This is a genomic window from Micromonospora violae (assembly GCF_004217135.1).
Taxonomy (GTDB): Bacteria; Actinomycetota; Actinomycetes; order Mycobacteriales; family Micromonosporaceae; genus Micromonospora; species Micromonospora violae.
In genome coordinates this window covers 1-230,686 of the sequence record NZ_SHKK01000001.1, presented here as the reverse complement: position 1 = coordinate 230,686, position 230,686 = coordinate 1, and the positions used below count along the sequence as shown (strand labels likewise).

The following is a 230,686-nucleotide window of genomic DNA, read 5'->3' as shown; positions in this document are numbered from 1 at the left end:
CGCGAGCCCGTCGGCGCAGGACGTGGTGGCGGGTGCGATCCGTTACCCGGTGCACCGGGTGGGCGGCACCGGTGAGCTGGCGAAGCTGCCGGCGGCCGTGCAGGCCCCGCTGACCGCGTTGGAGGTGGCGGTGTCCGACGCCGCCCGGGTCGACGGTGACCTGTTGGTGGTGGACGGCCCGTTGCGCAGTCGGCGGCAGTTGCCGCGCACGCTGGGCTACATCAAGACCCAGCACAGTCAGTACCTGGATGCCCGGTTGACCGCGGTGGTGACCGGTCTGGCGTCGGGTGAGCGGTCTCCGGTGTTCCGGCTGGGCACCGCCTGGGGTGGTTGGTCGTGGTATTTGCGGCTACCGGTGGCGGTCGGCGCGCCGTGGGCGGGCATCGTCCGGGTGGAGTGCTCGGCCGATCTGCCCGTCGAGGCGGCGATCGAGTTGGCCGACCTGTCGTTGGTCACCCTGCCGCGTTTCGCGTCGACCCCGTACAAGGATCCGCGGGCGCCGCAGAACCTGATCCCGATCGCCGGCCTGGAGCGCCGGCTGCGTGCCCTGCTCGGCGATTCCCGGCTGCTGCACCGCGCGTTGACCGCTGCGGCCCGCGCCGCCCGTTGATCGCGGATACTGGTTCCGGTGGGGCGTAAACGGGCGGGTGACCGGGTGGTCGAGCAGGTGGACACCGGGCTGGCGGAGCTGGTCCCGGATCCGGACCGGGCCGGCTCGTGGACGCTGCTGTTGGACAGCGCGCCGCAGTCGCACGTCGACCTGACCGACCCCACCCACCTGGAGTTCGAGTACGTGCGGCGGTTGGCCGCCGCGGTGGATCTGATCGCACCGGCCGGCGCGCCGCTGCGGGTGCTGCATCTGGGTGGCGGTGCGCTGACCCTGCCCCGGTATGTCTCGGCCACCCGCCCCGGGTCGACCCAGCGGGTGTCCGAGGTGGACGGTGCGCTGGTGGAGTTGGTCCGTCGGGCGTTGCCATGGCCGTCGGACGCCCGGTTGCGGGTGCGGGTGGAGGATGCGCGGGCGGTGTTGGCGTCCACCCGGGAGGCCAGCTACGACGTGGTGGTCGCCGACGTGTTCGCCGGTGCGCGTACCCCGGCTCATCTCACGTCGGTGGAGTACGCGGCGGAGGTGGCCCGGGTGCTGCGTCCCGGCGGCTGGTACCTGGCGAACCTGGCCGACGGCCCGCCGTTGCGGCACGCCCGTGGGCAGGTCGCCACGGTCCGTTCGGTGCTGCCGCAGGCCTGTCTGGTCGGGGACGCGGCGGTGCTGCGCGGGCGGCGGTACGGAAATCTGGTGCTGGTGGCCGGGCGGTCCGCGCCGCCGGTGCCGGAGCTGACCAGACGTGCTGCCGGCGACTGGTTCCCGGGCCGGGTGGTCGCCGGTGATGAGCTGGACCGCTTCGCCGGTGGCGCTCCGGTGGTGCGGGATGCCGACGCGACCGGTTCCGATCCGCCGCCGCCGGGGCTGTTCTCGGTACGCCGCTGACCGTCCGTTCGGAGCGCGCCGCAGAATTTTTTCCGCCGTTTGTTGATCCGCTGGGACCGGGGCTGCGTACCACCGGGCGGCCCGCCTCGTGGGCCGGCGTTGGTCACGGAGATCCCGGAGGTCTGCATGCACGCGGTGGCGGCCGGTTGGCATGGCGACGCGGTCCGCGCTGACTGGTTGTCGGCGCGACCCTCGTCACGGTCAACCTCGTCTGCCCGAGGGGTCGACGCACGCGCGACGTCTCGCCAGAATGGTCCGGTGACGCCGCGACCGGCGCCCGGGCGCCATCAGGCGACGTCAACCGAGGCCAGCCACTCCGACCAGTTGATCCGTCAGCTCTATGCCGAGCACGCCGGCCCGTTGCTGATGTTCGTCATGCGCCTCACCGGGGGGGACCGGCAGCGCGCGGAGGACATCGTCCAGGAGACGCTGCTGCGGGCCTGGCGTAACGCGCACCGGCTGGGCGCGCAGGGGCAGGGTTCGTTGCGGCCGTGGTTGGTCACGGTGGCCCGTCGCATCGCCATCGACGAGCACCGCAGCCAGGAGGCCCGGCCGCCGGAGACGTACGACCGGGACCTCACCGCGTTCGCGGAGGCGGACAGCACCGACCGGGTGCTGCGCACGATGACGGTGGCGGACGCCCTGCGTACGCTCAGTCAGTCGCACCGGGAGATCCTGATCTCGACGTACTTCCGGGGGCGGACGGTGCCGGAGGCGGCCGAGGAGTTGGGCCTTCCGCTGGGCACCGCCAAGTCGAGGGTCTACTACGCGCTGCGCGCGCTGCGCACGGCTCTGCAGGAGCGGGGGGTGACAGAATGAGCCGGCCGGACCACATGGACGTCGCGGCGTACGCGCTCGGTGTGCTCGACGAGCAGGACACGGAGCGGTTCGAGGAGCATCTCGCCACCTGCTGGGCGTGCGCGGCCGAGTTGGAGACGATGGTGCCGGTGGTCGGGCTGCTCTCCGACATCGACGGCGAGACGATGATGGCGCTGGAGCAGACGGCGACCGACCCGGCCCTGTTGGATCGGACGCTCGGCGCGGTCCGGGCCGACCGGCGGCGTACCCGGTTTCGTCAGATGCTCGCGACGGCCGCCGCGGTGGTGGTCTTCGGTGGTTTGACCGGGTATGGCTTCGTCAGCGTGACCGGTAACGAGCAGCCGCCGGGGGTGCTCGCCGACTCGACGCCGAGCGCGCCCAACGATCCGCCGACGAGCGTGCCGACGGCTGCACCGAGCGGCCCGGGTGTGGGCGGCACCGAGGTGGAGGGCGACCAGGTCGAGGCGACCGACCCGACCACGGGTGTGCAGACCACGATGTTCCTGGTGACCAAGGATTACGGCACCCGGATCAATTTCAGCCTGCGGAAGCTGCCCGGCCCGCGCATTTGCCGACTGGTGGTGATTCGCAAGAACGCCAGCACCGAGGTCATCTCGACCTGGTCGGTGCCGGATGGTGGTTACGGCACCAACACCCGACCGCAGGGTCTCGAACTGAGCGCCTCGACGTCGGCTCTGCCGGTGGAGATCAAGCAACTCCAGGTGCAGTCGGTGGACGCCAATGGTGTGGCGAGTCCGCTGGTCACCGTACCCATGTAGGTGCGCCTGCCGTATCGGCGCCGGTCATTGTCACAATGACCGGCGCCGATCTGTCGTTGCGGGGGGCCGCCCCTCGCGGGGGCGTACGCAGCGCGGGCGGAAACGGTTCAATCGGCTTAAGTGAAATTGACCACTGTTACTACTTCAACCTTGACAGCCCGCCCGCCGTACCTATGGGTGACCTGTCAAGAATGAGGAGGGCACGTGGCACAGATGAAGCGGACCGTCATCGTCGCGAGCGCGATGGTCGCACTAACGGCCTGCGCTCCCGCGGGGTACGACGGAGCGAACTCCAGCGCCGCCGAGCCGGTCGCCGTCGCCGCGGCCGAGCCCACCGCGACGGTTGAACCTGAGGCCTCGCCTTCCGCGGAGGCGCCCGCCGCCGACGCCCCGCCCGCGGACGTCGACCTGACCGAGAAGTTGGTCGGTAAGAGTGTCGCCCGGATGGGCAAGGTGGTCACCGACCAGGACGGCTGGATCCTGTACCGCTTCGACAAGGACACCGCCGACCCGCCGTCGTCGAACTGCGTCGACAAGTGCGCCGAGGTGTGGCCCCCGGCCCTGACCGACGGCAACCCGGAGCTCAAGGGCGTCTCCGACGACAAGGTCAGCAGCGTGACCCGGCAGGACGGCACCCGCCAGCTCACCGTCGGCGGCTGGCCGGTCTACCGCTACATCGGCGACAAGAAGCCCGGCCAGTGGAAGGGCCAGGCTGTCGGTGGCACCTGGTTCGTGGTCCAGCCGGACGGCAAGAAGAACCTGAGCTGCCTGCCGAAGGGCACGCCGAAGGCTGTCGCACCGCCGTCGGACAGCGGCTCGGACGACGCCGGCGGCTCGGGCTACTCGTACTGAGCCCGATCGCCCACGAGGGCACGGTGGTCGGTCGTCGCCGGGGAGGGCGCGGCCGGCCACCGTCGTGTGCTGGCCGTCGGCACACCGGTGCTGCTGGCGCCCCGCCCCGCACGTGGCAGAGTTGGCGGGTGACCGAGACCGAGCCCGCCGCGACCAGGGTGCTGCACCCACCGGTCGGCTACCGGCTGGCCGCGTCGGTCCGCGGGCTCACCTTCAGCCCGTACGACCCCTGCGCCCGGGTGGCGGCCGGCACCTTCTGGTGGGCCACCCGCACCCCGGACGGTCCGGCCACGCTCGCGCTGCGCCCGGCTGGCGGCGAGTTGCTCGCCGAGGGGTACGGGCCCGGCGCCGAGCACGTCATCGACCGCGCCGACGCAATCGCGGGCCTGCGCGACGACCTGACCGGCTTCACCGAACTGGCGGCGGCGCATCCGCTGGTCGCCCGGCTGGCCCGGGAGCACCGAGGGCTCCGGATGCCCGCCACCGGGCAGATCTTCCCCCGGCTGCTGCGCGCGGTCTTCGAGCAGAAGGTCACCGGCAAGGAGGCCTACCGGGCGTACGCGGCGACCGTGCGGCACTTCCGGGAGCCGGCTCCCGGCCCGCTCCAGCCGCTGCTCCTGCCGCCCGAGGCCACCGCGGTGGCCGCCACCCCGTACTGGGTGTTCCACCCGTTCGGGGTGGAACAGCGTCGGGCCGACACGCTCCGTCGCGCCGCGGCGCTCGCCGACCGTCTGGAGCGCAGCACCGACGCCGCCGACGCCACCCGCCGGCTGACCGCGATCCCCGGCATCGGGCCGTGGACGGCCGCCGAGGTGGTCCGCATCGCGTACGGCGACCCGGACGCGGTCAGCGTCGGCGACTACCACATCCCGAACACGGTGGCCTGGGCGCTCGCCGGTGAGCCGAGGGGCGACGACGCCCGGATGATGGCCCTGCTGGAGCCGTTCCGAGGTCACCGGGGCCGGGTGTGCCTGCTGCTGGAGGCGGCCGGCATCCGAGCACCGAAGTACGGCCCGCGCGCCCCGATCCGTTCCTTCGCCGGCTACTGATTCGCGCCGAGCGGATGCCGTTGCGCGGCCGGCGGGGTCAGGCGGCCTCGCGCAGGTCGGCCAGGCTCAACGGGGTACGCCGCCGCAGCAGCTCCTCCAGCTCCGGCACCGAGCCCACCTCGCCGAGCACGTTGCGTCCGCCGCCGAACCGCTCCGGGTAGCGGCGGGTCAGCCGGTAGCGGTAGCGGCCCCGGATCAGCTCGATGCTCACCCGCCACCGCCCGCAGCAGTCACAGACCCACTCGGACACCTCGCGAAAGTAGCTCTGACCTGCGGATATTTGATTCGGTCGGGCAGGACGAGCGGGCGCAACGCGGGACACGCCACCCCGCCACCCACGGTGATCTGCCTCACGGCTGTCGGTGCCGTCTGATTGACTGGTCGCCGTGGACCTGCCGATCAACCCGCCGGTCGAGCCGATGCTGGCCAAGAGCGTTCCCAAGCTGCCCACCCAGCCCGGGGTGACCTACGAGCCGAAGTGGGACGGTTTCCGGTGCATCGTGTTCCGCGACGGCGACGAGGTCGAGTTGGCCAGTCGGGGCGGCAAGTCGATGACCCGCTACTTCCCCGAGGTGGTCGAGCAGGCCCGCCGGCAGTTGCCCCCGCGGTGCGCGGTCGACGGTGAGCTGATCGTGATCCGGCGCGACGGGCCGAGCGGCCAGCCCCGGCTGGATTTCGAGCTGCTGGCCCAGCGCGTCCACCCGGCCGCGTCCCGGGTGAAGATGCTGGCCGAGACCACCCCGGCCGACTTCGTCGCGTTCGACCTGTTGGCGATCGGTGACGAGGCGTTGCTCGACCAGCCCTACCCGCGCCGCCGGGAGCGGTTGGTCGAGGCGCTGGCCGGGGTGCGCCCCCCGGTGCACGTCACCCAGGTCACCACCGATCCGGACACCGCTCGGCGCTGGTTTGACGTCTTCGAGGGCGCCGGGCTGGACGGTTTGATCGTCAAGCCGGCCGACCTGCCGTACGAGCCGGGCAAGCGACTGATGTTCAAGGTCAAGCACGCCCGCACCGCGGACGCGGTGGTGGCCGGTTTCCGCTGGCACAAGTCCGGCCCGGTGGTCGGCTCGCTGCTGCTCGGCCTCTACGACGAGGCCGGGGTCCTGCACCACGTGGGCGTGAGTGCGTCGTTCAGCATGGCTCGCCGCGCCGAGTTGCTCGACGAGTTGGCGCCCTATCGGGACACCGGCGGTGAGCACCCGTGGGTGCACGGTGACCACGAGCGCGGTCAACGCATCCCGGGTGGGGTGAGCCGGTGGACCGGCACGAAGAACCTGGAGTGGGAGCCGGTGCGCCCGGAGCTGGTGGTCGAGGTGGGCTACGACGCGATGGAGGGCGAACGCTTCCGGCACACCGCCCAGTTCGTCCGTTGGCGGCCGGACCGCGACCCCCGCTCCTGCCGCTACGACCAGCTCGACCGGCCGATCCGCTTCGACGTGGACCAGGTGCTGCGCGGCGACCCGACGGCCACCGTGGACCGAGCCGCCACCGGCTCGGCGTAGCCTGGCCGTCGACCCGATCCCGGAGGACCACGTGACCCGCACCGCCGACCAGCCTCGGATGGCGAGCAGCCGCCGGGCCCGTCGCACTCTCGCCGGCTTCGTCGTGGCCGCGCTACTCACCGCCGGTTGCACGCTGCCGGCGTTCGCGCCGCGCACGGAGGCCGAGGGTGTCGCCGCGCCGACCGGGAGCACGCCGACCTGGCGGCCCTGCCCGGAGGTGCCCGACGAGCTGGTCGGGCGTGGCGCACCGAACATGCGCTACGAGTGCACTCGGATCGCGGTGCCCCGGGACTGGGGCAACGGCACCGGAGCGACCGCCGGGCCGGGTGCCGGTCAGACCTTCGAGATCGCCCTGCTGAGGGCCCGGTCCACCAAGCAGCGCGACCGGATCGGCTCCTTGGTGATCAACCCGGGCGGTCCAGGCGGTTCCGGCGTCGACACCGCCGTCTACCTCTCCTTCGGCTCCCAGTTCGGCGGGCTGCCCGCGTCGATCACCGAGCGCTTCGACATCGTCGGCTTCGACCCGCGCGGGGTTTCCCGGTCCAGCCCGGTGAAGTGCATCTCCGACGCCGACCTGGACGCCAGCTTCGGTTACGACCCGGACCCGGCGAGCCAGTCGGCGTTCGACGGCTTCGTCGGCCTGAGCCAGCGGATCGGGCGCGGCTGCGGTGACCGCTACGGCGACCAGCTGCCGCTGTACGGCACCGAGCAGGCCGCCCGTGACATGGACGCGGTCCGCGCCGCCGTGGGCGACGACAAGCTCACCTACCTGGGCTACTCGTACGGCACCCTGCTCGGCGCCACGTACGCCCAGCTCTACCCCCAGCGGGTACGGGCGCTGGTGCTCGACGGCGCGGTCGACCCGCAGCAGCGGCTGATCGAGGGATCGGAGAGCCAGGCCCGAGGCTTCGAACGGGCCTTCACCAACTTCACCAACTGGTGCGCGGCGAACGCCGGCCGCTGTCCGATCGCCCCGGACGCCCGCGCCGCGGTCACCTCGGCCATCGACAAGGCCAAGGTCTCCCCGGTACGCGGCGACGACGGGCGGGAGGCCACCGCCGGCTGGGTGTTCTACGCCGTCATCTCCTCGCTCTACACCGAATCCGGCTGGCAGGAGCTGGCCCAGGCGATCGACAAGCTGGCCGAGGGCGACCCGAAGGACGTGTTCCGGCTCGCCGACGCGTACGCCGGCCGGGAGGACAACGGGCACTACTCGAACCTGTTCGACGCCAACCTGGCCATCAACTGCGCCGACGAGACGGAGAAGCCGAGCCGGCAGCAGATCCGGCAGTTGCAGTCCGAGTGGCGCACGAAGTACCCACTGTTCGGGCCGGCGTTGGCGGTCGGCATGCTGAGCTGCGTCGAATGGCCGGGCGGGCGTGACCCGTACCCGACCGGCAAGGCGCACGGCGCACCGCCGATCGTGGTGGTCGGCACCACCGGCGACCCGGCGACACCGTACGAGCAGACTCCCCGGCTCGCGTCGATGCTGGGTGTCGGTCGGGTGCTCACCTGGGAGGGCGAGGGGCACACGGCGTACCCGCAGACCTCCTGCATCACCAACGCGGTCGACGCCTACCTGATCAACCTCACGGTCCCCCGAGAGGGCCTGCGCTGCCCGCCCCGCTGACCGTGTGTCAGGCTCACCGGCATGAGTGACATGATCTACCGGGAGGCGGTCCGGGCTGACCTGCCTGCCGTCCTCGCCCTGCTCGCCGATGATGTCCTGGGCAAGGCCCGTGACTTCACCGAGGTCGACGACGCGTACGAGAGGGCGTTCGCGGCGATCGACGCGGACCCGCGCAACCAGCTGATCGTCGCCGAACAGGACGGCGACCTGGTCGGCTGCCTGCAGATCACCTACATCCCTGGCCTCGGCCGGCACGGCGCCGAGCGGTCCCTGATCGAGTCGGTCCGGATCCGCTCCGACCGGCGTGGCCAGGGGCTGGGCCGGGACCTGATGACCTGGGCGATCGACCAGGCCCGGGAGCGCGGCTGCGCGCTGGTGCAGCTCACCACCGACAAGACCCGCGAGGACGCGCACCGCTTCTACCTGGGCCTCGGCTTCGTGGCCAGCCACGAGGGCATGAAGCTCGCGCTCTGACCCGGCGTCGCGCCTCGTCCGTACCGACGGCGTGGAGCTGATGTCGCAGACGAGTCACCCCTGGCGATTCGTTGACGACATCAGCTCCACAGCGAGCGCGCGGACGCCTGACCGGCAGTGGTCAGCCGTCGACCAGGCGGCCGTCGCGCAGGGTCAGCACCCGGTCGGCGAGGTCGATCAGGGCCGGGTCGTGCGTCGCCACCAGCGCCGTCATGCCGCGGGCGTGCACCACCGCGCGCAGCAGGTCCATGATGGAGCGTCCGGTCTCCGAGTCGAGCTGACCGGTGGGCTCGTCGGCGATGAGCAGGTCCGGCTCGTTGGCCAACGCACGGGCCACCGCGACCCGCTGCTGCTGGCCGCCGGAGAGTTCGTACGGCCGCTGCGCGGCGTGCCCGCCCAGGCCGACCAGCTCCAGCAGCACCGCGACGCGCTCTTCCCGCTCCGCGGCCGGCACCTGCGCCAGCCGCAACGGCACGCCCACGTTCTCGGCGGCGGAGAGGATCGGCACCAGCCCGAAGGTCTGGAACACGAACCCGACAGTGCCCCGGCGCAGCCGCAGCAGTTCCGCCTCCCCGGCGGAGGTCACCTCGTGACCGGCCACCACCACCTGACCGCTGTCCGGCCGGTCCAGGCCGCCGATCATGTTCAGCAGGGTGGTCTTGCCGGCCCCGGACCGACCTCGGACGGCGACCAACTCGCCCCGGTTGGCCGTGAACGACACGTCCCGCACCGCGTGGACGGCGCGCTCACCCCGGCCGAAGGTCCGGCTGATCGCACTGACCCGGACCACCTCGTCGGGGCGCGCGCCGTTGAACCCGGCCGCGCCGGTCACCACCATGTTCTGCCCGCTCATGCCCGCGCCCCCCGCTCCTCCGAGGCCCGGTCGCCGGGCCGTACCTGCACATGGTCCGGCTCCAGGTCGAGCCGGACCCGCTCCTTCAGCGAGAGCGCGTCGACGAACGCGGCCGGCAGCTGCATCCGACCGTTGCGGTCCAGCACCGCGTACTCCTCGCTGACCAGTTCGGTGTTGCCGTCCGCGCCGATGCGGGCGGTCCGGCGTACCTCGGAGGCAGTCCGGCCATCGCGGATCGCGACGGTCCGGCGGACCTGCGTGGCCACGGCGTGGTCGTGGGTGACGACCACGATGGTGACACCCAGCTCCGCGTTGATGGTGCGCAGCGCCCCGAACACCTCGGCGCCGGTCGCCTCGTCCAGCTCACCGGTCGGCTCGTCGGCGAAGAGCACCTCCGGGTCGTTGGCCACCGCCACCGCCACCGCGACCCGCTGCTGCTCGCCGCCGCTGAGCTGCCCCGGCCGGCGTTCGGCGCAGTAGCCCACACCGACCAGGTCGAGCAGTTCCCGGGCCCGCTCCCGGCGGGCCTTGCGGCTGCGCTTGCCGGCCAACTGCATCGGCAGTTCGACGTTCTCCAGCGCGTTGAGGTACGGCAACAGGTTGCGGCCGGTCTGCTGCCAGACGAACCCGACCAGCTGCCGCCGGTAGCTCAGCCGCCGCTTGGCGGACAGGGAGAGCAGGTCGTAGTCGGCCACCCGGGCGATACCGGCCGTCGGCGTGTCCAGGCCGGAGAGGATGTTGAGCAGGGTCGACTTGCCCGAACCGGAGGCACCGACGATCGCCACCAGCTCACCCCGGTCGATGACCAGGTCGAGCCCCTGCAGGGCGACCACTTCCACCCCCTCGGTCTTGAAGATACGCACCAGGCCGTCGCAGACGATGTGTCCGCGTAGGCGGTCCTGCCCGCCGGCCCGCTCGGCGGCGCGTTGCGCTGCCCGCTGTTGCAGGGCGGCCAGGTCAGGCACCAGTGGAGTCTGGGCGGTAGCGGTCATCTCAGCTCTCCTCTCCGAGCCGAAGCACCTCTCCGAGGCGCAACCGGCGGTTGTTCAAAGCCTCGACGGCAACCGCGAAGCCGAGGGCGACCGCCCCGAGCGCGAGCACCGCGGCGACCAGGCTGGGCTCGAAAGCCACCCGGACCGGCACACCACTGGTGAACGCGGACAGGCCGAGCACCGGGTTGAGCAGCAGGGGCAGGACCGCGCCGACGAGCGCGCCGGTCAGCACCGACACCGCGACCAGCGGGGTCAACTCGACCAGCAGCAGCCCTCGCCACTGCCGGCGGGACAGGCCGAGGGTGCGCAGCCGGGACAGCACCTGGCCCCGGGACCGCGCGCCGGCCAGCACGGTGAACGCGATGGCCAGCAGCCCGAGCACGGTGCCGCCGACGGCCCCGGCCGTGAACCCGAAGGCCAGGATCCCGTTCGCCCCACCGTTGCCAAGCCCTCGGCGGACATCCGCCCGGGTGTCGACGGTGACCCCGAGGAGGCGTTCCCGGCCGGCGACCGCGCCGCCCCGCTGGTAGCGCTCCTGCCCCTGGTCGCCGGCGACCCGGAGCGCCTCCGCGTCCAGCGGATCCCCTGCGATCAGCAGGCTGGTCGGCGCGGGTGTGGTGATGCGCTTCGGCAGTGCCTGCCAGGGCAGGATCACGAACCGGTTGTTGTTCGCCGCCAGCAGCGGGAAGGCGTCCTCGGTGCCGGCCACCCGGAACTGGTACCGCTCGCCCTGCACCAAGATGAAGGCGGAATCGGCCAGCCCCACCTTCGCCAGATCCGCGGCGATCGCCGGTGAGACGATCGCCGGCAGCGGACCCGGACCAGGCTGGGCGGTGCGCAGCGCCTCCGGAACCGACAGGCCCGTCTGGGCTTCACGGGCCACCGTGTCCCACCCCGAGCCGTCGATCAGCAGCACGTCCGTCTGCCCGATGGCGGCGTCGGTGCCGATCTCGTCGGACGCCAGCCGCTCATCGTCCTCGAACAGCACCCGGGTGACGGCCCGGACCCCCGGCAGCCGGCCCAGCTCGTCGACGGTGTCGGGTGCGAAGCGCTCCCCGCGGATCACCGCGTCGGCGGGCACGATCTGCGCGGCGGCCCGTTCCCGGCTCGCGTCGACGCCAGCGGCCACGACGGCGCAGAACGCCGCGGTGCCGATCGCCAGCACCACCACGACCAGCGGTGCGGCGATCGCGGCGCGGCTGGCGCGGGCCGTGCCGAGGAAGGCCACGCTGCCCCGGGTCCGCGCGGCCAGCCGACTGACCAGCAACAACGGCCAGGGGTACGCCCGCAACGCCAGCACCGCCGCCGCGATCGCCAGCAGCACCGGCACCGACACGAGCAGTGGGTCCACCTCGCCCAGGGTCAGACCACGTCGGCGCAGCAGCACCGCGGCGAGCCCGGCCAGCAGCAGCAGGGAGATCTCGCCGGTGAGCCGACGGGCCGACGGGCGCATCCGGATCAGGTCCCGGCGGACCGCTCCGCCGGCCGGTACGGCCAGCGTCGCCACCGGCAGCGCCAGGGTGACCAGCACGGTCACCGCGATGAGGTACGGCGTGGTCGGGTCCGGGGCACCCGGGACCAGGGTGCCCAGCCACCAGCCCAGCGCGGCGGCGACCGGCACCACCAGCACCGACTCGACGAAACTGCGCCGAGCGCCGGCGGTGGCCCCGCCCCCACGGGCGCGCAGCAGCACGAACTCCGCGCGACGCCGTCGGGTGGCGAGACCGACCGCGAGCACGATGAGCCCCGCCAGGGTGGCCAGGACACCGGCCGCGATCACCGCGAGCAGCGTCCGGACGGCATCGATCTGGGCGGCGAACGCGCGCAACGGAACGTCAGCGCCCTGGGTCAACGTGAGATCCGGCGGATGGGTGCGCTGCATCACCTGCAAACCGTCGATCAACTGGTCCAGCTCGCGTGCGTTGACCCGGTCGACGCCCAGGCGGTACCGCCAGTTGGTCTGGACCGGCCACCCCTCCGCGGCCCGCTTGTTGAGGACCGACTGCGCCACGACGCCGACACCGACGAGCGGCTGGCCATCGCCGGTCGGTTCGATGATCTGCAGCAGCTGCGGTAGCCCGTCCCAGATGCCATTCGCACGGTCGACGGGACGGAACAGCCCGGAAACCACCAGCGGGGCACCGCCGAGAAAGTTGCCGTCCTTATCGGTCCTACCGATGCGCAGTTGACTACCGGTGCGCAGGTTGAGCTTGCGGGCCACGTCGACGTCGAGCGCCACCTCGATCGGCCGGTCGGGAACGTACGTCTCGCTCGGCCACGCCCCCTCGACGAGGGTGCTCGCGCTCTGGATGTCGGGCATGGCCCGTAGGCCAAGGTCAACCAGCAGCTTGCGGGCCGCCAGGTCCGGCCCGACCACGCGGGCCCCCGCGGTCTCGACCGTGTACCACTTCTCGGTCACCGCCGAGCGCACCTGCGGCGGCATGTCCGCGGCCAGGGCCTCGAACCGCTCGACGGCGTTGCCCATCGCCGTCCGCTGCGACGTCGCCGGCTCCAGTCTGGTGGTGTACGAGAGGTCCCGGCGCGCGGCCGGCTCGCTGTTGAGCTGCGCCCGCAGCCCTTGTTCGGCAAGCCGGTTGACCAACCTCGGCACGCCACTGATCAGCAGCGTGACCACCAGGGTCAGCACCGCCAGGAGCAGGAACTGCCCCCCGTACGCCCGGACCCGCCGGACGGCCGCCCCGACGCTCATCGTTCTCCCCCGATTCGCAGCTGCACCGCCGCCACCCGCTGACGGATGCCGGTGGCGATGAACGCGCTGAAGGCGAGCGCCGCCAGCAACAGACCGACCGCGGTCAGACCGATCGGCACCCACGGCAGCACGTACGCCGGCGGGGGTATCGGCCGGCCGGCGGCCGGGGTGAGGATGACCAGTGGGGCCATCGTCGCGCCGACCGCGGTGCCGAGTAACAACCCGACGCCCACACCGATGCCGGCGAGGAACGTCTGTTCGGCCAGCAACGCCCGAGCCATCAGGCGGGGCGTGGCACCGAGGGTGTGCAGGACCGCGAACTCGCCGAGCCGACGCCGGGCGGTGGCCCACACGTCCACCATCAGGCCGACGATGGCGAGCAGCACCGCGCCGAGCGCGGCGGCGAGCATCCCGGTTCGGGAACCGCGCCAGTACGGGTCGTCGGCGGCCGCCTCGATCACCGCCTGCCGATTGAGCACGGTGACGCCCGGGAGCTCAGCGGCCGCTCGGGCGGCGGCCGTCGCGTCGCTGGCGCCGATCCACCACTCCGGTACGGGTCGGACGGAGCCGCTGTCGCGGATCAGCGTGTCGACCGCGGTGGGCAGGTCCAGCAGCACGCCCTCCCCGGTGGTGGTCGGTACGGCGGTCAGCTCACCGACCAGGTGCACCGGCAGCGTCGCGCCGGAGAGCGTCAGGTCGGCGGTGTCGCCGACGTTGAGGCTGAGTGCGGCGCTCACTCCGGGGGTCATCAGCACCGGTACGGGCTTGTTCACTCCCACCGGCACGATGGCGAACCGGCTGGACGGCTGTTCGGAGGACCGTGCGTCGGGAATCATCTCCACCGCGTGGGACGTGGTGAACCCGTTGCCGCTGGGCTGCACCCGGCTGGGCTTCTCGCCGCGGGTGGTCATGATCCAGTCGCCGCTCAGCTCGACAGGTCGGGTCGTGCCGTCGGTGCCGACCGCCGTCAGCCCCTGCATCTGGAGCCGGTACAGGTTGCCGGTGCCCGGCCCACCGTCGGCTTCGAATCCCGCCAGCCGCAGTCGCGCCCCACCTTCGTCGGGCAACTGCACGGTGAACCGGCTGGCCCGGCCGTCGCTGTCGGCCTCCGCCGCCGGCAGCCGCAGGGCGAGCCCGTCGGACCTGGTAACCAGCAGGGTCACCGCGACCCGGGACGACGCGACGCTCCCGATCACCGGCGTACGGACGGTGCCGGTGATCGCGCGCGTCCCCGCGGGCAGTTCGACGCCCGCGGGATCCCCGCCCGCGTCGACCATCCGCTGGTACTGCGCCGACGCTGATCCGTCGCTGAGGCGGTCGGCGAGCCGGACGACACCCGGGGCGCTGGCCGGGTCGACACCGATCACGGTCGCCGACAGGTTCTCCCGCCCGACCCGGATCTCGTCCCGCCACGCCGGCAGCACCCGGTTCACGGTCGGCAGCGCGGTGAGTTCACCGGCCCGGGTCACTGGTGCGCTCCCGGTCCGTTCGGTCACCCGCACGTCAGCGCCGACCGTGTGTCCGGCCTGCTCGACCTGGGACCGCTCGCCGGTGCTGATCAGCGACCAGGCCAGGGTGCTGCCGCCGACGGCGAGGGCGAGCAGCAGGACCGGGCCGGCGTGCGGACGCCGACCGGCCTGCCACATGCCGAACATGGTGGCGGTCCAGGGACGCCTGTCGACGAACCGCTCCGCGAACCGGGTGAGCGGCGGGAGCACCCGCAGCGCCAGCACGGCACCGGCCAGCACGCCGAGCGTGGGGGCGGCGATCAGCAGCGGGTCGAGCCCGAGCCGACCGCCCGACCCGGCCAGCGGGGAGGCGTACCGGCGGAGCTGCACCCAGGCGATCACGGCGAGCGCCACGAGCACCAGGTCGACGCTGGCGCGTTGGACGCTCGCCGACCGGTTCGGTCGGGACCGGGCCGCCATGTCGGCGACGTACGTGCCGGCGCCGCGCAGCGTCGGCAGGACCATGGCGACGAGGCAGCCGGCCGCGGTGGCCGCTGCCGCCGCCCAGATCAGTGTGGTGTTGCCGCCGGCGGTGGAGAGGTCACTCGACCCGCCGGGTCGGACGAACCGCAGAACCTCGCTGGCGATCAGCGGGCCGAGCACGGCGGCCGGGGCGACCACCAGGGTCGCCTCACGGGCGGCCAGGCCGGCCAACTGTCCGCGGGCGGCGCCGCGGGCGCGCAGGAGCGCGGTCTGTTGGCGGCGGTCCTCGTGCAGCAGCGCGGAGACCAGCACCAGCGCGTACCCGCCGAGCACCAGGATGAGCAGCAGCGGGGTGGCCAGCGACGAGCGACCCACCAGGTCGGCGCGGGCGATCCGGTCCAGCAGCTGCGGCATCTTCGTCACGGCCTGCCCGGAGCTGCCCAGTTGGGCGGCCTCGGGTACGGCCGAGGTCGCTTCGGTGAGGGCCTTGCGAATGGCGGGCAGGTCGGCGGTGTCGACGCTGGCGAGGTCCGGTTGGGCCAGCCAGGACGCCGACACCGAGCCCGGGAAGGTGGCCACGAAGTCGGCGGGGTCGAGCGTGAACGGCCCGTACGAGGTGCCGGAGCCGGCGGTGCCAGCGCCCACGCCGGGGGCCAGCAGCCAGTACGCGTCCGTCGGGTCGCGGGGCCGCCAGGTGCCGGCGAGCACCAACTCGCCGCGTCGTTCGGTGGCCCGGTCGCGCACCGGGACGCGTTCGCCGACGGTCAGGCCCAGGGCGCCGGCGACCCGCTCGGGCAGGCTCACCTGGACCGGGTTCGCCCCGGGGCGGGGCCAGGCTCCGCTGGTCAGCTCCGCGTGGCTGGCGAGGTCGTCGAACGTGGCGAGGTTCGCGAAGACCGGTTCGTCGGCCGTACGCGGGATCTGCCCGAGGTCGCCGGTGAGTTCCCGGCCGGTGCCGTACCGGGCGGCGGTGACACCGACCGGCACGCCGCCGAGCCCGCTGGCCAGCTCGGCTCGGACCGCCTTGTCCCGGGTGGCGAACTCGGCCGCGTCCCGTCCTCCCGAGCCGCTGACCAGAAGGCCGCGCTCCTCGGCGGGCGAGGCGGCGACGAGAGCCCGCTGCCCGGCGTCCACCGCCCGACGGTTGTAGTCGGACAACCCAGTGACCAACGCGACGGCGACAAGGGCGGCGATCACCGCCGCGACCAGCAACCCGCGCGCCTCGCGGGCCCGTCTCCACACCAGCTTCATCCGACGCCTCCCCTGGCCCTGGCGGGCCGACGACCATCAAGACAGGCCACCTACCGGGAAAGGTTCGCGCCCGTTACATGATCGTTATTACGAGAATCGTCGGCCGAGGCCGGGTGGCTAGTTGCCACCTCGAAGGTTGCGAATGCCGAACACCACCGCGCCGAGCGCGATCAGGACGCCGATGAGCTGCAAGCCCGGGGAGTCATCGGCCTCCCCGAGCACGACGGCGGCGACGCCGAGCGCAACCCCGAGGACGGCGACGACGGTCAGGACGTACCTCATGGGGTTTCCTCCTCGACCCACTCCAGCAGGTCTCCGGGCTGACAGTCGAGCACCCGGCACATCGCCTCCAGGGTGCTGAAACGGACGGCCTTGGCCCGACCGTTCTTCAGCACCGCCACGTTGGCGGGCGTGAGCCCGACGCGCTCGGCGAACTCACCAACGCTCATCTTGCGCTTGGCCAACTCGACGTCGATCCGGACGACGATGGGCATCAGATCACCGCTTCCATGTCGGTCCGAAGCGCGGTCGCCTGCCGCAGCAGCGCCCGCATCACCACCATGAGGAGCCCCAGCACCGTGACGCCCACCGTCAGGAGGAACAGCAGGAGGGGCGCTCCCGGGTCGTCCGCGTTGAAGCCGACCCAGAGGAAGACGCCCACCAGCACCACCCACGCGGCGGCGATGGCCCAGACGATGGCGTCCACCCACTTGAGGGACGCCTCGGTGAAGATGCGGTCGCTCTTGACCAGGCTGAGCAACTGCCACGTCGCGACGATGACCACCTGGACGCAGAGCACCCAGAACACCGTCACGATGGTCGCCGGCCAGCGCAGGTGGGCGTCCTCCGGCGATTGCTGGGCCATGTACGCGAATTGGCCGGGCAGCGAGAGGGTCTGGAACACGACCAGCACCCCGAACAGCACCACGAGAAAGACTCTGAGAGCGGCAACCGCTCGATGCTCTGTCACCATGCATCGAGTTTCGCTCGTTACCTATCGAAAGTCAATCGGTTGCCGGTGAGCCGGCTTCCGGTGACGACAGCGTCGGCCCGGACGCCGGCCTGGCCTTCTGCGGATGGATCGTCTCGTGCCGGGCCAGCATGGCGACGAATTCGACGATCTTGCGCTGCCGGGTCTCCGCCCGCTTGACCGCGTTGAGGCGGTGGATGAGGGAGAACCGGTTGCTCTTGGTGAGCACGTCGAACATGGCCTGCGCGGCGGGTTCGGCGGCGATGGCGGCGAGGAGGTCGGCCGGCACCTCGGCCTCCGACGGTGGGGCGTAGGCCGCCGCCCACCGCCCGTCCGCCTTCGCCGCCTCCACCGCGGCCCGACCCGGTGGCAGCATCCGCCCCTGCTCCTCCAGCCGGGCCACGTTCGCCACGTTGCGCTGCGACCACGCACTACGGGACCGGCGCGGGGTGAACCGGATCCAGGACGACTCCTCGTCCCGTTTGCGGGCCTGCCCGTCGATCCAGCCGAAGCACAGGGCCTCGTCGACCGCCTGCTGCCAGGTCAGGGTCGTGACCGTGCCGCCCTTCTTGGTCAGGGCGAGCCAGACACCGGGTGACGAAGCGTGATGGGCCGACAGCCACACGCGCAGGGCGTCGGCGTCCGCGACGATCAACTCATCCAGCTCGGGGCTCGTCATGCCGGCAAGCTATCCCCCGGGTCTGACAGCCGGTGCCGGCCGACCGTCTGGCCCAGCCGGCCGTTCGGCGGGCCACCATGGACACCCGCCCAGCCATAAGATCACCGGCACGGCGGCCCGACGCAGCAGCGGCGCAGGTCGCCGTCACAAAGTTCAACGGTGTATGAGCGCGGCGTTCTTCGACACCGCGCCAACGGGGGAGGTACGAGTGAGGCGTTCGGTGAAGGTGCTGACCGCTGCCGCGGTGCTCGCGGCGACGGTGGCCGTGCCGGCGGCTCCGGCCGCCGCGGGCGGCACGGGCTGGTGGTCCATGTCCGGCTACCTGGTCAGCAACAGCGCGTTCAATCCCAACGAGACGGCCGTGACGGTGCCGACCGTCCCGAACCTCAAGCTCAAGCACACCGGCAGCCCGGCCCGGACCGGTCAGCGCGCGCCTGTCGTCGCCGACGGACTGGTGTACGCGGTGGATAACCTCGGCGTCACGGCCACCGACGAGGTGACCGGCGCACAGAAGTGGCGCTTCGACCTGGAGCCCACAGAGTTCGGGTTCTCCACAGAGCTCGTCCACACGGCCGGCCAGCTCGTCTTCGCGGCGAGCGTCAGGGGCATGCCTGGCTCCGATCACTCGCAGATCTTCGTTATCGACGCTGCGACAGGCACGCTGGTCCGGGACTTCCGTGACGAGGGCGTGGCATTGCAGATCCTCGTCGACCGGGGTGTCGTCGTGGTCTCCGGTTTTGGTCGCTACAGCTCGGACACGCGCGCCTACCGCATCGCCGACGGGCAACTGCTGTGGGAGCACGACGTCGTCATGGATCAGCCGGTCTCGGCGAACGGTCGCGTCCTGCTTTCCGGATACGCGGGCAACGGCGGTCCCCTGACCAGCACCGTCGTCAACATCAGCAACGGGGAGCCCCTCAACACCACGACGTACCGCGACTACCGGCCGCTCGCGACGGACGAGACGGGGAGCAAGATCTACGTCGGGTGGGGGCACAGCCTGCAGGTCCTCGACCCGGCGACCGGCAACCTGAGCTGGCTCGCGTCCGACCTGAACCCGACGTTCACGGTGGTCACCCCGACCCGGCTGTACGTCACCTCCGCCGGGGGCACCGTCTTCGCGCTGAACCGCAGCACCGGCGCCATCATCTGGAGCAAGCAGGTGACGGGCAGCGAGCACCAGCGGGCGATCATCGCCGGTGGCGTCCTGTACGTCACGGCCAAGGACAACCGGGTGTACGCCCTGAACCCGGTCGACGGCGCCACGCTGAACGCGCCAGCCTTCACCGGCGCGACCGACCAGCTCGTGGTCACCTACGGCCGGGTGTACGCCACCGACGGCACGAAGCTGACCGTCTACGGCCTCTAGGGCCTGCGGCGTTTCCACGGCGGTTGACCGGATGTCACGGTCAACCGCCGTCGCTGTTCGCGCGACGCGGCACTGTCCGCACAGGCGCGACGCGGCGTCGCTGTGGTGGTCGCGGTCGCGGTGGTGGTCGCGGCTTGAGTTAGGTTCGCACCCGGTGGATCAGCTTGTGCGATGGCCGGGGCCGCTCGGCCTACGTTCGTCGGTGGTAGTGGTTGCGGCGCGGGATCTGGTCGGGATCGAGCCAGGCCGGCGGGACGAACTCCGGGCGCCCGTCGTGGCCCAACCGAACCGCCCACTCACTCTGGTGGATGTGCCGGTGGTGGTGGCCGCAGAGCAGGACGGAGTTGTCGAGGCTGGTCGGGCCCCCATCGGCCCAGTGTCGGATGTGGTGGGCGGCGCACCAGCGCGGCGGCCGGTCGCAGCCCGGGAAGGCACAGCCGCCGTCGCGCAGCACCAGCGCGCGACGCAGCGGGCCGGTGACGAGGCGACGCTGTCGGCCCATGTCGAGCACCTGCCCGGTGCCGCCGAGCACAGCGGGCAGGATGGCCGCGTCGCAGGCGAGCCGGCGCACCGTGTCGGGGGTGAGACCCAGGCCGATGTCGAGGGCACCGGCACCCAACTGCCGCGCCAACCCGTCGTAGTCGGTGGTGACGACGAGTTGGGCCGGATCACCGCCGTTCTCGGGCAGTTCGCCGGTGCGCAGCGCCAGCCGGCACACGTCGGCGAGAGCATCATGGCGACGTTGCCCCTCTGAGCGGGTGTCGTCCGGCCCGGACGGCGCGCTGAGCGGGTCGATGACCGCACGCAACAGTGCTGCGGCTTCCGCGTCGAGGGTGCCGCTGAGCCGAAGCCGACCGCCGGTCTGCTCGGAGACGGTGACGTGCCGGTCGCGGGCAGCCCGGGCAGCCTCGGCAGCGAGCGCCGCCGCGGCGGCGGCGTCGGCGACCTCGGGTGCGACGTGGTCGAGGATGCGGGTGCCGAGTTTGCGCAGCGCCACAGGGTCGAACCGCGCGGCCCACTCGACCAGCACGCCCACCGCCTTGTCGGCGACCTCGGGCCCGGCGGACGCCGACACGGTGGCGACCGTGTCCGCGATGACGCGGGCCTGGTCCAGGCTGACCGCCCCGTCCGCCAGGGCTTCGCGCACGGTGGGTGGGGCGACGTCGAGTGAGGCGGCGAGCCCGACCAGCCGACGGGCGGCGGAGACGTCGAGTCGCAGGCGGTGGCGCAACCACACGGCCGTCGAGGAGGCGCCCTGCGCGACCGCGGTGCCCCGACCGTCCAACTCGCGGACCGCGGCCACCTGCACGGCCGCCAGCCGCTGCTGCAACCGGTGCGTGGCATCGAGCACCGCGATCAGATCGTGCTCGGAGAGGGCCCAGACCGGGGCGTCGGCGCAGGTCGCCACCGCACTGTCCGCCCGCACCAACTCATCGATCACAGGCAAATTCTAGAACAGGTGTACGACAAATTCTGGCCGCACCGAGTGCGCGACATCGCCCAACCAGGCCCGGTCAGCCGTCGGTCAACTCCGGACGATGCTCGCGGATCCAGGCCACCACGTCCGACTTCCGCCAGACCTTGCCCATCGCCAGCACGGCGACCGGCTCCGGGAAGTTCCGCTGATTGGCGATCACGGACGCGCGCTGCCGGGACACGTTCCCCAGCATCTCCCGAATCTCCGACACGCCGACGAGGTCCACACATTGACGATGACAGCGGCACAGGCGCCAGACTGCGACAACTACGGAGTGCGTTGACACAGACAACATGTCGGACCACGATTGACAGATGACTACGCCGGAGGCCTCCCCCAGCCGTGACCATCAGCCGCTGAGCGACCTACACCCGGTGCATCAGCACCTGCCGCGTCGGCCGTCGTGGCTCTGCCGGGTGTGCGCCGCCACCTGGCCATGCGCATTCGCCCGAATGTTGCTGCGGGTGGAGTACGAAGGGGATCGGGTGGCGCTATCGATCTACATGGCCAGCCAGCTCTACGACGCGACAGCCGACCTGCTCACGCTCAACCCCGACCCGGGACCGGACCCACGGGAGCTGTTCGACAGGTTCCTGGCGTGGACGGCGCAGCCGCGCTTGTGACGCCGCCGGGGGTCGGTCAGGGGCTGTCGGGGGTGGCCCTGGCGCGGCTGGGCTGCACCCGCTTGGGCTCCCCCGGCATCTTCGGGTGGTCCGGCGGGTACGGCAGGTCGCCCTGGCCGGCGGCGGCGTCGCGCTCGGCCCACTCGAGCAGTGGGGTGATGTCCCACGGTGCGTCGTCGATGCCGGCGTGCGGGTCACCTCGCTCGGCGAGCCGGGCGGGCACGGTGCGCAGGTCGAAGTCGTCCGGGTCGACGTCGGGTAGCTCGTCCCAGGTGACCGGGGTCGAGACGGTGGCCCGCGCGTTGGCCCGTAGCGAGTACGCGCAGGCGATCGTCCGGTCGCGCGCCATCTGGTTGAAGTCGACGAAGACCCGGGTGCCGCGCTCCTCCTTCCACCAGGCGGTGGTGACCAGGTCGGGGTTGCGGCGCTCCACCTCCCGGGCCAGCGCGATGGTGGCCCGGCGCACCTCGGTGAACGTCCAGCGGGGTTGGATGCGCAGGTAGACGTGCACGCCCCGGCCGCCGGAGGTCTTCGGCCAGCCGGTCGCGCCCAGCTCGTCGAGGAGCGCGCGGACCTCGCCGGCGGCCCGGGCCGCGTCGGCGAAGTCGGTGCCGGGCTGCGGGTCCAGATCGATGCGCAGCTCGTCGGGGCGGTCGACGTCGGCGGCCCGCACGGGCCACGGGTGGAAGACGATGGTGCCCATCTGCGCCGCCCAGGCCACGTGCGCCAGGTCGGCCGGGCAGAGCTCCGCCGCCGTCCGACCGCTCGGGAAGGTGATCTGCGCGGTGGTCACCCAGGGCGGCACCCCACGGGTGGGCACCCGTTTCTGGAAGAACGCCTCGCCCTCGACGCCCTCGGGGAAGCGTTGCAGGGTGGTCGGCCGGTCGCGCAGGGCGCGCATGATCCCGTCGCCCACCGCGAGGTAGTAGTGGAAGACATCCGCCTTGGTGAACCCCCGCTGAGGGAAGATCACCCGGTCCGGACTACTCAGCCGTACGCTGCGCCCGGCCACCTCGACCTCGGTGACCGCAGCCTTGGTGCCCGCCATCTCGCGACCATATGCCACGCCCCTGACGTTCGACGTACCGTTGACGGGTGAGTCTTGACGACAACGAACTGCCCCGTACCGACGAAGAGTGGCGGGTCCGACTGACCCCCGAGGAGTTCCACGTCCTGCGGGAGGCTGGCACCGAACGCCCGTGGACGGGCGAGTACGTGGACACGAAGACCCAGGGGGTCTACCACTGCCGCGCCTGCGGGCTGGAGCTGTTCTCCAGCGACACGAAGTTCGACTCGCACTGCGGCTGGCCGAGCTTCGACGACGCCATCCCGGGCCGGGTCAAGGAGATCGAGGACCGCAGCCTGGGCATGGCCCGTACGGAGATCCGCTGCGCCCGCTGCGACAGTCACCTCGGGCACGTCTTCCACGGCGAGGGCTTCACCCCGAAGGACACCCGACACTGCGTCAACTCGGTCTCCATCAAGCTGGAACCCCGCTGACCGCAGAGCCCCTCACGGCGTACCCCTGAGGAGCTCGACCTCGGCGGTCCGGGACTGCTCGATCCGCCGGGCCAGGTCGCGGACCCGTTCGTTGCGGCCGACGCCGACCTGGGCGCGGGCCAGGTCGGCGGCCGATCGTTGGTGGTCGGCGAGCACCTCACGCAGCACACGGTCGACGTCCGGGTCCGGAGCGGTCCGCAGCCGGTCGAGCGCGGTGTCGTCGCCGTGCCCGTCGTGGTGGTGTGCGGCGGCGCTGGCGCCCGGCCCGGCCGTGGGCAACCAGCCGCGCATCACGAACAGCTCGTCGGCCTCGGTCGCCTCGATCGCGGCGGCCAGGGTGCGCAACGCGTCGTCGCGCACCCGGTCGCGGGCCAGCCGGACGATCTGCAATGTGCGTTCGCTGTGTCCGACCATGGTGCTGAGGAACACCACGTCGATCCCGCTCATCGCGTCCCCGTCGGCTGACGGCCCGGCCGTCGCCGAGCCGGCCGGGGACGCGGGGGCGGGCTGCGGCCGGGCCGACGGGCTCGACGTGGCGGCGCAGGCCCCGGTGAGCAGCAGCGCGGCGACGAGGAACGCCAGAGGGGTACGGCGGGGCATGCCGGTTGCTCCGTTCACGCGAGAGCGGCGACACGGGTGCAACCGAGGCCGCACCCGTGCGGTCAGACCTGAAGCCAGAGCGCCGGTACGTTCGGCGGCTCCCAGCCCGGGATCGCGGTGTGCGCCTGCCGACAGCGGTACGTCACTCCGCCGTAGGTGACCTGGTCGCCCACCTGGTACGCCCGGCCCGCCGCCCAACTGCCACCCGCGGGTGGGTTGGTCGGTGTGGGCGTCGGGGTGGGCCGCGGGGTGGGGGTGGGCGTCGGGGTCGGGGTCGGGTTCGACCCGCCACCGCCGATCTGCACGTCGATGCAGGAGTAGAAGGCGTTCGCCGTGTCGGAGATGTTCCAGACCGCGAGGATCTTCTGCCGGCCGGTGAAGCCGCCGAGGTTGACGGTGTGCGACACCGTGGCGCCCGGCTGCTGGCCGTTGCCGTTGACCACGCCGACCCGGGTGTTGCCGATCCAGTACTCCCAGTTGCTGGTGGCGTGCCGGGCGGTGTTGACCCAGGTGAAGGTCAGCGAACTGCCCACCGAGGTCGCCGGCCAGCCCCGACTGTCGTCGTTGAGGACGGCGAACTGGGCGATGCCGGCATGGCAGCTGCGCAGGCCCTTGGGGCCCTCGACGCTCTGCGGCTCGTACTTGATCTGACCGCAGTCGGGCACCCGGCCCTGCGCGCAGAGCGCCTGCCGGCTCGGTGGGGCGGAGACGTAGCCGTGCGCCTGCGCGGGGGCGGCGACGGTGAGGGTGGCGGCGACAGCGCCCGCCGCCACCAGCGGGACGGTGATTCTTCGACGCATCGGGCAGCTCCTTTTCCAGGTGCGGTGAGGTGCCCTCAACGTAATTTAAACATTGTTAACAGTAAAGACTCTCATCGATAAATCCATCGATGACGACAGTTTTCTGCGCAGCGCCCGGGCAGGCCGCCCCCGGTGTCGCCGCGCGACCCTTCCGACGCGGCGGGGCAACACGCCGACACCGACACGCCGCCGGCCGGGGTGCGACAGCGACGTTCCGCCCCACGCCGACGCGGCCCGGAGGATTCTGTAGGCAATTGTCCACTTAAATGGAGGTTTCCCGTGGCGACCTGCGAAGTCTGCGGCAACGACTACTGGATGGCGTTCGAGGTGCACACCGTCAGCGGTGACGTGCACACCTTCGACTCGTTCGAGTGCGCGATCCAGCGGATGGCACCGATCTGCGAGCACTGCCAGGTCAAGATCGTCGGGCACGGCGTCGAGGTCAACGGCCGCTTCTTCTGCTGCGCGCACTGCGCCCGCGCCGTCGAGGGCACGGTGGGTGCCGAGATCCGCGACGCCGTCGGCGCCCGCCCAGCCTGACCACGCCGGCCCAGCCTGACCAGTTTGACCGCGCCCGCCCGCCCGGCTGCGGGCCGGGCCGACCACCGCACTGGGGTACGGTCGTCGCCATGCGGCCATTCCTGGGCGTCCTGCCCCCGCCGCGCTCCTGAGCGGAGCGCCGCGCCTCTCGCCGAGCGGGTGACCTGACCCGCCCGGCCACCCTGTCGTACGCGCTCCGTCGACGTCGTCCCCCGTCAACGGCTCACCCTACGGAGCGCTCCCGTGTCCACCACCCGTACCGCGCTGCCGGCCGCCTCGGCCGCCCACCCCGCCGCCCGCAGCGGCCTGATCCCGATCACCGTCACCGGCGTGCTGTGGGGCACCACCGGCGTGGCGGTGCAACTCCTGCGCGACGGCACCGGGCTCAGCCCGGTGAGCATCGGCTTCCACCGCCTCGCCATCGCCGCGCTCGTGCTGCTGGCGTGCACCGCCGGCCGACTCCCCACGATGGTGGCCGCCCTGCGCGCCGCCCCCGTACCGCTGCTGCTCACCGGCGTGGGCCTCGGCCTCTACCAGGCGCTCTACTTCGCCGCCGTGGCCTGGGCCGGGGTCAGCGTGGCCACCATCGTCAGCCTGGGCCTGGCCCCGGTGCTCGCCGCCGCCTGGGAGTCGGCGCACGCCCGCCGGCTCCCCGGCCCACTGCGACTCGGCACCCTGGTCGCGGCGGTGGCCGGCCTCGTTCTGATCACCAGCGCCACCGAACACCCCGGCGCGGCGGCGCCCGCCCCGCTGCTCGGCCTGCTCGCGGCGGCCGGCTCCGGCCTCGGGTACGCGGTGACCACCCTGATCAGCCGCCAGGTGTCGCAGCGCACCGCGCCGATGACGCTGACCACCATCTCCACCGTGGTCGGCGCGCTGACCCTGGCGCCGTTCGCCCTGGTCGCCGGGGTCAGCGTGCCGGTACGCCTGGACACCGTGGCGCTGCTGCTACACCTCGGCGTGGTCACCACGGCGCTCGCGTACGCCCTGTTCTACGCCGGGCTGCGCACCACACCGGGCAGCGTCGCCGCCGTGCTGACCCTGCTCGAACCGCTCACCGCCGCGGCGCTGGCGGTGGCGCTGCTGCACGAACCGCTCCCCCTGCCGGTGATCGTCGGCGGCGTCCTGCTGCTCACCGCCGTGGCCGCCACCTACCTCGCACCCCACCGGGCGGACACTGCGTGAACCCACCCGACCTACCATCGGTGGATGCCCCAGCAGACCACCGAGATCCGCACCGCCTCGTTCGCCGATCTGAACGCCCGCACCTTCCACGACCTGCTCAAGCTGCGCATCGACGTGTTCGTGGTGGAGCAGCACTGCCCGTACCCGGAACTCGACGGACGCGACGTCGAGCCGGGCACCCGGCACATCTGGCTCACCGACGGCGACGCGCCGCTGGCGTACCTGCGGATTCTGGCCGACCCGGACGGCGTCGCCCGGATCGGTCGGGTGGTGGTGGCCCCGGCGGCGCGCGGTGGTGGTCACGCCGGTCGGCTGATGAGCGCGGCACTGGAGGTGGTGGGCAATCGGGTCTGCGTGCTGGACGCCCAGTCGCACCTGGTGGGGTTCTACGGCCGGCACGGTTTCGCGGTGAGCGGCCCCGAGTACATCGAGGACGGGATCCCGCACACCCCGATGCGCCGGGATCCCATTGACGCGTGACGATCCGGCTGGCATGGTGCCGGGTAGAGCCATCGCGGGAGCCAGCGAGAGGCACGGGAGTGGGCACCTCCCGGCGGTCCGGGTGTCGACGTCCGACCTCATCCCCCCGGGGGCTCCATGTCCACTTCCATCCGATCACGACGCGTGGTCTGGCTGTTCGCCATCGTGGCGACCACCACGCTCCTGTTGACGACCGCACTCACCACCGTGCTGACCAGGCCCGCCTCGGCGCATGGTTCGGTCGTCGACCCGGCCTCGCGTAACTACAGCTGCTGGCAACGCTGGGGCGGCGACTTCCAGAACCCCCGGATGGCCACCGAGGACCCGATGTGCTGGCAGGCCTGGCAGGCCGACCCGGCCGCCATGTGGAACTGGAACGGCCTCTTCCGCGAGGGGGTGGGCGGCAACCACCAGGCGGCCGTCCCGGACGGTCAACTGTGCAGCGGTGGACGCACCCAGAGCCCGCGCTACAACTCGCTGGACACCATCGGCGCCTGGAAGACCACAGCGGTGTCGAACAACTTCCGGCTCCGCTTCTTCGACCAGGCCAGCCACGGCGCCGACTACATCCGGGTGTACGTGACCAAGCAGGGCTTCAACTCCGCCACCCAGCCACTGGGCTGGGGCAACCTGGAGTTGGCTGGCCAGATCGGCAACACCCCGGCCTCCCAGTGGGACCAGGACACCGGTGGCGTCTCGATCCAGATCCCGGTGAGCGCGCCCGGACGCACCGGACGGCACATCGTCTACACCGTGTGGCAGGCCAGCCACTTTGACCAGTCGTACTACCTGTGCAGCGACGTCGACTTCGGCGGCGGGTCGACCAACCCGCCCACCACTCCCCCGCCGACGACCCCGCCGCCCACCACTCCCCCACCCACCACGCCGCCGCCGACCACCCCGCCGCCGGCCGGCGCGTGCACGGCGACGTACCAGGTGACCGGTCAGTGGCCCGGTGGCTTCCAGGCCGACGTGACGGTGACCGCGGGCGGTTCACCGATCCAGGGCTGGTCGCTGAGCTGGAACTACGCCAACGGCCAGCAGGTCACCTCGTCGTGGAACGCGACGGTCAGCACGAACGGCACGGCGGTTACCGCACGTAACGCCAACCACAACGGCAGCCTTGCCGCCGGAGCGAGCACCACGTTCGGTTTCCTCGGCTCGTGGAACGGCAGCAACCCGGTTCCACTGGTCACCTGCACCACGACCAGTTGATCCCCGTCCGGCGTCGCACCCGGGCGGGGGTGCGACGCCGGCCGGCGGGCGTCAGACCAGGCAGTTGACGATCTCGGCCACCGAGCGGCGGCGGCCGGTGTAGAACGGGACCTCTTCGCGGACGTGTCGGCGGGCGCCGGAGGCGCGCAGGTCCCGCATCAGGTCGACGATCCGGTGCAGCTCGTCGGCCTCGAAGGCGAGCATCCACTCGTAGTCGCCGAGCGCGAACGAGGCGACCGTGTTGGCCCGCACGTCCGGGTAGCCGCGGGCCATCTTCCCGTGCTCGGCCAGCATCTCGCGCCGCTCGGCGTCGGGCAGCAGGTACCACTCGTAGGAACGGACGAACGGGTAGACGCAGATGTACGGGCGGGCCTCCTCGCCGGCCAGGAACGCCGGGATGTGGCTCTTGTTGAACTCCGCCGGCCGGTGCAGCGCCATCTGCGACCACACCGGGGTCAGCGCCCGACCCAGGGTGGTACGACGGAACCGCAGGTACGCGTCCTGGAGGGCGTCGCTGGAGGCGGAGTGCCACCAGATCATCACGTCCGCGTCGGCGCGCAGCCCGGAGAGGTCGTAGACGCCCCGGATCACGACGTCCTTGCCGGCCAACTCGTCGAAGAGGGACACGACCTCGCTGGTGACGTTGTCCCGCAGCGACGGCAGCGGGGAGCTGGCCCGGAACACCGACCACATGGTGTAGCGGATGCTCTCGTTCAGCTCCCGCAGCCGGGCCGCGTTGGTCTGCTCGGTCATGTCGCCGATCCTCCCAGTGCTGTGATGATCTCTTCGGCCGCCGTCTCGCCGGAACGGACGCAGACCGGAATGCCGACGCCGTCGTAGCCGGCACCGGCGAGGACGAGGGTGGGGTGCGCGGCCCGCAACGCCGCCCGCGCGGCGGCGAGCCGGTCGGTGTGCCCCGGCGCGTACTGCGGCAGCGCACCGCCCCACCGCTGCACGTGCCCGTCCACGGCGGCGGGCAGCGGGGTGCCGAGCACCGCCGACAGCTCCCGGTGCACGGTGGCCGCCAGGTCCGCGTCGGGGCGCTGAAGGTGCGCCTCCTCGCCGTACCGGCCCACCGAGGCGCGCACCAGGGCCAACCCGTCCGGCTGACGCAGGTGCCCCCACTTGGTGGTGAAGAAGGTCGCCGCCTTGATCAGCAGCCCCTCGGTGCTCGGCACCAGGAAGCCGGACAGCTCGGGCAGCCGCGGCTGCGGCAACGCCATGGTGACCAGCGCGACGCTCGCGTAGTCCAGCTCACCGACGGCCGCGGCGGCTGCCGGCGCCGGGTCGCTGAGCAGCCGCGCCGCCGGTCGCGCCGGCACCGCCAGCACCACGGCGTCCACGTCGACCAGCTCGGCGTCGCGGGTCGGGCCGACCGTGAGCCGCCAACCGGTGCCGGTCCGGGTCACCTCGCGGACAGCGGCGTTGCGGCGTACCGTCGCGCCGCTGGCCGCCACCGCCGCCTCGACCAGGGTGCTCAGCCCGCCGACCAGGGTGCCAAAGACCGGCGCGCCGGGCGCGCGCGGCGCGGCGGCCTGCGCGGCCCGCACCGCACCGACCAGGGTGTGCTCCACCCGGGCCGTGCGGGCCAGCGCCGGCATCGTCGTGACCAGGGACAGATCGTCGGCGCGGCCCGCGTACACGCCGCCCAGCATCGGGTCGACCAGCCGCTCGACCACCTCGTCGCCGAACCGGGACCGGACCAACGCACCCACCGAGACGTCCGCGTCGGGCCCGACCAGCGGCCGACCACCGTCGGTGTCGGCGTCCGCGGACGGGCGGGCGACCGTGGCCACCCGATCCAGATCCCCGGGTACGCCCACCAGGGTGCCGCCCGGGATGGGGCGCAGCCCTCCGTCGATCACCAACGCGGCCTGCCCCACGGTGGGGTGCACGATCTTCTCGGCCAGCCCGAGCCGGCGGATCAACGCCACCGCCGCGCTCTCGGCGCCGGTCGGATCGCGCATCAGGAACGACTCCGCGCCCAACTCCACCGGCTGCCCGGCCAGCTCCCCGGTGCGCAACTTGCCGCCCAGCGCGCCGGACTGCTCGTACACCGTGATCTCGGTGCCGGTCGGTGCGCGCTCCCGCAGGCGGACCGCGGCGGCCAGCCCGGCGATCCCGCCGCCGACCACCGCCACCCGCCAGGGTTGCCGCATCACCGTGTCAGCCCTGGTCGGTCCGGCGGCTGGAAAGCTCGTGCACCAGCGCGACCACCCGGGTCAGCACGTCCGGGTCGATCTCCGGCAGCACCCCGTGGCCGAGGTTGAACACGTGCCCGGGCGCGGCGCGACCCTGCTCCAGGATGCGACGGACCTCAGCCTCCACGACCGGCCACGGCGCGAGCAGCACGGTCGGGTCCAGGTTGCCCTGCACCGCCTTGTCCGCGCCGATCCGGCCGGTGGCCACGTCCAGCGGCGTACGCCAGTCGACGCCGACCACGTCCGCCCCGGCCTCGCCCATCGCGCCGAGCAGCTCGGCGGTGCCCACCCCGAAGTGGATCCGGGGCACCCCGGCGTTGGCCAGGCCGCTCAGCACGGCGGTCGAGTGCGGCAACACGAAACGGCGGTAGTCGGCCTCGGAGAGCGCGCCGGCCCACGAGTCGAAGAGCTGCACGGCGGACACCCCGGCCGCGATCTGCACCCGCAGGAAGGCCAGCGTCACCTCGGCCAGCCGGGCACAGAGCGCGTGCCACAGCTCCGGGTCGCCGTACATCAGGGCCTTCGTCTTCGCGTGGGTGCGCGACGGCCCGCCCTCGACCAGGTAGCTGGCCAGCGTGAACGGCGCTCCGGCGAACCCGATCAGCGGGGTGTCGCCCAGCTCGACCACCAACTGCCGGACGGCCTCGTCCACGTACCAGACGTCGTCGCGGGTGATCGGGCGGATCCGCTGCACGTCGGCGGCGGTGCGGATCGGCTCGGCGACCACCGGACCGGTGCCCGGCACGATGTCCAGGTCGATCCCGGCGGCGGCGACGGGCACCACGATGTCGCTGAACAGGATGGCCGCGTCCACGCCGTGCCGGCGCACCGGCTGGAGGGTGATCTCGGTGACCAGTTCGGGTCGGCGGCAGGACTCCAGCATCGGCACGCTCGCCCGGATCTCCCGGTACTCCGGGAGCGAGCGGCCGGCCTGGCGCATGAACCAGACCGGGGTGTGCGGGACGGGCCGACGTTGACACGCCCGGATGAAGGGCGAGTCGGCTGGTCCGCCGGGGCGGGAATCTCCGTCTCGGGCGACAGTGCCCGTGGTGTCCGTGGTCATCGCCGCAATCGTGCCACGCCGGCCGCCCCCAACCGGGTGGGGGTGAGAGGAAGGGCACCGTTCCGGACGCCCGGCGCCCTTCATGAGCGTCGGCGCGCCGTCGAAGCGGGCGACGGACGGCGGCATAGGCTGCGGACATGGCCCCCCCGATCGCGCTCCCGGAGACGTTCGCCCGCGCGGTCGCCGGGCTGCGGTCGGCCGCCCCTCGGCCGGAGATCACCCTGGAGGAGGTCGGCGCCCCCCAGCGGCTGGCCCCGTACGCGTTCGCGCTCTCCGCGGCCGTGCTGCGCGACGACGACGAGGTGGCGACCGGCCGGCTGATCCTGCTGCACAACCCGGTCGGGCACGAGGCGTGGCAGGGCACCCTGCGGCTGGTCACCTACGTGACCGCCGAGTTGGAGGTCGACCTGGCCGCCGACCCGCTGCTGCCCGGGGTCGGCTGGACGTGGCTGACCGACGCGTTGGACGCCCACGGCGCCGACCACCGGGCGATCGGCGGGACGGTGACGCAGACCATGTCGACCCGGTTCGGCGATCTTGCCGGGCCGCCGACCATCGGTGACATCGAGATCCGCGCGTCCTGGACACCGGTCGACGACGACCTGACCCCACACCTGCTCGGCTGGTGCGCGCTCCTCGCCTCCACCGCCGGCCTGCCCCCACCCGGCGTCACTGCCCTCTCCGACCGCCGCCCAGCCGGCGCAGCCTGACCCGCCCTCTCCCCCAGCCCTCTCCCGCGTCGCCCCAGCCCTCTCGCGCGTCGCCCCAGCCCTCTCCCGCGTCGATCATGGAGTTGTGGTGGGCGAGATGTGAGCTCGTGCGGCATTTGTGGGGCACCACAACTGCATGATCGACGGGGTGGGGACGGGACACCTGATCGACACACGCCGGACCGGCTGCACACGCCGGATCTCCGCGCGCACTAGGGTTGGCAGGTGACCGACGAACCACCCCTGCACCGTCGGCCCACCGAGGAACTTCCGGGCAACGCACCCCAGCACCCGCCGTCGGCCCAGCCGCAGCCGGCGGGCGAGGGGGCCGACCCGACCGACGGTGGGCCCGTTCCGCTGATCGCTCCGCGTGACGGCACCCCCGAACCGGTGGCCGCTCCGGCCGAGTTGGCCGAGGTCGTGGCCCGCTTCGCGGCGGGCACCGGCCCGGTCGCCCTGGACGCCGAACGGGCCTCCGGCTACCGCTACAGCCAACGCGCGTACCTGGTGCAACTGCGCCGGGCCGGCGCGGGCACGGCGCTGATCGACCCGCTACCCCTGCCCGACCTCAGCGCGCTGGACGCGGTGATCGGCGAGGCCGAGTGGGTCCTCCACGCGGCCAGCCAGGATCTGCCCTGCCTGGCCGAGGTGGGGTTGCGCCCGCGCCGGCTGTTCGACACCGAGCTGGCGGCCCGGTTGGCCGGCTTCGAGCGCGTCGGACTCGCCGCGCTCACCGAACAGCTGCTCGGGTTCACGTTGGAGAAGCACCACTCGGCGGCCGACTGGTCGAGCCGACCGCTGCCCGAGTCCTGGTTGACGTACGCCGCCCTCGACGTGGAGCTGCTCACCGACCTGCGGGACGCGCTCGACGCCGAGTTGACCCGGCAGGGCAAGTCGGCCTGGGCCGCGGAGGAGTTCGCCGCACTGGTCCGCACCGGGGCCCGCCCGCCGCGGGTCCGCGCGGAACCGTGGCGGCGCACCTCGGGCATCCACCGGCTGCGGGGGGCGCGGGCTCAGGCCCGGGTCCGCTCGATGTGGTACGCCCGGGACCAGATCGCGGCCCGGCGGGACGCCGCGCCCGGTCGGGTGTTGCCCGATTCGGCGATCATCGCCGCGGCCGAGCTGGACCCGAAGGACGAGAAGACGCTGCTGACCCTGCCCGGTTTCGGTGGTCGGTCGGTCCGTCGGCTGGCCCGCACCTGGCTCGCCGCGCTCGACGACGCCCGGCAGTTGCCGGACGACTCCCTGCCGGTCTCGCCGGCCGTGGAGGGCCCGCCCCCGCCGCACCGCTGGGCCGAACGGGACCCGGTGGCGGCCGGTCGGCTGGCCCGTTGTCGGGAGGTCGTGATCCGCATCGCCGGTGAGCACAACCTTCCGCCGGAGAACCTGATCACTCCGGATTCGGTCCGCCGGCTCGCGTGGACCCCACCGGAGGAGATCACCGAGGAGTCGGTCGCGGAGACCCTGCGCGGCCTCAATGCCCGCGAGTGGCAGATCGGCCTCCTGACCCCCGACCTGACCAAAGCCCTAACCCCACCAACCACCTAACCGAACCACCCCACCCATATCCGGTTGATCATGAAGTTCGTGCCAGCGCGGCCGACATGTCTCGGCAGTAACTTCATGATCAACCGGGGCAGGGTGTGGGGTGGGCCACAGCCGGGGGGTGGGGACGGGGTTGGTTACTGACGAGTAGCATTCGGGGGAACGTGCCCCTCGGCTAGGAGGCTCCAGTGCCCCGTGAAGTTCGCGACGTCGTCTTCGTCGACGGCGTCCGTACCCCGTTCGGCAAGGCGGGTGGCATGTACGCCAACACCCGCGCCGACGACCTGGTGATCCGCTGCATCCGGGAACTGCTGCGTCGCAACCCGCAGCTGCCCCCGGAGCGGGTCGAAGAGGTCGCCATCGCGGCCACCACCCAGATCGGCGACCAGGGCCTCACCATCGGCCGCACCGCCGCCCTGCTGGCCGGGCTACCGAAGACCGTTCCCGGTTTCGCCATCGACCGGATGTGCGCGGGGGCGATGACCGCGGTCACCACCGTGGCCAGCGGCATCGCCATGGGCGCGTACGACATCGCCATCGCCGGTGGCGTCGAGCACATGGGCCGCCACCCGATGGGTGAGGGCGTCGACCCCAACCCGCGCATCATCGCCGAGAAGCTGGTCGACCCGTCCGCGCTGGTGATGGGTGCCACCGCGGAGAACCTGCACGACCTGGTCCCGCACATCACCAAGGCACGCACCGACGCGTTCGCGCTCGCCTCGCAGCAGAAGACCGCCAAGGCGTACGCCAACGGCAAGCTCCAGGACGACCTGGTGCCGATGTCCATCCGCGACGCCGACGGCGGCTGGGGCCTGGCCACGGTGGACGAGGCCCCCCGGGACACCTCGCTGGAGAAGCTGGCCACCCTCAAGACCCCGTTCCGCCCCCACGGCAAGGTCACCGCGGGCAACGCGGCCGGCCTGAACGACGGCGCCACCGCGAGCCTGCTCGCCGACGAGGCCACCGCCCGCGAGCTGGGCCTGCCGGTCGCCATGCGGCTGGTGTCGTTCGGCTTCGTCGGCGTCGAGCCGGAGGTGATGGGCGTCGGCCCGATTCCGTCGACGGAGAAGGCGCTTCGCCTCGCCGGGCTCAGCATCGACGACATCGGCCTGTTCGAGCTGAACGAGGCGTTCGCCGTGCAGGTGCTCGCCTTCCTCGACCACTTCGGCATCGCCGACGACGACGCGCGGGTCAACCCGTGGGGCGGCGCGATCGCCATCGGTCACCCGCTGGCCTCCTCGGGCGTACGGCTGATGACGCAGCTGGCCCGCCAGTTCGCCGAGCACCCCGAGGTCCGCTACGGCCTGACCGCGATGTGCATCGGCATCGGCATGGGCGGCACGGTCATCTGGGAGAACCCGCACTGGACGGAGGGCAACAAGTGAGCACGCTCGCCGCACCGAACGAGGTCGTCACCCGGGCGCTGCTGCGCGCGGTGAACGTACCGGGGCTGGACCGGCCCGCCGCCCTGATCACGCTGGACAACGGCCTCGACCACACCAAGCCGAACACCTTCGGCCCTGGTGGGCTGGCCAGCCTGGACGAGGCGATCACCGCCGCGCTCGCCGCGGACCCGGCGTTCATCGCCATCACCGGCAAGCCGTACATCTTCTGCGTGGGCGCGGACATCGTCGGCCTGCCGCAGCTCGCCGACCGCGCGCAGGCGTTGGAGATCGGCCGGCTCGGCCACCGGGTCTTCGCCCGGCTCAAGGACAGCACGGTCCCCACGTTCGCGTTCGTCAACGGCGCGGCGATGGGCGGGGGCCTGGAGCTGGCGCTGCACTGCCACTACCGGACGCTCTCCGGCGGCGCGGCGGCTCTCGCGCTGCCCGAGGTCTCCCTGGGTCTGGTGCCCGGCTGGGGTGGCACCCAGCTGCTGCCGAACCTGATCGGCATTCCTGCCGCGACCCAGGTGATCATCCAGAACCCGCTGATGCAGAACAAGATGCTCAAGCCGCAGCAGGCGGCCGAGCTGGGCATCGCGGACATCCTGTTGGAGCCGGCCGACTTCCTGGAGCGGTCTCTGGAGTGGGCCGCCGACGTGGTCCGGGGTCAGGTCACCGTGACCCGCCCCGCTGTCGACAAGGACATGTGGGCGGGCGTGCTCTACTTCGCCCGGGAGACGCTCAACCAGCGGTTGCACGGCGCGGTCCCGGCCGCGTACAAGGCGCTCGACCTGTTGGAGTCGGCGAAGGACGGCGACTTCGCCGCCGGCACCGCCGCCGAGGACGAGGCCCTGGCCGACCTGATCTTCTCCGAGGAGCTGCGCAGCGGCCTGTACGCGTTCGACCTGGTGCAGCGGCGGGCCAAGCGCCCGGCCGGCGCACCCGACAAGGGCCTGGCCCGGACGATCACCAAGGTCGGCATCGTCGGCGCGGGCCTGATGGCCAGCCAGCTGGCGCTGCTGTTCGCCCGCCGCCTCCAGGTGCCGGTGGTGCTGACCGACCTCGACCAGTCCCGGGTGGACAAGGGCGTCGGTTACGTGCACACCCAGATCGAGAAGGCCGTCACCAAGGGCCGGATGGACAAGGGCACCGCCGCAAAGCTGTACGGCCTGGTCAGCGGCACTGTCGACAAGAGCGCCTTCGCCGACGCGGATTTCGTCATCGAGGCGGTCTTCGAGGACCTGGGCGTCAAGAAGCAGGTCTGGGCCGAGTTGGAGAAGGTCGTCTCTCCGGAGGCGGTGCTCGCCACCAACACCAGCTCGCTGTCGATCACCGAGATGGCAGCCGAGTTGGAGCACCCGGAGCGGGTGGTCGGCTTCCACTTCTTCAACCCGGTGGCGGTGCTGCCGCTGCTGGAGATCGTCCGGGGTGAGCGCACCGACGACGTCACCCTGGCCACCGCGTTCGCCGTGGGCAAGCAGTTGAAGAAGTCGAGCGTGCTGGTCAAGGACGCCCCGGCGTTCGTGGTGAACCGGCTGCTCACCCGCTTCCTGGGCACCGTCTTCGCCGCCGTCGACGCCGGCACCCCGCTGGACGTGGCGAACAGCGCACTGGACCCGCTGGGCCTGCCGATGCGCCCGCTCGCCCTGCTGCAACTGGTCGGGCCGGCCGTCGCGTACCACGTGGGCGGCACCCTGCACGCCGCGTACCCGGACCGGTTCGGGGTCAGCGAGAACCTCAAGCGGATCGCCGACTCGGGCCAGCCGATCGTGGTCGACGACCAGGTCAACGAGGAGGTCGCCGCGCTGCTCGTCGTGGGTGACCAGCCGTTGACCGCCGAGCAGGTACGCCAGAACGCGCTCGACGCGCTCGCGCAGGAGATCCGGCTGATGCTGGACGAGGGTGTGGTCGCCGAGGCGCAGGACATCGACCTGTGCATGATCCTGGGTGCCGGTTGGCCGTTCCACCTGGGCGGCGTCACGCCGTACCTGGACCGGACCGGCACCTCCGAGCGGGTCACCGGCCAGCGGTTCCTGCCGCCCGGCGCGGCGAGTCTGCCGGCCTGACCGATCGCCGTACCACCGTCGCGGTGGCCGGACCGTGCCTCGTGCACGGGACGGCCACCGCGGCCGTTTGTGGACGGCCGGCCACCGCGCCCGGGTGCGGCCGGGGGCCACCACGGTCGTGTGTGGGCAGGCCAGCGCGGGGTGCGGATCCGTGCGGGGGCAACGGCGGGCAGCGCCCCGGGTTAGGATCACACGTTTTGCACCCCCATCTTGGAGCTGACTGATGTCTCAGCCGCCGGCCAATCCCTACGGTCCGCCGCACGATTCCCCCAACCAGCCGCAGCAGCCCGGCGGTTGGCCGCCGCCGCAGCCGCAGGGGCAGCCACAGCAGCCGGGCGGTTGGCCGCCGCCGCAGGGACAGCCGCAGCAGCCCGCTGGTTTCCCGCCTCCGCCCCAGGGCTTCCCGCCCGCGCAGCCCGGCGTCCCGCCCGCGCAGCCCGGCTACCCGGCCGCGCCGCAGGGCTACCCGGCCGCGCCGCAGGGCTTTCCGGCCGCACAGCCCGGTTTCCCGTCCGCGCAGCCCGGTCAGCCCTACGGTGACCCGGGCCTGGTCGGTGGCCCGCCCCCGGCGAAGAAGTCGAACGTCGGCAAGATCATTCTGATCGTGTTGGCCGTGGTGCTGGTGCTCTGCCTCGGCGGCGCGGCGATCACCTGGCTCGTCGTGAAGGACGACGTGGGCTCGGTCGTGGACGCCAGCAAGACCCGGGTGGTCGCGCCGGCCACCCTCGCCGGCCGGCCGAAGCTCACCGAACCGCAGCTGCAGCGGGCCGCCGACCAGGCGGCCAGCGGGATGAAGGGGGCGGCGAGGACCCAGACGAGCACCGTCGCTGCCTTCTACGGTGACCCGGCGAAGCAGGACCTCGTCATGATCACGGGCGTGTCGGCGCTGTTGGCGGACCCGAAGAAGGCGCTCGACGACTACGTGCAGGGGCTCGACGAGCAGTTGACGGTGAGCGGCATGACGGCCATCGACGCCGGCCCGCTCGGCGGTGAGGCGCGCTGCGGCAACGGCAAGGTCGAGACCGTGCCGCTGGGCATCTGTGTCTGGGCCGACCGGGGCAGTCTGGGCATGGTGGTGATGTACTTCAAGACCGCCGACCAGGCGAAGGCCGAGTTCGCCGCGATCCGGGGTCAGGTCGAACAGCAGTCCTGAGCTGGACGAGCACGGGGCCCCGGCCACCCTCGGGTGGCCGGGGCCCCGTGCCGTACGGCGGAAGCTACGCGCCTGACGCCGCTGCCCGCTCGGCAGCGCTGCGCAGCACGCAGAACTCGTTGCCCTCCGGGTCGGCGAGCACCACCCAACCGGTGCCGTCCGGTCGGGTCCGGTCGTCGACGAGCGTCGCGCCGATGCCGAGCAGTCGCTCGACCTCCTCGGCCCGGGTCCGGTCGGCCGGTTCAAGGTCCAGGTGCAGGCGGTTCTTCACCGACTTGCCCTCCGGGACCGCGATGAAGAGCACCTCCGGGCCACCCGGCGGCAGGAGCATCGCCTCCGGGTCACCGGGGAAGTCGTCAGGCTGCCGAGGGCAGTCGAAGACCTGCGACCAGAAACCGGCCAGGGCGTACGTGTCGGAACAGTCGATGCTGATGTTGTGGATCGTCGAACTCACAGTGGTCCTTCCACGGCGTTCACGTGGTGCCGCCCGAGTCCGGGCGCGTTACACCACGCAGAAACTGGTTCCCCATCGAATGGGCGATCAGCGCCCAACCCGTGCGGGGGCGCTCCGTCTCCGGGACGTCAGCCGGCGTGGACCCGGGATGCGGAGCCAACATTGGTGGACATCAACGCACCCCCTTTCATCTCGAACTGACGATGCGATCTTGCCATCGGCCGAGCGAGGCGCGCAACCCCGGTCAGCCGGCGGTAGCCACCGTGCCAGGCACCGCCGGCGCGTCCGCCGACGGCAGGGTGACCGTCACCTCCAGGCCGCCACCAGGCTGCGCGACCACCCGTACGGAACCGCCGTGCGCGGCGCAGACCGCCCGGACGATGGACAACCCCAGGCCGGAGCCCCGGGCCCCGGTGCGTTCCCGGCCACCGCGCCGGAACGGCTCGAACAACCCCGGCACGTCGGCCTGGTCCACCTCGAAGCCGGTGTTCCCCACCACCAGCCAGGATCGGTCGCCGTCGGTGCCGGTGCGCACCCAGAGCCGGCCGTGCAGGTGGTTGTAGCGGACCGCATTCTCGATCAGGTTTCCGGCCAGCCGGTCGAGCAGCCCCGGATCGCCGATCACCGGCGCGGACTCCAACGACGTCTGCACCCGAAGGCCGATCCGTTCCACCTCGCGGCGCATCGCCGACAGCGCGTTGGCCGTGCCCGCGGCGAGGTCACACTCCGTACGCCGGCCCAACTGCCGCCCAGCCTGCGCCTCACTGCGGGCCAACACCAGCAGCGCGTCCACGAGGCCGTTGGCCCGCTCCGAGGCATCACGGACGACGGTGGCCATCCGGCGGTACTCGGCGGCGTCCGCGTCGTCGTCGCTGAGCGTCACGTCGATTTCCGTCCGCATCACCGCGAGCGGGGTACGCAGCTCGTGCGAGGCATTCGCCACGAACCGCTTCTGGGCCTCGAACGCGGACGCGATCCGGTCCAACATGGCGTCGAACGTCTTGGCCAGCTCGGCCACCTCGTCGTCAGCGCCCGAGTAACCGATCCGCTGATCCAGCGTCGCCTCACCGAGCCGCTGCGCGGTCGCCGTGACCTGGTGCAGTGGGCGCAGCGCGCGGCCGGCGACCGCGTACGCGCCGGCCACCCCGACCACGCTGATCGCCAACAACGCGACCAGGCCCTTGGCCAGCAGTTCCCCCGAGGCGGCGTCGACCAACTGCTGCTGCCACTGGGCGGCGTCCATCTCCCGGCCGTCGGAGAGCAGCACGGTCGTGCCAGGCACCAACTCGTCGGTGGGTCGCAACGCGTCGCGGACCAACAGCCAGGCCAGCAGCACCAGGATCGCGCCCGCCCCGATGAGCAGCACACCGTTGAGCACGGTCAACCGCAACCGCAACGTAGGCCGCAGTCGGCGACTCACCGTGCCACCTCGGTTCGCGACTGCGGGGCTCGCAACCCCGGCTCACTCCTCGCGCTCACGCGCGCACCTCGGCCGTGCGGTAGCCCGCCCCGACCACCGTCTCGATCAACGGCGGGTCACCGAGCTTCTTGCGCAGTGTCATCACGGTGACCCGGACGATGGTGGTGAACGGGTCGGTGTTCGCGTCCCACACCCGTTCCAGCAACTCCTCACTGGAGACCACCGCGCCACGCGCCTTGAGCAGTTCGCTGAGCACGCCGAACTCCTTGTTGGTCAGGTCCATCGGCACACCGGCGCGGGTGGCCACCCGGCGGGCCGGGTCGAGCACCAGGTCGGCCAGTTCGAGCACCGGCGGCGCGGCCGGGGTGGCCCGTCGACCCAGCGCCTGCACCCGGGCGACCAACTCGTCGAAGGCGAACGGTTTGGGCAGGTAGTCGTCCGCCCCGAGCTGCAACCCCTCCACCCGGTCGGCCACCGTGCCGCTGGCGGTGAGCATCAGCACCCGGGTCAACGCGCCGGAGGCCGCCAGGTCGGCGCAGATCTGGTCGCCGTGGACGCCGGGCAGGTCCCGGTCGAGCACCACCACGTCGTACCGGGTGACGAACGCCGCCTCGTGGCCGGCGTCGCCGTCGTACGCCACGTCGACCGCCATCCCCCGCTTGCGCAACCCCCGTGCGATCGCGTCGGCGAGGTTGCGCTCGTCCTCGACCACCAGTACCCGCATCCCGGCCTCCTCGCTGCTGACCACCGACAACCTAGTGCCGGCCGGCAACCATCGTCCCTCGCCGTCCGCGCCGGGCGGCGTTGCGGGCCAGCGCGGCGTACGCGATGCTGGCCGGCGGCACCGAACGACGGACGGACCTGGCATGACAATCGCGGCACCACCCACCCGGCGGGACATCGCCTACCGGGGCTTCCACCTACCGGCCGACTCGGCAGCGGGCAGTGTCGAGGGCGTGGCCGGCGACGACGAGCGGAGCGCCTGGACGTCACCGCCGGTGCGGGTCGGCTTCGCCGTCGCCGAGGTGGTGCCGTCCTGGACCGCCGACACCCCGGACGGCTGCTGGATCGAGGTCGAGCTACGCGGCTGGCACGACGACGCGCCCGCCACCGGCTGGTACCGGCTGGCCCGCTGGGCGGCCGACGACCGGGCGGTACGACGCACCTCGATACCCGGGCAGCGCGACGGCGACGCCGCTGTCGACACCGACACCCTGGTCGTGACCGGCGCGACGGTCACCGGCTGGCAGGCGCGGGTGACACTGCACCGACCGGCCGGCAGCCCGAGCGGCCCGGTGCTGCGCAGCATCGGCGCGGTCGCCACCGGCCCCGCGTTACCCGGCCCGACCGGTGCACCGTCGCCCGCCTCGTCCGCCGCCCATGGGATCGTGCTGGACGTGCCGCGCTACTCGCAGCGGCTGCACGCCGGCCAGTACCCGCAGTGGGGTGGCGGCGGCGACTCCTGGTGCAGCCCCACCTGCACCTCGATGGTGCTCGCCTACTGGGGTGCCGAGCCGACGCCGGAGCACTACGCCTGGGTGGAGCCGTCCGGCCCTCGTCCGGTGGTGGTGCACGCTGCCCGACACTGCTACGACCACGCGTACGCCGGGGCCGGCAACTGGCCGTTCAACACCGCGTACGCCGGACTGCACGGGGTGGACGCGTTCGTCACCCGCCTGCGGTCGCTGAACGAGGCGGAGGCGTTCATCGCCGCCGGCATCCCCCTGATCGTCTCCGCCGCGTTCCGGGCCGACGAGGTGCCGGGGCTCGGGTACGACACCCGCGGGCACCTGATGGTGCTGGTCGGCTTCACCACCGACGGCGACCCGGTGCTCAACGACCCGTACGCCCCGGACGACGACGCGGTCCGTCGTACCGTGCCCCGGCAGGGTTTCGAGACCGTCTGGCAGCGCGGCAGCGGCGGGGTGGCGTACGTGCTGCGACCCGCGTCGGTGCCGCTGCCGCCGCCGCCCGCCCAGGCCAACTGGTGATCAGCCGGCCAGTTTCCAGAGCTGGTACGAGCTGGGCGCGGCGGCATTGCACACCAGGTAACCGGTGACCACCTGACACTCCCCGGTGGCATCGCGCAGCACATCCACGATGCGCACCGTTCCCGCGCCGATGTCCAACTCGCCGACGAGCACCCCGCCGTCGGGATGCCGGCGGATGCCGACCAGCCGGCCCCCAGGACCAAGTTGGTACAGCTCCCACCGGCCCAGGTCGGCCAACTGCCGGCCGGTCAGCGCATCGAGCACCAGGTACTGCTCCAACGGGCCGACGCCGCTGAGGTTGGCCATCAGCCGCCCGCCGGCCGGCCAGGCCCACCCCCACCGGCTGCTGCTCCAGCGCACCTCGCCGGTCATCCGGTCGACCGCCTGCATCTCGTTGGTGGCGCGCATACAGAGGACCGGGCCGCAGTCCAACGCGAAGTCGATCTGCACCCTCGTGCGGGTCCAGCGTTTGTCGAGCTGGTCCAACCCGTACGCGGTGATCGTGCCCGCGCCCCTGTCGTGCGCCACCAGCAGGTCGTCCATCACGTCCAGATCGATCGGACCGCCGTCGGGCGGGCGCAGATCGGCGCGGGCCAGCACCGCGCCGGTGGTCGCGTCGCGTACCTCGACCGGCCCGTCCAACTGGTTGAACACCACCCGGTCCACCCCGCGCTCGGTGCCGCGCAGGGTCACCGCGGCGCTGACGCCGGCGAGCTGCCAACGCACGGTGCCGCAGCACGGATCGATCGCGCGCACACCGGACGGTTCGGTCTCACCACCGGTGCGCAGCAGCAGGTTGCCGTCGACCAGTTCGAAAACGGTGCCCGGCTGCTGCCACCGGTACGCCCCGGTCGCCCGGTCCAGTGCCATCGTGAGGTTCCCCCGGCCCTGCGGACCGATCTCGTACCCGGTGGCCAGCACCATCCCGGCCAGCGCGGTCATTCCCCAGTACCGGGCCTCCGTCGACAGCGGCACCTGCCAGACCAGCTCGCCGCCGGGCAGGTGATACGCGGCCAGCCGCCCAGGTCGCGACTGGCTTGACGGCTCCAGGATCAGGAGGCGGTCACCGTCGATCATGACGTCGGACCCGGGCCGGGCCGACAGCGTCACCGGGGCCAGCCGGGGCGGCGCAACGTCGGCGGCGGCGAGCGTGACCAGCGCGAGCAGCACGACCAGCGCGCAGCGCAGCGGACGACTCTGCGCGCGGGGTGGGCGCAGCGACGGCTCCGGGTCGGGGCCGTGCCGCAACTCGCCGAGGTCGATCACCGGCCCGGTCATCGGGTCAACCGCCACAGCCCGAAGGTACCGTCGAGGCGTTGGCACAGCAGGACCGGCAGGGACGCCTGACAACCGCCGGCGATGCCCGGCAACACGTCGAGGATCCGTGTTCCGCCGGCCACCAGGTCGAGTTCGGCGACGAGCATCCGACCGCGCTCACCCCGCCGCACACCGACCAGCGGGTCGACCCGTCGGAGCACCCGCGTCAGACTCCACGCGCCCAGCTCGGCTCGTACCTGCCCGGTCGCCGCGTCCCGCACCTCGTACCCCCGGCCGGGCTTCGCCATCAACAACCGACCATCTCGGACGTCGGCCAGGTTGTCCTGGCCCCGGTCGGACCACCGCACCGCCCCGGTGGCCGGGTCGAGCACCTGGAGGCCGCCGGTCTGCGGAATCACGCAGAGCAGACCGGCGCAGCCGACCACGTAGGCCACCAACGGCATCTCGACCGTCCACCGTGGCAACAGATCGGCCAGCCCGTAGCTCACCAGCCGGTTGGCGCCGGGTGGGACGAGCAGCAGCAGGTCGCCGACGACCTGAATCCGCTGGTACGCCTTCCGGTCGGCGGGCAGCGTATCGACGCTGCGCAGCAGTCTGCCGGTCCCGGCGTCGTGCACCTGCACCGCGCCGCTGGGCTGAAGCAGCACGAACTGGTCGACCCGACCCTCAACAAGGTGGTAGGAGATGCCGGTGGAGGACTGGATCGGCACCGTCCAGATCAGCTCGCCGGAGTCGGGGTCGATCCCGCTCATCGCGCTCGACTCGTCCTCCCGGACATTCGTCAGCAGCAGACCGTCGTGGACGGTCGGGTCGACGGAGCCCGGCTGCTGCCACCGCTGCCGGCCCGTCGCGGCGTCGTAGGCGGTGGTCTGGAACTGCTGGTTCGGGGCGTTGACCGCCACCGCCAGCACCAGCCGCCGTTCGACCCGGACATCGATGACGTCACCGGAGCGGGCCAGCGGCGCCCGCCACCGCCGCCGCACACCAGCGTCGGTCGGTGTCGGCTGGGCGTACGCGGTCAGGTAGCGGCCCCCCTCGGGTTCCGGCCGGTCCACCACGAAGACGCTGTCCGCGGCGAGGTACGCCGAGGAGATCGGCGACCCCGGCACGACGTACACCGTCCGCTGCGGTGTCGGGGCCGCACCACCCAACCCCAGCAGGGCGAGCACCAGCACCGCCGCGCTGCGCGACGGACGGCCGGCGGCGCGCGGCCGGCGGGCCGGCGCAGAAGCTGCCGGCTCGTCCCGGACCTCGCCCAGTTCGATGATCGACAACTACGTCCCTTCATCACCGCGTAACGGGAGCAACGTCCGGCAAACCGACCGTGGGCGTACCGGCCCGGCAAAAGCGACGCACCCTCGCCTGTACGATGGCGCGTCGTGGCTGTGCCGGTGATAGACCCTTCGCTGAATCCCGTGACCGACGCCGACCCGGCCGAGGTCGAGTCGACACGGCGGCCTCGACGCCGTCCGGCCCGAGCCGACCTGTTGGCCCTCGGAGCCTATGTGCTGCTGGGCGTCTTCGTCTGCCTCAACTACTGGGGTGACGTCAACGGCCGGGTCTCCTCCCACCTGCCCACCGACCACAGCTGGTTCGAGTGGCTGTTCGCGCACGGCGAGTACTCGGTGCGGCACCTGGAGAACCCGCTCTTCACGGCCCGTCAGAACGCCCCGGACGGGGTGAACATGATGGCCAACACCTCGCTGCTCGGGGTGACCCTGCCGCTGGCCCCGCTGACCATGCTGCTCGGCCCCCAGGTGATGTACGCGCTCTACCTGGGTGCGGCGCTGGCGGCCACCGCCGGCACCGGGTACTGGATGCTCTCCCGCCACCTGGTGCGTTCCCGGGCGGCGGCGTTCGTCGGCGGCGCGTTCCTCGGCTTCGCGCCGGGAATCATCCACCACGCCAACGGCCAGCCGAACTTCGTGTCCAACTTCCTGCTCCCGCTGATCGTGGTGCGGGTGCTGACCCTGGCTGAGCCGGGCCGGTGGCGGCGCAACGGGCTGGTGCTCGGCGCGCTGGTGGCGTACCAGATCTTCATCAACGAGGAGATGCTGCTGCTCACCGCGCTGGCCTGCCTGGTCATCGTGCTGGCGTACGTCGTGCAGCGACCGCGGGCCAGTCGGGCCGCCGCCGGCACGTTTTTGGCCGGGCTCGGTGTCGCCGGCGGGCTGGCCCTGGTGCTCACCGCGTACCCGATCTGGTTCCAGTTCAACGGCCCGCAGTCCTACCGGGGCCTGCAGGGCGGGGTGTTCCACAACTGGGGCGAGGACCTGGTCGCCTTCGTCACCTTCGCCCGGGACACCTGGGCCGGTGACCCGGCGGTGGAGAAGACGATCGGCCTGACCGAGCAGAACACCTGGTTCGGTTGGCCGCTGGTGCTGCTCTCGGTGGTGGCGCTGGTGCTGCTGGTACGCCGCTCGCTGGCCACCCGGATCGTCGCGGTGCTCATCGTGGTGTTCAGCGTGGCCGCGATCGGGCCGTGGGTGCGCTTCAACGGTGTGGAGACCGACATTCGCGGCCCGTGGTCGTACGTGTCGGACGACCTGCCGCTGGTCGAGATGATGATGCCGACCCGGTTGACGCTGGTGGTCGCCGCCGCGGTGGGCGTCCTGCTCGCGTTGACCTGGGACGCCGCGTACCGCCAGGGGCGCCCGGTGGTCGACCGGCCGCGGGTGCCGGCCCAGCGCGGCGGCGAACCGGCCCCGGCGACGCCCGCCGGCCCGGCCGCGTCGACCGCGCCGCGCCGTCGTCGGTGGCTGCGCCCGGTGGGGTACGCGGCGGTCGCCCTCGCCGTGCTGCCGCTCTTCCCCCGGCCACTGCCCGCCCAGCAGATCGATCCGCCGCCGCACTTCATCACCGCGGGCGGTTGGCGGCCGTACGTGCCGGTGGGTCGGACCCTGGTGCCGGTGCCGATCCCGAGCAATGTGCACGGCCTGCCGACGCTGCGGTGGAGTGCGCTCACCGGGCAGGAGTTCCCCATTCCGGGCGGCTACTTCATCGGCCCGAACGAGCTGGGTGAGGGGGTCTTCGGCGCGCCGAACCGGCCGACCAGCACCCTCATCTACTCCACCATGGACACCGGCACGGTCCCGGCGCTGACCGACGAGAACCGCCGCCAGGCCGTCGAGGACCTGCGGTTCTGGCGGGCGTCGGTGGTGGTGCTCGGGGCGCACCCCCGCGAGGCGGTGCTCCGTGACCTGGTCACCGCGCTGCTCGGGCCGCCGCAGCGGGTCGACGACGTCTGGGTCTGGGACGTCCGCACCCTGGTGGGTTAGTCGACGACCGGGCCGTCGGTCGGCTCAGCCGACGCGGTCGCGGACGTCCCACAACCAGCCGCCGTCGACCGGTCGGCCCGGGCCGAGCAGGTCGTCGACGGTACGGCGGACCGGGTCACCGTGCTCCAGCCGACCGAGTACGACCACGGCGGCACGCCAGTGCCGCAGGTCCTCGACGGCCTGGCGGCGGTCGACGTCGGTGAGCACCGGCACCGCGCCGGTGTCGGCCACCTGCCGCAGCAGCACGGACGTGGGCCGGTCCGGCGCGCCCCAGCGGGCCGCCGGGTCGTCCGGGCCGCTGGGGCCGATGAAGTAACCGCCCGGCGCGGAGAACTCCAGACCCGTACGGGCGGACCAGAGCATCACCGGGCTACGCGCGGCGCCGGTGACCGGGGGCACCGCGACCACCGTCCGGCCGGGTGGCACCAGTGGACGCCAGCCGCCGTCGGCGATGAACGCCGGCACCGGCGCGACCGGCACCACGCGGATCGGCGTCGGAGTCAGCGGCAGCAACGCGGCGGCGACCGCGCCGGCCCACAGCAACCGCACCGGTGGGCCCGCCGCCCCACTCGGCCCGCGCACGGCCCGGACCCGGTCCACCGACAGCGCCACCAGCACACCCAGCACCGGTACGCAGACCAGCGCGAACCGGGCCGGCACCGCGAGGTCGAGCAGCGGCACCCCGCCGAGCAGCCGGTACGGCCCCGCAACACCGGTGGCGGCACCGTCCACCCGCACCTCGTCGCCGAGCGAGAGCAGGGCGAAGAGCAGGCCACACGCGGTCAGTGCCCGCACCAGCGGTCGCCGCCACTGCCAGATCACGATCACCACGGCGAGCACCAGCAGGCCCGGGCCGAAGAACGAGTTCTCCTCGGTCGGGTTCGGCGAGAGCAGCCCCGGCAACCAGTCGTCGCCCAGCACGGTCTGCCGCGCCGACGCGGTGAACGAGGCGACGTCCAACTGGAAACCCCGGGTGGCGAACGCCATTCCGGAGTAGTGCTGCGGGCCGTGGAACTGGAACCACAGCGGGTACGCCAGCGGCACCGCCGCCACGCCGGCCGCCACCGCGAGCCGGCCGAAGAGGGCCGGTGCGAGCCGCCGTGCGGCCACCCGGTCGGCGAGCGCGTAGGCCAGCGCGAAGACCCCGGCCGCGAGGGCCAGGAAGACCAGCACCTCCTCGCCGATGAAGACCTGCCAGATGAGCAGGAGCCCGAGGCCGACGCCAGGCCGCCACACGTCGAGCCGCGCGTCGCCCGTGTGGGGCCGGAACACCAGGGCGAGGATCGCGGGCACCAGGAACTGCGCGGCGATGTGCAGATGGGCGCCCGCCTGAGCGATCATGCCCGGAGCGAAACCACAGATCAGCCCACCCACCGCGGCCCCGGCCCGGGTGCTGACCAGCCGGCGGCGCAGCAGCACGTACCACGCGACGGCGGTCCCGGCGAGGCAGCAGACGACCGCCACGCAGAACGCCACCTGCGAGCCGAAGAGCAGGGTGACCGGGGTGAGGGGGACACCCAGGCCGAGCACCGAGGTGTTCCCCATCAGGTTGACCCCGTCGGGCGCGTTCAACCCCGTGCTGTAGAGCGGGTTCTCCCCCGCGACCACCGCACGGGCCGCGTGGGCCAACATCCACTCGAAGAGGATCTGGTCACCGGCCTGGTGGAACAGCCGCCACGGACGACCCCACTGACCGCTGGTCACCAGCACGGCCAGGCCCAGATAGCCGGCCACCACCAGCGCGTCGCGCAACCAGGCCGGGCGGGACGTGCGGACCGTCGCCGGAGACGAGGTGTACGGGGACGTCGTCCCGGTGGTCATCAGACCGAACGGTCGCTGAGCGCCCGCACGTCCCAGACCCAGACATCCAACTCCTGGCGTCCCGGGCCGACCAGCTCCTCGACCGCACGTCGCAGTGGCTCGGCGTTCTGCTGCCGCAGCGGCAGCACCAGGATCGCCGCCCGCCAGTGCCGCAACTCGTCGGTGAAGCGCCGACGCTGCCGGTCGTCGAGCGTGGGCGTACGGCCGGTGGTCGCCACCTCCTCCAGCATCTGACCCACCCCGCTGGGCCGACCGCCGAACCGACCCGGGTCACCGGTGTTGCCGTTGCGGGGCGCGAGGAAGTAGCCGCCGGGAATCTTGAAGTCGAGGTTGGTGGCCGCCGCCCAGCGCATGCCGTGCGTGTTGCCCATGCTGGGCACCGGGATCGGCACCAGCGTCTGGTCCGGCCCGACGTACGCCCGCCAGCGGTCCGCCGTGATGAAGTCCGGCACCGGCGGCCGGGAGACCATCCGCAGCGGCAGTGGTGCGATCGGCAGCAGCGCGAAGGCCAGGCCCGCGGCGGTGAGCACCCGGACGGTACGGCGGTCGGCCGGCCGCAACGCCCAGGCCCGCTCGACGGCGAGCGCGAGCAGCAGACCGATCACCACGCTGGTGATCAGCCCGAACCGGGTCGGCACCACCGCGTCCAGCAGCGGCAGGTGCACCAACCACTGCCACGGCCCGGTGAACAGCTCCCGGTCCCACCAGGAGACGCGTTCGCCGAGGGAGAGCACGGCGAAGAACACGCCGGTCACCGCGAGCGCCCGCACGATCAACTCTCGGCGTAGCCAGACCACGATGCCGATGGTCAGCAGCGACAGGCTCCAGCCGAAGAAGGCGTTCTCCTCGGAGTAGTTCGGCGCCAGGTTGATGTTGGCCCGCTGGTTGCCGCCGAGGGTGGGCGAGCCGGGGGCGAAGAAGGCCGCGATGTCGTTGCCATAGTCCCGCACCGCGTCGCTGAGCCCGTGGTAGGCCATCGGCCCGGCGAACTGCACATAGAGGGGGTACGCCAGCAGCGCCCCGGCCAGCAGCGCGCAGGTCGCCACGCCGGCACCCAGGGGCCGCCACGCCGCCCGCCACCGGGCCGGCTCCTGAGCGAGCACGGCCAACAGGAAGACACCGCAGGCCAGCGCGGTGAAGAGGAGGATCTCCTCGTTGATGAAGGCCTGCGCGGTGACCAGCAGGGCGAGCAGAGCGCCGTCGCGAACCGGCTTCTTGGAGCGGGTGAGCACCAGCACACGCCACACGATGAACGGCAACAGAAACTGGCTGATGATGTTCGGATGCCAACTGGCGTGCGAGAGCATCGCGGGCGAGAACCCGCAGAACCAGCCGCCGACCGCCGCCGCGAGCGGGGTCCGCACCAGGTGCCGGGAGAGCATGAGGTACCAGGCCATGGCGGTGCCGGCGAGGCCGAGCGTGACCAGCACCACGAAGGAGACCGCGGGTCCGAAGAGCAGCGTCACCGGGACCATCGGGATGCCCAGCGCCAGCACGGCCGTGTTGGCCATCAGGTTGACGCCGTCCGGGTAGTTGAACTGCTCGGTGTAGAACGGGTACTCGCCGTGCAGCACCACGCGTACCGAGTGGGCGAGGAAGAACTGCACCTGGGCCGGGTCGCCGGTGTAGAGCGACGCCACCCGGCCGGACGGGTCCAGCCAGATCCGGCTGGTCACCCAGAGCGCGGCGAGCAGGAACAGCCCACCCACCGCCAGGTGCTGCCGCCGCCGGGTCCACCGCCACCGGGTCGGCGCGGCCCCCGCGTCCTCGGCCGACGGTTCCTTCTCCGCCGGCGTTGTGAGCTCAGCGGGTGCTGTGGACTCAGCGGGCGTGGTGGGCTCAACCGGTGCTGTGGGCTCAGCGGGCGTTGTGGGCGCGGCCGGGGTCTCGGTGGGAGCCGGCGCGGCGGGGCCGGCGATAACGCCGACCGGAGTGCGGTAGCTCACCATCTCATCGGAGCCGGCTGCGGCCTCCGTGTGCGGCGCGGGCAGGGCGCGGGACTCGGCAGGCGTCACAGTCGGCGGAGTCTACCGGAGCAACCAAAACACGCTAAAGCCCCGGTGAGGTCTAATGTGGTGGGTCGGGCGACGGCCGACCGACGCCCCGCATCGGACATCTCGTACTATGGCGCTTTCCCACAGCGACGGCGAGCGATCGGGGGCGGGCCAGGTGACTCCAGGCCGTCGGTACGGCAGGGCGCTTCTCGTCCTGCTGAGCGCGCTACTGGCCACCACGGCCTGTGGTCCGGTAGCCGAGCGGAAGCCGCAGGACCTGCGGGTCGGGTACGACAGCCTGGACGGCACACTGGCGGTGTGGCCGCCGCGAGGCGACCTCTCGGGGGACCGCGCGGCGACGGCGGCCATCACCCGGGCCGTACGTGACTGGACGTCACCAGACGACGACCGCGCCCACCTGCCCTCGTCCGGCATCCTCTTCTCCGGCCGGGTCGACGGTGCCCCGATGGCCCTCGTGGCCGCCGACGTCCCCGGCGAGAGCGCGTCCTGGCTGCTGCAACTCACCCGCGACGGCGACCGGTACGCGGTGACCCGCGCCAGCGAGTACACCGACCCGGGTTACCTCGTCTACTCCGACGTCCTGCCGGTGCAGACCGCCGGCGGTCGGCGCTACCTGGTCTCCGCCCGGGTCCAGACGCTGGTCGGGCCACAGAACCGGACGTTGACCATCGCCGACGGCCTCAGCGCGCCGGTCGACGTGCCCTCCTGCACGGCTGTCGCGGTGACCGCGACCCTGCGGTCCACCGACTCACTGCCTCGTGGGCGGGCCGCCGATCGGCTTCTCGACCTGGGCACCGGCACCGTCGATCCGCGCTACCCACTGGTCCGGGACGAGTCCGGCACCGGCCGGCGGGCACTCACCGGCCTGGACACCTGCGTGTTGGCCGGCGATCGGGGCCCGTTCGGCAGCATCCCGCGCCGGATCGGTGACCGGGAGGCGCCGCGCTCGGTGCCGACGTCCTGGCCGATGGCGAAGCTCACGGTTCGCTCGCTGGGAGAGGTCGCCCTCGCCGGTGGCGAGGCAGCCGAGTTGCAGCAGCTCACCTGGGACACGGACGCGGGCGCCATGACCGCTGTGGTCTACCGGCCCGCCGACGGGAGCGCGCCGGTCGTGTCGCCCGCCGACCGGGCCACCCCGTTGCAGGCGTACCAGTTGCCGGTGCCCGGCCAACCGCTGGTGGTGCTCAGCTGGCGGGCCACCCGGGGCAGTTCCCTCTCCGTCCCGCCGGGCACCCCACTGCTGGTCGAGCGCCCCGGCCTGGCGGTGGTGCCGGCACCTGAACGCAGTGAAACGTTCAGCCTCGCCACCACCGACAAGACCCACTACCGCTCGGTCTCCCCCAGCTGAGCGCCGCCCTCCCCCAACACCGCCCGTCCTGCGGTGCCCCCACCCCCACCCCCGTCGATCATGGAGTTGTGGTGGGCAAAGAGGGGTGATTTGCGCCTTTTGTAAGGCACCACAAGTGCATGATCGACCCAGCAGGGCGGGGGCGGGGGCGGGACAGCGCGGGGCGGGACAGCGCAAGGACGGCAGGGCGGCACCATGAGGTGCCGCCCTGCCGTCCTTGACTTGCCGGGGTTAGTTCTGCGCGGCCGCGTCACTGGGGGTGAGGCGGTCCGGGCTGGCGTCCAGGCCGGAGATCCAACCGGTGACGTTGCGCGCCACGTCCTGGGCGGTCAGGCCCAGGTCGGCGAGGATCTGCGCGCGGGTGCCGTGCGGGTGCCAGTCGGCCGGCACACCCAGGTCCTTGAGCGGCACCCGGACGTCGGCGTCCCGCATCGCCTGGGCGAGCGCGTCGCCCACCCCACCGACCCGGACGCCGTCCTCGACGGTGACCACGAGCCGGTGGCGGGCGGCCAGGTCGACCAGCTCCGCCGGGACGGGACGCACCCAGCGGGGGTCGACGACGGTGACCCCGTAGCCCTGCTCGGCGACCCGGGCGGCCACCTCCATGCCCAGGTGGCCGAACGAGCCCACGGCGACCAGCAGCACGTCGGTACGGGCGGACTCGGCCAGCACGTCGACCGTGCCGACCCGACGCACCGCGGGCAGGTCCGCGGCGACCGCGCCGGTCGGGAACCGCACCACGGTCGGGCCGTTGTCGACGGCCACCGCTTCGCGCAGTTCCTCGCGCAGGGTGGCGGCGTCGCGGGGAGCGGCGATCCGCAGGCCCGGCACCACCCCGAAGACCGACATGTCCCAGATGCCGTAGTGGCTCGGCCCGTCCGGGCCGGTGATGCCCGCCCGGTCCAGCACGAAGGTCACCGGCAGCTTGTGCATCGCCACGTCGAGCAGGACCTGGTCGAAGGCGCGGTTGAGGAAGGTGGCGTAGACCGCGACCACCGGGTGCAGGCCGCCGAGCGCCAGCCCGGCCGCCGAGGTGGCGGCGTGCTGCTCGGCGATGCCCACGTCGTAGACCCGCTCGGGGTACTTGCGGGCCAGCTTGGCGATGCCGGTCGGCTCGGCCATCGCGGCGGTGATGCCCACCACGTCCGGGCGTTCGTCGGCGACGGCCAGCAGCTCGTCGGCGAAGACGTGCGTCCACTTCACCGCTGGGGCGGCCAGCAGCGCGCCGGTCTCCACGTCGAACGCGCCGCCGGGGCCGTGCAGGCAGTCCGCCTCGTCCTCCTCGGCGGGGCGGTAGCCGTAGCCCTTGCGGGTGACCGCGTGCACGATGACCGGGCCGCCGAAGTTCTTCGCCGCCCGCAACGCCGCCTCGACGGCCGTCACGTCGTGCCCGTCCACCGGGCCCACGTACTTGATGCCGAGGTCCTCGAACATGGCCTGCGGGGCGACCGCGTCCTTGATGCCCTTCTTGACCGCGTGCAGCACCTCGTACATCGGCTTGCCGACCAGCGGGGTGGAGCCGAGGGTTTCCTTGACCGTGTCGAGGACCTTCTCGTAGCCGGGGTTGAGCCGCAGCGACGAGAGGTGGTCGGCCAGGCCGCCGATGGTCGGCGAGTAGGACCGACCGTTGTCGTTGACCACGATCACCAGGGAGTTGCCGGCGGTGGCGATGTTGTTCAGCGCCTCCCAGCACATGCCGCCGGTCAGCGCGCCGTCACCGACCACGGCCACGACGCTGCGCGCCTCACCCCGCAGGGCGTACGCCTTGGCGAGGCCGTCGGCGTAGGACAACGCGGTGGAGGCGTGTGAGTTTTCGATGAGGTCGTGCTCGCTCTCCGCCTGGCTGGGGTAGCCGGAGAGGCCACCACGCTGGCGGAGCTTGTCGAAGCCGGCCTGACGTCCGGTAATGATCTTGTGTACGTACGCCTGGTGGCCGGTGTCGAACAGGAGCCGGTCCCGGGGGGAGTCGAAGACGCGATGCATGGCGAGCGTCAGCTCGACCACGCCGAGGTTGGGGCCGACGTGCCCGCCGGTACGGGAGACCTTAGTGATCAGGAAGTCCCGGATCTCGGCGGCGAGGACGTCCAGCTCCTCGCCGGACATCCGCTTGACGTCCTGCGGACCGCGAACCGTCCCCAGCAGTCGGCCGTCGTTGGCCGTGTCCTCTTCAACGCTCATGACCGGAGAGTCTATCGGCCGCCCGGTACTCCGCAGCTCGGCCCGAGTCCGGTGCGTTCGGCGGGAGCAGCAGCCCGACCTGCTCGACGTGCTGCGTCATCGGGAAGAGGTCGAAACCCCGCAGCGCCGCCAGCCGCCAACCGAGGTCGGCGAAGGTGCGCACGTCCCGGGCGAAGGCGGCCGGGTCACACGCCACGTACGCGACCGCCCGTGGGCGGGCGGCGACCAGCGCGCGGACCACCGCGGCGCCGGCCCCGGAGCGCGGCGGGTCGAGCACCACCACGTCGACCGGGCCGGTGATCCGTCGGCGCGCCAACGCGGTCTCCACCCGAGCCGACACCACCTCGACGCGGGGCAGGTCGGCCAGGTTCTGCCGGGCGGCAGCGACACCCTGCGCCGCCGCTTCGACCAGGGTCACCCGCCCGGTCCCGCCGACCCGTAGGGCCAGCCCGGCGGCGAACAACCCCGCACCTCCGTAGAGGTCCCAGGCGATCTCGCCCGGCTGCGGGTCCAGCAATTCCAGCACCGCCGTAGAGAGGGTGTCCGCCGCGGCCGGGTGCACCTGCCAGAACGCGGACGCGGGCAGCGTCCAGTCCCGTCCGGCGGCGACCTCCCGAACCTCGGTCGGGCCGCTGACCGGGGTGAGCACCTCGTCGCGGACCTCCGTGACGGTCACGTCCCCGCCGGTGCTGGCGACGGTCTCCACCGCCTCGGCGGCCGGCCAGCGGGCACCGGTGGGGGTGAGCACCGGCAGCTGCTGGATGGCCGGGTGGGCGATCCGGCAGCGGTCGATCGGCACCACCTCGTGCGAGCGGTGCTTGAGCAGGCCGGCCCGGTCCGCGCCGTCGACCGCGTAACGGACCCGGGATCGCCAGCCGAGCAGTCCGCCGGGCAGCGCCTCGACCTGGACGCCGAGCTGGTCCAGCTCGTCGTCAGTCAGCCCGCCGAGACGGGTCAGCTGCTCGCGTACCACCGCGGTCTTCCAGGCCAGTTGCGCGGCCGGAGCGACGTGCTGGAGGTCGCAGCCGCCACAGGCGCCCGGCTTCGCGTACGGGCAGGGCGGCTCGACGCGGTCCGCTGACGGCTCCAGCACGGTCACCGCGTCGGCCCGGACGAACCCCCGGTGCACCTCGGTGACCTCGGCGATGACCCGTTCACCGGGCAGCGCGTGCCGGACGAAGACCACCTGCCCGTCGACCCGGGCGACACAGTGCCCGCCGGGGGCGACCGCGTCGACGGTCAGCTCGACCCGGTCCGCCTCGGTCAGGCCCCGCTGCGCGTCCGGCTCAGTCACGTGTGCTCCCCGTCGTCGTGCTGTCCCCCTGGTCACCCTCACCGGTCGGCGTGGAGACCAGCGGCGGCACGCTGGGCCGCGGCCCCCGCGCCGGGGTCCGGGACAGCGTGGCGTCCAGTCGGTCCAGGTTCTTGCTCGCTGTCGACGCGAGCTGCCACGGCACGCTGACCACCATCACCCCCGGTTCGAAGAGCAGCCGGCCCTTGAGGCGCAGGGCGCTCTGGTTGTGCAGCAGGTTCTCCCACCAACGGCCGACCACGTACTCCGGAATGAACACGGTGACCACGTCCCGGGGCGACTTGCGGCGGGCGGTGGCGACGAAGTCCAGGATCGGGCGGGTGATCTCCCGGTACGGCGAGTCGATCACGGTGAGCGGGATGGCCATCTCCCGGCGCTCCCATTCGGCCTGCAGATCCCGGGTGTCCGTCTCGTCCACGTTGACGGTCACCGCGGTCAGTGTGTCGGGGCGCGTGGCGCGGGCGTAGGCGATGGCCCGCAGCGTCGGCTGGTGCAGCTTGCTGACCAGCACGATCGCGTGGTTGCGGGCGGGCAGCACGGCCCGGCCCTCGTCCGGTGGGGTCAACTCGACGGCGATCCGGTCGTAGTGGCGGCGGATCCCCAGCATCAGCACGTAGATCACCGCCATCGCGGCAATCGCGATCCACGCGCCGAGCAGGAACTTGGTGATCAGGACGATCACCAACACCGTGCCCGTCAGGCCCGCGCCGAACGTGTTGATGGCCCGCGACCGGTGCATCCGGCGGCGCGCCTCCGGGTCCCGCTCGGTGCGCAGGTGCCGGTTCCAATGCCGGATCATGCCGGCCTGGGAGACGGTGAACGAGACGAAGACACCGACGATGTAGAGCTGGATGAGTCGGGTCACCTCGGCCTGGAAGCCGACGATCAGCACGATCGCGAAGACGGCGAGGAAGACGATGCCGTTGGAGAAGGCCAGCCGGTCGCCCCGGGTGTGGAACTGCCGGGGCAGGTAGCGGTCCTGGGCGAGGATCGAGCCGAGCACCGGGAAGCCGTTGAACGCGGTGTTCGCGGCCAGGAACAGGATGAGGGCGGTCATCCCGGCCACCACGTAGAGCAGGATCGACCCGGAGCCGAAGACCGTCTCGCCAAGCTGGGTGGTGACCGTCTTCTGCACGTACCCCTCGGGGCCGGAGACGATCTGGAGGCTCGGGTCCTCGACGAACTGCAGGTGGGTCAGCCGGGCCAGCCAGATGATCCCGACCAGCATGCTCACCGAGATGCTGCCGAGCAGCAGCAGGGTGGTGGCGGCGTTGCGGCTCTTGGGCGCCTTGAACGCCGGCACCCCGTTGGAGATCGCCTCCACCCCGGTGAGCGCGGCGGCGCCCGAGCTGAACGTCCGCAGCAGCAGGAAGATGAGCGCGAACCCGGTCACGCTGTGCTCGGCCTGGATGACCAGGTCGGCGCTGGGCGCACGGAGATCGTCACCCAGCACGAAGACCCGGAACAGCCCGGTGAGCAGCATCCCGCCCATCACGATGACGAAGCCGTAGGTGGGGATGGCGAACGCTGTGCCCGACTCGCGCAGACCGCGCAGGTTGACCGCGCTCAGCAGGACCACCGCGCTCACCGCGATCAGGACCTTGTGGGTGGCCACGAACGGCACCACCGAGCCCAGATTGGCCACCCCGGAGGAGACCGACACCGCCACCGTGAGCACATAGTCGACCAGCAACGCGCTGGCCACCCCGACGCCGAACTTCGGGCCCAGGTTGACGGTGGCCACCTCGTAGTCGCCGCCACCGGACGGGTAGGCGTGCACGTTCTGCCGATAGCTGGCCACCACGGTGAGCATGACCACGACCACAGCCAGGGCGATCCACGGCGAGAAGAAGTACGCGGAGGCGCCGGCGATGGAGAGGGTCAGCAGGATCTCGTCAGGCGCGTACGCGACGCTGGACAGCGCGTCGGAGGCGAACACGGGCAGCGCGATGCGCTTCGGCAGGAGGGTGTGCTGCAGCCGGTCGGACCGGAACGGTCGACCGAGAAGAAGCCGCTTCAGCAGCGAGGTGGGACTGGCCACGAACGCCAAGAGTACGACCACCACGGCGGGGGCGCGGGGGTGGGCGATCATCACTGCCCAGGACGGCGGGGTACGGTCGGTCCTCGTTCGCGACCGGGACGTGGCAGGCTCGCACTCGGAAGGCCACCGGCAGCGGGAGTGGTACGCACCTTGGGAGGGACAGCGTGCACATCGTGATCATGGGGTGTGGCCGGGTCGGCTCGACCCTCGCCCACAGCCTGGAGTCCCGAGGGCACTCGGTGGCGGTGATCGACCAGGACGCCGACGCCTTCCGCCGGCTCAGCCCCGACTTCGCCGGAATCACGGTGACCGGGGCCGGCTTCGACGGCGAGGTGCTCCGGCAGGCCGGCATCGAGCGCGCGGACGCCTTCGCGGCGGTGTCGAGCGGCGACAACTCCAACATCATCTCGGCCCGGTTGGCCCGTGAGACGTTCGGCGTGTCCCGGGTCGCCGCCCGCATCTACGACCCGCGCCGGGCGCAGGTCTACGAGCGGCTGGGCATCCCCACCGTGGCCACGGTGCGGTGGACGGCGGACCGGATGCTGCGACACCTGGTGCCGGAGGGCAACGTGGAGATCTTCCGCGACCCCACGAGCACCGTGTCGATCGTCGAGGTGCCCGTTCACAAGGACTGGATCGGTCGACCAGCACGGACGTTGGAGGAGGTGAGCGGGGCGCGGGTGGCCTACCTGATCCGCTTCGGCATCGGCACGCTGCCCACCGGCTCCACCGTCCTGCAGGAGGGCGACCAGGTGTTCATGCTGGTCAGCGATGACATCGTGGCGACGGTCACGGCGGTGGCGGCGACGCCGCCGGAAGGAGGGCACTGAGCCATGCGGGTCGCCATCGCGGGCGCGGGCAACGTGGGCCGCTCGATCGCCCAGGAGTTGATCGACAACGGCCATCAGGTGATGCTGATCGAGCGTCAACCCAAGATGCTGCGCCCGGACCGGGTGCCGGCCGCCGAGTGGGTGCTGGCCGACGCGTGCGAGCTGACCAGCCTGGAGGAGGCCGACGTCGCCGGGTGCGACGTGGTGGTCGCGGCGACCGGTGACGACAAGACCAACCTGGTGCTGTCGCTGCTGGCCAAGACCGAGTTCGCGGTGCCCCGGGTGGTCGCCCGGGTCAACCGGGCCGAGAACGAGTGGCTGTTCACCGAGCAGTGGGGCGTGGACGTCGCGGTGAGCAAGCCGCGGGTGATGGCCGCCCTCGTCGAGGAGGCGGTCACCGTCGGCGACCTGGTCCGGCTGATGACCTTCCGGCAGGGCGAGGCGAACCTCGTCGAGATCACCCTGCCGCCGACCGCCCCCTACGTCGGTCAGCCGATCCACGCCGTGCCGCTGCCCCGTGACGCCGCGCTGGTGGCGATCCTGCGCGGCAAGCGGGTCCTGGTGCCCAGCCCGGACGACCCGATCGAGGCCGGCGACGAACTGGTCTTCGTCTGCACGGCCGAGGTGGAGGACGAGGTCCGCGCGGTGATCCTCGGGCCGGACAGCGTCGAACGGACCCGCGGCTCACGCTGACCCGCCGGGCACGCGGTTGGGCGGCTCGGCCTCGCTCAGGCGCTGGGCAGCGGGGTCGGCGGCGCCTCCCGGGTGACCCGGCGCACCGTCCACACCGTGATCAACAACAGCAGCGCGTACGGCGGGTAGCCCAGTGCCAGCCGTGCCACGCCCAGCGCGGTGTCCTGGTGGGCCAGGTAGAGCCCGGCCTGCACACCGACCTTGGCCAGCCAGACCACACCCCAGAGCACGGTCAGCTGGGTGAAGGTGCGCACCAGCTTCGGGTCGGACCGCCACTCCGACCGGCCCTTGGCCACCAGCACCGACCAGATCCAGCCCACCAGTGGCTGCCGGATCGCGGCCGAGATCAGCAGGGCGACGCCGTACCCGATGCCGTAGAGGATGCCGGGGAGGTAGAAGTCACGCTCGTCGCCGGTGCGCCACGCGATGGCCGCGCCCACGCCGACGCCAAAAAGCCCGTTGACGGCGTGCCGGATCGGCCGGCGCTGGGCCAGCCGCACCACGGCGATCAGCACCGCGACGGCGACCGAGGCGATCACCGCGGGCCGCAGCTCGCCGATGATGTTGGCGAGGACGAAGACCACGACCGGGATGCTGGACTCGACCAGCCCGCGCCAGCCGCCGAGCTGGTCGGCCATCTGCTCGGCGACCGTCGGCAGCTTCTCCTCGTCCTGAGGGTCGGTCTCCGGCTGTGCCGCCCGGTCCTGTCCCGTCGTCATCGCCGGCCTTCCGTCCGCAGTGCCGTCACTTGGGCGAGTCCAGCTCGTAGTAGGGGTTGTAGATGACCTTGCGGTCATCGCGCAATGCCACCCTGCCGCGGGCGGTCAGGTGCCGGCCCGGCTCGATCCCGGCGATGTGCCGTCGACCCAGCCAGACGAGGGTGACCACGTCACTGCCGTCGTACAGGTCCGCCTCCAGGGTCGGCAGATTGGTACGCGGGGTGTAGACCACCGTGCGCAGCCGACCGGCGACCGAGACCAGCTGCCCTCGGGAGCACTGCTGGGCGGGGATCCCGCCGCACTCGGCGCTCTCCCGACGCAGCTCCTGCGCCTCGATCTCGGCCTCGCTGGCGGTGAGCCGCTGCAGGATGCGCCGCAGCGACACCCGGCTCTCGTCGGTCGTCATGACCTCCGCGTCACCCTCTCCACGCTCGCCGATACCGGCCGGCCCCGGCGGCGCCGGAACCGTGCCGCCAGCGTACGCCGACGGGGCTGGTTCCGGCGGGCCGGTGGGCGCGGGTCAGACCTGACGCGGTGCGCCGGCGGCGTTGCCCGCCTCGGCCTCGGCCTGCTCGGCGACCTCCCGGGGCAGCCGCAGCGGCAGCGGCTCGCGGACCGGCTTCGCCTCCTGCCCACGGTCGACCACCAGGCCGTCCAGGCATTCGACGAGCGGCCCGGCCTTCGCCGGGTCGGTGGCTACCGGGCCCTGGAACACGCCACGGACCATCCAACGCGGCCCGTCGATCCCGACGAACCGCAGGTTCGTCGGGCCGTCCGGGGTCCGTACCTGGGCGTGCAGCTCCGGGCCGTACTCGCCGGCGACCTCCTGCGCGCTCGCGCCGTCGCGGAGCAGCGACTGCCGGATCTCCTCGCGCACCTCGTCCCAGATCCCCTCGGACCGGGGCGCGGCGAAGACGCCCAGCTGGAGTGCGTTGTCGCCGTGCACCAGCACCACCTGCTGGACCACGCCCTGCGGGTCGGCCTGCACCCGCACCTCAACGTCGGCGATCGCCGGGATGTGCAGGCTGCCCAGGTCGAGTCGCGGCACGTCGGGGTAGCTCTCGGAGATGTCGTACGGGCCGCGCTCCAACGTCGGCGCCGCATCGCCCTGGTCCGGGGCCTGGGTGGCCCGCTCGTCACGGGTCTGCCGCTCGGCATCGGCCCGCTTTCGGGAGAAGATCACTGCGCCTGCCCTCCGCTGTTCACACTCACCCTGCCACTTCTTCGGTCTGCCCGCGGCCCGGCTCGTCGGTCCGCCGCTCGACCCGGTCCTGGCCCGTCGGCGACGGCACCAGCCCGGCGTGTCCACCGGTGGACCCGTGCCCACCGGTCCCGCGCCGGGACGCGGGCAGCTCAGCCACCGGTTCGAACCGCGCCCGTGCGACCTGCTGGACCACGAGCTGCGCGATCCGGTCGCCGCGGGAGATCTTCGCCGGCACGTCCCGATCATGATTGATCAGGTTGACCAGGATCTCACCCCGGTAGCCGGCGTCGACCGTACCGGGCGCGTTGAGCACCGTCACGCCGAGCCTGGCCGCCAGCCCGGAGCGGGGATGGACCAGGCCCACGTACCCCTCCGGCAGCGCGATGGCCACGCCGGTGGGCACCAGGGCACGGCCGCCGGGTGGCAGCTCCACGTCCGCGGCCGCCACCAGGTCGGCCCCGGCGTCGCCGGGATGGGAGTACGTGGGCAGCGGCAGCTCGGGGTCGAGCAGCTGCACGGGCACGGGTACGACGTCGGTCACGGGTCCCCTCTTCCGTCCGGTTCTCGGGGTGACCCTGCCATCCTGCCGGTTCGTCGAGCCGTCGTGCGCCGTACCCTCGCAGGAGTGAGCATGTCGCCCTCCCCGTCCGCCGATCAGCCGCCGGTCGCCGCCCGCTCGGCGTACCGCGAGCGCCTGGATCTGCCCTGGTGGCTGTGGCTGGCCGGGCTGGTGGCCGCCGCTTTGCTGGCCGTCGAGATCTGGATGGGCGCCTCCGGTGTCCGCGCCTGGCTGCCGTTCGCCGTGCTGGTGCCGCTCACCGCGGCCGGGCTGTGGTGGCTGGGCCGGATCCGGGTCGAGGTCGTCGACGCGGAGCTGCGGGTGGACGACGCCCGGCTGCCGGTCCGGTTCGTGGCCGACGTGGTGCCGCTGGACGTGGCCGGCCGACGTGAGGTGCTCGGTGTCGGCGCGGACCCGCTCGCCTTCGTGGTGCAGCGACCGTGGATCGGCGGCGCCGTGCAGGTGATCCTCGACGACCCCGCGGATCCGACCCCGTTCTGGGTGGTGAGCACCCGCCACCCGGTCGAGCTGGCCGAGGCGGTGCTGGCCGCGCGGGACGCCCTGGTGGCGCCCCACCCGACGACGGGCGAGCCGGGCTGATCCGACGCCGAGGGCCGGCTCGGATGCCGGGCCGGCGGCGAGGCCGGCTGAGGTGCCAGGCCAGTGGCGAGGCCGGCTCAGGTGCCGGTCGGCGGGCCGGGCAGGGCCGTCGGTGGCGCGGGCCGGGCGATGCCCCGCCGGCGCAGGTCAACCTGGAGTTGGTCGGCCATCTGCTGGGTGGCCCGGCGGTTGAGGAAGCTGGCCACCGCCGCACCGGTCAGGAACGGCCCGAGCGTGGTGAGGTTGCGCCCGAAACGCCGCAGCAGCATCTCGCGCAGTTCCTTGCGGGCGGCGGTGCCGAGCACCGCTCCCACTCCCACGCCGGGCACCATCGGGTTCACGCCGCGCTGAGTGGCCCAGGAGTGCACCAGTGTGACCGCCCGTTGGCTGCCGCCGGCCGGTAGCGCCACACCGTGCAGTTCGTGCAGCTCGCCGACCAGTTTCAGCTCCACGGCCACCACGGCCACGGTCTCGGCGGCGAGCAGCACCGGCGCGGAGAGCAGGGTCGGGGCCACCGTCCACTCGACGGCGGCGACGCCCCCACCGGCCGCGCCGATCGCGGCGGTGGTCCTCGACGCGTTGCGGATGAGCCGGTCGGCCAGGGCGTCGTCGTCCAGGCCGGGGAAGTGCCGCCGCAGAGTGTCCCGGTCCCGTACCGGGACGTGCGGGGCGATCTCGGCGACGGTGTCGACCATCCACCGCACGGCGGCGCGGGGCTTGAACAGGTCGGAGATGCCCCGCGCACGGGCCTGCCCGACCATCCGGGTCAGCAGTTGACGGCGTCGGGCCGGCTCGATGTCGTCCGCGGTCAACGCCGCGACGGTGGCACCAAGATCATCCGCGCCAACAGTGGCATCACGATCATCCGTGCCGCGGGTGGCACCACGATCGTCCGCGCCGCCATCGGTGGTGTCGCCTCGATCGCTCATCGGACCTCCCGGTGCTGTGGCTACCCGCTACGAGTCAAGCAGGTACCCACCGCTGCCGCATGCCTACACCGGCAGCGGCGACCCCGCTCAGGAGGCCGCCGCCGGTGTCGTAACTGTCAGACGCACTCGCGGCAGATCAGCTCGCCGTTACGCTCGACCGCCAGCTGGCTACGGTGGTGGACCAGGAAGCAGCGGGCGCACCGGAACTCGTCCTGCTGCATCGGAAGCACCTTGACCGTGAGCTCCTCGTCGGCCAGGTCGGCGCCGGGCAGCTCAAAGCTCTCGGCCACCTCGGCCTCGTCGACGTCCACCGCGCCCGACTGTGAGTCGACGCGCCGGGCCTTGAGCTCTTCCAGGCTGTCCTCGCCGAGGTCGACCTCGTCGCGACGCGGGGCGTCGTAGTCGGTGGCCATCGGTTTCACTCTCCCATATCGATGTTGTCGCTTCCGGTTGTAACGCCGGACGACGCTGTTTCGGTTCCGCTGGCCGGCCACCACTTGTGTCGGGCACCCGACCCGAGGACCGAACGGGTCGAGCTCGCTGGGGCGACTCCCCTGCGAGCGCGGAACCTTACCCCCCCTTGGGCGAGGCATGTATACCGCCCTTGCGGCTGAGATGTACGCCCCCGCACGCGAAGTTGTTCCCAATGTGATTCAGGCGACACGAAGATAGGGGTAGTAGTACCCGGTTCGCGGTCGGCGCGCCGGCATGTCGGGCTGTTTCCACGCGACGGCCGGACAACCGTTAACCTCAGCGGCGTATTCGACGGCCGGCGGCCTGAGCGATCGTTCCTGGCCGCCACCACCCACCTGAGGCCCGGGGAGTGCCCTGATGAGTTTTGCGCGCGTGCGAGCACTCGTCGTCGTCGGCCTGCTGGCGGTCATCGCCGTGGTCTTCGTCGTCGTGGCCGTGGTCCGCGACAGCCAGGGCAACGCGGGCACTGCGGCGGGTTGCCCCGAGGGCTGGCCGCTGGCGGACTTGACCCTGCGCGAGCGCAAGGACGTCAAGATCAACGTGTTCAACGCCACCGACCAGCCCGGCCTTGCCCACACCGTCGCCGACGAGTTCAGCAACCGGCAGTTCCAGGTCAAGAAGACCGGCAACGAGAAGAAGGTCGACAGCGTCGCGGTGCTGCGGTTCGGCCCGAAGGGCGTCGGTTCCGCGCACCTGCTCCAGGCGTACTTCCTCAACAACGCCGTCCCGGGCTACGACCCGAAGCGCACCGACGACACCGTGGACGTGGTGCTGGGCAACCGCTTCCAGCAGCTCGCCACCACGACCGAGGTGAACCAGTCGCTCGGCGACTCGGGTCCGCCGGTGGCGCCCCCGGGTTCCTGCCCGTCTCCGCCGGCCAAGAAGTGACGGCGTAGCCGGCCCGCCGCAGCGCGGGCCGGCCGATCACGCCCCGGCCAGGTCAGCCTGACCACCCGCCGGCCGTGACCGGCCGATCACGGGCCGCCGGAGGCGTCCAGCGCGGCCAACCGATCGTGCAGCGGCGCGAAGAGTGCCGGTGGGGCCGCGACCACCAGGTCCGGCCCCGGCGGGCGACCGGCCAGGCCGGCGACCCGAACCCCCGCCTCGGTGGCCACCAGGCCGCCCGCCGCCTGGTCCCAGGCCGCCAGACCCTTCTCGAAGTACGCGTCGAGCCGCCCCTCGGCGACCAGGCAGAGGTCCAGCGCCGCGGCGCCGAGCCGGCGGATGTCCCGGACGTGTGCGATCAGCCCCGCCACCACCTGCGCCTGGTGCGCCCGACGGCCGGCGTCGTAGCCGAAGCCGGTGCCGACCAGCGCCTGCCCCAGGTCGACCTCGCCGGAGCAGCGCAGCCGGACACCGTCGCGCCAGGCCCCGCCGCCGGCCGTGGCGGTCCACTCATCGCCGGTGTTGACGTTGCGCACGACGCCTGCGACCACCACCCCGTCCACCTCGGCGGCGATCGAGACCGCGGAGTGCGGCAGCCCGTACAGGTAGTTCACCGTGCCGTCGATCGGGTCGACGATCCAGCGCACCCCACTGCGCGCGCCGGAGGTCTCCTCGCCGTACTCCTCGCCGAGCACGGAGTCGTCCGGGCGCAGCGCGGCCAGCGCGTCGAGGATCTGCCGCTCGACCGCCCGGTCGGCGGCGGTGACCACGTCGGTGACGGTGCTCTTGGTGGCGGCGACGACGACGCCCTCGGCACGCATCCGGTACGCGGTCTGGGCCGCGTCCCGAGCCACCGTGATGGCGATGGTCAGCAGCTCCGACGGCGTCGTAGCCGAGTTGGTCATGATTCGCCTCTTTCCGCACTCCGAGTGCAAGTGGATGGGTGAAACTCCCGACCCGACTTCCGAAGATCATCGTTCCCGACGCCGCGCGACGGCACCAGACCAGGATCTTCGTGCGGGGCACCCGCTGTGCGGGGCATACCGCGCCGCCGCGCGGCTTGACCGGCCGTCCTCGGCCAATATGCCCCTTTAGGTTGGTAATGTCGTTTAAGTGCTTACCGCCCCGCCCACGCCCGACTCACCGCCGTTGCCCAACCGCGACCCGGTGGGGACCCGACCGCCCGCACCGCCAACGCCCTCGGCGCCCCACCCGACCGCCACACTGACCTGGTACGCGCTGCTCAAACGGCAGTTCGGCAACGATCTACCCGGCGGCCGGCTCGACGACCGAAAGCCTTCGCCGGGCGCGTGGCTATCATTGCCGGAAAGTCCACATCTCCGCCGCACTGACGGTCCCCGCGGGCGGTACGCGGTGCGGAGCAGGATGATCGCCGCAGACGGCGTTACAATTCACCCCTGCCCACGCGGCACGGACCGCCGAGCACCGGCCGGACCGTGACACGAGGGTCCCTCAACCACATCGCCCGGCACGGTAACCCTCGCTGCGCTGGACGAACCCGCCGTGCCCGCTCTTCGCCTCCGGAAGGTCATTCGTGACAGAACCCCGCCAGCCCGGCGCCGACGTTCGCTCGCTCACCGACACCCTGATCGCCCACGCGCAGAGCGCCGGTGGTCAGCTCACGTCGGCTCAGCTCGCGCGCACCGTCGAGTCCGCCGAGGTGACTCCGGCCCAGGCCAAGAAGATCCTGCGGGCGCTCTCCGAGGCGGGCGTGACCGTCGTGGTGGACGGCTCGGCGAGCACCCGTCGCCGCGTCGCCGCGGCCCGCTCGACCACGCCGGCGTCCCGGGCCACCACCGCCAAGACCACCAAGAAGGCTGCCGCGCCGGCCCCGAAGCAGGCTCCCGCCGCCGACGACGCCCCGTCGACGCCGGCCCCGCGCAAGGTGGCCGCCCGCAAGGCGACCGGCGCCGAGGCCGGAGCGACGCCGGCGAAGGCGACCCGGTCGACCCGGGCCACCAAGGCGACGGTGGCCGCGGCTGCCGGCGCCAAGCCGACCAAGGCTGCCGGCAAGGCCAAGGGCGAGGGCGCCGACGGTGAGATCGACCCGGAGGAGCTGGCCGCCGCGATCGAGGACGTGGTGGTCGAGGAGCCGGCCGAGCTGACCCAGGCCGCCGAGACCGACGCCGCCGCCTCCGCGACCGACAACGACTTCGAGTGGGACGACGAGGAGTCCGAGGCCCTCAAGCAGGCGCGACGCGACGCCGAGCTGACCGCCTCCGCCGACTCCGTCCGGGCATACCTGAAGCAGATCGGCAAGGTTCCGCTGCTCAACGCCGAGCAGGAGGTGGAGCTGGCCAAGCGGATCGAGGCCGGGCTCTACGCCGCCGAGCGGCTGCGCGCCGCCGACGAGGGCGAAGAGAAGCTCGTCCGGGAGATGGTCCGTGACCTGGGCTGGATCTCCCGGGACGGTGAGCGGGCCAAGAACCACCTCCTGGAGGCGAACCTCCGCCTCGTGGTGTCGCTGGCCAAGCGCTACACCGGCCGTGGCATGGCGTTCCTCGACCTGATCCAGGAGGGCAACCTCGGCCTGATCCGGGCGGTGGAGAAGTTCGACTACACCAAGGGCTACAAGTTCTCCACGTACGCCACCTGGTGGATCCGGCAGGCCATCACCCGCGCCATGGCCGACCAGGCCCGCACCATCCGCATCCCGGTGCACATGGTCGAGGTCATCAACAAGCTCGGCCGCATACAGCGTGAGCTGCTCCAGGATCTGGGCCGCGAGCCCACTCCGGAGGAGCTGGCCAAGGAGATGGACATCACACCCGAGAAGGTGCTGGAGATCCAGCAGTACGCTCGGGAGCCCATCTCACTGGACCAGACCATCGGCGACGAGGGCGACAGCCAGCTCGGCGACTTCATCGAGGATTCCGAGGCCGTGGTCGCGGTTGACGCGGTCTCGTTCTCGCTCCTGCAGGACCAGCTCCAGCAGGTGCTGCAGACGCTCTCCGAGCGTGAGGCGGGTGTGGTCCGTCTGCGCTTCGGCCTGACCGACGGCCAGCCCCGGACGCTCGACGAGATCGGCCAGGTCTACGGGGTGACCCGGGAGCGGATCCGGCAGATCGAGTCCAAGACGATGTCCAAGCTCCGTCACCCGTCCCGGTCGCAGGTCCTCCGGGATTACCTGGACTGACCGGGTTTCGTCAACCGAACGTGTCGTTTTGACCACCTGGTGTGCAACACGGGATGGTGATCGTCCGGATGCACGAATGTGATCGTTGACGTGGCACCCTGGGTGCACGGCACACTGTCCCTTCCAGGTGTGACCTCGGTCCCCCGCGGGCACACAGGGAAGGCAGTGCCTAGTAAGGGTGTTGCACGATAGGTGAGCAACGAACGAAGAGATTGTTCATCGGTGACGACCAGAGGAGGAAGGCGATGACCCCGACCCTCACGCCGCCGCCCGAGACGGTGGCGCCCCCAGCCGCCGATGAACGGTGCGACCGCTGCAATGCTGCCGGGAAGCTCCGGATCACTCTGGCGGGTGGGAGCGAGCTGGTGTTCTGCGGGCACCACGCGAACAAGTACGCGGAGGATCTTGTGAAGATCACCGAGCGGTTCGCAACGGAGCCCGATTTCAGCTGGCGTGGCGCCGATCTGATGGCGAACTAAATCCGCAAACCGACATAGCCGGCCGGAGGCACCCAGAGGGTGCCTCCGGCCGGCTTTTTCTGTCCGGACGCTCCCCGACCCCACGTGATCCACTCGGTTTCCTGAAAGTCGCGCTTTCCGCCTCGCTCGGACACCGCGTCTTCCAGAAACCCGAGTGGATCATGCCGCGAGCGCGGGGCGCAGACCCCGACCAGCCACGCCCGGCCACGGCCGTGGCCGGCCACGCCCAGGGCCGGCCACGCCCAGACCCGGCCACGCCCAGACCCGGCCACGCCCAGACCCGGCCACGCCCAGACCCGGCCACGGCTAGGCCACCGGCCACGCCCAGACCACCGGCCCACGGCCGCTGGTGGCCGGGTCTAGAGGGTCTGCACGGTGGCGATGCGTTCCTCGAGCTGCTCGATGGTGGCCTGGGCGCTCGGTGGGCCGCCGCAGAGACGCCGCAGTTCGGCATGGATCTTGCCGTGCGGCTGGCCGGTCCGGTGGTGTCGGGCGGCCACCAGGGCGTTCAGTTGCCGCCGGAGCGCCACGCGACGCTGGGCGGCGCTCATGGGTGCCGGTGGTGCGGCTGTGGGCGCAGCGGCCGGCTGAGCGGCCCTGTCGGCCGTACGACGGCGTTGGGCGGCGAGTTGTGCGGCCTGCCGCTTCGTCAGCAGCAGCGAAACCTGGTCAGCGGTGAGCAGACCGGGCAGACCGAGATATTCCTCCTCCTCGGGGGTGCCGGCCTGGGCCGCCGTGCCGAACGACGCCCCGTCGAAGATCACCTGATCCAGCTCGGCGGTGGCCGAGAGCGCCGCGAACCGCTTCTCCAACTCCCCGCTGGCCTGGTCGTCGCGCTGCGCACGTTCCAGCAGGTCGTCGTCGAAACCGTCGGCTTCCTTGGGTTTGCCGAGGACGTGGTCGCGCTCGGTCTCCATCTCGCTGGCCAACCCGAGCAGGTGCGGCACGCTGGGAAGGAAGACCGACGCGGTCTCCCCGGGCCGCCGGGCCCGCACGAACCGGCCGATCGCCTGGGCGAAGTAGAGCGGCGTGCTGGCGCTGGTGGCGTAGACCCCAACCGCCAGTCGCGGGATGTCAACCCCCTCGGACACCATCCGCACCGCGACCAACCACCGCTGGTCGGACGCCGCGAACGTCGCGATCCGGGCGGACGCGCCCTGGTCGTCGGAGAGCACCACGGCGGCCTTCTCGCCGGTCACCTGCTCGATCAGCTTGGCGTACGAGCGGGCGGTCTGCTGGTCCGTGGCGATGATCAGACCACCGGCGTCGGCCATCCCCGCGTTGCGCAGCACGGTGAGTCGGGCGTCGGCCGCCCGCAGCACCTGCGGCATCCAGTCGCCGGCCGGGTCCAGGGCGGTACGCCACGCCTGCGCCACCAGGTCCTGGGTCATCGGCTCGCCCAGCCGGGCCGCCAACTCCTCCCCCGCGTTGGTACGCCAGCGGGTCTCCCCGGAGTACGCCAGGAAGAGCACCGGCCGGACCACCCCGTCGCGCAGCGCGTCGGAGTAGCCGTACACCGAGTCGGCGCGGGAGCGCATCAGCCCGTCCCCGCCCCGCTCGTAGGTGACGAACGGGATCGGATTGTCGTCGGAGCGGAACGGCGTCCCGGTGAGCATCAGCCGGCGTACGGCGGGTTCGAAGGCGGCCTTCACCCCGTCGCCCCAGGATCGGGAGTCGCCGGCATGGTGGATCTCGTCGAGGATGACCAGGGTGCGTCGGGTCATGGTCCGCCGACGGTGCACCTGTGGGGCCATCCCCACCTGCGCGTAGGTGACGACCGCCCCGTGGAAGTCGGCCGCGGAGTGGACGTCGGCGTTGCGGAACGCGGCGTCGAGCTGAATGCCCACCCGGGCTGCGGCCTCGGCCCACTGGTTCTTCAGGTGCTCGGTCGGCGCGACCACGGTGACCGCTTCCACGGTGCCGTCACCGAGCAGCTCCGCCGCGATCCGTAGGGCGAAGGTCGTCTTGCCGGCGCCCGGCGTGGCGACCGCGGTGAAGTCCTCGGTACGACGACGCAGGTACTCCACCAGGGCCTTGCGCTGCCAGGCGCGTAGCGCCGGGAACGTCTCGAGCACCGGCGTCCGGGCTGCCACGCGAAGCTCCTCTCCGACCGCACGATGGCGGACCCCGGGCGAGGGCCACGAGGATCCGCCGCCCATGAAAACGCCTCCGCGCAGAAGCTGCCGCGAAGGCCGACTCAGCATAACCAGGACGGGCCGTCGGGCCCAGGCGACGCCACGCTGGTCACATCCGACGACCGGCTCACCAGTCCCGGTCGGTGCGGGGATCCGCCCCACCGGCGCGCGGCGGACGCAGCGTGGCGATCGGGGCGGACCAGCGTCGACGCAGCGCGATCAGGCGCAGCCCGAAGACCAGTACGGCGGCGGCGGTGAGCGGTGCGGGACCCGTCTTCCCGGTGACGTACAGCAGCACCACCAGCACCGAACCGGCCAACGCCGCCAGCGCGTAGATCTCCCGGCGCAGCACGACCGGGATCTCGGCGGTGAGGAGGTCACGGCCGAGCCCGCCGCCGATCGCGGTGAGCATGCCGATCAGGCAGGCGCCGACCGCCGGCACCCGGGCGTCGAGCGCCTTGAGCGTGCCGGTGACGGTGAACAGCGCCAGACCGGCCGCGTCCAGCACCAGCACGGTCGTCCGCAGTCGGGCCAGTTGCGGGTGCAGCCAGAAGACGGCGAGCGCGGTGATCGCGGCGGTGGCCGCGTACCGCCAGTCGGCGAAGGCCAGCGGCGGCACCTCGTCGATGACCAGGTCGCGGAAGATCCCACCGCCGAGGGCGGCGACGAAGCCGACGAACGCGACGCCGAACAGGTCGAGTCGCTTGGCCACCGCCGCCGAGGCCCCGGACGCGGCGAACACCGCCACTCCGGTCAGGTCGGCGAGGAGCAGGGCGGTGGAGGTGGTCACCGCCGCAGGCTACGTCGCCGGCCGGAGCACCGGCCGAGGTTCACTCGCGGTAGGAGTCGTAGATCTCCTTGCACTTGGGGCAGACCGGCGAACCCGGCTTGGCCGCCTTGGTGACCGGGAAGGTCTCGCCGCAGAGAGCGACGACGAAAGTGCCCATGACAGCACTCTCGGCGATCTTCTCCTTACGGACGTAATGGAACATCTCGGGACCGGTATCGGCGTCCTTCAGCTCCGGACGCTCGAGAACCTCTGTGCTCACGTCTGCACCTCCAACCGTCAAGTTTGGCAGGTCATCACGGCCGGGTCCACTTGAGGCCGACCGAGACCCCACCCCGTACGGTGCCCGTGTGACTGACTTTCGCATCAGCTACGGCACCGAGGTGGCCGAAGCCCTGCGCGACGGCCGTCCCGTCGTCGCGCTGGAGAGCACCATCGTCTCGCACGGCCTGCCCCGGCCGGAGAACCTCCGGGTGGCCAGGGAGATCGAGCGGGCGGTTCGGGACGCCGGGGCCGTCCCGGCGACGATCGGCATGATCGCCGGTGAGCTGGTGGTCGGCCTGGACGACGCGCAGCTGACCAGGCTGGCCACCGTCGACGGCGTGACCAAGCTCTCCGTCCGCGACCTCGCGGTGGCTGCCGCGACCGGCGCGGACGGCGCGACCACGGTGGCCGCGACCAGCGCGGTGGCCGCCGCCGCCGGGATCGGCGTGTTCGCCACCGGCGGGCTGGGCGGGGTGCACCGGGAGGCCGCGCACACCTTCGACGAGTCTGCGGACCTGGTCACCCTTGCGCAGACCCCGATCGCGGTGGTCTGCGCCGGGGTCAAGTCGATCCTCGACGTGGGCGCGACGCTGGAGCGCCTGGAGACCCTCGGGGTCGCGGTGCTCGGTTACCGCACCCGCCGGTTCCCCGGCTTCTACCTCACCGACGCTGGCTTCGACCTGGACTGGTCGGTGGACTCGCCCGAGCAGGTCGCCGCCGTGCTGGCCGCCCGCGACGAGCACGCCCTGCACACCGGCGGGCTGCTCATCGCCAACCCGCTGCCGGTCGACGAGCAGCTCGACCCGGAGTTGCACGACCGGACGCTCGCCGAGGGCCTGGCCCGACTGGAGCGGGACGGGATCACCGGCAAGGCCGTCACGCCGTACCTGCTCGCGTACTTCCACTCGGCCACCGAGGGCGCGAGCCTGGCGGTGAACGTGCGGATCATCCTGCGCAACGCCGACCTGGCCGCGCGGATCGCGGTCGCCTCGGCGGCCCGCAGCACCACCGTCGCGGCATGACCCGAGCGGCCCGGGTGGTCGTCGTCGGGGACGTGATCACCGATGTGGTCGCCGTGCTGTCCGGGCCGCTCGCGGCCGGCTCGGACACCAGGGCCGAGATCAGTGTCGGCGGCGGCGGCCAGGCGGCCAACACCGCCGCCTGGGTCGCCGCGCAGCGGGTGGACGTCACGCTGGTCGGCGCCGTCGGTGACGACGACGCCGGGCGGGACCGGGTGGCCGAGCTCGGCCGGGCGGGCGTCGACTGCGCGATCGAGCGGGTCGAGGGCGCGCCGACCGGCACGGTCATCGTGTTGGCCGCCGACGACGAGCGCACCATGGTCAGCCAGCGGGGCGCGAACCTGCGGTTGAGCGCCGCGCACGTCGAGCAGGCCCTCGCGGCGGTGCCCGACGCTGGGCATCTGCACCTGTCCGCGTACACCCTGTTGGACGCCGAGTCGCGCGGCGCGGGGCTGCGCGCGCTGGCCGTCGCCCGCGAACGCGGGCTCACCATCAGCGTCGACGCGGCCTCCGCGGCGCCGCTGCGGCGAGTCGGTGCGGCGGCGTTTTTGAGTTGGGTACGCGACATCGACCTGCTCCTGGTCAACGCAGATGAAGCCGCGGTGCTGGCCGGCGGGCTGGATCCGGCGGCGCAGGGGCGGGCGCTGTCGGCGACGGCCCGGCGGGTCGTGGTGAAGCGCGGCGCGGCCGGCGCGGTCTGGGTCGACCGCAGCACGCCGGTCTGCGTGGCTCCGGCCCGCCGGGTGGCGGTGGTGGACGTCACCGGCGCGGGCGACGCCTTCGCGGCCGGCCTGCTCACCGCGTGGCTCGCCGGCGCCACCCCGGCCACGGCGCTGAGCCGCGCCACCGACCTGGGCGCGCTGGCCGTCTCCACGGCCGGGGCACGGCCACAGCCGTAGCAGCGGCGGCGGCCGGCGCACCGCCACCGCCCTGGGTGCGCGAACCCTGACCCGCTCGCGGGTCAGGGTTCGACTCGTGTTTTGACCGTTCTGTGGGCAGGGTGGTTTGGCGGTGTGGTGGGGGTGTGTTCGTGGTGGTGTGGGTGAGGGCTGTCATTTGCCCTTGTGGACGGCGTTTTTGCGGATGATCGGGTAGCGGGTTCGGCGTTTGCGGCGTTTCCCGGCGGGGCGGCCGGGTCCGGGGTGTCCGGGTTTCGGGTTGCCTGGTGGTTGCCAGGCGTTGCGCAGAGCGGGCGAAACCTGCCGGCGTGTCTGGCCGGGGGTCGGGCTGGTGGTGGTGGCGGGTTCCCAGGGCAGTCGGTGGTGGGTGATGTGGGTGCGGGCGCAGAACAGGTGTAGGTAGGCGTAGGCGTGCAGGCGTAGCCAGGTGGTCAGGGTGCCGGGCTGGCGGGGGTGGAAGTCCGGGGCCTGGGCGGTGCTCTTGAGATATCGGAAGTAGTGCTCGATGTCGAAGCGGGCCAGGTAGGTCATGACCAGGGTGAGTAGGTCGCGGCGGCGGCCGGAGTACCAGAGAGCGAGGTCGCCGGCGCGGCGGCTGGGGCGCAGGTGTTGGACCCGGGCGAGGAGCACGCTGCCCTCGACGATCGGGAGGGTGCCCTGGCCGGTGAAGCCCCGGCTGGCGCGGGTGAGTTTGGGATGGACCTGATGCCAGGCCCGGACGGTGACGGTGCCGTAGATACCGACCGGGCCGCTGACACCGGTATCCGGGGGTAGGCCGGGCTCGCGCAGAGCGAGGCGGAACCCGTGCCGGCGGGGCCGGCCTCCGAGGGGGTGAGCGGCCCGGCGTTCGGGCCGGGTCCACATGGTCTGCGAAGTCGCCAGCCTGACTAGCACGTCCGCGGGAATCCCGCGCTCGCGCAGCAGATGGGTGATCCGGGCCGCGGGATAACCGGAGTCCAGCAGAAACAGTGACGGATCGGCCGGGCGGGCGCCGTCCTGGGCGCAGACTCGGGTGATGTGGTCCACGGTGACCTCCACCAGATCGTCGTCGGAGGCGATCCGGTCGGCCAGCACCGGCACGACCCACGAGTCCGGAGTCAGAGACAGCCGCACGACATGCTGATACCGCCACCCCGTCTTGATCAGCGCCGTGCCGCGGGGCCCGCCGGGGGTGTACTGCGGCTGCCGGTCCGGGCTGGTGGCTGCGGTCGGCCGCGGCCACGCGGTGGTGTCAACGGCATACACCCGCGGCAGACCGGACCGCGTGGCGATCTCGCACGCCGCCCGTAACGCCCGGCCGGTGTCGATCTCGCCGTCACGTAACGCCCGGTACGCCGCAGCGTGCCCGGTGACCGTGCTCAGCGATAGATGCGCCGGGCAACCACACCGGCCCTGATCAGCGGCCAACTCGTCGACCAGCGAGAACAACGTCCGTGACCGGGACGCGAGAACGCCCTCGTACAACTCCCGCCGCCACGCATCCAACAAGATCCGGCCCAGCTCGCTGTCACCGGCACCGGTAGCCGTTACGCTTCTCATCGAGGACCCTGCCCATTGATGATCTTTGTGTGAGAACTCAGATCATGGACAGGGTCCTCCCCATTCCGCTAGACCTCGACCACCACGAATCCCCTCGATGGTCAAAACACGAGGCGAACCCTGACCCGCTCGCGGGTCAGGGTTCGACGTCGATGACCTTGTGCGGCCGCGCCTCGGCGGTGAGGCTCATCGGCGGGGTGTCGTCCCGTTGGCTGGGGTGGAACCGGTTGGCCAGCCGGTGCTGCTCCTTCGGCGGCCGGTCGTTGGCCAGCAGCACGGCCAGCCAGGGGATGAGCACCATGCCGAGGCCGCACAGCGGCAGCCAGAGCCAGAGCATTGGGGCGTTCGCACCGACCAGAATCGCGCCGACGATGATGCACAACACCCGGATGCCCATCATCAGGACATAGCGGCGCTGGCGACTGTTGAGCTGATCGTCCTGGCTGCGCGAGGCGTCGGTGATCAGAATCGGCTGGTACGCCTGACGCTTCACCATGGACCTCCTCGAGGGGGTTACGCCTCATCCTGTCACCGCAGGCCCCTGATCAGCGAACTTCACGTCATCCCGTCGCGTGTTACGCGCGTGGTACGCTCCGCCTGTGGGCAGCAGGTTCAGCTTCACCGACGAGGCGTTGGCCAACCTGAGGGTCTACGACGTCACACCCGGGGAAGTCTGGGAGGCGCTGCACAGCGCCCGACGGGTCATCCGCCATCTGGGCGACGACGTGATGGTGGTCTACGCCGCCGCCCGGAGGGGCCGCCGGCTGGCGGTGCTGCTCGCCCAGGCCGATGGCACCGACAACGACTGGGACATCCTCTCCGCCCGCGAGCTGAGCGACATCGAGTCCAAGCGCTACGACGAGGCCGTGCGGAGATCTCGCCGATGAGGAGGCCGTGACGATGCACCGTAACGACGCGACCAAGCAGTTCCACGGCGGCGGCGACCGGATCGCCGAGCTGATCGACGAGAGCCCGGCGGCGGAGCTGCCCACCCCCGACAGCGACGTGCCGATGGTGAGCCGCTCGGTGCGGTTGCCGCTGGACACCTACGAGCGGGTCCGCGCCGCCGCCGACGCCCGGGGCATCGGCGTCACCACGCTGATGCGCCAGTGGATCGAGGCCGGCCTGGCCGACCTGGACGACTCGGCGACCGTTTCGCTGGCCGACGTCCGGCGCGCGCTGGCCTCGCTGGCGCACCCCACCGCCGCCTGAGCGTCAGCCCTTCGCAGCCTTCGCCGCCGCCTTCATCTGCTGCTTGAACTCCCGCACCCGGCGCAGCGAGTCGGCGTCGGTGACGTCGGCCACCGACCGGTACGCGCCCGGGTCGCCGTAGTCCCCGGCCGCCTTCCGCCAGTCCTGCGGGGTCACCCCGAACCGCTTGCCGAGCAGGGCCACGAAGATCTGCGCCTTCTGCTTGCCGAAGCCGGGCAGCGCGGAGACCCGACGCAGCAGCTCCGGCCCGTCGGCGACCTCGGCCCAGAGCAGCGCCGCGTCCCCGTCGTAGCGCTCCACCAGCACCTGGCAGACCTCCTGCACCCGCGCCGCCATGGCCTTCGGAAACCGGTGCAGCGCGGGCGGCTGGGCGAAGAGCGCGACCAGCGCCTCCGGGTCGTACCCGGCCAGCTCCGTCGCGTCCAGCTCATGGCCGAGCCGCTGGGCGAGCACGTACGGCGAGGAGAACGCCTTCTCCATCGGCACCTGCTGGTCGAGGACCATGCCGAGGAGCAGGGCCAGCGGGCTGCGCTCCAGCAGCTGGTTGGCCTCCGGGTCGATGGGCAGTACGAGGGTCATGCGCACCATCCTGCCTCGCACGCCGATCCGGGCGGGCACCGACGCTCCGACACCTACCGGCGGGTGCCGCTGACCCGGGACGCCACGGAGGGCAGGATGTCGGGGTGGACGAACACGACATGCTGCTCTCCCCCGCCGGCGTCGACGCGCTGCGCACCGCGCTGGTCCAGACCGGCTTCACCAGCCACGGCATCGCCGAGAGGCTGGGCGCGCAGGCGACCGCCGCGGTCGCCCGCAACGACTATCGGGCCGCGCTGCGCGCCACCGAGGACGGCGACCCGCTCGGCACCCTGATCCGGGTGTTCATCTGCGACCAGACCGAGCCGGAGGCGGCGGTGGCCGCCGCGCTGGTACCTCTGAGCCTGGCGGAGGCGCTGACCGGCGGGCTGGTCGAGCGGTACGGCGGTGGCCTGCGCGCCGGCGTCGACCTGGAGCCGTACGGGGACGACTGGTGGGTGCTCGCCGACGTGCCGGCGAGTGCCCGGCCGGGTCTCCCGTTGCACGCCGAGCACGTCCTCGGCATCGGCGGGGCGACCCACACGCTGATCGGCGCGACCATGCGCCGGCCGGTCGACACCGCGCTGGACCTGGGCACCGGCTCCGGCGTCCAGGCTCTGCACCTGGCCACCCACGCCAGGTCCGTGACCGCCACCGACCTGTCCGAGCGGGCGTTGCGCTTCGCCGCGACCACCGCCGCCCTCAACGGTCAGGACTGGGAGCTGCTCCGTGGCGACCTGGTCGCCCCGGTGGCCGGGCGTCGGTTCGACCTGGTGGTGAGCAACCCGCCGTTCGTGGTCGGCCCGGGTACGACCACGCACGTCTACCGCGACTCGGGCCGGGTCGGTGACGCGATCGGCGCCGAGCTGGCCGCCGCCGCCCCCGGCCTGCTCACCGAGGGTGGCACCATGCAGTACCTGGCGAACTGGGTGCACGTCGCCGGTGAGGAGTGGGACGAGCGGGTGGCCGGCTGGTTCGCCGGGACCGGCCTGGACGCCTGGGTGATCCAGCGCGAGGTGGCCGATCCGATGGCGTACGTCGACCTGTGGCTCACCGACGTCGGCGAGACCGCCGACCCGCAGCGGATGGCCGCCTGGCTGGACTGGTTCGACGCGCACAAGGTGGAGGGGATCGGCTTCGGCATCGTGTCGCTGCGCCGGGGCGGCCACGCCGACCCGGTGGTCCGCGTGGAGGATCTGCGCCAGCAGGTGCAGCCACCGCTGGGTGACCAGGTCGCCGCCTGGTTCGACCGCCAGGACTTTCTCCGGGTACGCGACACCGAAGCGTTGCTCGCCGAGCGCTACCGGGCCGCCGAGGGCCTGCAACTGCGGCAGGAGGCCACCATGGGCGACGAGGGCTGGGGGGTGGACCGGCAGGTCCTCGCGATGCCGCACGGCCTGCGCTGGACCGAGGAGATCGACCCGCTGGTACTGGCGCTGGTCGGCGGGGCAGACGGCCGGTTGCCGCTGCGCGACCAGCTCGCCCTGCTCGCCGCGGCGCACGACGTCGAGCCCGACGAGATGGCCGAGGCCGCCGGCCCGATCGTGGCGCACCTGGTGGAGCGCGGCTTCATCGAGCCGGTGAGCGCCTGATGCCGGCGGTGGGCCCGGTGGCCGGCTCGGCAGCGATCCCGGCGGCGGTCGACTGATGCGTGCCGTGGTGCAGACCGTCGGGCGGGCGAGTGTGACGGTGGACGGCGAGGTGGTCGGCGCGATCGAGAACGGCCTGCTGGTGCTGCTCGGGGTGACCCACACCGACACCGCGCAGACCGCTCAGACGATGGCCCGCAAGGTGCACGAGCTCCGCATTCTGGACGGCGAGCGGTCGGCGGCCGACCTAGGGGCGCCGATCCTGGTGGTCAGCCAGTTCACCCTCTACGGCGACGCCCGCAAGGGCCGCCGCCCGAGCTGGACGGCGGCCGCCCCCGCCGAGGTGGCCGAACCACTGGTGACAGCTGTCGTCGACGCGCTACGTGAACGAGGCGCCAAGGTCGAGACCGGCCGCTTCCGCGCCCACATGCTCGTGGAGAGCCAGAACATCGGCCCCCAGACCCTCCTCCTGGACCTCTAGGGACAACAGCGGTGATCAAGAGGTTTGCGTCAGGATTCGGGCTCGGTATGACGCAAACCTCTTGATCACCGGGGCAGGCCGATGGGGTGGGGTGGGGTGGGGTCAGGAGAAGAGGCCTCGGCGGGTTAGGGACTGGCGCAGCCAGTTGTCGAGCTCGGCGGTCCAGTCGGTGCGGTCGGCGGTCGCGTAATCGACAGTGAACCGGCCGAAGGCGTCCCGGCCCTCGGTGAAGACCCCACCGCGCTTGTCGACCTCCAGCACCACCTGCATCTGCCGCGCGTCGGCGATGAAGGTGACCTCCAACTGGTTGATCGAACGCGCGTACTGCGGCGCCGGGTTGAACTCGATCTCCTGGTAGAACGGCAACGTCTGGTGTACGCCGTAGATGTGACCGCGCTCCACATCGGCGCGGGCGAACCGGAAGCCCAGCCGCAGCAACGCGTCCAGTAGTCGTTCCTGCGCCGGCAGCGGGTGCACCGACACCGCGTCCAGGTCACCCTTGTCGACCGCGCGGGCGACCTCCAGCTCGGTACGCAGGCCCATCGTCATTCCGTGCAGGCGCTGCCCGTACAGCTCGGTGACCGGTGTCTCCCACGGCACGTCGAAGCGGAACGGGATGTCGTAGCGCTGCCCCGGCTCCAGCCGGAACGCGCCGGTGACCGGCTGGCGGTGGAACTCCTGAGTGGTGTCGTAGTCGTTGTCGCCGCTCTCGACCTCGACCCGGGTGACCAGGGCGAGGGCGACGTGGTCGATGTCGACCTGGTGGTCGCCGCCCAACACCTGGATGCGGCCCTCCAGCTGACCGCCCGGGCGGCAGTTCGGGTTGGCCAGCACCGTCTCCACCGACGGGCCACCGACGCCCATCGCCTTCATGAGCCGCTTGAAGACCACACCGTCCTCCATCTGTCGTCCGCAGCCGACCAGAGGTGGCCAACCGTCCGCAAGGTAGCCGGGGCGGGCAACCACACAGCGGGACGACACACCGCACCAGCGATCCGACCCAATTCCTGTCGGGTGCCCGATCGCCTCACTCCCGTTTTACGCCCTGCCCGCCAAGCTGTTTGTCACACCGGCACCGCTGGGCCGGGAACGCGGCACAGACGTGGAAACGGGGAGATAGAGATGGTCCTGCAGATGACGGAACACCGGACGCGCCCGGCCACCACGACCGACACTGACGGGGCCTCTGAGACCCTGGTCGACCTGGACGCCACCGACGAGCGCGGCATCTCCACCGACCTGGTCCGGGCCTACCTCAACGGAATTGGCCGGACGAAGTTGCTGACCGCCGCGCAGGAGGTCGACCTGGCACGGCGCATCGAGGCTGGCCTGTTCGCCGACGAGAAGCTCGCCACCTGCACCCCGGTCTCCGCGGAGCTGCGAGCCGACCTGGAGCTGATCGTCGCCGAGGGGCGGGCGGCCAAGGACCACCTGCTGGAGGCGAACCTGCGGCTGGTGGTCAGCATCGCCAAGCGCTACACCGGCCGTGGCATGGCGTTCCTCGACCTGATCCAGGAGGGCAACCTCGGCCTGATCCGGGCGGTGGAGAAGTTCGACTACGCCAAGGGTTACAAGTTCTCCACGTACGCCACCTGGTGGATCCGGCAGGCCATCACCCGCGCCATGGCCGACCAGGCCCGCACCATCCGCATTCCGGTGCACATGGTCGAGCAGGTCAACCGGATGGTCCGGGCCCGCCGCGAACTGGCGGTGACGTTGGGCCGCGAACCGACGGTTGCCGAGGTCGCCCGCGCGCTGGAGATCCCCGAGATCCAGGTCATCGAGCTGATCTCCTACGACCGGGAGCCGGTCAGCCTGGACCAGGCCGTCGGCGACGACGGTGAGAGCGCGCTCGGCGACTTCGTGGCCTCGGTGGACCCGCGTACCGAGCCGGGCGACGCCGCCGCCCAGGGCGAGCTGCGCAACGAGGTCAGCATCGTGCTCTCCACCCTGTCCCAGCGGGAGCAGGCGGTCATCCGGCTCCGGTTCGGGCTGGATGACGGCCGGCAGCGCACCCTGGACGAGGTCGGCCGGGAGTTCGGCCTGTCCCGGGAGCGGATTCGGCAGATCGAGAAGGTGACGTTGTTGAAGCTGCGCGCCCCGGAGCGGGCCCAGCGCCTGGAGGCGTACGCCTGCTGACGCACCGGTTCCCACGGAAGGCCCCGGCGGTTCGCCGGGGCCTTCCGTGCTGTCGGGATGGTTGACTGGAACACCTATGCGCTGACCGGCGACGCGAGGAGACCGGCCGTGAACTGGACCCTGGAAGTGGTGATCGTGCCGGTCTCCGATGTGGACCGGGCGAAGACGTTCTACGCCGACCAGCTCGGCTTCACGGTGGACCACGACACGGTGATCAGCGACGAGGCGCGCATCGTCCAGCTGACCCCGCCCGGCTCCGGCTGCTCCATCGTGATCGGTAAGGGCGTCGTACCGCAGATGCCGCCCGGATCGCTCAAGGGCCTGCAACTGGTGGTGCCCGACCTGAAACGGGCCCACGAGGAGTTGGTCGGGCGGGGTGTGGAGGTCAGCGAGATCCAGGTGGTGGGTCAGAACCCCCGGCCGGTGCCGGATCCGCTGGACAACGTCGGCTTCGTCTTCTTCGCCGACCCGGACGGCAACACCTGGGGCGTCCAGCAGATCTCCAGCCGCGCCTGACCGGGCAGGCTCACAGGCGGCGGGGGCCGGTGTCCGGGCGGGCGGCCACGCCCCCCACCCCGACGTGGGCGTGCAGGACCGAGATGCCGTCCGGGCGGGCGAGAACCGGGTTGAGGGTCAGCGATCGCACCCGGGGCTGTTCGTCGGCGAGCTGACCCACCCGCAGCAGCAGATCGGCGAGGGCCGCCCGGTCGACCGGCGCGGCGCCCCGGTGCCCGCGCAGCAACGGCGCCGCCCGGGGTTCGTCGACCAACTCGGCCGCGTCCCGGTCGGTCAGCGGCACCGCCCGCCAGGCCCGATCGCCGAGCAGTTCGGTGGCGACCCCACCGAGACCGAAGCCGACCACCGGCCCGAACGCGGGGTCCTCCACCACCTCCACCACGCACGCCACCCCGGGTGGAACCATCGGCTGGACCAGCGCGTCCGGGCCGAAGGTCGCCGCCACGTCGGCGTACGCGCGACGGAGGGTCGGCTCGTCGGCCAGGTCGAGCCGCACCGCGCCGAGGTCGAGCCGGTGCCGCAGCCCGGGGGCGGCCGCCTTGAGCGCCACCGGGAAGCCCAGCCGCGCCGCCGCGTCGACCGCCGCGTCGACCGAGTCGACGGGCACCGAGGCCACCACGTCGATGCCGTACGCGGCCAGCAGCGCACCGGGGTCGGTGGCGTCGGCCCGGAGCGCGGCCTGTGCGGCAGCCAGGTCGAGGTCGGGCAACTCCGGTGCCACTCCGGGCGGGCGGCGGAGCCACTCGGCGTACCGGTGTGCGCGGGCGAGCGCCCGGACCGCCTCCTCCACGCCGCCGTACGCCGGCACCCCCGGCGGTAGCCGCCCGACCAGGAACGTCGCCACAGTCGGCTTGCCCAGCGCGAGGGCGGCCGGCAGCGCGGCGGTCACGTCGGCGTCCACCTCGGTCAGCTGGCCGGGTAGCGGTGGCGCGAAGACCACCACCAGGGCGTCCACCCGATCGTCGGCGGCCGTCTCGGCGAGAGCGGCGGCGAACTCGGCGGCGCCGGCGCTCGGCCCGACGTCGCGCGGGTAACCGTCGGCCACGTCGAGGCCGTGCCCGAGACAGGCGGTCGCGGCGAGCCCGGTGAGGGCCGAGGAGTTGCCGACCACACCGACCCGGCCGCCGGCCGGCAACGGCTGGTTGGCCAGCAGCACACCCACGTCGAGCAGCTCCGGCACGGTGTCCACCCGGATCACCCCGGACTGGGCGAAGAGCGCGGCCACCGCCACCTCGTCCGGCCCGGCGGCGTCGCCGACCCCGGGTGGGCGGGCCGGTGAGGCGAGCGCGACGACGGGCTTGCCGCGGCCGATCCGCCGGGCCAGCCGGGCGAACTTGCGTGGGTTCCCGAAGGTCTCCAGATAAAGCATGATCACGTCGGTGCCGGGGTCGTCCTGCCAGTACTGCAGAAGGTCGTTGCCGGAGACGTCGGCCCGGTTACCGGCCGAGACGAAGCTGGACAATCCGAGGCCACGCCGGTCCGCCTCGGCGAGCAGCGCCACCCCGAACGCGCCGGACTGACTGAAGATGCCGACCCGACCGGCCGGCGGCAGCGCCGGGGCGAGGGTGGCGTTGAGGCGTACCGTCGGGTCGGTGTTCGCCACGCCCAGACAGTTCGGGCCGACGACCCGCATTCCGGCCGCGTGCGCCGCGCGGACCAGCGCCCGCTGCGTGGCCGCGCCCTCGGGGCCGGCCTCGGCGAAGCCGGCCGAGATGACCACCAGGCCGTGCACCCCCGCGGCGGCGGCGTCGGCGACCACGGCGGTCGCCGCCTCCGGCGGGACCGCCACCACCGCCAGGTCCACCGGCGCACCGGCGTCCACCGCCGACGGGTACGCGGGCAGACCCGCCACGGTCGACGCGCTCGGATGCACCGGCACCACCGCACCGGTGAACCCGCCGTCGCGCAGGTGCCCGAGCACCGCCGCGCCGACGCCCTGGCCGGTGGCGCTGGCACCGTAGACGACGATGCCGCGCGGGGCGAGCAGCCGGGCGATCGAGCGGGCCTCGGTACGGTGCTCCCGGCCGCGCTGCACCTCCAGGCTCGCCTCGGTGGGCGCGATGGGGAAGCTCAGGTGGACCACGCCGTCGGCGTACTCCCGTTGGACCTGGTAGCCGAAGTCGGCGAAGACCCGCAGCATCGTCCCGTTGGCCGGCAGCACCTCCGCGACGAAGCTCATGATGTCGTTGCGGCGGGCCGCGTCGGCCAGATGCTCCATCAGCACCGAGCCGATGCCGCGACCCTGGTAGGCGTCCTCCACCACGAAGGCCACCTCCGCCTCGGGGGCCTGCGGGCCGAGCCGCTCGTACCGGCCGACGGCGACGATCTGGTCGGCGGCCAACACCACGAACGCCTCCCGGTCGTGGTGGTCCACGGTGACGAAACGGACCAGATCGCGTTCCGGGATGCGCGGGTACGGCGAGAAGTACCGCAGGTAGCGGGTGCGCTCGGAGAACCGGCTGTGCATCGCCACGATGCCCGGCGCGTCGGCGGGGTCGATCGGTCGCAACTGGACGGTGCTGCCGTCGCTGAGCAGCACGTCGACCGGTTGGTCCAGGCTCGTCACGGAAACGGCCCGGCTCAGTCCCGCGGATCGTGCGGGTCGAGCCCGAGCAGCGGGAACACCGTCTTGCGGGTGGCCGCGATCGCCCGGTCCACCGCGTTCGGCTCGCCGGTCGGCTGCCACGGCTCGTACGACGGGTCGGCGTCGTCGGTCATCCGCAGCGGCACCTCCCGGCCCAGCCTGCGTGCGGCGACCAGGTCCCGCCACGCGGGTGGGGTGAGCGTGGCCGGGTCGATCGGGTCACCGGTGGCCACGGCCAACAGGTGACTCCAGGCCCGGGGCACCACCTCGACGAGCGCGTACCCGCCGCCGCCGGTCGCCACCCACCGGCCGTCACACAACTCGTCGGCGAGCGCCCGCATCGCCAGGTAGGTGGCCCGTTGCCCGTCCACCGTCAGGTTCAGGTCGGCGAGCGGATCCAGTCGGTGCCCGTCGGCGCCGCACTGGCTGACCAGCACCTGCGGCCGGAACGCGCGCAGCACCGACGGCACGATCGCGTGGAACGCCCGCTGCCAGCCGGTGTCGTCGACGCCCGGCGGCAACGGCATGTTGACCGCGGTGCCCTGCGCGCCCGGCCCACCCGTCTCGTCCGGGAAACCCGTGCCCGGGAAGAGGGCCAGTGGGGTCTCGTGCAGGCTGACCGTGAGCACCCGCGGGTCGTCCCAGAAGATCTGCTGCACCCCGTCGCCGTGGTGCACGTCGACGTCCACGTACGCGACCCGCTCGGCGCCCAGGTCGAGGAGGCGGGCGATGGCCACCGCGGGGTCGTTGTAGACGCAGAAGCCGGAGGCCCGGGCGGACATCGCGTGGTGTAGCCCACCGGCCACGTTGACCGCCCGCCGGGCTTCGCCACGCCAGACCGCCTCGGCGGCGGCCACCGTCGCACCGGCGATCAGCGCGCTGGACTCGTGCATCCCCTCGAAGACCGGGTTGTCGGAGGTGCCCAGCCCGTACCCGGCGAAGAGCGGGTCGCGCGGCGCGTTGCGCACCGCGGCGAGGTAGGCCGGTGCGTGCACCCGGGTGAGCAGCTCGTCGTCGGCGGGCACCGGTTTGACCACCCGCACCCCCGGCCGATCCAGGACGCCCAGTTCGCGGGCGAGCGCGATGGTCAGCTCCACCCGGACCGGGTCGAGTGGATGGTCACCCATGTCGTAGGCGAGCAGCGACTCGTCCCACACCACCACCGTGTCGTCGGACATGGGCCCATCGTCGCACGAGGACCTGCGCGGGCGCGCCACACGCGCTGGTCAGTGGCCGGGTGTCGGCCCGGAGGCGACCGGCCGGGCCGGGTCGGCCACCCAGTTGCTCCACGATCCAACGTAGAGCGCGGCGTCGGTGTGGCCGGCCAGATGCAGCGCGAGCACCGCCTGCGCGGCGGTCACTCCCGAGCCGCAGTACGCCCCGACGGTCCGCCCCTCGGTCACCCCGGCGGCGGCGAACCGCTCGCTCAGCACGTCGGCGGCCAGGAAACGTCCGTCCGGTCCGACGTACTCCCCGGCGGGCAGGTTCGCCGCTCCCGGCACGTGCCCGGCGACCGGGTCGATCGGCTCGACCTCCCCCCGGTAGCGAGGCGCCGCCCGTACGTCGAGCAGCACGGCGTCGTCCGCGGCGGCCAGTGCGGCGGCCTGCCCCGCGTCGAGCACCGGGAGGTCACCGGGGCGTACCACGACGTCACCGGGGGGTGGGGTCGGCGCGTCGGTGGAGACGGGCCGGCCGGCGGCGACCCAGGCCGGGTAGCCGCCGTGCAGCAGGCGCACCGGGCGGTGCCCCGCCCACCGCAGCGTCCACCAGGCCCGCGCGGCGGCCATGCCGTCGCCGCCGTCGTACACCACGACGGGGTGACCGGCGTGGACGCCGGCGGCCCGGAGCGCGGCCTGCAACGCGCCCGGGTCGGGCAGGGGGTGCCGACCACCGAGGCCCGGCGCCCCACAGAGCGCGGTGTCCAGGTCGACGAAGACCGCCCCGGGCAGGTGGCCGGCGAGGTAGTCGTCACGGCCAGGTGGGCCGACGAGTCGCCAGCGGACGTCGAGCAGGGTGGGCGGATCGGCCTGGTCAAGCTCGGCGACGAGCTGATCGACCTCGACCAACAGCTCCTGGGTACCGGACATGGCGACCATCCAACACCATTCGCGTCAACGGCACGCGGCTCGGCGGCGGTCGCCGGCCCTTCTCCGAGGTAGCATCGTGCACCGGAGGGCCGCTGACGTTATGAAGTCTCACGACCTGGTCGACACGACCGAAATGTACCTGCGCACCATCCTCGAACTGGAAGAGGAGGGGGTGCCACCGCTGCGTGCCCGGATCGCCGAGCGGCTGCAGCAGAGTGGCCCCACCGTGAGCCAGACCGTCGCTCGGATGGAGCGCGACGGCCTGCTCACCGTCGAGGGTGACCGGCACCTGACGCTCACCGCGCTGGGTCGCGGCACCGCCGTGTCGGTGATGCGTAAGCACCGCCTCGCCGAGCTGCTGCTGGTCAACGTCATCGGGATGCCCTACGAGGAGGCCCACGAAGAGGCCTGCCGCTGGGAGCACGTGATGAGCGACGCGGTGGAGAAGCGGGTGTACGACCTGCTCAACCGGCCGACCCGCTCCCCGTACGGCAACCCGATCCCGGGGCTTCAGGAGCTGGGTTCACCGGCGGCGGAGACCACCGACGCGGCCGAGGGCGAGCGCAACCTGGCCTTCCCCGGCCTCTCCGGGCCGGTCGTGGTGCGCCGGATCTGCGAGAGCGTGCAGAAGGACGCCGACGTGCTGCGCCAACTGCACGCCGCCGGTGTCGACCCGGGCGTCACGGTGACCGTGGCCCAGGAGCGCGACGGGGTGTCGATCGACCGCTCCGGTGACCGGGTCCGGCTGCCCCGCGAGGTCGCCTCCCGGGTCTTCGTCGCCGCCAACTGACCAACCGGGCATCCGCGCGTCACAACGCCCGGGTGTCCACCTTTTTCGCCAGCGCGGTCAGGTTGCCGGTCAGCTTCTCCACCGCCGACCGCTCACTGCCACGGGGTGCGGTCCAGCTCACCGTGGCCAGCCGTCCGTCGCTGGCCAGCCAGCCCACCTCGGCGACCGGCCCGCGCCCGCTCGCCGCGGCGGTGGTCCGCTTGTACGCCTGCTGACCCAGCCCGGTGACCTTCGTCGCCTTGTCCGGCACCACGTCCGCGCCGAAGGTGGTCTTGTCGATCGTGGTCTCGGTCACGCTGAGCGTCAGCTCCGGCAGGGTCGCGCCGGCGGCCCGGACCACGCAGGTGTGGGTGTCGCCCTGTTCGCTGGACGCCGCCACGTCGAAGCGCACCTTCACCGCCTGCTCGATCACCGTGAAGTCCAGCAGACGGCACGCGCCGCCCGACGAGGCCGCGGCGACGTCCACCGCGATCGGCACCGGGGGCGGCACCGCCACCGGTTCCGCCTCGTCGGCGCAGCCGCTCAACAGCAGCCCGGCCAGCCCGGCGACCACGATCCGACCGCGCACATCCCACCCTCTCGCCGACCGACGGCAGAAGCGCCCGCCGGGTGTCCGTCGGACACCGTACGGGGTGTCGGTGCCGCACGGAACCCCCCGTTGATGCCCTATTCCGACACTGCATCATCCACGTACGGGCAGTGTCGGCAGCCGCGCCCGCAGCACGTGCCTCGACCGGCCAGGAAACCAGCACTGAGCACGAACAGTCCGCTCGCCGGGTCGAGGTAGCCGGCCGCACCGGCAGCCAGCGCGGCAGTGTGCGCGGCGAGGATCCGGGCCCGGTCGGGGTGCTCCGGCGGCAGCCGGGACAGGTGCGGCTCGGTGAGCGGCCGGTCGGCCAGGGGTCGTCGCTCTCCGCTCACCACAGCAGTCTAGGGACGGTTCGTGGTCGGCCTCCCGCTGGCTGGGTGCGCGACATGCCCCGGCGTCGTCGCGGTGGGTCGGTCGTTTCGTCGTACGGTTCGACGACGATCGGTTCGACACCTGTCGACGCGTACGGAGGGGACACGATGCGGAAGATCGTTGTGCAGATGAGCCTGTCGTTGGACGGGTTCTTCGAGGGCCCGGGTGGCGACATCGGCTGGCACCAGGTCGACGAGGAGTTGCACCAGCACTTCAACGACGTGATCGCCCCGATGGGCGGGTTCCTCAGCGGCCGGGTCAGCCACGAACTGATGGCCGCCTACTGGCCGACCGCCGATCAGGCCCCGGGCGCCAGCGGCCCGGAACGCGAGTTCGCCCGGATCTGGCGGGACATGCCGAAGATCGTCTACTCGCGCACGCTCGACCACGCCGACTGGAACGCGACGGTGGTGCGCGAGGTCGACGTCGAGCAGATCCGCAAGCTCAAGGCCGAACCGGGCGGCGACCTGGCACTCGGCGGGGCTGACCTGGCCGCCACGTTCGCCCGACACGACCTGATCGACGAGTACCGGATCTACGTCCACCCGGTGCTGGTGGGTCGGGGCCGCCGGCTCTTTCCCGACGCCGAGACTCCAGCCGCCTTGCGACTGGTGGAGAGCCGCGTCTTCGGCAACGGCGTGGTCCTGCTCCGTCACGAGCGGGTCCGCTGACCGATCAGCGCAACGGCTTGAGTCTCCACCGGGGGGAGACGCGAGGGTGGGGGCATGAGCGAGGAGACACGGCACACGATCGGCGACCTGGCCCGACGGACCGGCCTGAGCGTCAAGACCATCAGGTACTACGCCGACAGCGGAATCGTCCCGCCGAGCGACCGGAGCCCGGCCGGCTACCGCCTGTTCGACGGCGCGGCGGTTGCTCGGCTGGAGCTGGTCCGGACGCTGCGTGAGCTGGGCTTGGACCTGGCCACCATCCGGCGGGTGGTGGACCACGGGGTGCCGCTGCACGAGGTGGCCGCCGCGCACGCCGAGGCGTTGGCGGTGCAGATCCGGGTGCTGCGGCTGCGTCAGGCGGTGCTCACCGTGGCGGCAGGGCGCGGGTCGAGCCTGGCTGAGGTGGACGAGTTGCACCGGTTGGCCCGGCTCAGCGCGCGTGAACGCGGGCAGTTGGTGGCGGACTTCCTGGACGGCGTCTTCGCCGGCCTCGGCGACCAGCCCGCGTACCGGGGCGTGGTCGTCTCGTTGACACCGGAGCTTCCCGACGACCCCGGCACCGAGCAGGTCGAGGCGTGGCTGGAGCTGGCTGAACTGTGCCCGGAGCCGGACTTCCAGGCCCGGATGCGACGGTTGGCGCGGCAGCACGGCGCCGACCACGACGTTCCGGGCCTGCCCCGCCCGGACGCCGTCGCGGTGGTCCGGGATGCGGTCGCCCCCGCCCTCGCGGCCGGTCTCGACCCGACCAGCCCGGACGCCGATCCGGTGGTGGCGGCCGTCACCAGCCGGTACGCGAGCCTGCACTGTCACTCGGGCGACGCCGACGTGCGCCAGCGGTTGCTCGACCGGCTGGTTCCGGCCAACGACCCCCGCCGGGACCGCTACCTCGACCTGTTGGCGGTGCTCAACGGCTGGTCGACCGGCGAGCCGACCGTGCCGGCGGTGGACTGGTTCATCCGAGCCCTGCGCGCCCGGATGCCCGAACCGGCTCGTTGAGCTGACCGGCGTCAGCCGAACCAGGTCATCTCCTGGCCGTGGCCCCGGGCCCAGGCCAGTGGCTTTCCGTCCAGGGCGAGGACGTTGTGCAGGGCATCGTTCGGCGGGTCGGGCAGTCCGTCGTACCGGAGCACCTCCGGTCCCTCGTTCGCGATCCAGTGCCCCGGCAGCCCACGGACCAGCCGGACGAACGCCTCCCGGCGTGCCAGCGGCACCTGGTAGAGCACGGACGTGTGGAAGACCACCAGCGTCGCGTCGGTCGGCGCCCGCGCGGCCAGCGCCGGCAGGTCGTCCACCAGGTCGCCGCGGACCAGCAGCGGCGGATCGGCCGCGGCGACCGTCACCGCGGCCCGCAGCCGGGCCCGCCGGTGCGCGTGCTCCGGCCAGATCAGCGCGTCCAACCAGGACACGTCGTCGGGGTCGGTCACGTCGAGCGGGTTGAGGTCCAGGCCGGCCCGCCACACCACCTGGGGTACGCGGGCCGGCGGCACCAACCCCACGGCCGCGCAGTCGAGAATCGGCTCACCGGAGCCGACCTGCTGGTCGCCGTAGCGGTAGGCGTACCGGTCGGGGTAGAGGCACAGGCCGGCCGACGCGCCGACCTCCAACAGGGCGAGAGGCTGCGGCAGCGCGGCCAGCAGTGGCAACAGGACCGCGCACCGACCCGCCTCGTTCGTCTGGGTGGCCCGGGTGAGCAGCTCCGCCTCGACGGCGGGCCAGTGCGTCACCACGTAGTCGTGGAAGGCGACCGGGTCGTCGACCGGGCCACCGAGCCAGCGGACGACACCGAACAGCAGATTCGGCTGCCGCTTGGCCGGCGGCAGCCCATCGAGCAGGGCGAGCAGGCCGTCGTCGCGGGCGACGGCCTGCGACAGGCGCTCGTACGTGGGTGACGCGCCGCGCGCCTCACGGCTGCCGAACTCGGCGTACGCCCCAGCGGTCGTCATGGCCCCATCGTCGCAGCCCATTCCTCGACATTTCAGCCCCCATTTCGGTGTGCTGACTCACCGGCCTCGTAGAGTGCTGCGTCGGCCCGAGCGTTGAGCAGCAGCTCAGCGGGGTGCGGGCAGGGGCAACGGGGAGGTACGTGTCGTGCAGGGTGACGGTATTCGGGTACTGATCGTCGGCGGTGGTGTCGCCGGACTGGCGACGGTGGCCGCGTTGCGCGGCTGGGGCGCGACTGTCGACGTGGTCGAGCGGGCGCCCGGGCCGACCGACTCCGGCACCGGCATCTACCTCACCGGCAACGCGACCCGGATGCTCGACGTCCTCGGTCTGCGGGAGTCGGTCGCCGACGTCGCCGTGGAGATCACCCGGCAGCGCAGCGCCAACCAGCGCGGGCGTCGCCTCTTCGACATCGACGTGGCCACGCTGTGGCAGGGCGTCGGGCCGTGCGTGTCGTTGCCCCGGGCCCAACTGCACCGGGCCCTGCTCGACGGGGTCGGCGACGCCCCGATCCGTTGGGGCCGCCAACCGGTCGCGCTCGTTCAGGAGGGCGACCAGGTCGCCGTCGAGTTCGACGACGGCAGCACCGGACGGTACGACCTGGTGCTCGGCGCGGACGGGGTGAACTCGACGGTTCGCCGGCTCACCTTCGACGGCCAGGCCGCCCGGGACCTCGGCCAGTACGCGTACCGGTGGGTGGCTCCCCGCGTCGACGACGAGCCGGTCTGGTCGGTGCAGTTGGGGCGCGGCAAGCAGTTCCTGACCATCCCGATCAGCGCCGATCAGGTGTACTGCTACTACAACGACGGCCCGGTGGCCGACCGGCCCGACTGGCGCGATGAGCTGGGCGCGACGTTCACCGAGCCGGTGGCCACCATGCTCAAGGCCCTCGACTACGACGACCGCACCCTGCACGCCGGACCGAACCAGGAGGTCGTCCTCGACTCCTGGTCCCGAGGGCCGGTGCTGCTGGTCGGCGATGCCGCCCACGCCACCTCGCCGAACATGGCCCAGGGGGCGGCGATGGCCCTGGAGGACGCGGTCGTGCTCGCGTCGTCGTTGGTCACCGCTGATTCCGTCGCCGAGGCGTTGCGCGGCTACGAGGTGCGGCGACGCCCGCGTACGAACTGGGTGCTCAGTCAGACCCACCGCCGCGACAAGGCGACCGGGCTTCCGCCCGCGCTGCGCGACGTGGTGATGCGCCGCCTCGGCGAGCAGATGTTCCGCTCCAACTACGGCCCCCTGTTCGCCCAGCCCTGACCGGTCCGAGCGGCGCGGGGCCGGCTCGGCGGGGACCTGCCCCGCACCACTCAGGGCAGCTGGCCGGGCCGGTCCACGATGGCGATGCGGAGGAGCGCCACAGCGTCGAACAGGGTTTCCTTGCCGTTACGCACCACCGTCCCCCGGGTGCCGAGGAAGACGTGGGTGTCCCGGTCGAAGAGGAAGTCCTGGTTCCCACCGATCACGCCGGGCATCCGGATCGCCACTCCGTGCCGGCCGGCGGCGTCCACCACGTCGCCGGAGATGACGACCGCTCCGGGCTCCCGTGCCAGCAGTTCGAACAGCGCCGCGAGCGCTCGGGGCGGCACGTAGCCGCGCAGCATCGACCGCGCCGTGGTGTACACCATGCTCTCGTCCCCGTAGACGGCCTCCTCGTCGGCGCCTTCGGCAAGGTGCAGCTCGACCGGGTGCTCCCGGAGGTAACGAAGCAACTCGTCCGGATCGGTGGGCAGACCCCCGTGGTAGGCGGGCGGCTGGAATACGTCGAGTTCCTTCCAGGGATAGGCGGAATCGCGCACGCGGAGCACCTTCAGCTCGCCCCACCCGTTCGGCTCGGCCTCCGGTCGGTAGCGTGCCTGCGTGTACGCGACTCCCCCGGCCGACTGCCACAGCTGGTTCCGGATGGTCTGATACGGGCCGCTGTCCGGAAACTCCCGGATCGTGGCCAGGGATTCCGTGAAGACGTACTGGTCGGGCCGGGCGGTGAGCTCGGGCTGCTGCCGGGCTGCGTCGGCCGCCAGGTGGAAGATCTCCGACGCGTTGGCCGTGGGTGGTCGCTGATCGCCCAGCCTCATGGTCTGCACCGCCAGCGCGCCGGCGGTGAGCGTGACCGCCAACCCGAACGCCCCGGCGATACGCCAACCACGCAGGAACCGGGTACGACGTCCGGCCGGACGGGCCGCCGAAGCCGTCTCGGCCCGCGCGGCGACGTGTGCGGTCAGATCCCTGAGCAGTTGCTCCTCGAAACCCTGCGGCGACCGTTCGATTTCGTTCATCGTCATCTCCGTCTGATCAGGCGAGGGTGGTGACCGGGCGGGCGAGCACGGCGCGGACGACGCGGCGGGCACGATGCAGGCGGACCCGGGCGGCGACCGGTGACATCCCGAGCACGGTGGCCGCCTCCGCGACGGTGAGGCCGTCCACGGCGACGAGTTCGACGAGCGTTCGGGTGCCCTCGGGTAGGTCGCTCAGCGCCCGATGGGTGCGGCGGGCCGCCGACTCGGCGTCGATGCGCTCCTCGATGCGGGCGATGTCATCAGGGCTGAGGTCTCGTCGTCCGGCCAGACGACCGGTCACCCGCAGCCGTTGGGCCGCCCGACGCCGCTCGTCGCCGATGACGTTGCGGGCCACCCCGTACAGCCAGCCGATCTGACTGCCCCGGTCGGGCCGGTAGCCGGCCGCCGACTCGATCACCGCCAGGAACACGTCGGCGGTGAGGTCGGCGGCGAGGTGCGGGTCGTCGACCCGCCGTGCCACGAACCGCCCCACCGCTTCCAGGTGTCGCCGGTAGAAGACCTCGAAGGCCACCGGGTCGGCTCCGATGCCGGAAATGTCACCATCGGCTTGGCTCGGCTCAGTCACGGGCCGTCCCCCCTCGTCGCCTTCACACCTCTTCTTCGTACGGGGCGGCGCGGGTGTTACCGACCCATCCGACACGTCTGCCCCGCCCGGACGGTGGCGCTGCGGGTCCGGTTGGGCAGTCGCCCTGGTGATGCGGCATTATCGAAGCACCGGCGACTGGCGGCACGGGGATGGTGAAACCATCGGGGAGCCTCTCGCGGGCGTCGACCGCCTGGGCGCCTGCGTCGAGGAACCATCATGACCACGACCAGCCCATCCGTCGAGCAGCACACCCCGTCGGGTACGGCCCGACTCCTGCCGGGCGCACCCGTCGCCGAAGCCGTCCTGGCCGAAATCCGCGACGCCGCCACCCGCCTGCGCGACCGCGGGATCACACCGAGCCTCGCCACCATCCTCGTCGGCGACGACGACGCCAGCGCCGGTTACATCGCCATCAAGCAGCGGCAGGCCGCCGCGCTCGGGTTCGCCTCCCCGCACGTACACCTGCCGGCCACCGCCACCCAGGATGACCTGCACCAGGCCATCGCCCGATTCAACAACGATCCGGCCGTGCACGGACTGCTCGTGCAGTACCCCGTACCGGGGCACCTGGACTACGACGCGGCGCTGCAGACCATCGACCCGGACAAGGACGTCGACGGCATGCACCCGCTCAACATGGGGCGTCTCGCCGTCGGCCTGCCCGGCCCGCTGCCGTGCACCCCCGCCGGCATCGAAGCCCTCCTGGCGCACTACGAGATCCCCGTCGCCGGCCGCGAGGTCGTCATCCTCGGCCGGGGCGCCACCCTCGGCCGCCCGTTGGCGATGCTGCTCGCCCAGAAGCGCCCCACCGCCAACGCCGCCGTCACCGTCGTCCACACCGGGGTGCCTGACTGGGACCGCTACACCCGCCGCGCCGACATCCTCGTCGCCGCCGCCGGCGTACCCGGGATCGTGCAGCCGGAGCACGTCAAGCCCGGCGCTGTGGTCATCGGCGCCGGCGTGCGCTACGACGGGCGGCGGTTGCTGCCGGACGTGGACGAGGCGTGCGCCGAGGTCGCCGGCGCGATCACGCCCCGGGTCGGCGGGGTTGGCCCGACCACCGTCGCGATGCTGTTCCGCAACGCCGTACGCGCCGCCGAACGCGCAAACCAGTAACCCGGTCACCCAGGTCACGTGATGCTGAGTAGCCCGGTCGTCCACAACTACTCAACATCACGTGACTCACCGGACCCAGCCGAGGAAACGCTGGTGCAGCAGCCCGGCGGGCACCCAGGTCAGGTCCTCGGCCGCCCAGACCAGGTAGGACCCCATGTAGAGGCCCAGTGACACGGGCGCGCCCTCGAACTCGGCACGCAGCTCGGTGCGGCGGGTCCGGCAGGGCCAAGGGGCACTGCAACCGCCGCAGGTCCACACCGGAAGGACCGGGCCGTGGGTGGTCACGGCTTGCCATCCAGGAAGCGGCGGGTGACCGACCGGGCGTGCCAGCGGGCCGTCCAATCCGCCTGATAACAGGGGTACGGGGCCAGCCGCGCCCACCACCAGCGACAGCCGGCGCAGAGCCCGTCGACGCCGGGCAGGTGCACGGACAAGATTCGTCCGACCTGATCCTCGGTCACTCCTGCTCCTCCCCTGGCCAGTGGCCTCGCCGGATCGGGATGCGGTGCCGGGCTCGGCACGGCAGGTCGGCCCCACATCGGCAGATCCACCGCCACCGCTGCCAGGACCAGACCGGCCGATGCCGCCGAGCCAAGGTCAGCGCCACCGCCAGCAGGTAGTCGTCGTACGGCACCCGATCCGGCATCAGACCTCCCGACGATCCTCCTTGGACCCTCGATTGCCCGCTCATTTTGCGCGCGCATATTTAGGTGGTCAACGACCACCGGTCATAGCGCTTGGGCGTGTCCGGCGATCCTGGGCGGCAGCGTTAGCGGCACAATGACCGCCATGGAGAGTCCGACCTTCGTTCGCTTCCAGCTCGGCGCGCAGCTCCGCCGGGTGCGCGAAGAGGCCAGCGTCACGGCCGAACAGGCTGCTGACGTCATCGAGGTCTCGGCAAGCACCCTGCGGCGGATCGAGGCCGGACGCGTCGGTATCAAGGCACCCGCGCTCAACGCCCTGCTCGACCGTTACGGCGTCACCGATGCCGAACTGCGCGACACGCTCCTGTCGATGGCGAAGACCGGCAAGCAGCGCGGCTGGTGGGCCAAGTACGGCGACCTGCCGTCGTCGTACCGCCAGTACATCGGCCTGGAGTCGGCGGCCGAGGAGGTACACAACTTCGAGACACTGGTCGTCCCAGGGCTGCTCCAGACAGAGGACTACGCCCGAGCCTTGACCAGCGAGGACGCGCTGGAGCCCTCACCCGAGGCGGTCGAGCGTCGAGTCGCCGTCCGAATGCAACGCCAAGAGCTGATCGCGACAGGGAAGCTGCGACTGTTGGCCGTGCTCGACGAGGCGGTACTGCACCGACAAATAGGCGGAGCGGCCGTCATGGCTGGGCAACTGACCGCACTGCTCGAAGCCAGCAAGCGGTGGAACGTCACCCTTCAGGTCATCCCGTTCCGGGCGGGCGCCTACGCCTCAATGGTGTCGAGCTTCCACATCCTCAACTTCGCGGGCGGACCCGGAGTCGTCTACATCGAGGGCATCACGGGCGACCTCTACGCGGAAGGTGACGATGTGAGGCGTTGTACCGTGGTCTTCAACAGCCTGCGCGCCTCAGCCCTGTCTCCCAGCGACTCAATCGCGATGATCAAGGCCATCCAGGGTGCGGGGCCCGACAGGTAGGAGGCGGCAGTGGACTCGCAGTGGCGCAAGAGCACCCGCAGTGGCGGCAACGGCGCCTGTGTCGAGGTCAGGCGTGATGGGCAAGCCGCGGAGGTCCGAGACAGCAAGGACCAACTTGGCCCGACTCTTCGGTTCGACGCTGCGGCATGGTCGACGTTTCTCTCTGAATTGAAGCGCTAGCAAGCGGAGCCCCCACCGCCCGGCGGTGCCTGTGTCGACGTTGCCGCCCCACTCGTTGCTGTCGCGGTTCCAGCGACACCGGCCCCGGCGCTGCCCAGCGCGCACCTACGATCAGGCTGTGAAGCGACCGCGCTTGTACGGGCCGGGCGAGTTGGCCGCCCTGTTCAACGTGTCGCGGCAGCGGGTACTCCAGATCACCCGCCGACCCGGCTTCCCTGAGCCGATGGCCCGCCTGATCGGGACGACCATCTGGGACGCGGACGAGGTAGACGAGTGGACCAAGCACAACCGCCCACCACGCCCAACCGAGGGCGACGAAGACCGCTGACCCGGCTACACCTGCCGAATGCTGCGCCGGACTGGTTCCGACCATGACGGCGAGGGCCAGAGATCCATTGGCACCAGCCGGAGGTAGTGCGCCGCCCACGCTTGCCTGTAGTCCCGGCCCCTGGCAGCCGCTCTCGGGACGGCAGAGTCGCGCAAGCTCATCCTTGTCATCGCAGCCGCGATGGGAGCGGCAGCAGACCTGAGGGAGGAATCGTGGAAACCACGGATCGCATGATCTGGCGTAAGCCGAGCTACAGCGACAACAACGGCGGTGCCTGCATCGAGGTAGCCGCCTTGGGGACGAGCATCACGGTTCGCGACAGCAAGGATCCCAGCGGCTCGACCCTCCGCTTCACGACAGGTGCGTGGACGAGTTTCCTTCGAACCATCCGCTAGCCCAAGCCCAGAAGGCGTGGTGGTCTGGTCAATCATGCGCTCCGCCGAGCAGGAGGTGTTCGACGATGAGTGAGCACAGTGTGACCGTGGTCCGGTTGGACCGTACCTCGCCCACCGAACGCGAGAAGATCGTTCTGGGTGTGCAGGACCTCCTGTTGGCTCAGCAAGTGATCGCCCCCAACGATCGTCGTGACGCGTCGTGGCAGCCAAGCTCGTGGAAGGCTGGCCCAGCAGCGCGGACAGCAGTCGCCGAGCCGGTCGACTGGTTCGACGCCTTCCTCGATACGGCCAACAACGGTGTCGACATCGATGGCGAGCGTCATGTCCATCACCCGGTGGAAAATGATGAGGCACCGCGATGCCCCGAGTGCGCGGCTGAGGCACCAACGGTTTACACCGATACCTACGGTGATTGGCTGGAACAGTGGTGGACCGCCGGCGATGAGCCCTTGTTCACATGCGACCAGTGCGGCTGGACAGGACCCATCGGCGACTGGTGTAGCGAGTTCAGCGTGCTCATTGGCGCCCCCGCCGTGACGTTCTTCAACTGGCCGCCGCTGTCACCCACCCTTATCACCGCCATCCGCGAGACCCTCGGCGGTGGTACCGGTAGCGTTGTCAGCCACTGGTAACGCGAGTCCATTCCGCCCCTGTCGGCAGGTGAAACGGCGCTGCCCCGGCCTCCACGAAGGAGACCGGGGCAGCGACGCGTTTCGCGTACGTCAGCTGCAGCCGCTGGTGGAGCCGCAGCCCTCGCAGACGTAGCAGCTACCGGCGGGGCGCATCTTCGTACCGCAGGTGAAGCAGAGCGGTGCGTCGGCGGCCTTGCCGATCACGGCCTCCAGCAGTTCGGTGCTGGAACCGACGCTCGGCGCCGGCTTGGCGGCGGCCACGTCGGCCATCTCCTGGGCCGGCTGGGCGACAGCTTCCGGCTTTGCCGGGGTCTCCACCGGTGCGGACGACGCCATCGCGGTGAGCTCGGCACCGGTGACGGCGGCGGCCTCCGCGTCGGCCTCGGCCCGCAGCTGGGCGGCCCGCTCGCTGGCGGTGAAGATGCCCAGCTCGGCGCGGCGCTCGTAGGGCAGGAAGTCCAGCGCCAGGCGACGGAAGATGTAGTCCATCACCGAGGCGGCCATCCGCACGTCCGGGTCGTCGGTCATGCCGGCCGGCTCGAAGCGCATGTTGGTGAACTTGCTGACGAACGTCTCCAGCGGCACGCCGTACTGCAGACCGATGCTGATGGCCACCGAGAAGGCGTCCATCACGCCGGCCAGGGTCGAGCCCTGCTTGGACATCTTCAGGAAGACCTCACCGAGGCCGTCGTCCGGGTAGGACGACGCGGTCAGGTAACCCTCGGCGCCACCGACGGAGAAGCTGACCGTCTCGGACGGGCGCTTCTTCGGCAGGCGCTTGCGCACCGGCCGGTACTCGATGACCTTCTCCACCGCGGCCGGCGCGGCGGCTGCGGTGTCGACGGCGGCCGGCTCGGTGGCCTTGTTGTTCTTGGCGACCGAGAGCGGCTGGCCGACCTTGCAGTTGTCCCGGTAGATCGCCAGCGCCTTGAGGCCGAGCTTCCAGCCCTCGAAGTAGATCTTCTCGACGTCCTCGACGGTGGCCGCCTCCGGCATGTTGACCGTCTTGGAGATGGCGCCGGAGACGAACGGCTGGATGGCCGCCATCATCCGCACGTGGCCCATCGGAGCGATCGACCGCTCCCCCATGGCGCAGTCGAAGACCGGGTAGTGCTCCGGCTTGAGGCCGGGGGCGTCCACCACGTGGCCGTGGTCGGCGATGTGCTCGACGATCGCCTCGACCTGCTCCTCGGGGTAGCCGAGGCTGCGCAGGGCGCGCGGAACCGTCTGGTTGACGATCTGCATCGAGCCGCCGCCGACCAGCTTCTTGAACTTGACCAGCGCCAGGTCCGGCTCCACGCCGGTCGTGTCGCAGTCCATCATGAAGCCGATGGTGCCGGTCGGGGCGAGGACGCTCGCCTGCGCGTTGCGCCAACCGTTCTTGTCACCGATCTTGTTGCCCTGGGTCCACTGCTTGGTCGCCTCACGGACGATCGCGGTGGCCACCGGGGTGGTCGGCTTGATCTCGTCGTTGGCCGCGGCGTGCTTGCGCATGACCCGCTTGTGCGGCTCGGCGTTGCGGGCGTAGCCGTCGTACGGGCCGACCACGCCGGCCAGCTCGGCGGAACGGCGGTAGGCGGTGCCGGTCATCAGCGAGGTGATCGCCGCCGCGACCGAGCGGCCCTGCTCCGAGTCGTACGGCAGGCCGGTCGCCATCAGCAGGGCGCCCAGGTTGGCGTACCCGATGCCGAGCTGGCGGTAGGCGCGGGACGTCTCACCGATCTTCTCGGTCGGGAAGTCCGCGAAGCAGATCGAGATGTCCATCGCGGTGATGACGAACTCGACGGACTTGACGAACTTCTCCACCTCGAAGCCACCGTCGGCGCGGAGGAACTTCATCAGGTTGAGCGAGGCCAGGTTGCACGAGGAGTTGTCCAGGTGCAGGTACTCCGAGCACGGGTTCGACGCGGTGATGCGCCCGGTCTCCGGGCAGGTGTGCCAGTCGTTGATCGTGTCGTCGTACTGCAGACCCGGGTCGGCGCACTCCCAGGCGGCCTGGGAGATGGAGCGGAACAGCGTCTTGGCGTCGACGGTGTCGATCACCGAACCGTCCAGACGGCCGCGCAGGTCGAAGCCCTTGCCGTTCTCCACCGCCGACATGAACTCGTCGGAGACCCGGACCGAGTTGTTGGCGTTCTGGTACTGCACGCTGACGATGTCGGAGCCGCCGAGGTCCATGTCGAACCCGGCGTCGCGCAGCGCGCGGATCTTGTCCTCCTCGCGCGCCTTGGTGACCACGAACTCCTGGATGTCCGGGTGGTCCACGTCGAGGATGACCATCTTGGCCGCCCGCCGGGTCGCGCCGCCGGACTTGATGGTGCCGGCGGAGGCGTCCGCGCCACGCATGAAGCTGACCGGGCCGGAGGCGTTGCCGCCGGAGGAGAGCAGCTCCCGGGACGAGCGGATCCGCGACAGGTTGACCCCGGAGCCGGAGCCGCCCTTGAAGATCAGCCCCTCCTCCTTGTACCAGTCGAGGATGGAGTCCATCGAGTCGTCGACGGCCAGGATGAAGCAGGCGCTGACCTGCTGCGGCGACGGCGTACCGACGTTGAACCAGACCGGCGAGTTGAAGCTGAACACCTGGTTCAGCAGCATCCAGGTCAGCTCGTGCGCGAAGACCTCGGCGTCGGCCGGGCTGGCGAAGTAGCCGTACTCCTCACCCGCGGTGCGGTAGGTGGTGACCACCCGGTCGATCAGCTGCTTGAGCGACCACTCGCGCTCCGGGGTCCCCACCGCGCCCCGGAAGTACTTCGTGGTCACGATGTTCGCCGCGTTGACGCTCCACGACTCCGGGAACTCCACGCCACGCTGCTCGAAGTTGATCGAGCCGTCGCGCCAGTTCGTCATCACGACGTCACGGCGCTCCCAGGAGACCTCGTCGTACGGGTGGACCCCCTCCGTCGTCCACACCCGATCGATCTTCAGCCCCGCGCCTGCCTTGCTTCGTGAACGGCTAGTTGTCACGCCGTCGCCCCCCTCGTCTGCGCGGTCACCCACCGCGCGTCCCAATCTCTCGAAAAACCTGTGAAGACTCAGCTGGTACGGCCGGCGGCCTCAACCGCATCGGCCCGGCCCTGCTCCCGGGCTCGCGCCGCGGCCCGCAATGTCTCGATCTCGCGCTCGAAGTCGGCGAGCGAGTCGAACGAGCGGTAGACGCTGGCGAACCGCAGGTAGGCGATCTCGTCCAGGTCACGCAACGGACCCAGGATCGCCAGGCCCACGTCGTGGCTGGGGATCTCGGCGGCCCCCTTGGCCCGGACCGTCTCCTCCACCCGCTGCGCGAGCAGCGCGAGTGAGTCGTCGTCCACCGGCCGGCCCTGGCACGCCTTACGCACCCCACCGATGATCTTCGTGCGACTGAACGGCTCGGTCACCCCGCTGCGCTTGACGACCGCGAGGACCGCCTCCTCGACGGTGGTGAACCGCTTGCCGCACTCCGGGCAGGATCGCCGCCGTCGGATGAGCTGGCCGTCGTCGGCCTCCCGCGAGTCGACCACCCGGGAGTCAGCATGCCGGCAGTACGGACACCGCATCGCCCACCTCCTAAAAATGATCAACTGCGAGCAGACCGGACACTCCCGGGCACGATTCACCGCGACGGTGCCATCCTCGGATGGCGCCGCCGTGATCAACGTTACGGAAGTGCGGTCGGTAGTCAGACCCAACCTGTAGGCAACTTACGCCCGTGTCACTACTACATCTAGGGGTCGACCGTATGTCGCCGCGGAAGCCGGGTCAAGTTGGCCGGCGTGTCCGGCGCGTCACGGACCAACCGGTCAGCAACGCTGCGCACCACACCCGAACACCCAACGCCACGGCCCCGCCCGAGTTACCGGCCGGGCGGCCGAACCGAGCCGGAAAACGGGCGAAGATCGAACACTAGTACGACCTGACGTACCATTTATCAGAACATCCGTACGAGCGGAGCGCTTTTTCACCCCGACACGCCGATGAGAGGTCGTACAGATGTTTGAAAATGACTGATCTCACCTATACGGTCATGAACAACGTGGCACCACCGCACGCACCACGAGCCGACGAGGCACCCAGCGCCGACCAGGGAGGACGGACGTGACCGAGGACCGGGCCAGCCGGCCGAAGAGCCCGCAGCAGATCACCGAGGCGGGCCCGCCGGCCACCCGACGCCGCAGCGCCGCGCGCAGCCGGACGGGCCAGCCCGCCGTGCGCCCGGTCACCCCGGTGGTCAGCGCCTTCCCCGACCCGGCGACGGTCGACCTGACCGCCCGCCAGCGCCGCATCCTGGAGTTCATCCGCACCTGGGTGGAACGGCACGGCTACCCGCCGAGCGTCCGGGAGATCGGCGAGGCGGTCGGCCTGGTGTCGCCGTCCAGCGTCGCCTACCAGCTCAAGGAGCTGGAGAAGAAGGGCTTCCTGCGCCGCGACCCGAACCGGCCGCGCGCGGTGGACGTCCGCGCCCCCAGCGAGGCGATCGACGACGAGCTGTCGAGGGCACAACGACCGACCCCGGCGTACGTGCCGATGCTCGGTCGGATCGCCGCCGGTGGCCCGATCCTCGCCGAGCAGGCCGTGGAGGACATCTTCCCGCTCCCCCGCGAGCTGGTGGGCGAGGGCGAAGTCTTCATGCTCCAGGTCAAGGGCGACTCGATGCTCGACGCGGCGATCTGCGACGGCGACTGGGTGGTCGTCCGGCAGCAGCCGACCGCCGACTCCGGCGAGATCGTGGCCGCCATGCTCGACGGAGAGGCCACCGTCAAGACCTACCGGCGACGCGACGGGCACGTCTGGCTGATGCCCCAGAACCCGGCCTTCGACCCGATCCCCGGCGATGACGCCACCATCATGGGCCGGGTCGTCGCGGTGCTACGCCGGATCTGACCGAGCGGCGGGTGGGTGCCCACAGCGCTCACCCGCACCGCTCGTCTAGGGCGGGTGAGCGCGTCAGCGCCGATCAGTAACGGTCACCCCGGTGACCGCGACCGCCCCCAGGATACTGCCCGTACGGGTCGACGGGCGCGTCCTCGTCGCGTCGGCGGCCGGGCCGCTGACCCCGGTAGTCGGGCTCCTGCCCACCGCGCCGTGGCGGCTCCGCGCGACCAGCGCCAGGCTGACCGCCGTCGCCGCCGTACACGCCGCCACCGGGACGGCCACCGCCAGTGCCCTGCGGGCGACCACCGCCACCGTGCGGACGACCACCACCACCAGCCGGGGGACGACCGCCACCAGCTGGCGGACGACCGCCACCGGCCGGGGGACGTCCACCGCCGTACACGCCGGCACCGCCGCCGTCCGGTCGTGGCGCACCGTAGCCACCGTCAGCCGCAGCCGGCCGGCCACCGCCATAGACGGCACCACCCGCCGGGGCCGGGCCACCACGAGCCGCACCGCCGCCGTAGACGGCACCGCCGGCCGGCGCACCGCCCCCGTAGACACCACCCCTGCGGTCGTCATCGGCCGGGAACCCGTCGACGGCACCACGGCCCCCGCGCGGAGCGAACGGCTCGCCATCCGGGTCGGACGCGTCAGCGGCCGGCGGGCGACGGCGGGCGCGGAGGATGCCGAAGATGCCGGCGACGACCAACAGCAGACCGAGCAGCCCGACCGAGCCGACCAGGTACGTGATGTCGTCGAGGCTCAGCCCGTCGACCCAGGATTTCGAGCTGGCTGGCTTGCCGCCCTCCTCCGGGCTCAGTGGCACCGCGGTGGAGGTGGACGGGGTGTAGCCGAGGATTTCCAGCGGCTCGTCTTCGGTGAACCGGCCCGCGTCGGAGACGGTGAGGAACGACTTGCCGTCCGAGGAGTAGCTGATGGCCTCGCCGAACGGGTCGGCCAGGGGCGTCACCCGCGGCTTGCCGGTGGTGAGCGCGCCCACGATGTCGCCGTCGGTCACGTCGAACTCGAAGGCGTCCGCGTAGGTGCGCAGAACCACCCGGGAGCCGTCCGGTGCCCGCGTCGCGCCGGTGATGGCGATCCGGCCGAACGTGTTGAGGGTGTTCTCCGTCTGGGTCTTCGGCAGCGTGATCTCGCCGGCCTTACGCATCGGCACCGGCTCGGTGTCGCCGCTCTTCAGTGCCGCCGACGGCGTGTAGATCTCGGCCTTGCCACTGGTCACCTTGGTGATGATCAGCGGTTTCCCGTCGTCGCCGATGAGCAGCGCCTCGGCGTCGTGCGGTTTGGCCTCGGGGTAGGAGAGCCGGTGCAGCGTCGGCTGCCTGGTGCCGGTGACCGACATCGACCAGACCGCGACGCGGCTGCGGCGCTCCTTAGAGTCGGGGTTGTCACCGGTGTCGGCGATCCAGAGGGTCTTGCCGTCCTTGGACAGGGCGAGATCCTCGGTGTCGGACGGACCCTGCCCCGAGAAGCGGACCTCCTTCGAGACCTTGCACTTGCTGTCGAGGAAGAAGACCCGCTTGCGTGCCGCGTTCTCGGTGCTGTCGTTGATGACGATGAAGCCACTCTTGGTGGCGACCAGCCCGGACAGCTCCCGTAGGCGCTCGTCGGTGATCGTGCATCGCTTCTGGCCAGGGTTGGCGGCAGGCGGCCCGGACGACCCAGGGGCGGGAGCCGCTACGGCGGCTCCGGCGAGCGCCACGGTTGCCCCGAACAGGCCGAGGGCAACCGTGACCGAGGAAACAACGCGGCGCATTCGGCCAGTGTCGCATGCCGCGCGTTTCCGATGGATGACGCCGTGGCCGCTCAGGAGCGGCTGCCGGCCGCCTGCCCCTGCCTCTCCAGGTCGAACGCCGCCAACTCCGCCGCCAACTCCGCGCCGACGCGGACGTGCAGCAGGGTGCCCTCCGGCAGGTGCGCCGTGCTGAGCACCTCACCCGTGCGGTGCGCCCGAGCCACCAGGTCGCCCCGGTCGTACGGCAGCACGGCCCGGACCTCCACGGCCGGGCTCGGCAGCCGCTCCTCGATCGCCGCGCGCAGCCCGTCGACGCCCCGCCCGGAGTGCGCGGACACGAAGATCGCGTCCGGCCAGAGCCGCTTGAGCCGCAGCAGAGTGTCCTCGTCGGCCGCGTCGGTCTTGTTGACCACCAACAGCTCGGGGAGCCGGTCGGCGCCCACCTCGGCGAGCACCGTGTGAACCGCGCGGACCTGCTCCTCCGGGTCCGGGTGGGTGCCGTCGACGACGTGCACCACCAGGTCCGCCTCGGCGACCTCCTCCAGCGTCGAGCGGAACGCCTCGACGATCTGGTGCGGCAGGTGCCGGACGAAACCGACAGTGTCGGACAGGGTGTAGAGCCGCCCGTCCGAGGCGGTGGCCTTGCGGGTCGTCGGGTCCAGCGTGGCGAACAGCGCGTTCTCCACCAGCACGCCCGCCCCGGTCAGGCGGTTGAGCAGGCTGGACTTGCCGGCGTTGGTGTAGCCGGCGATGGCGACCGCGGGAACCGCGTTGCGGGAGCGTCGGGCCCGCTTGGTCACGCGTACCGTCTTCATGCTCTTGATCTCACGACGTAGCCGGGAGATGCGGTGACGGATGCGTCGCCGGTCGGTCTCCAGCTTGGTCTCACCGGGACCACGAACACCCACACCGCCACCGGCGCCGCCACCCCGGCCGGAACCACCGGTCTGCCGGGAGAGCGTCTCACCCCAACCGCGCAGTCGGGGCAGCAGGTATTCGAGCTGGGCCAGCTCGACCTGCGCCTTACCTTCCTTGCTCTTGGCGTGCTGGGCGAAGATGTCGAGGATCAGCGCCGTACGGTCGACGACCTTGACCTTGGTGCGCTGCTCCAGGTTGCGCAGCTGCGACGGGGACAGCTCACCGTCACAGATGACCGTGTCGGCGCCGGTGGAGAGCACCACCGCGCCGAGGTCGTCGACCTTGCCGCGGCCGATGTACGTCGCCGGGTCGGGTCGGGTACGACGTTGGATGAGCCCTTCGAGCACCTGCGAACCGGCGGTCTCGGCCAGCGCGGCGAGCTCGGTCAGCGAATTTTCCGCGTCGGTGACCGTGCCTTCCGTCCAGACGCCCACCAGGACGACCCGCTCCAGCCGCAGCTGGCGGTATTCCACCTCGGTGACGTCGGTGAGCTCGGTTGACAGGCCCGGAACGCGTCGGAGGGACTGCCGCTCCGACAGCTCCATTTCGCCGGTGGTGACGTCGTCGAGCTCGTCCTCGACGGGGACAAAGCTCTCCTGGTCTCGCAAGCGGTTCTCCTGTCCGTTTTGATAAGTAGAACGTAATCCTGACATGACTCAACGCCGAACGCACCTGCTATATGCCCATGGTGAAGGTCGCCAAAAGTGGGGGCGAATGCTGGTCGGCGGCGACAACCCGGTAGAAATGCGGGCGGCGGTCGACTGGCCGCACAGCCGTTACGGAGGGATCCCGTGGCCATCACCCGACTGCCCAGCGCCGGATTTTCGATCACCATCCGGATCGCCGTCACCGCGGACGCCTCCTCGATCGGCCGGCTCACCACCTCCGTCGGCGAGGCCGGGGCGATCGTCACGGCGTTGGACGTGGTGGACTCGGACCCGACCCACGTGATCGTCGACCTGACCTGCGACACGGCCGACGCCGGTCACGCCGACCAGGTGGTCGAAGCGCTGACCGCGCTGGACGGCGTGGACGTCCGCAAGGTGTCGGACCGGACGTTCCTGCTGCACCTGGGCGGCAAGATCGAGGTGACCTCGAAGGTCGCGCTGCGCAACCGTGACGAGCTGTCGCGCGCGTACACCCCGGGTGTTGCCCGGGTCTGCATGGCGATCGCCGAGAACCCGGCCGACGCCCGGCGACTGACCATCAAGCGCAACACCGTCGCGGTGGTCAGTGACGGCTCGGCGGTGCTCGGCCTGGGCAACCTCGGCCCGGCCGCGTCGCTGCCGGTGATGGAGGGCAAGGCCGCGCTGTTCAAGCGCTTCGGCGGGGTGGACGCCTGGCCGGTGGTGCTGGACACCCAGGACACCGACGAGATCGTGCAGATCGTCAAGGCGATCGCGCCGGCCTACGGCGGCATCAACCTGGAGGACATCGCCGCACCGCGCTGCTTCGAGATCGAGGCCCGGCTGCGCGAGGCGCTGGACATCCCGGTCTTCCACGACGATCAGCACGGCACCGCGATCTGCGTGCTGGCCGCGCTGACCAACGCGCTGCGGGTGGTGGGCAAGCGGCTCGAGGACGTCCGGGTGGTCGTCTCCGGGGCGGGCGCGGCCGGCACCGCGATCATGAAGCTGCTGCTGCGTCAGGGCGTCGGCGACATCATCGCGTACGACCGGAAGGGCGCCCTGCACTCCGGGCTGACCGGGCTCAACTCGGCGTGGCAGTGGCTGGCGGAGAACACCAACAAGGAGAACTACTCCGGCGACCTGCCCGGCGCGATCCGGGGCGCGGACGTGTTCATCGGGGTCAGCGCGCCGAACCTGCTCACCGGCGACGACATCGCGCAGATGGCGAAGGACGCGATCGTCTTCGCCCTCGCGAACCCGGACCCGGAGGTCGACCCGCGGGAGGCGCGCAAGCACGCCGCCGTGGTCGCCACCGGTCGCTCGGACCAGCCGAACCAGATCAACAACGTGCTCGCGTTCCCCGGGGTGTTCCGCGGCATGCTGGACGCGCACGCCGAGGAGTTCACCGAGGAGATGGCGATCGCTGCCGCGCGGGCCATCGCCGACGTGGTGGGCGAAGACAAGATCAACCCGACGGTGATCGTGCCGAGCGTCTTCGACTCCCGGGTCGCCCCGGCGGTCGCCGCCGCCGTACGCGCCGCCGCGCACAACCCCAGCCCCCTGCCGGCCGCCGACCCCGGCCCGGCGGACCTCCCCGAGATCGCCGCCAACGCCAGCGCAACCCCCTAACCCACCCACCCCTCCCACCGGCTCCCCGGCCGGCCCGCCACCTCTGTTGATCAAGAGGTTTGCGTCAGCAACCACGCTGATTCTGACGCAAACCTCTTGATCAACTTTCTTCAGCGGGCAGCGGGCAGCGCGGACGGGCTGATCTCGCCGGTGGCTACCAGGACGGCGGGGCCGGAGAGCCAGCAGGAGTCGGCGGTGACGGTGACCGTCAGGCGGCCGCCGGGCACGTCCACGGCGACCACTCCGGTGTCCCGGCCAGCGTCGCGCAGCGCCACCGCGCCCACCGCGCAGGCACCGGTGCCGCAGGACAGGGTCTCGGCGCTGCCGCGCTCGTACACCCGCATCAGTGTGTGCCCGTCGGTGCCGTCGACCGGGTCGCCCGCCACGATGAACTCCACGTTCACCCCGCTCGGGAAGACCGCCGGGTCGAACCCGGGCGCGACGGTCAGGTCCAGCGCCGGCAGCTCCACACCGGCCGGCAGGACGCAGACCAGGTGCGGGTTACCGACGTCCACCACCGCGCCGGTCAGGGTCAGTTCGCCGAGGGTGGCGGTGGAGCTGCCGTACACCTGGGGTCGGCGCATCTCGACGGACACGGCGTCGCCCTCGACCAGCGCGCGCACGACGCCGGCCCGGGTGGCCACCGGCAGCGCCGCGCCGGCGGGCGTGGCCAACCCGGTGTCGAGCAGGTAGCGCACGAAGACCCGGGCGCCGTTGCCGCACATCTCGGCGAATGAGCCGTCGGCGTTCCAGTAGTCCATGAACCATTCGGCCTCGCCGGCCTGACCCGCGCCGTCCGGATGCTTGGCCGCGCGGACCACCCGCAGTACGCCGTCCGCGCCGATGCCGCGACGCCGGTCGCAGAGCGCCGCGACCAGCTCCGGGGTCAGGTCGAGCTGACCGTCCGGGTCGGGAAGGATGACGAAGTCGTTGCCGGTGCCGTGGCCCTTGGTGAACTGCACCGGACCATCATCGCGCAGCGGCCGGCAGCAGACGCAGGGCAGCCCCGATCAGGTCCGGGGTCGCCGAGTCGAGCCAGTGGATCCGCGGGTCGCGCCGGAACCAGGACCGCTGCCGGCGGACGAAACGGCGGGTGGCCCGGACCGTCTCGTCCCGCGCCTGCTCCTCGGTCAGCTCGCCGGCGAACAGGCGCAGCACCTGCTGGTAGCCGAGGGCCCGACTCGCCGTCCGCCCCTCGGGCAGCCCGCGGGCGACCAGCTCACGGGTCTCCGGCACCAGACCGTCGGCCCACATCCGGTCCACCCGCACCGCGATCCGCTCGTCCAGCAGGCCGGTGTCGAGGTCGACGCCGAGCTGCACGGACGGGTAGTACGGGGTGGGCTGCGGCAGCGATGCGGCGAACGGCGCGCCGGTGAGCTCGATCACCTCCAGGGCCCGCACGATCCGCCGACCGTTGGCCGGCAGGATGTTGTCGGCGGCGACGGGGTCGACGGTGCGCAGCCGCGCGTACAGCGGGGCCGGCCCGACCTCGGCCAACTCCCGTTCCAGCCGCTCCCGCAGCGCCGCGTCGGTGCCCGGGAACTCGAAGCGCTCCAGCACCGCCCGCACGTACAACCCGGAGCCCCCGACCAGCAGCGGCACCCGCCCTCGGGACAGGATGTCGTCCACCGCCGCGCGGGCCAGTCGCTGGTACTCCGCGACGCTCGCCGGCTCGGTGACGTCCCAGATGTCCAGCAGGTGATGGGGCACCCCGTCCCGCTCGGCGACTGTCAGCTTGGCGGTGCCGATGTCCATTCCCCGGTAGAGCTGCATCGAGTCGGCGTTGACCACCTCCCCGTCGAGGGCGTGCGCCAGGGCGATGCTCAGCGCCGACTTGCCGGCCGCGGTCGGACCGACCACCGCCACGACCCCGCCGCTCACACCCGCTCCCAGGACGCCACGAAGTAGGCCACGCCGTAGGGGGCGGAGTCGTGCAGCAACTCGCCGCGCCACCCGCCGCCGGCCGCGCGGGCCGCCCCGGCGAGCACCTGCCAGGGGGCGCGACCGGCGGCCTTCAGCTCCGCCGACACCACCGGGTCGAGATCCAGCAGGGCGTCCAGGTCCGCGTCGGCCAGCGCCGCGGCAACCCCCTGGTCGTACGGGAGGGCGCGCGCGTCGTCGTACCCGGGTGCTTTCTCGCCCCGGCAGGCCGACCCGTCGCCGAGGACCAGCGCCGCCACCCGGTCACCGGCGGCGGCCACCTCGTCGGCGAGTGCGGCCCGCTCCGCCGCGCCGGCGTCGGCGGCCACCTGCACGGCGGTCACCGGCGCTCGGGTGTCGTGGCGGGCCAGCAGCCACGCGCCGATGGTCAGGCTCAACGGCAGCACCGCGCCCCGGTCCGGCTGGCCGGGCGGCAACGGCACGTCCAGGTCGACACCCCAGGGCTGGAGGGAACCGGTCGCCGGGGTGCGGATCGGGCCGGTCACCGGGCCGGTGCCGAGCAGCACCACAGCGTCCGGACCGGTGGCCAACAGCCGGCGTACGGCGGTGTCACAGGCCGCCCGCAGGTCGTCCAGCTCCGGGGCCGCGGAGCCGGCCACCTCGGGCACGAGCAGGGGCGGATGCGGGCAGACGGCAGCGGCGACCAGTGGCACCCGTTCACCGTAGCGGGAATCCCCGGTGCGTCTCCGAGCCGATCCGGTCATTCGGCCCCTAGGACACCGTATGGTCACGGTCGGCGATAGGCGCTCGACGGGGACCGGGTCGGACCTGTGACAATGCCGGAAGCAACTTGGCTGCGCCGTGGCGGCGGCGGGGGATCGATCCCTCGACGCCGGGAGAACGAGGATGGGCACATGAGCGACTGGACTGCCTTCGGACGGGTGGACGCGGACGGCACCGTGTACGTCAAGACCACCGAGGGCGAGCGGGTGGTCGGATCCTGGCAGGCGGGAGCACCGGAGGAGGGCCTGGCGCACTTCGCGCGTCGCTTCGCCGATCTGGTGACCGAGGTGGACCTGACCGAAGCGCGGCTCAAGTCGGGTGCGGCTGATGCCGGGCACTCGTTGAGCACGATCCGGCGGATCCGTGCCACGCTGCCCGAGGCCAACGTGGTCGGCGACATCGACGCGCTGGCCACCCGCCTGGACAAGCTGGCGACCCTCGCCGAGGAGAAGGCCGGCGAGGCACGCGCCGCCCGGGACGCCGCTCGCGGCGAGGCCCTGGCCCGCAAGACCGCGCTGGTCGAGGAGGCCGAGAAGTTGGCCGCCGAGTCCACCGGCTGGAAGACCGCCGGGGATCGGCTCAAGGAGATCCTCGACGAGTGGAAGACCATTCGTGGGGTCGACAAGAAGGCCGACGGTGAGCTGTGGAAGCGGTTCGCCGCCGCCCGGGACGGCTTCACCCGTCGCCGCGGCGCGCACTTCGCCTCCCTGGACTCGCAGCGCAAGCAGGCGCAGACCGTCAAGGAGGAGCTGGTCGCCGAGGCGGAGAAGCTTCAGGACTCCACCGACTGGGCCGCCACCGCCAACCAGCTCAAGGACCTGATGACCCAGTGGAAGGCCGCTCCGCGCGCCTCGAAGGAGGCCGAGCAGAAGCTCTGGGAGCGGTTCCGGGGGGCCCAGGACGCCTTCTTCAGCCGGCGCAGCGAGGTCTTCTCCGCACGGGACAACGAGCAGCGCGGCAACCTGGAGCGCAAGCAGGCCCTGCTCGCTGAGGCCGAGGCGTTGGACATCGACGCCGACCCGAAGGGCGCCCAGGCCAAGCTGCGGGAGATCCAGGCCCAGTGGCACGAGGCCGGCCGGGTGCCCCGCGAGGCGGCGGCCGGGCTGGAGCGTCGACTGCGCGCCATCGACGACAAGGTCCGCGAGGTGATGGACTCGGCGTGGCGCCGCACCACCAAGGAGGACAACCCGCTGCTCGCCCAGATGCGGGCGCAGGTGGCGGAGGCCGAGGACCGGCTGGCTCGGGCGCAGAGCGCCGGGGATGCGCGCCGGATCAAGGAGGCCGAGCAGGCCCTCGCCTCCAAGCGGCAGTTCCTCCAGCTCGCCGAGCAGGCCGGCTGAGCTGACGACGTTCCGGAGCCCCCGGCCCCTTGACGGGGCCGGGGGCTCTTCCACGTCCACCCCACCCCGAACCCTGCCCGCCGCCCCTGTCCCGTCGATCATGGAGTTGTGGTGGAGGACAAATTGCCTACAATGCCCCGAAGTCGGGCACCACAAGTCCATGATCGACGCGTTCGGGGGCGCGGACGGCGGCCGGACGGCTGGTTGACGCATCGACCCGGGCTGATCAGAATGAGCGACGGAGCCAGGTAGGGCCACCGGCACGAGGGCGACGAAGGCGGATCAACCGCCGTCGGGGGTCGCCGGTGAGCTTCCGCGAGTGACCACGTCCGCGTGACCTGGGCCGTCGCGCACTGTCCGCGTACCCCTTCGGGACCGGGACGTGCGGACGGCCGCCCGCCGGCGTCGTTTCTGGACGTCGTCGGACCTCCGAAGTGGAGCTCGAATGTTCCGTCCGAAAGCTCTCGGCGGCGCGCTCACCGCGCTCGCCACCGTCGCGGCCGGCGTGTGCCTCGCCGCCACCGTCAGCACCGGCCCGGCCGTTGCCGCGGGCACCGGTACCGGTTATCTGCACACCAGTGGTAACCAGATCGTGGACAGCACCGGTGCCACGGTCCGGCTGACCGGCATCAACTGGTTCGGCATGGAGACCGACAACAAGACCTTCCACGGGCTGTGGTCGAGCAACCCGTGGCGGGGACAGCTCGACACGATGGCCCGGCTGGGTTACAACACGTTGCGGGTGCCGTACTCGAACGACGCGCTGAAGCCGGGCGCGACCGCGACGGGGATCAACGACTTCGTCAACCCGGACCTGATCGGGCTGTCGCCGTTGCAGATCCTGGACAAGGTGATCGACTATGCCGGCAGCAAGGGCATGCGGATCATCCTGGATCGGCACCGGCCGACGTCGGCCGGGCAGTCGCCGCTCTGGTACACCTCGACGGTTTCCGAGGCGACCTGGATCAACGACTGGAAGATGCTGGCCCAGCGGTACGCGGGCAACCCGACGGTGATCGGCGCCGACCTGCACAACGAGCCGCACGCGGAGGGCACCAACCCGGCGGCCACCGGCGCGTGCTGGGGTTGCGGTGACACCACCCGGGACTGGCGGCTCGCCGCCGAGCGGGCCGGCAACGCCATCCTCGGCGTCCAGCCCAACTGGTTGATCTTCGTGGAGGGGGTGAGCTGCCCCAGCGGTGGTCTCTCCAACGTGTGGGACAACGACCCGAGCAACGACGAGGACTGCGGCTGGTGGGGTGGCAACCTGTCCAAGGCGGGCGAGTTCCCGGTCCGGCTGAACGTGGCGAACCGGCTGGTCTACTCGCCGCACGAGTACGCCACCTCGGTGTACCGGCAGACCTGGTTCGACGCCCCGGACTACCCGGCGAACATGCCGGCCATCTGGGACAAGTACTTCGGTTACCTGTACAAGCAGAACATCGCACCGATCATGATGGGCGAGTTCGGCAGCACCCTGGTCGACCCGAAGGACAAGGTGTGGCTGGAGAGGCTGATGGCCTACACCGGCACGGGGGTGACCGGGATGTCGTTCACCTACTGGTCGTGGAACCCCAACTCGGGTGACACCGGCGGCATCGCGCTGGACGACTGGACCACCATCAACACCGCCAAGCAGGCGATCCTCCAGCCGTACCTGATCGCACCGTCCGGTGGCGGCACCAGCGGGCCGCCGACCGGTGGGCCGACGGACCCGCCGACCGGCGCCTGCACGGCGACCTACCGACAGGTCAATGCCTGGCAGGGCGGCTTCCAGGGCGAGTTGACGGTGAAGAACACGGGCTCGGGCGCGGTGAACCCGTGGTCGGTCACCTGGAGTTGGCCGTCGGGGGTGACGCTGGGCAGTGGCTGGAACGCCACCGTCACGCAGTCCGGCACGACGGTCACCGCGGTCGCTCCGGGGCACGCCCCGTCCCTTCCGGCGGGTGGGTCGGTCACCGTGGGCTTCACCGCCAACGGCACCGCCAGCGCGCCGGGCACCGTGAAACTCAACGGCACCAGCTGCTGAACCACCGGGACGGCCGATGCGGTGCGCATCGGCCGTCCCGGCCATTTACATCAAGGTTCTTCTATGCTTTCATCGGGAAAGCGCTTGCCTCCCTGTTGGTGGGCGCACCCGCGGGAGCCGCTCTCCTTCACGAACCCGCACTGGCGGGCCGAGGACCACCGGTCCCGGCGAGACCCGCCGCCGCCCCCGGGCATGGGCGTCGCGACGGTCCGTCCGCCTCATCGAAAGGAAGCAGCATGCGCACAGGACGGCGTCGAATGACGCTGATCGCCACCACCGCCGCAGCCACCGCGACCCTGGTCTCCGCCGGGCTACTGACCTCCGTGTCCGCCCAGGCGGCCGCCGGCTGCCAGGTGGCCTACTCGGTCGCCAGCCAGTGGCCGGGCGGATTCACCGGCAACGTCACCGTCACCAACCTCGGCGACCCGGTCTCCGGGTGGACGCTGCGCTGGTCGTACGGGGCCGGCCAGCAGGTCAGCCAGGCGTGGGGCGCCACCGTCGCACAGAGCGGCAGCCAGGTCTCCGCGACCAACGTCGACTACAACGGCACCCTGACGACCAACGGCAGCACCACGTTCGGCTTCAACGCCAGCTGGAACAACTCCAGCAACCCGGCTCCGAGCAGCTTCACCCTGAACAACGTCGCCTGCACCGGCAGCACCACACCGACCACCCCGCCGTCGACCACCCCGCCACCGTCGAGCACTCCCCCACCCACCAACCAGGAGCCGTCGACGCTGGTCGGCTGGGCCACCCAGAACGGCGGCACCACCGGCGGCGGCAACGCCGGCACCACCACCGTCAGCAACGCCTCGGGCCTGACCAGCGCGCTGAACGCCACCGGTGCCGCGGTGATCCGGGTGACCGGGACCATCACCTGCTCGGGGATGCTGCGGGTCCGGTCCAACAAGACCATCATCGGTAACTACGGGGCGACGATCGTCGGCTGCGGGTTCAACATCAACGGCGACCGCAACGTGATCATCCGCAATCTGACCTTCCGCAACTGGAACGACGACGCGATCAACGTGCAGGAGTCGGCCACCAACATCTGGATCGACCACAACAGCTTCAGCAACGGGTACGACGGCGCCGTCGACATCAAGCGCGGCTCGGACTTCATCACCGTCTCGTGGAACCGGGTCTTCAGCCACGACAAGACCATGCTGCTCGGCCACAGCGACGACAACGCCGGCCAGGACGTCGGCCACCTACGGGTCAGCTACCACCACAACTGGTTCGACGGCAGCAACCAACGCAACCCCCGGGTGCGCTTCGGCAACCCGGTGCACGTGTACAACAACTACTACCGGGCCAACGGCGGCTACGGCGTCGCGTCCACCGAGAACGCCGGCGTGCTCGTCGAGGGCAACTACTTCGAGAACGTCGACGACCCGTACCACCGCGGTGAGGGCGACTCGGGGCCGGGCAGCCTGGTCGCCCGCAACAACCACTTCGTCAACTCGCCCACCGGCCAGGCCGGCGGCAGCGTGGCCAGCATCCCGTACTCCTACCAGCTGGACACCGCGAGCAACGTCAAGTCCATCGTCACGGCCGGGGCCGGCGCCGGCAAGATCACCGTCTGACCGCGGAGGGGCCCCTCGTCCAGGGGCCCCTCCGTGCGGTCAGTGCGCGGCGCAGCCGGCGGCGGGGGCCGGCGCGACCGGCGGTGCGCCGATCGTCGGCAGACCCAGCAACACCCCGGGGGTACGCGGGGAGCGACCCGCCTCGGCCGCGTCGCCGGCCCGGGTGCGCCGGTGCGCCACCGGTGCTCCGTCGGCGTTCAGGTGGTGCGGCGCGGCGTACGTGATGGTGGTGTGCACGATGTCGCCCGGCCGGATCTGCCCGGCGAGGGACTCCCCGTCGGCGGTCTCGGTGGCGAAGTGCACCAGTCGACCGTCCCGGGCCCGACCCGACATCCGGCCGGTCCGCTCGTCCTTACGGCCCTCGCCGACCGCGACCAGCACCTCGACGGTCTCCCCGACGAGGCGCTTGTTCTCCGCCCAGGTGATCTCCTCGACGGCCGCGACCAGCCGCTCGTAACGCTCCTGCACGACCTGCTTGGGCAGTTGGTCGTCCATGGTCGCGGCGGGGGTGCCGGGCCGCTTCGAGTACTGGAAGGTGAAGGCCGAGGAGAACCGGGCCTCCCGGACCACGTCCAGGGTGCGCTGGAAATCGGCCTCGGTCTCGCCGGGGAAACCGACGATGATGTCGGTGGTGATGGCCGCGTCCGGCATCGCCGCGCGGACCTTCTCGATGATCCCCAGGTAGCGCTCGGAACGGTAGGACCGGCGCATCGCCCGGAGCACGTCGTCGGAGCCGGACTGCAACGGCATGTGCAGCGAGTGGCAGACGTTCGGCGTCTCAGCCATCGCCGCGATCACGTCATCGGTGAAGTCCTTCGGGTGCGGGCTGGTGAACCGCACGCGCTCCAACCCGTCGATGTCGCCACACGCCCGCAGCAGCTTGCCGAACGCGTACCGGTCACCGAACTCGACACCGTACGAGTTGACGTTCTGCCCGAGCAGGGTCACCTCCAGCACGCCCTCGTCGACCAGGGCGCGTACCTCGGAGAGGATGTCGCCGGGGCGCCGGTCCTTCTCCTTGCCGCGCAGCGCCGGCACGATGCAGAACGTGCAGGTGTTGTTGCATCCCACCGAGATCGACACCCAGCCGGCGTACGTGGACTCGCGGCGGGTCGGCAGCGTGGAGGGGAAGACGTCGAGGGCCTCCAGAATCTCCACCTCGGCGGCGGCGTTGTGCCGGGCCCGCTCCAACAGCACCGGCAGCGCGCCGATGTTGTGGGTGCCGAAGACCACATCCACCCAGGGCGCCTTGCGAACGATGTCGCCCCGGTCCTTCTGGGCCAGGCAGCCGCCGACCGCGATCTGCATTCCGGGATGCTTGTCCTTCACCGGGCGCAGGCGGCCGAGGTTGCCGTAGAGCCGGTTGTCCGCGTTCTCCCGCACCGCGCAGGTGTTGAAGACGACGATGTCCGGGGTGTCGTCGGTCGGCACCGCGCGCACGTAGCCGGCCTGTTCGAGCAGGCCGGAGATTCGCTCAGAATCGTGCACGTTCATCTGGCAGCCGTACGTCACGACGTTGTAGGTCCTAGCCACCCTCTTGGTGCCCCTTCCCCTCGGGCTACCAGGGTAGCGGCCCGTTCGGTGACCCCCACCCACCGGCATTGACCCGCCGGCCCATGGCGGGCATCCACGACGGGCAGTACGCTGCACAACAAGGATGTGTTCTGGGCGATTTCGGGGGCTTTGCACTCGGCGCCGACGATGCGCGGCTCCGTTCACGGGGGAGCACATGACGACCCGCGGGAGGCCAACCGTGACGCGACAAGAGGCGACGCAGCGCACCGTCACGACGTCGGACGGACGGCACCTCGCGGTGGAGACCTCGGGCGCACCGGACGGACCGGCCGTCTTCCTGTTGCACGGCACCCCGGGCAGCCGCAGTGGCCCCCGGCCCCGAGGCATCGTCGTCTACCGCCTCGGCGTACACCTCGTCTGCTACGACCGCCCCGGGTACGGCGACTCCGACCGGCACGAGGGTCGACGGGTGGCCGACGCCGCGGCCGACGTGGCGGCGATCGCCGACGACCTCGGCATCGACCGGTTCGCGGTGGTCGGCCGATCCGGTGGCGGGCCACATGCCCTGGCCTGCGCCGCGCTGCTACCGGACCGGGTCACCCGGGCCGCCGTGCTGGTGGGGCTCGCCCCGGCCGGGGCACCCGACCTCGACTGGTACGCGGGCATGGCGGAATCGAACGTCGAGGACTACGGGCAGGCCGACGAGGACCTGGCTGAGCTCACGCTCAACCTGAAGGTCCGGGCGGAGGAGGCTCGCCGAGACCCGATGACGCTGCTGGACTTCCTCCGCCCCCAACTGCCCGACGAGGACATCCGGGTCGTCGACGACGTCGCGATCCGTCGACTGCTGACCGACATGTACGCCGAGGCGCTGCGGCACGGCCCCGAAGGGTGGATCGACGACGTGCTGGCGATCCGCCGCGGCTGGGGGTTCGACCTGGGCGCCATCCAGGCGGAGGTCCGGCTCTGGCACGGCGAACAGGATCGGTTCTCCCCGGTGGAACACTCCCACTGGCTCGCCTCGCAGATCCCCCGCGCCGAGGTGCAGGTGCAGCCCGGCGCCGCGCACTTCGGGGCGGTGGAGATCCTGCCGCAGACCCTGACCTGGCTGGCCACGCCGGACCTCGCGACCAGCCCGCAAGTCTGAGCACCCGCCAGACCGGGTGCCCGGTCAGATCGTGTGCGGGTCGATCACCCGGACCACGAACCGCCGTTCCCGCAGGGTCTGCACGGTCGGATGCTCCACCCCGATCACCTCGGCCAACCGGTCCGCCACCACCCCGACGTCCTCGGTGGCGGGGCCGTCACCGGCCCTCCGCGCCACCAGTGCGAGATCACCGAGGCAGCGCAGCGTGTCCGGGTGGTCCGCGCCAATCACCGTGGCCAACCGGCCGGCCGTCTCCCGCAGCCGGTCCCGTGCCGACGCCCAGTCACCCTCCTCGGCGAGGCACACCGCCTGGTTGACCTCGGCCGCGAGCGTGTGCGGGTGGTCCGGCCCGAGCACCTTACGCAACTCGGTGACCGCCCGGGCCGCCGACGCGAGCGCGTCCGATCGGCGCCCGAGGGCACGCTCCGCCGCCGAGATGTTGCTCACCGTCGCCAACGCGTGCGGGTGCTCCGGACCGAGCCGGAGTCGCTCCTCGAACGCCAGACGCACCGCGGTCATCTCGGTCAGTGCCCGAGCCGCGTCACCGACCGCCAACAGGTTCGCCGCACGACTCGACCGGCACGCCACCGTGTCTGGATTGTCCGGACCGAAGCGGTCGTCGAGCTCCCGGTAGGCCGCCTCGAACAGCGGCGCGGCCTCACTGCCCCGACCGGAGCTGCGCAGCGACACCGCCAGGTTGACCTGAGCGGCGAGACTCTGGCCGTCCTCCGGCCCGAGCACCTCGCAGCACGTGTCGTACACCGTGCGCAGCAGGGTGGCCGACCTCTCGTACTCGCCGGCCTCCCGCAGGTCACTGCCCAGCCGCACGGCGGAGACGAGAGTGTAGGGATGGTTGTGGCCGAGCACCACCCGCCGCCGCTGGAACACCTCGTCGTCCCAGCGACGGGCCGACCGGTAGTCGCCGACCAGCCGGTACGAGACGGCGAGGTTGTTGGCCGCGCTCAACGTCCGGGGGTGGTCCTCGCCGAACCCCTGGAGCCAGGAGGCGTAGGTGGACCGGTCCTGATCCAGGGCGTCGGCGTAGCGGCCGAGCGCCCGCAGGTCAGCGCCGAGGCTACCGGCGGTCATCAGACTGTGCGGGTGCAACGTGCCCAGCAGTCGGCGCTGCTCGGCCAGCACCGCCTCGTCCAGGTCCCGGGCCTCGCTGAACCGGCCCAGGCTGCGCAAGATGTTCGCCCGGTTGAACCGCAGGTGCAGCAGCTGCCGGCCCAGCGCCGACGCCTCGACCTCCTCGCGGGTGTCGCCGAGCCGGGCGCTCCAGGTCTCGTCCACCTCCTGGCTGAACACGTCGGCCTGGTCCAGACCGCCGCGCTGCCACAGATAACGGACCCGGTCGATCAGCAGCTGACACACCGGCTCGTCGGGGCAGGTCAGCGCCTCGGAAACCTCCAGGTGCGGCCACAGCATGCGCAGCCGGGCCCAGGTGGTCGGGTCGTCCACGTCGCCGCGGGGCCGGGACGCGGCCAGCACCAGGTGCACCTGGTGTCGGGCGGCGGCGATCTCGTCATCGGTCATCCGGTCCCGGACCACCGCCTGCAACAGCCGGTGCACCTGGACCCGACCGCCCTGCACGTCGAGTTTGAGCAGCGCCAGGCGGTTGATCTGCTGGACCAGGGCACCGCGCACGAGCCGCTCCGACACCGACGGGTCGAACGGCACCAGGGCCGCCGCCATCTCGTCGCTGTAGATGAGGTCCAGGGCGATCTCCGGGGCCAGCACCGAACAGAGCTGCAACAACCGGTACGCCGCGGGCGCCTGCTCGAGCAGGCGGTTCAGCGACAGGTCCCAGGTGGCCTCCACGGAGAGGGCGCTGGGGCCGTGCCGCTCGATCTGCCGCAGGTAGTCGGCGACCGACGTGCCGGTGTCGGCGAGCCAGGCGCCCGCCGCCGCCACCGCGATCGGCAGGTCGCCGAGCGCCTCGGCCACCCGGTCGGCCTCCTCGGCGCTGATCGTGGGCACCCGCTGGGCGAGGTGCGCCACGCTCTCGGTGCGGTCGAAGACGTCCACCTGGATCGGGTTCGCCCGGTCACCCCAGGCGCGGTTACGGGAGGTCAGCAGAACGTGCCCGGGGCCCTGCGGCAGGAAGGGCTCGATCTGGTCGAGCTCTTCGGCGTTGTCCAGCACGACCAGCCACCGCTCGTACGGCTCACCACGGCCGAGCACCTGCAACACCGACCGGACCGTGTCGGGCAGGGTCGGCCCGACGAGGATGCCGAGGCGACCGGCGAGGTCGGCCAGCGCGGTGTCGACGAACTGCGGCGGGTCCGCCACGATCCACCAGACCACGTCGTACGCGGCCTTGAACCGGTGCACGTACTCCAGGGCCACCTGCGTCTTGCCGACACCGCCCATGCCCTGCAGGGCGACCGGCAGCACCACCGCGCTGCCCCCGCTCTGCAACTGCGCGCGCAGCCGCGCCAGGTCGTCCTCACGACCGGTGAACCGGGCGTTCCGGTTGGGCGCATTGAAGATCAACGGCTCGGTGCCGGGATACCGGGTCGCCCCGCCCGCCGGCCCGTCCGCCGACGACGGCACCGGACGGCCGACCAGCCGCAACACCCGCTCCACGGCGGTCGCGGCGCTGACGTTGACCAGGTTGGTGGAACTCTGGGACGGGAACTCCGCCAGTGGGCGCAGGTCGGCGACGTACACGGCGAGGGCGGTGGAGCCGGTGCTGGTGTCACGCTCCGGCAGACCACCGGACGGGGTCGCCACGTAGGCCGGCGAGACCACTGTCAACGTCCGCGGGGCCGGCGTACCGGCCGACCCGACCGCGGCGGTGGGTTCCACCACCTGCATCCCGGCCGAGCTGAGCACCCGCTCCAACCACTCGGCCCAGATGGCGTCCTCCGGCGCGTACCGGAGCACGATCTGGTCGTCGATCGCCTCGGTGCGTCGACGGAACCGGGCCTTGCCCCGTTCCCGCACCGACTCGTCCATCACCGGCAGCGCGGTCACCGCGCCGTCGGTGAGGACCCCGGTCAGCGTCTCGAACGCGGCCAGCAGCGACGTCGGCGAGCCGGGCGGGTCGCCGAACGTGGCGAGGGTCTCCTCGTACGCGTAGAACGGCCGGTACGGGACCTCCACCGCGGCCCAGTAACGCCGCCGTTCCGCCTCGGTCATGCCGGCCGGCAAACCGGCGAACCGGCGCATGGCCAGCAGACGACCCGCCTCGGCGCGCTCCTTCTCGGCCTGGTCGACCCGCATCGGCACCGGCAGGACCCGGATGTCGCGCCGCCGGTACCGGTCCCGCACCGAGTGCGCCACCCGGGCCGCGCCGTCGATGCCCTGGTCGCTGAGCGTGAAGCAGTCGACCAGGGTGTCCGGCAGGTGCAGGGTGCAGATGTCGGCGACGTCGCTCAACCCCGTCCGACTGTCGATCAGGGTGAAGTCGTACTGGCGCTTCATGTCCGCGCGCAGCGCCTCGAAGAACTGCGCCCCGCCCAGCCGGTTGTAGAAGTTGTCCCAGTCCAGCCCGCTCACCGACACGGCGTAGTCGCTGTTCTGCCGGCCGGCGGAGAGGAAGTCGAGGCCGCCACCGTCGGGGAAGTTCCAGCGCAGCGAGAACGCGTGTCGCCCGACCCGGGCGTACTGCTCCATCCAGCGGTCCGGCCGGTCGTCGACCCGGGTGGTCTCCCACTCGTAGTCACGGATCATGTCGATCACGCCGCTGGTGCCCTGGATCGCCTCGGCGTCGAGGAACGGGTGGAAGAAGCGGTGCAGACCAGGTGACTCAAGGTCCCAGTCGGCGACCAGCACCCGCCGGCCGCTGGCCGCCAGGATCCAGGCCACGTTGGCCAGCGCCATCGTCCGACCCGTTCCACCCTTGAACGAGTAGAAGGTGACGACCTGGCCGTCGCGATCGTTGTTCATCGGTCTTCTCCGTGGGGACGCGGTGGGCCCGGATCAGCAGGCGGGGACGCGGGGTCGGTGGGCACGGTCGAGCCGGCGGCGGGAAAACCGTCACGCAGGCTCGGCACCGGCTCGCCCGGTGGTTCGAAGGGGACCACCGGGCCGTACTTGAGGAACTGCCGGCGTGCCTCGGTGACCAGCGCCGGCATCAGGTCGACGAACTCCCGCATGCTGCACGCCCGCTTCACCTGGGGCAGCCCGGCGTTCTGCAGCAGTTGGGTCACCTCGGTGGCCCGGCGGGTGGCGTCCTGACTGTCGTCGTCGGTGACCACCAGCGGAACGACCCACTCGCGCAGGCCGCTCAGCATGCGGGCGAGGACCGCCGCCGCGTCCGGCGTCGCCGCGATCCACGGGTCGACCAGCAGCACGGCCGGCCGCCGATCGAGCAGCGCGGACGCCTGCGCGAAGTCCTCCGTACGGGCCGACAGCCCGAGCCGCTCGGCGGTGCTGGCCGCGTACTCGGCGGCGGGTAGCTGCTGGCTGCGCCCGTACGGCCGCCAGAGCCGGCTGCTGGCGGCGTAGCCGGCGGGGTCGCGACCGGTCGGCAGCCGGTCCCGGGTCGGGGCCAGCACGGCGACCACGAGGTCCGGGTCGGTCGGCGTCGGGCGGACGACCTCGTCCAGGCCGGGCGCCCGGGACGGACCCATCGGTCGCCGCTCGGCGGTGTGCACGATCCGGCTCGCCAGTCGACTCAGCAGCAGCCGGTACGGCCCTTTGTAAGAATCCAGCATGTGGAGCGCGCGGAGGCCGTTCTCGGCGTACTCCGGGACGTCCCGAGCCAGGTCCAGTGCGGCATCCAACTCCGGATGCGTCTCCCACGGGGGGAACGGGATCCACAGCACCGGGGTGAGGTGACCGGCGGTGGCCCGGGCCGGCCCGGCGGCGGCCAGCCGGGCCCGGAAGGACTCCTGCTCCCCCAGTGCCCAGGGCCGGCTGAAGTAGCCGGGCGAGTAGAGCGGGACGAAGACCTCGGCGTCACCGAGCGCCTCGGCGAGGGCGGCCTTCCAGTCGGCGCCCAACGGAATGTCCTGGTCGAAGAAGCCGATCCGCATCCCGGCCACCGGTCGCGCCTGGCGCCGCACCTCGTCGGTCAGGTCGGTGAAGAATTTACGGACCCAGGCGTCGGCGTCGGCGTCGGCGCGGGCTCCGGGTGCCGGCGCCGAGTGGGCATAGCTGAGGAAGAAGTACGTCCCGCGCGACGCCGGGCGACGCCGGCCCGTCGGCGGACTCACTGCGGCTCCTCGACGAACCTGTTGCACAGCTCGTCCACGCTCGCTGGCACCCAGGGTTCGACCAGGTACGACCGGTGGATGTCCACGATCCGCTGCGCGAGCCGCCAGACCACCACCCGGTACATGTTCTCCCACTCCATGGACAGCAAGCCATAGACCCCCTCCCGCTGGTAGTGCGCGGCGATGCCGGGATCCGGCGCGGTCGGGGTGAAGCGCTGGATGTCGCGGAGCACCCGAGGCAGTGCCATGCCGCTCGTCGACGACCAGGTGACCGGCACGATCGCCGTCTCGTGGACCGAGGCGGAGCTGTGTCGCGGGGTGACCCGCCGCCGGGAGAACGCGTCCCATTCCCGGCCACACCAGTCGCTGAGGATCAGCGCGCTGGACACCAGCGGGACGAAGACCTGGCAGGTGCCGGCGGCCTGGAGAAGCTCCGGGCTCCACTGTTCCCCGCCGGCGATGGAGGTGTCCAGAAAACCGGCGTCCACTCCGGTTACCGGGCCGACCAGTTCACTGACGTGAACGGACAGGTCCACGAAGAACCGGGAGAGGTGCTCGGCGGGTTGGCCGGTGGCCCGGCCGACCGGCGCGCCCGAGTAACTGATGAAGAAGAGCGGGGCGCGCGCGCCGGAGGGTGCGTCCACTGTGCTCACCGCAGCCCCTCCGCCCTCCCCACGCGGCCGGACCATCAGCGTAGTCCCCACGTCAACGTCGCGCCGCCAACCGGTTCGTGGCGAACCAGGTAGTCGCGAAGTCGACAGCGGCTCGGGCCGGCAGCAGGCGGGCGTTGGCCCGCCCCACCCGGCCCTGCCGCACCAACGGTGTCGCGTCGAGCGCGGCACCCACCGTCGGGAAGTCCCGGTCGTCCAGATCGAGAGCCCGGAAGTCGAGGCGGACCCGCCGCCCGTCGACGAGGCGGAAGCAGTGGTAGTCGCGCTCGGGGGATGGCACCGGCAGCCGGTACTCGGCCAGGTGCAGGGCAGTGCACGCCTCGTAGCCGAGGCCGAGCAGAAGGACCTGCCCGTCCGCCGCGTAGAGCTTGCCCATCGGTGAGCGTTCGCCCAGGTGGCAGGTGAGGTCATGGCCGTCGGTGAGCTGTCGGGCCCGAGAGCCGAGCGCGGTGAACGAGGTCTGCGGGTGGTCACTGCGCACGGCACCGGGGGCGCACCGGACGTACTCGGCGAGCGCACCCATCCGCTGCGACGGGGTGGTCCGGCGGTCCCAACCCGGCAGCGCCGCCTCGTACCGTTCGCGCTGCGCCCGGTCCATGCCGGCGGTGGCCGCCAGGTGGGCCCGGGAGGTGGTCGAGTTGCCGTCGGTGTGGGTGGGCACCAGCAGCGTCCCGGCCGGGCCGAGGACGTCGCGCAGCGCGCCGGCGAGGGTCGCCGGGCCGTGCTCCAGTGGGCCCACCCGACGCAGGCCACAGTGCACCAGCAGGCACACCCCCGGGCGTACGCCCAGCGCCCGCAGGTCGTCGGCGAGGCGGGGGCGGCCCAGGGTGGGCGGTGAGTGCTCATCGGGACCCGACACGGGTCTCCTCCAGGGCGTGGCGCAGTTGGCCGACGAACCGCTCACCCGCTGCGGTGAGCGACCGGCTGGCCAGCAGCGCGTCGACGCCGTCCCGGGTCCAGGCCAGGAAGTGGGCCGCGTGCGCCGACGCCTCGCCCCGGTCGGTGGCCGCCCGGGCCCGCCAGACCTGCGTGACGGCGAGGTGGGCGTACACCCCCTGGAGCACGCCCTCCGGGGGCCGCGGGTCGGGGCGCCAGGGCACCCGGATCCGGCTGCCCTGGCCGGGTTCGACCAGGTCGTACAGGTCGAGCACCGCACCCAGCTTCGCGTGCTGCCACTCGTGCACGAGCAGCACCGCCATCGTCTCCGGGTCGGGATGGGGGGTGACGGCGACCGCGCCGAACGCGTGCCGGGCGGTCGCGCTCCGCAGCGGTCGCGCCGGGTCGGGCGCCAACGGGACGACGGCGCGCAGACCGCCGTCGAGCGCCGCCGCGTGCGCCGGCACGTCCCGCTGCACGACCCGCCAGGCCGCCGTCAGGGTACGCCCCAACGCCCCCGCCGCCGGAGCATCCAGGCGGGGCTGCACGGGCTGGCCGTAGCAGTCGCGGTACGGGTCGCCGTCCTCCAGGAGCAGCCGGCCACCGGGCACCGACACCTCGCGGGTCGGAAGCCAACCGGCCGACGGCGACGCCAGCGGCTCGAGGAGCACCGACTGCTCGGCCGACCCGCCCCGGACCTGGAACTCGCCGGGCCGGACGGTCACCTCGGCGCTCTCCCCCAGGCCCGGCAGCACCAGGCTGCCGAGCGTGGGCATCGTGATCGCGTCGGCCCGCGCCGGGACGTCCACTGTGGCCGCGACCCCGGCGCGCAGGGCCGCGGCGATGGCCAGGGCCGGCAGCGGGTCGACTGCCGTGGCGAGGCCGGGCGGGGCCGACGAACCGAGGCGATGCACCAGCGAGGGCCGGACGAAGGGGTGCGCCAGGACCGCCCGAACCGCCTCCGGCGCCACCTGGTCGAGGTGGACGAGGAGTTCCCAGGCGGCCGTGGTGCCGGACCGGTCCCGGCAGGCCGCCAGCAGCGCCCGGGTGATGGAGAGTTGGGTGGCCGCGAGCAGCGCCAGGGTCGACGCGGACCCGTGCCCGGTGGCCAGGTCGTCCAGCACCTCGTCGAGGGGGGAGGTGGCGGACCAGTCACCCGGCCCGGATCCGGTGACGGGCCGTTGGCGCGGCACGGGTCGGGTGGGCGGCAGGTGGGCGTCCACGGTGTCGATCAGGCGGAGCAGGTCGGCGCAGTACACCGACGGGTTGTCGAAGTCGGAGCCGGTGCGCCAGCGGTGGGCGTACAGGCCGCCGCCGCACCGGTCGACCACCGGGCAGGACCGGCAGGTCGTGCAGAGGCCGTCCACGCCGTCCTGCCGGACGGCGACCCCGGGGTGCCGAGCGGCTTCGTCCACCGAGTGGTCGAACACGTCGAATCCGGTGCCGGCGGCGCCGTGGTACGCGGTCTTCAACGAGTCGACCTGCTCCCAGGTGCCGTCCGCCTCGATGACCAGCACGTCGGCCGGGGCCAGGCCGAACGCCTCGGTGCCGCCGCCACCCGGGCGCAGCGCCTCGAACATCCGGATCGACACCGGGCGGCCGTCGTCCACCCACCTTCGGTGCAGCCGCCCCAGCCAGTCCGCGTACGGGGTGGGGCTGGGGCCAGGGCGCTGCGGGGGGTTGTCCCAGGTGGCATGGGGCAGCAACAGGTCGACCCGGGGCGGGCTCTCGGCCAGCAGCGCCTCGTACACCCGGTCGGGATCGTTGCGGACGTCGATCGTGCAGAGGATGCCGGCGTAGCTGGCGCGGTGTTCCGGCCGCCGGAGCAGGGCCAGCGCCCGCCGCACGTGGTCGTGGCTGCTGCCGCCGTGGGCGAAGACCCGGTGGCGGTCGTTGGCGGCACGGTCGCCGTCGAAGGACACCCCGACCCGCACGCCGTACTCGACGAACAGCCGGCACAACTCCTCGTCGAGCAGGACGCCGTTGGTCTGCATGCGCAGGTCGAGCCGTGCCCATGGGGTGATCGTGGTGCGCAACTCGGCCAGCACCTCGCGCAGCCCGGCGGCGCCCAGCAGCAGCGGCTCACCCCCGTGCAGCACGACGTGCACGATCGACAACTCGTGCTCGCGGGCGTGTTCGGCGATGCGCCGTGCGGCGGCCTGGACCGTGGCCGGCGACATCCGTGCCGGCCGGCCACGCCAGGTCTGGTCGGCGTGCTGGTAGACGTAGCAGTGGTCGCAGCTGAGGTCACACCGGCTGTGCACCTTCAGCACGAACTGACTGATCCGCCGGCAGGATCCGCCCATCGCGGATGGACCGCACCGGCAGACCATCACTCAGATGGACGAGTTGAAGGCGGCGACGGCCACGGTGCCGAACGGCGCGGAGTCGTTGGTGACGACGCGCAGGCGCACCGCCTCGATCAGATCGGCGTGCTCGACGGCGACCCGTTCCAGCGGGGTGTGCAGGCTGCGGGTCAGATCGACGAGGTCGGGACGGGATGGGCGGGTGGGTGCGTGGTCCACAATGAGTCTCCGGGGGCCGGGGCGCTGGGAGCGCGAGCGGCGGCTGTGGCTCGAACGGCTCTGGTCCGTGACCAGGATAGACAAATATCGACCAAGTGTCACCGTCGGTACCACTGTCGGCACGGCGAGTGGTAGGCCGCGGTGGAGGAGGAGTTGCCATGTGCCGGAGCATCAAGACGCTGCGTGAACCGTTCACCCCGCAGGTGACCGACGCGGACGTCGAGGCGGCGGCGTTGCAGTACGTCCGGAAGATCTCTGGCTTCCGGGCGCCCGCCGCGCACAACGCCGCCGCGTTCGACGCCGCGGTGGCCGCGGTGGCCGCCGCGACGCGCACCCTGCTCGACCAACTGGTGGTACGGGGCGCCGGATCGGGCACCACGGACCGGTCGGCCACCGCCGCCAGTTGACCGCCGCCCCGGGCTGGCCCGCCGGCACGACACCCGGCCGGCCCGACCCGGGCGAGGGTCAGGCCGCGGCGAGCGCCGGTGCGACCGTGTCCGGTGCCCAGCGCGAGCGGTGGCACTGCGACCAGCCCCGACAACCCGGGTCGCCCAACGAGCAGAGCCGCAGCTTGCTGAGCACCTCACCCTCATCGGTGTCCCGCACGTCGAAGTGCACCGGACGGACCGTGCCGTCCGGAGCGACGAGCAGGTGCCGGCCCGCGTCGAGAGTGTCGTCGCGCAACAGGCAGTTGCGGCCCAGCAATCGGGCCAGCGCGGCGATGCTGGCGTGCTCGGAGAGCTCCTCGGGCACCCCGTAGCAGTCCACCACCGTCGCGAACTCGCCCGGCGCCTGCCAGACGTCACACACCACCGCGTATGCCGGCAGCCGCGCCGGGTCGGCCGCCGCCAGCGGCATCACCACCCGACCAAGCGCCTCGGCCAGCGCCGGGTAGACCTCCACGGGCTGAGCCCCGTCGATTCTCCAGTTCCACAGCTCGGTCATTCCGCCTCCTCGCTGCGTTCGTCCCCACCGGCCTCCGGATCGGGCCTTACACACGATGGTGGGGGGCATTTGACCCCAGCCGGGGGCAAGTTACCGGTCTGTGACCATTCCGGGCAAAATTTCCCTGAGCGGCATTGCTCGGAGTAGCGGGAAGGTGACAGTTTATCGGGTATGGTGCGCCATCCGCACCACCACCAGCGCGTGTCCTCGGGTCGGTCAACCGCCTCTGATCAGCGCAGAACGACCAGATGCTCGCCCCGGGGCAGCAGCTCGCCCACCACGGGCGCGCCGGGCACCTCGCCGGCGACCAGCAGGCCACCTGAGGTCTGCGCGTCGGCCAGCAGCAGCCGCTCCGCCTCGTCCGCCGCGCCGAAGTCGGTCCACGGGGTCACCCAGTCCAGGTTGCGCCGGCTGCCGCCGCTGACGAACCCGTCGCGCAGCGCCTCCCGCGCGCCAGCCAGATAGGGCACCCGGGCGGTGTCGATGGCCACCGTGACCCGGCTGGCCCGGGCCAGCTTCGAGGCGTGCCCGAGCAGCCCGAACCCGGTCACATCGGTGCCGCAGCGGATGCCGGCGGCGACCGCCGCGCGGGCGGCCTCCCGATTGAGCGCGCTCATCGTGGCCACCGCCTCCGGGAAGCTCTCACCGGTGGCCTTGTGTCGGGTGTTCAGCACGCCCACCCCGAGTGGCTTGGTCAGCGACAACGGCACCCCGGCCCGCCCGGCGTCCAGGGTGATCAGCTCCTCCGGTCGGACCGTGCCGGTGACCGCGAGCCCGTACTTCGGGCCGTCGTCGTCCACACTGTGCCCGCCGGCCAGGTGACAGCCGGCCTCCCGCGCCACGTCCTGACCGCCGCGCAGCACCTCACGGGCCAACTCCAGCGGCAGCACGTCCCTCGGCCAGCAGAGCAGGTTGAGCGCCACCAGCGGGGTGCCGCCCATCGCGTACACGTCGGAGAGCGCGTTGGCCGCGGCGATCCGACCCCAGTCGTACGCGTCGTCGACCACCGGAGTGAAGAAGTCGGCGGTGCTGACCACGCCGGTCCGCTCGTCCAGGCGCACCACCGCCGCGTCGTCGCCGTGATCCAACCCGACCAGCAACTCCGCGGTGCCGGTCGCCGGACCGAGGCCGGCCACCATGATCTCCAGCTCACCCGGGGGAATCTTGCAGGCACAGCCACCGCCGCGGGCGTACTTGGTCAACCGTACGGGTTCGGTCATCCCCCCATGATCTCGACAACGCGCCACGATCGCCACCGCGGCTACCAATCGGTGACCGAAATCGGACGCCCGAGAACGATCGTGGCCGGTGTTACCGCTCCGTGACCCGCTGGGTTGCGTTCTGCCACATCACGCCGCCTACAGTGGCCGCACCGGGGGTCAACCGACCCCGCTCCGGGATACGACAGGGACGGTGAACGACGTGACGACGGGCGAACCGCTCATCGTGCTGGACGCGGTCAACAAGTGGTACGGGCCGCTGCACGTGCTGGACGACGTCTCGCTGTCGGTGGATCGGGGCGAGGTGGTCGTGGTGATCGGCCCGTCGGGCTCCGGCAAGTCGACGCTGTGCCGCACGATCAACCGACTGGAACCGATCAACTCGGGCACCATCACCTTCGACGGCCAGGTACTACCGGCCGAGGGCAAGCCCCTCGCCAAGCTGCGCAGCGAGGTGGGCATGGTCTTCCAGTCCTTCAACCTCTTCGCGCACAAGACCATCCTGGAGAACGTCACCCTCGGCCCGATCAAGGTCCGCAAGGAGAAGCCGGCCGCTGCCCGCGAACGTGGCCTGGCCCTGCTCGACCGGGTCGGCATCGCCAACCAGGCGGACAAGTTCCCGGCCCAGCTCTCCGGCGGCCAGCAGCAGCGGGCGGCGATCGCCCGGGCGCTGGCCATGCAGCCCAAGGCGATGCTCTTCGACGAGCCGACCAGCGCCCTGGACCCGGAGATGGTCGGCGAGGTGCTCGACGTGATGACCTCGCTGGCCAGCGACGGCATGACGATGGTCGTGGTCACCCACGAGATGGGCTTCGCCCGGCACGCCGCGAACCGGGTCATCTTCATGGCCGACGGCAAGCTCGTCGAGGACGCCTCCCCGGCGGAGTTCTTCGAGAACCCGCGCAGCGACCGGGCGAAGGACTTCCTCTCCAAGATCCTCACGCACTAGGCGTCCGTAGTGGAGCGCGCCGCACCTCGGTGGGCTCCGTTGAAGAAGGAGAAGAGTATGCGTATGAAGAGCGTGGCGGCGGTCGCCATGATGGCCTCCCTCGCCCTGTCGGCCGCCGCGTGCGGCAAGGAGGGTGAGCCGACCCCGAGCGCGGGCGGCACCGCCTCCGGCGCCGCTCAGGGTGACACCTGCAAGAGCTCCGGCGCGACCTTCACTCCGAAGACCGACGCGGCCATTGCCGGCAGCCCGACCTTCGAGAAGATCAAGACGGCTGGCAAGGTCTCCGTCGGCGTCAAGTTCGACCAGCCGAACCTTGGCTACAAGGACGCCCAGGGCAAGCGGTGCGGCTTCGACATCGAGATCGCCCAGTACGTGGCGAGCACGCTGGGCATCGACCCGGCGAAGATCGAGTACAAGGAGATCGCGTCGGCCAACCGGGAGACCGCGATCAAGGGTGGCGAGGTCGACTACTACGTCGGCACCTACTCGATCACCGACAAGCGCAAGAACGACATCTCCTTCGCCGGCCCGTACTTCGTTGCTGGCCAGGACCTGCTGGTCCGCAAGGACGAGTCGTCGATCACCGGCAAGGACACCCTCAAGGGCAAGAAGGTCTGCTCGGCCACCGGTTCGACCCCGATCCAGAAGGTCCGTGACGAGGGCCTGACCGAGCCGGAGAACATCGTCGAGTTCAAGACCTACTCCGAGTGCGTCTCGCAGCTGCTCGACAAGAAGGTCGACGCCGTCACCACCGACGACGCCATCCTCAAGGGCTACGCGGCGCAGAGCCCGAGCGAGCTGAAGGTGGTCGGCCAGCCGTTCAGCACCGAGAAGTACGGCATCGGCCTGCCGAAGGACGACAAGGCGCTGCGCGACTACGTCAACAACCAGATCGAGGCGTCGTTCGGCGACGGCACCTGGCAGAAGATCTACGACGGCACGCTCGGCCTGTCCGGCTCGGCGGGCACCCCGCCCACCCTCGAGCGGTACTGACCGAACGGCTCGACAACGAGTTGTGGCGCCGGGCGGGGCTCGTCCCCGTCCGGCGTCCGTCCGAGGACTGAGAGCGAGGCATGGGCGAGTTCTTCCGCGTACTGACGGACAACGGGCAACTGTTCGTTGACGGGTTCACCAACACCGTCAAACTTTTCCTGATCGCAGCGGTCGGCAGCCTCGTCCTCGGCACGCTGCTGGGCGCGATGCGGGTCTCCCCCGTGCCGGCGCTGCGGGCGTTCGGCGCCACCTACGTCAACCTGGTGCGCAACACCCCTCTGACGCTGGTCTTCGCGTTCCTCGTGTTCGCGGTGCCGAAGCTCGACGTCAACATCGACTATTTCTCCAGCGCTGCCATCGCGCTGACCGTCTACACCTCGGCGTTCATCTGCGAGGTGATCCGCTCCGGCGTCAACACGGTCGCCGCCGGGCAGGCCGAGGCAGCCCGAGCACTCGGGATGACCTTCGGCCAGGTGCTCACGCTCATCGTGCTGCCGCAGGCGCTGCGGGCGATGGTCCCGCCGATGATGAGCGTGTTCATCGCCATGCTGAAGAACACCACCATCGCCGCCGGTTTCTCGGTGCTGGAGGCCGGCGCGATCCCCGCGTACATGGCCGAGCGGGGCGAGCCGCAGTTCGCCGTCCTGCTCTGGATCACCATCGGCTTCCTGATCCTGATCCTGCCGCTGGTGGCGTTGCAGCGGATCCTGGAGCGCAAGTGGAGGGTGGCCCGATGAGCGAGCTGGCGAGCCGCACGGCCGCGAACGAAGGATGGTTGAGTTGAGCCAGGCGTCGATCCTCTACGACCTGCCCGGGCCTCGCGCCAAGCGGCGTAACGCGATCCTGGGCGTCGCCTCCACGGTCGGCATCATCGCTCTCATCGCCTACATCGGCTACAAGTTCGCCGACACCGGCCAGTTCGAGGCCCGCAAGTGGGAGCAGTTCCAGTACGCCTCGGTGCAACGCGAACTGCTCGGCGGGCTGTGGGCGACGCTGAAGGCCGCCGGCATCGCCGCCGTCCTGGCGCTGCTGTTCGGCGCGGTGTTCGCCAGTGCCCGCCTGAGCGACAAGTGGATCCTGCGTACCCCGGCGACCTTCGTCGTGGAGCTGTTCCGGGCGATCCCCCTCCTCATCCTGATCTTCTTCGGCTACTACGTGCCGTTGCAGTACGGCTGGTCGATCGACAAGTTGTGGGCGCTGGTCATCGGGCTGATGCTCTACAACGGCTCGGTGCTCGCGGAGATCTTCCGGGCCGGCATCAACGCGGTGCCGTACGGGCAGACCGAGGGCGCGTACGCGGTCGGCATGCGCAAGAACCAGGTGCTGCGACTGATCCTGCTGCCGCAGGCCGTCCGGTCGATGCTCCCGGCGATCGTCAGCCAGCTCGTGGTGCTGCTCAAGGACACCGCGCTGGGTTTCATCATCACGTACCCCGAGCTGCTCTTCGTGGGTAAGCAGATCGGCGGCCGGTTGCCGTTCGGGCTGCCGTACGTGCCGACGTACCTGATCGTGGCGGCGATCTACATCGCCATCTGCGGTGCGCTGTCGATCCTGGCCTGGTGGTTGCAGAAGCGGATGGGCCAGAGCCGGCGGACGGCGGCGAAGGTGCTGCCCGCCCAGAGCGTCGGCGAGGACTCCGCCCGGATGGTGTGACCGGGCCGTCCGGCGTGTGATCGACTCGAGTTTCTTGATATCGGGGTGTCCCAGCGTTGGGGACACCCCGATATCGGTAAGTTCCTGGTGATCGCAGCCGGTCAGCGGGCGATCTCGGTGACCCGGGACTCGCGGACCACGGTGACCCGGATCTGCCCCGGGTAGGTCAGCTCCTCCTCGATCTGCTTGGCCACATCCCGGGCCAGCACGGCCGCCCCGATGTCGTCGACGTCGTCCGGCTTGACCATCACCCGGATCTCCCGGCCGGCCTGCATGGCGAAGACCTTGTCCACGCCGAGCTTGCCGGCGGCGATCTCCTCGATCCGCTCCAGCCGCTTGACATACGCCTCAAGGCTCTCCCGACGGGCGCCCGGCCGCCCACCGGAGCAGGCGTCGGAGGCCTGGGTGAGCACGGCCTCGATGGTCTGTGGGGGCACCTCGTTGTGGTGCGCCTCGATGGCGTGCACCACGTCTTCGTGTTCGCCGTACTTGCGGGCCAGGTCCGCGCCGATGATGGCGTGGCTGCCCTCCACCTCGTGGGTGAGCGCCTTGCCGATGTCGTGCAGGAACGCCGACCGCTTGATGATGGGCACGTCCAACCGCAGTTCGGCGGCCATGATGCCGGCGATGTGGGCGGTCTCGACCAGGTGCTTGAGCACGTTCTGCCCATACGAGGTGCGGTAGCGCAGCCGGCCGAGCAGGGTCACCAGCTCCGGGTGGATCTCGGTGATGCCGACCTCGACCAGGGCGTCCTCGGCGGCGCGGAGACAGAGCTGCTCCACCTCCTGGCGGGCCAGGTCGTAGACCTCCTCGATCCGGTGCGGGTGGATGCGGCCGTCCATGACCAGCTTCTCCAGGGTCAGCCGACCCACTTCCCGGCGGACCGGGTCGAAGCAGGAGAGCAGCACCGCCTCGGGAGTGTCGTCGATGATCAGGTTGACGCCGGTGACCGACTCGAAGGCGCGGATGTTGCGCCCCTCCCGGCCGATGATCCGCCCCTTCATCTCGTCACCGGGCAGATGCAGGACGCTGACCACGCTCTCCGCGGTCTGCTCGCTGGCGACCCGCTGGATCGCGTCCACCACGATGTGTCGGGCGCGCTGCTCGGCCGTGTTGCGCGCGTCGGACTCGATGTCCCGCACGAGCAGCGCCGCTTCCCGCTTGGCAGACGTCTCGATCGCGTCGATCAGTTCCAGCCGGGCGGAGTCGGCGGTGAGCCCGGCGACCCGCTCCAACTCCCGGCGGCGCAGCTCCTCCGACTCGGTCAGCTCGGCCTCCCGCTGGGCGAGCGCGGCCTCCCGGGCGGCGAGGGCTGCCTTCGCGGCGGTGAGCTGCCGTTCCCGCTCGGCGAACCGCTCCACCTCCTCGGTGTGCATCCGCTCCCGCTCGTCCATCCGCGCCGCCCGGCGTTCCACCTCGGCGGCCTGCTCCCGGGTGGTGGCGGCGAGCACCGCGACCTCCCGCTCGCCGCTGCGCCGGGCTGCCGTCCGCAGCTGCTCGGCGTCCGCCTCGGCCTGCTTGTGGGCGCGTTCCAGAACGGTGTCCGCCTCGGCGCGGGCGTCGTCGAGGACCCGACGCGCCTCGGCGCGGGCCGCCTTCGCCTCGGCCTTCGCCGCCGCCGCCTCGGTACGGGCCGCGGCGGCGGCGGACTTCGCCACGTCGATCGTGCTGTTCGCCTCGTCGGCCGCGGTCCGCAGGGCGGCGAGGGACTGCTCCTGGCGGTCCTTCTCGGCGATGAAGGCGGGATCCTCCGGAGCGGGCGCGGCGCCCATCCGCCGCAGTGTCCGGATGCCGACCAGCACGGCGCCGATCACCACCACCGCGAGAACGAGGACGGCCGCGAGGAGCACGACGTCGAAGGTGTTCATGCCGGGACCCCGTCGGGTCTACCGATGAACCTGTGCCGCCGCCCCGCCATGGCCGCCTCCCCTAACGTCGAGACCGCAGCGACCGTGCCGGGGGCACACTCCTGCGGCTGTGGACGCCCGACCGGAGCGGCTGGCCGTGGATAGCTTTCTCCGCCGGCGGTGCCCGTGGGCAGCGTCGGCGACCGGGTGCAGTTGTCGCAGCGTTCCGGACCGGCCTGTCCGGAACTGCCGCCAAAGGCCGCGGAGTCGGCCAAAGTGATGCTGTTCTGTTACGCGATCTATGTTGTGCGCTTAGCCTGCGCTGGTCGGGCAATGTGAGCCTGTATGGCGAGGCTAGGTCGCCGGGGGTGCTTCGGTCAAGGACTCATGATCAAACCCCCCGAACGGAGAGAAGTTGAATCGTCACGCCACGCTGACATCTCGCCGGACAGGAGCGGACAAAATCCACGATGCGTACGGGCCGCCGAACACGTCAGGCCTGCTCAACCCGGGCCTAACCGTCAGTCGGACGAGCGGCTGTCGCGCTCCATCTCACCCTCGGCGTCGGCGAGCGCGTCGGCGTCAATCTGCTCGGCGAACTCGGCCGCCTCGGCGCTCTGCGCGGCGAGCGCGTCCTTCACCGCCCGGATGGCCACGCCAGGCGGGTAGCCCTTGCGGGCCAGCATGCCCACCAACCGGCGGAAGACCGCGTCCGGCTCACCTCGGGCGGTGCGCAGCTTGCGCTCCACCAGGGCACGGGCGGTGTCCGCCTCGGTCTCCTCGTCCAGCTCACCCAGCGCCTCGGTGGCCACCTCGCCGTCAACGCCCTTGCGGCGCAGCTCGTTGGCGAGCGCCCGGCGGGCCAGACCACGCCCGGCGTGCCGGCTGGACACCCAGGCCCGGGCGAACGCGGCGTCATCGATGATGCCGACCTCGTCGTACCGGTCGAGCACCTCGGCCGAGACCTGCTCGGAGATGCCCCGCTTGGCCAACGCCCCGGCCAGCTCGGCCCGGGTGCGCGGGCGGACGGCGAGCTGGCGCAGGCAGATCTCGCGGGCCACCTCGGACTCGTCGCGGGGCGGAGACTCGACGGCGGCCTCCTCGGACCCACCCCGGCGGCCTCGTCGAGGGCGGGGTGGGTCGGTGGCGTCGCCCGTACGAGGCGGACTGGCATCCCAGCCCCGCCCCGTACGGGCGCGTCGTCCTGCCATGGGTCAGCGACCGGTCAGAAGTCGACCGGCGGCAGCTCCGGGCCACCGGCGGCGTCACCCGCGCCGACCCCGACGCCGAGCTTCTCCAGGATCTTCTTCTCGATCTCGGCGGCCACGTCCGGGTTTTCCTTCATGAACTCCCGGGCCTTCTCCTTGCCCTGGCCGAGCTGGTCGCCGTCGTACGTGTACCACGCTCCGGACTTGCGGATGATCGCCTGCTCCACGCCGACGTCGATCAGCGAGCCCTCGCGCGAGATGCCCTTGCCGTACATGATGTCGAACTCGGCCTGCTTGAACGGGGCGGCGACCTTGTTCTTCACGACCTTGACCCGGGTGCGGTTACCGACCACGTCGGTGCCGTCCTTGAGACTCTCGATGCGTCGCACGTCGAGCCGGACCGAGGCGTAGAACTTCAGCGCCCGACCACCGGTGGTGGTCTCCGGGCTGCCGAACATGACACCGATCTTTTCCCGCAGCTGGTTGATGAAGATCGCCGTGGTGCCGGTGTTGCTGAGCACACCGGTGATCTTCCGCAGGGCCTGGCTCATCAGTCGGGCCTGGAGACCCACGTGGCTGTCGCCCATCTCGCCCTCGATCTCGGCGCGCGGCACCAGGGCCGCCACCGAGTCGATCACGATGATGTCCAGAGCGCCGGAGCGGATCAGCATGTCCGCGATCTCCAGCGCCTGCTCGCCGGTGTCCGGCTGGGAGACCAGCATGGCGTCGGTGTCGACACCGAGGGCCTTCGCGTACTCCGGGTCGAGCGCGTGCTCGGCGTCGATGAAGGCGGCGATGCCGCCGGCCCGCTGGGCGTTGGCCACCGCGTGCAGTGCCACCGTGGTCTTACCGCTGGACTCGGGACCGTAGACCTCGACCACCCGGCCACGCGGCAGACCGCCCACGCCGAGCGCCACGTCGAGGGCGATGGAACCGGTCGGGATCACGGCGGTCTGGATGACCGGCCGTTCCCCCAGCCGCATCACCGAGCCTTTGCCGAATTGCTTGTCGATCTGAGCGAGAGCAAGGTCGAGTGCCTTCTCCCGGTCAGGCCCTGCTGCCATGGTTGCCACCCCTGCCTTCGCCGGCGTCTTTGCTGAGCTTCGCGTCACGCGGACACGCTAGGCGCTAGGTCCGACAGAAAACCAGCCGACGGGCCGCGAGCTGTGGACGAGCACCCCGCTGTGGACAATAGCCGAACAGGTGTACGACTCGACAAGCGACACGCGGAACCGGCGAAAAGGCTGCTCAGCGTAGTCGGGCGGGCACGCGGTCGGGGTACGCGGCGCAGACCGCCCGCCACACCACCTGCGTCTGCTCCCCCGACGCCAGGGCCTGCTCGATGGTCCGCCCGCCGAGCTGCGACAGCACCTGATCGCGGGCGATGCTGGCCGCGTAGCCGGGCCCGAACGCCTCGTCCAACCGCGCCCAGAAGTCGGTCAGCCGCACAGTGATCAGCCCTCCTCGTCCGGCGCCCCGGTCGGCACCGGGCGCAACGCTAGCGCCACCAGGGGCACCACCGCGACCGCCGCGAGCAGGGTGAGCACGGGATAACCGGCGAACTGCATGACAAACCCACTGACCACGGCGGCCCCGGCCCCAGCCAACCCCATGATCAGATCGGACAGCCCCTGGACGCTCGGCCGCACCCCCGCCGACACCGACTCGGACAGCAGGGTCGAGCCGGCCACCATCGTCCCCGACCAGCCCAGCCCGAGCAGGACCAGACCGATCGAGAGCCGAGGGGTGTGGTGCCCGGCGGTGCCGGCGACCGCGCAGGCGGCCAGCAGCAGCCCGACCCCACCGAGGATCACCGCCCGTCGACCGAACCGGTCGGTGAGCCAACCGACCACCGGGGAGAACGCGTACATGCCGGCGATGTGCAGGCTCAGCACGATGCCGACCAGCCGCAACACGTCCGCGTCGGCGTGCGACTCACCGAGCCGGACCGGCGTCATCGCCATCACCGCCACCATCACCAGGTGGCCCACCGCCACGGCGGCGATGCCGAGTCGGGCGGCGGGCTGTCGGCGTACCACCGACCAGGCCGCCCACATCCCGGCGCCGCGCGGCGCGCGCACCCCGGCCGGCGCGGCGGCCGGGGTCGCACCACCACGGGTCGGGCCACCGTCCGCCGGCGCCTCGGCCGCCACAGCGGTCGCCGTCGCGTCGGCGGCCGGCGACGGATCGGCGGCGGTCGCCGCGAGCCGCCGCGCGGTGAGCAGCGGGTCCGGCCGGAGCAACCCGAGGAGTACGACGGCAGCCAGCACGAACGCGGCCGCGCTGAACGCGAACGGGCCGGCCAGCGGCGGCAACCCCCAGCCGGTGGTGACCCGGTCGGCCAGCGCGGCGGAGTTCGGCGCGGCCACCGCCCCGATGGTGGTCGCCCAGACGATCAGGGAGAGCTGCCGCCCCCGACGGGCCGGCTCGGCGAGGTCCACGGCCGTGTAGCGGGCCTGAAGGTTCGCGGCGGTGCCACCGCCGAAGAGCAGCATGCCGAGGAAGAGCAGCGGCACCCAGCGGGTGGCCGCGGCCAGCACCACCAGCGCACCGCCGACAGCGCCGACGGTGTACGCGAGCACCAGGCCCGGCCGGCGACCGTGCCGCGCCATGATCCGGGTGACCGGGACGGCGAGCAGCGCGGCACCGACCACCCCGGCGCTCTGCGCGACACCGGCCACCGCGGTCCCGGCGATCCGTGCGGCGAGCAGCGCGCCCACGGCGATACCGATGGTGACGCCGATCCCGCCGATGATCTGGGTGGTGAAGAGCAGTCGCAGGGTGCGCCGCTGGATCGACGTGACGTCGGGTCGGGCGGCGGTACGCGGCGCGGTCAGGTGGCTGGCCATCGGCGCTCCTCACGTCGGGGGTGCCTCATCCTCGCGCACCCACGCCGCCACCCGCCCGCCTGCCCGCCTGCCCGCCGCGCCAGCGGACCGTCCTCGATCTCCCCGTTATCCGGGTAGGGCGCGGGTCACCACGGTGAGGTCGCCGACCAATCCCTCGTACGCCTTGTCCTGGTCGTCGGCCCGCAGCACGGCGGACGGGTGGATGGTGGCCAGCAGCCGAGCCGGCGGCGCGTCCGCCCGCGTTCCGGCGTTGTCCACCGGCACCCGGGTGAAGTCGGCCGGGTGCTGGGCGGATTCCGGCCAGGGCAGCAGCTCGCCGCGCTGGCGGGTGACCCGGAAGGACGGACCGAGCAGCGCCTTGGCGGCGGTCGCGCCGAGCACCACCACGATCTCCGGACGCAGCCGGGCGAACTCGGCGACCAACCACGGGCGGCAGGCGGTGATGTGCGTCTGGTCCGGGGTCTGGTGGATCCGCCGCTTTCCGCGCTGCTCGAAGCGGAAATGCTTGACGGCATTTGTCAGGTAGAGGTGACCCGGGTCCAGCCCGGCGTCGTCGACCGCCCGGCGCAGCAGGCGTCCGGCCGGGCCGACGAAGGGCAGCCCCTTCTGGTCCTCCATGTCGCCGGGCTGCTCGCCGACCAGGACCACGCGGGCGCTCTCGTCGCCTCGGCCGAAGACCGTCTGCGAGGCGTCCCGGTACAGCTCGCAGCCCCGGCAGCCGCCGGCGGCGGTGCGCAGGTCGTCGATGGTGTCGGCGTCGGGCGGAATGAACCGCTGGGCGCCCGGAGCGCTTCCGGTCTGCTCGGCCATGCCGACTGTTATATACCCGTTCGATACTCGCTGCCGGTTGCGCCCCGACGCGCCGGCCGCTTCGCGTCAGTACCCGTTACCGCCTCCGTCCCCGCCGGACGCGATCGCGATCAGCACGATGATGATAATGATGATCGCCACTGCCACCGCGATCCACACACCCTTACGAGACCCGCCAGACGCCATGTCCCACACCTCCGGGCGCCTGCATACCCGTCCACACCGTCCCGAATCTTGGCGATCTGCACTTTCTGCGCCGACCACCCCCGGTCGCGCGAGGTCAGGTGGGAAAGCCTGAGGAGGGCGGTGGGTTCTCGGCCTGGGCCAGGGCGGCGGCCAGCGGGGCCAGGTCGGCGGTGTCCAGCGAGCTGACGGTGATGCGCAGGGCGGGCGGGGCGGCGATCCGGTAGAGAACGCCGGGTGCCACCGCCCAACCGGCGTCGCGGAGCGCGGTGACCGTGCTGGTCTCGTCCGCGACCGGCAGCCAGACGTTGATGCCACTGCGCCCGTGCGCGGTCAGGCCGTGCGCGGCGAGTGCGGCCAGCAGCCCCGTGCGCCGCTGCTCGTAGCTCTCCGCCGCCTGTCGCACCAACTCGGTGACCGCCGGGTCCCGCCACAGGGCGAGCACCAGGCGTTGCAGCACGGTGGAGACCCAGCCGGCGCCGACCCGGGTACGGCCACTCACCCGGGCCACCGTCGTCTCGTCGCCGACCAGCACGGCCAGCCGCAGGTCCGGACCGAAGGGCTTGCTCACCGAGCGGAGGAAGGCCCAACTCGCGGTCGCACCGGCGAGCGGGTGCAGGGGTACGCGGGCCAGTTCGGCCGCGTGGTCGTCCTCGATCAACAGCAGGTCCCGTCGGCCGGCGAGCAGCGTCCGCAGCGCCTCGGCGCGGGCCGCGGAGACGGCGGCGCCGGTCGGATTCTGCGCCCGGCTGGTGACGATCAGCGCCCGCGCTCCGGCAGCCAGCGCGGCGGCCACCCCGTCGGCCAACGGACCCTCGTCGTCCAGCGGTACGCCGATCGGGCGCAACCCGAGCGCGGCGACCAGGTCGAGCAGGTTGGCCCAGCCCGGGTCCTCGACCGCCACCGCGTCGCCGGGGCGCAGGTGAGCGCCGAGCAGCCGCTCGATGCCGTCCAGCGCACCGCCGGTGAGAGTCAACTCGCCGGCCGGTACGCCGTCGGCGCGCAGCCGGGCCTGGGCCGCCTCAGCCAGTTCGGGCAGCACTCCGGCGTCGGAGTAGCCGACCGACGGGCCGCCGTGGGCGGCGAGCGCCGCCAGATGCGGGCCCAGTGGGGGGAGTAGCCGGGGGTCGGGTTCACCGCGGGACAGGTCCCGGGTGCCGGGCAACGGTGGGGGACGCAGCGCGGATCGGCGGGCGGCCACCGGCGGGCGGGGGCGGACCCGGGTGCCGTGCCGACCGGCGGTGGCGAGCAGACCGCGCTGGCGTAGCTCCTGGTAGGCGCGGGCGACGGTGGCGGGGCTGACCCCCAACTCGGTGGCGAGCGCCCGCACGGGCGGCAGGGCGGCTCCCGGCGACAGGGCGCCGGAGCGGATGCCCGACTCGATGCTGGCCGAAATCTCGACGGCTGTCGTACCGGTGAGCTGATAGTGTGCTGGCACAAATACGAGATTGTACTAGAACAAAGGGGCGCGCGATGTACCCACCCACCGCCCGGACCACACCCCACCGTTCCCGCGACAGGATGAGCTACGACCGGGCCGCCGCCCACGCTGTGCTCGACGAGGCGTACGACTGCGCGCTCAGCTTCACCGTGGACGGCCAGCCGCGGGTGCTGCCCACCCTGCACGTCCGCATCGGTGACACGCTCTACCTGCACGGCTCCACCGGCAGCCGGCCACTGCTCGCCGCCCGGGGCGACGACGGGCTGCCCGTCTGCGTCGCGGTGACACTGCTCGACGGGCTGGTCTACGCCCGCTCCCAGTTCCACTACAGCGCCAACTACCGCTCGGTCGTCGCGCACGGCACCGCCCGACTGGTCACCGACGAGCGGGAGAAGCGCGCCATGCTCACCGCGCTGGTCGAGAAGGTCGGCGCGGGACGCAGCACGAACACCCGCCCGCCCAGCCGCCGCGAGTTGGCCGAGACCGCCGTACTGGCGCTGCCCCTGCGTGAGGTGTCCGTCCGGGCCCGCACCGGCGGGGTCCGCGACGACGAGGCCGACCTGGACCTGCCGTACTGGGCCGGCGTGCTGCCGCTGCGGTTGACCCCCGGACAACCCGAGCCGGACGCCGGCGTCACCGCACCGCTGCCGGCGTTCCTGCGTACGGCCCGCACGCGGTGGCACGACCCGGTGCCGCTGCACGGCGACCACGTCCGGCTGGAGCCGCTGAACCTGAACCACACCGACGAGTTGCACGCCGCCACCGCAGACCCGGAGGTGTGGCGGCACCTCAGCGTGGCGCCGCCCACCGCGCCCGACGGGACCGCCGCGGTGATCGCCACCGCCCTGGCCGCCCAGCACCGCGGTGAGCGGGTGGCCTGGGTGCAGCGGTGCGCGGCCACCGGGGCGGTGGTGGGCAGCACGTCCTACTACGAGATCGACCCGGAGCGGCGGGCGGTGGCGATCGGGCACACCTTCCTCGGCCGGCCCTGGTGGCGTACCGGCATCAACACCGAGGCGAAACTGCTGCTGCTCGGCCGGGCCTTCGACGACCTGGGGGCGGTGCGGGTGGCCTGGCACACCGACATCCGCAACGTCCGCTCCCAGGCGGCCATCGAACGGCTCGGCGCCACCCGGGAAGGGGTCCTGCGGATGCACCGGCAACGCCCGGACGGCTCCTGGCGGGACACCGTGCAGTACGCGATGACCGTCGACGAGTGGCCGACGGCACAGGCCCGGCTGCGAGAAAGACTTCTGCGAACGGCACCGGTGGCGTGATGATGGCGGGCGTGCTGGGGATCACCGACATCTGGACGTACGTGCTGGGCACCGTGGCCATCATCCTGCTGCCCGGGCCGAACTCACTCTTCGTGCTCTCCACGGCGGCCAAACGAGGTGTCGCGGTCGGCTACCGGGCCGCCGGGGGCGTGTTCGTCGGCGACGGGGTGCTGATGTTCCTCTCCGCCGCCGGGGTGGCGTCGTTGCTCAAGGCGTACCCGCCGCTGTTCCTGGTGATCAAGTACGCCGGTGCCGCGTACCTCGGTTATGTCGGGGTGACCATGCTGCTCGGCGCCGTGCGGCGCTGGCGCGACCGCAACGACCCGAGCACGCCGCGGCTCATCGACGCCGCGGAGCCGGCGGCGATGCGCAGCCCGTTCCGCAAGGCGCTGGTGATCAGCCTGCTGAACCCGAAGGCGATCCTGTTCTTCATCTCGTTCTTCATCCAGTTCGTCGACCCCGGCTACGCCTGGCCGGCGCTGTCGTTCCTGCTCCTCGGCCTGATCGCCCAGGTGACCAGCGCGCTCTACCTGACCGCGTTGATCTTCGCGGGCACCTTCCTGGCCGCCCAGTTCCGGCAACGTCGCCGGCTGGCCGCCGGCGGGACCACCGCCGTGGCAGCACTGTTCCTGGCCTTCAGCCTCAAGCTGGCCACCGCCACCGCCGGCTAACCCCGCCCCGCGCCACCCCCGCTCCGCACGGGTCGATCATGGAGTTGTGGTGCCTCGCAAAAGGTGCAATACGGGATTTTCATCCCACCACAAGTCCATGATCGACGGGGGCGGGGGCGACGGGGGGGGAGGGCTCGTCAGGTGCCGTCGCCGCCGGAGCCGCCTCCTCCTACACCGGCGCTGCCGGCGGTGCCGCCCAGGCCGTAGCCGGGTCGGACCGGCTCGTCGGGGTGGCGGCTGACGTGGGCCGAGCCCGCGATCTGCGCGGACCAGTCGGCGTGCGCGGCCGCGGTGGCATGCCGGTTGATCGCCTGCCGGATCCAGCCGTCCACGGTGGCGACCCAGTCCCGCCGGTCGGCGCCTTCGTGCCAGATCCGGAACCGGCTGATGCTCTGGTGCGTGATTCCGGCCAGCGCCAGCCGGCGATCCGCCCAGAGGATCGCCTCCAGACCCGCCGAGTTGGTCACGAAGATCACCTCCAGTTCGGTGATCGGGCCGGCGTAGAGCGGCCCCACCCAGTAACCCCAGCGCTGGTGCAACGGCAGGGTGTGCTCCACCCCCGGCAGACCACCCTCCTGCAACCCGGACTGGCGGATCATGAAGCCCAGCGTGTCCAACGCCGCCAGCACGTGCTGCTGGGTGGGGATCGGGTGCACGAAGACCGGCACCATGGCCCCCTGATCCAGGTCGGGGTCGAGCGACACCTCGGTCCGCAGGCCCATCCGCAGGCTCAGCAGCGGCACCCCGCCGAAGATGGTCACCGGGGTCTCCCACGGCAGCGGAAGCGCGAAGTCGACCGCCCGCCGCCGACCGGCCGGCACCACGAACCGGCCGGCGATGGGCTGTTGGTAGAACTGCACGAGACGCCGGGCCGCCGCCGGGTCATCCGGCTCGACAGTGGTGACGAGGCCGAGCCGGATGTGCCGCACCAGCACGTCATCGGGGCCGGCTGCGAGGGTCACCCGCCCGGGCAGGCGCAGGCCCGGGCGGGTGCTCGGGTTGGGGAGCGTGGTCTGCACGGAGAGCCCGGTCCGACCGGACTCCGGGGACACTCCGGTCAGCCGCACCGCGCCCTCCGCCAGGTCAGGCTCCACAACCCCACCCGCTGTGAGGTCACCTCAACTCTCGCGGACCAGGCGGGCGGTCACCCCCACTTCGGCGGAAAGTGACCACCCATCCGATTCACCTCATCCGCCGCCCGCGCGGCACCGTGTCGGTCTCGTCGTCGAACTCGCCGATGACCTCCTCCAGGAGGTCCTCCAGCGCCACGAAGCCGATCGGCCGGGCCGGCCCACCGCCGTTGCGCACCAACGCCAGCTGTGACTGACGGGCCCGCATCGCCGTCACCGCCTCGGTGACCGACGACGTCGCGGGCAGGGTGAACGCGGGCGTCATCAAGTCACCGGCCTTGGCGACCCGGCCGGTGGTGACCACCCGTACCGCCTCCCGGACGTGCACGAGCCCGCACACGTCGCCCGCCTCGTCGAGCACCGCGAGCCGGGACCGGCCGCTGTCCCGGCTGACCTCTTCGATCCGCTCGGCCGGGTCGTCCCGGCGGACGGTGACCATGGTGGAGAACGGCTCCATCACCTGCGCCACCGACGTGCCCTGCAACTCCAGCATGCTGGTCAGTAACTGGTGCTGCTCGGCGCCGAGCAGCCCGTGCTCACGGGACTGCTCCAGCAGGATGCGCAGCTCGTCCGGGCCGTGCACCTGGGCGAGCTGGTCCTGCTGAGTGACCCCGAGAAGTCGCAGGATCGAATTGGCCAGGGCGTTGAGCGCGGAGAGCACCGGTCGGGAGACCCGCGCGAAGGCCCGGAACGGAAGCGCGAGCAGTGTCGCCGAACGCTCCGCGTCGGTGATCGCCCACGACTTCGGCGCCATCTCCCCCACCACCAGGTGCAGGAAGGTCACCAGCGCCAGCGCGAAGATCAGGCTGACCAGGTGGCTCGCCGCGTCCGGCAGGCCCACCGCGTGCAGCAGCGGGCTGACCAGGTGCTCGATCGCCGGTTCGGCCAGCGCGCCGAGACCCAGGGTGCACAGCGTGATGCCGAGCTGCGCGCCGGCCAGCATCAGCGACAGCTCGCGGACGCCGTCCAGCGCGGCCCGGGCGGCCCGACCGCCGTTCGCCGCCGCCTGCTCCAGGCGGTACCGCTTGCTGGCCACCAGGGCGAACTCGGCGGCCACGAAGAACCCGTTGAGCGCCAGCAGGATCACCGAACTGAACAGCGCGATCCCGGGGCTCATCGGTGCTTTCCTTCAGTCGCGACCGCGGGGCTCACAAGCTCGTTCCTCGCGCTCATGCGGTCACCCCGGGTTTGGTCAACTGCAACCGCACCGAATCGGCCACGTGCCGGTCCACGGCCAGCACCTCGACCAGCGCCCGGGGCTCCGCGTCGTGTTCCTCGCCGTCCGTCCCCTCGGGTTGCAGGCTGATCTCCAGCCGGTCACCGACCTCCGGCACCCGGCCCAGCTCCCGCATCACCAACCCGGACAGGGTGTCGTACTCGGGGGCCTCGGGCAGGGCGATGCCGGTGCTGTCGGCGACCTCGTCGATCCGCCAGCGGGCCGGCACCACCCAGGACCCGTCGTCCTGCCGGGCCGGAGCCCGCTCCGGTGGATCGTCCTCGTCGCGGATCGGGCCGACCAGCTCCTCGGCGATGTCCTCCAGCGTGATGACGCCGGCGAAGCCGCCGTACTCGTCGACCACGCACGCCATCTGCCGGTGCCCGGACCGCAGGCGGTCGAGCACCGTGGGCAGGGGCAACGTCTCCGGTACGAGCAGCGGCGGCCCGGCCACCGCGCTCACCGGGGTGGTGGCGCGCTCCTCCGGGGGTACGCCGAGCACGTCGGCGATGCCGACGATGCCGAGCAGGTCGTCGACGCCCTCCGCACCGCGCACCGGAAAGCGGGAGTGGCCGGTGTCCAACAGCTCGACCACCCGGCTGACCGGCTCGTGCGCCCGAAGGGTGTGCACGTCGACGCGGGGCACCATGGCCTCGCCGGCGGTCAGCTCGCGGAAGTCCAGACCTCGGTCGAGCAGCGTGGACGTCTCGGCGTCCAGGCTGCCCTCCTCGCGGGACTCGGCGATGATCTGCTCCAGGTCGGCCGGGGTGGCACCGCTGGGCAGCTCCTCGATCGGTTCGATACCGACCCGGCGCAGCAGACGGACCGCCGCCCGGTCGAAGAGCCGGATCAGCGGCCCGGCGACGGCCAGGTAGATCAGGGTGGATCGGCTCAGCCCCCGGGCCAACTGCTCGGCCCGGGCGATGGCCAGGTTCTTCGGGGCCAGCTCACCCAGGACCATCTGCACGATGGTGGCGATGACCAGGGCCAACGCCACCGACAGCGGCAGGCTGACCGCCTCGCTGACGCCGGCCACGCCGAGCAGGTCGGCGAGCCCACCGCCCAGGTACGGCTCGGCGACGTAACCGACCAGCAGTGCGGTGACGGTGATGCCGAGTTGGGCGCCGGAGAGCATGAAGGAGAGCCGACTGGTGACGGTCAGGGCCCGGGCGGCGGCCTGGTCGCCGTCATCGGCGAGCTGGCGCAGCTTGCCCCGGTCCACCGCGACGTAGCCGAACTCCTGCGCCACGAAGTAGCCGGTGGCGGCAGTGAGGATGATGATCAGAAGGAGACCAACGACGATCAGCACGGGTTGCTCAGGGCTCCCGGGGTCGTCGGTGCGGGGATATGCCGGGCACGACCCGGCTGGCTACTGCTGCCCTCCTGGGCAGAAGAGTCGATCATGCCGCCATTTTATCGGCGCTGGCTGGGACTCCGCTGAGGGTGGGCCGAAGGAGCGAATCGTCCGGTTCACCGGTCGTCACGCCGACCCCGCCGACCCACCGCCCGAGCCGCGTTCGGCCAGTTCGTCGGCGTCGAGCAGGCTCCGGTCGAGCCGCCCCGACCGGTACGCGGCCCGCCCGATCATCTGCGCCGCGACCGGCGCGGTCGCCAACTGGAAGACCGCCACCAGCAGGATCATGCCCAGGTCCCCCGGGGACCGCAGCCGCAACGCGAGGCCCAGCAGCAGCAGGAGCACCCCGAGCACCTGCGGCTTGGTGGCCGCGTGCATCCGGGACAACGCGTCCGGGAAACGCAGCACGCCGATCGCGGCGGCCAGGGCGAGCAGCGCTCCGGCCACCACGCAGCCGGCGCCGAGCCAGTCCGCGATCGTGGCGATCACCGCTGCTCCCGGACGGCGAAGCGGACCAGCGACACCGAGCCCACGAAACCGAGCAGGGAGAGCACCACCAGCACGGGCAGGGTGGTGGGGTGCCGGTTGACCGCCGCCTCGGCGCCCACCGCGCCGACCATCGTGGCGAGCAGCATGTCCGCGGCGATCACCCGGTCCACCAGCGACGGGCCGCGGTACAGGCGGGCCAGCGCGAGGAGCGCGGTGATCGACAGCAGCACGGTGAGGACGACAGCCAGGAACGTGGTCACGGGCGGGTTTCCCTTCCGGGTGGAGTGACGTCGAGGCGGCGCAGTTCGGCGTTGGAGCCCACCGCGCGGACGATTCGCCGCTCGACGGCGAGCGCGTGTTCCCGGGCCACGTCCAGGTCCGCCCGGTCGTGGGTGTCCAGGACGTGCAGGTAGAGCGTCCCCGAGTCCCGGTCTATCTCGAGGATCAGCGTGCCCGGCACCAGCGAGACCGCCTCGGCGGTGAGCGCCAGGTTCAGGTCGGTGGCGATCCGCAACCGGACCGCGATGATCGCCCCGCGCGGCCGGTAGCCGGGCTGCACGGCGATCCAGGCGATGTGCAGGCTCGCGTTGACCAGTTCGATGACGAACCGGCCCGCGAACGCCAGCAGCGCCCGTGGTCGCAGCCGGCCACCGAAGCTGACCGCCGGCAGCGGGAAGAACACCAGCACGGCCCCGCCCACCAGCAGGCCACCGACCAGGTTCGCCCAGGTGATGTCACCCCAGAGCAGGGTCCAGACCACCACCAGCCAGCCGAGCGCCACGGCCTGGTCCCGCCAGCGCCCGAGCCGGCGCCGCAGCGCTCCCGGCCGTCGGGATGTTCCGGCCGTCGGCGGCGAGCCGGTCACGGTACGCCGCCGGGCAGCACGGCACGGACGTACGGGGTACGCAGGCGCAGGTCCACGGCCGCGTCAGCGGTGACGTCGAAGAGTGGACCAGCCAGCACGGTCAACGCCAGCCCGAGGGCGACCAGGGCAACCGTGGCGCCCACCATGAGCTTCGGCAGCCGGACGACCGGCTCGCTGGTGGCCAACCGGGGCGCGCGCCAGAAGGCGATGTTCCACACCCGGGACGCCACGTACAGGGTGAGCAGGCTGGTCAGCGTGCCCGCCGCGACCAGCACCCCGGGCAGTGGCCCGCCGGCCGCCACCCCGGCCTGGAGCAGGCCGATCTTGCCGAGGAAACCGGAGAACGGTGGCACTCCGGCGAGATTCATGGCCGGCACGAAGAAGAGCACACCGAGCAGCGGCGCCACCCGGGCCAGCCCGCCGATGCGGCGCAGGTCGGTGCTGCCGGCGCGCTCCTCGACCAGCCCGGCGACGAGAAACAGCGTGGTCTGGATGGTGATGTGGTGCACCACGTAGAAGATCGCGCCGGAGAGCCCGGCGGCGGTGCTCAACGCCACCCCGAAGATCATGTAGCCGATGTGACTGACCAGGGTGAACGAGAAGAGTCGCTTCATGTCGGACTGGGCCACCGCACCGAGGATGCCGATCACCATGGTCAACCCGGCGACCACCATCAGCAGCACGTCGGCACGCCCACCAGGAAACAGCAACGTCTCGGTGCGGATGATCGCGTAGACGCCCACCTTGGTGAGCAGTCCCGCGAAGACGGCCGTGACCGGGGCTGGCGCGGTGGGGTAGCTGTCCGGCAGCCAGGCCGACAGCGGGAAGACCGCCGCCTTGATCGCGAACGCCAGCAGCAGCATCAGCTCCAGGGTCAACCGGACGCCGCCGGGCAACTCGTCGAGGCGCTGGGCGAGCTGGGCGAGGTTGAGCGTGCCGGTGGCCGCGTACACCAGGCCCACCGACGTCAGGAAGAGCATCGAGGAGAGGATGCTGACCACCACGTACGTCGACCCGGTCCGGATCCGGGTCTCGGTCCCACCCAGGGTGATCAGCACGAAGCTCGCCGCCAGCAGGATCTCGAACCCGACGAAGAGGTTGAACAGGTCGCCCGCCAGGAACGCGTTGGTGACGCCCGCCGTGAGCACCAGATACGTCGGGTGGAAGATCGACACCGGGGAGATCTCGCTCGTCTCGCTGCGACCCTGGCCGATCGAGTACAGCAGCACGCAGAGGGTCACCGCCGAGGACACCACCAGCATCAGCGCGGCGAGTTGATCGGCCACCAGGACGATGCCGACCGGCGCCGGCCACCCCCCGACCGCCACCACCACCGGCCCGTACCGGTACGCCTGCACCAGCAGCAGCACCGCCACGGTCAGCGTGCCACCGAGGCACAGCACGCTGGTCAAGCGTTGAAGTCGCGGCTTCCCGGCCAGCAGCAGGGTCAGCGCCGCACCGAGCAGCGGCACCACCACCGGCAACGGCACCAGCGCGCGCATCACACCTCATCCCCGCGTCGCAGCCGACGCCGGGCCGGCTCCGGATCGACCTGCTCCGGGTCACCGTTCGGGCCCTCCCCACCGCGGTCGACCGCGCCCACCTCGTTACGCCCGGCCCGGCGGATGATCTGCCGGTCCTCCAGGTCGTCGGGCACCTCGTCGTCGCCGGAGAGATACCAACTGCGGTACGCCACCGCGAGCAGGAACGCGGTGAACCCGAAGGTGATCACAATGGAGGTCAACACCATCGCCTGCGACAACGGATCACTCATCCGCCCCACCGGCCCGGTGCCGACGATCGGCGCCCCGCCCGACCGACCGCCCAGCAGGATCAGCAGGTTCACCCCGTTGCCGAGCATGATCACACCGAGCAGGATCCGGGTCAGGCTGCGCTCCAACAGCAGGATCACCCCGCACCCGACCAGGACCGCGACGGCCAGCACCAGCACCAACGTCGGCCCCGCGTCGCCCCTCGTCATGATGTCCGGTCTCCCTTGTCGACGGCCAGCCCACCCGTGGCCGCTCCGGTGGCCTCGATGTGCCGGTCCACCTCGGCCCCGAGGCTGCGCAGGATGTCCAGCATCAGCCCGATCACGACCAGGTACACGCCGATGTCGAAGAAGATCGACGTCACCAGGTGGGCGTCACCGATCAGTGGCAGAGCCCGGTCGACCTTCGCGCTCTCCAGCACCGACCCACCGAGCAGCAGGGCCACCACGCCGCTGCCCACCGCCATGGCCAGTCCGGCACCGAGAATCGGGCCGGCACCGATCGGGACCGCCTCGGTCAGCTCGTACCGGCCGCCGGCCAGATAGCGGACCACCAGGGCGAGACCCGCCACCAGGCCGCCGGTGAACCCGCCGCCCGGCGCGTTGTGCCCGGAGAAGAGCAGGAACAGGGAGAACAGCACCACGGTGTGGAAGATCAGCCGGATGACCACCTCCAACACGATCGAGCGGCGCTCCTCGTGGAGAGTGGGGCCACCGCGCAGCCACACCGCCCGGCCGCGTCTGCTCACCCGCTGGCCCGGCTCGGGTCGGCGCGGCCGCGGGCCGGTGCGGGAACGCTCGAAGATCAGGCTGGCCACTCCGGTCGCGGCCACCACCAGCACCGCCAACTCACCCATCGTGTCCCAGGCCCGGATGTCGACCAGGGTCACGTTGACCACGTTGCGGCCGTACCCGTGCGCCACCGCCAGATCCGGAAAGGCGGCGGAGATGCCCGGTGCCCGGCGGGCACCGACGGCGGTGAGGGCCAACCCGGCGGCCACCACCCCCGCAGTTGCCCCGATCGCCCGACGGACCCAGCGGCTACGGCGCAGCGGGCGGGCCGAGAACCGCTCCGGCAGGCGACGCAGCACCAGCACGAAGACCGCGATCGTCGACGTCTCCACCAGGAACTGGGTGAGCGCCAGGTCGGGCGCTCCATGCAGCACGAAGAGCATCGCCGTGCCGTAGCCGGTCATGCCCACCAGCAGCATGGCGGTGAGCCGACGACGGGCACCGACCGCCAGCACCGCCGCCACCGTGATCACCAGCACGACCACCGGTTGCAGCAGGCTGTCCCAGAGCGGAATCCGCGACCACCAGGGGGTGGCGGAGAGCATCGCCGCGCCCGGTACCAGCACCAGGGTGAGCAGGATGACACCCAGATACTGCGGCAGCGAGCCGCGCTGGGTCGCGCCGGTGACATCAATGGCCAGCCGGTCGAACCGGCCCACGACCCACTCGTACCCCTGGTTGCCCCCGACCGGTGACCGGAGCCGGGCCAGCACCGGCGCGAGCGGCCCACGCACCGCGAAGAGCAGGCCGCCACCGAGGAGCGCCACCACGGACAGGCCGAGCGCCGGGGTCGGTCCGGCCCAGAGCGCCAGGTGCGCGTCGACTCCCCCGAGCAGATCGGCGTACGGACGCAGCAGGTCGTCCAGCACGCTCGCGGCCGGGCCGGCGAGCAGGCCGGCACCGGCGAGCACCGCCGGCGGGACCAGCAGCGACGCGGCGATCGACTTCGGCGGGACCGGTTCCACACCGGCCCGGTCGGCGAACGCGCCCCAGAGGAAGCGGGCGCTGTACGCGACGGTGAGCACCGTCCCGGCGACCAGGCCGGCGAGGAGCACCGGGTGGTCGGTGAACGCGTCGAACACCGCCTCCTTGGCCACGAAGCCGACCAGCGGTGGCACCCCGGCCATCGACGCGGCGGCCAGCACGGCGACCACGAACAGCGGCCGGGACCAGTGCCGCAGCCCGGACAGTTCGCGCAGGTCACGGGTGCCGGCGGCATGATCGATGATGCCGACGACCAGGAACAGCGCCGCCTTGAACAGGGCGTGTGCCAGCAGCATCGCCGTGCCGGCCAGGGCGGCGTCCGGGGTGCCCGAGCCGGTCACCGCGACCAGCAGGCCGAGCTGGCTGACCGTCCCGTACGCCAGCAGCAGCTTGAGGTCGGTCTGACGCAGCGCGGCCCACCCACCCAGCAGCATGGTCGCCACCCCGGCGACCTGCACCACCGGCCGCCACGGGCCAACCGTGGCGAGCACCGGCGCGAGCAGCCCGACCAGGTACACGCCCGCCTTGACCATGGCGGCGGCGTGCAGGTAGGCGCTCACCGGCGTGGGTGCCGCCATCGCGACCGGCAGCCAGGAACTGAACGGCAGCACCGCCGATTTGGAGAGCGCACCGGCCAGGATCAGCAGCACCGCACCCACCAGGTAACCGCCGCCGGGCAGCGGCTGGGCGCTGATCTCCGACCAGCGGTACGTGCCGGCGTGCTCGCCGAGCATGATGAAGCCGACCAGCATCGCGAGGCCGCCCAGCGTGGTGACGGTCAACGCCTGCGCCGCCGCCCAGCGGCTGGACCGCCGTTCGGTGCTCTGCCCGATCAGCAGGTACGAGAAGATCGTGGTCAGCTCCCAGCCGACGTAGAGCAGCAGCAGGTCGTCGGCGAAGACCAGGACAAGCATCGCGCCGGCGAAGGCGACCAGGACCGCAGCGAAGCGCGCCAACCCGGTAGAGCCCTCGCTGAAGTAGTGGGCGCTGTAGACCAGAACCAGCGCGCCGACGCCGCCGATCAGCAGCGTCATCAACCAGGACAGCGTGGTGACCCGCAACGCGATGTCGAGATCCAACTGCCGGATCCACGGGTACGTCTCGACCACCGCCCCGCCGTGGGCGACGGCCGGGGTGCGGGCCACCGCCCAGCCGAACGCGGCGGCCGGCGCAAGCGCCAGCGGGTAGCACGCGCGCGGACCCCACCAGCGGACGAGCAGGGGCGCGGCGAGGGCCGCCACGAGATGGAGGATGAGCAGTACCAGCACCTGCGCTCCCGATCGACATGGCCGACGCCCGTGGCAGCGGTGGCGCCTAGCAGCGATCAGACGACAGTTCGTGCCTCGCCGGGCGGTTTTGCGGGAATTCGCCCGCCAGCCCAGAACCCCACCCCAAGCCCAAACCCCACCCGCACGCCCTCAGCCCTCGCCCTCGCGCTCAGCCTCGGCCCTCAGCCTCGGCCCTCAGCCTCAGCCCTCAGCCCTCAGCCCTCGGCCCTCCCGGCCCCAGCCCTCCCGGCCTCGCAACCTCCCGGCTCGCGCCGATCTTGCAGGCTCGACCGTCGAGCTGCGAAGAATGTCCCCTACGCCGCGACAGCAAGCGCAAGATCGCGGGAGACGAGCGCCACGCCCTCGTCGATCATGGAGTTGTGGTGCCTGCTTTGGTCTTTCGCGGGGCATTTGTCACCCACCACAACTCCATGATCGACGGGGGTGGGACCACCGAGGCACATGGGGCCGGCGGGTGGGGCCGGCGGGGTGGGGGTGGGCGGGGCGGGGGTGGGGTGGGGGTGGGGGTGGGGGTGGGGGTGGGGGTGGGGTGTCAGGTTAGGAGGGCGTTGTTGAGGGGTTGGGCGTCGTCGGGTGTGGGGCGGTCGCGACGCAGCTCGGCCAGCAGGTCGGAGCGGCCGAGTTGGCGGGCGACCCGGTCGACCACCCGCTCGGCGGCGGTCAGCGACCGCACCGAGAGCAGGCGTCCGCGACTCTCGCGCCGCAGCACGAAGTAGTGGACGGCGACGCGCACCTGACCACGATCGGCGGCGCTGGCCTGGGCGGTGCAGAGCACCAACTCGCGCAGGCAGCGGGCGAGACGTTCGGCGAGCTCGAGCTCGGGGCCGTGCAGGCCGGCGCGGAGGGTGGCGAGGTGGCTGTCAACCTTGCGAATCAGCACGTCGGTGCCCGGTTCGACGGTGCGCTGCTCGCCGGCCATCAAATCCCCTCACCCCGGTTCGCGTTGCGAGTGAAGTTACTTTATGTTGCTCCTCAGAAGCAAGCAGTTAAGTGAGACTTAACGTATTAAGCGCACGTTCCACGCTTTTTGCCTTTTGCTCGCCCATTCCGCCGTGAGGTCGTTCGTGGATGTCAGACCGGCGGGGCACGATGGACCGGTGACCGGGGCAGACGCAGACGCCGGCGCGGTGCTCGCCGGGTTCGGCCCGGCCACCCGCGCCTGGTTCGACAACGCCTTCGCCGCCCCGACCGCCGCGCAGACCGGCGCCTGGCGGTCGGTCGCCGCCGGTCGCAACGCGCTCGTGGTGGCACCCACCGGCTCGGGCAAGACGCTCGCGGCCTTCCTCTGGTCACTCGACCGGCTCGCCCGCGAACCCGCGCCGACCGAAGCCCGCCAGCGGTGCCGCGTGCTCTACGTCAGCCCGCTCAAGGCCCTCGCCGTCGACGTGGAGCGCAACCTGCGCGCCCCGCTGGCCGGCATCCGACAGGCGGCCACCCGGCTGGGCGTCGCACCACCCGACATCACCGTCGGCATGCGCACCGGCGACACGCCCGCCGACGAGCGACGAGCCTTCGCCCGCACCCCGCCCGACATCCTCATCACCACGCCCGAGTCGCTGTTCCTGCTGCTCACGTCCGCGGCTCGCGACTCGCTGCGCGGCATCCAGACGGTGATCGTCGACGAGGTGCACGCGGTGGCCGGCAGCAAACGCGGGGCCCACCTCGCCCTCTCCCTGGAACGCCTCGACGAGCTGCTGCCCGCCCCGGCGCAGCGCATCGGTCTCTCGGCCACCGTCCGGCCGATCGACGCGTGCGCGCAGTTCCTCGGCGGCGCCCGCCCGGTCGACGTGGTGCAACCGGCCACCCCCAAGACCATCGAGGTCAGCGTGCAGGTCCCGGTGGAGGACATGACCCGCCTGGACGAGCAGGAGCAGCCACCGGAGGACGACCTCGGCGGCCCCGGGCCACGGCGGGCGTCGATCTGGCCGGCCGTGGAGGAGCGGGTCTTCACCCTCATCGGGCAGCACCGCTCGACCATCGTCTTCACCAACTCCCGCCGCAGCGCCGAACGCCTCTGCGCCCGGCTCAACGAGCTGGCCGCCGAAGAGGCGGCCGAGGGCGCGATCGGCGTACCGGAGGGGGTGTCGACCGACGACGACCCGGCCGGCGACGGCAACCCGGCGGCCGGTGCGCAGCGGTGGGGTGGCCCCGCCGGTCCGGTGCGCAACCGGCCGCCGGCCGAGGTGATGGCCCAAGCCGGCGCGGCCACCGGCGCGGCACCTGTGATCGCCCGCGCCCATCACGGCAGCGTCTCCCGGGAGGAGCGCAAGCACATCGAGGAGGCGCTCAAGTCCGGCCAGCTCCCGGCGGTGGTGGCCACGTCCAGCCTGGAGCTGGGCATCGACATGGGCGCGGTCGACCTGGTGGTGCAGATCGAGGCGCCGCCGAGCGTGGCCGCCGGGCTGCAACGGGTCGGTCGGGCCGGGCACCAGGTGGGTGCCGTCTCGCGCGGGGTGGTCTTCCCCAAGCACCGCGGCGACCTGCTCTCCTGCGCGGTGGTCGCCGAGCGGATGACCGACGGCGCGATCGAGGAGCTGCACTACCCGCGCAACCCGCTGGACGTGCTGGCCCAACAGATCGTCGCGATGGTGGCGCTGGAGCCGTGGGCCCTCGGCGACCTGGCCGTGCTGGTCCGCCGGGCCGCGCCCTTCGCCGAGCTGCCCGACTCGGCGCTGCACGCCGTACTGGACATGCTCTCCGGCCGCTATCCGTCCACCGCCTTCGCCGAGCTGCGCCCCCGACTGGTCTGGGACCGGGCCACCGACCTGCTCACCGGCCGCCCCGGCGCGCAGCGGCTCGCGGTGACCAGTGGCGGCACCATTCCCGACCGGGGCCTGTTCGGGGTCTTCCTGGCCGGTGCCGAGCGCGCCGCCCGGGTCGGTGAGCTGGACGAGGAGATGGTCTACGAGTCCCGGGTCGGCGACGTCTTCCTGCTCGGCTCCTCGTCCTGGCGCATCGAGGAGATCACCCCCGACCGGGTGCTGGTCTCGCCCGCGCCGGGGCAGGCCGCACGGATGCCGTTCTGGAAGGGCGACCAGTTGGGCCGGCCGGTGGAGCTGGGCCGGGCCATCGGTGCCCGGGTGCGCACCCTGCTGCGACAGACCGACGAGGCGGCACTGGCCGCGCTGCGCGACGGCGGGCTGGACGACTGGGCCGCCGGCAACCTGATGGCCTACCTGCATGAGCAGCGGGACGCCACCCGCTCGCTGCCCGACGACCGCACGGTCGTGGTCGAGCGGTTCCGCGACGAGTTGGGTGACTGGCGGTTGGCCGTGCACAGCGTTCTCGGTGCCCGGGTCAACGGCCCCTGGGCGCTCGCGGTGGGCCGCCGGCTGGCCGAGCGGTACGGGGTGGACGCCCAGGTGATGCCCTCCGACGACGGCATCGTGGTGCGACTTCCGGACACCGCCGACGAGCCTCCCGGCGCCGACGTGGTGGTCTTCGAGCCGGACGAGATCACCCAGCTGGTGGAGGAGTCGGTCGGCACCTCGGCCCTCTTCGCCGCCCGTTTCCGGGAGTGCGCCGCGCGGTCACTGCTGCTGCCGCGCCGCGACCCGCGCCGCCGCCAGCCGCTCTGGCAGCAACGGCAACGTGCCGCGCAGCTGCTCGACGTCGCCCGCGAGTACGCGGACTTCCCGGTCACCCTGGAGGCCGCCCGGGAGTGCCTCCAGGACGTCTTCGACCAGCCGGCGCTGGCCGGGCTGATGCGCGACCTGGCCACCCGCAAGGTGCGGCTGGTCGAGGTGGAGACCAGCGCGCCGTCCCCGTTCGCGCGGTCGCTGCTCTTCGGCTATGTCGGCGCGTTCCTCTACGAGGGCGACGCCCCGCTCGCCGAACGCCGTGCCGCCGCACTCGCCCTCGATTCCACGCTCCTCGGCGAGTTGCTCGGCCGGGTCGACCTGCGTGAGTTGCTCGACCCGGCGGTGCTCACCGAGACCGACCGGCAGCTGCGGTGGCTGACCGAGCAGCGTCGCCCCCGCGACGCCGAGGACGTCGTCGAGCTGCTGCGGGTGCTCGGTGACCTGAGCGACGCCGAGTTGACCGAGCGGGGTGTGCCGCAGACGTGGCTCACCGAACTGGAGGCGACCCGGCGGGTGCTGCGGGTCCGGATCGCCGGCGAGCAACGCTGGGTGGGCGTCGAGGACGCGGCCCGCCTGCGCGACGCCCTGGGTGTGGCGATGCCGGTGGGGGTGGCCGAGGCGTACCTCGCCCCGGTGGCCGACCCGCTCGGCGACCTGGTGGCCCGCTACGCCCGCACCCACGGGCCGTTCGCCGCGGCCAGCTGCGCGGCCCGGTTCGGGCTCGGCGTGTTCGTCGTGGAGCAGGCGCTGCGCCGGCTCGGCGCGACCGGGCGGGTGGTCTCCGGGGAGTTCACCCCGGATTCGGCCGGTGCCCAGTGGTGCGACGCCGAGGTGCTGCGGATGCTGCGCCGCCGCTCGCTCGCGGCGCTGCGCCGGGAGATCGAGCCGGTGCCGCCCCGGGCCCTCGCCACGTTCCTGCCCCGCTGGCAGCAGGTCGGCTCGTCGGCCCGGGGTGTCGAGGCGCTCGCCGCCACCGTGGAGCAGTTGCAGGGCGCGGCGGTGCCGGCGTCCGCCCTGGAGCGGTTGGTGCTGCCCGCCCGGGTCGCGGACTACTCCCCCGCCCAGCTCGACGAGCTGTGCGCCAGCGGGGAGGTGCTCTGGGCCGGGTCGGGTGCGATCTCCGGGGGCGACGGCTGGGTCACCCTGGCGTACGCGGACACCGCGCCGCTGCTGCTCCCGCCACCGGACGAGGCGTTGACCCGCACCCCGCTGCACGATGCGGTGCTCGACGCGCTCGGCGACGGGCAGGCGCTGTTCTTCCGCCCGCTCGCCGACCGGGTCGGTTCGACCGACGACGCCGCCCTGACCGCGGTGATCTGGGATCTGGTCTGGGCTGGGCACCTCAGCAACGACACCCTGGCCCCGCTGCGCGCGGTGCTCGGCGTTGGCGGGGCGCACCGCTCCCGGCCGTCCGCGCCGCGCACCCGTTACCGCCGGCCCGGTCGGGTGGCGCTGCCCACCCGGGGTGGTCCGCCGACCGTCGCCGGCCGCTGGTCACGTCTCCCGGAGCGGGATCTCGACCCGACCCGGCGGGCCGCCGCACTCGCCGACCTGCTGTTGGAGCGGCACGGGGTGGTCACCCGCGGCGCGGTGATGGCCGAGCAGGTGGTTGGCGGGTTCTCGGCGGTCTACCCGGTGCTCTCGGCCCTGGAGGAGCGGGGCGCGGCCCGTCGGGGCTACTTCGTCGAAGGGCTCGGCGCGGCGCAGTTCGCCGTACCCGGTGCGGTCGACCGGCTCCGCGCGCTGGCCGAACCGACCGACGGGGTCGGCGGCCGGAGCGCGGTGGCCACCGTGCTCGCCGCCACCGATCCGGCCAACCCGTACGGCGCGGCGCTGCCCTGGCCGGAACGGGTGGTCGACTCGGGCGACGGGGCCACCCCGGCGACCGGGCACCGGGCCGGCCGGAAGGCGGGTGCCCTGGTGGTCCAGGTCGGCGGAGACCTCGTCCTCTACGTCGAACGCGGCGGCCGGACGCTGCTCTCCTTCAGCGACGACACCGACACGCTCGCCGCGGCCGGCAAGGCGCTCGCCGACGCCGTCCACTCCGGGGCGTTGGGTGCGATGTCGGTGGAGCGGGCCGACGGCGAGGCGGTGCACTCATCGCCGCTGCGGGACGCGCTGACCACCGCCGGCTTCCGGGCCACCCCCCGCGGCCTGCGCCTACGCGGCTGACCCGCCAGTTCCGAACCACCCTTGTGGGCCGGGCTTGCGCGGCCGCCCTCGGCACAACGCGGACGAGGGCACGCCGATCGGCGCCCGATGCGCAACCGGCCAGCCAAGGCCCGGCCGAGGGCAATCCCGCACAGAGCCTGATGTCTGTGAGTCATCACGATGACTCGCAGACATCACAGTCAAGAGAACGACATGCTTCGGCCACGCCGATGGCTCAGCCCAGCCTGTCGAGGACCTTCTCGTAGCGGGGCCGGTCGGCGGCCGGGGTCTTCGCCTCCAGGTAGTTCAACACCACCGCGCCCCGCCGGTACGACTGGCCGCCCCAGGTCTCCGCGATGTCGCCGGCGCTGGTCTCGTCCGGGAACACGTAGACGGTGACGGCGTCGGTGGCGATCAGCTCGGAGCAGCCCAGGCCGAGGCCGTCCGGCCCACAGTCGACGGAGCGGTCCTTCGGGTGCGGCACCTTCAGGCCGGCGGCCCGGAAGGCGTCGACGACCTGCTTCGCCCCGGGCGCACCCGTCGGGCGTTTGGGCAGCACCACCGGCGGTGGGCTGGCCGGCCGGCGCTGCGTGGGCCCCTCCGGGGCGACGGACGGTGGGGCCGCCGGTGACGCGGCACCGCTGGCGTTGGGCGGCGCTGCCGAGGGCGTCGGCGCGCTCGGTAGGCCGGTGGCCGCCGGGGCCGAGAATGACGAGGCCGTGGGGGCCGCACTCGACGGATCGGCGTCGCCACCGCCGCAGCCGGCGGTGACGGCCACGGCGACCAGCAGGATTCCGACCGCGGGGAGGTTCCGAGTTGTCACCAGGGCAGTCTGCCCAACGTCATCCGGCGGCGGGAGGGGCCGGTCGGCCACTGCGCTGTCCCGTATCCGCCAGTACCCGCGGTTCCATTAGCCTGCGGGCATGTCCGCCGTGCCCTGGGTCTCGCTGACCACCGACTACGGTCTCACCGACGGCTTCGTGGCCGCCTGTCACGGGGTGATCGCCCGGATCGCGCCGGCCGTCCGGGTGATCGACGTGACCCACCTGGTGCCGCCGGCGGATGTCCGGCGCGGTGCCGCCGTGTTGGCACAGACCGTGCCGTACCTGCCGGTGGGTGTGCACGTGGCGGTGGTCGATCCGGGCGTGGGCACCGCCCGACGGGGGGTCGCGCTGGCCACCCCGGGCGGGCTGCTGGTCGGCCCGGACAACGGGTTGCTGCTGGACGCGGCCGCCGCGCTGGGTGGGGTGACCGACGCGGTCGAGCTGACCGAGCCGCGCTGGCTGGCCGCCCGGGTCTCCGGCACGTTCCACGGCCGGGACGTCTTCGCGCCGGTGGCGGCGCGGCTGGCGCTCGGCGCGCCGCTGGCCGAGGCCGGCCCGCCGGTCGACCCGGCCGGGCTGGTGCGGCTACCGACGCCGACGCTGACCCGGGATGCCGACGGGTTCACCGCCGAGGTGCTGACCGTGGACCACTTCGGCAACGTTCAACTGGCCGCACCGGCCGACCTGCTCGACCCGCTGCCGGCCATGCTCCGGGTGGGTCCGCCGGGGTCGACGCCGGCCCTGGTGGCGGTGCACGGGCGGACCTTCGGCGACGCCCCGGCCGGTGGTCTGGTGGCGTACGTCGACTCGGCCGGTCTGGTCGCGGTCGCGGTCAACGGCGGGCGCGCAGCGGACCTTCTTGCCGCGTCGCCGGGGGACCTCCTGCGGGTTTCCGGCTGACATTCGACTGTGGAATGCTTCTCCGGTGGGTGAGCATGTGGTTCCCGTGGGCTGTCCCTGCTGTGCATCCCGGACCGGCGGGGGGACGTGCCCCGTCTGTTTCTGGACCGACGACGGCCAGACCGATGCCGATGCCGACGCCGTGCGGGGTGGCCCCAACGGCGACCTGAGCCTGTCGCACGCCCGCCTCAACTACGCCGTCTACGGTGCCAGCCACCCGCGCTACCAGGACATGGTGCGGACGGCCCGCCCCGACGAGCGCCCCTGACATCTGACGGGGCGCCCGACGGGGTGAGCATGGTTCAGCAGGCCGGCACGCTGCCGCCGTACACGGTGGAGATGTACGCGTGGCTGACGTACTGGCCGCTGGCCAGGCGGTTCCACCGGGTGGTGGTGCGGTAGGGGCCGGCGACCGACTGGCCGGTGACGTAGCACTGGATCGGTACGTGGGCCAGCCGGGCGGCGAGGCCACGGATCGAGGACGACGTGCTGGCCCCGGTGCGGATGTTGAGCGGGCCGTCACCGACCACGCCGCGCGGTCCGCCGCCGGTCCACAGGTAGGCGACGTCCACCCAGGAGTTGGTGGTCAGCCGTAAGCCGTCCCAGAACGTGCCGTCGGCCAGATCGATGCCGGCCGGGTTGAGCACGGTCCGGCCGAACTGGTCCCGTCCACCGTTGTAACCGGACTGGTACGCGGCCTGCGCCTCGGGTCGACCCTGCGGCAGGTTCTTCCAGTTCTCCCGCACCGATGAGGGGTTCCAGTAGTCGTCGCGGGTGTTCCACGGCCCGACGTCCCAGACCGGGGCGTACTCGCAGCGGGAGCCGGTGGTGGTGCAGACCCGCACGGTGTAGTCGCCGGTGTTGAGCGGGGAGAGGCCGCGCCGCGACGGCAGCGCCGCGAAGTGGTCCCGGGGTTGCACGGTACGGCCGTTGGCGGTCAACTCACCGACCAGCCCGATCCGGGTGGCGTACACCCGGTAGGTGCGGCCAGGCGTGGCGGCGGACACGGCGGCGTTGGCGTCGGCGGTGAGCTGCACGGCCCGTACCGTCGCCGTGGTGCCCCGATCGGGGGCGGTGAGCACCACCCGGGCCTGCACGCGGGTGACGGGCCGGTCGAAGACGGCGCCGACGGTGGCCGCCCGCCACTCCGTCCAGCCGGCGGTCCGCCAGCCGCGGACCTGCACCTCCACGGTCGCCCCGGTCGGGACCGCGGCATTGACCTCGGCGCGGACCCGGGTGGCCGGCCGGGCGAGGGTGCGGGGAGCAGTCAGCAGCATCCCCTCGGCGACGGCGCTGTGCGGGGTGCGGGCGCCGCGCCCGGTGGGCCGGGCTTCCCGCAGGCGGAGGCCGGCGGCGGTGCGTCGGACGTTGACATCGTCGCGGTCGACGATCGTGAGGTCGGCGCTCCACCGTTCGCCGCCGGGTGCGGCGGCGACGAGGGCGATCGGTGCGCCGGCGGCCGGGACGTTACCGGTGGTGGGTAGGAGCGCTGCGACGAGCAGGAGGGCGAGGGTGGCGATGAGGGCGACGGATGGGATACGACAACGGGGTCGCGTCATGGGCATTCTCCTCAGAACCCCCTGACCTTCGCATGTCAGGAGATCATGAGGAACCTGTGTACAAATAGCGACACATGCGAATCTTACTCAATGGAGGGAGAATGGCAGAGTGCCCGAAGGCGACACCGTCTGGAACACCGCGCGCGTGCTGCACCGCGCGCTGGCCGGCGCGCGGATCACCAGCAGCGACTTCCGGGTGCCACAGCTGGCGACCACCGCCCTCGCCGGCTGGACCGTCCGCGAGTCGGCCAGCCGGGGCAAGCACCTGCTGCTGCGGCTCAGCGCTCCGACCGAGGCGCACTGGACCCTGCACTCCCACCTGCGGATGGACGGCGCCTGGCGGGCGTACGCCCCGGGGGAACGGTGGAGCGGCCGACCAGCGCACCTGATCCGGGTGGTGCTGCGCAGCCCCGGCGCTGTCGCGGTCGGCTACCACCTGCACGACCTGAGCCTGGTGCCGACCGCCGAGGAGGACCAACTGGTCGGCCACCTCGGCCCCGACCTGCTCGGCGCGGACTGGGACGCGGCCGAGGCGGTCCGTCGGCTCGCCCAGCACCCGGAGCAGACCATCGGGGAGGCACTGCTCGACCAGCGCAACCTGGCCGGCGTGGGCAACCTCTACAAGTGCGAGGTGCTGTTCCTGCGCGGCGTGTCACCGTGGACCCCGGTCGCCGGGGTGCCCGATCTGCCGGGCCTGGTGGCCCTCAGCCAACGGCTGCTCGCCGCCAACCGCGGTCGGTGGACGCAGAGCAGCACCGGTTCGCTGCACCGGGGGCAGACCAGCTACGTGTACGGCCGCCGCGCCCAACCCTGCCGCCGGTGCGGCACCGCGATCCGCAAGGAGGAGCTGGGTGAACGGGTCACCTACTGGTGCCCGGTCTGCCAGCCGGAGCACCCGGGCCCGCCGTCACCCGGCTGACCAGGATCGGACCGAACAAGACCCACCCCAGAAACGGACGATTGGGTAATTCCTAACCGGCCGCCGAAGTCGCATGCTGCGGTTGAGCGCTCACCGACCGTCAGCAGAGTGCCGAGGTCCCCACGCCGGGGTGGCGGACCTCGCGCCCCGAACCGGGGAGAGTCATGGCGATCTTCCGCAGACTCCGCTCCACCTTCTTCGAGCGGACCACCCGCGACACCGACGCCCGCGCCAACGGCCGGGCGGCGTCCGTGCCGGCCGCGCGTACCGCCGAGGAGGCCGTGCCGACGCCGAGCCTGGACCCGGCCGTCGTCCCCCGCTACTTCGGCCCCGTGCCGAACTTCGCCCACAGCCCCCGCCCGAGACGGGACCCCGACGGGCAGGTGACGGCCGGGACCGGGCTCCGCAAGTTCGTCGACCCGTTGCCCATCCCCGGCCAACAGGTGCGCGGCGACCTCGGCAGCCACCTCCCGGTGGCCGCACCGGACACCATCAGCTATCCGGGCTGCGACTACTACGAGATCGGCCTCCAGGAGTACGCCCAACGGCTGCACCGGGACCTGCCGGCCACCCGGCTGCGCGGCTACCGGCAGCTCAACCTCGGCACCGACCCGGCCGGACACAACACGCTGGCGCCTCCGGACCGGCCCTGGCACCTCGGGCCGATGATCTTCGCCCGTCGGGGTCGACCGGTCCGGGTGAAGTTCATCAACCAACTCCCCACCGGTCGGGCCGGCGAGCTGTTCCTGCCGGTCGACGACACGATCGACGGGGCCGGCCTCGGCCCCCTGGACGGACCGGCCCCGTACCCGCAGAACCGGGCCGTGCTGCACCTGGCCGGGGCCCAGACCGGCTGGACCAGCGCGGGTAACCCCGGGCAGTGGATCACCCCGGCCGGGGAGATCACCCCGTACCCCACCGGGCCCGGCCTGGCCCACGTGCCGGACATGCCACCGCCCGGCACCGGAGCCACCACCCTCTACTTCCCGAACGAGCAGAGCGGCCGGCTGCTGTGGTTGCACGACAACACCCTCGGCCTGGCCCGGCTCACCGTCTACGGCGGACAACTCGCGCTCTACCTTCTCACCGACCCGGCCGAGGAGCAGCTCGTCGCCGACGCGGTACTGCCGGCCGACCAGGTGCCCCTGGTGATCGAGGACAAGACGTTCGTTCCGGACGACACCCAACTCGCCGCCGAGGATCCGACCTGGGACCGGGAACGCTGGGGGGCCCGGGGCAGCCTCTGGCACCCACACGTCTACCAACCCCGACAGAACCCGTACCGCTCCGGCGGACGCAACCCGACCGGCCGGTGGGACTACGGCCCCTGGTCGCGCACCTGCGCCCCGGACGACGCCCACGCCGACGGCTGGGTGCCGAACCCGTACCACGACCCGGTCGACGCGCCGGACGAACCACCGGTGAGCCCCGGCGTACCGCACCCGTCGGCCGTCCCCGAGGCGTACGGCGACACCCCGCTCGTCAACGGTGTCGCCTACCCGTACCTGGAGGTGCGGCCGCGCGCGTACCGGTTCCGGATCCTCAACGCCTGCCTGGACCGCAGCCTCAACCTCCAGCTCTACCGCGCCTGCTCCGACGCGGCGATGTGGACGGTCGACGGCGCGCTCGCCGACCCCGACGCCGGTGAGGTGCCGATGGTGCCCGCAACGCGGGCGGCGGACCGACCGGCGGGGTGGCCGACCGACGGACGCGACGGCGGGGTGCCGGATCCGCGCGCGGCCGGCCCGGATTTCGTCCAGATCGGCAACGAGGCCGGCCTCCTGCCGGCGCCGGTGGTGCTGCCGAACCGGCCGATCGGCTACCGCTACGACCGGCTCGACCCGACCGTGCTGAACGTCGACGGGCACACCCTGCTGCTCGCCCCGGGTGAGCGTGCCGACGTGCTTGTCGACTTCTCCGCCGTGCCGCCGGGCAGCACGCTGATCCTCTACAACGACGCTCCAGCCCCGCTGCCCGGCTTCGACCCCCGCTACGACCAGCACACCGACGCCCCGGACCGCAGCGCCGAGGGCGGCCCGGGCCCGACCGAACCGGGGTACGGCCCGAACACCCGCACCCTGCTCCAGTTCCGGGTCACCGGGACGCCCGCGCCGCCGTACGACCTGAGCCGGCTGCGGGAACGGCTACCCCTGGCGTACGCGGCCAGCCAGCGGCCACCGATCGTCCCGCAGCCGGCGTACGACCCGGCGTTCGGGACCCGGACCGCGGCGCAGACGACGGTGCCGGTGCACGCCGCCACCGTGACGTTCACACCGACGGCTGGTACCGGCCCGGTGACCCTGCCGATCGCGGTCAAGGCCGCGCAGCAGATCGTCGAGCCGGACCACGGCCGGCTGGTCGGCCGGCTCGGCGTCGGACACCCGCACGCCGGGCCGCTCAGCCCGGCGACGCTGCCGCTCGGCCCGACCGACCCGGTCACCGAGGTGCTCTTCGCCACCGACCCCGCCGTGCCGGTGGGTGCCCCCACCGACGGAACGCAGCTCTGGCGGATCTGCGGCAACGTCCGGCAGACCGAGGCGTTGCACGTCGGCGGCTGCGACGTACAGGTGATCAACCGGGTCGGGTGGGACGGGACGCTGCGCCTGCCGCACGGCACGGAGCTGGGCTGGAAGGGAATCATCCGGGTCAACCCCCGGGAGGACGTGGTGGTGGCGTTGCGCCCGGTCGCGCCGGTGCTGCCGTTCAAGCTCGGTGACAGCGTCCGGCTGCTCGACCTCTGCCGCCCGGCCGGCGCCCGGACCGGGTCGACGCCGGTCAGCCCGGCCGACGGGCGACCCGCCACAGTGGTCAACCAACTGGTCAACCTGGGTTGGGAGTATCGCTGGCACAGCCAGCTCGCCGGCCACCGCGACAGTGGGATGACCCGACCGCTGGTGCTGCGGGTGACGCCGAGAGCGCCGACCGGGCTGACCGCCACACCGGTGCCCGGCTCGGCCACCGCGCTGCCCGCGATCGCGCTGGCCTGGACCAGCAACGGCGGACGCCCACCCGCCACCAGCCACCTTCTGCAACGAGCCACCGACGCGACCTTCGGCGGCGACGTCACCACCATCACCGTCGCGGCCGCCGCCACCCGGTACACCGACGCGACAGTCACCCCCGGGGTCACCTACCACTACCGGATCCGGGCGGAGAACGCGGTCAGCTACTCGTCCTGGTCGAACGGCGTGCCCGCCTCGGTGCACCTGGCCGCGCCGAGCGGGCTGGTGGCGACGCTCCCGCCGGCCGCGCCGCTGCGGGTGGCGCTGCGCTGGACGAACCGCTCGTTCGCCACCGGCATCGACGTGCAGCGGGCCACCAACCCGACGTTCACCAGTGGCCCGGGCACCACGGCGATCGGAGTCGGCGACAACCACCTGGACGCGACCGTCGCACCCGACACCACGTACTACTACCGGGTGCGGACCACCTACCTGGGCGCCGCCTCGGCCTGGTCGACGGTGGCCACGGTGACGTCGCCCCCTGCGCCGGGCACCCCCACCGGGGTGAGCGCCACCGCCAGCGCGCCGGGGCCGGACACCGCGACCGTGATCCTGGCCTGGGTGGCGAGCACACCCGGCGGCCCCGGGTCCGGCTTCACCGTCCAGCGGGCGCTCGACCCGACCTTCGACCACGAGGTGGCCACCTTCACGGTGACCGGCCGCGGCTTCACCAACACCGGGTTGGCCCGGGGTGTGACCTACCACTACCGGATCCGGTCGTTCAACGTGGTGGGCACCTCGCCGTACACCGGGCCGGTCCTGGTGACGACACCACCGTGACCGGCCAGCCTCGGTGCGGTCAGCGCGGCGGCGCGCGGTCTCGGCGGATGCGGCGTCAGCGCGGCGGCGCGCGTTCTCGGCGTCAGCGCGTCGGCGCGCGCAGCGGGGTACCGACGGTCCGTAGCTCGGCCAGGGCTCCGGCGACCCCGTGCAGCAGGTCGGTCGCCTCGGTGAGCCGGTCGGCCGCCGGGTGGGCGGTCTCCGGGCGGGCGTCCTCGGCCAGGTAGCCGGCGGCGGCGACCACCAGCCGTTCGTACGCCGCCACCCCGCCCTCCAGTTGAGCGGTCAGCGCGGCGTGCGCCTCGGCCAGCGGCGGGCGAGCGTCGGCCGGGGCCAGCCGCAGCGCGCGTTCGACACTGGCCACCCGGGCGGCCAGCTCACGCAACGATCGGTCGGCGGCGGCGGCCTCCCGCACTGCCGGCTCGGCCAGCCCGGTGAGCCGGGGGGCCATCCCGGCCAGGGTGAGCGCCGCCCGGTCCAGTCGGACCCACTGCTCCCCGGCGCTGGTGCCGCGCAGCGCGATCCGGGAACGGACCCGGCGCACCTCGGCCAGCACACCCGGGCCGACCGGCAGCCGTTCGACGGCGGCGATCAGCCGGGCCCGCGACCGGGCCGCCGCCTCGGCCGGGTCGAGCGCGGGGGGCGCAGGCTGGGCGGCCAGGGCTCGTGCGTCGATCCAGCGCCAGGCGGCGAGCGCCACCGCACTGCCCGCGGCGCCGGCCCAGGCCGCGTCGGGCAGACCAAGACCGGCGTACGGAGTCAGCACCGCCGCCGCGCCGCCGAGCCCACCGGCCAGCACGCTCCACCGGCGGGCCGACCGGCGCAGCCGGTCCAAGCGCCGGAAGTACCGGGTCCGCTCGTCTGCCACCCTGACCTCCTCGGTCCGGTCGTTCAGCCGGCGGCGGTCGGGTCGCCGGTGCCCCGCTCACGGGCCATGCTGGCGCGTAGCTCGTCCAGTCGGGCGGCGGCCGTCGGATCGTTGGCCGGGCCAGCCTTCTCGGCCTCTGGCACGGCCGGGCGTTGGGCCGCGCCGCCGAGCTGCTCGCCGGCCATGCTGGACCGGATCTGCTCCAGTCGGGCGGAGCCGGCCGAGTCGATCGTGGCCTTCTGGATTTCCAACATACGGCCCTCGACGGAGTTGCCGGCCAGTTCGGCGCGACCCATCGCGTTGGCGTACCGCCGCTCGATGCGGTCGCGCACCTCGTCCAGCGACGGGGTGGTGCCCGGCGCGGTCAGCGACGACATCGACTCCAGCGAGCGGGCCACTGTCTCCTGCATCTTGGCCTGCTCCAGCTGGCTGAGCAGCTTGGTGCGCTCGGCGAGCTTCTGCTGGAGGATCATCGAGTTGTTCTCGACCGCCCGGCGGGCCTGAGCGGCGGCACCCAGCGCCTGGTCATGCAGGGTCTTCAGGTCCTCGGTGGCCTGCTCGGCGGAGACGAGCTGGCTGGCCAGCGTCTGCGCGGACTGCTCGAACCGCACCGCCTCGGCCTCGTCGCCCTTGGCTCGGGCCTGGTCGGACAGCACCAGGGCCTGCCGGGCGTTGCCCTGCAACCGCTCGACCTCGGACATCTGCCGGGACAGCTTCATCTCCAGCTGACGCTGGTTGCCGATCACCGCGGCCGCCTGCTGAACCAGCGCCTGGTGCTGCCGCTGGGCATCCTCGATGGCCTGCTGGATCTGCACCTTGGGATCGGCATGCTCGTCGATCTTCGCACCGAAGAGCGCCATCAGGTAGTTCCAACCCTTGACGAACGGGTTCGCCATCTCCGTGGTATCCCCTCAGTAGCGTCGCTCCACCACGGCCGGGCCGGCTGAACGGACCGACCGTCACCGGCCGGCCTCCATCGTCCCAGCCGAACGCCAACGGGGCATCCGTACCGGGCGGTCGACAGCACCGGCAACTCTTGTGAGCAACCCTACGCGGCCGGGGCCAACCCGCCCATGGGCAACGGGATCGACGGCTCAGGCGGCGCAGACCACGTCGCGGTCGCGCTCGGTCGGGCGGACCCGGGTGCTGCGCAGTGTGGCCTTGAGTGGGGAGTCCTGGCGGACGGAGACGGCCACCTTGCCGTCGGAGGTGACCTGACGGACACCCCGGTTGGTGCTCTTGGTGGCGGCGGCGTCGGCCGACTCGTCCGGCATCGAAACGAGCACCCCGGGCATCTGCTCGGCGAGCGCCACGGTGTCACTCACCTCTCGCAGCAACTCGGACAGGCGGGCACCGAGGGCGTCACAGATCGCGGCGAGCAGCTCACTCGACGGCTCCTTGTGCCCCCGCTCGATCTCGGAGAGGTAGCCGAGGCTGACGTTGGCGGCGGTGGAGACCTCACGCAGCGTGCGCTGCTGCCCCTGCCGGCGCGCTCGCAGTGCGTCACCGATCACCCGGCGTAGCAGGATCATCGCACCTCCCCCTGAGGGATACCTCGCGCCCGGCGCTGGGCAGCCGGTCGCGGCGGACCGCGCCGGCCCCGAACGTCGGAGCCTTCCCGCAACCGTACCCGTTGCGGGCCCGGGCGACATCCCGCCCCGCCCGTCGGTTCGCCGGGGAAGGCTTCCCGGGGCGTACCGCCGCCCGTTTCCGCCCCATCCCGGGCGGAACGGAACCGGGTTCACGGGGTCGCGGCGACGAGCCGCTCGGTGAGCAGCCGTAACGCGTCGACCACCGCCGCCGCGCGGATGTGGTCGCGCCCGCCGCCGAGGTCGAGCTGACGGACCTCGCTGCCGTTCGGGCCGGCGACCGCGACGTAGACCAGGCCCACCGGCTTTCCGTCCTGCGGTTCGGGGCCGGCGACGCCGGTGGTGGCCAGCCCCCAGTCCGCGCCGCACCGCTGCCGGCCGCCCTCGGCGAGCGCTGCCGCCACCTCCGGGTCCACCGGTCCCCGCTCGGACAGCAGGTCGGCCGGGACGCCGGCCAGGGTCGCCTTCAACTCGGTGGCGTAGACCACGAGGCCACCCCGGTAGACCCCGCTGACCCCGGCGATGTTCACGATCGAAGCGGCCAGCGACCCGCCGGTGAGCGATTCGACGGTGGCCATGGTCTCGTGCCGCTCGGCCAGCCGATGCACGACCGCCGCCGCCGCACTGCCTACCTCGAAATCGCTTGTCTCGAAACCGTCCACCCCGACACCGTCCACCCCAACACCCTCCCCCACCCCACGCCTTCCCAACCCCCCGATCGCATCGATCATGCGGTTAGCGGCGCGACACGCCGTGCCGGATGGTGACAACTCCATGATCAACGGGGGTGAGGGAGGCCCGGGGGCCTGTTAGTGGGGGCGGCGGCGGAGGCGGAGGGCCTGGGTTATGTAGTCGAAGCCGGTGGCTACCGTGACCAGGACGGCGGCGGCCATGATCCAGGGGCCGACGGCGGCGAGCGCGGCCGGCATCGGCCAGAGGTACCAGGCGATGGCCAGGATCTGGAGCGCGGTCTTGACCTTGCCGCCTCGACTGGCGGCGATCACGCCGTGCCGGATCACCCAGAACCGCAGCCCGGTGATGCCCAGCTCGCGGACGAGGATCAGCGCGGTCACCCACCAGGGCAGTTGGTCGTACCAGGAGAGCAGCACCAGCGCGGCCCCGGTGAGCGCCTTGTCGGCGATCGGGTCGGCCACCTTGCCGACCGAGGTGACCAGCCCGAAGCGGCGGGCGATCCAGCCGTCCACCAGGTCGGTCGCCGAGGCCACCGCGAAGATCAGGCAGGCCGCCATCTGCCAACCGGTGTGGGTCATCCCCGACATGATCACCGAGACGGCGAAGACCGGCACCAGCACCAGCCGCAGGGCGGTCAGCGCGTTGGCCGCGTTGACCACGGGCACCACGGCCACCACCCGGCCCGGCGTCGACTCCGTCGCCCCCGTCACCGCCGCGCTCCGCTCGGGCCGCCGTGGCGTTCCCGGCACCGCACCACCTGGGTCCCCCGCTCCGCTCGGGCCCGCCGTCACCGTGCCGCGCCGGGCGCCGCCGAGATCATCTCATCCGGCACAGCGAGCAGGTCCACCCCTTCGGTGCCGGTCACCGTTGCGCGCACCAGATCACCCGGGCGCAGCGCGGCCAGGTCGACGCCGCCGTCGGCCGGGGCGACCAGCGTGGTGGACCCGTCCACCTCCGGCGCCTGGTGGGCGGCCCGGCCCTCCACCACGCCGTCCTCGATCGAGTCGACCAGCACCTCGACGGTCGAGCCGAGCCGGTCCTCGGCCCGCTGCGAGCAGAGCTCGTCGGCGAGCGCGCTGAGCCGGTCGTAGCGCCGCTTGATCGTCGCGGCGGACACCTTGCCGGGCAGGCCGGCGGCCTCCGTGCCGTCCTCGTCGCTGTAGTCGAACATCCCGATCGCGTCGAGCCGGGCCTCGGTCAGGAACCGGACCAGCTCGTCGACGTCGGCGCGGGTCTCGCCGGGGAAACCGACGATGAAGTTGCTCCGGGCCCCCGCCTCCGGGGCCAACGCGCGGGCACCCGCCAGCAGCTCCAAGAACCGGTCGGTGGAGCCGAAACGCCGCATCCGGCGCAGCACCGGCTCGCTGGAGTGCTGGAACGACAGGTCGAAGTACGGTGCCACGCCCGGGGTGGTGGCGATCGCCTCGACCAGACCCGGCCGGGTCTCGGCCGGCTGAAGGTAACTCGCCCGCACCCGGACGATGCCGGTCACCGCGGCGAGCTGCGGCAGCAGCTTCTCCAGGGCACGCGGGTCGCCCAGGTCCTTGCCGTACGAGGTGGAGTTCTCGCTGACCAGCACCAGTTCCCGTACGCCGGTCTTGGCCAGCCACTCCGCCTCGGCGAGCAGCTCGTCCGGGGTACGCGAGACGAACGCCCCCCGGAAGGCCGGAATGGCGCAGAACGCGCAGCGACGGTCGCAGCCACTGGCCAGCTTCAGCGAGGCCACCGGGCCGGTGTCGAGCCGGCGGCGCAGCACCTGCCGCAGGTGCGCCGGGGTGTGCTCGTCGGTGTCGACGGCGGTGCGGGTGACGGTGCCGTGGCCAGGCAGCGACACGCCGCTGTCGCGCCGCCGCACCGGGGTCAGCGGCAGCAGCTCGCGCCGGTCCCGTGGGGTGTGCGCGTTGATCTGCTCACCGGCGACGACCGCGTTCAGCCGGGCGGCGATGTCGGGATAGTCGTCGAAGCTCAGCACCGCCTGCGCCTCGGGCAGGCTGTCGGCCAGCTCCCGGCCGTACCGCTCGGCCATGCACCCCGCGGCGACCACCTTGGCGCCCGTTCCGGCGGCGGCGAGCAGGGTCTGGATCGAGTCCTGCTTGGCCTTCTCCACGAAACCGCAGGTGTTGACGACCACCACGTCGGCGCCCTCGCCGTCGGTGGACACCTGCCAGCCGTCGGCGTGCAGGCGGGCAGCCAGCTCCTCCGAGTCGACCTCGTTGCGGGCACAGCCCAGCGTCAGCAGGGCGACGCGACGGCCCTCGGCGTGATCAGCGGGAGAAGGAGAGGTGGCAGACACCATCCGAGGGTACCGGGCCGGTCGGGTAACCCCACGCACGCGGGCTGCGGAGACAATCGCCACCATCTCGGTCGACCCCGCCCGGCCAGCCGGTCAACGGGCCGCGGCGGCCACGCGGGTCAGCGCGTCGAGCAGGAACACCTCGGTGCCGGCCAGGCCCGTGCAGCAGAAGACCGAGATCTGGTCCGCGGTGGTCCGACCGGGGACCGCGCCGGCCAGGATGCCGCCCAGGTCGCGCAACCGACCGGCGTACGGGGGCGTGGCCGCGAGCATCGGCGGTTGGTAGTCCGCCGCCTGGGCCGGCGAATCGGTGACCAGCAGGTCGGCGGTGTCCAGCAGGTCGGTGCCGAATTCGCTGCGGTCGCGCTGCTTGAAGCCGACCGCGTTGACGTGCGTGCCGGGGCTGAGGTCGGCGGCGCACAGCACCGGGGTCGGGCTGGTGGTCGCCAGCACCACCAGGTCCCGTCCGGCGACGGCCGAGCCCGGGTCGGCCGCCGCGCGGGCCGGTACGCCCAGCTCGGCACGGACCCGGGCGGCGAAGGCGTCCCGGCGGGCGGCGGAGCGGCTGTGCACCACCACCTCGCGCAGGGGACGGACCGCGGCGGCGGCCCAGACCTGGGTCCACGCCTGCCGGCCGGAGCCGATCACACCGAGGGTAGCGGCGTCGGGGCGGGCCAGCGCGTCGACCGCGAGGCCCCCCAACCCTCCGGTACGACGGGAGCCCAGCTCCTCGCCGACCGCCACCGCCCGGATCGCCCCGGTCCGGGCGTCGTGCAGGACCACCAGCTGCTCGCCCTGCGGGTGCCCGAAGGTGTCGTACGAGCGGAAGCCGTACCACTCGCCGACCAGGTGCCCGGCGGTGAGCACCATCCGCCCACCGCCCAGCGGTGCGGCGGCCCGGGGTGGCGCGATCAGGCGTCCCTCGTACGCGGCCAGGAGTGCGGCGCGCATGGCGTCGACCGTGGTGGTGGCGTCCAGGGCGGCGGCCACCTCGGGGTCGGCGTAGAGCATGGTCATGCTGGCGATACTGCATGTTGAAGTCAGGTAGAGGTCAACGGACCGTGGCGGCGATCACCGCCAGGCCGCCGGGGTCGGTGCTAGCGTCGGCACCGGTGGCCGGATGCTGGTGGCCGCTCCGGACGAGTGGTGGGCGTACCCGGTCAGGCCAAGACGCCCCGCGTGATGTGCAGACTCGACCCGTCCCGGCGCGGCAGCCCCGGGCGCATCCGGTGAGGTGGACGATGGCCTGGCTCGTACTGGTGATCTCGGGACTGCTGGAGGCGGCCTGGGCGGTCGCCCTCGACCGCAGCGCCGGTTTCAGCCGGCTGGTCCCGTCCGTGGTGTTCGCGGTGGCCCTGCTGCTGAGCATGGCCGGGCTGTCGTACGCGCTCCGGGACATCCCGGTCGGCACCGGGTACGCGGTCTGGGTCGGCATCGGCGCGGTCGGCACCGCGTTGGTCGGGATGCTGGCGCTCGGCGAGTCGACGAGTCTGCCCCGCGTCCTCTGCCTCCTGCTGGTGGTCGCCGGCGTGATCGGGTTGAAGATCTTCCACTGAGCTGCCCCGTCGGGATGCGTGGCCGGTGCCCACAGTGGGTAGTGATCGGTTCGTCCCGACAGGCTCTCACCCGGAGGAAGACATGGCCGACATGCCGAGCACCGCTCGTCCCCGCAGCAACGCCGCCCGCATCCTCACCATCGTGGGGTTCGTCTTCGCGGTCCTGGCTCTCCTGCTCAACCCGATCATCTTCGGCGTCCTCGGCGTCATCGCGGGCGTCGTCGGCGCGGTGCTCGGTGACAAGCCGCTCGGTTGGTACGCGGCCGTGGCGAGCGTGGTCGCCGCGATCATCAGCCTGGTGATCTTCGGCGCTCTGATCAACAACTGACCGCTCCCCACGACACGGGCCCGCCGGACAACCGGCGGGCCCGTCGTACGTGCGGGGTCGGCCGCCGGTCAGTCCCCGTCGCCGCGCAGGCCGACCAGGACCTCGTCCAACTCGTCCGGCTTGACCAGCACGTCGCGCGCCTTCGACCCCTCGGACGGCCCGACCACTCCCCGGGTCTCCATCAGGTCCATCAGCCGGCCCGCCTTGGCGAAACCGACCCGCAGCTTGCGCTGGAGCATCGAGGTCGAGCCGAACTGCGAGGTGACCACCAGCTCGACCGCCTGCACCAGCAGATCCAGGTCGTCGCCGATGTCCTCGTCGATCTTCTTCTTGCTCTCCTGCGCCGGGGTCAGCACATCCGTGCGGAACTCCGGCTCACGCTGGTCCTTGCAGAACTTCACCACATCGGCGATCTCCCGCTCGGTGACCCAGGCGCCCTGGATGCGGACCGGCTTGGACGCGCCCATCGGCAGGAAGAGCCCGTCACCACGGCCCAGCAGCTTCTCCGCGCCCGGCTGGTCCAGGATGACCCGGGAGTCCGCGAGCGAGGAGGTGGCGAACGCCAACCGGGACGGCACGTTCGCCTTGATCAGACCGGTCACCACGTCGACCGAGGGGCGCTGGGTGGCGAGCACCAGGTGGATGCCGGCGGCCCGGGCCAGCTGGGTGATCCGGACGACCGAATCCTCCACGTCGCGCGGCGCGACCATCATCAGGTCGGCCAGCTCATCCACGATCACCAACAGGTACGGGTACGGGCGCATCTCGCGTTCGCTGCCCGGCGGGGCCTTGATCTCGCCGTTGCGGACCTTGCGGTTGAAGTCGTCGATGTGCCGGACCCCGTTGGCGGCGAGGTCGTCGTAGCGCATGTCCATCTCGCGGACCACCCAGTCCAGCGAGTCGGCCGCCTTCTTGGCGTTGGTCACGATCGGGGTGACCAGGTGTGGGATGCCCTCGTAGCCGGTCATCTCGACCCGCTTCGGGTCGATCAGCAGCAGCCGCACCTCGTCCGGGGTGGCCCGGGTCAGGATCGAGACCAGCAGAGTGTTGAGGCAGCTCGACTTCCCCGCGCCGGTGGCGCCGGCGATCAGAATGTGCGGCATCTTCGCGAGGTTGGCCACCACGTAGCCGCCCTCGATGTCCTTGCCGAGCGCCACGACCATCGGGTGGTGGTCGCTGGTCGCCGCCCGCGAGCGCAGCACGTCACCGAGGGCGACGTTCTCCGGGTCGGTGTTCGGGATCTCCACGCCGACGGCGCTCTTGCCCGGGATCGGGCTGAGAATCCGTACGTCCGGCGACTTCACCGCGTACGCGATGTTGCGGGACAGCTGGGTGATCCGCTCGACCTTGACGCCGTGCCCCAACTCCACCTCGTACCGGGTGACGGTCGGGCCACGGGTGAAGCCGGTGACGGCGGCGTCCACATCGAACTGGTCGAACACGCCGGTCAGCGCGGCGATCACCTCGTCGTTGGCCTTGCTGCGGGTCTTCGCGGCGGCCCCGGTGCTGAGCATGTTGGCCGGCGGGAGGGTGTAGTCCCCGGCCAGCCCGGTCAACGCGAGCTGCTCGGCCCGGGTGGGGGCGGGCGAGTGCTCCGGTGGTTCGACCGGCGGCTTGCGGCTCGCCGGCACCTTCGCCGGAGACTTGCGCGGCAGCACCATGGTCTCCTGGAGGTCCGCGCCGTCCAGGTCCTCGAAGTCGTCCGGGTCCAGCGGCGGCGGCATCCGCTTCGCCGGCCGCTTACGTGCCGGCTTGGCGGCCGGCTCGTCCGCCTCCTCGGCGGCCTCCGGCGTGCTGACCAACCCACCGGCGAGCAGGCCCAACCGCTCGGGAATCTTGTTGATCGGCGTGGCGGTCACCACGAGCAGGCCGAAGAGCAGCAGCAGGATGAGCAGCGGCACCGCCACCCAGGCGGTCACCGCCCGCTCCAGCAGCCCGCCGACGCCCGCGCCGACCAGGCCGCCCGCGAAGTCACGTTCCACGGTGTCCGCCGGGTCCTGGCCGATCTGGAGCAGCGCGGCGGTCGACACCAGCAGCGAACCCCAGCCGATCAACCCGCGGCCCCGGTGCTCCGGATCGGCCGGCTGACGCATCAGCCGCCACGCCCCGATCATCAGCAACACCGGTACGACCACCGAGATCGCGCCCAGGAACAGCCGGATCGTGTCGGCCAGTCGCGTGCCCACCGGCCCCGCCCCGGAGAACCAGAGCGCCACGGCGGAGAGCAGGGCGAACCCGAACAGGAACAGACCCGCGCCATCTCGACGGTGCTCGGGGTCGAGGTCACGGGCCGAAGCGGCCTGCCGGCCGGCGGCCCGCACAGCCCACCCCATCCCGTGCGCCAGCCCCATCCACAGTGCACCGACCGCACGACCGACGTAGACCGCCGGGCCGGGGCGGGGCGGTGTGGTGCGACGTCGGACCGGTGCCCGGGTCTTCTTCGCCGGTTGACGGGCACGACTGTTGGTGCCACCGCGCGGCGACGCGCCGCGCCGCCGACTCGCCTGAGAGGTACGGCCCGCCATAGAGTCACGGTAACGGTGGGGCCGGGCAGATCCCCGCTTTTCCGGGTCGTGTCCGCGCGTCGTAACACGAACCCCACCGCCGGTCGTGATATCCGCCTCAGAAGGGATGCCCCATGGCGTCGCCGGAAATCGAGGGCGATCCGGACGATCCGCTGGCCGGGCACCCTGGCGCACTGCGTCCGCTGACCGGCGAACTGGTCGCCGCGGTGCTCGCTGCCCGCGGCCGGTCCGTCGGCCTGACCCCCGACGGCGAGCTGGTGGGCCACTTCGACGACAACATGATCTGGTTCCTGCGGGTCGGCGGGGACGGGGAGCTGCTTCAGATCCGCACCATGGTCGACCCGACCTTCGGCATCGAACGGGTGCCCGACCTGTACGCGTTCTGCAACTCGTGGAACCACGACCGGCTCTGGCCGAAGGCGTTCGTGCACGTCGACGACGGCGGCCGGGCCCGGGTGTACGGAGAGGTGATCACCGACCTGGAACGCGGCGTTACCCCACACCAGCTCGACCAACTGCTCGACTGTGGCATCTCCACCGGCTGCCAGTTGGCCGTGGCGGTCCGTCGCCTGCCCGGCGCGGTGCCGTCGTGACCGGCCGGGACGAGTTCACCGGCAGCCGCACCGGCACGCCACCCCTCGGCCCCGGTGACCGCCTCGGTCCGGGCCGCGTACCGGCGTTGGAGGCCGCGCTCGCCGACGCCCGGGACCTCCCCGACGGCCCGGCCCGGCAGGTGGCGCTGGAACGGCTCGCGGAGCGCGCCGACGCGGCCGGCGACGTCCGGTCCGGGATGGACGCCCGGTTCGCGCTGATCGAGGCGTACCTGCTGCACGGGGAGCGGTGGCGGCTCGTCGAGCCGGTCCGGCGCTGCCGGGCGGCCGCCGACCACCGGCCCGACCTGCTCACCGAGTCGGAGACCGGGTTGCTGCTGCGCTACCAGCGGTACGCGGTGGAGGCGCTGCTCGGCACCCCCCGGGTCGGGCTGGACCAGACCCGGTCCCTGTTGCACGACCTGGCGCACCGCGTCGGCACCGAGGGCCCGGACACGCCGACCGTCGCGGAGCTGCACTGCCGCGTCGCCGATCACCTGGGCGACGAGCCCACCGCCCGGCACTGGTACGAGCGGTGGGCCGGGAAACCGCCCGGCCCGGCCGGCGGCTGCCCGGGCTGCGCCTCGGCCCGGCGCGCCGAACTGCTGGCCGGCTGGGGTGAGTGGAGCGCCGCGCTCACCGAACTCGCGGAAGCCGACGACGCCCCGCAGTCCTGCACCGACCAGCCCGAACGCGACCTGGTCGCCGGCCTGTTGCCCGCACTCCGCACCGGGGAGCCGGCGCGGGCGGCGACGGCACACGTGCGGGCGTACCGCCGGCACCGGCACGAGCCCGCAGCGTTCCCGCACCTCGCCGCGCACCTGCGGTTCTGCGCACTGGGCGGGCACCTGGACCGTGGGCTGACCATTCTGGCCGAGCAGCTGCCCCGGCTGGACCGGCCGACCGACGACCTCGCCGCCATGGAGTTCGCCGCCGCCGGGGCGCTGGTCTGCGGGCTGGCCGTGGAGGCCGGGCTGGGCGGGCGGACAATCCCCCGCCCGGCGTACGGCGAGCGGGCGGCCACCGAGCTGGACGTCGCCGCGCTCGGGGCGCTGCTGCTCGGGGTGGCCAGCGAGTTGGCGGGCAGCTTCGACGCGCGCAACGGCACCGGGCACCACTCCGGACGGATGGCCGCCTGGTTGGCCGAGCGCCCGCTCGCGGCGTCGGTTCCCCTACCCGCCGACGACGGCCCGGACGAGCCCGACGAGCCGGCCACCGACCCGGTCGACGCTGCGGCCGAGCTGGGCGAACGTGAGGTGTCCGCGCTGTCCCTCGACATGATCACCGCGATCCTGGACGGGCGCGGCGACCGGTACCTCGTGGACGCGGGCGAGACCGTGGTCGGCCACTGGGAGGGCGCGGTGATCCAGTTCCGGCGGGCCGGTGAGCGCGGTGAGGTGCTGCACGCCCGTGCCATGGCCAACCGTCGACTGCCGGCGGCCCGCCGCGCCGAGGCGTACGCCTTCTGCAACGCGTGGAACCACGACCGGCTGCTGCCCAAGGCGTACGCACACGACCTCGGCGACGAGTTGGTGCTGGCCGGCGACGTGGCCACGGACCTGGCGCACGGTGTCGCCCCGGCGCAGTTGCGGGTCCTCATGGACGCCGCCATCGCCACCGGCGTCGCGTACGCCGAGGCGGTCGCCACCCTGCCCTGACCACCCGGGTACGGCGAACGCCGGCCCACCCCGTTCGGGTGGACCGGCGTCAGCGGGCGGTGCTCAGACCTCGACGACGGTCGGCACGATCATCGGCCGACGACGGTACTTGTCGTTGACCCACCGCCCCACGGTCCGCCGGACGATCTGCTGAAGCTGGTGCGGGTCGGTGATGCCGTCCGCCGCAGCGCGGTTGAGTGCCTCGGTGACCAGCGGCACCACCGGGTTGAACGCCTCCGGGTCCTCGGAGAAACCCTTCGCGGAGAGCGTCGGGCCGCCGACCACCTTGCCGGTGACCGAGTCGACGACAACGGTGGTGGCGATGAAACCGCCGTCGCCGAGGATCCGCCGTTCGGTGAGCAGCGACTCGCTGACGTCACCGACGGCGAGGCCGTCCACGTAGACGTACCGGCTCTTCACGTGCCCGACCAGGCTGGCGCGGCCCTCGACCAGGTCGACCACGTCGCCGTCCTCGCAGAGCACCACCCGGTCGGGGGCGACCCCGGATTCGACGCCGAGCCGGGCGTGGGCGCGCAGGTGACGCCACTCGCCGTGCACGGGCATCAGGTTGCTGGGGCGGACCACGTTGAGCAGGTAGAGCAACTCCCCGGCGGGGGCGTGCCCGGAGACGTGCACCTTGGCCACGTCCTTGTGCACGACCACCGCGCCGGCGCGGGCCAGCCGGTTGATCACCCGGTAGACCGAGGTCTCGTTGCCGGGCACCAGTGAGGACGCCAACACGACGGTGTCACCGGGAGCGATGGTGATGTGCCGGTGGTCGCCGCTGGCCATCCGGCCCAGCGCGCTCATCGGCTCGCCCTGGGAACCGGTGGACATCAGCACGATCTGCTCCGGCGGCAGCGTGGTCGCCTCTTCGATCCCGATGACCAGGCCGGCCGGGATGTTGAGCAGGCCGAGGTCCCGGGCGATGCCCATGTTGCGGACCATGGACCGGCCGATCAGCGCGACCTTGCGACCGTGCTCCACGGCGGAGTCGAAGACCTGCTGCACGCGGTGCACGTGCGAGGCGAACGAGGCCACGATGATCCGGCCCTTGGCCTTCGCGAAGATCGAGTCGAGCACCGGCCCGATCTCCCGCTCCGGGGTGACGAAACCGGGGATCTCCGCGTTGGTGGAGTCGGACAGCAGCAGGTCGACGCCTTCGGCGCCGAGCCGGGCGAAGCCGGCCAGGTCGGTGATCCGGCCGTCCAGCGGCAGCTGGTCCATCTTGAAGTCACCGGTGTGCAGCACCAGGCCGGCGGGGGTGCGGATGGCCACCGCGAGGGCGTCCGGGATCGAGTGGTTGACCGCGAAGAACTCACACTCGAACGGGCCGAGCCGCTCGCGGCCGCCCTCCCGTACGGTCAGCGTGTACGGCTGGATCCGCCGCTCGGCCAACTTCGCCTCGACCAGGGCGAGGGTGAACTGTGAACCGACCAGCGGGATGTCGGGCTTGTGGGCGAGCAGGTACGGCACCGCGCCGATGTGGTCCTCGTGACCGTGCGTCAGCACGATCGCCTGGACGTCGGCCAACCGGTCCAGGATCGGACCGAAGTCGGGCAGGATCAGGTCCACTCCCGGCTGCTCGACGTCGGGGAACAACACCCCGCAGTCGACGATCAGCAACTTGCCGTCGTACTCGAAGACGGTCATGTTCCGGCCGATGGCGCCGAGCCCGCCGAGCGGGATGATCCGCAGGCCGCCTTCCGGCAACGGCGGGGGCAGCTCCGCCTCGATGTGCGCCTCGGTCACGCGTCCACCTCATTCTGCGACGCCGTCACTCGACGTCCATCGTGTCGTTCGTTCATTCGGGCAGCTCCAGGCCCGCTGCCGCGAAGTCCGCGCGCAGCTGGGCAATCTCGTCGTCGGTGGCGTCCACGAGCGGGGGTCGCACCGGGCCGGCCGGCAGGCCCAGCGATGCCAGGCCCGCCTTCACCAGGATGGTGCCCTGGGTACGGAAGATGCCGGTGAACAGCGGCAGCAGCCGCCGGTGCAGGGCCAGCGCGGTCGGCATGTCCCCCGCGTCGTACGCCTCGATCATCTTTACGGTCAGCGCCCCGGTGAAGTGCGTCGAGGTGCCCACCACGCCCACACATCCGACGGCCAGCGCCGGCAGGGTGAGAGCGTCCTCGCCGCTGTAGAAGGCGAGGCTGGTCCGGCTGGTCACCCAGCTGGCTGCGGTCAGGTCGCCCTTGGCGTCCTTGACCGCGACGATTCGGCCGTGCTCGGCGAGCCGGACCAACGTCTCGGTCTCGATCGGCACGCCAGAGCGGTGCGGAATGTCGTACAGCATCACCGGCAGGCCGGTGGCGTCGGCCACCGCGGTGAAGTGTCGCAGCAACCCGCTCTGCGGCGGCTTGTTGTAGTACGGGGTGACCACCAGCAGGCCGTGCGCACCCGCCTTCTCAGCGGCGGCGGCCAGCTCGATGGTGTGCCGGGTGTCGTTGGTGCCGACGCCCGCGACCACCTTGGCGCGGTCACCGACGGCCTCCACCACGGCCCGGATCAGGTGCTCCTTCTCCGCCTCGGTGGTGGTCGGCGACTCACCGGTGGTGCCGTTGACCACCAGCGCGTCGTTGCCCTGCTCGTCGACCAGGTGGCTCGCCAGCCGGGCGGCACCGTCGAGATCGAGGGAACCGTCGGGGGTGAATGGGCTCACCATGGCTGTGAGCAGCCGGCCGAAGGGGCGGGACGCCGGTCGGGTCGCGGCGTCTAGGTGGTCGTGCGTCATACCCTCCAACCTAGCGGACGACCAGCCGGGGCCCGCCGGGGAAGGGCTCAGGACGCCTCGTGCGGGCTGGCCGCCACCTCGGTGCCGTCCGCCAGCGTGGAGATCACGAAGTCGGCGAACACGTTCGGGGCGACGCCCTGAAGCTGGCGCAGGCACTCCACGGCCAGCTCACGGATCTCCACATCGGCGTGCTCGGTGGCCCGCATCGCGATGAAGTGCCGCCAGGCCCGGTAGTTACCGGACACGACGATCCGGGTCTCGGTGGCGTTGGGCAGCACCGCCCGGGCCGCCTGCCGGGCCTGCTTGCGGCGCAGCGTCGGGTTCGGCTCGTCGGAGAAGCGCTGCTCGAGGCCCTCCAACAACTCCGTGTACGCCCGAACGCTCGCCTCGGCGGCCTCCACGAACTTCTTGTGCAGCTCCGGGTCGTCGGCGATGACCGCCGGCTCGACCATGGCCGCGTCCCGCTCCGGGACGTAGCGCTGGGACAGCTGGGAGTACGAGAAGTGCCGGTGCCGGATCAGCTCGTGGGTGAAGGAGCGGGACACCCCGGTGAAGTAGAAGGTGACCGACCCGTGCTCCAGCACGCTCAGGTGGCCCACCTCGAGGATGTGCGCCAGGTAGCCGGCGTTGGTGGCGGTCGCCGGGTTCGGCTTCTTCCACGACTGGTAGCAGGCTCGGCCGGCGAACTCGGCGAGCGCCTGGCCACCCTCCGCGTCGGTCGACCACGGCACGTCGTCCGGGGCCGCGAATTGGGTCCACGCGATCAACTTGACCTGGGGCTGCACCATGTCCGGCATTCCTGGGACTGTAGTGGTGGGGTGCCGCCCAGCCCAACTCAGGCGCGCCCCCTGCAATGACGATCACTCAGTGAGCACCGAAGCCGACAAGCCTCCCGAGTGGCCAAGGTCCGCGCCGTCCGTCGGGCCGACGCCGGGGCCGGGGCCAGGGCCAGGGCCAGGGCTGGGGCTGGGGCTGGGCGGACGGTTACGTCGGCGTCCTTTGGAGCTGAATCGTTTACGACATCAGCCCTGGGGGACGCCGCCCAAGCCTGGCCGAACACCCCGAGCCTGCGCGGAGCCGGCCTTCCCGGTGCCCATCCGGCGAGCACCCGGCTACCCGGGTCGCCTGCCCAAGCCTGTCCGAGCGACCCGGGTAGCCGCTTCCGGGTTACTGAAAGTCGGGGTGTCCGGGGCGGGCGGATGGCCCGATTTCCTGAATGACGAGTTGATCATCAGGTGCCGGGCCGTGAAGGACCGTTCGGCAGCTGGGGCCGACCCCTCAGCGCACCGTAGCGCGACCCGAACGACCCGAACACCGACCGGCTGAGGAACATCGCCCGGTTGAGGGTGAGGAACGCCGGCGCCCACCCAACCACCCGAACAGGTGGGCGACCAACCGACGGTCGACGAAGGCGGCGCAGACGGGAAGCTACGCGGTGGAGCCACGCCCAGCGGGTCGCCGAGGGCGTCAACCACGAGATCCACCGCAACACCTGGGAAGCCGAAGCTGAGCAGGTGGAGGCGGCACAGGCGGAGAGCCGGTCGGGGGCGGCAGCGGGTGATGTCGTAAACGATTCAGCTCCAAAGGGAGCCCGACCACCGGATGCCCGCCGAGCGCCAGACCCGCGGGACAGAGCGGCGAACGGCGGACGGCAGGCAGCGGGCCGGCGGGCCAGCAGGCCCGCAGCGGGTCAGACGTAGAGCGAGGTGAACGGCGCCCAGGGCAGGTTTCGCAGCACCGAGAAGGCCAGCCACGCGCCCAGGAAACCGGTGATGACCTTCGAGCTGATCCGCAGCTCGGGCAGTCGCCAACCGAACGCCTGGTTGCCCGCCCAGGCCACGAAGAGGTACGCCAGGAACGGCAGCGCGAAGACGAACAGGAAGTGGTGCCGGGCGGCGGCCGGCAGGTCGCCGTGCAGCACGTACCAGAGTGCGCGGGTGCCACCGCACCCCGGGCAGTCCAAGCCGGTGGTCAGCTTGAGCAGGCAGGTGGGCGCAGCGTCCGGGTCGGCGTGGGTCGGGTTGCTGAGCAGCGCGTAGCTCATGCCGACGGCGACGCAGCCGAGCGCGGCCAGTGGCACCGCCCAGCGCGGGGACCGTTCGTAGAGCCGCAGCACGAACCGGGTGAGCCGATCCGGCTCAGGCGTCGCGTAGCCAGCCGGCGGCGTCGTCGGCCAGCCCTGCGGACCCCAGCCGTCGGAAGCGAAGCCACCGGCACCCACACCACCGGGACCCACGCCACCAGGGCCTACGCCGCTGGGGCCCAGGTCGCTGTGGGTGCCGTCGGCCGGCGCGGTGTGGACCACTCCGGAGGCGGGCTGCGGCTGGTCGACCGGTCCGGGAGCGCTCGTCACGCGCTCACGGTACACCGGACACGCTGGCCAACGCGGCGGTGAGCGGACCGGCCAGGTCACCGGCCACGGGCGGCGCCACCGCGTCCAGACCGAGCCAGCCGGCGAGCCGGTACAGCTCGGCGGCGAGCGCCAGCGCGGTCTCCCCCGGGTCGGCGCCCGGCTCACGCCAGGCCGCCGGCACCAGCAGCACCCCGGCCTTGCGATCGGCCTTCAGATCGACCCGGGCGGTGAACCGGTCGCCCTGGAGGAACGGCAACACGTAGTAGCCGTAGACCCGTTGCGGCGCCGGGACGTAGATCTCGATCCGGTAGCTGAAGTCGAACAACCGCTCGGTGCGGGCACGTTCCCAGATCAGCGGATCGAAGGGACTGACCAGTGTGTTGCCCCGCACCCAGCGCGGCAGCCGGGCGGACCGGTGCAGCCACGCCGGCTGTCGCCAGCCCGCCACGGTGACCGGCACCAGCTCACCGGCCTCGGCCAGCTCCGCGACGGCCTGCCGGGCACCGGCCAGCGGCAACCGGAAGTAGTCGCGCAGCTCCGGCTCGGCCGCCACCCCGAGCGACCTCGCGGCGAGGGCCACCAACGTGCGGTACGCCTCGGCGTCGCTCGGGGTGGGCGCGGCCAGCACTGCGGCGGGCAGCACCCGCTCGGGCAGGTCGTAGCGGCGGGCGAACGAGGTGCTGCGTTCGGCGGCGGCCACTTCACCGGCCCAGAACAGGAACTCCAACGCCCGCTTGACCGCCGACCAGTTCCACCCCCAGTTGCCGGTCTCCCGGGGCGCGTCGTGCTCGATCTCGGCGGCGGTCAACGGCCCTCGGGCGGCCACCTCGTCCCGGACCCAGGCGACCAGCTCCGGCTGCTCCTGGGCGATCCGCCGCATGCCGCCCCAGGACTCGCTGTGCGCGCGGGCCATCCGCCAGCGCAGCACCGGGTGCAGCTCCACCGGGACCAGCGACGCCTCGTGGCCCCAGTATTCGAAAAGCTCGCGCGGGCGTCGGTAGGCGGCCTGGTCCAGCAACGTGGTCGGGTACGGCCCGAGCCGGCTGTAGAGCGGCAGGTAGTGCGCGCGTTGCAGCACGTTGACCGAGTCCATCTGGATCAACCCGACCCGCCCCAGCACCCGGCGCAGGTGCCGGCGGGTGGGCACGCCCGTCGGCGCCGGGTCGGCGAAGCCCTGGGCGGCGAGCGCCACGCGGCGGGCCTGCGCGAGCGATAGTGATTCCGGTGCGGTCATCGTCGGCGACCTTAATTCATCGGTACGACGCCGGTGCGGGAAGCTGGACGTGACGACCGACGGGGCATAGAACGGTGCAATGCTGACCATCCGCCGAGAGGAGCCGGACGACGCCGAGGCGGTCGCCCGGGTGCACGTGCACGGCTGGCAGGCGGGCTATGCCGGCTTCATGCCGGACGAGGTGCTCGGGCGGCTCAACGTGGTGGCCTGGGCGCAGCGCCGTCGCGACGTCGGCACGGCCGATCCGGAGCACCCGTTCACCACCCTGCTCGGCGAGGTGGACGGGGTGGTCGTCGGCTTCACCACCTTCGGGCCGTACCGCCGCAACCAGGACCGGGACGACCTGGACCCGACGGTCGGCGAGGTGGTGGGGCTGTACGTGGAGCCCCGCTGCTGGGGTGATGGAACCGCCGCCGCGCTGCTGGACGCCGCCCGCGAGGGGCTCACCGAGCGGGGCTGGGCCGGGTACCGGGCGTGGGTGCTGGCGGACAACCAGCGGGCCCGCCGGTTCTGCGAGCGCGCCGGACTGTCACCGGACGGTGAACGGTCGACCTACCAGGTGCCTCTGGCCGGCGGGGGCCCGCCGGTCGGGCTGGTCGAGCTGCGGTACGCCGGACGCCTCGACCGCTGACCCGTCCGGGGTCAACCACCGGCGGATCGGCAGGAAGGCCAGCAGCGCCAGGCTGATCCACACGTAGGCGTTGCTGCCCAGGAAGCCGTCGACACCGGTGAAGTCCTTCTCCCAGAACCAGACGGTTCGGCTGATCAGCAGCGCGTACCCGATGGTCGCGGCGACCAGCAGGACCCGCCGGCGGCGGCCGGCCGGCGCGGCCATCGCGTTGTCGACCAGCAGGATCAACGCGGGCAGCAGCCAGACCAGGTGGTGCACCCAGGTGACCGGGCTGACCAGGCACATCACGGCGCCGGTCAGCGCCAGCCCGGTCGCCTCGTCGCCGGCCGCGACCGCGGCCCGGGACCGCCAGGCCCACAGCGCCAGGGTGCCGAGCACCAACAGCAACCACAGCAGGGTGCTCGGGTGCTCCGGGTTCAGCCGGGCGACCACCCCGCGCAACGACTGGTTGGAGACGAAGGCCAGCTCGCCGACCCGCCCGGTGTTCCACAGCGCCTCGGTCCAGAATTCCCGGGACGCGTCCGGGAAGAGCGCGGCGGCCAGCAGCGACACCCCGGCGGCCGTGCCGCTGGCGGTGAGCGCCGCCCGCCACCGCCCGGTCACCAGCAGGTAGACGATGAACACGCCAGGGGTCAATTTGATCGCCGTGGCGAGGCCGATGCCCACTCCGGTCCACCGGTTGCCGGCCGGCAGCAGCCGCAGCAGGTCCACCGCCACCAGGAAGAGCAGCAGCGTGTTGACCTGGCCGAAGTTGACGGTCTCCCGCATCGGCTCGAACGCGGCGGCCAGGCAGAGCGCCACGGCGAGGGCGAACCACCGGGTCCAGCCGGCGCGGCGGGCGATCGGGTCCACCAACCACCAGATCAGCACCGTGGTGGTGGCCACGCTGGCGAGGACGCTCACCACGATCGCGGCCGACCACGGCAGGTACACCATCGGCAGCATGACCAGCGCGGCGAACGGCGGATAGGTGAAGCCGTACTGGGTGCCCGGCTTGAGGTAGTCGTAGATCTCCCCGCCGTCGCGCACCCACCAGGTCAACGCGCCGTAGTAGACCTTCAGGTCGAAGAACCCGTGGCGGACGGCGGCGACGGCGAGGAACCCGGTTACCGCCGCGGCGAGCACCACCACCCCGACGACCTGCGCGGTCGTCTTCTTGGCACCCTGCGCCACCGTCGTCCCCCTCGCCCTGCGTAGGCTTCCGTCCCATGGCTCTCGGGTACGTCCGCCCGGCGCGTCCCGAGGACGCCGGCGAGATCGCACGCATCCAGCTCGCGACCTGGCGGGTCGCGTACCGCCGGATCCTGCCTCGGCATGTGCTCGACAACCTGGACGAGGCGTTCCTCGCCCGGCGGTGGAGCGCCGCGGTGCTGGAGCCCCCCTCGGGCGCGCACCGGGTGCTGGTCGCCGTCGAACAGGCCGAGCAATCGTATCTGGTGGGGTTCGCCGCCTCCGGCCCGGCCGACAGCGAGGCCCTCGCCCCGGGCGAGCCGGCCGACGCGCTCGGCCCCGACGTGGCGGCGGTGACCGATCTGCTGGTGGAGCCGCGTTGGGGTCGGCGGGGGCACGGCAGTCGGCTGCTCGCCGCCACCGTCGACCTGTGGCGGGAGGACGGCATGAGTCGGGCGGTGGCCTGGGCGTTCGACGGTGACGAGGCGACCCGCTCGTTCCTCACCAGCACCGGGTGGGAGCCCGACGGGGCGGCCCGGGCGCTGGATGTCGACGACATGCTGGTGCCTCAGGTGCGCCTGCACGTGGCGGTACCGGCCGAGAAGGTCGAGTGACCGGTGTGGCGGCCCCGGTCGGGGCCGCCACACCGACCCGGGTCAGCCCTTGTCCGAGCCGTCGTTGGCGTCGCGGACGAAGTACCGCTGGAACACCACGAAGATGATCGCCACCGGGATGGTGGCCAGCAGCGCGGCGCCGAGCTTGAGCGGGTACTGGGTGCCGCTGCCGAGTGAACCGCTGACCAGGTCGGCCAGACCCCGTGGCAGGGTGAACAGGTCCGGGTCCTGCACCGACACCAGGCTGTGCGGGAACTCGTTCCAGGAGCCCTGGAACGACAGGATGGTGAGGGTGATCAGCGCTGGTTTCGCCATCGGCAGCACCACTGACCAGAACGTGCGGAAGATGCTCGCCCCGTCGATGCGGGCGGCCTCCTCGACACTCACCGGGATCGACTCGAAGAACTGCTTCATGATGAACACGCCGGCCGCGTCCGCCAGCAGCGGCACCACCAGACCGGCGTAGCTGTTGTAGATGCCCAACTGGTTGAGGACCAGGAACTTCGGGATCAGCAGCACCACCCCGGGCACCGCCATCACCGCGATGACGGCGGCGAACAGGCCGCTGCGGCCCCGGAACCGCAGGCGGGCCAGCGCGTACCCGGCGAGCGAGTCGAAGAAGACCCGACCGACGGTGACCAGCACCGTCACCAGCAGCGAGTTGCCCAGCCACAGGGGAAAGTTGGTGCCGGCGAAGATCCGTTCGAAGCCGGCCAGGGTGAGTGGGTCCGGGAACGGCGACAGCGGGTTCGCCGCCGCGTCCGGTTCGGTCTTGAGCGAGTTGCCGATCTGGATGACGAACGGGTAGAGGAACACCAGCCCGAAGAAGACCAGCGTGGCGTACCCCAGGAAGCGGGTGGCCAGGGTGCGGGCCGCGCGTTCGTCGCGCCGCGCGGGCGCCGCCGCCGGGCGGTCGGTGAGCACGGCCATCTCAGGACCTCTCCGGTACGCGTCGACGCCACCAGCCGCGTCGCGGCCGGTCGGTGTCCCGTTCGGCCAGCGCCCGGCGCTGGATCACGGTGAGCACGATGATGATCAGGAACAGCACGAAGGAGATCGCCGCGCCGGAGCCGTAGTCGAAGTCCCGGAAGGCGGTCCGGTACGACAGGTAGGCCGGGGTGAGCGTGGTCTTGGCCGGGTCGCCCTGGCTCATCACGTACACCTGGTCGAAGACCTGCCAGGAGCCGATCATGCCCAGGGTGAGGACCAGGAAGGTGGTGGGCCGCAGCAGCGGCAGGGTGACGTGCCGGAAGCGCTGCCACCGGGACGCGCCGTCGAGGGTGCTCGCCTCGTCGAGCGTGACCGGCACGTTCTGCAGCCCGGCCAGGAACATGAGCATGAAGGTGCCGGAGGTGGTCCAGACGACCAGCGTGATGATCGAGATCATCGCCACGCTCGGGCCAGCCAACCAGTCCCACCAGGTCAGCCCGAACGGGCCGCCGTCGGCCAGTGCCGCCGGTGGCGAGTCCACGCCGACCACGCCGAGCAGCAGGTGCAGTACGCCGCGGGAGTCGGCGAACCACTCCGGTCCGTCGATTCCGACGACGCCGAGCAGCGCGTTCACGGCGCCGGAATTGGCGAACAGGAACAGGAACACCACGCTGATCGCGACCGAGCTGGTGACCGAGGGGAAGTAGAAGGCGCTGCGGAAGAAGCTCTTGCCCTTGAGCATCCGGTTGTTGACGATCAGCGCCAGGCCGAGTGCGAGCACGGTCTGCGTCGGCACCACGATCGTCACGTAGTAGATGTTGTTGCGGATGCTGGTCATGAAGTCGCGGCGGGCCAGCCCGTCCTCGGTGAACAACTGGGTGTAGTTGTGCGCGCCGACGAACGGGACGTCGCCGGTGAAGGGGCTGCCCTGGCCGTTCCAGTCGGTCAGGCTGACCCAGAGCGCCATCAGGATCGGCAGCAGCAGGAACAGCCCCAGAATGGCGATCACCGGCGTGACGAAGAGCCAACCGGCGAGGTTCTCGTTGCTCCGGATGCCGCCCCTGCGCCGGCGGGGGCCCGGTCCGGGCGCGGTCGCCACGGCGGCCTGTGTGTCGGTTGCCATCGTCCCTCCCTTCCTCTGCGACCGACGTGTGGCGGGGACCCCGGTGGTCGCCGGGGCCCCCGCCGACACCTCAGCTGCCGCCGAGCGCCGCCTTGGCGTTCTTGTCGAAGTTCTGCAGCACGGTCTTCGGGTCGCCGTTGGTCAGACTCTGCAGACCGGTGTCGAGGTCCTTGAGGACGCTGTCCATCTTCGGGGCGTTGACCGGGCCCTGGGCGTACGCGGCCCCGTCGATGAACACCTTGTCCGCCGGGAAGGCCGCGGTGTACTGGTCACGCACCGACTGGCGGGACGGCATGACACCGAACGCCGTGGCGAAGGCCATCTGCTGCTCGCCGCTCGTCATCGCCTCGACGAACTTGATCGCCTGGTCCTTGTACCTGCTCTTCGCGGCGATGCCCCAGCACTGGGTGAAGGAGAGCGTGCCCTGCCCCTTCGGCCCGGCCGGCAGTGCCACGACCTTGTACTTCACGTTCGGGAAGTCGTTCTGCAGGGCACCCTTGATCCAGTTGCCCTCGATGGTCATCACGGCCTTGCCCTTGCCGAACGCCTCACCGGACCAGCCGGCGTCGAGCTGCTTCGGGTACTTGGCCAGGCCCGTGCTGAGCATCGTCTTGACGTACTGGAGGGCGGCCAGGTTCTCCGGGGTGTCCGCCGTGGGCTGCTTGCCGTCCTTGCTCACCAGCCAGCCGCCGTTCTGCACCAGGAACGCGCCGATCCGGTCCCGGGTGTCGCCGAGGGCCAGCGGGACCTGCCCCTTGGCCTTGATCTTCTGGGCGACGGCGGTGAGCTGGTCCCAGGTCGTCGGGACGTCGGCGTCGGTGAGCCCAGCCTTGGTCCACAGGTCGGTGTTGATCTGCAGGGCCAGGGTGGAGAAGTCCTTCGGTGCGCAGTAGAGCTTGCCGTCGTAGGTGAACGTGGTGCGCAGGCTCTCGTAGAAGTCACCCGAGTTGCTGATCTTGTCGCCGTACGGCTCCAGGGCGCCGACGCTGGCGTAGTCGGCGAACCGGGCGGCGTCCACGTAGAAGACGTCCGGCGGGGTGCCGCCGGCCAGGCTCTGGCCGAGTTGCTGGGTCAGGTCCTGCGCCGGGGTGACCGTCGCGGTGTTGCCGGAGCTGGTGGCCCATTTCACGGCGGCGTCCTGCACCGCCTTGGTCTCGGCCTCGCCGGACGAGCCGATCAGGATCTGCAGGCTGGCCGGGCCGCTGGACTGGGCGGCGTCGCCGGACGAATCGTCGAAGCCGCTGCCGCAGGCCGCGGAGCCGAACAGGGCGACGGCCGTGAGGCCGGCCACCGCTGCCCGGGTGAAGGGTCGAGGTGCCATGGTTTCTCCTGGTGGGGGGGGTGACTACGCGGTGTGCCGCAGCGCCAGCGAGGGCTGGAGCAGCACGGGGGTGGGGGTGCCGTGGTCGCCGTCGAGGACCCCGGTGAGCAGGTCCACGCAGCGGGCGGCGGCGTCGCCGAGCGGTTGGCTGACGCTGGTCAGCCCGACCGCGGCGGCCACCGGCGTGTCGTCGAAGCCGATCACCGACACGGGCGGGTCGACGCCGCGGATGGCCTGGAGGGCACCGAGGGCGAGTGAGTCGCTGGCGCAGACCACGGCGGTCGGCGTCACGGCGACGAGCAGGTCACGCATCAGACGTTCGCCCTCGGCGATGCCGTCCTCGGTCTCCCGGTGCAGCCCGGTCGGGTCGACGCCGGCGGCGCGCAGTGCGTCACGCCAGCCGGCCCGCCGGTCGTCACCGACACCGGAGCCGTTCGGCCAGCCGATGAACGCGATCCGCCGGTGCCCGGCGTCCAGCAGGTGCCGGGTGGCCTGGGCGGTGCCGGCGGCGCCGTCCACGTCCACCCAGGGGTGCGCGTCGAGCGCGTCCCAGGGGCGACCGAAGGTCACGAACGGTACGTCCCGGTCGGCGAGCCAGGTCGTACGCGGGTCGCCGTACTTGGTGCCCACCAGCACGAACGCGTCCAACTCGTAGGTGCCGAGCAAATCACCGTACGTGGCGATCTCCCGGTCGTCGTCGGTGGCGGTGTAGAGCAGCACCCGGTAGCCGGCGGCGTCCGCGGTCTCGGTGAGGCCGTGCAGGAAGCGGTCGAGCACGGAGCCGTTGATGCCGTCGCGGGTCGGGTCGATCCGGGCGGCGATGAGGCGGGACCGGCCGGTGCGCATCTGTCGGGCGGCCTGGTTGGCTCGGTAGCCGAGCGCGTTGATCGCGTCCTCGACCCGCTGACGGGTCTCCTGCCGCACGATGTGCGGCGCGTTGAGCACGTTGGACACCGTCTGCCGGCTCACTCGGGCATGCCGGGCCACCGTCGCGATGGTCACCTTTTCGGGCACTTAATCCCTCTCGCCATCTTGAACGATCCAATTTGGATAAGGCAGGATTGGATCGTTCAAGTTTCTGGAATGTTTCGCACTTTGCACCGCCGGGGGCGCGTTGTCAAGATGCCCGCCCCGCACCCCGAGGATCTGGAGCCACACCGTGATCGAACGCCAGCTGCAACCCCTCCTGCACGAGTTGGTCGGGGTGCTCTTCGCCCCGACCAGCGCGCTGGGGGACGCGACCGGGCAGATCCGCCCGACCGGCGTCCAGGGCGTCTTCCACGCCGACGCCCGGGTGCTGTCCCGCGCCGAGCTGCGGGTCGACGAACGGGAGCTCGAAGGGCTGACCCGCGGCGACGACGGCCCGCACGGCGCGCGCTTCGTGAGCCTCGCCCGCTGGCTCGGTGACCCCACGCCCGACCCCACCGTCCGCGTCGACCGGGTCCGTCGGGCCACCCACAACGGCCTCACCGAGGAACTGCGGATCGTCTCCACCGCCACGGTCGGCGTACGGGCCACCGTCTCCATCGACCTCGGCTGCGACCTGGCACCCATCGAGGTCGTCAAGTCCGGCGGCGCCACCGACGCGCTGACGGCCACGACCGGCCAGCCGGGCACGCTCACCTGGTCGTCCACCGGAATCACCGTCACCGTCACCGCACCGGGCGCCGACGTACTCGCCGACGGCGAACGGGCCACCGCGCCCCGGCTGGCCTGGCCCATCGACCTGCCCCCGGGCGGTGCGGCCGTGCTGCGCTGGCAGGTGACCGTCGACGACCCGCGCGCCGTCGTCGTCAGCCCGGCCGGCGAACCAGAATGGTCCCGCCCCACGGTGACCGCCGACGACCGACGCCTGGTCCGACTGCTCGACCGCAGCCTGGACGACCTGCGCGGCCTCCGACTGGCCGAGACCGGCGCACCCGGGGACGTGTTCCTCGGCGCCGGGGTGCCCTGGTTCCTCACCCTGTTCGGCCGGGACAGCCTCTGGGCCGCCCGGATGATGCTGCCGCTCGGCACCGACCTGGCCGCCGGCACCCTGCGCGTGCTCGCCCGACGGCAGGGCACCCGGGTCGACCCGACCACCGGCGAGGCCCCCGGCAAGATCCTGCACGAGCTGCGCCGCCACGCGTTCGCCCTGCCCGACAACGGCCTGCGCCTTCCACCGGCCTACTACGGCACCGTCGACGCCACCATGCTCTGGGTCAACCTGCTGCACGACGCGTGGCGCTGGGGAATGCCCGCCGAGCAGGTCGAGCCCCTGCTGCCGCACCTGGAGGCGGCGCTGCGCTGGCTCGGCGAGCACGCCGACCCGGACGGTGACGGCCTCGTCGAGTACATCGACACCACCGGGCACGGGCTCTCCAACCAGGGCTGGAAGGACTCCGGCGACGCCGTCCGCTTCCACGACGGCACCCTGGCCACCGCGCCGATCGTCCTGGCCGAGGTGCAGGGGTACGCGCACGAGGCCGCCGTCAACGGCGCCGCCCTGCTGGACGCCTTCGGCCGCCCCGGCGCCGACCGTTGGCGCGAACACGCCGCCGCGCTGGTCGGCCGGTTCCGGAAGAGCTTCTGGGTCGACGGCCGCCACGGCCCGCAACCCGCGCTCGCCCTCGACCGCGACAAGCGCCCGGTCGACTCGCTGACCAGCAACATCGGCCACCTGCTCGGCACCGGCCTGCTCGACCGGGACGAGGAGCAACAGGTCGCCCAACTGCTCACCACCGACACCCTGGCCGCCGGGTTCGGGCTACGAACCATGTCCAGCGACGACGCCGGCTTCAGCCCGCTGTCGTACCACTGTGGCTCGATCTGGACCCACGACACCGCGATCGTGCTCGGTGGGCTGGCCCGCGCCGGGCACCGCGAGGCCGCGCTCGGCCTGGCCGACGGGCTGCTCAGCGCGGCCGAGGCGTTCGACTACCGGATGCCGGAGCTGTACGGCGGCGACGACCGTGCACTGGTGAATCGGCCGGTGCCGTACCCGGCCGCGTGCCGACCGCAGGCGTGGGCGGCGGCGGGCGCGGTGCTGCTGCTCCAGGCCGCCACGGGGCTCTACCCGGACGTACCGGGCGGCACGGTCCGACTGGCACCCCTGGCGGGAGCCGAGCTCGGTGCCGTCACGGCCAACGGCCTGCGCGTGGCCAACACCCCGGTGAACGTCACTGTCGACCGCAGCGGCGAAGCCACCGTCCACGGCCTCCCCACGCCCCTATCCCTCCCCACCCAACGCCGCCCCCTGACAACCACCACGCCCTGACCCCGTCCCGATCCCCCTCCCCCACCCTCCAGCTGATCATGGAGTTGTTGCCCGTCCCACCGGCGTGTCGTGGCAACAACTTCATGATCAACGGGGTCAGGGGGGGGTTGGGTTGGTTGTCAGGGGTGGAGCTCGGCGATTAGTTCTTCGTCGTCGGTGTCGCCGGTGGGGTGGAAGCCCAGGGAGGTGTAGAGGGCAGCGGCCTGGGTGTTGTCCGGGTGATACGACAGGCGGACCGGGGGGTTGCCCTCCCGTGCGGACAGCCAGGCCGCCAGAGTTCGCACCGTCGCCCGTCCGACACCACGGTTCTGCTCGGCGGCGTCGATCAGCATCCCACCGATCCAGTGCGAGCCGTCGTCGTCCACGCCCCACATCACGTGCCCGACGACGGTCTCGTCCGCGTAGACCGCCAACGAGGTCCACACCTCGGAACGGCTGCTGAGCAACAGGTAGCGCGCGCCCAGCGCGGCCACGAACGTGCGCTGGTCGTCACGCGGGGCGACATCGGCCACCGCCCGCCAGTTGTCGTCGTCGACCGGCCGAAGGGTGACGCGCCGCCCACTCCGGTCCACGTGCTCCCCACCGATCATCCGGCGGATGCTACCCGACCCGTACCCGCAGATCTTGGACACTTTCCGTTAGCTGCTAACGGAAAGTGTCCAAAATCTGCACGGTGCACAGGCGTCGCGGGCGCGGGCCCGCAGACACGCACGGACTGGCGGGCGGGGGTGCGGAGCGGTCAGTCGAGCAGTGCGTCCAGGCCGACGGTGAGGCCGGGGCGGTTGCGCACCGCGCGGACGGCCAGCAGCACGCCCGGCATGAACGACACCCGGTCGTACGAGTCGTGCCGGATGGTCAACGTCTCGCCGGTGCCGCCGAAGAGCACCTCCTGGTGGGCTACCAGGCCGGTGGCGCGCACCGCGTGGACGCGTACCCCGTCGATGTCGGCGCCGCGCGCACCCGGCACCTCGTCCTTGGTGGCGTCCGGCGACGGGCCGAGGCCGGCCTCGGCCCGGGCCTGGGCGATCTGCCGTGCGGTGTGGGTGGCGGTGCCGCTGGGGGCGTCCAGCTTGCGCGGGTGATGCTGCTCGATGATCTCGACGGATTCGAAGTGTCGGGCGGCGCGCGCGGCGAACTGCATCATCAGCACCGCGCCGATGCCGAAGTTCGGGGCGATGACCACGCCCACCTCGGGCTTGTCGGCGAGCCAGCCGCGCACCTGCGCCAGCCGCTGCTCGGTGAAGCCGGTCGTGCCGACCACCGCACTGATCCCCTGCTCGATGCACCATTGCAGGTTGTCCATGACCACGTCCGGCGTGGTGAAGTCGACGACCACGTGGGCGCCGGAAACGGCGGAGCGGTTGTCGCCCTGGTCGATCGATGCCGCGAGTTCGAGGTCGTCGGCGGCGTCGACCGCCTTGCAGACCTCGATGCCCATCCGGCCGCGGGCACCAAACACGCCGACGCGCACCAGCTCGGCGGGGGTCTTCTCCTGCTCGTCAGTCACGGGGCACAACCTATCCCAGTCGGGATGCGCTGCTGAGCCGGACCGGCAGTGACAGCCCCCTCAGACCGCGAAGTCGTTAGCGCCGAACGGACCCACCACGGCCAGCGACATCGGGCGGGTGAGCAGCTCCGCGGCGAGGACGTTCACGTCCTCCACGGTGACCTCGTCGACCCGGCGGAGCAGCTCGTCGACCGGCATCAGGTCGCCGTAGAGCAGCTCACCCTTGGCCAGCCGGCTCATCCGGGAACCGGTGTCCTCCAGGCCGAGCACGAAGGAGCCCTTGCTCATCCCCTTGCCCCGGGCCACCTCGGCCTCGGTCAGCCCCTCGGCGGCCACCCGGGCCAGCTCGGCGCGGGTCAGGGCCAGCACCTCGTCCACCTTGCCCGGCGCGCAGCCGGCGTAGACGGCGAACAGGCCGCTGTCGGCGTACTGGCTGGCGTAGGAGTAGACCGAGTACGCGAGACCGCGCTGCTCGCGGATCTCCTGGAACAAGCGGCTGGACATGCCGCCGCCGAGCACGTTGTTGAGGACGCCGAGGGCGAACCGTCGATCGTCGAGCCGGTCGATGCCGGGGCAGCCGAGGATGACGTGCGCCTGCTCGGTCTCCTTCGGCTCCACCAGGGTGGTCGCCGGCTTGGTGCGTACCGCCGGGGTCGCCGCGCGGTACGGCGCCGGGCTGGCCGGGTCGCTGTCCAGTGGGGTGCCACGCACGGCCTGGCGGACCAGCTTCACCACCGCGGCGTGGTCGAGGTTGCCGGCGGCGGCGATGACGATCTGCGGCGCGGTGTAGCGACCCCGGTAGAAGTTCTGGATCTGCCGGCGGGTCATCGGGGTGACGGTCTCCGCGGTGCCGGAGATCAGCCGACCCAGCGGGTGGTCGCCGTAGATGGCCTGGACGAAGAGGTCGTGCACCTCGTCACCCGGCTCGTCGTCGTGCATGGCGATCTCTTCCAGGATCACGCCACGTTCGGTCTCGACGTCGGCCGGCTCCAGGAGCGAGTCGGCGACCAGGTCGCACATCACGTCGATCGCCAGCGGCAGGTCCTCGTCCAGCACGCGGGCGTAGTAGCAGGTGTATTCCTTCGTGGTGAAGGCGTTGGTCTCACCGCCCACCGCCTCGATCTGCGAGGAGATCTCCAGCGCGGTGCGCTTGTGGGTGCCCTTGAAGAGCAGGTGTTCGAGGAAGTGCGCGGCACCGGCCTGCGGACCGGTCTCGTCGCGCGAGCCGACCGCCACCCAGATGCCGAACGAGACGCTCCGCATCGCCGGAATCGCCTCGGTGAGGACACGCAGGCCGCTGGGGAGCACGGTACGTCGTACCGTGCCGCCCAGCGGGTCGTCGCTGATTGTCCGGGTCACCGCGCGGGCGGTGCCGCCGGAGCGGCCCGCCCCGGTGTCCCGAACTCGACTCGACTCACTGGCTTGCCAGCCAGTCGAGGCCACCCCCCGTCGATCCGGTGGAAACGGCGCGCTGAAGGCCCGACTCACGTGGTGCTCCCGGTTCGACGAGGGGTGGGTGATGCGATGTGCGACGGTCAGCTGTGCCGGGTCCGGCGACGGGGACGCTCGCCGCCCTCGCCACCCTCTCCGCCGCCACCCTCGCCGCCGCGCTCCGGGCCACGCCCGCCACGGTCGCCGCCGCGCTCACGGTCGCCGCGGTCACGCGGAGCCCGGTCGCCCCGGTCCCGCCCAGCCGGGCGGTCACCAGCGGCGGCCTCACCGGCGGCCGGAGCCTCGGTGCCCTCCGGGCGGACCTTGTCGAGGTAGATCTTGCCGCGGGCGTCGATGTCCGCGATCTCAACCTCGACCCGGTCACCGACGTTGAGGAAGTCCTCAACCCGCTCGACCCGCTTGCCGTCGCCCACCTTGGAGATGTGCAGCAGGCCGTCACGGCCCGGCAGGAGCGAGATGAACGCGCCGAACGCGGCGGTCTTGACCACCGTGCCGAGGAACCGCTCGCCCTGCTTCGGCAGCGTCGGGTTGGCGATCCCGTTGATCCGGTCGACGGCCGCCTGGGCCGACGGGCCGTTGGTGGCGCCGACGTAGATCGTGCCGTCGTCCTCGATGGAGATCTCGGCGCCGGTCTCGTCCTGGATCGCGTTGATGGTCTGACCCTTCGGGCCGATCACCATGCCGATCTTGTCCACCGGGATCTTGACGGTGGTGACCCGCGGCGCGTAGTCCGACATCTCGGCCGGAGCCTCGATCGCGGCCTTCATGACGCCGAGGATGACCTGCCGGGCCTCGTTCGCCTGCTGCAACGCGGCGGCCAGCACGTCCGACGGAATGCCGTTGAGCTTGGTGTCGAGCTGGAGCGCGGTGACGAACTCCGGCGTGCCGGCGACCTTGAAGTCCATGTCACCGAACGCGTCCTCGGCGCCGAGGATGTCGGTCAGCGTCACGTACTCGGTCTTGCCGTCCACCTCGTCGGAGATGAGCCCCATCGCGATGCCGGCGACCGGCGCCTTCAGCGGGACACCCGCGGAGAGCAGGCCCAGCGTCGAGGCGCAGACCGAACCCATAGAGGTGGAGCCGTTGGAGCCGAGCGCCTCGGAGACCTGCCGGATGGCGTACGGGAACTCCTCGCGCGACGGCAGCACCGGGATCAGCGCACGCTCGGCGAGAGCGCCGTGGCCGATCTCGCGCCGCTTCGGCGAGCCGACCCGGCCGGTCTCACCGGTCGAGTACGGCGGGAAGTTGTAGTTGTGCATGTAGCGCTTGCGGTTCTCGGGGGACAGCGTGTCCACCATCTGCTCCATGCGGAGCATGTTCAGCGTGGTGACGCCCAGGATCTGGGTCTCGCCCCGCTCGAACAGCGCCGAACCGTGCACCCGCGGCAGCACGCCGACCTCGGCGGTCAGCGGCCGGATGTCACGCGGGCCACGCCCGTCCATCCGGACCTGCTCGCGCAGGACCCGGTTGCGCACCTCGGACTTGGTCAGCGACCGGAAGGCGGCGCTGAGCTCCTTCTCCCGACCCTCGAACCGAGCACCCAGCTCCTCGGCGACCCGGGCCTTGACCCGGTCCAGGGCCTCCTCGCGGTCGGCCTTGCCGGCGATGGTGATCGCCTCGGCCACGTCACCGCGGGCCAGCTCGGAGACGGCGTCGTACACGTCGTCCTGGTAGTCCAGGAAGACCGGGAACTCGGTGACCGGCTTGGCGGCGACCTCGGCCAGCTCGCTCTGCGCGCGGCACAGCTCACGGATCGCCGGCTTGGCGGCCTCCAGGCCGCTGGCGACGATCTCCTCGGTCGGGGCGGTGGCACCGGCCGAGATCAGGGCGACGGCGTTCGGGGTGGCCTCGGCCTCGACCATCATGATCGCGACGTCGCCGTCGTCGAGGGTGCGGCCGGCCACGACCATGTCGAAGGTGGCCCGAGCCAGCTCCTCCAGGGTCGGGAAGGCGACCCACTGGCCGTCGATGTGGGCGACCCGGGTCGCACCGATCGGGCCGGAGAACGGCAGGCCGGACAGCTTGGTCGACATCGAGGCGGCGTTGATCGCCACGACGTCGTACGGGTGCTGCGGGTCGAGCGCCAGGACGGTCTCGACGACCTGGACCTCGTTGCGCAGGCCCTTGACGAAGGACGGGCGCAGCGGCCGGTCGATCAGCCGGCAGGTGAGGATGGCGTCCTCGCTGGGGCGACCCTCCCGGCGGAAGAACGAGCCGGGGATGCGGCCCGCGGCGTACATCCGCTCCTCGACGTCGACGGTCAGCGGGAAGAAGTCGAACTGCTCCTTCGGGTGCTTACCGGCGGTCGTGGCGGAGAGAACGACCGTCTCGCCCAGCTGGGCGATGACGGAACCGGCGGCCTGGCGGGCCAGCCGACCGGTGGAGAAGGTGATCTCGCGGGTGCCGAAGGACCCGTTGTCGATCACGGCGGTGCGGGATTCGGTGCCGAGTTTGGTCTCGGTCATGTGCTGTCGTGCTCCTTCGCGTCGTGGGCCCACGACATCGGAGAGCTGCTCAGCCGGCCGGTCTTCGATCGAAGCGCCCGGGTGGTCGGCATCATGCCGGGTTCCCGGGGGCCACTACCGGAGACCGGTACGCTGACCGGCTCCCTCTCGGGTGGTCGCGCGGCCCGTGTTTCTTCAGGTGGGACGCGGCACGGGGGAGCGGCCGTCCGGCCACTCCCCCGTCACGTCACCGGCGCAGACCGAGCCGCTCGATGAGCGACCGGTAGCGGGCAATGTCCTTCTTCTGGACGTAGTTGAGCAACCGACGGCGCCGGCCGACCAGCAGCAGCAGCCCACGGCGGCTGTGGTGGTCGTGCTTGTGCACCTTCAGGTGCTCGGTCAGCTCCGCGATCCGCTTGGTGAGGACCGCGACCTGAACCTCCGGCGAACCGGTGTCGCCCTCGGCGGTCGCGTACTCCGCGCGGATGCTGGCCTTGGCTTCCTGATCGAGCGCCATGTTCTCCCTGTTTCGATGGGTTGATCAAGTGGGTGTCCGTCGTCCCGATGGACCGGGAACGGACCGGTTCCTCGCACCCGCGGCGTCGAGCAGGCACGCGAGGCCCCACGCCGGTCACCCGACGTCCCGGCAAGACTACCAGCACTCACCGGTAACACCCGGCGAAGGGCCTCGGTGGCGGCCCGTCACCCCCGCGACGATCAGGCCAGCGCGCGTCGGGTGCGCTCGACGTCCTGATGCATCTGGGCGATCAGCGGCTCGATCGAGTCGTACCGGACCTGACCCCGCAGGTGCGCCACGAAGTCCAGGGCCAGTCGCTCGCCGTACAGGTCCCCGCTGAAGTCCAGCGCGTACGCCTCCACCCGCCGCTCCCGGCCGGAGAAGGTCGGGTTGGTGCCGACGGACACCGCCGCCAGCAGCGGCTCATGCTGGCCGCGACGGATCAGCCGGGCCGCGTAGACCCCGTCAGCGGGCACCGCCGCGTAGCGGTGGCAGAGCAGGTTGGCGGTGGGGAAGCCCAGTTCCCGCCCTCGCTGGTCGCCGCGGACCACGACACCCTCCACCCGGTGTGGGCGGCCCAGCGCGGCGGCCGCCGCGCCCACGTCGCCGGCGTCGACGCAGGAACGGATGTACGTGGAGGAGAAGACCGTGCCGTCCGCCGCGACCAGCGGGCCGCCCTCGACGCCGAAGCCGAACGTCTGACCGAGCCGTTCCAGCAACGCCACGTCGCCGGCCGCCCGGTGCCCGAAGCGGAAGTTGCTGCCGACCACCACCAACGCCGCGTGCAGGTGCTCGACCAGGACGTCGTGCACGAACTGCTCGGCCGGCACCCGGGAGAACTCCGGGGTGAACGGCACCACGCAGAGCACGTCCACGCCGAGCGCCTCGATCAGCTCGGCCTTACGGGCCGGCTCGGTGAGGATCGCCGGGTGCGAACCGGGGCGGACCACCTCGGCCGGGTGCGGGTCGAAGGTGACCACCACCGACTGCACGCCCAGCTCGCGGGCCCGGGCCACGGTGTGCCCGATCGTCGCCTGGTGCCCCTGGTGCACGCCGTCGAAGACGCCGATGGTGACCACCGAGCGTCCCCATCCGCCGGGCGCCGCGTCGTAGCCCCGCCACCGCTGCATGCCGTTCCTCTCTGCTGTCCCGCCGGCCGGCGGGTCGACACCGCCGGCTGCGGGCCGGCGGACCTGCGCCCCGCGTCAGGCCGGGGCGAGCACGATCTCCGCCCGCGCCCGCCCGTCCCGCTCGCTGACGATAGCGATCAGAGCACCGGTCGGCCCGAAGACGGCGTACGGGCCGGTGAGGCCGGCCGGGTCCAGTGGTCCGCCGTGGGCGAGCACCCGGGCCTCGTCGGGGGTGGCCTCCCGGCGCGCGAAGAAGCGGTCGGCCGCCGCGTCCAGTGGCAGGTTCACCACGTCGGGGGCGCGCTGCTCCAACTCGTCGAGGGTCGCCGCCTCGGCGAGGGTGAAGCCACCCACCGCGGTACGCCGCAACGCCGTGAGGTGCCCGCCGACGCCGAGCGCCAGACCGGCGTCGCGGGCGATGGCCCGGATGTACGTGCCGGAGGAGCAGGTCACGTCCACGTCCACGTCCACCACGTCCGGCTCGGTACGGCGGATCGCCAGCACCTCCAACCGGGAGATGGTGACCCGTCGCGCCGGCAGTTCGACGCTCTCCCCGTCGCGGACCCGCTTGTACGCGCGCTGTCCGTTGATCTTGATGGCGCTGACCGCGCTCGGCACCTGGTCGACCTCGCCGCTCAGCCCGGCCAGCGCCGACCGGATCGCGTCGTCGGTGACCTGACCGGCCGGCGCGGTGGCGGTCACGTCGCCCTCGGCGTCGTCGGTGACGGTGGTCTGACCGAGGCGGATGGTGCCGGTGTAGCTCTTGCCCGCGCCGATCACGTAGGTCAGCAGCCGGGTGGCCCGTCCGACGCCGATCACCAGCACGCCGGTCGCCATCGGGTCGAGGGTGCCGCCGTGCCCGACCCGTCGGGTCTTCGCCAGCCGGCGGATCCGCGCCACCACGTCGTGCGACGTCATGCCGCCGGGCTTGTCGACCACGATCAGACCATCGGTGCTCACGTCTGCCAAGCCTGCCAGATGGCACCCACCCCGCACCGCGTGGGCAGGCCCGGCGTGACCCGCGGCGCCAACACGGGCCCTCAGCGGACCGCGCCGGTCACCGCCCAGCTGCCGTTGCGCAGTCGCAGCAGCAGGGCGACCAGCCGGATCACCACGAACAGGGTGAGCCCGGCCCAGATACCGCCCAGCCCGAGATCGAACACGTACGCCAGCCAGATGGCCGGCAGGAAACCGCCGAGCGCGGCCACGATGGTGAGGTTGCGCAGGTAACGCACGTCGCCGGCGCCGATCAGCACGCCGTCGAGGGCGAACACCACCCCGGCCAGCGGCAGCATGGCGACGAACCACGGCCAGGCCACCATGGCCTGCTCGCGTACCCCTTGATCGGAGCTGAACCACGACGGCACGACGCCGGCGCCGGCGGCGACGAGCAGCGCGAACGCCACGCCGCAGACACCACCGAGCAACCCGACCCGGCGGGCGAGCGCCCGCGCGCCCGCGTCGTCGCCGGCCCCGAGCGCGGCCCCGACCAGGGACTGCGCGGCGATGGCCAGGGCGTCGAGCACCAGCGCGGTGAAGAACCAGAGTTGCAGGGCGATCTGGTGGGCGCCGACGGCGGCGGCACCGAAGCGGGCCGCGACGGCGGTCGCGGACAGGAAGCTGGCCTGGAACGCCAGGCCCCGGATCAGCAGGTCCCGGCTGAGCACCAGTTGCTGGCGGATCATGCGGGGCTGGGGCCGCAGCGACACCCGCTCAGCGACCAGGGCGGCGGCGAAGAGCACCCCGCAGAGCGTCTGCGCGACGACGTTCGCCACCGCCGAGCCGACCAGACCCAGCCCGGCGGGGTAGACCAGCAACGGGCAGAGCAGCGCGGAGAGCAGATTGGGGCCGAGCACGAACAGCAACGGGCGGCGAGTGTCCTGCACACCGCGCAGCCAGCCGTTGCCGGCGGCGGCGAGCAACAGGCCGGGGGCGCCGAGGGCCGCGATCCGCAGCCATTGCGCGGCGGCGTCGGCCACCTCGCCACCACCACCGGCGAGGGTACGCGCGAGCGCGCCTCCGCCGACCTGCATGCCGATCGCGATCAGCAGCCCGACCCCGAACGCCAACCAGGACGACTGGACGCCCTCGGTGACCGCGGCGGCCCGGTCACCCGCGCCGAAGCGGCGGGCGGCGCGCCCGGTGGTGCCGTAGGCGACCACGGTGCCCACCCAGGCGGTGAGCGTCATGACCGTGCCACCGACGGCGAGCGCGGCGAGCGGCACCCGGCCGAGGTGACCGACCACGGCGGTGTCGACCAGCACGTAGAGCGGCTCGGCGGCGAGCACCACGAGGGCCGGCAGGGCGAGGCTGGCGATCCGGCGCGCCGAGGCGGACCCGTCGGTGGTGGTGGCGGTGGGGGTCAGCTGGCTCATCGTCGCCGATCCTCGCACGTGCCTTGTAAGGATCGCAAGACCACTGGTGGCTTACGCATCCGCCCGCTTACCGACCTGTCGGCGGTCGACTTCCGCTTCCGGCCCGAACGCGCCCCCTGTCGCCGCCATCCCCGTTTGCGACGCTCACTACCCTGTCCGAGGCTCCCAACCGGGGAGCACCATGACAGCGATAGGCCTTCATTACATTGAGCGACAGTTACTCTCCGTACGGAGAGCAGCAGCCCGGCCCGAACGTCACCCCCTGGAGCGGCCCGCCAGCCGCACCGCAGCAGGGCGGCTACCCGCCATACGGACAGCCACCGCCCGCGCCGCAGTACGGCACACCGGTCCCACCGGCACCGAACAAGTCGAACCAGGGCCTGATCATCGGTCTGGTCGCCGGCGCGGTGGTCGTCGTCCTCGCCCTCTGTGGCGCCGGAATCGGCCTCCTGCTCGCCAATGACGACGACGACAAGCCCGTGGTGGCCACGTCCTCCGGCCCCACCCTGGGCACCGGCGACGGCTCGGGCAGCACGCCGGACACGGCGGCCGTCCCCACGCCCGGTGCGGCGGACCCGCCGAACACCAACGACAACAACTCGATGACCGCCCGCTACTCCAGCGACCTGTCGAACGTGTGCGAGGGCAGCCCGATCCTCAACGCGGCGCCCTACAGCGGCCCGGCCAGCGCCAAGGCGTACGCGTTCTCCAACAACCCCGGACGGCCGACGTCCTGGTCGTCGAAGTACGTCCCCTCGGACAAGCCCTACTACGCCAAGAGCGAGGACTACCAGAAGGTGTCGGTGGTCGGCTGCCTGAAGTACGAGGAGGGCAGCGAGGGCACCCCGAAGAAGTGTCAGTACAAGGACAAGTCGGACAAGCAGGTCACCGTCGACTACGTCTCGTCGCGCTACACCCTGACCTTCCACGCGGCCAAGACCGCCGAGAGGATCGGCGACGGCGGCACCGTGACCGCCCCCACCAGCAGGTGCCCGAGCTTCATCTCGTACGACAAGGCCACCATGCGGGCGTACGCGACGCCGGACGCCGGCACCATCGAGGCAGCGATGGACAAGTTCCTGTCCTGAACGACTCCCCCGGACGACCAGACGGGGAGCCGGCACCGGCCGGTCGCGGCGGACCGTGACCGGTCAGGGCATCGAAATCGGACGGATGGTGACGCTGCCGGCGTGGCACATCGGCGGCGTCACCACCGGTCGAGATGGGTCACTGACGGGTGTCCATCGACGTCTGCAGCGCGCGGCGAGCCTGCTCGCGGGCATCGTCGGTGGTGGTCTCGGGCTTGGGCTTGTTGGGCATGGTGGCGCTCCTCTTCCAGGGCGCGAGCCGCCGACGCGCGGCGACCCTCACGGGCGGTCGTGCTGAGCGCCCCACGACGGTCCGGGGTTACCGGAGCAGCCGACTGGGCAGCGTGAGCCCGGGTCGATCCGACCCTGGAGGGAGGCGGCACGGGGTGTGGCACCACCACCCATGACCTGCACCGCCAGGCGGCACCGGCCTTCTCCCAAGTTATCGTTCAGGTCCACATACTGCTTACGGTTCCCGCCATCTGGACGGTCGGCAACCCGGCTCAGCGGGCCAGAAAGTGCCAGCCCAGCCACCACCAGAAGCCGAACAGACCGATCCGGCCCACCGGCACCGAACCGACCTCGTAGCGCATCACGTAGGCGCAGACCTCGCCCAGCGTCGGGATCCGGGAACCCTCCCGCCGGGCCACCCACTCGACCACCGCGAAGAGAACCAACGCGGTGAGGAACCCACCGATCGCCAGCGCGCGCATCATCGCCGCACCAGCCCCCAGAAGGCGGCCAACCAGGCGAACCAGGCAGCCGACCGGGTCAGGTGATCCTCCAGGAGCGGGTCGGCCAACCGGGAGAAGGTGGGGAACTCATCGCCGGCAGCCAGCACGAAGGTCACACCCTCGAAGACCCCGAAGACCACCACCGGCACCGCCCACCAGGCTGCCCCCGCGCCCAACCGGCGCGGGGCCGGCCGGCGCGGCACCCGGTTGCTCAGACCGAGCCAGATCAGCACCCCCCCGGTGCCGAGAGTGAACAGATTCGCCTCGGTGGAGAAGGACGCGAACCGGCCACCGACGAGCGACAGGCAGACGAGGACGGGAACCGAGACGGCAGGCCGGTCCCAGGCGCGGGGGGCCTCCACCGTGAGATCGTGCGGCTGCTCCATCCCGCAATTCTTCCCGGTCTCACGGAGCGCGGGAAGACCGACACTCCCCGGAGCTGACCCTGATCTTCGCCGACCGACCGATCGACGACGGTCGACAGGCGGCGTCAGCCGATCAGCGCCGCGTCCAGTTGACCGCGGATCGACTCGATGACCTGCTCGGCGGTGCCCCGACCGGTGAACCCGGCCGCGAAGGTGTGCCCACCACCGCCCAGCGCGACCGCGACCCGACTGACGTCCACCGCGCCCTTGCTGCGCATCGACACCGCCCACTCGGCGGGCCTGGTCTGCTTCACCACGCAGCTCACATCCGCCTCGGCCGTGCACCGCACCGAGTCGATCAGCGCCTCCAGCACGTACGGCCGCTGGTCATGCCGGGCCAGGTCGTCCAGCGTGGCGAAGGTCCAGACCAGCCCGCGACCCCCGGCGGCGGCCGGCTCCAGCTGGGCTCGGCCGAGCACCTCACCGAAGAGTCGGACCGCCCCGAAGGGCCGGGTGTCGAAGACCCGCCGGGAAATGTCACCGGGCGAGATGCCGGTCGCCAACAACCGCGCCGCCATCTGATGCACCGCCGGAGTGGTCGCCTCGAACCGGAACGAGCCGGTATCCGTCGTCAGCGCCACATAGAGGCACTCGGCGATGGCCGGATCCACCACCACTCCGAGCCGGGCCAACAACTGCTCGGCCACCACCGACGTGGCCGCCGCGCGGGGGTCGACCAGGTTCACCGTGCCGAACCCCGGGTTCGAGGCGTGGTGGTCGAGCACCAGCGCCGCACCCGCCGACGACAACCGGCCGGCCAACTCGCCGAGGCGCGACTCGCTCGCCGCGTCGAAGCAGATCACCAGGTCGGGCGCCGGGTCGGCGGCGTCCGCCGGGACCAGCAGGTCCAGACCGGGCAGCCCACGGAACGGCTCCGGCACCTCCGGCGGCCCGGGAAAGGTCGCCTGCACATCGCGTACGCCGAACTGCCGCAGGCCCAGACCGAAGCCGAGCATGCTGCCCAGCGCGTCGCCGTCCGGGTTGACGTGGCAGATCAGCAGCGTACGGGCGGTCGGCGGAAGAGCCCGCACCAACGCCTCGGCCGCGGCCCAGTCCGCCTCGGCGGGGCCGAGCCCGGCTGCCCCGGCGAGCGGGGCGCTGGCGGTGCTGGTCACCGCGTTTCCCCACCCCGCGGGGTCTCCTTGACGTCGGTGGCCTCGTCGGCCTCGTCCGTCTCGTCGTCCTCGTCCTCCACCCGGTACGGCTGGGCCTCACCCGCGTACGTCGCCTGGGCGGCGAGCCGCTGCACCTCGGCATCGGCGTTACGGGCGGCGGCGAGCAGGTCGTCGATGTGCTTGACCTGGTCCTGCACGTCGTCGAGGACGAACGTCAGGGTCGGCGAGTGACGCAGCCCGAGCGCCTTGCCGACCGTGCTGCGCAGCATCCCCTTGGCGCTCTCCAACGCCGCCGCGGTGTCCGCCTGGGCCACCGAGTCACCGAGCACCGTGTAGAAGACCGTCGCGTCCCGCAGATCGGCGGTAATCCGGGCATCGGTGATGGTGATCATCCCGAGCCGCGGGTCCTTGATCTGGCTCCGCACCACCGACGCGACCAGCTCACGCACCCGCTCGGCGTGCCGGCGTACCTTGGCCGGATCAGACATCTCGCCACCTCCACGGCGTCCTGCTCCCGGTCGGCCGGCGGCCCGGAGGCCGCCGGCCGACCGGCCAACATCTCGAACACTACCTTCGCGGCCGCCCCGGTCGCCCGGCACAGCCAGCACCATGGTCAGTCGTCGTCCGCGCCGTAGAGCCGGCGTCGGACGGACAGCAACTCGACCTCGGGGCGACCGGCCACCAGGCGCTCACAGGAGTCGAGCACCTCGCGGACGTGCGCCGTCTCGGCGGCCACCACGGCCACCGCGAGCTGCGCTCGACCATGCAGGTCGAGCGCACCCACCTCGGCGGCCGACACCTCGAAGCGGCGCAGCGCCGCCACGATCGGCCGTACATATGATCTCTTGGCTTTGAGCGACCGGGAGTCGCCCGGCAGCAGCAGGTCGAAGACCGCGGTTCCGGTGAACATCGCCCCGGACGATACCGCCAACCCGCCCCGCATGATCAAGGGGTTTACGCCGACTGGCGTAAACCCCTTGATCAGCGTGTCACTGCCGGATCAGGCGCGAACCTTCTCCCGCATCTCGAAGGTCTCGATGACGTCGCCGACCTGGACGTTGTTGTAACCACCCAGGGTCAGACCGCACTCGAAGCCCTCGCGGACCTCGGTGGCGTCGTCCTTGAACCGCTTGAGCGAGGTGATCGTGAGGTTGTCCGCCACGACCGTCCCGTCCCGAAGCAGGCGAGCCTTCGCGTTGCGTCGGATGATGCCCGACCGGACGATGCAACCGGAGATGTTGCCGATCTTGGACGAGCGGAAGACATCGCGGATCTCCGCGGTGCCCAGCTCGGCCTCCTCGTACTCCGGCTTGAGCAGGCCCTTGAGCGCTGCCTCGATCTCCTCGATGGCCTGGTAGATGACGGTGTAGTACCGGATCTCCACGCCCTCGCGGTCGGCCATCTCACGGACCTTGTTCGAGGCCCGCACGTTGAAGCCGATGATCGTGACCGGCTCGGACGAGGCGCTCGCGAGCATGACGTTGCTCTCGGTGATCGCGCCGACGCCCCGGTCGAGGACCTTGAGCTGGACCTCCTCGGGGATGTCGAGGTTGAACAGCGCGTCCTCCAGGGCCTCCACCGAACCGGAGACATCGCCCTTGAGGATGAGGTTGAGCGACGTCTTCTCGCCCTCCTTGAGCTGCTCCATGAGCGTCTCGAGGGTGGCCCGACCACGGGAGTTGGCGAATGCCGCCGCCCGCCGCCGTGCCTGTCGCTGCTCGGCGATCTGCCGCACCGTGCGGTCGTCCGCCGCGGCGAGGAAGGTGTCACCCGCACCGGGCGGCGCGGTCAGACCCAGCACCATGACCGGACGCGCCGGCCCAGCCTCGGAGAGCTGGTTGCCGTTCTCGTCGAGCATGGCCCGGACCCGGCCGTGCGCCCCACCGGCGACGATCGAGTCGCCCGCCCGCAGGGTGCCCTTCTGCACCAGCACCGTCGCCACCGCACCGCGGCCCTTGTCCAGGTGCGCCTCGATGGCCACACCCTGCGCCGGCCCGTCGATCGGAGCGGTCAGCTCCAGCGACGCGTCGGCGGTCAGCAGGACGGCCTCGAGCAGCTCCTCGATGCCGATGCCGGGCTTGGCGGCCACGTTCACGAACATGGTCTCGCCGCCGTACTCCTCGGCGACCAGGCCGTACTCGGTCAGCTGCTGGCGGACCTTGTCCGGGTTGGCCTCCGGCTTGTCGACCTTGTTGACCGCGACCACGATCGGCACGTCGGCCGCCTTGGCGTGGTTCAACGCCTCGATGGTCTGCGGCATCACGCCGTCGTCGGCCGCCACGACCAGGATCACGATGTCCGTCACCTGGGCACCACGAGCACGCATGGCGGTGAACGCCTCGTGACCCGGGGTGTCGATGAAGGTCACCGCGCGGTCCACACCATCGTGCGGAACGTGCACCTGGTACGCACCGATGTGCTGGGTGATGCCACCCGCCTCACCGGCGACGACGTTCGCCTTACGGATGGCGTCGAGCAGCTTGGTCTTACCGTGGTCGACGTGACCCATGACGGTCACCACCGGCGCACGGCTGACCAGACGCTCCTCGGCCACCTCCGCGTCGAGGTCGATGTTGAACTGCGCGAGCAGCTCGCGGTCCTCGTCCTCCGGGCTGACGATCTGGATGTCGAAGCCCAGGTGCTCACCCAGCAGCTGCAGGGTGTCGTCAGAGCAGGACTGGGTCGCGGTGACCATCTCGCCCAGGTTGAACATCTCCTGGACCAGCGAACCCGGGTTGGCGTTGATCTTGTCGGCGAAGTCCGACAGCGAGGCGCCACGGGAGAGCCGGACGACCTGACCCTGACCCCGGGGAGCACCCGAGCTCATGGTCGGGGCCGACAGGTTGTCGAACTCCTGTCTGCGCTGCTTCTTGGACTTGCGACCGCGCGTCGGCCGGCCACCCGGACGCCCGAAGGCACCCGCGGCGCCGCCGCCACGGCCACGACCACCGGCACCCGGACGACCACCGCCGCCGGACGGAGCACCCGGACGGAAACCGCCACCGGGAGCACCGCCACCGCCGCCGGGACCGCCACGGTAGCCACCGCCACCGCCGGCACCGCCGCCGCCACCGGGGCCGCCGCGGTAACCGCCACCGCCGCCGCCACCGCCGGGACCGCCACGGAAACCGCCGCCACCGCCACCGGGACGACCGGCACCGCCACCGGGGCGACCGGCGCCACCGGGACCGGGACGACCGGCAGCCGGACGCTGGCTCGGCATGGACGCCGGGCTGGGCCGCGGCGGCATGGAGTTCGGGCTCGGCCGCGGCGGCATACCCGCCGGGGTGTTGGGCCGAGGGCCACCCGCACCGGCGGCCGGGGGCCGCTGCTGCTGGCCACCCTGGATGCCGAACGGGTTGTTACCGGCGCCGCGCGCCGGCGGACGACCGCCCGGCCGGGCACCCGGACCGGGAGCCGGCGCGCTCGGACGAGCTGCCGGCGAACCGGGACGGGGCGGCATCGCCGCGGGACCCGGCCGAGGACCGGGGCGGTTGCCACCGTCTGCCGGAGGCTCCCGGCGAACCGGGGTCTCCCGCTGCTGCTGGCGGGCGGCCTGCGCGGCCTTGACCGCGGCCTCCTGCTCAGCCTTCAGCGCGGCGGCACGCGCCTCCGCGGCCGCCACCTCGATGTCGTGGGCACTCGCCGGCTTGGCGACCGGGGTCGCCGACTGCGGCGCTGCGGGCACCGGACCCTTGGGCTTCGGACCGGGTGTCGGCGCGGCCGGCCGCCGAGGCGGCATCGGCTTGGCCGAGACCCGGGGTGCGCCCGGGGTCGGGGTTGGCGTCGGGGTCGGGGTTGAAGCCGGCGTCGACGCGGGCGCCGACGGGGCGGCCGGAGCCGGGGCACCGGCGGACGCGACGAATGCGTTGCGCAGCCGCCGGGCGACGGGCGCCTCGACGGTGCTGGACGCGGACTTCACGAACTCGCCCATTTCCTTCAGCTTGGCGAGAACGGTCTTACTCTCGACCCCGAGCTCTTTTGCAAGCTCGTGTACGCGGGCCTTGCCTGCCACTGCACTCCTCACTCCGAGGTCGTGCGGGCAGCACCCGCAGCGACCTCACTCGTGCACTTGAAGCCTGGTCATTTCAGGGACTTCATCGTGTGCTCATGTCGGTCGTCCTACCCTGCTAGCGACCCTCGCCCGGTCGGGCTGACCGGACGTAGTGGTTGGCGCATCGACGTGCTCTGCCAGCACACCGTGGTCAAGGACCTCGGTGCTGCGCAGCGCACGCCCGAAGGCGCGACGCCGCACTGCCAGCGCGAAGCAGGCCGGATCCGGGTGCATGTTCGCTCCCCGACCCGGCAGCCTGCGGAGCGGATCAGGCCGGAGGCTGTGACCAGCCTCGTCCCTGACCGCGACGATCCGCAGCAATTCGCTGGCCGGCGCACGTTGCCGGCAACCCACACAGGTGCGCTCCGGCTGCGCGCGTCGTACCACTGGAGGAAGTCTACCCCTAGCTACCCGAGATCGCGCCGCCCGGCTCCCGCACGTGATCAGTTGCCCCGCGCACTGCCGGTGCCGCCTGCTCCGCATCGGAGCGAATGTCGATCCGCCAACCGGTCAATCGGGCCGCGAGTCGGGCATTCTGCCCCTCCCGACCGATCGCGAGCGACAACTGGAAGTCCGGAACTGTCACCCGGGCGGCCCGACCGGCCAGGTCGACCACCTCGACCCGCAGCGCCTTGGCCGGCGACAGCGCGTTGCCGACGAAGGTGGCCGGGTCGTCCGACCAGTCGATGATGTCGATCTTCTCGCCGTGCAGCTCGCTCATCACGGCGCGCACCCGCTGACCCATCGGGCCGATGCAGGCGCCCTTGGCGTTCACTCCGGGGGTGGTGGAGCGGACGGCGATCTTCGTGCGATGGCCCGCCTCACGGGCGATCGCGCCGATCTCCACGGTGCCGTCGGCGATCTCCGGCACCTCCAGCGCGAACAGCTTCTTGACCAGCGCCGGGTGCGACCGGGACAGGGTGATCTGCGGCCCGCGCATGCCCTTGGCCACGTGCACCACCACACAGCGGACCCGCTCGCCGTGCGCGTACCGCTCGCCGGGCACCTGCTCGGACTGCGGCAGCACGCCCTCCAGCTTGCCCAGGTCGACGCTGACGATGCCCTTCTCGGTGCGCGTCTCGTGCGCCTGCACCACGCCGGTGACCAGGTCACCTTCGCGGCCCACGTACTCACCGAAGTGCACCTCGTCGGTGGCCTCCCGCAACCGCTGGAGGATCACCTGCTTGGCGGTCATGGCGGCGATCCGGCCGAAGTCGTGCGGGGTGTCGTCCCACTCCCGCACCAGGCTGCCGTCGGAGTCCAGCTCCTGCGCGTACACCAGGGCGGCGCCCGACTTGCGGTCGATCTCCACCCGGGCGTGCGGCTCGGCCCCGTCGGTGTGCCGGTAGGCGGTCAGCAACGCGGTCTCGATCGCCGCGAGAATCGTGTCGAACGGGATCTCCCGCTCGCGCTCGAGTGCGCGCAGCGCCGCGAGGTCGATGTTCACCTCTCCTCGTCCTCCACATCATCTTCGTCGTCGATGTCGTCTGAATCGTCGATGTCGTCGGAATCGTCCGCGTCGTCGAACTCGTCGTCCGGCTCACCGAGCTCGGCGAGCCGGGTGAACTCGACCTGCACGCGGCCGGGGCCCAGCTGGGCGTACGCCCAGGCGGCGCAGCCGTCGTCGGTCTCCAGGTGCACGCCCTCGTCGTCGGCCGCGACCACCCGGCCGGTCAGCTGACGGTCACCGGCGGGCTGCTCGCCGCGCTGGCCGGGCAGCGCTGCCGCGCCCCGGACGGTGACCTTGACCAGGCGCCCCACGTTGCGCCGCCAGTGGCGGGGCAGGGTGAGCGGTCGGTCCACGCCGGGCGAGCTGACCTCCAGCTGGTACTCACCGGCGACGATGTCGCCACCGGTCTCCTCCGCGGCGTCCAGCGCGGCCGAGACCGCGCGGGAGACGTCCGCGACGGCGTCCAGGTCGATCCCGCCGTCGGTGTCCACCATCACCCGCACCACGTGGCGGCGGCCGGCCCGGGAAACCGACAGGTCCTCCAGGTCGTAGCCGGCGTCGTTGACCACCGGCTCGATCACGGCCCGCAGTCGGGTCCGCCGCGCGGCGAGGTCACCGCCGCGGGGACCCGCGGCGTCGCGGGGTCGCCCCGTCGGCCTGGTGGCACGGCCACGCTGCGTCATCTCCGCACCCTCTCCCTGGTCGACGGTGACCGGTCGTCCCGCCACGCCGGCACGCCACCGGAGTGGACACGCCGGTGGTTGCGCAGAGCGTAACGCGCCTTCGCGGTGGCGGACCGGGCGGCGCACCGACGCCGGTGACCCCCGGACCGGCACGCATGGTGTTGACTTGGCCGGTGGTGATCGGCAGAACGACGCAGCGCGGCCAGGCATCCGGACATTCCCGGCGAAAACTCCTGAGTGCCGGGGCCCTGCTGGTGCTCGGCGGCGCCGTGACGCCGCTAACCGGCTGTGATCTTTTCGACCGTGACGACCAACCAGCCCCACCGCCCGACCCGCTGCGGCCGATGGTGGACGAGGCGCTCGCGCTGGCCGCCGCGTACCGGGCGAGCGCGACCGCGTATCCCGAACTCGCCGACCGGCTCGACCCGATCGCCGAGACGCACACCGCACACGCCACCGAGCTGGCCCGGGTGATCGGCGTGACGCTGCCGTCGGCGGCCTCCGCCGCCCCGACCGCCGCCCCGGCGGCCGATCCGAACGGCGCGCGCGCCGCGCTGCGGGCGCTGGAGAAGACCGCCCAGCAGTCCGCCACCGCCGCCTGCGCCGCGGCACCCGCGGAACGGGCCGCACTGCTCGGGTCGATCGTCGCCGCCCGGGCGACCCACCAGGAGGCACTGAAGTGAGGCAGCCATCCGCCGAGGAGGCGCTCGCCGCCGCCCTGTCCGCCGAGTACGCGGCCATCTACGCCTACGGACGGATCGGCGTCCGGCTCAGCGGAGCGGCGCGGGACGCGGCACGCCAGGCGGAAGCCGCCCATCGACGTCGGCGCGACGCCCTGGTGGTGCAGCTCACCACGGCCGGCGGCGTCGTCCCGGCGGACCGCGCCGGGTACGCCCTGCCGTTCCCGGTCACCGATCGGGCGAGCGCCCTGCGGCTCGCCGCCGAGGTGGAGGAGCGCACAGCGGCGCACTGGCGGGCCGCCCTGGCGTCCACCACCGGCGCCGACCGGGACCAGGCGCTGGCCGCCCTGGTCGAGTACGCCGTGCGGGCCACCCGCTGGCGGAAGACGGCCGGGTCGACCCCGCTGACTGTCCCGTTTCCCGGTCGACCGGCCTGAACCTCTCTGCTCCGGTTGCGGTCCGCATACCAGGTATGCATACTCCGTTGCCATGTCCATCCGTCACGGGCTGCTCGCCCTGCTCGAACGCGGCCAGATGTACGGCTACCAGCTGCGCGCCGCGTTCGAGGAGTCGACCGGCTCGACCTGGCCGCTGAACATCGGGCAGGTCTACACCACGCTGTCCCGGCTGGAACGGGACGGTCTGGTGCGCCCGCTGCCGGAGAGCGAGGCCGGGCAGCGCCCGTACGAGATCACCGACGCCGGCCGGGCGGATCTGGCGCTCTGGTTCGCCACCCCGATCAGCCGTACCGACCGACCCCGCGACGAGCTGGCGATCAAACTGGCGCTGGCGCTGACCACCCCCGGGGTCGACGTCCGGTCGGTGGTGCAGGCCCAACGCAGCGCAACGATGCGGGCTCTTCAGGAGTTGACCCGGTTGAAGTACGGCAGCAACCGACCGGAGGACCTCCCGTGGCGGCTCGTGCTGGATTCGATGGTGTTCCAGGCCGAGGCGGAGGTGCGCTGGCTGGACCACTGCGAGACCAGTCTGGTGCGACACCAACCCAGCGGCCCGGCCCCTCCCGTCTCCCGGCCCAGCGACACCGACGCGGGTGACGCGGCACGATGGACCGGCGAGGAGGCACGACGGTGAGCGGGTCGGACGACGCGGTGCTGGACCTCCGCGCCGTCCACCGAACCCACGGGTCCGGACCGGCCGCGGTGCACGCGTTACGCGGTGTCAGCCTGGTCGTCCGGCCCGGCGAGCTGGTCGCCGTGATGGGGCCGTCCGGGTCGGGGAAGTCGACCCTGCTGGCCCTCGCCGGCGGGTTGGACCGTCCGTCCGGCGGCGAGGTCCGGGTCGAGGGGCAACCGCTGGGGGCCCTGGACCGGCGCGGGCTGGCCCAGCTGCGCCGCCGCCGGATCGGCTACATCTTCCAGCAGCTCAACCTGCTGGGCAGTCTGAGCGCACTGGAGAACGTGGCGCTCCCGTTGGAACTCGACGGCACCAGCGGACGCCGCGCCCGGGCGCTGGCCAGGGCGGCGCTCACCGAGGTGGGCATGCCCGCACTGGGTGACCGCTTCCCCGACCAGCTCTCCGGTGGGCAGCAGCAGCGGGTGGCCATCGCCCGCGCGCTGGTGGGCGAGCGCCGACTGGTGCTCGCCGACGAGCCCACCGGGGCCTTGGACTCGCAGACCGGCGAGGCGGTGCTGCACCTGCTGCGCCGCCGGATCGACGCGGGGGCCGCCGGTGTGCTGGTCACCCACGAGGCGCGGCACGCCGGCTGGGCCGACCGGGTGGTGTTCCTCCGCGACGGCGTCCTGGTCGACACCACGGCACCGCTGGGCAGCGTCGACCAGTTGCTGGCCGGCAGCGACCGGTGACCATCCGCCGGCCGACGCGGGCCCCCGCTCAGGCCGACACCACGACGCCCCGGCCGGTCGCGCGGCCCACTCCGGTCCGCCGACGGCGCTTCGCCGAGCTGACCGGCTCCTGGCGGGCGGCGCTGCGCATCGCCCGGCGGGAGTCACGCCGGGCCCCGCGACGGACCGCGCTGGTGCTCGCGATGATCGCCCTGCCGGTCGCCGCGCTGGCCTTCCTGGCGGCGAGCTACGACATGGCCGAGCTGACCCCGGAGGAACGCGTCGCGCGCCGGCTCGGGGTGGCCGACGCGGAGTTGCAGTGGATCGCCAGCGCCCCGGTACGACAGGACGAGTGGGGTGCGGGCTGGTACGTCCAGGACGGCGAGCCCCCCGCGCGGGTCACCGCCGCGCAGATGACCGCCCTGCTGGGGCCGGGCAGCCGGGTCACCGAGGTGCGTCCGCGCGTTCCGCTGACGCTGCGCGGCCCGCGCCGTGACGAGATCGTGGACGGGCGGGTGCTGGACCTCACCGACCCGTTGGCCCGCGGGCTGGTGCGGTTCCGAGCCGGCCGGCCGCCGCAGCAGCCCGGTGAGGTCGCAGTCAGTCCGGCCGCGCTGCGCCGCCTGGACCTGCGCCTCGGCCAGGCCGTGGCGACCGCCGACGGGAGCCGGGCGTACACCGTGGTGGGGGTGGTCGAGTTCCCCGACGACCTCGGGCCGGTCGTGGCGCTGCACCCGGGGGCCGTGCCGACGACCGGTCCGGCGCCGGGCAGCGTCTGGCTGGCGGACCTGCCCGCACCGGTGGACGCCGCGCTGGTCTCCCGACTCAACGACCGGGGGGTGGTGATCACCGCACGCGACCCGATCGGTACGCGGACCGGAGCGGACCGGACGGGGTTCGGCCTGATCGGGGGGAGCAACGCCAACGATCTGAGCACCGGCGTCCTGATCGCGGGCCTCGGGCTGCTGGAGGTCGTCCTGCTGGTCGGGCCGGCCTTCGCCGTCGGCGTCCGTCGCCGACGGCGGGATCTGGCGCTGGTCGCGGTGGCGGGCGGCGACGCCGCCCAACTGCGCCGGGTCGTGCTGGCCGACGGCGTGGTGCTGGGCCTGCTGGGCGCCGCCGCCGGCCTGCTGGTCGGCGTCGGCGCGGCGTTCGCCGGTCGACCGCTGATGGAGCAGTACGTCTTCGGCACCCGCTTCGGCGGCTACCGCTGCTGGCCGACCGCGCTGGTGCTGCTCGGCGGGGTCGCGGTGCTGGCCGGGGTGCTCGCCGCGCTGGCACCGGCCTGGACCGCCGCCCGGCAGGACGTCAGCGCCGGGCTCGCCGGGCGACGCACCCCACCGGCATCCCGGGGCCGGTGGTTGACGGTCGGGGTGGCGTTGGTGCTGGGTGGGGCGGGGCTGGCGGCGTTCGGGGCCACCCGGACCTCCCCGGCGGTGATCCTCACCGGGCTGATCCTCGGCGAGTTGGGCCTGGTGTGCTGCACGCCCACGTTGCTCGGGGCGCTGGCCCGCCTGGGCCGGGTGTTGCCGCTGGCACCACGGATCGCCCTGCGCGACGCCAGCCGCAACCGGGCCGCGGCGGCACCGGCCATCTGCGCCGTGATGGCCGCCGTCGCCAGCAGCGTTGCCCTCGGCGCATACCTGGCCAGCGACGGCGTCCGCGACGCGCGCGCCTACCGGCCGGCGCTGCCGACCGGCCACCTCCTGATGTACGCGAACAGGCCGGACGGGCAGCCCACCCTGGCGCAGGTCACCGACGCGGCCCGGGACCAGCTGGGGGTCGACGTGGTCGCCACCGTCTACGCGCCCGACTGCGACGCGACGGGCACCGTCTACTGCGACGTCGCGCCCGTCCTTCCGCCGAGCCAGACCTGTCCGTGGCAACCCGGCGACCGCCTCCCCGCCGCACACCGCCAGCAGGCGCGGGCCGACCCCCGCTGCCGGATCCCCGAGGTGGACTACTTCGGCGGCTACGTCGAGCCCGGGGTGGACGACGGCACCGCGCTGCCACTTCTCACCGGCGCGGACCCGGCGACGACCGCCGCCGCCTCGGCGGTGCTGCGCGCCGGTGGCGTGGTGGTGACCGACCCGCGCTACCTGCACGACGGTCTGGTGACCGTCCGCGTCTCCAACGCGGACGGGAACCCGGACGCGTCGACCACCGTCCGCGACCTGCCGGGGTACGCGCTGCCCGAGGCGGCCGGCCCCTCCCGCCTGCTGCTCTCCACCGCCGCGGCCCGACGCCTCGGTCTGAGCTGGTCCTCGGCCGGCTGGGTGGTCGGCACCACGACCCCGCCCGACGAGGAGCGGCAGGCACGGTTCGCCGCGGCGCTGCGCCCGTTCGGGACGTTCACGCTGAACGTGGAGTACGGCGGCGCCCGACGCGACGTCTCGCCGCTGTTGCTGCTGCTCGCGGTGGCGGCCGGACTGATCACGGTGGGGGCGGCCGGGATCGCCACCGCCCTCGCGGCCGCCGAGGGGCGCGCCGAGCTGACCACCCTGGCGGCCGTCGGCGCGGCCCCGGGGGTACGTCGGCTGCTGGCGATCTGCCAGGCCGGGGTCATCGCCGGACTCGGTTCGGTGCTCGGCATCGTGGCCGGGCTCGGCACCGCCGCGATCGTGCTGGTGTCGGTGAACCGGCAGTACGCCAACGACTGGCCGGTGTCCGCCCCGTACCCCTTCCTGGTGCCGTGGCCCGCGCTCGGGGTGCTGGTGCTGGTGCCGGTGGTGGCCATGCTCGGGGCGGGGCTGTTCACCCGGGCCCGGCTGCCGATCGAACGGCGGCTGGACTGACTGATCCGCCGGTGCCGAAACGGGACCGCGCGGGGGTGCCGTCGGGGCCGGGCGACCGGCAGACTGATCGGCGTGTCAGTGCTGGGAAACATCACCCGTCGGGTCGGTCATCATCGGTGGTTCGGCGCGGCCGCACGTCTGCTGGTCCCCGCCGACCGGGTGGTCGGCCGGCTCACCCGGGGCCGGGTCGTCGCGCTCGGCCTGATCCCGTCGCTGGTGATCACCACGACCGGCCGCCGCTCCGGCAAGCCCCGCAGCAACCCGCTGGTCTACGTGCCCGACGGCGACGCGTACGTGGTGATCGGCTCCAACTGGGGGCAGACCCACCACCCCGGTTGGGCGATGAACCTGCTCGCCGACCCCGTCGCCGAGGTGGCCGTGAAGGGCCGACGGATCGCTGTGCGAGCCGAGCGGGCGTCCGGCGCCGAACGGGACCGGTTGTGGCAACTGCTGGTCACCGAGTGGCCCGCGTACCGCACGTACGTGCAGCGGGCCGGCGGTCGGGAGATCCACATCTTCCGACTGGCCCCGGCCGGGCGCGGCGCGCCCGACGGTCCACCGCCGGCTGACTAGTCTGACGCTCGGTAGCGAAAGGCGGACCCGTGGGTGAACAGTCCGGTGTCGACCGGGGCTTCGACGATCGACGGTGGGCGGTCGCGGAGCGGGTCGCCGAGGCGATCCGGCGGCGGTTCCCGGCCGACGCGCTCGCGATCGCGGTGCACGGGCCCCTGGCGCACGGTGACGACGACGGGGGCGGTGACCACGAGGCGGGCATGCTGGTGGTCACCTACCGACCGGGGACCGGCCCGCCGCCGGCGACGCGGCGGGTGGACGGGGTGCTCGTCGATCTGACCGTGGCCGCCGCCGAGGACTACCTGGCCCAGGCCCGGGTGCTGTCGCCGCTCTGGCCGTTGACCGCCGACCGGTACGTCACCACGCAGGCGTTGCACGATCCGACGGGCTGGCTGCGGACGCTGCGCGACGAGCACCTGGGCCGGCTGGCGCGGGCCCGGCCGGCGGAGTTCAGCACCGCGGCCCGGCAGGCGTGGTACCGGGGCAGCGCGGCCCACTCCCGGGCCGCCCGGCTCGCCGAGTGGTACGAGACCGACCAGGCGCTGCTGATGCTCGGTGAGGCCCGGCTGGCGGCGGCCACCGTGGCCGGCCTGTTGAGTCGCACCTACTTCCGTGACCCGGGCGACGCGGTGCGGCGCACCGGCTTGGCTGGCGCGGACATGACCGAGGTGGGCGCGGTGCTGGCCCGGCAGGCCGAGGAGTTGGCCGCCCGTGGTCGTGCCGTCGACGGCACCGTCGAGGAACTGCTCAGCACCTGAGGTGCGTCACAGCCCGCCCGGCACGCCGATCAGCGAGCCGACCAGGTAGGTGGCGCCGGCCGCCGCGGCACCCAGCAGCAGCTGGCGCAGCCCACTGGTCCACCACGGACGGTGGGTGAAGCGGGCCACCACGGCACCGGCGGCGAAGAGCCCGAGCCCGCCGACGGCGAGCGCCACCCACAGAACGGTGGCGCCGAGCAGGTACGGCAGGAGCGGGACCAGCGCGCCGATCGAGAAGAACAAAAACGACGAGATCGCCGCCGCCCACGGGCTGGGCTGGTCGTCGGGGTCGACGCCCAACTCCTCCCGCACGTGCACCCGCAGCGCCTCCTCCGGGTCGCGGCGTACCGCCTCGGCGACCTGGGTGGCGAGATCGCGGGGCAGGCCCCGGGCCACCCACGCGTCGGCCAACTCCCGGGCCTCCGCCTCGGGGTGCCGTTCCAGCTCCCGCCGCTCCTTGGCCACCTCGGCGGCGACCTGCTCGTTGGCGGACCGCACGCTGGTGTACTCGCCGAGCCCCATCGAGATGGCCCCGGCCACCAGGCCCGCGCTGCCGGTGAGCACGATGCTGTGCGGCGACACCCCGCCGCCGCCGACGCCGGCGATCAGGGCGATGTTGGTGACCAGGCCGTCCATCGCGCCGAAGACGGCGGGGCGCAGCCAGCCGCCGGAGACGTCCGCGTGGTGCGCTTCGCGCAGCGCCGCCGGGGTGTCCGTCATGGAAGGGTCAGGATTTCGTGGCCGTCGTCGGTCACCACGATGGTGTGCTCGAACTGCGCCGTCCATCTCCGGTCCTTGGTGACGACGGTCCACCCGTCGTCCCACATGTCGTACTGGTAGGTGCCGAGGGTGATCATCGGTTCGATGGTGAACGTCATGCCCGGCTCCATGATGTCCGTGGGGCGCGGGCTGTCGTAGTGTGGCACGTAGAGGCCGCTGTGGAAGGCCTCGCCGATGCCGTGGCCGGTGAAGTCGCGGACCACGCCGTAGCCGAACCGCTTGGCGTACGACTCGATGACCCGGCCCACCACGTTGATCTGGCGGCCCGGGGCGACCGCGCGGATGCCGCGCATCATCGCCTCGTGGGTCCGCTCGACCAGCAGCCGGGCCTCTTCGCTGACCTCGCCGACGCAGAAGGTGGCGTCGGTGTCGCCGTGCACCCCACCGATGTACGCGGTCACGTCGACGTTGATGATGTCGCCGTCCTGCAGCACGGTGGTGTCCGGGATGCCGTGGCAGATGACCTCGTTGAGGCTGGTGCAGCAGGACTTCGGGAAGCCCTTGTAGCCCAGCGTCGACGGGTACGCGCCGTGGTCGCAGAGGAACTCGTGCACCACCTTGTCGATCTCGTCGGTGGTCACGCCGGGCTTGCAGTGCTCGCCGGCCAGTTGGGTCGCCTGGGCGGCGAGCCGGCTGGCGACGCGCATCTTCTCGATGGTCTCCGGCGTCTGCACGTGCGAGCCCCGCCACTCCTGTGGGCGCTTCTTGCCCACGTACTCCGGTCGGGCGATCTGGGACGGCACCGGTCGCATCGGGGAGAGCGTGCCTGGTGTCAGCGGCGGACGGACGGTCATGCCGCAAGCCTATCGCCGGGACCGCCGGTGACGGGCGCCACGGCCGGCCGGTGGGGGTTGTTGCCCTGCCTGGGCCGCTGTGCCATGGTGTCTGCGTGAATCAAGGGGGAGCACCGCCCGTCTTCTCCGCCAGCGCGGAGATCGATGGCGATCACCTCCACGTGGTGGTGGCCGGTGAGGTCGACATGGCGACCGCGGACACGATGCTCCAGACGGCGCTGCGGGAGCCTGCCGAGACGATCACCCTCGACCTGAGCGCGGTCACCTTCTTCGACTCGGCCGCGATCCACGCCCTGGTCCGGCTCGCCCAGCAGGTTCCGGGCACGCTCACCGTTCGTCCGTCCCGGCAGGTTCGTCGGGTGCTGGAGATCTCCGGCCTGGGCGAGCAGAGCTGGCTCGACCCGGCCTGAAGGCCGACGGCGCAGTCCCCGGCCGGCACCCCGAGGTGCCCGGCCGCCGTCGGGCGGGCGGTCAGTCCCGCAGCTGCCGGCGCAGCGTCACCTCGGTGCCGTGGTCGGTACGCCGCACGGACAGGTCGCCCAGCGCTCTGATCAGGGTCAGGCCGCGGCCCCGGAAGCCCGAGCCGGTCGACTCCCGCCACTGGCCGCTGTCGCGCACCGTGGCCGTCACCGTCCGACCTTCGATGGCCACCTCCACGCTGATCATGGCCTCGGCGGGGTGGACCGGGTGTTCGATGGCGTTGGCGGCGGCTTCGGAGACGGCGACGGTCAGGTCGAACAGGTCGGTCTCGCCAACCGAGTGCGCGACCAGGAAGTCCTCCAGCCGCTTGCGCAGCACGCTGAGCCGGGTCGGGTCCGCCGGTAGCCGCAGCGCGAAGCGGTTCAGCTCGGCCGCCTCCAGGGCGAGGACCGCCACGTCGTCGCGGCGCGGCCGTCCGGTGAACCGCGCCACCACCGCGTCGATCAGGTCCGCCACGTGCTCACTGGGGGTGGCCGCGTCAACGCGGAGCTGGGCCAGTGAGGCGTCGATGCCCAGCTGCCGGTCCTCGATCAGCCCGTCGGTGTAGAGCAGCAGGCGAGCACCGGCCGGCAACTCGCCCTCGACCGACTCGTATGTCACGTCGGGGAGGGCGCCGACCGGTGGACCGAGCGCCCGGTCGTGCAGGAACGCCACATCACCTCCGGTGATCAACAGTGGGGACGGGTGACCGGCGCTGGCGTACCGCAGCCGACCGGTGCGGGGGTGGAACACCAGGCAGACCACTGTCGCGAAGGATCGCGCCTCGGTGGAGCCGACCAGCCGGTTGAGCCGGGTCAGTGACTCACCCGGATCGAAGCCCTCCAGCACGTACGCCCGCAGCGCGTTGCGCAGTTGACCCATCGCCGCCGCGGCCCGGACGCCCTTACCGACGACGTCCCCGATGACCAGCACCAGTTCCTCGCCGTTCAGCGCGATCGCGTCGTACCAGTCGCCGCCGACCTCGACGTCGGCGCTGCCGGGCAGGTAACGGCTGGCCACCACCGCGCCGGGCAGCTGCGGCAGCGACCGGGGCAGCAGGCTGTGCTGCAGGGTGGTGGCGATGCGGTGTTCGGCCTCGTAGAGCTGGGCGTTCTCCAGGCGCACCCCGACCAGCCGGGCCAGCTGGGCCAGCGCGGCGTCGTCGGTCTGCGCCTCGTCGCCGGCCGCCCGCCAGACCTGCAGCTCACCGAGCTGCTTGCCGGTGGTGCCGGTCAACTCGGCCACGAAGGACGGGTCGGCGGAGGTGGTGCCACCGGCGTCCGCCTCGAAGCGAGCCTCGGCCGCGGCGACGACCACCCGGGCCGCCTCGGCGAGGCTCAACGCGTGCCGGGCGGCGACCTGGAGCACGTCGGCGGTGGATCGGGCGGTGTTCACCGCCACCGCCGCGTCGGCCAGGGCCCGGAGCCGGCGGATGATCTGCCCGCGCAACTGGCCCAGCTCCACGTTGGCCCGTACCCGGGCGATCAGCTCCTGCCCGGAGAACGGCTTGGTGAGGTAGTCGTCAGCGCCGACGGCGAGACCGGCGACAGCTTCCGCGGATCCGGCGCGGGCGGAGAGCAGCACGATCGGCACATGCCGGGTACGCGGATCCGCGCGCAGCGCGCTCACCAGCCCGAACCCGTCCAGCCGGGGCATCATCACGTCGGTGAGCACCAGGTCGAACCCGCCGTCGCGGGCCAGCGGCAGGGCGTCGAGCCCGTCGTTCGCGGTGACCACGTCCCAGGTCGGGGAGAGCAGCCGGCTGACGTGCTCCTGCAGGTCCGCGTTGTCGTCGACGACCAGGATCCGGCCCGCCGGCGCACCGTGCGTCGGCTGACTGTCGAACCCGCGGGTCGGCGCCACACCGGCCCACAGAGCGGTCTCCGCCACGAAGAGCCGGGCCTGCTCGGGCTCACCCTCGGGCAGCGGGTCGAACGTCGCCACCCGGTCCGCGGGCAGGTGCGCCGACCCGAACGGAACGGTCACCGCGAAGGTGCTGCCCTGGTCCACCTGACTGGTCAGCCCGACCTCGCCACCGTGCATCTCGACCAGTTCCCGAACCAGCGCGAGGCCGATCCCGGTGCCCTCGTGGGTGCGGGCCCGCGCCCCGGCAACCCGGTGGAACCGTTCGAAGACGTGCGGCAGCTCGTCCGGCACGATGCCGATGCCGGTGTCCGTCACCTCCAGCCGGGCGCCGCCGTCCACGGCCCGGATTCGTACCCGGATCTCGCCGTCGAAGGTGAACTTGACCGCGTTCGACACCAGGTTGAAAACGATCTTCTCCCACATGTCCCGGTCGACGAAGACCGGCGCCGGCAGCGGCGGGCAGTCCACCACGAGTCGCAACCCGGCCCGCTCGGTGGCCGACCGGAAGGTGCTGGCCAGTCGGGCGGTGTAGCCGGCGAGGTCGGTGGGCTGGTAGCGGGCGGCGAGCCGACCGGACTCCAGTCGGGAGAAGTCCAGCACGGTGTTGACCAGCTTGAGCAGGCGCAGCGCGTTGCGGTGCATCATGGTCAGTCGGTCGGTCTGGGCGGGGGGCAACCCCGGGTCGGCCAGCAGATCCTCCAGCGGGCCGAGCACCAGGGTCAGCGGGGTGCGGAACTCGTGGCTGACGTTGGCGAAGAAGTTGGTCTTCGCCCGGTCCAGCGCGGCCAGCTCCGCGGCGCGGGCCCGCTCCTGCTCGTACGCCCGCTGCGTCGCGAGCGCCCGGGAGATCTGGGCGGCAACCAGGTCGAGGAAGTCCCGGTAGTCGTCGCCGAGCGGCAGTTGGCGGGCCACGCCGACGACCAACGCACCGACCGTCTGGCTGGTCGCCGTGAGCGGCAGCACGAGGGCCTGATCGGCCGCATCCACCGGCAACGCATCGAGCAGATCGGCGACCTCGACCGTGGCGGGCGCGCCGTCGCCGGTCAACCGGGCCAGCAGCTGCGCCGCGACGTCGACGGCGGGTGGGGTGGTGCCGGTGTGACCGGCCAGGGTGAGCTGGTCGCTGTCGTCGACCAGGTAGATCAGGGCGAACGGCACGTCCGCCCGGTGCCGGTCGAGGACGTCGGCCGCGGTCCGGCCCAGTTCCGCGGCGCTGCCGATGTCGTTCAGCTCGGCGCCCAGCTCGGAGAGCGCTCGCAGCCGCCGCTCGCCGAGCACCCGCCCGGTGGTCTCGCTGACGATGCAGTAGACGCCACCGACCGTGCCGTCGTCACCCCGGATCGGGTCGTACGAGACGTTGAAGTAGGTCTGTTCGACGAAGCCGTGCCGGTCCAGCAGAAAGGGGTGGTCCTCGCCCCGGTAGGAGCGTCCGGTGCTCCGGACGCCGTCGAGCAGCGGGCCGAGCACCGCCCAGGTCTCCGCCCAGTTCGAGCGGGCCGGTTGGCCGATCACGTCCGGGTGCTTACTGCCGATGGTCGGCCGGTAGGCGTCGTTGTAGAAGGCCAACTGCTCGTCGCCCCAGAACATGACGATGGGCGCGCTGGACGCGAGCATCATGCCGACCGCGTTGACGAGCGCCGGGGGCCACTGAGCGGGTTCTCCCAGCGGACCGGCGGACCAGTCGAAGGAGGCCAGCCGCTCGCCCATCTCGCCGCCGGCCGCGAACGCGGCCGCCAGTATCGGAGGAGTCTCGCCGCCGGACACAGTGGGATGCCCCATGTCCGCGCCCCCCTGGGCCGAGCTCATGCAGCCTCCCGCTCCGGCCGTGCCCCTCGACCGTTGATCTTCACCCGCTGTGCTCCGACTTGTACCCCGGCGGACCAGGAACGTAACGCATCAGGACACGCGGACGCTGATCACGGGCGCGCGCGGTCGGGCACCGGACAGTGCGGGGCGTCAACCGGTGGGACCAGGTGCCCCTGACATGTCAGAAGACCGGCAGCCCGTCGATGCTCGCCGCGTTCCTGGTGGCCCGGTAGACGACGAGGTCATCGGCGCTGCGACGCGAGTGTGAGGTGAGTAACAGATCGCGCTCGGCCCGGAGGTCCATCAGGGGCACCGCGTAGCCGCAGGAATCACTGACCCGCTCCACGTCGATCGTGATGACCGCCCGGACGGCGTGCACGTCCGGCGGTGCGGGAAACGCGGCGAGCCGGTCGGCGAAGGCCTCCTCGGTCACCGCGACGCTGCTGCCCCGACCGTGCAGCCGGACGATCTTCGGCGGGCCGTCGAAGGCACAGAACATCACCGTGATCCGGCCGTTGTCGCGCAGGTGGGCGATCGTCTCCGCCCCGCTGCCGTGGTAGTCGAGGTAGGCCACCCGGTGCGGGCCGAGGATCACGAACGTGCCCCGCATGCCCTTCGGCGACACGTTGACGTGCCCCTCGACGTCGGACGGGGCGGTCGCCACGAAGAAGAGCGGCTGGGCCTCGATGAAGTCACGCAGTCGACCGTCGATCTCCGGATAAACCTTGCCCATGCGCCGATCCTCCCACCGGTGCCACCGACCGGCGGCGGCGATCCCTGTCACACCCCCGCACCGGCCCGGCTCGCTCCACGCGCTCACAGCGGAGTGACGTAGGCACCCGTGATGCCGCCGTCGACCACGAACTGGGCGGCGGTCATGAATGAGGCGTCGTCGCTGGCCAGGAACGCCACCGCGGCGGCGATCTCCTCCGGTGACCCGAAGCGCCCCATCGGCACGTGCACCAGGCGACGGGCGGCCCGCTCCGGGTCGGCGGCGAAGAGCTCCAGCAGCAACCGAGTGGCCACCGGGCCGGGACACAACGCGTTGACCCGGATGCCCTCGCGGGCGAACTGCACACCCAACTCCCGGGTCATCGCCAGCACCCCACCCTTGCTCGCGGTGTACGCGATCTGCGACGTCGCCGCCCCCATCAGCGCCACGAACGAGGCCGTGTTGATGATCGAACCCTTGCCCTGCCGACGCATGTGCGGAATGGCGTACTTGCAGCACAGGTAGACGCTCGTGGTGTTGACCCGCAGCACCCGTTCCCACGCGTCCAGTCCGGTGTCCAGAATGGAGTCGTCCTCCGGCGGTGAGATGCCGGCGTTGTTGAACGCGATGTCCACCCGGCCGTGCCGGTCCGCCACCCCGTCGAACAGGTCGCGTACCGCCGACTCGTCGGCCACGTCGGTGGCCACGAACTCGCCGCCGCACTCCTGGGCGGCCTTCGTACCGGCCGCCGTGTCGATGTCCACACAGACCACCCGGGCCCCCTCGGCGGCGAACCGCCGTACGGTGGCCAATCCGATGCCGCTGCCCGCTCCGGTGACCACGGCCACCCGGTCCTGCAATCGACCCTGCACTGGCCTCACTCCTCCGTCGCGATGAACACGTTCTTGACGTCCGTGAAGGAGTGCAGCGCGTCCGGGCCCAACTCACGGCCGAACCCGGACCGCTTCATCCCGCCGAACGGGGTCCAGTAGCGCACCGAGGAGTGCGAGTTGACGCTGAGGTTGCCCGAGTCGACGGCGCGGGCCAGGCGCAGGGCCCGGCCGACGTCGCGCGTCCAGATCGAGCCGGAGAGGCCGTACTCGGTGTCGTTGGCGAGCCGGACCGCGTCGGCCTCGTCGTCGAACGGCAGCACCGAGACCACCGGGCCGAAGATCTCCTCCCGCCAGTGCCGGTCGGCCGGGGAGTCGGCCAGCAGCACCGTGGGCGCGTGCCAGAACCCGGGGCCGTCCGGGCAGGAACCGGTGAAGGCGACGGTCGCCCCGGGCAGGTAGCCGGCGACCCGGTCCCGATGGGCTGCGGAGATCAGCGGACCCATCTCGGCGGTCTCCAGCGACGGGTCCTGCACCCGCACGGCGCGTACCGCCGGTTCGAGCAGGGCCAGGAAGCTGTCGTACACCGGACGTTGGACCAGGATCCGCGACCGTGCGCAGCAGTCCTGGCCGGCGTTGTCGAAGACCGCGCCGGGCGCGGTCGCGGCGGCGCGTTCCAGGTCGGCGTCGGCGAACACGATGTTCGCGCTCTTGCCGCCCAACTCCAGGGTGAGGCGCTTCACCTGGGCGGCGCAGCCGGCCATGATCCGGGTGCCGACCTCGGTGGAGCCGGTGAAGCAGATCTTGCGGACCGCCGGGTGGCTGACGAACCGCTCCCCCACCACCGCTCCCGCCCCCGGGATGACGGTGAAGACGCCGTCGGGCAGGCCCGCCTCGCGGGCCAACTCGGCCAGGCGCAGCGCGGTGAGCGGGGTCAGCTCGGCGGGCTTGAGGACCACCGTGTTGCCGGCGGCGAGCGCCGGGACGAACCCCCAGGCGGCGATCGGCATCGGGAAGTTCCAGGGCACGATCACGCCGACCACGCCGAGCGGCTCGTGGAAGGTGACGTCCAGCCCGCCGGGCACCGGGATCTGCCGTCCGGTCAGCCGCTCGGGCGCGCCGGCGTAGTAGTCCAGAACGTCGCGGACGTTGCCCGCCTCCCACCGGGCGTTGCCGATGGTGTGTCCGGAGTTACGCACCTCCAGCAGGGCCAACTCGTCCAGATGCGCGTCCACGACAGCGGCGAACCGCCGCAAGAGTCGCCCCCGATCCCCAGGAGCCAAGCCCCGCCAGGTTTCGAATGCCCGAGAAGCCCGAGAGATCGCCGAGTCAACCTCACCGGTGGACGCCCCCCGAACCTCCCGAAAACCAACCCCAGAAGCCGGATCAACAACCAACGTCACGCCCCCACCGCCCCTCCCCGCCCCGCCCGCCCCGCCTGCCCCTCCCCGTCGATCATGGAGTTGTGGTGCCTCGCGAAAGCCGCAATCCACCGCACTTCGGCCACCACAACTCCATGATCGACACGGCCAGCCCGGGGCGGGGCGTTAGAGGCGTTCGAAACCACGGGTCAACTCCCAGTCGGTCACGGCGGCGTCGAAGGCCGCCAGTTCCACCCTCGCCTGGTTGGCGTAGTGGGCCACCACCTCGTCGCCGAACGCTTCCCGGGCCACCGTCGAGCCCTCCCACAGGGCCAGGGCGTCGCGCAGCGTGCCGGGAACCCGCTCGGCCTCCGGGTCGTCGTACGCGTTGCCGGTGCACTCCTCCCCCAACTCCAACCCCTGCTCGATGCCGTGCAACGCGCCGGCGACCAGACCGGCTATCGCCAGGTACGGGTTGACGTCGGCGCCGGGCACCCGGTTCTCCACCCGCATGCCCTGACCGTGCCCGACCACCCGCAGCGCGCAGGTGCGGTTGTCCACACCCCAGCGCAGCGCCGTCGGGGCGAACGAGCCGGGCTGGTAGCGCTTGTAGGAGTTGATGTTGGGGGCGAAGAGCAGGCTGAACTCCCGCATGGTGGCGAGCAGCCCGGCGAGCACCCGCTGCCCGGTCGACGACAGCTGCGCCGGCCCGTCACCGAGCATCGCCGACGAGCCGGACCGGTCCCGCAGCGAGAAGTGGATGTGGCAGGAGTTGCCCTCCCGCTCGTTCGGCTTGGCCATGAAGGTGATCGCCATCCCCTCCTGGGCGGCGATCTCCTTCGCGCCGTTCTTGTAGATCACGTGGTGGTCGGCGCAGGCCACCGCCTCGTCGTACCGGAAAGCGATCTCGTGCTGACCGAGGTTGCACTCACCCTTGGCGCTCTCCGGGGTGAGCCCGGCGGCGGCCATCTCGGTGCGGATCCGGCGCAGCAGCGGCTCCACCCGGGCGGTGCCCAGCAGCGAGTAGTCCACGTTGTACTGGTTGGCCGGGGTGAGGTCGCGGTAGCCGCGCCGCCAAGCGTCCTCGTAGGAGTCGCGGAACAGCACGAACTCCAACTCGGTGCCCGCGTACGCGGTCAGCCCGTGCTCGGCCAACCGGTCCAGTTGCCGGCGCAGGATCTGTCGGGGCGAGGCGACCACGTCACCGGAGCCGTCGAGCCAGGCCAGGTCGGCCAGCAGCAACGCGGAGCCCGGCTGCCAGGGCATCCGGCGCAGGGTGGCGAAATCCGGCACCATCGCGAAGTCGCCGTAGCCGCGTTCCCAGCTCGACATCGCGTACCCGTCGACGGTGTTCATGTCGACGTCGACGGCGAGCAGGTAGTTGCAGCCCTCGCTGCCGTGCTCGGCCACCTGGTCGAGGAAGAAGGGCGCGTGGAACCGTTTGCCCTGCAACCGGCCCTGCATGTCGACCAGGGCCAGCACGACCGTGTCGATCTCACCGTCGGCGACGGCGACCCGCAGTTGTTCCAGCGTGAACGGGGCTTTCCTCATTCGCGGGCCTCCATCACCAAGGTCTACTGGCAAACCGGATCACCGTCAATGCCCCCGGCGGCGAGGATGGCAAACCTGGAGGGACGGCAGCGCCGGGTGCGGGTCAGGCCGGGCCGTCGGCCGGCGCCGAGGTCGCCCGCCGCCTGCCTAATTGCGTTGCCGTCCGGGCGCCCCGCCCCGCATCCTGGACCGGTGACCAGGCCCGATCAGGGCCCACCCCGGGCGCTCGGACCGCCCGACACGGTGGCGCGGGGCACGCCTCTCTCTCACGTACGGCGATCCGCCGTACCCGACAGTGCCCCGCGCCCCCCGCTTCCGCCGGAAGGCCGATGGCCGGATCGGTCAGGTCAGCAGGAGGCCGGCCACCCAGAGGGCCGCGACGAGCAGGCCGGCCGCGAACTCCACCAGCATCGACAGGCCGGCAGCCTTCAGGGCCTGCACGGTGGACGGCCACGCCAGCTGGTTGCTGCCCAGCCGCAGCCGTTCCGCCGCCCACACCCCGCCCACGAAGCCGAGCACCAACCCGACGACCGGCACCACGAAGAACCCGACGATGCCGAGCACCCCACCGGCGAGCAGCGTGGACGTCGGCACACCGGTGCGTTTCAGGTTCCGGCCCGGCCACGCGTACTTGATCACGGCGCCGCCCCCGGCGACCAGAGTGGCGGCGGCGAACACCGCCCAGCCACCCAGACCGGCCCCGCCGAAGACCGCCCAGACCAGCACACCGCCCCAGCACAGCGGCAGCGCGGGCAGACCGGGCACCACGACGCCGGCCAACCCGGCCACGATGGCCAGCCCGGCCACCACGGTCACCACCGTCTGCGAGTCCGTCAGGTCCACGCCGCCGCCCCTCCGCCGCCCAGCCGAGCGGTGATCACGTCGGCCGGGGCCGGCGCACCGAAGTACCGGCCCTGACCGGTGTCGCACCGCAGCGCCCGCAGCCGTTCCGCCTGCACCCCGGTCTCCACCGCCTCGGCCGTCACCCACAGCTCCAGGGCGTGCGCCAACCGGACCAACGCGTCGACGATCCGTTCGTCGCGGTGGTCGGCCACCGCGTCGGCCCCGTCCGCGCGGATGCCCTCGACGAACGGACCGGCGAGCTTCAGACAGTGGATCGGCAACCGACGCAGGTACGCCAGGTTGGAGTACCCGGTGCCGAAGTCGTCCACGGCCAACCGAATCCCGAGCGCGGCGAGCCGGTGCAGGCTGCGCAGGGGCTCACCGGCGCTGCCCATCACGGCGCTCTCGGTCAACTCCAGTTGGAGCAGCTCCGCGGGCAGCCCACTGGTCTGCAACGCGTCGGCCACCGTGTCCACGATGGCCGGGTCGTCGGCCTGCCGGGCGGCCAGGTTGACGCTGACCACCAGTCTGGCGTCCGGGAACTCCCGCCACCACCGTTCGGCGTCCGCGCAGGCCCGCCGCAGCACCCACTCGCCGAGCCGGACGATCAGGCCGGTCTCCTCGGCCAGGCCGATGAACCGGTCCGGCCCGATCAGGCCCAGCTCCGGGTGCTCCCAGCGGACCAGCGCCTCCACCGCGAGCATGGTGCCCTCCAGCAGCGACACGATCGGCTGGTAGTGCAGCACGAACTCGCCCCGGTCCAGTGCGGCGGGCCCCGG

Annotated in this window: 212 protein-coding genes, 1 pseudogene and 2 riboswitches (1 of these 215 cut by a window edge); of the genes and pseudogenes, 82 read left to right on the top strand and 131 right to left on the bottom strand. The window is 72.1% G+C overall.

What is annotated here, in order from left to right; genetic code table 11:
- The 6 genes from EV382_RS01065 to EV382_RS01040 all read left to right on the top strand — a co-directional run.
- Nucleotides 1-610, top strand: the 3' portion of a protein-coding gene (locus EV382_RS01065; protein WP_130399798.1) for a hypothetical protein. Its footprint begins 350 nt before the window's first position; 610 of the gene's 960 nt are visible here — the last part of the coding sequence; the start codon falls outside the window, past its left edge; it ends in the stop codon at nt 608-610.
- A gap of 18 nt (nt 611-628) precedes the next feature.
- On the top strand, nt 629-1,486 hold the full coding sequence (locus EV382_RS01060; protein WP_130399797.1) for a spermidine synthase: 858 nt from the start codon (nt 629-631) through the stop codon (nt 1,484-1,486).
- A gap of 126 nt (nt 1,487-1,612) precedes the next feature.
- Nucleotides 1,613-2,305, top strand: coding sequence for a sigma-70 family RNA polymerase sigma factor (locus EV382_RS01055; protein WP_130399796.1), 693 nt, complete (start codon nt 1,613-1,615; stop codon nt 2,303-2,305).
- A complete protein-coding gene (locus EV382_RS01050; RefSeq protein WP_130399795.1) occupies nt 2,302-3,084 on the top strand; it encodes an anti-sigma factor family protein in 783 nt (260 codons plus the stop codon). Before EV382_RS01055 ends, EV382_RS01050 begins: the two co-directional genes overlap by 4 nt.
- A 204-nt stretch (nt 3,085-3,288) precedes the next feature.
- A complete protein-coding gene (locus EV382_RS01045; protein ID WP_130399794.1) occupies nt 3,289-3,936 on the top strand; it encodes a hypothetical protein in 648 nt (215 codons plus the stop codon).
- Between the two features lie 128 nt (nt 3,937-4,064).
- The gene (locus tag EV382_RS01040) at nt 4,065-4,985 is read left to right on the top strand and encodes a DNA-3-methyladenine glycosylase family protein (protein WP_130399793.1); all 921 of its coding nucleotides are present in this window, start codon (nt 4,065-4,067) and stop codon (nt 4,983-4,985) included.
- A 37-nt stretch (nt 4,986-5,022) separates the two neighbouring features.
- On the opposite strand, the gene EV382_RS01035 is transcribed toward EV382_RS01040, so the two are convergent.
- On the bottom strand, nt 5,023-5,235 hold the full coding sequence (locus EV382_RS01035; RefSeq protein ID WP_130399792.1) for a hypothetical protein: 213 nt from the start codon (nt 5,233-5,235) through the stop codon (nt 5,023-5,025).
- Nucleotides 5,236-5,371: 136 nt separating this feature from the next.
- Between EV382_RS01035 and EV382_RS01030 the strand changes: the two genes are divergently transcribed.
- Genes EV382_RS01030 through EV382_RS01020 form a run of 3 tightly spaced genes read left to right on the top strand, consistent with a single transcriptional unit; the run spans nt 5,372 to nt 8,591 of the window.
- Nucleotides 5,372-6,487 carry an ATP-dependent DNA ligase gene (locus tag EV382_RS01030; RefSeq protein WP_130399791.1) on the top strand — a complete coding sequence of 372 codons (1,116 nt, stop codon included), beginning with the start codon at nt 5,372-5,374 and terminating at the stop codon, nt 6,485-6,487.
- Between the two features lie 58 nt (nt 6,488-6,545).
- Entirely contained in the window at nt 6,546-8,117 is a 1,572-nt protein-coding gene (locus EV382_RS01025) for an alpha/beta hydrolase (RefSeq protein WP_130408305.1), read from the top strand.
- Nucleotides 8,118-8,138: 21 nt separating this feature from the next.
- Nucleotides 8,139-8,591, top strand: coding sequence for a GNAT family N-acetyltransferase (locus EV382_RS01020; protein ID WP_130399790.1), 453 nt, complete (start codon nt 8,139-8,141; stop codon nt 8,589-8,591).
- A 121-nt stretch (nt 8,592-8,712) separates the two neighbouring features.
- Here EV382_RS01020 and EV382_RS01015 read toward each other — a convergent pair whose 3' ends face one another.
- From EV382_RS01015 to EV382_RS00985, 8 genes are all read right to left on the bottom strand, one after another.
- Nucleotides 8,713-9,444, bottom strand: a complete 732-nt coding sequence (locus tag EV382_RS01015) for an ABC transporter ATP-binding protein (RefSeq protein ID WP_244236491.1) — start codon at nt 9,442-9,444, stop codon at nt 8,713-8,715.
- Nucleotides 9,441-10,436, bottom strand: coding sequence for an ABC transporter ATP-binding protein (locus EV382_RS01010; RefSeq protein WP_130399789.1), 996 nt, complete (start codon nt 10,434-10,436; stop codon nt 9,441-9,443). The genes EV382_RS01015 and EV382_RS01010 overlap by 4 nt, the downstream gene beginning before the upstream one ends.
- 1 nt (nt 10,437) lies before the next feature.
- On the bottom strand, nt 10,438-13,146 hold the full coding sequence (locus tag EV382_RS01005; protein WP_130399788.1) for an FtsX-like permease family protein: 2,709 nt from the start codon (nt 13,144-13,146) through the stop codon (nt 10,438-10,440).
- Complete coding sequence (locus EV382_RS01000) at nt 13,143-16,328, bottom strand: ABC transporter permease (RefSeq protein ID WP_130399787.1); 3,186 nt, start codon at nt 16,326-16,328, stop codon at nt 13,143-13,145. The genes EV382_RS01005 and EV382_RS01000 overlap by 4 nt, the downstream gene beginning before the upstream one ends.
- 117 nt (nt 16,329-16,445) lie before the next feature.
- Entirely contained in the window at nt 16,446-16,610 is a 165-nt protein-coding gene (locus EV382_RS32525) for a hypothetical protein (protein WP_165435691.1), read from the bottom strand.
- Nucleotides 16,607-16,822, bottom strand: a complete 216-nt coding sequence (locus tag EV382_RS00995) for a helix-turn-helix domain-containing protein (protein WP_030336216.1) — start codon at nt 16,820-16,822, stop codon at nt 16,607-16,609. Before EV382_RS00995 ends, EV382_RS32525 begins: the two co-directional genes overlap by 4 nt.
- Entirely contained in the window at nt 16,822-17,256 is a 435-nt protein-coding gene (locus tag EV382_RS00990; protein WP_244236490.1) for a DUF2975 domain-containing protein, read from the bottom strand. Before EV382_RS00990 ends, EV382_RS00995 begins: the two co-directional genes overlap by 1 nt.
- Before the next feature lie 76 nt (nt 17,257-17,332).
- On the bottom strand, nt 17,333-17,977 hold the full coding sequence (locus EV382_RS00985) for a YdeI/OmpD-associated family protein (RefSeq protein WP_130399785.1): 645 nt from the start codon (nt 17,975-17,977) through the stop codon (nt 17,333-17,335).
- Between the two features lie 208 nt (nt 17,978-18,185).
- On the opposite strand from EV382_RS00985, the gene EV382_RS00980 reads away from it, so the two are divergent.
- Nucleotides 18,186-19,346 carry an outer membrane protein assembly factor BamB family protein gene (locus tag EV382_RS00980; RefSeq protein WP_165435690.1) on the top strand — a complete coding sequence of 387 codons (1,161 nt, stop codon included), beginning with the start codon at nt 18,186-18,188 and terminating at the stop codon, nt 19,344-19,346.
- A 190-nt stretch (nt 19,347-19,536) separates the two neighbouring features.
- Here EV382_RS00980 and EV382_RS00975 read toward each other — a convergent pair whose 3' ends face one another.
- Both EV382_RS00975 and EV382_RS00970 read right to left on the bottom strand, forming a co-directional pair.
- Nucleotides 19,537-20,787 carry an HNH endonuclease signature motif containing protein gene (locus EV382_RS00975; protein WP_130399783.1) on the bottom strand — a complete coding sequence of 417 codons (1,251 nt, stop codon included), beginning with the start codon at nt 20,785-20,787 and terminating at the stop codon, nt 19,537-19,539.
- A gap of 73 nt (nt 20,788-20,860) precedes the next feature.
- The gene (locus tag EV382_RS00970) at nt 20,861-21,049 is read right to left on the bottom strand and encodes a hypothetical protein (RefSeq protein WP_130399782.1); all 189 of its coding nucleotides are present in this window, start codon (nt 21,047-21,049) and stop codon (nt 20,861-20,863) included.
- A gap of 88 nt (nt 21,050-21,137) precedes the next feature.
- Between EV382_RS00970 and EV382_RS00965 the strand changes: the two genes are divergently transcribed.
- Nucleotides 21,138-21,446: a hypothetical protein gene (locus EV382_RS00965; protein WP_244236489.1), complete on the top strand. Its 309-nt coding sequence runs from the start codon at nt 21,138-21,140 to the stop codon at nt 21,444-21,446.
- 16 nt (nt 21,447-21,462) lie between these two features.
- Here the strand turns inward: EV382_RS00965 and ligD are convergent, their stop codons facing one another.
- The gene (gene ligD, locus EV382_RS00960) at nt 21,463-22,494 is read right to left on the bottom strand and encodes a non-homologous end-joining DNA ligase (RefSeq protein ID WP_130399781.1); all 1,032 of its coding nucleotides are present in this window, start codon (nt 22,492-22,494) and stop codon (nt 21,463-21,465) included.
- 47 nt (nt 22,495-22,541) lie between these two features.
- Here ligD and msrB point away from each other — a divergent pair, with 47 nt between their 5' ends.
- Nucleotides 22,542-22,946: a peptide-methionine (R)-S-oxide reductase MsrB gene (gene msrB / locus EV382_RS00955; protein ID WP_030336225.1), complete on the top strand. Its 405-nt coding sequence runs from the start codon at nt 22,542-22,544 to the stop codon at nt 22,944-22,946.
- 12 nt (nt 22,947-22,958) lie between these two features.
- Here msrB and EV382_RS00950 read toward each other — a convergent pair whose 3' ends face one another.
- Nucleotides 22,959-23,546 (bottom strand): DUF305 domain-containing protein, encoded by a 588-nt coding sequence (locus tag EV382_RS00950; protein ID WP_130399780.1) that lies wholly within the window; start codon nt 23,544-23,546, stop codon nt 22,959-22,961.
- Nucleotides 23,547-23,608: 62 nt separating this feature from the next.
- Entirely contained in the window at nt 23,609-24,346 is a 738-nt protein-coding gene (locus EV382_RS00945; RefSeq protein WP_130399779.1) for a lytic polysaccharide monooxygenase, read from the bottom strand.
- Nucleotides 24,347-24,625: 279 nt separating this feature from the next.
- On the opposite strand from EV382_RS00945, the gene EV382_RS00940 reads away from it, so the two are divergent.
- The 4 genes from EV382_RS00940 to EV382_RS00925 all read left to right on the top strand — a co-directional run bounded on the left by EV382_RS00940 (nt 24,626) and on the right by EV382_RS00925 (nt 27,766).
- Nucleotides 24,626-24,886 (top strand): Prokaryotic metallothionein, encoded by a 261-nt coding sequence (locus EV382_RS00940; protein WP_130399778.1) that lies wholly within the window; start codon nt 24,626-24,628, stop codon nt 24,884-24,886.
- A 243-nt stretch (nt 24,887-25,129) separates the two neighbouring features.
- On the top strand, nt 25,130-26,071 hold the full coding sequence (locus EV382_RS00935) for a DMT family transporter (RefSeq protein WP_244236488.1): 942 nt from the start codon (nt 25,130-25,132) through the stop codon (nt 26,069-26,071).
- A gap of 24 nt (nt 26,072-26,095) precedes the next feature.
- Complete coding sequence (locus EV382_RS00930; protein ID WP_130399777.1) at nt 26,096-26,551, top strand: GNAT family N-acetyltransferase; 456 nt, start codon at nt 26,096-26,098, stop codon at nt 26,549-26,551.
- Nucleotides 26,552-26,668: 117 nt separating this feature from the next.
- A complete protein-coding gene (locus tag EV382_RS00925; RefSeq protein ID WP_130399776.1) occupies nt 26,669-27,766 on the top strand; it encodes a lytic polysaccharide monooxygenase auxiliary activity family 9 protein in 1,098 nt (365 codons plus the stop codon).
- Nucleotides 27,767-27,817: 51 nt separating this feature from the next.
- On the opposite strand, the gene hemQ is transcribed toward EV382_RS00925, so the two are convergent.
- From hemQ to hemE, 3 genes are read right to left on the bottom strand one after another with little or no spacing between them, the layout of a single operon-like run.
- Nucleotides 27,818-28,519, bottom strand: coding sequence for a hydrogen peroxide-dependent heme synthase (gene hemQ / locus EV382_RS00920; protein ID WP_130399775.1), 702 nt, complete (start codon nt 28,517-28,519; stop codon nt 27,818-27,820).
- The gene (gene hemG / locus EV382_RS00915) at nt 28,516-29,925 is read right to left on the bottom strand and encodes a protoporphyrinogen oxidase (RefSeq protein WP_130399774.1); all 1,410 of its coding nucleotides are present in this window, start codon (nt 29,923-29,925) and stop codon (nt 28,516-28,518) included. Before hemG ends, hemQ begins: the two co-directional genes overlap by 4 nt.
- A 7-nt stretch (nt 29,926-29,932) precedes the next feature.
- The gene (hemE, locus tag EV382_RS00910) at nt 29,933-31,030 is read right to left on the bottom strand and encodes a uroporphyrinogen decarboxylase (RefSeq protein ID WP_130399773.1); all 1,098 of its coding nucleotides are present in this window, start codon (nt 31,028-31,030) and stop codon (nt 29,933-29,935) included.
- 137 nt (nt 31,031-31,167) lie between these two features.
- On the opposite strand from hemE, the gene EV382_RS00905 reads away from it, so the two are divergent.
- From EV382_RS00905 to EV382_RS00885, 5 genes are all read left to right on the top strand, one after another.
- Nucleotides 31,168-31,740 carry a DUF3000 domain-containing protein gene (locus EV382_RS00905; RefSeq protein ID WP_130399772.1) on the top strand — a complete coding sequence of 191 codons (573 nt, stop codon included), beginning with the start codon at nt 31,168-31,170 and terminating at the stop codon, nt 31,738-31,740.
- Between the two features lie 225 nt (nt 31,741-31,965).
- A complete protein-coding gene (locus tag EV382_RS00900; protein ID WP_130399771.1) occupies nt 31,966-33,288 on the top strand; it encodes a ribonuclease D in 1,323 nt (440 codons plus the stop codon).
- Nucleotides 33,289-33,473: 185 nt separating this feature from the next.
- Entirely contained in the window at nt 33,474-34,670 is a 1,197-nt protein-coding gene (locus EV382_RS00895; RefSeq protein ID WP_130399770.1) for a thiolase family protein, read from the top strand.
- A complete protein-coding gene (locus EV382_RS00890) occupies nt 34,667-36,736 on the top strand; it encodes a 3-hydroxyacyl-CoA dehydrogenase NAD-binding domain-containing protein (protein ID WP_130399769.1) in 2,070 nt (689 codons plus the stop codon). The genes EV382_RS00895 and EV382_RS00890 overlap by 4 nt, the downstream gene beginning before the upstream one ends.
- Before the next feature lie 223 nt (nt 36,737-36,959).
- The gene (locus EV382_RS00885) at nt 36,960-37,889 is read left to right on the top strand and encodes a hypothetical protein (protein WP_130399768.1); all 930 of its coding nucleotides are present in this window, start codon (nt 36,960-36,962) and stop codon (nt 37,887-37,889) included.
- Between the two features lie 64 nt (nt 37,890-37,953).
- Here the strand turns inward: EV382_RS00885 and EV382_RS00880 are convergent, their stop codons facing one another.
- From EV382_RS00880 to EV382_RS00870, 3 genes are all read right to left on the bottom strand, one after another.
- Nucleotides 37,954-38,343: a VOC family protein gene (locus tag EV382_RS00880; protein ID WP_130399767.1), complete on the bottom strand. Its 390-nt coding sequence runs from the start codon at nt 38,341-38,343 to the stop codon at nt 37,954-37,956.
- A 244-nt stretch (nt 38,344-38,587) separates the two neighbouring features.
- Nucleotides 38,588-39,763 (bottom strand): sensor histidine kinase, encoded by a 1,176-nt coding sequence (locus EV382_RS00875; RefSeq protein WP_130399766.1) that lies wholly within the window; start codon nt 39,761-39,763, stop codon nt 38,588-38,590.
- A 55-nt stretch (nt 39,764-39,818) separates the two neighbouring features.
- Complete coding sequence (locus tag EV382_RS00870) at nt 39,819-40,487, bottom strand: response regulator transcription factor (protein ID WP_130399765.1); 669 nt, start codon at nt 40,485-40,487, stop codon at nt 39,819-39,821.
- 142 nt (nt 40,488-40,629) lie between these two features.
- On the opposite strand from EV382_RS00870, the gene EV382_RS00865 reads away from it, so the two are divergent.
- Nucleotides 40,630-41,754 (top strand): peptidase C39 family protein, encoded by a 1,125-nt coding sequence (locus EV382_RS00865; RefSeq protein ID WP_130399764.1) that lies wholly within the window; start codon nt 40,630-40,632, stop codon nt 41,752-41,754.
- Here the strand turns inward: EV382_RS00865 and EV382_RS00860 are convergent, their stop codons facing one another.
- Together EV382_RS00860 and EV382_RS00855 are read right to left on the bottom strand one after the other, a co-directional pair.
- Nucleotides 41,755-43,047 (bottom strand): outer membrane protein assembly factor BamB family protein, encoded by a 1,293-nt coding sequence (locus EV382_RS00860; protein WP_130399763.1) that lies wholly within the window; start codon nt 43,045-43,047, stop codon nt 41,755-41,757.
- Nucleotides 43,029-44,306, bottom strand: a complete 1,278-nt coding sequence (locus tag EV382_RS00855) for an outer membrane protein assembly factor BamB family protein (protein ID WP_130399762.1) — start codon at nt 44,304-44,306, stop codon at nt 43,029-43,031. The genes EV382_RS00860 and EV382_RS00855 overlap by 19 nt, the downstream gene beginning before the upstream one ends.
- Nucleotides 44,307-44,447: 141 nt before the next feature.
- Here EV382_RS00855 and EV382_RS00850 point away from each other — a divergent pair, with 141 nt between their 5' ends.
- Nucleotides 44,448-46,310 (top strand): DUF6311 domain-containing protein, encoded by a 1,863-nt coding sequence (locus EV382_RS00850; protein ID WP_425271855.1) that lies wholly within the window; start codon nt 44,448-44,450, stop codon nt 46,308-46,310.
- Between the two features lie 24 nt (nt 46,311-46,334).
- Here EV382_RS00850 and EV382_RS00845 read toward each other — a convergent pair whose 3' ends face one another.
- Both EV382_RS00845 and EV382_RS00840 read right to left on the bottom strand, forming a co-directional pair.
- A complete protein-coding gene (locus tag EV382_RS00845) occupies nt 46,335-48,131 on the bottom strand; it encodes a DUF6311 domain-containing protein (RefSeq protein WP_130399760.1) in 1,797 nt (598 codons plus the stop codon).
- A complete protein-coding gene (locus tag EV382_RS00840) occupies nt 48,131-50,080 on the bottom strand; it encodes a DUF6311 domain-containing protein (RefSeq protein ID WP_130408296.1) in 1,950 nt (649 codons plus the stop codon). The genes EV382_RS00845 and EV382_RS00840 overlap by 1 nt, the downstream gene beginning before the upstream one ends.
- Before the next feature lie 220 nt (nt 50,081-50,300).
- Here EV382_RS00840 and EV382_RS00835 point away from each other — a divergent pair, with 220 nt between their 5' ends.
- Nucleotides 50,301-51,494, top strand: a complete 1,194-nt coding sequence (locus tag EV382_RS00835; RefSeq protein ID WP_130399759.1) for a hypothetical protein — start codon at nt 50,301-50,303, stop codon at nt 51,492-51,494.
- 231 nt (nt 51,495-51,725) lie between these two features.
- Here the strand turns inward: EV382_RS00835 and dxs are convergent, their stop codons facing one another.
- The 3 genes from dxs to EV382_RS00820 are packed head-to-tail and all read right to left on the bottom strand — an operon-like array spanning nt 51,726 to nt 57,025.
- Complete coding sequence (gene dxs, locus EV382_RS00830) at nt 51,726-53,672, bottom strand: 1-deoxy-D-xylulose-5-phosphate synthase (RefSeq protein ID WP_130399758.1); 1,947 nt, start codon at nt 53,670-53,672, stop codon at nt 51,726-51,728.
- Nucleotides 53,662-54,966: a class I SAM-dependent RNA methyltransferase gene (locus EV382_RS00825; protein ID WP_130399757.1), complete on the bottom strand. Its 1,305-nt coding sequence runs from the start codon at nt 54,964-54,966 to the stop codon at nt 53,662-53,664. Before EV382_RS00825 ends, dxs begins: the two co-directional genes overlap by 11 nt.
- Nucleotides 54,959-57,025 carry an APC family permease gene (locus tag EV382_RS00820; RefSeq protein WP_244236486.1) on the bottom strand — a complete coding sequence of 689 codons (2,067 nt, stop codon included), beginning with the start codon at nt 57,023-57,025 and terminating at the stop codon, nt 54,959-54,961. The genes EV382_RS00825 and EV382_RS00820 overlap by 8 nt, the downstream gene beginning before the upstream one ends.
- A gap of 164 nt (nt 57,026-57,189) precedes the next feature.
- On the opposite strand from EV382_RS00820, the gene EV382_RS00815 reads away from it, so the two are divergent.
- Nucleotides 57,190-57,855, top strand: a complete 666-nt coding sequence (locus EV382_RS00815; RefSeq protein WP_130399756.1) for a potassium channel family protein — start codon at nt 57,190-57,192, stop codon at nt 57,853-57,855.
- Nucleotides 57,856-57,858: 3 nt separating this feature from the next.
- Nucleotides 57,859-58,548 (top strand): potassium channel family protein, encoded by a 690-nt coding sequence (locus tag EV382_RS00810; RefSeq protein WP_130399755.1) that lies wholly within the window; start codon nt 57,859-57,861, stop codon nt 58,546-58,548.
- Nucleotides 58,549-58,583: 35 nt separating this feature from the next.
- On the opposite strand, the gene EV382_RS00805 is transcribed toward EV382_RS00810, so the two are convergent.
- The 4 genes from EV382_RS00805 to dut all read right to left on the bottom strand — a co-directional run bounded on the left by EV382_RS00805 (nt 58,584) and on the right by dut (nt 61,012).
- Nucleotides 58,584-59,267 (bottom strand): DUF3159 domain-containing protein, encoded by a 684-nt coding sequence (locus EV382_RS00805; protein ID WP_130399754.1) that lies wholly within the window; start codon nt 59,265-59,267, stop codon nt 58,584-58,586.
- A 25-nt stretch (nt 59,268-59,292) separates the two neighbouring features.
- Nucleotides 59,293-59,673: an OB-fold nucleic acid binding domain-containing protein gene (locus EV382_RS00800; protein ID WP_130399753.1), complete on the bottom strand. Its 381-nt coding sequence runs from the start codon at nt 59,671-59,673 to the stop codon at nt 59,293-59,295.
- A gap of 114 nt (nt 59,674-59,787) precedes the next feature.
- Nucleotides 59,788-60,450, bottom strand: coding sequence for a DUF3710 domain-containing protein (locus EV382_RS00795; RefSeq protein WP_130399752.1), 663 nt, complete (start codon nt 60,448-60,450; stop codon nt 59,788-59,790).
- Nucleotides 60,451-60,475: 25 nt separating this feature from the next.
- Nucleotides 60,476-61,012: a dUTP diphosphatase gene (gene dut / locus EV382_RS00790; RefSeq protein WP_130399751.1), complete on the bottom strand. Its 537-nt coding sequence runs from the start codon at nt 61,010-61,012 to the stop codon at nt 60,476-60,478.
- Nucleotides 61,013-61,096: 84 nt separating this feature from the next.
- Between dut and EV382_RS00785 the strand changes: the two genes are divergently transcribed.
- Nucleotides 61,097-61,630: a DUF3093 domain-containing protein gene (locus tag EV382_RS00785; RefSeq protein WP_425271854.1), complete on the top strand. Its 534-nt coding sequence runs from the start codon at nt 61,097-61,099 to the stop codon at nt 61,628-61,630.
- Between the two features lie 77 nt (nt 61,631-61,707).
- Here the strand turns inward: EV382_RS00785 and EV382_RS00780 are convergent, their stop codons facing one another.
- Both EV382_RS00780 and EV382_RS00775 read right to left on the bottom strand, forming a co-directional pair.
- Nucleotides 61,708-62,559 (bottom strand): hypothetical protein, encoded by an 852-nt coding sequence (locus tag EV382_RS00780; protein ID WP_244236485.1) that lies wholly within the window; start codon nt 62,557-62,559, stop codon nt 61,708-61,710.
- Between the two features lie 116 nt (nt 62,560-62,675).
- The gene (locus tag EV382_RS00775) at nt 62,676-62,972 is read right to left on the bottom strand and encodes a DUF4193 domain-containing protein (protein WP_007075406.1); all 297 of its coding nucleotides are present in this window, start codon (nt 62,970-62,972) and stop codon (nt 62,676-62,678) included.
- 433 nt (nt 62,973-63,405) lie between these two features.
- Between EV382_RS00775 and EV382_RS00770 the strand changes: the two genes are divergently transcribed.
- Nucleotides 63,406-63,921, top strand: a complete 516-nt coding sequence (locus EV382_RS00770) for a LytR C-terminal domain-containing protein (protein WP_208758541.1) — start codon at nt 63,406-63,408, stop codon at nt 63,919-63,921.
- 86 nt (nt 63,922-64,007) lie between these two features.
- Here the strand turns inward: EV382_RS00770 and EV382_RS00765 are convergent, their stop codons facing one another.
- The gene (locus EV382_RS00765) at nt 64,008-64,823 is read right to left on the bottom strand and encodes an inositol monophosphatase family protein (RefSeq protein ID WP_130399749.1); all 816 of its coding nucleotides are present in this window, start codon (nt 64,821-64,823) and stop codon (nt 64,008-64,010) included.
- A gap of 650 nt (nt 64,824-65,473) precedes the next feature.
- Between EV382_RS00765 and EV382_RS00760 the strand changes: the two genes are divergently transcribed.
- Both EV382_RS00760 and EV382_RS00755 read left to right on the top strand, forming a co-directional pair.
- Nucleotides 65,474-67,075 carry an RNA polymerase sigma factor gene (locus EV382_RS00760; protein ID WP_130399748.1) on the top strand — a complete coding sequence of 534 codons (1,602 nt, stop codon included), beginning with the start codon at nt 65,474-65,476 and terminating at the stop codon, nt 67,073-67,075.
- Between the two features lie 245 nt (nt 67,076-67,320).
- Entirely contained in the window at nt 67,321-67,554 is a 234-nt protein-coding gene (locus EV382_RS00755) for a DUF7455 domain-containing protein (protein ID WP_030337431.1), read from the top strand.
- A 359-nt stretch (nt 67,555-67,913) separates the two neighbouring features.
- On the opposite strand, the gene EV382_RS00750 is transcribed toward EV382_RS00755, so the two are convergent.
- The 3 genes from EV382_RS00750 to EV382_RS00740 form a co-directional block, all read right to left on the bottom strand.
- Nucleotides 67,914-69,647: a DEAD/DEAH box helicase gene (locus tag EV382_RS00750; protein WP_130399747.1), complete on the bottom strand. Its 1,734-nt coding sequence runs from the start codon at nt 69,645-69,647 to the stop codon at nt 67,914-67,916.
- A gap of 169 nt (nt 69,648-69,816) precedes the next feature.
- Nucleotides 69,817-70,479: a trimeric intracellular cation channel family protein gene (locus EV382_RS00745; RefSeq protein ID WP_130399746.1), complete on the bottom strand. Its 663-nt coding sequence runs from the start codon at nt 70,477-70,479 to the stop codon at nt 69,817-69,819.
- A gap of 40 nt (nt 70,480-70,519) precedes the next feature.
- Nucleotides 70,520-70,738: a DUF3039 domain-containing protein gene (locus EV382_RS00740; RefSeq protein WP_007456912.1), complete on the bottom strand. Its 219-nt coding sequence runs from the start codon at nt 70,736-70,738 to the stop codon at nt 70,520-70,522.
- An 88-nt stretch (nt 70,739-70,826) separates the two neighbouring features.
- On the opposite strand from EV382_RS00740, the gene EV382_RS00735 reads away from it, so the two are divergent.
- Together EV382_RS00735 and EV382_RS00730 are read left to right on the top strand one after the other, a co-directional pair.
- On the top strand, nt 70,827-71,762 hold the full coding sequence (locus EV382_RS00735) for a pseudouridine-5'-phosphate glycosidase (protein WP_130399745.1): 936 nt from the start codon (nt 70,827-70,829) through the stop codon (nt 71,760-71,762).
- On the top strand, nt 71,759-72,658 hold the full coding sequence (locus tag EV382_RS00730; RefSeq protein ID WP_130399744.1) for a carbohydrate kinase family protein: 900 nt from the start codon (nt 71,759-71,761) through the stop codon (nt 72,656-72,658). The genes EV382_RS00735 and EV382_RS00730 overlap by 4 nt, the downstream gene beginning before the upstream one ends.
- Before the next feature lie 153 nt (nt 72,659-72,811).
- Here EV382_RS00730 and EV382_RS33185 read toward each other — a convergent pair whose 3' ends face one another.
- Both EV382_RS33185 and EV382_RS00720 read right to left on the bottom strand, forming a co-directional pair.
- Complete coding sequence (locus EV382_RS33185; RefSeq protein ID WP_244236484.1) at nt 72,812-74,197, bottom strand: transposase; 1,386 nt, start codon at nt 74,195-74,197, stop codon at nt 72,812-72,814.
- Nucleotides 74,198-74,333: 136 nt separating this feature from the next.
- Complete coding sequence (locus EV382_RS00720) at nt 74,334-74,693, bottom strand: DUF3099 domain-containing protein (RefSeq protein WP_208758276.1); 360 nt, start codon at nt 74,691-74,693, stop codon at nt 74,334-74,336.
- A gap of 103 nt (nt 74,694-74,796) precedes the next feature.
- Here EV382_RS00720 and EV382_RS00715 point away from each other — a divergent pair, with 103 nt between their 5' ends.
- On the top strand, nt 74,797-75,084 hold the full coding sequence (locus EV382_RS00715; RefSeq protein WP_244236483.1) for a hypothetical protein: 288 nt from the start codon (nt 74,797-74,799) through the stop codon (nt 75,082-75,084).
- Nucleotides 75,085-75,097: 13 nt separating this feature from the next.
- A complete protein-coding gene (locus EV382_RS00710; RefSeq protein WP_130408285.1) occupies nt 75,098-75,409 on the top strand; it encodes a hypothetical protein in 312 nt (103 codons plus the stop codon).
- A 3-nt stretch (nt 75,410-75,412) separates the two neighbouring features.
- On the opposite strand, the gene EV382_RS00705 is transcribed toward EV382_RS00710, so the two are convergent.
- Nucleotides 75,413-75,997, bottom strand: coding sequence for an HhH-GPD-type base excision DNA repair protein (locus EV382_RS00705; RefSeq protein WP_130399742.1), 585 nt, complete (start codon nt 75,995-75,997; stop codon nt 75,413-75,415).
- A gap of 95 nt (nt 75,998-76,092) precedes the next feature.
- Here EV382_RS00705 and EV382_RS00700 point away from each other — a divergent pair, with 95 nt between their 5' ends.
- Entirely contained in the window at nt 76,093-77,577 is a 1,485-nt protein-coding gene (locus tag EV382_RS00700) for a DUF7782 domain-containing protein (protein WP_208758275.1), read from the top strand.
- Between the two features lie 55 nt (nt 77,578-77,632).
- Nucleotides 77,633-78,055 carry a D-aminoacyl-tRNA deacylase gene (gene dtd, locus EV382_RS00695; RefSeq protein ID WP_130399741.1) on the top strand — a complete coding sequence of 141 codons (423 nt, stop codon included), beginning with the start codon at nt 77,633-77,635 and terminating at the stop codon, nt 78,053-78,055.
- Nucleotides 78,056-78,157: 102 nt separating this feature from the next.
- Here the strand turns inward: dtd and EV382_RS00690 are convergent, their stop codons facing one another.
- A complete protein-coding gene (locus EV382_RS00690; protein WP_130408281.1) occupies nt 78,158-78,946 on the bottom strand; it encodes a sporulation protein in 789 nt (262 codons plus the stop codon).
- 231 nt (nt 78,947-79,177) lie between these two features.
- Between EV382_RS00690 and sigB the strand changes: the two genes are divergently transcribed.
- Nucleotides 79,178-80,194 (top strand): RNA polymerase sigma factor SigB, encoded by a 1,017-nt coding sequence (sigB, locus tag EV382_RS00685; RefSeq protein WP_130399740.1) that lies wholly within the window; start codon nt 79,178-79,180, stop codon nt 80,192-80,194.
- A gap of 108 nt (nt 80,195-80,302) precedes the next feature.
- On the top strand, nt 80,303-80,710 hold the full coding sequence (locus tag EV382_RS00680; protein WP_130399739.1) for a VOC family protein: 408 nt from the start codon (nt 80,303-80,305) through the stop codon (nt 80,708-80,710).
- Nucleotides 80,711-80,720: 10 nt separating this feature from the next.
- Here EV382_RS00680 and EV382_RS00675 read toward each other — a convergent pair whose 3' ends face one another.
- Genes EV382_RS00675 through EV382_RS00665 form a run of 3 tightly spaced genes read right to left on the bottom strand, consistent with a single transcriptional unit; the run spans nt 80,721 to nt 85,381 of the window.
- Nucleotides 80,721-83,276 (bottom strand): bifunctional acetate--CoA ligase family protein/GNAT family N-acetyltransferase, encoded by a 2,556-nt coding sequence (locus EV382_RS00675; RefSeq protein ID WP_130399738.1) that lies wholly within the window; start codon nt 83,274-83,276, stop codon nt 80,721-80,723.
- Nucleotides 83,277-83,290: 14 nt separating this feature from the next.
- The gene (locus tag EV382_RS00670; protein ID WP_130399737.1) at nt 83,291-84,472 is read right to left on the bottom strand and encodes an acetoin utilization protein AcuC; all 1,182 of its coding nucleotides are present in this window, start codon (nt 84,470-84,472) and stop codon (nt 83,291-83,293) included.
- A 48-nt stretch (nt 84,473-84,520) separates the two neighbouring features.
- On the bottom strand, nt 84,521-85,381 hold the full coding sequence (locus EV382_RS00665; protein WP_130399736.1) for a sulfurtransferase: 861 nt from the start codon (nt 85,379-85,381) through the stop codon (nt 84,521-84,523).
- A gap of 100 nt (nt 85,382-85,481) precedes the next feature.
- Between EV382_RS00665 and EV382_RS00660 the strand changes: the two genes are divergently transcribed.
- A complete protein-coding gene (locus tag EV382_RS00660; protein WP_130399735.1) occupies nt 85,482-86,171 on the top strand; it encodes an iron-dependent transcriptional repressor DtxR in 690 nt (229 codons plus the stop codon).
- A gap of 19 nt (nt 86,172-86,190) precedes the next feature.
- On the opposite strand, the gene EV382_RS00655 is transcribed toward EV382_RS00660, so the two are convergent.
- Both EV382_RS00655 and EV382_RS00650 read right to left on the bottom strand, forming a co-directional pair.
- Complete coding sequence (locus tag EV382_RS00655; protein ID WP_130399734.1) at nt 86,191-86,739, bottom strand: hypothetical protein; 549 nt, start codon at nt 86,737-86,739, stop codon at nt 86,191-86,193.
- Between the two features lie 98 nt (nt 86,740-86,837).
- Entirely contained in the window at nt 86,838-87,092 is a 255-nt protein-coding gene (locus tag EV382_RS00650; protein WP_130399733.1) for a DUF5522 domain-containing protein, read from the bottom strand.
- A 147-nt stretch (nt 87,093-87,239) separates the two neighbouring features.
- Here EV382_RS00650 and EV382_RS00645 point away from each other — a divergent pair, with 147 nt between their 5' ends.
- Nucleotides 87,240-87,803, top strand: coding sequence for a dihydrofolate reductase family protein (locus tag EV382_RS00645; RefSeq protein ID WP_130399732.1), 564 nt, complete (start codon nt 87,240-87,242; stop codon nt 87,801-87,803).
- 54 nt (nt 87,804-87,857) lie between these two features.
- Entirely contained in the window at nt 87,858-88,799 is a 942-nt protein-coding gene (locus EV382_RS00640) for a MerR family transcriptional regulator (protein WP_130399731.1), read from the top strand.
- Nucleotides 88,800-88,810: 11 nt separating this feature from the next.
- Here the strand turns inward: EV382_RS00640 and EV382_RS00635 are convergent, their stop codons facing one another.
- A complete protein-coding gene (locus EV382_RS00635) occupies nt 88,811-89,746 on the bottom strand; it encodes a DUF2332 domain-containing protein (protein WP_130399730.1) in 936 nt (311 codons plus the stop codon).
- 145 nt (nt 89,747-89,891) lie between these two features.
- On the opposite strand from EV382_RS00635, the gene EV382_RS00630 reads away from it, so the two are divergent.
- Nucleotides 89,892-91,004 (top strand): FAD-dependent monooxygenase, encoded by a 1,113-nt coding sequence (locus tag EV382_RS00630; RefSeq protein ID WP_244236482.1) that lies wholly within the window; start codon nt 89,892-89,894, stop codon nt 91,002-91,004.
- Nucleotides 91,005-91,054: 50 nt separating this feature from the next.
- On the opposite strand, the gene EV382_RS00625 is transcribed toward EV382_RS00630, so the two are convergent.
- Both EV382_RS00625 and EV382_RS00620 read right to left on the bottom strand, forming a co-directional pair.
- Complete coding sequence (locus tag EV382_RS00625; RefSeq protein WP_130399729.1) at nt 91,055-92,020, bottom strand: CU044_5270 family protein; 966 nt, start codon at nt 92,018-92,020, stop codon at nt 91,055-91,057.
- A gap of 16 nt (nt 92,021-92,036) precedes the next feature.
- Nucleotides 92,037-92,606 (bottom strand): RNA polymerase sigma factor, encoded by a 570-nt coding sequence (locus tag EV382_RS00620; protein WP_208758274.1) that lies wholly within the window; start codon nt 92,604-92,606, stop codon nt 92,037-92,039.
- Between the two features lie 142 nt (nt 92,607-92,748).
- Nucleotides 92,749-92,830, top strand: a riboswitch (ZMP/ZTP riboswitch).
- Between the two features lie 13 nt (nt 92,831-92,843).
- Between EV382_RS00620 and EV382_RS00615 the strand changes: the two genes are divergently transcribed.
- Complete coding sequence (locus tag EV382_RS00615; RefSeq protein ID WP_130399728.1) at nt 92,844-93,743, top strand: bifunctional 5,10-methylenetetrahydrofolate dehydrogenase/5,10-methenyltetrahydrofolate cyclohydrolase; 900 nt, start codon at nt 92,844-92,846, stop codon at nt 93,741-93,743.
- 66 nt (nt 93,744-93,809) lie between these two features.
- Here the strand turns inward: EV382_RS00615 and EV382_RS00610 are convergent, their stop codons facing one another.
- Genes EV382_RS00610 through EV382_RS00600 form a run of 3 tightly spaced genes read right to left on the bottom strand, consistent with a single transcriptional unit; the run spans nt 93,810 to nt 94,389 of the window.
- A complete protein-coding gene (locus EV382_RS00610; RefSeq protein ID WP_130399727.1) occupies nt 93,810-94,028 on the bottom strand; it encodes a hypothetical protein in 219 nt (72 codons plus the stop codon).
- Nucleotides 94,025-94,204 (bottom strand): hypothetical protein, encoded by a 180-nt coding sequence (locus tag EV382_RS00605; RefSeq protein WP_130399726.1) that lies wholly within the window; start codon nt 94,202-94,204, stop codon nt 94,025-94,027. The genes EV382_RS00610 and EV382_RS00605 overlap by 4 nt, the downstream gene beginning before the upstream one ends.
- Nucleotides 94,201-94,389 carry a hypothetical protein gene (locus EV382_RS00600; protein ID WP_130399725.1) on the bottom strand — a complete coding sequence of 63 codons (189 nt, stop codon included), beginning with the start codon at nt 94,387-94,389 and terminating at the stop codon, nt 94,201-94,203. Before EV382_RS00600 ends, EV382_RS00605 begins: the two co-directional genes overlap by 4 nt.
- Nucleotides 94,390-94,523: 134 nt before the next feature.
- On the opposite strand from EV382_RS00600, the gene EV382_RS00595 reads away from it, so the two are divergent.
- From EV382_RS00595 to EV382_RS00575, 5 genes are all read left to right on the top strand, one after another.
- Nucleotides 94,524-95,375, top strand: coding sequence for a helix-turn-helix domain-containing protein (locus tag EV382_RS00595; RefSeq protein WP_130399724.1), 852 nt, complete (start codon nt 94,524-94,526; stop codon nt 95,373-95,375).
- Between the two features lie 9 nt (nt 95,376-95,384).
- A complete protein-coding gene (locus tag EV382_RS00590) occupies nt 95,385-95,555 on the top strand; it encodes a DUF397 domain-containing protein (protein ID WP_130399723.1) in 171 nt (56 codons plus the stop codon).
- Between the two features lie 118 nt (nt 95,556-95,673).
- Nucleotides 95,674-95,883 carry a DNA-binding protein gene (locus tag EV382_RS00585; protein WP_130399722.1) on the top strand — a complete coding sequence of 70 codons (210 nt, stop codon included), beginning with the start codon at nt 95,674-95,676 and terminating at the stop codon, nt 95,881-95,883.
- A gap of 212 nt (nt 95,884-96,095) precedes the next feature.
- On the top strand, nt 96,096-96,278 hold the full coding sequence (locus tag EV382_RS00580) for a DUF397 domain-containing protein (RefSeq protein ID WP_208758273.1): 183 nt from the start codon (nt 96,096-96,098) through the stop codon (nt 96,276-96,278).
- Nucleotides 96,279-96,343: 65 nt separating this feature from the next.
- The gene (locus EV382_RS00575; RefSeq protein WP_130399721.1) at nt 96,344-96,910 is read left to right on the top strand and encodes a hypothetical protein; all 567 of its coding nucleotides are present in this window, start codon (nt 96,344-96,346) and stop codon (nt 96,908-96,910) included.
- Nucleotides 96,911-97,000: 90 nt separating this feature from the next.
- Here the strand turns inward: EV382_RS00575 and EV382_RS00570 are convergent, their stop codons facing one another.
- Both EV382_RS00570 and nrdR read right to left on the bottom strand, forming a co-directional pair.
- On the bottom strand, nt 97,001-99,907 hold the full coding sequence (locus EV382_RS00570; RefSeq protein WP_130399720.1) for a vitamin B12-dependent ribonucleotide reductase: 2,907 nt from the start codon (nt 99,905-99,907) through the stop codon (nt 97,001-97,003).
- Between the two features lie 35 nt (nt 99,908-99,942).
- Nucleotides 99,943-100,443, bottom strand: a complete 501-nt coding sequence (gene nrdR / locus EV382_RS00565; RefSeq protein WP_091400542.1) for a transcriptional regulator NrdR — start codon at nt 100,441-100,443, stop codon at nt 99,943-99,945.
- 538 nt (nt 100,444-100,981) lie between these two features.
- Here nrdR and lexA point away from each other — a divergent pair.
- Nucleotides 100,982-101,767 (top strand): transcriptional repressor LexA, encoded by a 786-nt coding sequence (gene lexA, locus EV382_RS00560; RefSeq protein ID WP_091400540.1) that lies wholly within the window; start codon nt 100,982-100,984, stop codon nt 101,765-101,767.
- 73 nt (nt 101,768-101,840) lie between these two features.
- Here the strand turns inward: lexA and EV382_RS00555 are convergent, their stop codons facing one another.
- Both EV382_RS00555 and hflX read right to left on the bottom strand, forming a co-directional pair.
- The gene (locus EV382_RS00555) at nt 101,841-103,535 is read right to left on the bottom strand and encodes a hypothetical protein (RefSeq protein ID WP_130399719.1); all 1,695 of its coding nucleotides are present in this window, start codon (nt 103,533-103,535) and stop codon (nt 101,841-101,843) included.
- A gap of 50 nt (nt 103,536-103,585) precedes the next feature.
- A complete protein-coding gene (gene hflX / locus EV382_RS00550) occupies nt 103,586-105,040 on the bottom strand; it encodes a GTPase HflX (RefSeq protein ID WP_130399718.1) in 1,455 nt (484 codons plus the stop codon).
- A 183-nt stretch (nt 105,041-105,223) separates the two neighbouring features.
- Here hflX and EV382_RS00545 point away from each other — a divergent pair, with 183 nt between their 5' ends.
- Complete coding sequence (locus tag EV382_RS00545) at nt 105,224-106,690, top strand: NAD-dependent malic enzyme (protein WP_130399717.1); 1,467 nt, start codon at nt 105,224-105,226, stop codon at nt 106,688-106,690.
- 110 nt (nt 106,691-106,800) lie between these two features.
- Here EV382_RS00545 and dapF read toward each other — a convergent pair whose 3' ends face one another.
- From dapF to EV382_RS00530, 3 genes are read right to left on the bottom strand one after another with little or no spacing between them, the layout of a single operon-like run.
- Nucleotides 106,801-107,652, bottom strand: coding sequence for a diaminopimelate epimerase (dapF, locus tag EV382_RS00540; protein ID WP_130399716.1), 852 nt, complete (start codon nt 107,650-107,652; stop codon nt 106,801-106,803).
- A gap of 7 nt (nt 107,653-107,659) precedes the next feature.
- Nucleotides 107,660-108,583, bottom strand: a complete 924-nt coding sequence (miaA, locus tag EV382_RS00535) for a tRNA (adenosine(37)-N6)-dimethylallyltransferase MiaA (RefSeq protein ID WP_425271964.1) — start codon at nt 108,581-108,583, stop codon at nt 107,660-107,662.
- Complete coding sequence (locus EV382_RS00530; protein WP_130399715.1) at nt 108,568-109,335, bottom strand: class III extradiol ring-cleavage dioxygenase family protein; 768 nt, start codon at nt 109,333-109,335, stop codon at nt 108,568-108,570. Before EV382_RS00530 ends, miaA begins: the two co-directional genes overlap by 16 nt.
- A 150-nt stretch (nt 109,336-109,485) precedes the next feature.
- Here EV382_RS00530 and EV382_RS00525 point away from each other — a divergent pair, with 150 nt between their 5' ends.
- From EV382_RS00525 to EV382_RS00515, 3 genes are all read left to right on the top strand, one after another.
- Nucleotides 109,486-110,694 (top strand): DUF349 domain-containing protein, encoded by a 1,209-nt coding sequence (locus tag EV382_RS00525; RefSeq protein ID WP_130399714.1) that lies wholly within the window; start codon nt 109,486-109,488, stop codon nt 110,692-110,694.
- Nucleotides 110,695-111,139: 445 nt separating this feature from the next.
- On the top strand, nt 111,140-112,723 hold the full coding sequence (locus tag EV382_RS00520) for a cellulase family glycosylhydrolase (protein ID WP_130399713.1): 1,584 nt from the start codon (nt 111,140-111,142) through the stop codon (nt 112,721-112,723).
- A 236-nt stretch (nt 112,724-112,959) separates the two neighbouring features.
- On the top strand, nt 112,960-114,309 hold the full coding sequence (locus EV382_RS00515; protein ID WP_130399712.1) for a pectate lyase family protein: 1,350 nt from the start codon (nt 112,960-112,962) through the stop codon (nt 114,307-114,309).
- Between the two features lie 39 nt (nt 114,310-114,348).
- On the opposite strand, the gene miaB is transcribed toward EV382_RS00515, so the two are convergent.
- Nucleotides 114,349-115,842, bottom strand: a complete 1,494-nt coding sequence (gene miaB, locus EV382_RS00510) for a tRNA (N6-isopentenyl adenosine(37)-C2)-methylthiotransferase MiaB (RefSeq protein WP_130399711.1) — start codon at nt 115,840-115,842, stop codon at nt 114,349-114,351.
- 220 nt (nt 115,843-116,062) lie between these two features.
- Here miaB and EV382_RS00505 point away from each other — a divergent pair, with 220 nt between their 5' ends.
- Nucleotides 116,063-116,971 (top strand): alpha/beta fold hydrolase, encoded by a 909-nt coding sequence (locus EV382_RS00505; protein WP_244236480.1) that lies wholly within the window; start codon nt 116,063-116,065, stop codon nt 116,969-116,971.
- A 24-nt stretch (nt 116,972-116,995) separates the two neighbouring features.
- Here the strand turns inward: EV382_RS00505 and fxsT are convergent, their stop codons facing one another.
- The 6 genes from fxsT to EV382_RS00475 are packed head-to-tail and all read right to left on the bottom strand — an operon-like array spanning nt 116,996 to nt 126,208.
- Nucleotides 116,996-120,865: an FxSxx-COOH system tetratricopeptide repeat protein gene (fxsT, locus tag EV382_RS00500; protein WP_130399709.1), complete on the bottom strand. Its 3,870-nt coding sequence runs from the start codon at nt 120,863-120,865 to the stop codon at nt 116,996-116,998.
- Nucleotides 120,862-122,136 (bottom strand): TIR-like protein FxsC, encoded by a 1,275-nt coding sequence (locus tag EV382_RS00495; RefSeq protein WP_130399708.1) that lies wholly within the window; start codon nt 122,134-122,136, stop codon nt 120,862-120,864. The genes fxsT and EV382_RS00495 overlap by 4 nt, the downstream gene beginning before the upstream one ends.
- Entirely contained in the window at nt 122,133-122,789 is a 657-nt protein-coding gene (locus tag EV382_RS00490) for a TIR-like protein FxsC (protein WP_165435689.1), read from the bottom strand. Before EV382_RS00490 ends, EV382_RS00495 begins: the two co-directional genes overlap by 4 nt.
- Before the next feature lie 52 nt (nt 122,790-122,841).
- Nucleotides 122,842-123,666: an AAC(3) family N-acetyltransferase gene (locus EV382_RS00485; protein ID WP_244236479.1), complete on the bottom strand. Its 825-nt coding sequence runs from the start codon at nt 123,664-123,666 to the stop codon at nt 122,842-122,844.
- Complete coding sequence (locus EV382_RS00480; RefSeq protein ID WP_130399706.1) at nt 123,650-125,989, bottom strand: FxsB family cyclophane-forming radical SAM/SPASM peptide maturase; 2,340 nt, start codon at nt 125,987-125,989, stop codon at nt 123,650-123,652. The genes EV382_RS00485 and EV382_RS00480 overlap by 17 nt, the downstream gene beginning before the upstream one ends.
- Before the next feature lie 30 nt (nt 125,990-126,019).
- Complete coding sequence (locus EV382_RS00475; protein WP_130399705.1) at nt 126,020-126,208, bottom strand: hypothetical protein; 189 nt, start codon at nt 126,206-126,208, stop codon at nt 126,020-126,022.
- A 158-nt stretch (nt 126,209-126,366) separates the two neighbouring features.
- Here EV382_RS00475 and EV382_RS00470 point away from each other — a divergent pair, with 158 nt between their 5' ends.
- Entirely contained in the window at nt 126,367-126,615 is a 249-nt protein-coding gene (locus EV382_RS00470) for a DUF2277 family protein (protein ID WP_130399704.1), read from the top strand.
- A gap of 58 nt (nt 126,616-126,673) precedes the next feature.
- On the opposite strand, the gene EV382_RS00465 is transcribed toward EV382_RS00470, so the two are convergent.
- Together EV382_RS00465 and selD are read right to left on the bottom strand one after the other, a co-directional pair.
- Entirely contained in the window at nt 126,674-127,153 is a 480-nt protein-coding gene (locus EV382_RS00465; protein ID WP_130399703.1) for a hypothetical protein, read from the bottom strand.
- A gap of 230 nt (nt 127,154-127,383) precedes the next feature.
- Complete coding sequence (gene selD / locus EV382_RS00460) at nt 127,384-128,373, bottom strand: selenide, water dikinase SelD (RefSeq protein ID WP_130399702.1); 990 nt, start codon at nt 128,371-128,373, stop codon at nt 127,384-127,386.
- 202 nt (nt 128,374-128,575) lie between these two features.
- Between selD and EV382_RS00455 the strand changes: the two genes are divergently transcribed.
- The 4 genes from EV382_RS00455 to EV382_RS00440 all read left to right on the top strand — a co-directional run bounded on the left by EV382_RS00455 (nt 128,576) and on the right by EV382_RS00440 (nt 131,968).
- Nucleotides 128,576-129,322 carry an amino acid ABC transporter ATP-binding protein gene (locus EV382_RS00455; RefSeq protein WP_425271853.1) on the top strand — a complete coding sequence of 249 codons (747 nt, stop codon included), beginning with the start codon at nt 128,576-128,578 and terminating at the stop codon, nt 129,320-129,322.
- A 57-nt stretch (nt 129,323-129,379) separates the two neighbouring features.
- Nucleotides 129,380-130,315: a glutamate ABC transporter substrate-binding protein gene (locus tag EV382_RS00450; RefSeq protein WP_130399700.1), complete on the top strand. Its 936-nt coding sequence runs from the start codon at nt 129,380-129,382 to the stop codon at nt 130,313-130,315.
- Between the two features lie 80 nt (nt 130,316-130,395).
- A complete protein-coding gene (locus EV382_RS00445; RefSeq protein WP_130399699.1) occupies nt 130,396-131,052 on the top strand; it encodes an amino acid ABC transporter permease in 657 nt (218 codons plus the stop codon).
- 34 nt (nt 131,053-131,086) lie between these two features.
- Nucleotides 131,087-131,968, top strand: coding sequence for an amino acid ABC transporter permease (locus EV382_RS00440; protein ID WP_358090102.1), 882 nt, complete (start codon nt 131,087-131,089; stop codon nt 131,966-131,968).
- Between the two features lie 101 nt (nt 131,969-132,069).
- Here EV382_RS00440 and rny read toward each other — a convergent pair whose 3' ends face one another.
- The 7 genes and pseudogenes from rny to EV382_RS00405 form a co-directional block, all read right to left on the bottom strand.
- Nucleotides 132,070-133,836 (bottom strand): ribonuclease Y, encoded by a 1,767-nt coding sequence (gene rny, locus EV382_RS00435; RefSeq protein ID WP_130399697.1) that lies wholly within the window; start codon nt 133,834-133,836, stop codon nt 132,070-132,072.
- Between the two features lie 500 nt (nt 133,837-134,336).
- On the bottom strand, nt 134,337-135,026 hold the full coding sequence (locus EV382_RS00430) for a regulatory protein RecX (protein ID WP_130399696.1): 690 nt from the start codon (nt 135,024-135,026) through the stop codon (nt 134,337-134,339).
- A gap of 14 nt (nt 135,027-135,040) precedes the next feature.
- Nucleotides 135,041-136,087 carry a recombinase RecA gene (recA, locus tag EV382_RS00425; RefSeq protein ID WP_130399695.1) on the bottom strand — a complete coding sequence of 349 codons (1,047 nt, stop codon included), beginning with the start codon at nt 136,085-136,087 and terminating at the stop codon, nt 135,041-135,043.
- A 184-nt stretch (nt 136,088-136,271) separates the two neighbouring features.
- Nucleotides 136,272-136,472, bottom strand: coding sequence for a DUF3046 domain-containing protein (locus EV382_RS00420; protein WP_130399694.1), 201 nt, complete (start codon nt 136,470-136,472; stop codon nt 136,272-136,274).
- A gap of 5 nt (nt 136,473-136,477) precedes the next feature.
- Complete coding sequence (locus EV382_RS00415) at nt 136,478-137,872, bottom strand: MFS transporter (RefSeq protein ID WP_130399693.1); 1,395 nt, start codon at nt 137,870-137,872, stop codon at nt 136,478-136,480.
- Nucleotides 137,873-137,977: 105 nt separating this feature from the next.
- A pseudogene (locus tag EV382_RS00410) lies at nt 137,978-138,718 on the bottom strand (UdgX family uracil-DNA binding protein); the annotation flags it as partial.
- A gap of 244 nt (nt 138,719-138,962) precedes the next feature.
- Nucleotides 138,963-140,303: an aminotransferase class I/II-fold pyridoxal phosphate-dependent enzyme gene (locus tag EV382_RS00405; protein ID WP_130399691.1), complete on the bottom strand. Its 1,341-nt coding sequence runs from the start codon at nt 140,301-140,303 to the stop codon at nt 138,963-138,965.
- A 35-nt stretch (nt 140,304-140,338) separates the two neighbouring features.
- On the opposite strand from EV382_RS00405, the gene EV382_RS00400 reads away from it, so the two are divergent.
- A complete protein-coding gene (locus tag EV382_RS00400; protein ID WP_130399690.1) occupies nt 140,339-141,583 on the top strand; it encodes a bifunctional pyridoxamine 5'-phosphate oxidase family protein/GNAT family N-acetyltransferase in 1,245 nt (414 codons plus the stop codon).
- Nucleotides 141,583-142,254 (top strand): leucine efflux protein LeuE, encoded by a 672-nt coding sequence (leuE, locus tag EV382_RS00395; protein WP_130399689.1) that lies wholly within the window; start codon nt 141,583-141,585, stop codon nt 142,252-142,254. The genes EV382_RS00400 and leuE overlap by 1 nt, the downstream gene beginning before the upstream one ends.
- A 137-nt stretch (nt 142,255-142,391) precedes the next feature.
- On the opposite strand, the gene EV382_RS00390 is transcribed toward leuE, so the two are convergent.
- From EV382_RS00390 to EV382_RS00340, 10 genes are all read right to left on the bottom strand, one after another.
- Nucleotides 142,392-143,321, bottom strand: a complete 930-nt coding sequence (locus EV382_RS00390) for a sporulation protein (protein ID WP_130408269.1) — start codon at nt 143,319-143,321, stop codon at nt 142,392-142,394.
- 115 nt (nt 143,322-143,436) lie between these two features.
- Complete coding sequence (locus EV382_RS00385) at nt 143,437-144,501, bottom strand: hemolysin family protein (RefSeq protein WP_130399688.1); 1,065 nt, start codon at nt 144,499-144,501, stop codon at nt 143,437-143,439.
- Nucleotides 144,502-144,553: 52 nt separating this feature from the next.
- Complete coding sequence (locus EV382_RS00380) at nt 144,554-145,909, bottom strand: hemolysin family protein (RefSeq protein ID WP_130399687.1); 1,356 nt, start codon at nt 145,907-145,909, stop codon at nt 144,554-144,556.
- A gap of 171 nt (nt 145,910-146,080) precedes the next feature.
- Entirely contained in the window at nt 146,081-146,440 is a 360-nt protein-coding gene (gene mnhG / locus EV382_RS00375) for a monovalent cation/H(+) antiporter subunit G (protein WP_130408267.1), read from the bottom strand.
- Complete coding sequence (locus EV382_RS00370) at nt 146,440-146,703, bottom strand: MrpF/PhaF family protein (RefSeq protein ID WP_130399686.1); 264 nt, start codon at nt 146,701-146,703, stop codon at nt 146,440-146,442. The genes mnhG and EV382_RS00370 overlap by 1 nt, the downstream gene beginning before the upstream one ends.
- Nucleotides 146,700-147,308 carry a Na+/H+ antiporter subunit E gene (locus EV382_RS00365; protein WP_130399685.1) on the bottom strand — a complete coding sequence of 203 codons (609 nt, stop codon included), beginning with the start codon at nt 147,306-147,308 and terminating at the stop codon, nt 146,700-146,702. The genes EV382_RS00370 and EV382_RS00365 overlap by 4 nt, the downstream gene beginning before the upstream one ends.
- Nucleotides 147,305-148,810, bottom strand: a complete 1,506-nt coding sequence (locus tag EV382_RS00360; RefSeq protein ID WP_130399684.1) for a Na+/H+ antiporter subunit D — start codon at nt 148,808-148,810, stop codon at nt 147,305-147,307. Before EV382_RS00360 ends, EV382_RS00365 begins: the two co-directional genes overlap by 4 nt.
- Complete coding sequence (locus tag EV382_RS00355) at nt 148,810-149,289, bottom strand: Na(+)/H(+) antiporter subunit C (RefSeq protein WP_130399683.1); 480 nt, start codon at nt 149,287-149,289, stop codon at nt 148,810-148,812. Before EV382_RS00355 ends, EV382_RS00360 begins: the two co-directional genes overlap by 1 nt.
- Nucleotides 149,286-152,123: a Na+/H+ antiporter subunit A gene (locus EV382_RS00350; protein WP_130399682.1), complete on the bottom strand. Its 2,838-nt coding sequence runs from the start codon at nt 152,121-152,123 to the stop codon at nt 149,286-149,288. Before EV382_RS00350 ends, EV382_RS00355 begins: the two co-directional genes overlap by 4 nt.
- A 553-nt stretch (nt 152,124-152,676) precedes the next feature.
- The gene (locus EV382_RS00340; RefSeq protein ID WP_130399681.1) at nt 152,677-153,063 is read right to left on the bottom strand and encodes a hypothetical protein; all 387 of its coding nucleotides are present in this window, start codon (nt 153,061-153,063) and stop codon (nt 152,677-152,679) included.
- A 178-nt stretch (nt 153,064-153,241) separates the two neighbouring features.
- On the opposite strand from EV382_RS00340, the gene EV382_RS00335 reads away from it, so the two are divergent.
- The gene (locus tag EV382_RS00335) at nt 153,242-157,897 is read left to right on the top strand and encodes an ATP-dependent helicase (protein WP_130399680.1); all 4,656 of its coding nucleotides are present in this window, start codon (nt 153,242-153,244) and stop codon (nt 157,895-157,897) included.
- Between the two features lie 214 nt (nt 157,898-158,111).
- Here the strand turns inward: EV382_RS00335 and EV382_RS00330 are convergent, their stop codons facing one another.
- Nucleotides 158,112-158,699, bottom strand: coding sequence for a hypothetical protein (locus EV382_RS00330; RefSeq protein ID WP_130399679.1), 588 nt, complete (start codon nt 158,697-158,699; stop codon nt 158,112-158,114).
- Between the two features lie 100 nt (nt 158,700-158,799).
- Here EV382_RS00330 and EV382_RS00325 point away from each other — a divergent pair, with 100 nt between their 5' ends.
- On the top strand, nt 158,800-159,600 hold the full coding sequence (locus EV382_RS00325; RefSeq protein WP_130399678.1) for an SAM hydrolase/SAM-dependent halogenase family protein: 801 nt from the start codon (nt 158,800-158,802) through the stop codon (nt 159,598-159,600).
- Nucleotides 159,485-159,868 carry a CPCC family cysteine-rich protein gene (locus EV382_RS33860; RefSeq protein WP_341870138.1) on the top strand — a complete coding sequence of 128 codons (384 nt, stop codon included), beginning with the start codon at nt 159,485-159,487 and terminating at the stop codon, nt 159,866-159,868. Before EV382_RS00325 ends, EV382_RS33860 begins: the two co-directional genes overlap by 116 nt.
- A gap of 34 nt (nt 159,869-159,902) precedes the next feature.
- Here the strand turns inward: EV382_RS33860 and EV382_RS00315 are convergent, their stop codons facing one another.
- Entirely contained in the window at nt 159,903-161,159 is a 1,257-nt protein-coding gene (locus EV382_RS00315; RefSeq protein WP_130399677.1) for a hypothetical protein, read from the bottom strand.
- Between the two features lie 109 nt (nt 161,160-161,268).
- Here EV382_RS00315 and EV382_RS00310 point away from each other — a divergent pair, with 109 nt between their 5' ends.
- Both EV382_RS00310 and EV382_RS00305 read left to right on the top strand, forming a co-directional pair.
- On the top strand, nt 161,269-162,078 hold the full coding sequence (locus EV382_RS00310; protein ID WP_130399676.1) for a DNA-formamidopyrimidine glycosylase family protein: 810 nt from the start codon (nt 161,269-161,271) through the stop codon (nt 162,076-162,078).
- Nucleotides 162,079-162,242: 164 nt separating this feature from the next.
- Entirely contained in the window at nt 162,243-165,860 is a 3,618-nt protein-coding gene (locus tag EV382_RS00305) for a hypothetical protein (RefSeq protein ID WP_130399675.1), read from the top strand.
- A gap of 82 nt (nt 165,861-165,942) precedes the next feature.
- Here the strand turns inward: EV382_RS00305 and pspM are convergent, their stop codons facing one another.
- The 7 genes from pspM to EV382_RS00270 form a co-directional block, all read right to left on the bottom strand.
- Complete coding sequence (pspM, locus tag EV382_RS00300; RefSeq protein WP_130399674.1) at nt 165,943-166,728, bottom strand: phage shock envelope stress response protein PspM; 786 nt, start codon at nt 166,726-166,728, stop codon at nt 165,943-165,945.
- 23 nt (nt 166,729-166,751) lie between these two features.
- Nucleotides 166,752-167,624 (bottom strand): PspA/IM30 family protein, encoded by an 873-nt coding sequence (locus tag EV382_RS00295; protein WP_130399673.1) that lies wholly within the window; start codon nt 167,622-167,624, stop codon nt 166,752-166,754.
- Nucleotides 167,625-167,822: 198 nt separating this feature from the next.
- Nucleotides 167,823-168,260, bottom strand: coding sequence for a helix-turn-helix domain-containing protein (locus tag EV382_RS00290; protein ID WP_130399672.1), 438 nt, complete (start codon nt 168,258-168,260; stop codon nt 167,823-167,825).
- 209 nt (nt 168,261-168,469) lie between these two features.
- Complete coding sequence (locus EV382_RS00285) at nt 168,470-168,994, bottom strand: CinA family protein (protein WP_425271852.1); 525 nt, start codon at nt 168,992-168,994, stop codon at nt 168,470-168,472.
- A 132-nt stretch (nt 168,995-169,126) separates the two neighbouring features.
- Nucleotides 169,127-169,720 (bottom strand): CDP-diacylglycerol--glycerol-3-phosphate 3-phosphatidyltransferase, encoded by a 594-nt coding sequence (gene pgsA / locus EV382_RS00280; RefSeq protein WP_130399670.1) that lies wholly within the window; start codon nt 169,718-169,720, stop codon nt 169,127-169,129.
- Nucleotides 169,721-169,797: 77 nt separating this feature from the next.
- Nucleotides 169,798-171,306, bottom strand: a complete 1,509-nt coding sequence (rimO, locus tag EV382_RS00275; protein WP_130399669.1) for a 30S ribosomal protein S12 methylthiotransferase RimO — start codon at nt 171,304-171,306, stop codon at nt 169,798-169,800.
- 90 nt (nt 171,307-171,396) lie between these two features.
- On the bottom strand, nt 171,397-172,320 hold the full coding sequence (locus tag EV382_RS00270; RefSeq protein WP_130399668.1) for an ornithine cyclodeaminase family protein: 924 nt from the start codon (nt 172,318-172,320) through the stop codon (nt 171,397-171,399).
- Between the two features lie 92 nt (nt 172,321-172,412).
- A riboswitch (guanidine-III (ykkC-III) riboswitch) is annotated at nt 172,413-172,483 on the top strand.
- Nucleotides 172,484-172,544: 61 nt separating this feature from the next.
- Here EV382_RS00270 and EV382_RS00265 point away from each other — a divergent pair.
- Together EV382_RS00265 and EV382_RS00260 are read left to right on the top strand one after the other, a co-directional pair.
- The gene (locus EV382_RS00265; protein ID WP_130399667.1) at nt 172,545-172,859 is read left to right on the top strand and encodes a DMT family transporter; all 315 of its coding nucleotides are present in this window, start codon (nt 172,545-172,547) and stop codon (nt 172,857-172,859) included.
- A gap of 82 nt (nt 172,860-172,941) precedes the next feature.
- Nucleotides 172,942-173,187: a hypothetical protein gene (locus EV382_RS00260; RefSeq protein ID WP_130399666.1), complete on the top strand. Its 246-nt coding sequence runs from the start codon at nt 172,942-172,944 to the stop codon at nt 173,185-173,187.
- Between the two features lie 68 nt (nt 173,188-173,255).
- Here the strand turns inward: EV382_RS00260 and EV382_RS00255 are convergent, their stop codons facing one another.
- Complete coding sequence (locus tag EV382_RS00255; protein WP_130399665.1) at nt 173,256-175,712, bottom strand: FtsK/SpoIIIE family DNA translocase; 2,457 nt, start codon at nt 175,710-175,712, stop codon at nt 173,256-173,258.
- A gap of 113 nt (nt 175,713-175,825) precedes the next feature.
- Here EV382_RS00255 and EV382_RS00250 point away from each other — a divergent pair, with 113 nt between their 5' ends.
- Together EV382_RS00250 and EV382_RS00245 are read left to right on the top strand one after the other, a co-directional pair.
- On the top strand, nt 175,826-176,305 hold the full coding sequence (locus tag EV382_RS00250; RefSeq protein ID WP_130399664.1) for a YbjN domain-containing protein: 480 nt from the start codon (nt 175,826-175,828) through the stop codon (nt 176,303-176,305).
- Entirely contained in the window at nt 176,302-177,960 is a 1,659-nt protein-coding gene (locus EV382_RS00245; protein WP_130399663.1) for a type III secretion system chaperone family protein, read from the top strand. Before EV382_RS00250 ends, EV382_RS00245 begins: the two co-directional genes overlap by 4 nt.
- Before the next feature lie 63 nt (nt 177,961-178,023).
- Here the strand turns inward: EV382_RS00245 and EV382_RS00240 are convergent, their stop codons facing one another.
- The 5 genes from EV382_RS00240 to EV382_RS00220 all read right to left on the bottom strand — a co-directional run bounded on the left by EV382_RS00240 (nt 178,024) and on the right by EV382_RS00220 (nt 184,278).
- On the bottom strand, nt 178,024-179,712 hold the full coding sequence (locus EV382_RS00240) for a ribonuclease J (protein ID WP_130399662.1): 1,689 nt from the start codon (nt 179,710-179,712) through the stop codon (nt 178,024-178,026).
- Nucleotides 179,713-179,764: 52 nt separating this feature from the next.
- Nucleotides 179,765-180,691 (bottom strand): 4-hydroxy-tetrahydrodipicolinate synthase, encoded by a 927-nt coding sequence (dapA, locus tag EV382_RS00235; RefSeq protein WP_130399661.1) that lies wholly within the window; start codon nt 180,689-180,691, stop codon nt 179,765-179,767.
- Between the two features lie 47 nt (nt 180,692-180,738).
- Nucleotides 180,739-181,479, bottom strand: a complete 741-nt coding sequence (thyX, locus tag EV382_RS00230; RefSeq protein ID WP_130408265.1) for an FAD-dependent thymidylate synthase — start codon at nt 181,477-181,479, stop codon at nt 180,739-180,741.
- Between the two features lie 902 nt (nt 181,480-182,381).
- Nucleotides 182,382-182,927, bottom strand: a complete 546-nt coding sequence (locus EV382_RS00225) for a DUF2752 domain-containing protein (protein WP_130408263.1) — start codon at nt 182,925-182,927, stop codon at nt 182,382-182,384.
- A 121-nt stretch (nt 182,928-183,048) separates the two neighbouring features.
- Entirely contained in the window at nt 183,049-184,278 is a 1,230-nt protein-coding gene (locus EV382_RS00220) for a winged helix-turn-helix domain-containing protein (protein WP_130399660.1), read from the bottom strand.
- A 79-nt stretch (nt 184,279-184,357) separates the two neighbouring features.
- Here EV382_RS00220 and EV382_RS00215 point away from each other — a divergent pair, with 79 nt between their 5' ends.
- A complete protein-coding gene (locus EV382_RS00215) occupies nt 184,358-184,909 on the top strand; it encodes a GNAT family N-acetyltransferase (protein ID WP_130399659.1) in 552 nt (183 codons plus the stop codon).
- Here EV382_RS00215 and EV382_RS00210 read toward each other — a convergent pair.
- A complete protein-coding gene (locus EV382_RS00210; RefSeq protein ID WP_130399658.1) occupies nt 184,808-186,082 on the bottom strand; it encodes a glycosyltransferase family 87 protein in 1,275 nt (424 codons plus the stop codon). The two genes, EV382_RS00215 and EV382_RS00210, sit on opposite strands and share 102 nt — an antisense overlap.
- A gap of 35 nt (nt 186,083-186,117) precedes the next feature.
- Between EV382_RS00210 and EV382_RS00205 the strand changes: the two genes are divergently transcribed.
- On the top strand, nt 186,118-186,693 hold the full coding sequence (locus EV382_RS00205) for a GNAT family N-acetyltransferase (RefSeq protein ID WP_130399657.1): 576 nt from the start codon (nt 186,118-186,120) through the stop codon (nt 186,691-186,693).
- 42 nt (nt 186,694-186,735) lie between these two features.
- Here EV382_RS00205 and EV382_RS00200 read toward each other — a convergent pair whose 3' ends face one another.
- The 4 genes from EV382_RS00200 to EV382_RS00185 all read right to left on the bottom strand — a co-directional run bounded on the left by EV382_RS00200 (nt 186,736) and on the right by EV382_RS00185 (nt 191,081).
- Nucleotides 186,736-187,623: a carbohydrate ABC transporter permease gene (locus tag EV382_RS00200; protein ID WP_130399656.1), complete on the bottom strand. Its 888-nt coding sequence runs from the start codon at nt 187,621-187,623 to the stop codon at nt 186,736-186,738.
- Between the two features lies 1 nt (nt 187,624).
- Nucleotides 187,625-188,746, bottom strand: coding sequence for a carbohydrate ABC transporter permease (locus EV382_RS00195; protein ID WP_130399655.1), 1,122 nt, complete (start codon nt 188,744-188,746; stop codon nt 187,625-187,627).
- Between the two features lie 70 nt (nt 188,747-188,816).
- Nucleotides 188,817-190,067, bottom strand: a complete 1,251-nt coding sequence (locus EV382_RS00190) for a sugar ABC transporter substrate-binding protein (protein WP_130399654.1) — start codon at nt 190,065-190,067, stop codon at nt 188,817-188,819.
- 24 nt (nt 190,068-190,091) lie between these two features.
- Nucleotides 190,092-191,081, bottom strand: a complete 990-nt coding sequence (locus EV382_RS00185) for a LacI family DNA-binding transcriptional regulator (protein ID WP_130399653.1) — start codon at nt 191,079-191,081, stop codon at nt 190,092-190,094.
- Between the two features lie 145 nt (nt 191,082-191,226).
- Between EV382_RS00185 and EV382_RS00180 the strand changes: the two genes are divergently transcribed.
- Complete coding sequence (locus EV382_RS00180; RefSeq protein ID WP_130399652.1) at nt 191,227-193,323, top strand: amylo-alpha-1,6-glucosidase; 2,097 nt, start codon at nt 191,227-191,229, stop codon at nt 193,321-193,323.
- 119 nt (nt 193,324-193,442) lie between these two features.
- Here EV382_RS00180 and EV382_RS00175 read toward each other — a convergent pair whose 3' ends face one another.
- The 8 genes from EV382_RS00175 to EV382_RS00140 all read right to left on the bottom strand — a co-directional run bounded on the left by EV382_RS00175 (nt 193,443) and on the right by EV382_RS00140 (nt 202,748).
- Complete coding sequence (locus EV382_RS00175; RefSeq protein WP_130399651.1) at nt 193,443-193,913, bottom strand: GNAT family N-acetyltransferase; 471 nt, start codon at nt 193,911-193,913, stop codon at nt 193,443-193,445.
- Nucleotides 193,914-194,062: 149 nt separating this feature from the next.
- Nucleotides 194,063-194,830 carry a 4-hydroxy-tetrahydrodipicolinate reductase gene (gene dapB / locus EV382_RS00170; RefSeq protein WP_130399650.1) on the bottom strand — a complete coding sequence of 256 codons (768 nt, stop codon included), beginning with the start codon at nt 194,828-194,830 and terminating at the stop codon, nt 194,063-194,065.
- A gap of 60 nt (nt 194,831-194,890) precedes the next feature.
- A complete protein-coding gene (locus tag EV382_RS00165) occupies nt 194,891-196,318 on the bottom strand; it encodes a M16 family metallopeptidase (protein ID WP_130399649.1) in 1,428 nt (475 codons plus the stop codon).
- A gap of 47 nt (nt 196,319-196,365) precedes the next feature.
- Nucleotides 196,366-198,747: a polyribonucleotide nucleotidyltransferase gene (locus tag EV382_RS00160; RefSeq protein ID WP_130399648.1), complete on the bottom strand. Its 2,382-nt coding sequence runs from the start codon at nt 198,745-198,747 to the stop codon at nt 196,366-196,368.
- Between the two features lie 226 nt (nt 198,748-198,973).
- Nucleotides 198,974-199,243 carry a 30S ribosomal protein S15 gene (gene rpsO, locus EV382_RS00155; RefSeq protein ID WP_030337594.1) on the bottom strand — a complete coding sequence of 90 codons (270 nt, stop codon included), beginning with the start codon at nt 199,241-199,243 and terminating at the stop codon, nt 198,974-198,976.
- Between the two features lie 200 nt (nt 199,244-199,443).
- Nucleotides 199,444-200,373 (bottom strand): bifunctional riboflavin kinase/FAD synthetase, encoded by a 930-nt coding sequence (locus EV382_RS00150; protein WP_130399647.1) that lies wholly within the window; start codon nt 200,371-200,373, stop codon nt 199,444-199,446.
- 75 nt (nt 200,374-200,448) lie between these two features.
- The gene (gene truB / locus EV382_RS00145) at nt 200,449-201,291 is read right to left on the bottom strand and encodes a tRNA pseudouridine(55) synthase TruB (protein ID WP_244236888.1); all 843 of its coding nucleotides are present in this window, start codon (nt 201,289-201,291) and stop codon (nt 200,449-200,451) included.
- A 122-nt stretch (nt 201,292-201,413) separates the two neighbouring features.
- Nucleotides 201,414-202,748 (bottom strand): MATE family efflux transporter, encoded by a 1,335-nt coding sequence (locus EV382_RS00140; protein ID WP_130399645.1) that lies wholly within the window; start codon nt 202,746-202,748, stop codon nt 201,414-201,416.
- A 206-nt stretch (nt 202,749-202,954) separates the two neighbouring features.
- Here EV382_RS00140 and EV382_RS00135 point away from each other — a divergent pair, with 206 nt between their 5' ends.
- Nucleotides 202,955-203,836 carry a hypothetical protein gene (locus EV382_RS00135; protein WP_130399644.1) on the top strand — a complete coding sequence of 294 codons (882 nt, stop codon included), beginning with the start codon at nt 202,955-202,957 and terminating at the stop codon, nt 203,834-203,836.
- Between the two features lie 503 nt (nt 203,837-204,339).
- On the opposite strand, the gene EV382_RS00130 is transcribed toward EV382_RS00135, so the two are convergent.
- The 9 genes from EV382_RS00130 to rimP form a co-directional block, all read right to left on the bottom strand.
- Nucleotides 204,340-204,549, bottom strand: coding sequence for a DUF6186 family protein (locus EV382_RS00130; RefSeq protein WP_208758539.1), 210 nt, complete (start codon nt 204,547-204,549; stop codon nt 204,340-204,342).
- On the bottom strand, nt 204,549-204,956 hold the full coding sequence (locus EV382_RS00125) for a hypothetical protein (protein WP_130399642.1): 408 nt from the start codon (nt 204,954-204,956) through the stop codon (nt 204,549-204,551). The genes EV382_RS00130 and EV382_RS00125 overlap by 1 nt, the downstream gene beginning before the upstream one ends.
- 104 nt (nt 204,957-205,060) lie before the next feature.
- A complete protein-coding gene (locus EV382_RS00120) occupies nt 205,061-206,110 on the bottom strand; it encodes a DHH family phosphoesterase (RefSeq protein WP_130399641.1) in 1,050 nt (349 codons plus the stop codon).
- Nucleotides 206,107-206,598, bottom strand: a complete 492-nt coding sequence (rbfA, locus tag EV382_RS00115) for a 30S ribosome-binding factor RbfA (RefSeq protein ID WP_130399640.1) — start codon at nt 206,596-206,598, stop codon at nt 206,107-206,109. The genes EV382_RS00120 and rbfA overlap by 4 nt, the downstream gene beginning before the upstream one ends.
- Nucleotides 206,599-206,723: 125 nt before the next feature.
- A complete protein-coding gene (locus EV382_RS00110) occupies nt 206,724-207,020 on the bottom strand; it encodes a DUF503 domain-containing protein (RefSeq protein ID WP_130399639.1) in 297 nt (98 codons plus the stop codon).
- A gap of 90 nt (nt 207,021-207,110) precedes the next feature.
- Nucleotides 207,111-210,125, bottom strand: a complete 3,015-nt coding sequence (gene infB, locus EV382_RS00105) for a translation initiation factor IF-2 (protein ID WP_130399638.1) — start codon at nt 210,123-210,125, stop codon at nt 207,111-207,113.
- A 93-nt stretch (nt 210,126-210,218) separates the two neighbouring features.
- Entirely contained in the window at nt 210,219-210,551 is a 333-nt protein-coding gene (locus tag EV382_RS00100) for a YlxR family protein (protein WP_081884157.1), read from the bottom strand.
- Between the two features lie 16 nt (nt 210,552-210,567).
- Nucleotides 210,568-211,611 (bottom strand): transcription termination factor NusA, encoded by a 1,044-nt coding sequence (gene nusA, locus EV382_RS00095; RefSeq protein WP_130399637.1) that lies wholly within the window; start codon nt 211,609-211,611, stop codon nt 210,568-210,570.
- On the bottom strand, nt 211,608-212,297 hold the full coding sequence (rimP, locus tag EV382_RS00090; RefSeq protein WP_130399636.1) for a ribosome maturation factor RimP: 690 nt from the start codon (nt 212,295-212,297) through the stop codon (nt 211,608-211,610). The genes nusA and rimP overlap by 4 nt, the downstream gene beginning before the upstream one ends.
- Before the next feature lie 155 nt (nt 212,298-212,452).
- Here rimP and EV382_RS00085 point away from each other — a divergent pair, with 155 nt between their 5' ends.
- The 7 genes from EV382_RS00085 to EV382_RS00055 all read left to right on the top strand — a co-directional run bounded on the left by EV382_RS00085 (nt 212,453) and on the right by EV382_RS00055 (nt 218,905).
- Nucleotides 212,453-212,980 carry a hypothetical protein gene (locus EV382_RS00085; RefSeq protein WP_244236475.1) on the top strand — a complete coding sequence of 176 codons (528 nt, stop codon included), beginning with the start codon at nt 212,453-212,455 and terminating at the stop codon, nt 212,978-212,980.
- Nucleotides 212,977-213,414, top strand: a complete 438-nt coding sequence (locus EV382_RS00080) for a ferritin-like domain-containing protein (protein ID WP_130399635.1) — start codon at nt 212,977-212,979, stop codon at nt 213,412-213,414. The genes EV382_RS00085 and EV382_RS00080 overlap by 4 nt, the downstream gene beginning before the upstream one ends.
- Before the next feature lie 52 nt (nt 213,415-213,466).
- Nucleotides 213,467-214,069: a PadR family transcriptional regulator gene (locus EV382_RS00075; RefSeq protein WP_130399634.1), complete on the top strand. Its 603-nt coding sequence runs from the start codon at nt 213,467-213,469 to the stop codon at nt 214,067-214,069.
- Nucleotides 214,066-214,800 (top strand): ABC transporter ATP-binding protein, encoded by a 735-nt coding sequence (locus tag EV382_RS00070; protein WP_244236474.1) that lies wholly within the window; start codon nt 214,066-214,068, stop codon nt 214,798-214,800. The genes EV382_RS00075 and EV382_RS00070 overlap by 4 nt, the downstream gene beginning before the upstream one ends.
- The gene (locus EV382_RS00065) at nt 214,797-217,574 is read left to right on the top strand and encodes an FtsX-like permease family protein (protein ID WP_244236473.1); all 2,778 of its coding nucleotides are present in this window, start codon (nt 214,797-214,799) and stop codon (nt 217,572-217,574) included. Before EV382_RS00070 ends, EV382_RS00065 begins: the two co-directional genes overlap by 4 nt.
- Nucleotides 217,575-217,646: 72 nt before the next feature.
- Entirely contained in the window at nt 217,647-218,147 is a 501-nt protein-coding gene (locus EV382_RS00060; protein ID WP_130399632.1) for a nitroreductase/quinone reductase family protein, read from the top strand.
- Between the two features lie 29 nt (nt 218,148-218,176).
- On the top strand, nt 218,177-218,905 hold the full coding sequence (locus EV382_RS00055) for a nucleotidyltransferase domain-containing protein (RefSeq protein ID WP_130399631.1): 729 nt from the start codon (nt 218,177-218,179) through the stop codon (nt 218,903-218,905).
- A 6-nt stretch (nt 218,906-218,911) separates the two neighbouring features.
- Here the strand turns inward: EV382_RS00055 and EV382_RS00050 are convergent, their stop codons facing one another.
- A complete protein-coding gene (locus EV382_RS00050; protein ID WP_130399630.1) occupies nt 218,912-219,625 on the bottom strand; it encodes a VIT1/CCC1 transporter family protein in 714 nt (237 codons plus the stop codon).
- Nucleotides 219,622-220,479: a type I methionyl aminopeptidase gene (gene map / locus EV382_RS00045; protein ID WP_130399629.1), complete on the bottom strand. Its 858-nt coding sequence runs from the start codon at nt 220,477-220,479 to the stop codon at nt 219,622-219,624. Before map ends, EV382_RS00050 begins: the two co-directional genes overlap by 4 nt.
- A 95-nt stretch (nt 220,480-220,574) precedes the next feature.
- Here map and EV382_RS00040 point away from each other — a divergent pair, with 95 nt between their 5' ends.
- Complete coding sequence (locus EV382_RS00040; protein ID WP_208758272.1) at nt 220,575-220,889, top strand: STAS domain-containing protein; 315 nt, start codon at nt 220,575-220,577, stop codon at nt 220,887-220,889.
- Between the two features lie 61 nt (nt 220,890-220,950).
- Here the strand turns inward: EV382_RS00040 and EV382_RS00035 are convergent, their stop codons facing one another.
- The 7 genes from EV382_RS00035 to EV382_RS00005 all read right to left on the bottom strand — a co-directional run.
- Nucleotides 220,951-224,610 carry a SpoIIE family protein phosphatase gene (locus EV382_RS00035; RefSeq protein WP_130399628.1) on the bottom strand — a complete coding sequence of 1,220 codons (3,660 nt, stop codon included), beginning with the start codon at nt 224,608-224,610 and terminating at the stop codon, nt 220,951-220,953.
- Between the two features lie 181 nt (nt 224,611-224,791).
- Nucleotides 224,792-225,343 carry a pyridoxamine 5'-phosphate oxidase family protein gene (locus EV382_RS00030; protein WP_130399627.1) on the bottom strand — a complete coding sequence of 184 codons (552 nt, stop codon included), beginning with the start codon at nt 225,341-225,343 and terminating at the stop codon, nt 224,792-224,794.
- Nucleotides 225,344-225,426: 83 nt separating this feature from the next.
- Nucleotides 225,427-226,194 (bottom strand): 3-oxoacyl-ACP reductase, encoded by a 768-nt coding sequence (locus EV382_RS00025; protein WP_130399626.1) that lies wholly within the window; start codon nt 226,192-226,194, stop codon nt 225,427-225,429.
- Nucleotides 226,195-226,199: 5 nt separating this feature from the next.
- Nucleotides 226,200-227,555, bottom strand: a complete 1,356-nt coding sequence (locus EV382_RS00020) for an aldehyde dehydrogenase family protein (protein WP_130399625.1) — start codon at nt 227,553-227,555, stop codon at nt 226,200-226,202.
- Nucleotides 227,556-227,699: 144 nt separating this feature from the next.
- Nucleotides 227,700-229,064 carry a glutamine synthetase family protein gene (locus tag EV382_RS00015; protein ID WP_130399624.1) on the bottom strand — a complete coding sequence of 455 codons (1,365 nt, stop codon included), beginning with the start codon at nt 229,062-229,064 and terminating at the stop codon, nt 227,700-227,702.
- Nucleotides 229,065-229,406: 342 nt separating this feature from the next.
- The gene (locus EV382_RS00010) at nt 229,407-229,907 is read right to left on the bottom strand and encodes a DUF456 domain-containing protein (RefSeq protein WP_130399623.1); all 501 of its coding nucleotides are present in this window, start codon (nt 229,905-229,907) and stop codon (nt 229,407-229,409) included.
- Nucleotides 229,898-230,686, bottom strand: a 789-nt coding sequence (locus EV382_RS00005; RefSeq protein ID WP_130399622.1) for an EAL domain-containing protein, incomplete at its 5' end; no start/stop codon positions are given. The genes EV382_RS00005 and EV382_RS00010, both read right to left, overlap by 10 nt.

Bases quoted from the DNA above. Each gene is read 5' to 3' on its own strand.
- EV382_RS01055 (WP_130399796.1), top strand. From the start codon at position 1,613: ATGCACGCGGTGGCGGCCGGTTGGCATGGCGACGCGGTCCGCGCTGAC.
- EV382_RS01050 (WP_130399795.1), top strand. From the start codon at position 2,302: ATGAGCCGGCCGGACCACATGGACGTCGCGGCGTACGCGCTCGGTGTG.
- EV382_RS01025 (WP_130408305.1), top strand. From the start codon at position 6,546: ATGGCGAGCAGCCGCCGGGCCCGTCGCACTCTCGCCGGCTTCGTCGTG.
- EV382_RS01020 (WP_130399790.1), top strand. From the start codon at position 8,139: ATGAGTGACATGATCTACCGGGAGGCGGTCCGGGCTGACCTGCCTGCC.
- EV382_RS01015 (WP_244236491.1), bottom strand. From the start codon at position 9,444: ATGAGCGGGCAGAACATGGTGGTGACCGGCGCGGCCGGGTTCAACGGC.
- EV382_RS01010 (WP_130399789.1), bottom strand. From the start codon at position 10,436: ATGACCGCTACCGCCCAGACTCCACTGGTGCCTGACCTGGCCGCCCTG.
- EV382_RS01005 (WP_130399788.1), bottom strand. From the start codon at position 13,146: ATGAGCGTCGGGGCGGCCGTCCGGCGGGTCCGGGCGTACGGGGGGCAG.
- EV382_RS01000 (WP_130399787.1), bottom strand. From the start codon at position 16,328: ATGAAGCTGGTGTGGAGACGGGCCCGCGAGGCGCGCGGGTTGCTGGTC.
- EV382_RS32525 (WP_165435691.1), bottom strand. From the start codon at position 16,610: ATGAGGTACGTCCTGACCGTCGTCGCCGTCCTCGGGGTTGCGCTCGGC.
- EV382_RS00995 (WP_030336216.1), bottom strand. From the start codon at position 16,822: ATGCCCATCGTCGTCCGGATCGACGTCGAGTTGGCCAAGCGCAAGATG.
- EV382_RS00985 (WP_130399785.1), bottom strand. From the start codon at position 17,977: ATGACGAGCCCCGAGCTGGATGAGTTGATCGTCGCGGACGCCGACGCC.
- EV382_RS00965 (WP_244236489.1), top strand. From the start codon at position 21,138: ATGACTACGCCGGAGGCCTCCCCCAGCCGTGACCATCAGCCGCTGAGC.
- ligD (WP_130399781.1), bottom strand. From the start codon at position 22,494: ATGGCGGGCACCAAGGCTGCGGTCACCGAGGTCGAGGTGGCCGGGCGC.
- EV382_RS00950 (WP_130399780.1), bottom strand. From the start codon at position 23,546: ATGCCCCGCCGTACCCCTCTGGCGTTCCTCGTCGCCGCGCTGCTGCTC.
- EV382_RS00945 (WP_130399779.1), bottom strand. From the start codon at position 24,346: ATGCGTCGAAGAATCACCGTCCCGCTGGTGGCGGCGGGCGCTGTCGCC.
- EV382_RS00930 (WP_130399777.1), top strand. From the start codon at position 26,096: ATGCCCCAGCAGACCACCGAGATCCGCACCGCCTCGTTCGCCGATCTG.
- EV382_RS00925 (WP_130399776.1), top strand. From the start codon at position 26,669: ATGTCCACTTCCATCCGATCACGACGCGTGGTCTGGCTGTTCGCCATC.
- hemQ (WP_130399775.1), bottom strand. From the start codon at position 28,519: ATGACCGAGCAGACCAACGCGGCCCGGCTGCGGGAGCTGAACGAGAGC.
- hemG (WP_130399774.1), bottom strand. From the start codon at position 29,925: ATGCGGCAACCCTGGCGGGTGGCGGTGGTCGGCGGCGGGATCGCCGGG.
- hemE (WP_130399773.1), bottom strand. From the start codon at position 31,030: ATGACCACGGACACCACGGGCACTGTCGCCCGAGACGGAGATTCCCGC.
- EV382_RS00905 (WP_130399772.1), top strand. From the start codon at position 31,168: ATGGCCCCCCCGATCGCGCTCCCGGAGACGTTCGCCCGCGCGGTCGCC.
- EV382_RS00885 (WP_130399768.1), top strand. From the start codon at position 36,960: ATGTCTCAGCCGCCGGCCAATCCCTACGGTCCGCCGCACGATTCCCCC.
- EV382_RS00870 (WP_130399765.1), bottom strand. From the start codon at position 40,487: ATGCGGGTACTGGTGGTCGAGGACGAGCGCAACCTCGCCGACGCGATC.
- EV382_RS00865 (WP_130399764.1), top strand. From the start codon at position 40,630: ATGACAATCGCGGCACCACCCACCCGGCGGGACATCGCCTACCGGGGC.
- EV382_RS00845 (WP_130399760.1), bottom strand. From the start codon at position 48,131: ATGACCACCGGGACGACGTCCCCGTACACCTCGTCTCCGGCGACGGTC.
- EV382_RS00840 (WP_130408296.1), bottom strand. From the start codon at position 50,080: ATGGTGAGCTACCGCACTCCGGTCGGCGTTATCGCCGGCCCCGCCGCG.
- dxs (WP_130399758.1), bottom strand. From the start codon at position 53,672: ATGAGCGTTGAAGAGGACACGGCCAACGACGGCCGACTGCTGGGGACG.
- EV382_RS00810 (WP_130399755.1), top strand. From the start codon at position 57,859: ATGCGGGTCGCCATCGCGGGCGCGGGCAACGTGGGCCGCTCGATCGCC.
- EV382_RS00805 (WP_130399754.1), bottom strand. From the start codon at position 59,267: ATGACGACGGGACAGGACCGGGCGGCACAGCCGGAGACCGACCCTCAG.
- EV382_RS00800 (WP_130399753.1), bottom strand. From the start codon at position 59,673: ATGACGACCGACGAGAGCCGGGTGTCGCTGCGGCGCATCCTGCAGCGG.
- EV382_RS00780 (WP_244236485.1), bottom strand. From the start codon at position 62,559: ATGAGCGATCGAGGCGACACCACCGATGGCGGCGCGGACGATCGTGGT.
- EV382_RS00775 (WP_007075406.1), bottom strand. From the start codon at position 62,972: ATGGCCACCGACTACGACGCCCCGCGTCGCGACGAGGTCGACCTCGGC.
- EV382_RS00765 (WP_130399749.1), bottom strand. From the start codon at position 64,823: ATGACCAACTCGGCTACGACGCCGTCGGAGCTGCTGACCATCGCCATC.
- EV382_RS00755 (WP_030337431.1), top strand. From the start codon at position 67,321: ATGACCCCGACCCTCACGCCGCCGCCCGAGACGGTGGCGCCCCCAGCC.
- EV382_RS00730 (WP_130399744.1), top strand. From the start codon at position 71,759: ATGACCCGAGCGGCCCGGGTGGTCGTCGTCGGGGACGTGATCACCGAT.
- EV382_RS33185 (WP_244236484.1), bottom strand. From the start codon at position 74,197: ATGAGAAGCGTAACGGCTACCGGTGCCGGTGACAGCGAGCTGGGCCGG.
- EV382_RS00720 (WP_208758276.1), bottom strand. From the start codon at position 74,693: ATGGTGAAGCGTCAGGCGTACCAGCCGATTCTGATCACCGACGCCTCG.
- EV382_RS00710 (WP_130408285.1), top strand. From the start codon at position 75,098: ATGCACCGTAACGACGCGACCAAGCAGTTCCACGGCGGCGGCGACCGG.
- EV382_RS00705 (WP_130399742.1), bottom strand. From the start codon at position 75,997: ATGGTGCGCATGACCCTCGTACTGCCCATCGACCCGGAGGCCAACCAG.
- dtd (WP_130399741.1), top strand. From the start codon at position 77,633: ATGCGTGCCGTGGTGCAGACCGTCGGGCGGGCGAGTGTGACGGTGGAC.
- sigB (WP_130399740.1), top strand. From the start codon at position 79,178: ATGGTCCTGCAGATGACGGAACACCGGACGCGCCCGGCCACCACGACC.
- EV382_RS00670 (WP_130399737.1), bottom strand. From the start codon at position 84,472: ATGTCCGACGACACGGTGGTGGTGTGGGACGAGTCGCTGCTCGCCTAC.
- EV382_RS00665 (WP_130399736.1), bottom strand. From the start codon at position 85,381: ATGTCCGGTACCCAGGAGCTGTTGGTCGAGGTCGATCAGCTCGTCGCC.
- EV382_RS00660 (WP_130399735.1), top strand. From the start codon at position 85,482: ATGAAGTCTCACGACCTGGTCGACACGACCGAAATGTACCTGCGCACC.
- EV382_RS00645 (WP_130399732.1), top strand. From the start codon at position 87,240: ATGCGGAAGATCGTTGTGCAGATGAGCCTGTCGTTGGACGGGTTCTTC.
- EV382_RS00640 (WP_130399731.1), top strand. From the start codon at position 87,858: ATGAGCGAGGAGACACGGCACACGATCGGCGACCTGGCCCGACGGACC.
- EV382_RS00635 (WP_130399730.1), bottom strand. From the start codon at position 89,746: ATGACGACCGCTGGGGCGTACGCCGAGTTCGGCAGCCGTGAGGCGCGC.
- EV382_RS00625 (WP_130399729.1), bottom strand. From the start codon at position 92,020: ATGAACGAAATCGAACGGTCGCCGCAGGGTTTCGAGGAGCAACTGCTC.
- EV382_RS00615 (WP_130399728.1), top strand. From the start codon at position 92,844: ATGACCACGACCAGCCCATCCGTCGAGCAGCACACCCCGTCGGGTACG.
- EV382_RS00600 (WP_130399725.1), bottom strand. From the start codon at position 94,389: ATGCCGGATCGGGTGCCGTACGACGACTACCTGCTGGCGGTGGCGCTG.
- EV382_RS00595 (WP_130399724.1), top strand. From the start codon at position 94,524: ATGACCGCCATGGAGAGTCCGACCTTCGTTCGCTTCCAGCTCGGCGCG.
- EV382_RS00575 (WP_130399721.1), top strand. From the start codon at position 96,344: ATGAGTGAGCACAGTGTGACCGTGGTCCGGTTGGACCGTACCTCGCCC.
- nrdR (WP_091400542.1), bottom strand. From the start codon at position 100,443: ATGCGGTGTCCGTACTGCCGGCATGCTGACTCCCGGGTGGTCGACTCG.
- EV382_RS00555 (WP_130399719.1), bottom strand. From the start codon at position 103,535: ATGCGCCGCGTTGTTTCCTCGGTCACGGTTGCCCTCGGCCTGTTCGGG.
- EV382_RS00530 (WP_130399715.1), bottom strand. From the start codon at position 109,335: ATGACCGGATCGGCTCGGAGACGCACCGGGGATTCCCGCTACGGTGAA.
- EV382_RS00525 (WP_130399714.1), top strand. From the start codon at position 109,486: ATGAGCGACTGGACTGCCTTCGGACGGGTGGACGCGGACGGCACCGTG.
- EV382_RS00520 (WP_130399713.1), top strand. From the start codon at position 111,140: ATGTTCCGTCCGAAAGCTCTCGGCGGCGCGCTCACCGCGCTCGCCACC.
- EV382_RS00515 (WP_130399712.1), top strand. From the start codon at position 112,960: ATGCGCACAGGACGGCGTCGAATGACGCTGATCGCCACCACCGCCGCA.
- fxsT (WP_130399709.1), bottom strand. From the start codon at position 120,865: ATGAACAACGATCGCGACGGCCAGGTCGTCACCTTCTACTCGTTCAAG.
- EV382_RS00480 (WP_130399706.1), bottom strand. From the start codon at position 125,989: ATGGGCGGATCCTGCCGGCGGATCAGTCAGTTCGTGCTGAAGGTGCAC.
- EV382_RS00470 (WP_130399704.1), top strand. From the start codon at position 126,367: ATGTGCCGGAGCATCAAGACGCTGCGTGAACCGTTCACCCCGCAGGTG.
- EV382_RS00465 (WP_130399703.1), bottom strand. From the start codon at position 127,153: ATGACCGAGCTGTGGAACTGGAGAATCGACGGGGCTCAGCCCGTGGAG.
- selD (WP_130399702.1), bottom strand. From the start codon at position 128,373: ATGACCGAACCCGTACGGTTGACCAAGTACGCCCGCGGCGGTGGCTGT.
- EV382_RS00450 (WP_130399700.1), top strand. From the start codon at position 129,380: ATGCGTATGAAGAGCGTGGCGGCGGTCGCCATGATGGCCTCCCTCGCC.
- EV382_RS00445 (WP_130399699.1), top strand. From the start codon at position 130,396: ATGGGCGAGTTCTTCCGCGTACTGACGGACAACGGGCAACTGTTCGTT.
- EV382_RS00440 (WP_358090102.1), top strand. From the start codon at position 131,087: ATGGTTGAGTTGAGCCAGGCGTCGATCCTCTACGACCTGCCCGGGCCT.
- rny (WP_130399697.1), bottom strand. From the start codon at position 133,836: ATGAACACCTTCGACGTCGTGCTCCTCGCGGCCGTCCTCGTTCTCGCG.
- EV382_RS00430 (WP_130399696.1), bottom strand. From the start codon at position 135,026: ATGGCAGGACGACGCGCCCGTACGGGGCGGGGCTGGGATGCCAGTCCG.
- recA (WP_130399695.1), bottom strand. From the start codon at position 136,087: ATGGCAGCAGGGCCTGACCGGGAGAAGGCACTCGACCTTGCTCTCGCT.
- EV382_RS00415 (WP_130399693.1), bottom strand. From the start codon at position 137,872: ATGGCCAGCCACCTGACCGCGCCGCGTACCGCCGCCCGACCCGACGTC.
- EV382_RS00400 (WP_130399690.1), top strand. From the start codon at position 140,339: ATGTACCCACCCACCGCCCGGACCACACCCCACCGTTCCCGCGACAGG.
- leuE (WP_130399689.1), top strand. From the start codon at position 141,583: ATGATGGCGGGCGTGCTGGGGATCACCGACATCTGGACGTACGTGCTG.
- EV382_RS00385 (WP_130399688.1), bottom strand. From the start codon at position 144,501: ATGAGCCCCGGGATCGCGCTGTTCAGTTCGGTGATCCTGCTGGCGCTC.
- EV382_RS00360 (WP_130399684.1), bottom strand. From the start codon at position 148,810: ATGCGCGCGCTGGTGCCGTTGCCGGTGGTGGTGCCGCTGCTCGGTGCG.
- EV382_RS00355 (WP_130399683.1), bottom strand. From the start codon at position 149,289: ATGACGAGGGGCGACGCGGGGCCGACGTTGGTGCTGGTGCTGGCCGTC.
- EV382_RS00340 (WP_130399681.1), bottom strand. From the start codon at position 153,063: ATGGCCGGCGAGCAGCGCACCGTCGAACCGGGCACCGACGTGCTGATT.
- EV382_RS00325 (WP_130399678.1), top strand. From the start codon at position 158,800: ATGTCCGCCGTGCCCTGGGTCTCGCTGACCACCGACTACGGTCTCACC.
- EV382_RS00315 (WP_130399677.1), bottom strand. From the start codon at position 161,159: ATGACGCGACCCCGTTGTCGTATCCCATCCGTCGCCCTCATCGCCACC.
- EV382_RS00305 (WP_130399675.1), top strand. From the start codon at position 162,243: ATGGCGATCTTCCGCAGACTCCGCTCCACCTTCTTCGAGCGGACCACC.
- EV382_RS00295 (WP_130399673.1), bottom strand. From the start codon at position 167,624: ATGGCGAACCCGTTCGTCAAGGGTTGGAACTACCTGATGGCGCTCTTC.
- EV382_RS00290 (WP_130399672.1), bottom strand. From the start codon at position 168,260: ATGATCCTGCTACGCCGGGTGATCGGTGACGCACTGCGAGCGCGCCGG.
- rimO (WP_130399669.1), bottom strand. From the start codon at position 171,306: ATGGTGTCTGCCACCTCTCCTTCTCCCGCTGATCACGCCGAGGGCCGT.
- EV382_RS00270 (WP_130399668.1), bottom strand. From the start codon at position 172,320: ATGACCATGCTCTACGCCGACCCCGAGGTGGCCGCCGCCCTGGACGCC.
- EV382_RS00265 (WP_130399667.1), top strand. From the start codon at position 172,545: ATGGCCTGGCTCGTACTGGTGATCTCGGGACTGCTGGAGGCGGCCTGG.
- EV382_RS00260 (WP_130399666.1), top strand. From the start codon at position 172,942: ATGGCCGACATGCCGAGCACCGCTCGTCCCCGCAGCAACGCCGCCCGC.
- EV382_RS00255 (WP_130399665.1), bottom strand. From the start codon at position 175,712: ATGGCGGGCCGTACCTCTCAGGCGAGTCGGCGGCGCGGCGCGTCGCCG.
- EV382_RS00250 (WP_130399664.1), top strand. From the start codon at position 175,826: ATGGCGTCGCCGGAAATCGAGGGCGATCCGGACGATCCGCTGGCCGGG.
- dapA (WP_130399661.1), bottom strand. From the start codon at position 180,691: ATGACGCACGACCACCTAGACGCCGCGACCCGACCGGCGTCCCGCCCC.
- thyX (WP_130408265.1), bottom strand. From the start codon at position 181,479: ATGGTGCAGCCCCAGGTCAAGTTGATCGCGTGGACCCAATTCGCGGCC.
- EV382_RS00220 (WP_130399660.1), bottom strand. From the start codon at position 184,278: ATGACCGCACCGGAATCACTATCGCTCGCGCAGGCCCGCCGCGTGGCG.
- EV382_RS00215 (WP_130399659.1), top strand. From the start codon at position 184,358: ATGCTGACCATCCGCCGAGAGGAGCCGGACGACGCCGAGGCGGTCGCC.
- EV382_RS00205 (WP_130399657.1), top strand. From the start codon at position 186,118: ATGGCTCTCGGGTACGTCCGCCCGGCGCGTCCCGAGGACGCCGGCGAG.
- EV382_RS00200 (WP_130399656.1), bottom strand. From the start codon at position 187,623: ATGGCCGTGCTCACCGACCGCCCGGCGGCGGCGCCCGCGCGGCGCGAC.
- EV382_RS00195 (WP_130399655.1), bottom strand. From the start codon at position 188,746: ATGGCAACCGACACACAGGCCGCCGTGGCGACCGCGCCCGGACCGGGC.
- EV382_RS00190 (WP_130399654.1), bottom strand. From the start codon at position 190,067: ATGGCACCTCGACCCTTCACCCGGGCAGCGGTGGCCGGCCTCACGGCC.
- EV382_RS00175 (WP_130399651.1), bottom strand. From the start codon at position 193,913: ATGATCGGTGGGGAGCACGTGGACCGGAGTGGGCGGCGCGTCACCCTT.
- EV382_RS00160 (WP_130399648.1), bottom strand. From the start codon at position 198,747: ATGACCGAGACCAAACTCGGCACCGAATCCCGCACCGCCGTGATCGAC.
- rpsO (WP_030337594.1), bottom strand. From the start codon at position 199,243: ATGGCGCTCGATCAGGAAGCCAAGGCCAGCATCCGCGCGGAGTACGCG.
- EV382_RS00150 (WP_130399647.1), bottom strand. From the start codon at position 200,373: ATGCAGCGGTGGCGGGGCTACGACGCGGCGCCCGGCGGATGGGGACGC.
- truB (WP_244236888.1), bottom strand. From the start codon at position 201,291: ATGACGTCGCACGACGTGGTGGCGCGGATCCGCCGGCTGGCGAAGACC.
- EV382_RS00140 (WP_130399645.1), bottom strand. From the start codon at position 202,748: ATGAGCCAGCTGACCCCCACCGCCACCACCACCGACGGGTCCGCCTCG.
- EV382_RS00130 (WP_208758539.1), bottom strand. From the start codon at position 204,549: ATGCGCGCGCTGGCGATCGGTGGGTTCCTCACCGCGTTGGTTCTCTTC.
- EV382_RS00125 (WP_130399642.1), bottom strand. From the start codon at position 204,956: ATGGAGCAGCCGCACGATCTCACGGTGGAGGCCCCCCGCGCCTGGGAC.
- rbfA (WP_130399640.1), bottom strand. From the start codon at position 206,598: ATGTCTGATCCGGCCAAGGTACGCCGGCACGCCGAGCGGGTGCGTGAG.
- EV382_RS00110 (WP_130399639.1), bottom strand. From the start codon at position 207,020: ATGTTCACCGGAACCGCGGTCTTCGACCTGCTGCTGCCGGGCGACTCC.
- rimP (WP_130399636.1), bottom strand. From the start codon at position 212,297: ATGACGCAGCGTGGCCGTGCCACCAGGCCGACGGGGCGACCCCGCGAC.
- EV382_RS00085 (WP_244236475.1), top strand. From the start codon at position 212,453: ATGGTGTTGACTTGGCCGGTGGTGATCGGCAGAACGACGCAGCGCGGC.
- EV382_RS00075 (WP_130399634.1), top strand. From the start codon at position 213,467: ATGTCCATCCGTCACGGGCTGCTCGCCCTGCTCGAACGCGGCCAGATG.
- EV382_RS00050 (WP_130399630.1), bottom strand. From the start codon at position 219,625: ATGACGGACACCCCGGCGGCGCTGCGCGAAGCGCACCACGCGGACGTC.
- map (WP_130399629.1), bottom strand. From the start codon at position 220,479: ATGACCGTCCGTCCGCCGCTGACACCAGGCACGCTCTCCCCGATGCGA.
- EV382_RS00035 (WP_130399628.1), bottom strand. From the start codon at position 224,610: ATGAGCTCGGCCCAGGGGGGCGCGGACATGGGGCATCCCACTGTGTCC.
- EV382_RS00030 (WP_130399627.1), bottom strand. From the start codon at position 225,343: ATGGGCAAGGTTTATCCGGAGATCGACGGTCGACTGCGTGACTTCATC.
- EV382_RS00015 (WP_130399624.1), bottom strand. From the start codon at position 229,064: ATGAGGAAAGCCCCGTTCACGCTGGAACAACTGCGGGTCGCCGTCGCC.